This window comes from Treponema sp. OMZ 803, from assembly GCF_024181165.1.
GTDB lineage: Bacteria > Spirochaetota > Spirochaetia > Treponematales > Treponemataceae > Treponema.
In genome coordinates, this window is record NZ_CP051195.1 from 230,686 (window position 1) to 461,371 (window position 230,686).

213 protein-coding genes, 11 tRNA genes, 1 other RNA gene and 5 pseudogenes (1 of these 230 cut by a window edge) are annotated in these 230,686 nt (G+C 43.8%); 121 read left to right on the forward strand and 109 right to left on the reverse strand.

What is annotated here, in order from left to right; translation table 11 throughout:
* From ABH09_RS00960 to ABH09_RS01190, 47 genes and pseudogenes are all read left to right on the forward strand, one after another.
* Positions 1–313: the 3' portion of a hypothetical protein gene (locus ABH09_RS00960; RefSeq protein ID WP_253714857.1), read on the forward strand. Its footprint begins 32 nt before the window's first position; the window shows 313 of its 345 coding nt (coding positions 33–345); its start codon lies beyond the left edge, outside the window; it ends in the stop codon at positions 311–313.
* A 34-nt stretch (positions 314–347) separates the two neighbouring features.
* On the forward strand, positions 348–671 hold the full coding sequence (locus ABH09_RS00965; protein WP_253714858.1) for a hypothetical protein: 324 nt from the start codon (positions 348–350) through the stop codon (positions 669–671).
* Positions 672–822: 151 nt separating this feature from the next.
* Positions 823–1,269, forward strand: a complete 447-nt coding sequence (locus ABH09_RS00970; RefSeq protein ID WP_253714859.1) for a hypothetical protein — start codon at positions 823–825, stop codon at positions 1,267–1,269.
* Between the two features lie 36 nt (positions 1,270–1,305).
* Positions 1,306–3,426 (forward strand): RHS repeat domain-containing protein, encoded by a 2,121-nt coding sequence (locus tag ABH09_RS00975; RefSeq protein ID WP_253714860.1) that lies wholly within the window; start codon positions 1,306–1,308, stop codon positions 3,424–3,426.
* On the forward strand, positions 3,423–4,343 hold the full coding sequence (locus ABH09_RS00980) for a hypothetical protein (RefSeq protein WP_253714861.1): 921 nt from the start codon (positions 3,423–3,425) through the stop codon (positions 4,341–4,343). The genes ABH09_RS00975 and ABH09_RS00980 overlap by 4 nt, the downstream gene beginning before the upstream one ends.
* 329 nt (positions 4,344–4,672) lie before the next feature.
* Positions 4,673–5,335: a hypothetical protein gene (locus ABH09_RS00985; RefSeq protein WP_253714862.1), complete on the forward strand. Its 663-nt coding sequence runs from the start codon at positions 4,673–4,675 to the stop codon at positions 5,333–5,335.
* Between the two features lie 526 nt (positions 5,336–5,861).
* Positions 5,862–6,818 carry an RHS repeat-associated core domain-containing protein gene (locus ABH09_RS00990; RefSeq protein ID WP_253714863.1) on the forward strand — a complete coding sequence of 319 codons (957 nt, stop codon included), beginning with the start codon at positions 5,862–5,864 and terminating at the stop codon, positions 6,816–6,818.
* Positions 6,815–7,339: a hypothetical protein gene (locus tag ABH09_RS00995; RefSeq protein WP_253714864.1), complete on the forward strand. Its 525-nt coding sequence runs from the start codon at positions 6,815–6,817 to the stop codon at positions 7,337–7,339. The genes ABH09_RS00990 and ABH09_RS00995 overlap by 4 nt, the downstream gene beginning before the upstream one ends.
* A gap of 171 nt (positions 7,340–7,510) precedes the next feature.
* On the forward strand, positions 7,511–7,849 hold the full coding sequence (locus tag ABH09_RS01000; RefSeq protein ID WP_253714865.1) for a hypothetical protein: 339 nt from the start codon (positions 7,511–7,513) through the stop codon (positions 7,847–7,849).
* Between the two features lie 377 nt (positions 7,850–8,226).
* Positions 8,227–8,550, forward strand: coding sequence for a hypothetical protein (locus ABH09_RS01005; RefSeq protein ID WP_253714866.1), 324 nt, complete (start codon positions 8,227–8,229; stop codon positions 8,548–8,550).
* 694 nt (positions 8,551–9,244) lie between these two features.
* Positions 9,245–9,631, forward strand: coding sequence for a hypothetical protein (locus tag ABH09_RS01010; protein ID WP_162662088.1), 387 nt, complete (start codon positions 9,245–9,247; stop codon positions 9,629–9,631).
* Between the two features lie 1,001 nt (positions 9,632–10,632).
* Entirely contained in the window at positions 10,633–11,064 is a 432-nt protein-coding gene (locus tag ABH09_RS01015; protein WP_162662089.1) for a hypothetical protein, read from the forward strand.
* A 524-nt stretch (positions 11,065–11,588) separates the two neighbouring features.
* Positions 11,589–12,290, forward strand: coding sequence for a hypothetical protein (locus ABH09_RS01020; RefSeq protein ID WP_253714867.1), 702 nt, complete (start codon positions 11,589–11,591; stop codon positions 12,288–12,290).
* 259 nt (positions 12,291–12,549) lie between these two features.
* Positions 12,550–12,774: pseudogene (locus ABH09_RS12970) on the forward strand (RHS repeat-associated core domain-containing protein); the annotation flags it as partial.
* A 539-nt stretch (positions 12,775–13,313) separates the two neighbouring features.
* Positions 13,314–13,745 carry a hypothetical protein gene (locus ABH09_RS01030; protein WP_253714869.1) on the forward strand — a complete coding sequence of 144 codons (432 nt, stop codon included), beginning with the start codon at positions 13,314–13,316 and terminating at the stop codon, positions 13,743–13,745.
* Between the two features lie 679 nt (positions 13,746–14,424).
* Complete coding sequence (locus tag ABH09_RS01035) at positions 14,425–14,604, forward strand: hypothetical protein (RefSeq protein ID WP_253714870.1); 180 nt, start codon at positions 14,425–14,427, stop codon at positions 14,602–14,604.
* Positions 14,605–14,631: 27 nt separating this feature from the next.
* Positions 14,632–14,961: a hypothetical protein gene (locus tag ABH09_RS01040; protein ID WP_253714871.1), complete on the forward strand. Its 330-nt coding sequence runs from the start codon at positions 14,632–14,634 to the stop codon at positions 14,959–14,961.
* Between the two features lie 62 nt (positions 14,962–15,023).
* A complete protein-coding gene (locus ABH09_RS01045; protein ID WP_253714872.1) occupies positions 15,024–15,815 on the forward strand; it encodes an NADase-type glycan-binding domain-containing protein in 792 nt (263 codons plus the stop codon).
* Positions 15,816–15,893: 78 nt separating this feature from the next.
* Complete coding sequence (locus tag ABH09_RS01050) at positions 15,894–16,472, forward strand: hypothetical protein (RefSeq protein WP_253714873.1); 579 nt, start codon at positions 15,894–15,896, stop codon at positions 16,470–16,472.
* Positions 16,473–16,530: 58 nt separating this feature from the next.
* A complete protein-coding gene (locus tag ABH09_RS01055; protein WP_253714874.1) occupies positions 16,531–16,983 on the forward strand; it encodes a hypothetical protein in 453 nt (150 codons plus the stop codon).
* Positions 16,984–17,235: 252 nt separating this feature from the next.
* Positions 17,236–17,517, forward strand: a pseudogene (locus tag ABH09_RS12975) (hypothetical protein); the annotation flags it as partial.
* Between the two features lie 586 nt (positions 17,518–18,103).
* Positions 18,104–18,592: a hypothetical protein gene (locus ABH09_RS01065; RefSeq protein WP_253714876.1), complete on the forward strand. Its 489-nt coding sequence runs from the start codon at positions 18,104–18,106 to the stop codon at positions 18,590–18,592.
* A 165-nt stretch (positions 18,593–18,757) separates the two neighbouring features.
* Positions 18,758–19,375, forward strand: coding sequence for a hypothetical protein (locus ABH09_RS01070; RefSeq protein WP_253714877.1), 618 nt, complete (start codon positions 18,758–18,760; stop codon positions 19,373–19,375).
* A gap of 1,075 nt (positions 19,376–20,450) precedes the next feature.
* Entirely contained in the window at positions 20,451–21,044 is a 594-nt protein-coding gene (locus tag ABH09_RS01075) for a hypothetical protein (protein WP_253714878.1), read from the forward strand.
* 20 nt (positions 21,045–21,064) lie between these two features.
* Positions 21,065–21,997 (forward strand): hypothetical protein, encoded by a 933-nt coding sequence (locus ABH09_RS01080; protein WP_253714879.1) that lies wholly within the window; start codon positions 21,065–21,067, stop codon positions 21,995–21,997.
* Positions 21,998–22,005: 8 nt separating this feature from the next.
* On the forward strand, positions 22,006–22,506 hold the full coding sequence (locus ABH09_RS01085; RefSeq protein WP_253714880.1) for a hypothetical protein: 501 nt from the start codon (positions 22,006–22,008) through the stop codon (positions 22,504–22,506).
* A gap of 372 nt (positions 22,507–22,878) precedes the next feature.
* Complete coding sequence (locus ABH09_RS01090) at positions 22,879–23,160, forward strand: hypothetical protein (RefSeq protein WP_253714881.1); 282 nt, start codon at positions 22,879–22,881, stop codon at positions 23,158–23,160.
* Positions 23,161–23,315: 155 nt separating this feature from the next.
* Positions 23,316–23,513: a hypothetical protein gene (locus ABH09_RS01095; RefSeq protein WP_253714882.1), complete on the forward strand. Its 198-nt coding sequence runs from the start codon at positions 23,316–23,318 to the stop codon at positions 23,511–23,513.
* Complete coding sequence (locus ABH09_RS01100; RefSeq protein WP_253714883.1) at positions 23,510–24,091, forward strand: hypothetical protein; 582 nt, start codon at positions 23,510–23,512, stop codon at positions 24,089–24,091. Before ABH09_RS01095 ends, ABH09_RS01100 begins: the two co-directional genes overlap by 4 nt.
* A 190-nt stretch (positions 24,092–24,281) precedes the next feature.
* Positions 24,282–24,644 (forward strand): hypothetical protein, encoded by a 363-nt coding sequence (locus tag ABH09_RS01105; RefSeq protein WP_253714884.1) that lies wholly within the window; start codon positions 24,282–24,284, stop codon positions 24,642–24,644.
* Positions 24,645–24,832: 188 nt separating this feature from the next.
* Complete coding sequence (locus ABH09_RS01110) at positions 24,833–25,750, forward strand: hypothetical protein (RefSeq protein WP_253714885.1); 918 nt, start codon at positions 24,833–24,835, stop codon at positions 25,748–25,750.
* A gap of 385 nt (positions 25,751–26,135) precedes the next feature.
* Positions 26,136–26,588 (forward strand): hypothetical protein, encoded by a 453-nt coding sequence (locus ABH09_RS01115; RefSeq protein WP_253714886.1) that lies wholly within the window; start codon positions 26,136–26,138, stop codon positions 26,586–26,588.
* Positions 26,589–26,602: 14 nt separating this feature from the next.
* Positions 26,603–27,139 carry a hypothetical protein gene (locus ABH09_RS01120; RefSeq protein ID WP_253714887.1) on the forward strand — a complete coding sequence of 179 codons (537 nt, stop codon included), beginning with the start codon at positions 26,603–26,605 and terminating at the stop codon, positions 27,137–27,139.
* A gap of 992 nt (positions 27,140–28,131) precedes the next feature.
* Entirely contained in the window at positions 28,132–28,542 is a 411-nt protein-coding gene (locus ABH09_RS01125; RefSeq protein WP_253714888.1) for a hypothetical protein, read from the forward strand.
* A 248-nt stretch (positions 28,543–28,790) separates the two neighbouring features.
* Positions 28,791–29,034, forward strand: a pseudogene (locus tag ABH09_RS12980) (RHS repeat-associated core domain-containing protein); the annotation flags it as partial.
* Positions 29,035–29,435: 401 nt separating this feature from the next.
* Positions 29,436–29,612: a hypothetical protein gene (locus ABH09_RS01135; protein ID WP_253714890.1), complete on the forward strand. Its 177-nt coding sequence runs from the start codon at positions 29,436–29,438 to the stop codon at positions 29,610–29,612.
* A gap of 202 nt (positions 29,613–29,814) precedes the next feature.
* Positions 29,815–30,186: a hypothetical protein gene (locus ABH09_RS01140; protein ID WP_253714891.1), complete on the forward strand. Its 372-nt coding sequence runs from the start codon at positions 29,815–29,817 to the stop codon at positions 30,184–30,186.
* Between the two features lie 148 nt (positions 30,187–30,334).
* Positions 30,335–30,754 carry a hypothetical protein gene (locus ABH09_RS01145; protein WP_253714892.1) on the forward strand — a complete coding sequence of 140 codons (420 nt, stop codon included), beginning with the start codon at positions 30,335–30,337 and terminating at the stop codon, positions 30,752–30,754.
* Between the two features lie 180 nt (positions 30,755–30,934).
* A complete protein-coding gene (locus ABH09_RS01150) occupies positions 30,935–31,195 on the forward strand; it encodes a hypothetical protein (protein ID WP_253714893.1) in 261 nt (86 codons plus the stop codon).
* Positions 31,196–31,523: 328 nt separating this feature from the next.
* A complete protein-coding gene (locus ABH09_RS01155; protein ID WP_253714894.1) occupies positions 31,524–32,282 on the forward strand; it encodes a hypothetical protein in 759 nt (252 codons plus the stop codon).
* Positions 32,283–33,243: 961 nt separating this feature from the next.
* Entirely contained in the window at positions 33,244–33,837 is a 594-nt protein-coding gene (locus ABH09_RS01160; protein WP_253714895.1) for a tetratricopeptide repeat protein, read from the forward strand.
* A 29-nt stretch (positions 33,838–33,866) separates the two neighbouring features.
* Complete coding sequence (locus tag ABH09_RS01165; RefSeq protein ID WP_253714896.1) at positions 33,867–34,640, forward strand: hypothetical protein; 774 nt, start codon at positions 33,867–33,869, stop codon at positions 34,638–34,640.
* 321 nt (positions 34,641–34,961) lie between these two features.
* Positions 34,962–36,449, forward strand: a complete 1,488-nt coding sequence (locus ABH09_RS01170) for an SEL1-like repeat protein (protein WP_253714897.1) — start codon at positions 34,962–34,964, stop codon at positions 36,447–36,449.
* A 136-nt stretch (positions 36,450–36,585) separates the two neighbouring features.
* Positions 36,586–37,167 carry a hypothetical protein gene (locus ABH09_RS01175; protein ID WP_253714898.1) on the forward strand — a complete coding sequence of 194 codons (582 nt, stop codon included), beginning with the start codon at positions 36,586–36,588 and terminating at the stop codon, positions 37,165–37,167.
* Between the two features lie 177 nt (positions 37,168–37,344).
* Positions 37,345–37,827 carry a hypothetical protein gene (locus tag ABH09_RS01180; protein WP_253714899.1) on the forward strand — a complete coding sequence of 161 codons (483 nt, stop codon included), beginning with the start codon at positions 37,345–37,347 and terminating at the stop codon, positions 37,825–37,827.
* Between the two features lie 105 nt (positions 37,828–37,932).
* Positions 37,933–38,412 (forward strand): hypothetical protein, encoded by a 480-nt coding sequence (locus tag ABH09_RS01185; protein WP_253714900.1) that lies wholly within the window; start codon positions 37,933–37,935, stop codon positions 38,410–38,412.
* A 71-nt stretch (positions 38,413–38,483) separates the two neighbouring features.
* Entirely contained in the window at positions 38,484–39,077 is a 594-nt protein-coding gene (locus ABH09_RS01190) for a hypothetical protein (RefSeq protein WP_253714901.1), read from the forward strand.
* A gap of 14 nt (positions 39,078–39,091) precedes the next feature.
* Here the strand turns inward: ABH09_RS01190 and mfd are convergent, their stop codons facing one another.
* Genes mfd through ABH09_RS01205 form a run of 3 tightly spaced genes read right to left on the reverse strand, consistent with a single transcriptional unit; the run spans position 39,092 to position 44,399 of the window.
* Positions 39,092–42,709 carry a transcription-repair coupling factor gene (gene mfd, locus ABH09_RS01195; protein ID WP_253714902.1) on the reverse strand — a complete coding sequence of 1,206 codons (3,618 nt, stop codon included), beginning with the start codon at positions 42,707–42,709 and terminating at the stop codon, positions 39,092–39,094.
* 9 nt (positions 42,710–42,718) lie between these two features.
* On the reverse strand, positions 42,719–43,372 hold the full coding sequence (locus ABH09_RS01200; RefSeq protein WP_162662108.1) for a Crp/Fnr family transcriptional regulator: 654 nt from the start codon (positions 43,370–43,372) through the stop codon (positions 42,719–42,721).
* Positions 43,365–44,399 carry a cyclic nucleotide-binding domain-containing protein gene (locus tag ABH09_RS01205; RefSeq protein ID WP_253714903.1) on the reverse strand — a complete coding sequence of 345 codons (1,035 nt, stop codon included), beginning with the start codon at positions 44,397–44,399 and terminating at the stop codon, positions 43,365–43,367. Before ABH09_RS01205 ends, ABH09_RS01200 begins: the two co-directional genes overlap by 8 nt.
* A 188-nt stretch (positions 44,400–44,587) precedes the next feature.
* Between ABH09_RS01205 and ABH09_RS01210 the strand changes: the two genes are divergently transcribed.
* The gene (locus ABH09_RS01210) at positions 44,588–45,448 is read left to right on the forward strand and encodes a PHP domain-containing protein (RefSeq protein ID WP_253714904.1); all 861 of its coding nucleotides are present in this window, start codon (positions 44,588–44,590) and stop codon (positions 45,446–45,448) included.
* A gap of 108 nt (positions 45,449–45,556) precedes the next feature.
* On the opposite strand, the gene ABH09_RS01215 is transcribed toward ABH09_RS01210, so the two are convergent.
* From ABH09_RS01215 to ABH09_RS01285, 15 genes are all read right to left on the reverse strand, one after another.
* Positions 45,557–46,846: a glycine/betaine/sarcosine/D-proline family reductase selenoprotein B gene (locus ABH09_RS01215; protein ID WP_253714905.1), complete on the reverse strand. Its 1,290-nt coding sequence runs from the start codon at positions 46,844–46,846 to the stop codon at positions 45,557–45,559.
* A gap of 10 nt (positions 46,847–46,856) precedes the next feature.
* A complete protein-coding gene (locus tag ABH09_RS01220; RefSeq protein WP_162662112.1) occupies positions 46,857–48,146 on the reverse strand; it encodes a glycine/sarcosine/betaine reductase component B subunit in 1,290 nt (429 codons plus the stop codon).
* 100 nt (positions 48,147–48,246) lie between these two features.
* A complete protein-coding gene (locus tag ABH09_RS01225) occupies positions 48,247–48,699 on the reverse strand; it encodes a threonine/serine exporter family protein (protein ID WP_162662113.1) in 453 nt (150 codons plus the stop codon).
* Positions 48,699–49,505 carry a threonine/serine exporter family protein gene (locus ABH09_RS01230; RefSeq protein WP_162662114.1) on the reverse strand — a complete coding sequence of 269 codons (807 nt, stop codon included), beginning with the start codon at positions 49,503–49,505 and terminating at the stop codon, positions 48,699–48,701. The genes ABH09_RS01225 and ABH09_RS01230 overlap by 1 nt, the downstream gene beginning before the upstream one ends.
* A 254-nt stretch (positions 49,506–49,759) precedes the next feature.
* Positions 49,760–50,263: a Smr/MutS family protein gene (locus tag ABH09_RS01235; RefSeq protein WP_253714906.1), complete on the reverse strand. Its 504-nt coding sequence runs from the start codon at positions 50,261–50,263 to the stop codon at positions 49,760–49,762.
* Between the two features lie 86 nt (positions 50,264–50,349).
* A complete protein-coding gene (locus tag ABH09_RS01240; protein ID WP_253714907.1) occupies positions 50,350–52,299 on the reverse strand; it encodes a hypothetical protein in 1,950 nt (649 codons plus the stop codon).
* Positions 52,300–52,306: 7 nt separating this feature from the next.
* Entirely contained in the window at positions 52,307–53,473 is a 1,167-nt protein-coding gene (gene metK, locus ABH09_RS01245) for a methionine adenosyltransferase (protein ID WP_253714908.1), read from the reverse strand.
* 177 nt (positions 53,474–53,650) lie between these two features.
* Positions 53,651–53,749: signal recognition particle sRNA small type (ffs, locus tag ABH09_RS01250), an RNA gene on the reverse strand.
* Positions 53,750–53,836, reverse strand: a tRNA-Ser gene (locus ABH09_RS01255).
* Positions 53,837–53,933: 97 nt separating this feature from the next.
* A tRNA-Ser gene (locus ABH09_RS01260) sits at positions 53,934–54,018 on the reverse strand.
* 7 nt (positions 54,019–54,025) lie between these two features.
* A tRNA-Arg gene (locus tag ABH09_RS01265) sits at positions 54,026–54,100 on the reverse strand.
* A gap of 17 nt (positions 54,101–54,117) precedes the next feature.
* Positions 54,118–54,192, reverse strand: a tRNA-Arg gene (locus tag ABH09_RS01270).
* A 17-nt stretch (positions 54,193–54,209) separates the two neighbouring features.
* Positions 54,210–54,284, reverse strand: a tRNA-Arg gene (locus ABH09_RS01275).
* Between the two features lie 74 nt (positions 54,285–54,358).
* Positions 54,359–54,445 (reverse strand) — tRNA-Ser (locus ABH09_RS01280).
* Positions 54,446–54,516: 71 nt separating this feature from the next.
* Positions 54,517–54,601: transfer RNA gene (locus ABH09_RS01285), tRNA-Ser, on the reverse strand.
* 245 nt (positions 54,602–54,846) lie between these two features.
* Between ABH09_RS01285 and ABH09_RS01290 the strand changes: the two genes are divergently transcribed.
* A complete protein-coding gene (locus ABH09_RS01290; protein ID WP_253714909.1) occupies positions 54,847–55,257 on the forward strand; it encodes a single-stranded DNA-binding protein in 411 nt (136 codons plus the stop codon).
* A 317-nt stretch (positions 55,258–55,574) separates the two neighbouring features.
* The gene (locus ABH09_RS01295; protein ID WP_253714910.1) at positions 55,575–56,249 is read left to right on the forward strand and encodes a DUF2715 domain-containing protein; all 675 of its coding nucleotides are present in this window, start codon (positions 55,575–55,577) and stop codon (positions 56,247–56,249) included.
* Between the two features lie 219 nt (positions 56,250–56,468).
* Here the strand turns inward: ABH09_RS01295 and ABH09_RS01300 are convergent, their stop codons facing one another.
* The 7 genes and pseudogenes from ABH09_RS01300 to ABH09_RS01325 form a co-directional block, all read right to left on the reverse strand.
* On the reverse strand, positions 56,469–57,968 hold the full coding sequence (locus tag ABH09_RS01300) for an NAD(P)-dependent malic enzyme (RefSeq protein ID WP_162662120.1): 1,500 nt from the start codon (positions 57,966–57,968) through the stop codon (positions 56,469–56,471).
* A 313-nt stretch (positions 57,969–58,281) separates the two neighbouring features.
* Complete coding sequence (locus ABH09_RS01305; RefSeq protein WP_162662121.1) at positions 58,282–59,229, reverse strand: L-lactate dehydrogenase; 948 nt, start codon at positions 59,227–59,229, stop codon at positions 58,282–58,284.
* A 137-nt stretch (positions 59,230–59,366) separates the two neighbouring features.
* A pseudogene (locus ABH09_RS12985) lies at positions 59,367–59,507 on the reverse strand (BrnT family toxin); the annotation flags it as partial.
* A 110-nt stretch (positions 59,508–59,617) separates the two neighbouring features.
* Positions 59,618–60,061 carry a DUF488 domain-containing protein gene (locus tag ABH09_RS01310; protein WP_253714911.1) on the reverse strand — a complete coding sequence of 148 codons (444 nt, stop codon included), beginning with the start codon at positions 60,059–60,061 and terminating at the stop codon, positions 59,618–59,620.
* Positions 60,051–60,680: a DUF488 domain-containing protein gene (locus ABH09_RS01315; protein ID WP_253715715.1), complete on the reverse strand. Its 630-nt coding sequence runs from the start codon at positions 60,678–60,680 to the stop codon at positions 60,051–60,053. Before ABH09_RS01315 ends, ABH09_RS01310 begins: the two co-directional genes overlap by 11 nt.
* A 470-nt stretch (positions 60,681–61,150) precedes the next feature.
* Positions 61,151–64,009 (reverse strand): hypothetical protein, encoded by a 2,859-nt coding sequence (locus ABH09_RS01320; protein ID WP_253714912.1) that lies wholly within the window; start codon positions 64,007–64,009, stop codon positions 61,151–61,153.
* Between the two features lie 97 nt (positions 64,010–64,106).
* Positions 64,107–64,985 (reverse strand): hypothetical protein, encoded by an 879-nt coding sequence (locus ABH09_RS01325; protein ID WP_253714913.1) that lies wholly within the window; start codon positions 64,983–64,985, stop codon positions 64,107–64,109.
* Positions 64,986–65,194: 209 nt separating this feature from the next.
* On the opposite strand from ABH09_RS01325, the gene ABH09_RS01330 reads away from it, so the two are divergent.
* A complete protein-coding gene (locus ABH09_RS01330; protein ID WP_253714914.1) occupies positions 65,195–66,355 on the forward strand; it encodes a glycosyltransferase in 1,161 nt (386 codons plus the stop codon).
* Between the two features lie 137 nt (positions 66,356–66,492).
* Here ABH09_RS01330 and ABH09_RS01335 read toward each other — a convergent pair whose 3' ends face one another.
* From ABH09_RS01335 to ABH09_RS01345, 3 genes are all read right to left on the reverse strand, one after another.
* Positions 66,493–67,566: a DUF2804 family protein gene (locus ABH09_RS01335; protein ID WP_162662126.1), complete on the reverse strand. Its 1,074-nt coding sequence runs from the start codon at positions 67,564–67,566 to the stop codon at positions 66,493–66,495.
* A gap of 28 nt (positions 67,567–67,594) precedes the next feature.
* Positions 67,595–68,647, reverse strand: coding sequence for a s-methyl-5-thioribose-1-phosphate isomerase (locus ABH09_RS01340; protein ID WP_253714915.1), 1,053 nt, complete (start codon positions 68,645–68,647; stop codon positions 67,595–67,597).
* A 66-nt stretch (positions 68,648–68,713) separates the two neighbouring features.
* A tRNA-Leu gene (locus ABH09_RS01345) sits at positions 68,714–68,797 on the reverse strand.
* A gap of 87 nt (positions 68,798–68,884) precedes the next feature.
* Here ABH09_RS01345 and ABH09_RS01350 point away from each other — a divergent pair.
* On the forward strand, positions 68,885–70,780 hold the full coding sequence (locus ABH09_RS01350) for a DEAD/DEAH box helicase (protein WP_253714916.1): 1,896 nt from the start codon (positions 68,885–68,887) through the stop codon (positions 70,778–70,780).
* A gap of 51 nt (positions 70,781–70,831) precedes the next feature.
* Here ABH09_RS01350 and ABH09_RS01355 read toward each other — a convergent pair whose 3' ends face one another.
* The 8 genes from ABH09_RS01355 to ABH09_RS01390 all read right to left on the reverse strand — a co-directional run bounded on the left by ABH09_RS01355 (position 70,832) and on the right by ABH09_RS01390 (position 77,493).
* A complete protein-coding gene (locus tag ABH09_RS01355; RefSeq protein ID WP_206182465.1) occupies positions 70,832–71,146 on the reverse strand; it encodes a BrnA antitoxin family protein in 315 nt (104 codons plus the stop codon).
* Positions 71,115–71,423: a BrnT family toxin gene (locus ABH09_RS01360; RefSeq protein WP_253714917.1), complete on the reverse strand. Its 309-nt coding sequence runs from the start codon at positions 71,421–71,423 to the stop codon at positions 71,115–71,117. The genes ABH09_RS01355 and ABH09_RS01360 overlap by 32 nt, the downstream gene beginning before the upstream one ends.
* Positions 71,424–71,477: 54 nt before the next feature.
* Complete coding sequence (locus ABH09_RS01365) at positions 71,478–71,861, reverse strand: hypothetical protein (protein WP_253714918.1); 384 nt, start codon at positions 71,859–71,861, stop codon at positions 71,478–71,480.
* Between the two features lie 430 nt (positions 71,862–72,291).
* Positions 72,292–73,140: a carbohydrate ABC transporter permease gene (locus tag ABH09_RS01370; protein ID WP_253714919.1), complete on the reverse strand. Its 849-nt coding sequence runs from the start codon at positions 73,138–73,140 to the stop codon at positions 72,292–72,294.
* Positions 73,141–73,171: 31 nt separating this feature from the next.
* On the reverse strand, positions 73,172–74,107 hold the full coding sequence (locus ABH09_RS01375; protein WP_253714920.1) for a carbohydrate ABC transporter permease: 936 nt from the start codon (positions 74,105–74,107) through the stop codon (positions 73,172–73,174).
* A gap of 193 nt (positions 74,108–74,300) precedes the next feature.
* Positions 74,301–75,605, reverse strand: coding sequence for an ABC transporter substrate-binding protein (locus tag ABH09_RS01380; RefSeq protein ID WP_253715716.1), 1,305 nt, complete (start codon positions 75,603–75,605; stop codon positions 74,301–74,303).
* 227 nt (positions 75,606–75,832) lie between these two features.
* Positions 75,833–76,495: a methionine ABC transporter permease gene (locus ABH09_RS01385; protein WP_253714921.1), complete on the reverse strand. Its 663-nt coding sequence runs from the start codon at positions 76,493–76,495 to the stop codon at positions 75,833–75,835.
* Positions 76,492–77,493 (reverse strand): methionine ABC transporter ATP-binding protein, encoded by a 1,002-nt coding sequence (locus ABH09_RS01390; protein WP_253714922.1) that lies wholly within the window; start codon positions 77,491–77,493, stop codon positions 76,492–76,494. The genes ABH09_RS01385 and ABH09_RS01390 overlap by 4 nt, the downstream gene beginning before the upstream one ends.
* A gap of 153 nt (positions 77,494–77,646) precedes the next feature.
* Between ABH09_RS01390 and ABH09_RS01395 the strand changes: the two genes are divergently transcribed.
* Entirely contained in the window at positions 77,647–79,149 is a 1,503-nt protein-coding gene (locus tag ABH09_RS01395) for a Do family serine endopeptidase (RefSeq protein WP_253714923.1), read from the forward strand.
* A gap of 100 nt (positions 79,150–79,249) precedes the next feature.
* Here the strand turns inward: ABH09_RS01395 and ABH09_RS01400 are convergent, their stop codons facing one another.
* The 4 genes from ABH09_RS01400 to thiD all read right to left on the reverse strand — a co-directional run bounded on the left by ABH09_RS01400 (position 79,250) and on the right by thiD (position 86,438).
* The gene (locus ABH09_RS01400; RefSeq protein ID WP_371922119.1) at positions 79,250–81,586 is read right to left on the reverse strand and encodes an adenylate/guanylate cyclase domain-containing protein; all 2,337 of its coding nucleotides are present in this window, start codon (positions 81,584–81,586) and stop codon (positions 79,250–79,252) included.
* A gap of 541 nt (positions 81,587–82,127) precedes the next feature.
* A complete protein-coding gene (recJ, locus tag ABH09_RS01410; protein ID WP_253714924.1) occupies positions 82,128–84,260 on the reverse strand; it encodes a single-stranded-DNA-specific exonuclease RecJ in 2,133 nt (710 codons plus the stop codon).
* Between the two features lie 21 nt (positions 84,261–84,281).
* Positions 84,282–85,613, reverse strand: coding sequence for a thymidine phosphorylase (locus ABH09_RS01415; protein ID WP_253714925.1), 1,332 nt, complete (start codon positions 85,611–85,613; stop codon positions 84,282–84,284).
* A 15-nt stretch (positions 85,614–85,628) separates the two neighbouring features.
* Complete coding sequence (gene thiD / locus ABH09_RS01420) at positions 85,629–86,438, reverse strand: bifunctional hydroxymethylpyrimidine kinase/phosphomethylpyrimidine kinase (protein WP_162662139.1); 810 nt, start codon at positions 86,436–86,438, stop codon at positions 85,629–85,631.
* Positions 86,439–86,673: 235 nt separating this feature from the next.
* Between thiD and ABH09_RS01425 the strand changes: the two genes are divergently transcribed.
* Together ABH09_RS01425 and ABH09_RS01430 are read left to right on the forward strand one after the other, a co-directional pair.
* Entirely contained in the window at positions 86,674–88,428 is a 1,755-nt protein-coding gene (locus ABH09_RS01425) for a hypothetical protein (RefSeq protein ID WP_253714926.1), read from the forward strand.
* A 71-nt stretch (positions 88,429–88,499) separates the two neighbouring features.
* Positions 88,500–89,024: a DUF1697 domain-containing protein gene (locus ABH09_RS01430; protein ID WP_253714927.1), complete on the forward strand. Its 525-nt coding sequence runs from the start codon at positions 88,500–88,502 to the stop codon at positions 89,022–89,024.
* A 626-nt stretch (positions 89,025–89,650) separates the two neighbouring features.
* On the opposite strand, the gene ABH09_RS01435 is transcribed toward ABH09_RS01430, so the two are convergent.
* From ABH09_RS01435 to ABH09_RS01450, 4 genes are all read right to left on the reverse strand, one after another.
* Complete coding sequence (locus ABH09_RS01435; protein WP_253714928.1) at positions 89,651–90,358, reverse strand: tRNA 2-thiocytidine biosynthesis TtcA family protein; 708 nt, start codon at positions 90,356–90,358, stop codon at positions 89,651–89,653.
* Positions 90,359–90,418: 60 nt separating this feature from the next.
* Positions 90,419–91,066 (reverse strand): helix-turn-helix transcriptional regulator, encoded by a 648-nt coding sequence (locus tag ABH09_RS01440; protein WP_162662143.1) that lies wholly within the window; start codon positions 91,064–91,066, stop codon positions 90,419–90,421.
* A gap of 25 nt (positions 91,067–91,091) precedes the next feature.
* Complete coding sequence (locus ABH09_RS01445) at positions 91,092–92,018, reverse strand: tetratricopeptide repeat protein (RefSeq protein WP_253714929.1); 927 nt, start codon at positions 92,016–92,018, stop codon at positions 91,092–91,094.
* 74 nt (positions 92,019–92,092) lie between these two features.
* Positions 92,093–93,340 carry an OmpA family protein gene (locus ABH09_RS01450; protein ID WP_253714930.1) on the reverse strand — a complete coding sequence of 416 codons (1,248 nt, stop codon included), beginning with the start codon at positions 93,338–93,340 and terminating at the stop codon, positions 92,093–92,095.
* A gap of 370 nt (positions 93,341–93,710) precedes the next feature.
* Here ABH09_RS01450 and ABH09_RS01455 point away from each other — a divergent pair, with 370 nt between their 5' ends.
* The 3 genes from ABH09_RS01455 to ABH09_RS01465 all read left to right on the forward strand — a co-directional run bounded on the left by ABH09_RS01455 (position 93,711) and on the right by ABH09_RS01465 (position 95,964).
* Positions 93,711–94,043: a helix-turn-helix domain-containing protein gene (locus ABH09_RS01455; RefSeq protein ID WP_162662148.1), complete on the forward strand. Its 333-nt coding sequence runs from the start codon at positions 93,711–93,713 to the stop codon at positions 94,041–94,043.
* A 97-nt stretch (positions 94,044–94,140) separates the two neighbouring features.
* Positions 94,141–95,580, forward strand: a complete 1,440-nt coding sequence (locus ABH09_RS01460) for a potassium/proton antiporter (RefSeq protein ID WP_253714931.1) — start codon at positions 94,141–94,143, stop codon at positions 95,578–95,580.
* Positions 95,581–95,706: 126 nt separating this feature from the next.
* On the forward strand, positions 95,707–95,964 hold the full coding sequence (locus ABH09_RS01465; protein ID WP_253714932.1) for an SWEET family sugar transporter: 258 nt from the start codon (positions 95,707–95,709) through the stop codon (positions 95,962–95,964).
* 88 nt (positions 95,965–96,052) lie between these two features.
* On the opposite strand, the gene ABH09_RS01470 is transcribed toward ABH09_RS01465, so the two are convergent.
* Both ABH09_RS01470 and ABH09_RS01475 read right to left on the reverse strand, forming a co-directional pair.
* The gene (locus tag ABH09_RS01470) at positions 96,053–97,963 is read right to left on the reverse strand and encodes a bifunctional metallophosphatase/5'-nucleotidase (protein ID WP_253714933.1); all 1,911 of its coding nucleotides are present in this window, start codon (positions 97,961–97,963) and stop codon (positions 96,053–96,055) included.
* A 94-nt stretch (positions 97,964–98,057) separates the two neighbouring features.
* Positions 98,058–99,194 (reverse strand): YibE/F family protein, encoded by a 1,137-nt coding sequence (locus tag ABH09_RS01475; RefSeq protein ID WP_253714934.1) that lies wholly within the window; start codon positions 99,192–99,194, stop codon positions 98,058–98,060.
* 157 nt (positions 99,195–99,351) lie between these two features.
* Between ABH09_RS01475 and ABH09_RS01480 the strand changes: the two genes are divergently transcribed.
* Together ABH09_RS01480 and ABH09_RS01485 are read left to right on the forward strand one after the other, a co-directional pair.
* Positions 99,352–101,445 carry a methyl-accepting chemotaxis protein gene (locus ABH09_RS01480; protein WP_253714935.1) on the forward strand — a complete coding sequence of 698 codons (2,094 nt, stop codon included), beginning with the start codon at positions 99,352–99,354 and terminating at the stop codon, positions 101,443–101,445.
* Between the two features lie 688 nt (positions 101,446–102,133).
* Positions 102,134–104,227, forward strand: coding sequence for a methyl-accepting chemotaxis protein (locus ABH09_RS01485; protein ID WP_253714936.1), 2,094 nt, complete (start codon positions 102,134–102,136; stop codon positions 104,225–104,227).
* A gap of 87 nt (positions 104,228–104,314) precedes the next feature.
* On the opposite strand, the gene ABH09_RS01490 is transcribed toward ABH09_RS01485, so the two are convergent.
* Together ABH09_RS01490 and ABH09_RS01495 are read right to left on the reverse strand one after the other, a co-directional pair.
* On the reverse strand, positions 104,315–105,793 hold the full coding sequence (locus ABH09_RS01490; RefSeq protein ID WP_253714937.1) for a C69 family dipeptidase: 1,479 nt from the start codon (positions 105,791–105,793) through the stop codon (positions 104,315–104,317).
* A gap of 123 nt (positions 105,794–105,916) precedes the next feature.
* Positions 105,917–108,013: a methyl-accepting chemotaxis protein gene (locus tag ABH09_RS01495; RefSeq protein ID WP_253714938.1), complete on the reverse strand. Its 2,097-nt coding sequence runs from the start codon at positions 108,011–108,013 to the stop codon at positions 105,917–105,919.
* A gap of 305 nt (positions 108,014–108,318) precedes the next feature.
* Between ABH09_RS01495 and ABH09_RS01500 the strand changes: the two genes are divergently transcribed.
* Entirely contained in the window at positions 108,319–109,008 is a 690-nt protein-coding gene (locus ABH09_RS01500) for a hypothetical protein (RefSeq protein WP_253714939.1), read from the forward strand.
* Between the two features lie 69 nt (positions 109,009–109,077).
* On the opposite strand, the gene ABH09_RS01505 is transcribed toward ABH09_RS01500, so the two are convergent.
* The 5 genes from ABH09_RS01505 to fabV are packed head-to-tail and all read right to left on the reverse strand — an operon-like array spanning position 109,078 to position 113,938.
* Complete coding sequence (locus ABH09_RS01505) at positions 109,078–110,010, reverse strand: acetyl-CoA carboxylase carboxyltransferase subunit alpha (RefSeq protein ID WP_253714940.1); 933 nt, start codon at positions 110,008–110,010, stop codon at positions 109,078–109,080.
* Position 110,011: 1 nt separating this feature from the next.
* Positions 110,012–110,794, reverse strand: coding sequence for an acetyl-CoA carboxylase carboxyltransferase subunit beta (locus ABH09_RS01510; RefSeq protein ID WP_253714941.1), 783 nt, complete (start codon positions 110,792–110,794; stop codon positions 110,012–110,014).
* Between the two features lie 11 nt (positions 110,795–110,805).
* On the reverse strand, positions 110,806–112,131 hold the full coding sequence (locus tag ABH09_RS01515) for an acetyl-CoA carboxylase biotin carboxylase subunit (RefSeq protein ID WP_253714942.1): 1,326 nt from the start codon (positions 112,129–112,131) through the stop codon (positions 110,806–110,808).
* 2 nt (positions 112,132–112,133) lie between these two features.
* Entirely contained in the window at positions 112,134–112,712 is a 579-nt protein-coding gene (gene accB / locus ABH09_RS01520; protein ID WP_253714943.1) for an acetyl-CoA carboxylase biotin carboxyl carrier protein, read from the reverse strand.
* 29 nt (positions 112,713–112,741) lie between these two features.
* On the reverse strand, positions 112,742–113,938 hold the full coding sequence (gene fabV / locus ABH09_RS01525) for an enoyl-ACP reductase FabV (protein WP_253714944.1): 1,197 nt from the start codon (positions 113,936–113,938) through the stop codon (positions 112,742–112,744).
* A 105-nt stretch (positions 113,939–114,043) separates the two neighbouring features.
* Between fabV and rsxC the strand changes: the two genes are divergently transcribed.
* From rsxC to era, 7 genes are all read left to right on the forward strand, one after another.
* Positions 114,044–115,420: an electron transport complex subunit RsxC gene (gene rsxC, locus ABH09_RS01530; RefSeq protein ID WP_253714945.1), complete on the forward strand. Its 1,377-nt coding sequence runs from the start codon at positions 114,044–114,046 to the stop codon at positions 115,418–115,420.
* A gap of 3 nt (positions 115,421–115,423) precedes the next feature.
* Positions 115,424–116,446, forward strand: coding sequence for an RnfABCDGE type electron transport complex subunit D (locus ABH09_RS01535; RefSeq protein ID WP_162662175.1), 1,023 nt, complete (start codon positions 115,424–115,426; stop codon positions 116,444–116,446).
* Positions 116,443–117,021, forward strand: coding sequence for an RnfABCDGE type electron transport complex subunit G (locus ABH09_RS01540; RefSeq protein ID WP_253714946.1), 579 nt, complete (start codon positions 116,443–116,445; stop codon positions 117,019–117,021). The genes ABH09_RS01535 and ABH09_RS01540 overlap by 4 nt, the downstream gene beginning before the upstream one ends.
* Before the next feature lie 13 nt (positions 117,022–117,034).
* Complete coding sequence (rsxE, locus tag ABH09_RS01545) at positions 117,035–117,868, forward strand: electron transport complex subunit RsxE (protein ID WP_162662178.1); 834 nt, start codon at positions 117,035–117,037, stop codon at positions 117,866–117,868.
* Complete coding sequence (locus ABH09_RS01550) at positions 117,855–118,427, forward strand: electron transport complex protein RnfA (protein ID WP_162662180.1); 573 nt, start codon at positions 117,855–117,857, stop codon at positions 118,425–118,427. Before rsxE ends, ABH09_RS01550 begins: the two co-directional genes overlap by 14 nt.
* Positions 118,428–118,445: 18 nt before the next feature.
* Complete coding sequence (locus ABH09_RS01555) at positions 118,446–119,288, forward strand: RnfABCDGE type electron transport complex subunit B (RefSeq protein ID WP_162662182.1); 843 nt, start codon at positions 118,446–118,448, stop codon at positions 119,286–119,288.
* Between the two features lie 92 nt (positions 119,289–119,380).
* Positions 119,381–120,268, forward strand: coding sequence for a GTPase Era (era, locus tag ABH09_RS01560; RefSeq protein ID WP_253715718.1), 888 nt, complete (start codon positions 119,381–119,383; stop codon positions 120,266–120,268).
* Positions 120,269–120,624: 356 nt separating this feature from the next.
* On the opposite strand, the gene ABH09_RS01565 is transcribed toward era, so the two are convergent.
* The 10 genes from ABH09_RS01565 to ABH09_RS01610 form a co-directional block, all read right to left on the reverse strand.
* A complete protein-coding gene (locus ABH09_RS01565; RefSeq protein ID WP_253714947.1) occupies positions 120,625–121,422 on the reverse strand; it encodes a metal ABC transporter permease in 798 nt (265 codons plus the stop codon).
* A gap of 152 nt (positions 121,423–121,574) precedes the next feature.
* Positions 121,575–122,774 carry a knotted carbamoyltransferase YgeW gene (gene ygeW / locus ABH09_RS01570; RefSeq protein ID WP_253714948.1) on the reverse strand — a complete coding sequence of 400 codons (1,200 nt, stop codon included), beginning with the start codon at positions 122,772–122,774 and terminating at the stop codon, positions 121,575–121,577.
* A 55-nt stretch (positions 122,775–122,829) separates the two neighbouring features.
* Entirely contained in the window at positions 122,830–124,176 is a 1,347-nt protein-coding gene (locus ABH09_RS01575; protein ID WP_253714949.1) for a YgeY family selenium metabolism-linked hydrolase, read from the reverse strand.
* Positions 124,177–124,571: 395 nt separating this feature from the next.
* Positions 124,572–124,645, reverse strand: a tRNA-Val gene (locus tag ABH09_RS01580).
* Between the two features lie 205 nt (positions 124,646–124,850).
* Positions 124,851–125,609: a TPM domain-containing protein gene (locus ABH09_RS01585; RefSeq protein WP_253714950.1), complete on the reverse strand. Its 759-nt coding sequence runs from the start codon at positions 125,607–125,609 to the stop codon at positions 124,851–124,853.
* Between the two features lie 16 nt (positions 125,610–125,625).
* A complete protein-coding gene (locus ABH09_RS01590; protein WP_253714951.1) occupies positions 125,626–126,288 on the reverse strand; it encodes a regulatory protein RecX in 663 nt (220 codons plus the stop codon).
* Entirely contained in the window at positions 126,242–126,631 is a 390-nt protein-coding gene (gene rpsI / locus ABH09_RS01595; protein WP_044017141.1) for a 30S ribosomal protein S9, read from the reverse strand. The genes ABH09_RS01590 and rpsI overlap by 47 nt, the downstream gene beginning before the upstream one ends.
* Before the next feature lie 17 nt (positions 126,632–126,648).
* The gene (gene rplM / locus ABH09_RS01600) at positions 126,649–127,077 is read right to left on the reverse strand and encodes a 50S ribosomal protein L13 (RefSeq protein WP_253714952.1); all 429 of its coding nucleotides are present in this window, start codon (positions 127,075–127,077) and stop codon (positions 126,649–126,651) included.
* A gap of 88 nt (positions 127,078–127,165) precedes the next feature.
* Complete coding sequence (locus tag ABH09_RS01605) at positions 127,166–127,414, reverse strand: hypothetical protein (RefSeq protein ID WP_162662195.1); 249 nt, start codon at positions 127,412–127,414, stop codon at positions 127,166–127,168.
* A gap of 20 nt (positions 127,415–127,434) precedes the next feature.
* Positions 127,435–127,508, reverse strand: a tRNA-Arg gene (locus ABH09_RS01610).
* Between the two features lie 160 nt (positions 127,509–127,668).
* Here ABH09_RS01610 and secA point away from each other — a divergent pair.
* The 3 genes and pseudogenes from secA to ABH09_RS01620 all read left to right on the forward strand — a co-directional run.
* A pseudogene (secA, locus tag ABH09_RS01615) lies at positions 127,669–130,180 on the forward strand (preprotein translocase subunit SecA); the annotation flags it as partial.
* A 113-nt stretch (positions 130,181–130,293) separates the two neighbouring features.
* Entirely contained in the window at positions 130,294–130,413 is a 120-nt protein-coding gene (locus ABH09_RS12990; RefSeq protein WP_371922135.1) for an SEC-C metal-binding domain-containing protein, read from the forward strand.
* A 24-nt stretch (positions 130,414–130,437) separates the two neighbouring features.
* Positions 130,438–131,601 (forward strand): M20 family metallopeptidase, encoded by a 1,164-nt coding sequence (locus ABH09_RS01620; protein ID WP_253714954.1) that lies wholly within the window; start codon positions 130,438–130,440, stop codon positions 131,599–131,601.
* A 220-nt stretch (positions 131,602–131,821) separates the two neighbouring features.
* Here the strand turns inward: ABH09_RS01620 and ABH09_RS01625 are convergent, their stop codons facing one another.
* On the reverse strand, positions 131,822–132,469 hold the full coding sequence (locus ABH09_RS01625) for a peroxiredoxin (RefSeq protein ID WP_162662197.1): 648 nt from the start codon (positions 132,467–132,469) through the stop codon (positions 131,822–131,824).
* A 283-nt stretch (positions 132,470–132,752) separates the two neighbouring features.
* Here ABH09_RS01625 and infC point away from each other — a divergent pair, with 283 nt between their 5' ends.
* Genes infC through ABH09_RS01655 form a run of 6 tightly spaced genes read left to right on the forward strand, consistent with a single transcriptional unit; the run spans position 132,753 to position 135,150 of the window.
* Positions 132,753–133,274, forward strand: a complete 522-nt coding sequence (gene infC / locus ABH09_RS01630; RefSeq protein ID WP_162662199.1) for a translation initiation factor IF-3 — start codon at positions 132,753–132,755, stop codon at positions 133,272–133,274.
* A gap of 15 nt (positions 133,275–133,289) precedes the next feature.
* Positions 133,290–133,496, forward strand: coding sequence for a 50S ribosomal protein L35 (gene rpmI / locus ABH09_RS01635; protein ID WP_162662200.1), 207 nt, complete (start codon positions 133,290–133,292; stop codon positions 133,494–133,496).
* Positions 133,497–133,520: 24 nt separating this feature from the next.
* Entirely contained in the window at positions 133,521–133,880 is a 360-nt protein-coding gene (gene rplT, locus ABH09_RS01640; protein ID WP_162662202.1) for a 50S ribosomal protein L20, read from the forward strand.
* Between the two features lie 3 nt (positions 133,881–133,883).
* A complete protein-coding gene (locus ABH09_RS01645; RefSeq protein WP_253714955.1) occupies positions 133,884–134,354 on the forward strand; it encodes a cell division protein ZapB in 471 nt (156 codons plus the stop codon).
* Between the two features lie 2 nt (positions 134,355–134,356).
* Positions 134,357–134,695, forward strand: a complete 339-nt coding sequence (locus ABH09_RS01650; RefSeq protein ID WP_253714956.1) for a cell division protein ZapA — start codon at positions 134,357–134,359, stop codon at positions 134,693–134,695.
* The gene (locus ABH09_RS01655) at positions 134,692–135,150 is read left to right on the forward strand and encodes a YaiI/YqxD family protein (RefSeq protein WP_162662208.1); all 459 of its coding nucleotides are present in this window, start codon (positions 134,692–134,694) and stop codon (positions 135,148–135,150) included. The genes ABH09_RS01650 and ABH09_RS01655 overlap by 4 nt, the downstream gene beginning before the upstream one ends.
* Here the strand turns inward: ABH09_RS01655 and ABH09_RS01660 are convergent.
* On the reverse strand, positions 135,089–136,372 hold the full coding sequence (locus tag ABH09_RS01660) for a GAF and HD-GYP domain-containing protein (protein WP_162662210.1): 1,284 nt from the start codon (positions 136,370–136,372) through the stop codon (positions 135,089–135,091). The genes ABH09_RS01655 and ABH09_RS01660 overlap by 62 nt on opposite strands.
* 232 nt (positions 136,373–136,604) lie before the next feature.
* On the opposite strand from ABH09_RS01660, the gene ABH09_RS01665 reads away from it, so the two are divergent.
* The 4 genes from ABH09_RS01665 (at position 136,605) to ABH09_RS01680 (ending at position 143,620) form a co-directional block, all read left to right on the forward strand.
* A complete protein-coding gene (locus tag ABH09_RS01665; RefSeq protein WP_253714957.1) occupies positions 136,605–138,044 on the forward strand; it encodes an aminoacyl-histidine dipeptidase in 1,440 nt (479 codons plus the stop codon).
* 348 nt (positions 138,045–138,392) lie between these two features.
* Positions 138,393–139,814, forward strand: coding sequence for an alanine/glycine:cation symporter family protein (locus tag ABH09_RS01670; protein ID WP_253714958.1), 1,422 nt, complete (start codon positions 138,393–138,395; stop codon positions 139,812–139,814).
* Between the two features lie 539 nt (positions 139,815–140,353).
* A complete protein-coding gene (oadA, locus tag ABH09_RS01675; protein ID WP_253714959.1) occupies positions 140,354–142,183 on the forward strand; it encodes a sodium-extruding oxaloacetate decarboxylase subunit alpha in 1,830 nt (609 codons plus the stop codon).
* 63 nt (positions 142,184–142,246) lie between these two features.
* Positions 142,247–143,620: a glycoside hydrolase family 3 N-terminal domain-containing protein gene (locus ABH09_RS01680; protein ID WP_253714960.1), complete on the forward strand. Its 1,374-nt coding sequence runs from the start codon at positions 142,247–142,249 to the stop codon at positions 143,618–143,620.
* A 46-nt stretch (positions 143,621–143,666) separates the two neighbouring features.
* Here the strand turns inward: ABH09_RS01680 and ABH09_RS01685 are convergent, their stop codons facing one another.
* Positions 143,667–143,966 carry a type II toxin-antitoxin system YafQ family toxin gene (locus tag ABH09_RS01685; protein ID WP_253714961.1) on the reverse strand — a complete coding sequence of 100 codons (300 nt, stop codon included), beginning with the start codon at positions 143,964–143,966 and terminating at the stop codon, positions 143,667–143,669.
* Complete coding sequence (locus ABH09_RS01690) at positions 143,963–144,163, reverse strand: DUF2281 domain-containing protein (protein ID WP_253714962.1); 201 nt, start codon at positions 144,161–144,163, stop codon at positions 143,963–143,965. The genes ABH09_RS01685 and ABH09_RS01690 overlap by 4 nt, the downstream gene beginning before the upstream one ends.
* A 216-nt stretch (positions 144,164–144,379) precedes the next feature.
* Here ABH09_RS01690 and ABH09_RS12890 point away from each other — a divergent pair, with 216 nt between their 5' ends.
* The 3 genes from ABH09_RS12890 (at position 144,380) to ABH09_RS01705 (ending at position 147,053) form a co-directional block, all read left to right on the forward strand.
* Positions 144,380–144,664 carry a CC/Se motif family (seleno)protein gene (locus ABH09_RS12890; protein WP_305880070.1) on the forward strand — a complete coding sequence of 95 codons (285 nt, stop codon included), beginning with the start codon at positions 144,380–144,382 and terminating at the stop codon, positions 144,662–144,664.
* 327 nt (positions 144,665–144,991) lie between these two features.
* A complete protein-coding gene (locus ABH09_RS01700; RefSeq protein WP_253714964.1) occupies positions 144,992–145,924 on the forward strand; it encodes a 2-dehydropantoate 2-reductase in 933 nt (310 codons plus the stop codon).
* Positions 145,925–145,994: 70 nt separating this feature from the next.
* A complete protein-coding gene (locus ABH09_RS01705) occupies positions 145,995–147,053 on the forward strand; it encodes a PTS sugar transporter subunit IIC (RefSeq protein WP_253714965.1) in 1,059 nt (352 codons plus the stop codon).
* A 140-nt stretch (positions 147,054–147,193) separates the two neighbouring features.
* On the opposite strand, the gene ABH09_RS01710 is transcribed toward ABH09_RS01705, so the two are convergent.
* Positions 147,194–147,835 carry a YoaK family protein gene (locus ABH09_RS01710; protein WP_253714966.1) on the reverse strand — a complete coding sequence of 214 codons (642 nt, stop codon included), beginning with the start codon at positions 147,833–147,835 and terminating at the stop codon, positions 147,194–147,196.
* 135 nt (positions 147,836–147,970) lie between these two features.
* Here ABH09_RS01710 and ABH09_RS01715 point away from each other — a divergent pair, with 135 nt between their 5' ends.
* The 4 genes from ABH09_RS01715 to ABH09_RS01730 are packed head-to-tail and all read left to right on the forward strand — an operon-like array spanning position 147,971 to position 151,975.
* Positions 147,971–148,792, forward strand: a complete 822-nt coding sequence (locus ABH09_RS01715) for an ABC transporter ATP-binding protein (protein ID WP_253714967.1) — start codon at positions 147,971–147,973, stop codon at positions 148,790–148,792.
* Positions 148,789–149,523, forward strand: coding sequence for an ABC transporter permease (locus ABH09_RS01720; RefSeq protein WP_016522893.1), 735 nt, complete (start codon positions 148,789–148,791; stop codon positions 149,521–149,523). Before ABH09_RS01715 ends, ABH09_RS01720 begins: the two co-directional genes overlap by 4 nt.
* Positions 149,520–151,088 (forward strand): Gldg family protein, encoded by a 1,569-nt coding sequence (locus tag ABH09_RS01725; RefSeq protein WP_253714968.1) that lies wholly within the window; start codon positions 149,520–149,522, stop codon positions 151,086–151,088. Before ABH09_RS01720 ends, ABH09_RS01725 begins: the two co-directional genes overlap by 4 nt.
* Positions 151,085–151,975, forward strand: a complete 891-nt coding sequence (locus tag ABH09_RS01730; protein WP_253714969.1) for a DUF4340 domain-containing protein — start codon at positions 151,085–151,087, stop codon at positions 151,973–151,975. The genes ABH09_RS01725 and ABH09_RS01730 overlap by 4 nt, the downstream gene beginning before the upstream one ends.
* Positions 151,976–152,026: 51 nt before the next feature.
* Here the strand turns inward: ABH09_RS01730 and ABH09_RS01735 are convergent, their stop codons facing one another.
* The 14 genes from ABH09_RS01735 to rsmI form a co-directional block, all read right to left on the reverse strand.
* Complete coding sequence (locus tag ABH09_RS01735; RefSeq protein ID WP_253714970.1) at positions 152,027–154,261, reverse strand: AAA family ATPase; 2,235 nt, start codon at positions 154,259–154,261, stop codon at positions 152,027–152,029.
* Entirely contained in the window at positions 154,254–155,294 is a 1,041-nt protein-coding gene (locus tag ABH09_RS01740) for a hypothetical protein (protein WP_253714971.1), read from the reverse strand. The genes ABH09_RS01735 and ABH09_RS01740 overlap by 8 nt, the downstream gene beginning before the upstream one ends.
* 14 nt (positions 155,295–155,308) lie before the next feature.
* Complete coding sequence (locus ABH09_RS01745; protein ID WP_253714972.1) at positions 155,309–155,932, reverse strand: TP0733 family outer membrane beta-barrel protein; 624 nt, start codon at positions 155,930–155,932, stop codon at positions 155,309–155,311.
* Positions 155,933–156,069: 137 nt separating this feature from the next.
* A complete protein-coding gene (locus tag ABH09_RS01750) occupies positions 156,070–156,633 on the reverse strand; it encodes a hypothetical protein (RefSeq protein ID WP_253714973.1) in 564 nt (187 codons plus the stop codon).
* 12 nt (positions 156,634–156,645) lie between these two features.
* Entirely contained in the window at positions 156,646–157,242 is a 597-nt protein-coding gene (locus ABH09_RS01755; RefSeq protein ID WP_253714974.1) for a hypothetical protein, read from the reverse strand.
* Positions 157,243–157,244: 2 nt separating this feature from the next.
* The gene (locus ABH09_RS01760) at positions 157,245–157,712 is read right to left on the reverse strand and encodes a hypothetical protein (protein ID WP_162662228.1); all 468 of its coding nucleotides are present in this window, start codon (positions 157,710–157,712) and stop codon (positions 157,245–157,247) included.
* Complete coding sequence (locus ABH09_RS01765; protein ID WP_253714975.1) at positions 157,709–158,731, reverse strand: RnfABCDGE type electron transport complex subunit D; 1,023 nt, start codon at positions 158,729–158,731, stop codon at positions 157,709–157,711. The genes ABH09_RS01760 and ABH09_RS01765 overlap by 4 nt, the downstream gene beginning before the upstream one ends.
* A complete protein-coding gene (locus tag ABH09_RS01770; RefSeq protein WP_253714976.1) occupies positions 158,721–159,998 on the reverse strand; it encodes a 4Fe-4S dicluster domain-containing protein in 1,278 nt (425 codons plus the stop codon). The genes ABH09_RS01765 and ABH09_RS01770 overlap by 11 nt, the downstream gene beginning before the upstream one ends.
* Positions 159,995–161,452: a hypothetical protein gene (locus tag ABH09_RS01775; protein WP_253714977.1), complete on the reverse strand. Its 1,458-nt coding sequence runs from the start codon at positions 161,450–161,452 to the stop codon at positions 159,995–159,997. The genes ABH09_RS01770 and ABH09_RS01775 overlap by 4 nt, the downstream gene beginning before the upstream one ends.
* 3 nt (positions 161,453–161,455) lie before the next feature.
* Positions 161,456–161,941 (reverse strand): divergent PAP2 family protein, encoded by a 486-nt coding sequence (locus tag ABH09_RS01780; protein WP_162662235.1) that lies wholly within the window; start codon positions 161,939–161,941, stop codon positions 161,456–161,458.
* 21 nt (positions 161,942–161,962) lie between these two features.
* On the reverse strand, positions 161,963–162,892 hold the full coding sequence (locus tag ABH09_RS01785) for a TrmH family RNA methyltransferase (RefSeq protein WP_253714978.1): 930 nt from the start codon (positions 162,890–162,892) through the stop codon (positions 161,963–161,965).
* 3 nt (positions 162,893–162,895) lie between these two features.
* Positions 162,896–164,044 carry an iron-containing alcohol dehydrogenase gene (locus ABH09_RS01790; RefSeq protein ID WP_162662239.1) on the reverse strand — a complete coding sequence of 383 codons (1,149 nt, stop codon included), beginning with the start codon at positions 164,042–164,044 and terminating at the stop codon, positions 162,896–162,898.
* Between the two features lie 154 nt (positions 164,045–164,198).
* Positions 164,199–164,483, reverse strand: a complete 285-nt coding sequence (locus ABH09_RS01795; protein WP_162664711.1) for a flagellar biosynthesis anti-sigma factor FlgM — start codon at positions 164,481–164,483, stop codon at positions 164,199–164,201.
* A 47-nt stretch (positions 164,484–164,530) separates the two neighbouring features.
* Positions 164,531–165,190: a 16S rRNA (cytidine(1402)-2'-O)-methyltransferase gene (gene rsmI, locus ABH09_RS01800; protein ID WP_253715719.1), complete on the reverse strand. Its 660-nt coding sequence runs from the start codon at positions 165,188–165,190 to the stop codon at positions 164,531–164,533.
* Positions 165,191–165,664: 474 nt separating this feature from the next.
* Here rsmI and yqeC point away from each other — a divergent pair, with 474 nt between their 5' ends.
* Genes yqeC through ABH09_RS01820 form a run of 4 tightly spaced genes read left to right on the forward strand, consistent with a single transcriptional unit; the run spans position 165,665 to position 168,167 of the window.
* On the forward strand, positions 165,665–166,435 hold the full coding sequence (gene yqeC, locus ABH09_RS01805; protein WP_162662241.1) for a selenium cofactor biosynthesis protein YqeC: 771 nt from the start codon (positions 165,665–165,667) through the stop codon (positions 166,433–166,435).
* 49 nt (positions 166,436–166,484) lie between these two features.
* Positions 166,485–167,258: a selenium-dependent molybdenum cofactor biosynthesis protein YqeB gene (gene yqeB / locus ABH09_RS01810; RefSeq protein WP_253715720.1), complete on the forward strand. Its 774-nt coding sequence runs from the start codon at positions 166,485–166,487 to the stop codon at positions 167,256–167,258.
* A 9-nt stretch (positions 167,259–167,267) separates the two neighbouring features.
* On the forward strand, positions 167,268–167,831 hold the full coding sequence (locus ABH09_RS01815; protein ID WP_253714979.1) for a 4'-phosphopantetheinyl transferase family protein: 564 nt from the start codon (positions 167,268–167,270) through the stop codon (positions 167,829–167,831).
* Between the two features lie 42 nt (positions 167,832–167,873).
* A complete protein-coding gene (locus tag ABH09_RS01820; protein WP_162662247.1) occupies positions 167,874–168,167 on the forward strand; it encodes a hypothetical protein in 294 nt (97 codons plus the stop codon).
* 78 nt (positions 168,168–168,245) lie between these two features.
* Here the strand turns inward: ABH09_RS01820 and ABH09_RS01825 are convergent, their stop codons facing one another.
* The gene (locus ABH09_RS01825; RefSeq protein WP_371922136.1) at positions 168,246–168,929 is read right to left on the reverse strand and encodes a metal ABC transporter ATP-binding protein; all 684 of its coding nucleotides are present in this window, start codon (positions 168,927–168,929) and stop codon (positions 168,246–168,248) included.
* Between the two features lie 75 nt (positions 168,930–169,004).
* Positions 169,005–170,492 carry an HDOD domain-containing protein gene (locus ABH09_RS01830; RefSeq protein ID WP_162662251.1) on the reverse strand — a complete coding sequence of 496 codons (1,488 nt, stop codon included), beginning with the start codon at positions 170,490–170,492 and terminating at the stop codon, positions 169,005–169,007.
* A gap of 142 nt (positions 170,493–170,634) precedes the next feature.
* Here ABH09_RS01830 and ABH09_RS01835 point away from each other — a divergent pair, with 142 nt between their 5' ends.
* The 8 genes from ABH09_RS01835 (at position 170,635) to ABH09_RS01870 (ending at position 180,597) form a co-directional block, all read left to right on the forward strand.
* Positions 170,635–171,480: a sulfide/dihydroorotate dehydrogenase-like FAD/NAD-binding protein gene (locus ABH09_RS01835; RefSeq protein ID WP_253715721.1), complete on the forward strand. Its 846-nt coding sequence runs from the start codon at positions 170,635–170,637 to the stop codon at positions 171,478–171,480.
* Between the two features lie 112 nt (positions 171,481–171,592).
* The gene (gltA, locus tag ABH09_RS01840; protein ID WP_253714981.1) at positions 171,593–173,104 is read left to right on the forward strand and encodes an NADPH-dependent glutamate synthase; all 1,512 of its coding nucleotides are present in this window, start codon (positions 171,593–171,595) and stop codon (positions 173,102–173,104) included.
* 18 nt (positions 173,105–173,122) lie between these two features.
* The gene (locus tag ABH09_RS01845; protein ID WP_253714982.1) at positions 173,123–174,502 is read left to right on the forward strand and encodes a tryptophanase; all 1,380 of its coding nucleotides are present in this window, start codon (positions 173,123–173,125) and stop codon (positions 174,500–174,502) included.
* 65 nt (positions 174,503–174,567) lie between these two features.
* Complete coding sequence (locus ABH09_RS01850; protein WP_253714983.1) at positions 174,568–175,893, forward strand: sodium-dependent transporter; 1,326 nt, start codon at positions 174,568–174,570, stop codon at positions 175,891–175,893.
* Positions 175,894–176,049: 156 nt separating this feature from the next.
* Complete coding sequence (locus ABH09_RS01855) at positions 176,050–177,072, forward strand: BMP family ABC transporter substrate-binding protein (RefSeq protein ID WP_253714984.1); 1,023 nt, start codon at positions 176,050–176,052, stop codon at positions 177,070–177,072.
* 9 nt (positions 177,073–177,081) lie between these two features.
* Positions 177,082–178,704 carry an ATP-binding cassette domain-containing protein gene (locus ABH09_RS01860; RefSeq protein WP_253714985.1) on the forward strand — a complete coding sequence of 541 codons (1,623 nt, stop codon included), beginning with the start codon at positions 177,082–177,084 and terminating at the stop codon, positions 178,702–178,704.
* On the forward strand, positions 178,697–179,746 hold the full coding sequence (locus tag ABH09_RS01865) for an ABC transporter permease (RefSeq protein ID WP_253714986.1): 1,050 nt from the start codon (positions 178,697–178,699) through the stop codon (positions 179,744–179,746). Before ABH09_RS01860 ends, ABH09_RS01865 begins: the two co-directional genes overlap by 8 nt.
* Complete coding sequence (locus ABH09_RS01870; protein ID WP_253714987.1) at positions 179,743–180,597, forward strand: ABC transporter permease subunit; 855 nt, start codon at positions 179,743–179,745, stop codon at positions 180,595–180,597. The genes ABH09_RS01865 and ABH09_RS01870 overlap by 4 nt, the downstream gene beginning before the upstream one ends.
* 108 nt (positions 180,598–180,705) lie before the next feature.
* Here the strand turns inward: ABH09_RS01870 and ABH09_RS01875 are convergent, their stop codons facing one another.
* Positions 180,706–181,746: a Fic family protein gene (locus ABH09_RS01875; protein WP_253714988.1), complete on the reverse strand. Its 1,041-nt coding sequence runs from the start codon at positions 181,744–181,746 to the stop codon at positions 180,706–180,708.
* A gap of 127 nt (positions 181,747–181,873) precedes the next feature.
* Here ABH09_RS01875 and ABH09_RS01880 point away from each other — a divergent pair, with 127 nt between their 5' ends.
* From ABH09_RS01880 to ABH09_RS01885, 3 genes are all read left to right on the forward strand, one after another.
* Complete coding sequence (locus ABH09_RS01880) at positions 181,874–182,047, forward strand: DUF4194 domain-containing protein (RefSeq protein ID WP_253714989.1); 174 nt, start codon at positions 181,874–181,876, stop codon at positions 182,045–182,047.
* A 14-nt stretch (positions 182,048–182,061) separates the two neighbouring features.
* The gene (locus tag ABH09_RS12865) at positions 182,062–182,193 is read left to right on the forward strand and encodes a hypothetical protein (protein WP_256481808.1); all 132 of its coding nucleotides are present in this window, start codon (positions 182,062–182,064) and stop codon (positions 182,191–182,193) included.
* Between the two features lie 112 nt (positions 182,194–182,305).
* Positions 182,306–182,866, forward strand: coding sequence for a glutathione peroxidase (locus tag ABH09_RS01885; protein ID WP_162662266.1), 561 nt, complete (start codon positions 182,306–182,308; stop codon positions 182,864–182,866).
* A 462-nt stretch (positions 182,867–183,328) separates the two neighbouring features.
* On the opposite strand, the gene ABH09_RS01890 is transcribed toward ABH09_RS01885, so the two are convergent.
* The 4 genes from ABH09_RS01890 to ABH09_RS01905 are packed head-to-tail and all read right to left on the reverse strand — an operon-like array spanning position 183,329 to position 187,672.
* Positions 183,329–184,543 (reverse strand): galactokinase, encoded by a 1,215-nt coding sequence (locus ABH09_RS01890; protein WP_253714990.1) that lies wholly within the window; start codon positions 184,541–184,543, stop codon positions 183,329–183,331.
* Positions 184,544–184,582: 39 nt separating this feature from the next.
* Complete coding sequence (locus ABH09_RS01895) at positions 184,583–184,825, reverse strand: hypothetical protein (protein ID WP_162662267.1); 243 nt, start codon at positions 184,823–184,825, stop codon at positions 184,583–184,585.
* A 28-nt stretch (positions 184,826–184,853) separates the two neighbouring features.
* Entirely contained in the window at positions 184,854–186,116 is a 1,263-nt protein-coding gene (locus ABH09_RS01900; RefSeq protein ID WP_253714991.1) for a hemolysin family protein, read from the reverse strand.
* Positions 186,113–187,672 carry a hemolysin family protein gene (locus ABH09_RS01905; protein ID WP_253714992.1) on the reverse strand — a complete coding sequence of 520 codons (1,560 nt, stop codon included), beginning with the start codon at positions 187,670–187,672 and terminating at the stop codon, positions 186,113–186,115. Before ABH09_RS01905 ends, ABH09_RS01900 begins: the two co-directional genes overlap by 4 nt.
* A gap of 129 nt (positions 187,673–187,801) precedes the next feature.
* Between ABH09_RS01905 and ABH09_RS01910 the strand changes: the two genes are divergently transcribed.
* The 3 genes from ABH09_RS01910 (at position 187,802) to clpB (ending at position 192,236) form a co-directional block, all read left to right on the forward strand.
* A complete protein-coding gene (locus ABH09_RS01910) occupies positions 187,802–188,317 on the forward strand; it encodes an HdeD family acid-resistance protein (protein WP_162662270.1) in 516 nt (171 codons plus the stop codon).
* Between the two features lie 216 nt (positions 188,318–188,533).
* A complete protein-coding gene (locus tag ABH09_RS01915) occupies positions 188,534–189,595 on the forward strand; it encodes an extracellular solute-binding protein (protein ID WP_162662271.1) in 1,062 nt (353 codons plus the stop codon).
* A gap of 64 nt (positions 189,596–189,659) precedes the next feature.
* Positions 189,660–192,236, forward strand: coding sequence for an ATP-dependent chaperone ClpB (gene clpB / locus ABH09_RS01920; RefSeq protein WP_253714993.1), 2,577 nt, complete (start codon positions 189,660–189,662; stop codon positions 192,234–192,236).
* 231 nt (positions 192,237–192,467) lie between these two features.
* Here clpB and ABH09_RS01925 read toward each other — a convergent pair whose 3' ends face one another.
* Together ABH09_RS01925 and ABH09_RS01930 are read right to left on the reverse strand one after the other, a co-directional pair.
* A complete protein-coding gene (locus tag ABH09_RS01925; protein WP_253714994.1) occupies positions 192,468–197,144 on the reverse strand; it encodes a hypothetical protein in 4,677 nt (1,558 codons plus the stop codon).
* Between the two features lie 26 nt (positions 197,145–197,170).
* Positions 197,171–198,004 (reverse strand): viperin family antiviral radical SAM protein, encoded by an 834-nt coding sequence (locus ABH09_RS01930; RefSeq protein WP_253714995.1) that lies wholly within the window; start codon positions 198,002–198,004, stop codon positions 197,171–197,173.
* Between the two features lie 147 nt (positions 198,005–198,151).
* Between ABH09_RS01930 and ABH09_RS01935 the strand changes: the two genes are divergently transcribed.
* Complete coding sequence (locus tag ABH09_RS01935) at positions 198,152–199,108, forward strand: TatD family hydrolase (RefSeq protein WP_253714996.1); 957 nt, start codon at positions 198,152–198,154, stop codon at positions 199,106–199,108.
* 19 nt (positions 199,109–199,127) lie between these two features.
* Here the strand turns inward: ABH09_RS01935 and ABH09_RS01940 are convergent.
* Positions 199,128–199,199: transfer RNA gene (locus ABH09_RS01940), tRNA-Cys, on the reverse strand.
* A 155-nt stretch (positions 199,200–199,354) separates the two neighbouring features.
* Here ABH09_RS01940 and ABH09_RS01945 point away from each other — a divergent pair.
* The gene (locus ABH09_RS01945) at positions 199,355–200,971 is read left to right on the forward strand and encodes an ATP-binding protein (RefSeq protein ID WP_253714997.1); all 1,617 of its coding nucleotides are present in this window, start codon (positions 199,355–199,357) and stop codon (positions 200,969–200,971) included.
* Between the two features lie 242 nt (positions 200,972–201,213).
* On the opposite strand, the gene ABH09_RS01950 is transcribed toward ABH09_RS01945, so the two are convergent.
* The 3 genes from ABH09_RS01950 to ABH09_RS01960 form a co-directional block, all read right to left on the reverse strand.
* Positions 201,214–201,954 (reverse strand): RluA family pseudouridine synthase, encoded by a 741-nt coding sequence (locus ABH09_RS01950; protein WP_253714998.1) that lies wholly within the window; start codon positions 201,952–201,954, stop codon positions 201,214–201,216.
* Positions 201,954–202,847: a hypothetical protein gene (locus ABH09_RS01955; protein WP_253714999.1), complete on the reverse strand. Its 894-nt coding sequence runs from the start codon at positions 202,845–202,847 to the stop codon at positions 201,954–201,956. The genes ABH09_RS01950 and ABH09_RS01955 overlap by 1 nt, the downstream gene beginning before the upstream one ends.
* A gap of 240 nt (positions 202,848–203,087) precedes the next feature.
* The gene (locus ABH09_RS01960; protein WP_253715000.1) at positions 203,088–204,215 is read right to left on the reverse strand and encodes a glycosyltransferase family 4 protein; all 1,128 of its coding nucleotides are present in this window, start codon (positions 204,213–204,215) and stop codon (positions 203,088–203,090) included.
* Positions 204,216–204,311: 96 nt separating this feature from the next.
* Here ABH09_RS01960 and ABH09_RS01965 point away from each other — a divergent pair, with 96 nt between their 5' ends.
* The 6 genes from ABH09_RS01965 to fabZ all read left to right on the forward strand — a co-directional run bounded on the left by ABH09_RS01965 (position 204,312) and on the right by fabZ (position 210,556).
* Positions 204,312–205,487, forward strand: a complete 1,176-nt coding sequence (locus ABH09_RS01965; protein WP_253715001.1) for a DEAD/DEAH box helicase — start codon at positions 204,312–204,314, stop codon at positions 205,485–205,487.
* Positions 205,488–205,907: 420 nt separating this feature from the next.
* The gene (locus tag ABH09_RS01970) at positions 205,908–206,861 is read left to right on the forward strand and encodes a beta-ketoacyl-ACP synthase III (protein WP_253715002.1); all 954 of its coding nucleotides are present in this window, start codon (positions 205,908–205,910) and stop codon (positions 206,859–206,861) included.
* Between the two features lie 80 nt (positions 206,862–206,941).
* Positions 206,942–207,910 carry an ACP S-malonyltransferase gene (locus ABH09_RS01975; protein WP_253715003.1) on the forward strand — a complete coding sequence of 323 codons (969 nt, stop codon included), beginning with the start codon at positions 206,942–206,944 and terminating at the stop codon, positions 207,908–207,910.
* 9 nt (positions 207,911–207,919) lie between these two features.
* Entirely contained in the window at positions 207,920–208,666 is a 747-nt protein-coding gene (gene fabG / locus ABH09_RS01980) for a 3-oxoacyl-ACP reductase FabG (RefSeq protein WP_162662298.1), read from the forward strand.
* Positions 208,667–208,681: 15 nt separating this feature from the next.
* Positions 208,682–209,929: a beta-ketoacyl-ACP synthase II gene (gene fabF, locus ABH09_RS01985; protein WP_162662300.1), complete on the forward strand. Its 1,248-nt coding sequence runs from the start codon at positions 208,682–208,684 to the stop codon at positions 209,927–209,929.
* A gap of 204 nt (positions 209,930–210,133) precedes the next feature.
* Positions 210,134–210,556 (forward strand): 3-hydroxyacyl-ACP dehydratase FabZ, encoded by a 423-nt coding sequence (fabZ, locus tag ABH09_RS01990; protein WP_016522437.1) that lies wholly within the window; start codon positions 210,134–210,136, stop codon positions 210,554–210,556.
* Between the two features lie 354 nt (positions 210,557–210,910).
* On the opposite strand, the gene ABH09_RS01995 is transcribed toward fabZ, so the two are convergent.
* The 5 genes from ABH09_RS01995 to ABH09_RS02015 form a co-directional block, all read right to left on the reverse strand.
* A complete protein-coding gene (locus ABH09_RS01995) occupies positions 210,911–211,672 on the reverse strand; it encodes an alpha/beta hydrolase (RefSeq protein WP_253715004.1) in 762 nt (253 codons plus the stop codon).
* 275 nt (positions 211,673–211,947) lie between these two features.
* Complete coding sequence (locus ABH09_RS02000; protein ID WP_162662304.1) at positions 211,948–212,532, reverse strand: GIY-YIG nuclease family protein; 585 nt, start codon at positions 212,530–212,532, stop codon at positions 211,948–211,950.
* Entirely contained in the window at positions 212,501–212,971 is a 471-nt protein-coding gene (locus ABH09_RS02005; RefSeq protein WP_253715005.1) for a DUF6884 domain-containing protein, read from the reverse strand. Before ABH09_RS02005 ends, ABH09_RS02000 begins: the two co-directional genes overlap by 32 nt.
* A gap of 105 nt (positions 212,972–213,076) precedes the next feature.
* Entirely contained in the window at positions 213,077–213,814 is a 738-nt protein-coding gene (locus ABH09_RS02010; protein WP_253715006.1) for a hypothetical protein, read from the reverse strand.
* Between the two features lie 438 nt (positions 213,815–214,252).
* Positions 214,253–214,606: a glycosyltransferase gene (locus ABH09_RS02015; RefSeq protein ID WP_162664712.1), complete on the reverse strand. Its 354-nt coding sequence runs from the start codon at positions 214,604–214,606 to the stop codon at positions 214,253–214,255.
* A 293-nt stretch (positions 214,607–214,899) separates the two neighbouring features.
* On the opposite strand from ABH09_RS02015, the gene ABH09_RS02020 reads away from it, so the two are divergent.
* The 4 genes from ABH09_RS02020 (at position 214,900) to ABH09_RS02035 (ending at position 218,317) form a co-directional block, all read left to right on the forward strand.
* Positions 214,900–215,022, forward strand: a complete 123-nt coding sequence (locus tag ABH09_RS02020) for a type II toxin-antitoxin system RelE/ParE family toxin (protein ID WP_203232436.1) — start codon at positions 214,900–214,902, stop codon at positions 215,020–215,022.
* 11 nt (positions 215,023–215,033) lie between these two features.
* Positions 215,034–215,423 (forward strand): HigA family addiction module antitoxin, encoded by a 390-nt coding sequence (locus ABH09_RS02025; protein WP_253715007.1) that lies wholly within the window; start codon positions 215,034–215,036, stop codon positions 215,421–215,423.
* A gap of 87 nt (positions 215,424–215,510) precedes the next feature.
* A complete protein-coding gene (locus tag ABH09_RS02030; RefSeq protein ID WP_253715008.1) occupies positions 215,511–216,956 on the forward strand; it encodes a TldD/PmbA family protein in 1,446 nt (481 codons plus the stop codon).
* Positions 216,953–218,317, forward strand: a complete 1,365-nt coding sequence (locus ABH09_RS02035) for a TldD/PmbA family protein (RefSeq protein WP_253715009.1) — start codon at positions 216,953–216,955, stop codon at positions 218,315–218,317. Before ABH09_RS02030 ends, ABH09_RS02035 begins: the two co-directional genes overlap by 4 nt.
* On the opposite strand, the gene ABH09_RS02040 is transcribed toward ABH09_RS02035, so the two are convergent.
* The 5 genes from ABH09_RS02040 to ABH09_RS02060 form a co-directional block, all read right to left on the reverse strand.
* A complete protein-coding gene (locus ABH09_RS02040; RefSeq protein WP_230977920.1) occupies positions 218,301–218,486 on the reverse strand; it encodes a hypothetical protein in 186 nt (61 codons plus the stop codon). The genes ABH09_RS02035 and ABH09_RS02040 overlap by 17 nt on opposite strands.
* Positions 218,487–218,496: 10 nt before the next feature.
* On the reverse strand, positions 218,497–218,916 hold the full coding sequence (locus ABH09_RS02045) for an MFS transporter (RefSeq protein ID WP_230974463.1): 420 nt from the start codon (positions 218,914–218,916) through the stop codon (positions 218,497–218,499).
* A 24-nt stretch (positions 218,917–218,940) separates the two neighbouring features.
* Positions 218,941–220,308: an alpha-amylase family glycosyl hydrolase gene (locus tag ABH09_RS02050; protein WP_253715010.1), complete on the reverse strand. Its 1,368-nt coding sequence runs from the start codon at positions 220,306–220,308 to the stop codon at positions 218,941–218,943.
* A 274-nt stretch (positions 220,309–220,582) separates the two neighbouring features.
* Entirely contained in the window at positions 220,583–220,807 is a 225-nt protein-coding gene (locus ABH09_RS02055) for a hypothetical protein (protein WP_253715011.1), read from the reverse strand.
* A gap of 242 nt (positions 220,808–221,049) precedes the next feature.
* Positions 221,050–221,634 (reverse strand): TetR/AcrR family transcriptional regulator, encoded by a 585-nt coding sequence (locus tag ABH09_RS02060; protein WP_253715012.1) that lies wholly within the window; start codon positions 221,632–221,634, stop codon positions 221,050–221,052.
* A 128-nt stretch (positions 221,635–221,762) separates the two neighbouring features.
* Between ABH09_RS02060 and ABH09_RS02065 the strand changes: the two genes are divergently transcribed.
* Together ABH09_RS02065 and ABH09_RS02070 are read left to right on the forward strand one after the other, a co-directional pair.
* Positions 221,763–222,461 carry an HAD family hydrolase gene (locus ABH09_RS02065; RefSeq protein ID WP_253715013.1) on the forward strand — a complete coding sequence of 233 codons (699 nt, stop codon included), beginning with the start codon at positions 221,763–221,765 and terminating at the stop codon, positions 222,459–222,461.
* Between the two features lie 96 nt (positions 222,462–222,557).
* Positions 222,558–225,803 carry a SpiroCoCo family coiled-coil protein gene (locus tag ABH09_RS02070; RefSeq protein ID WP_253715014.1) on the forward strand — a complete coding sequence of 1,082 codons (3,246 nt, stop codon included), beginning with the start codon at positions 222,558–222,560 and terminating at the stop codon, positions 225,801–225,803.
* Positions 225,804–225,909: 106 nt separating this feature from the next.
* On the opposite strand, the gene ispF is transcribed toward ABH09_RS02070, so the two are convergent.
* The 4 genes from ispF to ABH09_RS02090 are packed head-to-tail and all read right to left on the reverse strand — an operon-like array spanning position 225,910 to position 229,741.
* Entirely contained in the window at positions 225,910–226,383 is a 474-nt protein-coding gene (gene ispF / locus ABH09_RS02075; protein WP_212565469.1) for a 2-C-methyl-D-erythritol 2,4-cyclodiphosphate synthase, read from the reverse strand.
* Between the two features lie 10 nt (positions 226,384–226,393).
* Positions 226,394–227,083, reverse strand: coding sequence for an IspD/TarI family cytidylyltransferase (locus tag ABH09_RS02080; protein ID WP_253715015.1), 690 nt, complete (start codon positions 227,081–227,083; stop codon positions 226,394–226,396).
* Entirely contained in the window at positions 227,070–227,666 is a 597-nt protein-coding gene (locus ABH09_RS02085; protein WP_162662327.1) for a CarD family transcriptional regulator, read from the reverse strand. Before ABH09_RS02085 ends, ABH09_RS02080 begins: the two co-directional genes overlap by 14 nt.
* Before the next feature lie 50 nt (positions 227,667–227,716).
* Complete coding sequence (locus ABH09_RS02090; protein ID WP_253715016.1) at positions 227,717–229,741, reverse strand: putative glycoside hydrolase; 2,025 nt, start codon at positions 229,739–229,741, stop codon at positions 227,717–227,719.
* An 81-nt stretch (positions 229,742–229,822) separates the two neighbouring features.
* Between ABH09_RS02090 and ABH09_RS02095 the strand changes: the two genes are divergently transcribed.
* Positions 229,823–230,515, forward strand: coding sequence for a CAP domain-containing protein (locus ABH09_RS02095; protein ID WP_253715017.1), 693 nt, complete (start codon positions 229,823–229,825; stop codon positions 230,513–230,515).
* The last annotated feature ends 171 nt before the right edge of the window (positions 230,516–230,686 follow it).

Here is a 230,686-nt window from a genome sequence, read left to right on the forward strand (position 1 = left end):
ACTAAATTGGCAAGTAGAGCTACAAAAAGATGAATGGTTTTTTGCAAAAGAACGAGATAAAATAGATAATTCATTTACTGCAGAAGAAGCTTTTAATGCTATAATGGAAGTTGTATTTTTTATACAGTCTGAAACAAATACTTATTTATGTACAGAACTTACTAATGTTTTATATTTACTTATACGAAAAAGCGATACCACAGAAATCCCAAAAGGCTTTGTGTCTAGCCTTCAAGTTTTGAAGAAAAAATTCGCAAAAGATATATATTCATTAAATATCTTAAACGAAATCGAATCCTATTATAGAATATGAATCCGAATTGGAAATACTTTCGATAATTTAATATATGAAAATTATAAAAGAATTAAATAATATTTCGATTATTAAATTTATTGAAATGAATTACGATGAAAAATTAGCTTCTACTCTAAATATTATATCATGGCAAGATGGCGATGGTTTTTTAGATACATGCAATGAAGATTTCGGGATAGATAGGAAACAAATGTCTTTATTTAAAGAAAAAAATAAACATAAAAAATTTCAGACAAAAAGTGATTTATTAAAAATGTTGAATGAATATATTCAAATTAAATCTTTTTCTTCAAAAAAAGGAAAGTATAAATTGGGATTTAATATATATATATATGGATCAAAGACTTTTGTTTAGTTTTATCTCCGGAACTAAATTGCGGATATTTAGCAAAATTAAATTTTTTTGACAAATATATTGGTTTTTCCATACTACGTGAACCGTGGGATAATAAGATTTTCAACTATTGGGAAGCCCAAGATACTCAAAAACAAAATATGCACACGTAATGATAAATAATGATGGATATTTTTGGACAACGATTGAAGCAGAGGCGTCTATGTTTTTTATCAAATATGAAACTGAAGAAAATATAAATGGTGAACTGCCACCGATAATATACATAAAAGGAAATCGTAATAAATTCCACAATGCTTTATTGACATTATTGAAAAAATTACGGATGAAGGTATTTACGATTAATATACGTGAATTAGGAATAGACATAGATGAAAGAGTAACCTATGTCGATATTATTCTTAAAATTCAAGATAAAACCGAATTGTTTTATAATACTGAGACACTTATCATTGGAATTGAATATGATAATTTCATTGATATATTATTTGAATTAGAGCAATTAGCATTTACTAATGCTACAGTATTTTTTGAATACGAATGGGTACAAAGTTTATATAATGGAGCAATAATTGTTGAGTCATGTGATAGTTGTTAAATTGCTTGATTACAAATTGTTATGGGGAATAATATAATGAAATTGTACTATCTCCCCCGGACAGCGATTGAAGCAAAAATCCTTTTTGCCGCGCATATAATGCAAGTGCGGTTTTTGGGAGCGGTTATCAAACCTGTACATCCTTGTACAGGTTTGATAGCACGTTTTGCTCAGCAAAACGCGCTTCTGCTTAGAACCACCGACATCCGTGTCGGTACTGAGAAAAAAACACCGCGGGAACAAAGCAATAGCGGCAAAAAGATTGAAGCGGAAAGCGCGGTGCCGATACTTGTGTACTTTTATATTGTAATAATGGTACACAAGTATCGGCAGTCCGCCAAAAGAATAAGAAGTAACAAAAACATCTTATTGGAGGTTTTTCCGCTTACGGCAATCCTTGCCGGAAGCGGAAAAACGGTGCCTTTTGAAAAGAGACATGTCGGATGCGAGGAGCGAGAAAAAATTAACCGCAGGCGTATCTATGATACGTTGAGGATTAATTTTTTTGAAGCGACGAAGCAGACGGCGTGTCTCTTTTCAAAAGGGAATGGGGACATGACGAAAAAGTCCAGTACCACAAACCTTCCCGGCGCCCGCGGTAACGCCTACCCGAAAGCCGAGCTTGACTACGCTCTTGATTACGAATACGACCCCTCTTACGCACACCGGCTTGTGCACGCAGGAAACCGCTACTACCGCTATGACGCAAACGGCAACATAACGGCAGAAAAAGACGGCCCCTTTACCGAAGACGATGAGTTCATCTTTACCTACAGCTATGACCCGGAAACAGACGTCTACGGCACCGACTACGGCTTCGGGCTTGACGCACCGAAAGAGACGGAAGAGAGTCATCCTGAAAACCTATTCGCATACCGGCGTAACTACACGTGGAACGAGAAGAACTTACTCACCAAATCGAGCGACCGAAGCTACACCGTACACTACCGCTACGGTGAGGACGGCCAGAGGGCATTAAAGTACACCGAAGAAGGGAGAAGTGAAACCTTATACTTCAATAACTTCTACACAATACACATCCCCGTGCAGGACAAGAATAACCCGCAAGGCTTGAGAGTACATAAGCACATCTTTGTGGGGAACTCACGCCTTGTTACCGCAATGACGCATACCGACAACAACGGAGACAATGCCGAGCAGCGGGAGAAGCGGTACTACTACCATTCAGACCACTTAGGAAGCGCCCAGTTTGTAACCGACTGGCGAGGCAGACAGTACGAACATATTGAGTACACACCCTACGGAGAACTGTGGATAGAGGAAGTCGCAGCAGGTTTAGACAAGTTACCGTTTAGGTTTACCGGTAAAGAGATGGACGAGGAAACCGGCTTATACTACTACGGAGCGCGTTACCTTGACCCGAAGTACAGTAGATGGCTGAGTGGAGACCCGGCGCTGGGTGAGTATGTCCCAGCTGCAGGCTCTGATCCGTCAGAGCTTGCAGGAATGGGGGGCGTATTTAATGTGGTGAACCTACATCTGTACCACTATGCGGGGAATAATCCGGTGAAGTATATCGATCCTGATGGGAAGGAATCTGGATATATTTTGGATAATGAAGGAGCAGAAGGTTTTGGGCATGCTGGTATGTATGTCCAAACAAAGGATGGAAAATATGCTTTTTTTGAAGTGACTGGTATATCAAAAGAAGCTAATGGTATAGAAAGTAATATATCGCCAGGGAGCACTGTAAAAGATAAATGGGGTCATGATACAACAGTGCTAAGCAATCTGCCTCTAAAGTTTCCTACTCAAGGGAGCGCTCAAGCAATGAAGCAGCCAACCCGAGCTGGCTGTTTATTAAGGACTTTTGATAAGCGTGAAGATATGATTGCCGCTTTACAGAAAATGGATTTTGATGAAATGATAGTTTTTAATACTCAGGGTCGTGAGGATGCAAAAATTTATGATAAAGCATTTGTAGAAGGGCAATCCTTTTCCGGTTATCAAGTTTTTAATGATAGTTGCGGAATTTTTGCAAGAAATGCATTGACAGCAGAAGGTAGTGGTATAAAAGCAATAAATCCTTTTGTAAACATAAACCATATATTTAGTTCGTCAATTCCAAATGAAATCGGTGTAAATCTTTATCTCGCAAATCCAGGAAGTACTATTATAAGATGGAGGCAAAAATGAAAAAAAATAGATATATTTATTTTATATCTTTTTGCTTAGTGGCCTTTTGTTTGTTTGTTTTTGCGTATAGTAAATATACCTCCCGAAAAGAAATTCAATCAAATTTAATTTATGAAGTGGAATCTGATAGAATTGTAAAATGGGGGAGTAGAACGATTAACATTCCGCAAGGCGCTTATTTTGCTTTTGATCAGATTTCACAAACAGGGTGGTTTCATATAGCAAAAAAAAATTATTCTGTGTTTATTTGCATAAATAAAAATGGAGAAGAAGAAAAATCAATTTTGGTAAAGTACAATGAGCCATCCGTATCTATCAGAGAAGTGCTTTTCTTTGTATCTGATTCTGTAGCTTTGATAGAAGGGAAGTATAATAACATGTTTTATCTAATAGATCTAAAAACAAGAAATTATCGGACTGTAAGTTCTGCAGCTTTTCATGGATTGCAAATATGCAGTTTTTATCGTGATATGATATTTTTTTATGACAGTGGAAATAACTCTATAACAAAATTTAATTATAATAAAAATATGGTTGAACGGGTAGAGCCTAATTTAATTGGGTATGGTTATATGCCTTTAAAGGAATCTTTTGTTGGAATAAATGAGAAGGGGAAGATTTCTATTTTGAACTATAATACATTAGAACAAACTGAATTAAATATTCGCGGATTAAAAAATGAGAAAAACGGTTTTGTAAACGATAGATATTATCTGACAGCTGATTATCTCTATTTTTCGAAATTTGATTATGGGTACTATATAAAATATCTGCCGATTTTTATTCTGATGAGCTTTTGTACGATAGCAAGACCTTCCGCTCCACATTCGTGGTATCGCTATTCATTTGAAAGTCATAGGATTGATAAAATTTCATCTGAGGATAAGTTTATTAAAATTTTAGGAACAATTGAATAATACATATAATGGAATCGCTTTGGTTGGTTCACTGATGGAATGTCGCATAACTGAGAAAACTACATTAGAAATTACAATCAATGGTGAAAAACAGGAACCTATAACTGTTTCTGAGAAGCAAATAGATATTAATTATAAAAGGACTTTTAATAAGGAACTAATTATTTCGTTATTTCTCCAACATCGGATTACGATGGAACAATGGGAACTGACTCAGCTAAAAATAATCGAGGCGGATTAGGGTGGCAAAATATACCTGATGTAGGAATCGTTGTGCCTGTCAATAGAGTAACCGATTATATCATTTATACACAACAAGGAGGTATACAATGAAATGTCTAAAAAAAATAGCAATTATTCTATTTATCTCCCTATTTAGTTCTTGTCTTTTACATACTAAAAGCGAAATAAGTAGAATAAAGAATCCGATTTATGAATATGAAAATGAAACTTTGACCATTTCAGACGGTCAAAATAAAATTTTCTTTAATAATGTTAAAAGTTGGAATTTAACTTCTGGGAGGGATCATTTTGATTATTCAGTATCGGAAGATAAGTCTAAATGTGTTATAATTCAAACATTGGGGGAAGTGGTCATTAATAGAGTTCATACACACAATCGGGCAGTATATTTTCTCGATTTTAAAAAGGGACAGATGAATAAGATTGATGAAAATATAATGCAAATAGCGATATCAAATGATCTAACCGAAATTGTTTATGTAAAAAATTATGATTATACAAGAGTGAATGAAATAAGCTTAATTTATTATAATACAAAAACAGGAAAGTCTAAAATGAAAACAATTCATTTTAAGGATTATGGCACTGCGATAGAGGACTTTCCTGTAACAAGAATTTGTTATGAAAACAATGGTTTTATTCTTGAATTTTGGTCGGATGCAGCCAATTACGGAATTATGAGACTTGATATGGTTAATGATATTTATACATTTGAAGAAGCTTTTAAAGAAGCTTTTGTAAGTCAATAAAAAAGAAAGATGTAACAATCAAGGATGAAGTATGTGATGAGTGTTAAAAAAGATCTTTTCAGCTAATAAAAATACTCTCTTCTCACAGAACGAGTTGCGGCCGTATGTGAGGAATAAACAGAAATAGGGAAGGTAGTATCCCCCGGACAGCGATTGAAGCAGAAATCCTTTTTGCGCGCATATAATGCACCTGCGGTTTTTGGGAGCGGTTATCAAACCTGTACATCCTTGTACAGGTTTGATAGCACGTTTTGCTGAGCAAAACGTGCTTCTGCTTAGAACCACCGACGTCCGTGTCGGTACTGAGAAAAAAACACCGCGGGAACAAAACAGCAGCGGCAAAAAAGATTGGAGCGGTATGGTGCAGCGGAGCCGACAGGCGTAGCTTCGAAGCAAGCGCGGTGCTGCATTTTGTTTTCTTTATAGTAATAGTAAACAAAATGCAGCAGTCCGCCAAAGAAAACTGCTTATTAAAAAAAACGCTTTACCGGAGGTTTTTCCGCTTACGATAGGAAGCGGAAAAACGATGCCTTTTGAAAAGAGGCGGAGCAGATACAAGGAGACAGCCGAAAATAAAGCGGAGGCGTATCGGGTATACGTCGAGCATTTATTTTCAGCGTGCGATGCCGTAGATGCCCGCATGTTTTCAAAAGGGGACAGGACGGGCGTTAAATACTACGGCGCGCGTTACCTTGACCCGAAGTATTCGAGGTGGTTGAGCGCGGATTCGGCGCTATCTTACTATGTTGATGGAAAATCAAATGGTTTATCCGGTGGTATTTATAATCCAATAAATTTTAATCTTTATCATTATGGGGATAATAATCCGATTCGATATAATGATCCTACAGGTTTAGATGAAGATGTGTCTGAGGCGGAAAGGCAATTAAAAGAACTGAGACAACTTGGAGAAGAAATGTTTTACAAAGAAACAATTAATGGAGTAAATTTGTATACAGAGAATTATGAAGATGGTTGCTATGCTCGATCAACTGTTATTGCAGGAGAATTGGAAAAATTGGGTTTTGGAGTAACAGATTATTCTTATGTTACATCTCCGGTTATACCGGGAGTTATAAAGGCAGAAAAAGCGGCAAAAAGAGATCCTTCAAAAGTTCCCGATAAAGATTCAGAAGGTAATTCTAATCGCTATAGATTTCATGTAGCAGCTACAGTTATTATTGATGGAAAGAAATATGTAGTAGACCCGTATTATCATAAGTCGTGGTTATCAATATCGGGACAAGAAGATAGGTATTCTTGTCAATATCCAAGGGGAACGTCTACACAACCCGCACATGATAAAAGCGGAAATCTGATTGGACCTCCGGCTATGACTTCGTGGAAAACACGAAGTGGTTATACAGGAACATTATATATAAATGAATATGCTCAGGGATGGTTGAATAATTATGATTCTGTAAAAAGAGATAATAAAAAAAACAAAAAGAACAATGATCCATATATATGGAGTGGCAAATGAAAAGAAAATTTTTAATAATAGGATTATTTATGATTTTTCAGATAAAGGCTCGTTGCTTTTCAGGGATGGTTTTTTGGGAATATGATAAAAAAGATACATATGATATAATAGTTGCAAAAAATTATAATGAATTGATTAAAGAAAAAGCATATTCGTTTTTTGTATCTTTTGATAAATGCTTGAAGTATGATAAAGAAGTATTGGAATTTTATTACTCAGATGAAGAAATAATGAATACGAAAATACAATTAAGAGATTATGATATTGGAAATGCATATTTTTCTGTTGTTGTTAATAATGAAATTGTATTAACGGGATTAAACAGACTTGGGTACTTTGGTGCAAAAATGTTAAAAGAGGATAGTGAGGATGTAATATATATATGTTGGATAGGAGTTAATATAAAGAGATTTAAATTAACAACAGATTATACAGCTGCATTTAACATGTGTTTGGATCAAGAAAAAGATTTAAAAAAAATTTGTACTAAAAAAATAGATGATTACTTTCTTAAAGAATAATAAAAGAGTAAAGATTAAACCTCATAATTTTTGTAAAATTGCTTAAATCACTGCTGTAAGCTCCTAATATCGAAATAGTATTTTACAATTTGCCATTAGTGCATTATAATAAAACAGTTTGAAAGAAATCTCTGCAAGATATTCCCATGAAATATTTTGCAGTTTTGCTCTTTGAAAATTCAGCAGCAGCTCAGAATCATTGTGCCGATAGATGACGAGGCGAAGAAGCATAACGAGAAGCTGCCGGGCATAGGTGGGGTGTTTAATGTGGTGAACTTGCACCCGTACCTCTATGCGGGCATCGGGCCGAGAAGCGATAGCGAACTTCAAGCCAATAATCCGGTGAAGTATGAAGATCCTGATGGGGAGGAAGATGATATTGAAACTATTTATGCAAAATACATGGGTTTGGCTTTATCCAGTCAAAAAGCAGGTTCAATCGTAGTGGTCTCTAATCTACTACATTTTTTAAGTGCGGAAGGAACTCCTGTCAATTTAGACTCTAATTGATTGCGCTCATTTAATGAAGTAAATACAGCTCAAAATACTTGTATTTCATATTACGAAGCAGAATTTGAAAATATAGCGAATAGTATGAAAAATGGAGAAACAAGAACGGTGAACGAAGTTCCTTCTGATATTTTAGCACTGCTTCTGGGACATTTACAGTTACCGCTTTTTGTAATGTAAATATGAAGAAAAATAATGGAAAAACTATGGTAAGCGGCAGTATTTTATTTGGTTTTGGGATTTATATGATTGGCATAATGAGTTTGGAACTGTTATTATTTCTGGCAAAGGAGCTTATTGGAATTCTGAAGCCAATAAATTAGTCGAAAATGGTATGGCAGCACCTTTTGTGATGCGTCCAAACTGGAGTATAAATTATGAAAAAGAATTTTAAAATTATTATCGTAATGATTCAATTTTTAGTGTTTACTATGTTTAAATCTTTTGCTAATGAGTTACACTTATATATTCGTTTTACAAAAGTTGTATATAACGAAAAAGAGCAGGCATTTATTAGGGAGTTTGACTATTCAGATGAATATAAGAAAAATATGATAAATGTTCTTAAATATTTGGGATATGCGTATTTAGAGAAAAATGGAAATTTATATATAACAATTCAATTAGATTCAGATATTCAGTATTTGTGGAATCTATGTAATACGGCAGAAGATCCTTCTTGGGTTGATAGATCTAAATGATAGCGATGTTCCTTTCTTATATTGCTGATCTTATTCAAGATGCATTTAATCCATAAGAGGAAAGGTAGAAAAATTATATGCGATCTAATAATTTAAAAGCAAAACTTTATATTTTGAGTGCATTTATATTATCTTTTATTTATGTAATGCTATTTTTCTTTTTCCCTGATATAAAAATATTCATTACCAATAAAATATTAAAAGCAATGACTTTAATTTATTTAGGGCCATTAGTAGTTGGTATTTTTTATTATGAGCTTAATTTCGAGAATATGGAATCTCAATTAGGCTATTTTTCAAAAGGTGTCCTTTTATGCTTATACGCTATTTTGACAATCTTTACTTATTTGCTTTTTATCTTATTAAAGCCAACATACGCAAATATTCTATATCCAAAGTTTAATTTTATATTTTTTGTTTATCATATATTATTTATGATAGTTGGATTACTATTAATTTGTGTGTTGGGAAGTATATCGAAATTTCATTTTAGTTATGATTACTATATTTTTCAGGTTTTAATAGCAAAATTTGCTTTTACGTTGTCGATATTGCCTTTATTTAAAGATATAAATTCATATCTTCATTTATTATTAATATTTATTAAAGATGCGAAAATTATATGAAAAAAATAATAAGCGCTACAAGATCTCTTGCATCCCTAAAAAAACAAGAAAAATGATAAAGTTATAAAATGAAAGAAAGTTTTGTTAAATTAACTAGTTTAGAGCAAAGTAAAATATTTATCGTCTCCTCTGGACAACGATTGAAGCAAAAACGGCACAGCAATCTTATTGGAAAGATGACTATTCTAATGTATGAGAACAATCAAAGTGTTTCAGGTGTGAGAAACTACAAACTTGGAATTCATAGGATTGGGAATGCTATTACTCATAAAACTGGAAAGGATTTAGTATCAGAACTGGGCAAAGCTATTGTATATTATGTAAAGACAAATGGATTAAAATCTATTAGCAAAGATACAGTGTGGAGTATTTTGAAAGGAACAACACCTTCTGCACTTAACTTAGGCATTGAAATTTATAAAAAAGTAGAGAACATGATGCATGGAGAACAATAAGAATGAATGAACTATTTTTTACCACTCTAGTTTTAGCTTTTGCTAACACTATTATAATACGTCTGTTTTTATTTGCGCTTAGCTCAAATGAATACAGTAAAAAAATTCGGAAACCGATAAAAAGGATGAATTCAAAATGGATACTAATACAAAGAATTACCGGTATTATTTATTGGAAAGATAAGAATATATTATTTAGAATTTCAATAATTGTCCTTATTTTATCTTATATTCTTATTTTATATGCTTTGATTATATTAATTCTTTCAAAGGTCAATAATTTAAGCAATACTAGGCTAATTCCAGTACTTCTAAGAATATTTTGTATAATTGCTTCTATTGATTTTGCGTTATTATGCACAGAATTATATAGTAAATAGATGAATTTTAAACTTAATGCAACAGGTGATTATATTTTAGTGGAAGTAAAAACCGTCTATCAGGTATTAAGTGATAGTTCATGAGATTATAAAGAGCTTGTTATAAGAATTTATTCTTTCTTCCCACAGAACGAGTTACGGCCGTATGTGGGAAGCAAATAGAAATGGGGACGGTTGTACTTCGGACAGTGATAGGAAGCGGAAAAACGAAGCCTTTTGAAAAGAGGCGGAGCAGATACAAGGAGACAGCCGAAAATAAAGCGGAGGCACGGTAAAAATGTACATTCTTGTAGATTTTTATCTACGTGTTTGCAGAGCAAACACGCTACTGACGTGAACCACCGCCGTCCGTGACGGTTCTGATACGGTGAGGATTTTCAGAAGCAACTTTTTGGCAAAGCCAAAACTTGCAAGTTTAAGCGGCAATGCCGCTTAAACATTGGCATGGATGTCGCTGGTTTAAACAGAAGCGATGTTTCGGTTGGATAAAAGCAAAGGTGATTTCTATCGGATTCATAAATTTTATAAATTCTTATCCTTTTTTATAATATATGTTTGTGGTTTATGGGGTGTATTGGTTATAATAATACTTGTTTTAATTTATTGCTGAGGTATACCGACATGATTATGACTCCAATAGGCTGTTTAGAAATTAAAATTGATGATATTCCTTATTTGTATGAATATCTCCCTCTTCCTACTCAGTTTGGTAATTTTTCTGTTTTACAGCGTTATCAAATTATTATTCCCATCCAAAAAAGAAGGAGGGCTTTAGTTATATTACATTATCAATGCGATGATGTATCGGAAGGTATTAATTCAGGAGAAAATTTATATGCAATTAGTTTTACTAAGAATAATTTAGATATTGAAATCGGAATGGAAGGTGATGTAGAAGGAATAAATTACTTAAAAATAAAGAATGGGTGTTGCTTAGTTATTTCTTCTGCATGTCAGCAATCTCATTTAAAGATAAATATTGCATGGAAATATAAGGAAGATGATTTTGATGTATCTGTATGGTTTGCTGTAGATCCGACTATAAATACATAAAATCTACACTTTCTTCCCCACAGAACGAGTTACGGCTGGGTGCGAGGAGCAAAAGGAAATAGGAAAGGGGGTATTCAAGACAGCGATTGAAGCAGTAATAAATAAATAATAAACTTTCAAGTATCTATTACGATGATCCTGATGAAGTTAAGAATGTATATGCATATTTTATTGAATATTATGATGAAAATACTGGAAACAATTATTATATTTTCTCAAAAGATAACAGTGTTGAAAAGCAATCAAAAATTAATTATACAACAAATTATTTAGATGAATTGCAAGAACTGCGAGACAAGGATATTGCATACTATAATGAAGACGTGCAGGTTTTAGCTTATCCTTATGCTGGATATGTAGTTAGAGGCAGAGATGGAACGTTACTGTTATTATCAACATTGTGGGATAATAATTCAATAAATTAGTTATTGATATGATAAAAAATATTCCTTCCAACAGATATGGAAGAACAAGCTTTTGGAAATTGAATTTGTATTATGAAAATGTGACTGGCTCAGAGGTGTTTGAATGATAAAAAAACTTTTTTTACTTTCATATTATTTTATCCGATTTCTGTATATGGTCAGAATTATATGGATTTTTATGATGTACAAGAATGTCCTTATACATTGGTAAGAATTAAGAGAACTGGATGGCTTGAACATAAATACTTGGAAAAAGAAGACTTTACGGAATGTTATATTTCCGAATTTGAAAATTTAGAGGGTATAGAAAGTATAAGGTACTATCCTTGTCAGAATTTTATTGATACTAAAGGGAAAAAACATGGAAAAATTGAGCTTTGTAATCAAGAATTTTATTTTAATGGATGGGATATTTTTCTTGAAAGACAAATTTTTTACTTGATACAGTATAATGAAAAAGCTTATTTGGTATTAGTTGGTGATGTAGCGGCGTATGATGCATATAAGTATTTTATTTTTGACATAACAGATTTAAATAGAATACAGTTTTATGAGTTAGAAAATGAATTTTATAATAAAAAAATTGATTCCACAATATTTGGTATATTTAGAGGCCAATTATGTTTTTTTGCAGCACAACGTGTTTACCAATGGAATGGAGATTATTTTCTGTGTCCTTATATCATTAAAGACGGTGAATTGAGAGAGTTTATTGATAGTGATGGAACAGAATTTCGCGTATATTTCTCATATATTACAAAACCGTATTTTGAATTTAAAATAGTAAGATGTACTTTCTAATTTTTTTATGAAAAATTTACTAGGAAGTATGATGGAAAATATAAATTACTGCTAAAAGGGAGCAGGTATTCATCCACTCTCTTCCCACAGAACGAGTTACGGCCGTATGTGGGAAAACGGTGCCTTTTGAAAAGAAACATGCCGGATGCGAGGGGCGAGAAAAAATTAACCACAGGTGTATCTATGATACGTTGAGGATTAATTTTTTTTGAAGCGACGAAGCAGGCGGCGTGTATATTTCCAAAAGGGGAGATGGATGACAAGCTTATACTATTATGGCGCGCGCTACCTTGACCCGAAGTATAGTAGATGGTTGAGTGGAGACCCTGCACTGGGTGATTACATCCCAAAAGCGCCGGTGGACGACGAGGCAAAGAAACATAACGAGAACTTATCCGGCATGGGTGGGGTATACAACACAGTGCATCTACACCTGTACCACTACGCGGGGAATAATCCGGTGAAGTATGAAGATCCTGATGGAAATTGGTTTGGCCTAGATGATGTATTTACCGGTCCTGTTGATGAATTATTGGTATTAGGAGCTGTTACACTGTCTGGAGCTGTCGCAATATATAACAGCAATACGAATAAGAAGTTTTCAGAAGCTTTAAGTGAAGCTTTTTATGGAAATTTAATTTAAATAAAAACTCAAAGTATTGCATTAACACAAACCAAAAATAATAAAAGTTCTCATGCTATACGAATTCAACTACAAATAGGTTCTGCTACTCCTGCTTCTACGACTAGAGAAAGCAATAATAAATCGGGTGTTGCTAAAAGAGAAGCGTATGAAGCTCTTTCAGAATTATATGCAAAAGCTGTTGTTGTTCAGCTAGGGCTATCTCGATGTAAAGATTTTAGAGCTGCAATAATTAGAATGAGTGAAGCGGTTAAGGATACAAAGGGTACATCATATATCAGGCGGTGGCACAGTTGTGCGTGATGAATTTAAATATTCAGGAAAAAGTTATAGAATTGATTTAGAAAATTTGCGTGGTATAAACCTTGTGGAATAATTTTATGAATGAATTGATAAAGAGATATATTGAATTATTATTTAGTGAAGGCAATAAAAATAAACGGGATATAATAATAAATCTTGGTTTATTAATTGAAAAAAATACTGATAAGGAAAATCCTACAGATTATGTACAACTACTTCCTTCAGATTTATTGGTTGTTAATTTATCCGAAGAAGAAAAAAATTATATATTAGATGAATTAATTTATTTTTTAAGTAAAGGCAGAAATTATTATGATTCTGTCATTTGGGCTATCGGAAAATCTTATGATGAAAAATTTATTGAAAAAGCATTGGAGACTGTAATTCATGAAAAATTATATGTATATAAAGATGTCTTACAGCAAATTAATTTTGTTGTAGATATAATAAAAAGCGAAAAAATAGATGAATTATTATCTACTATTAACCTGATGCTTAAATTTGGTTGAGTGATATTTGCGTTATTATTTGAGGATTGTCGGTTGCAGGTATATCAATTCAAAAGTCGGTATATATGAATGAGTGTAAAAAAATATATTTCTGTATTTTTATGTAATGATGTATAATTTATAATATAAGATTGGATAAATGGATACTGTTTAGAACCACCGCCATCCGTGGTAGTATTGAAAGGAAAAATATTTTTTTAAGGTGAAAACAAAATTTTGTTTTTAGTCACAGCGTAACTATTCTCACCCCCGGACAGCGATTGAAGCGGAAATCCACTTTCAAGCGTTGTACATCCGTGTACAACGCTTGAAGACGAGTTTGACGAAATGTCAAACTCGTTACTGCATAGAACCACGTCCATCTTTAACGATGAAAAGTATGAAGAGGCGATGGGAGAGGAAACAAAGATAACGATTAGTCGGCTGTATGAAGTAGCAGAGGGAGGGAAGCGGATCGGATCGTACTTGGCAGTTTTAAGGGGATACATTGGTGGGCGACCAGCTTTAATCCGAGGGTACAAGGAGTAAAGGCAAGCGACTTAAAAGCCCAGTTTACCGTTAATTTTGGTAACAATAAGCAAATGTATCAAGATTTCAAAGCAGAATGGGAAGAAAATTCCCACTGGAAATTTAATGAGAATCCCAATACAGCGACTTTAAATTTTTAAAAGGAGGAAATATGAGTAAGTCAAAATTCATTGTATTTGTCGTTTTATATATGCTTATTTTTATAAATTGTCAGGGAAAAAAAACTATGCGGTTATTTACAAGCCATGATCAAAAAAAATTAGAAATTGCTGATAAAATAATAACATATTTAGACTTAAAGGATGAAGATGGATTATATTCTTTATTTTAAGAGCAAGTTATAGAAGAAGATGAAGCATTGAAAGATGAAATTTTAGCGTTATTTAGTTCTTATCATGGTTCTGTTGTAAAATATGAGGCGTGGGGCATTGGCGTGAAGAGAAAAATTGAAAAGGGAGATAAGTTATCGCAATACTATTCACGATTCCTAGTATGGATAGGTGAGACTGAATATATGTTACATTATATATATAGTGCCGGCTGTCAAATTTCTCATCTAGCTGATTTCAATGAGGTTACCAGTATATTAAAAGATATTGGTTTTAAGTATGGAGAAGGTAAAGACGCTTGGGTGAAAGGAGACAATATTAAAATAGTAATTAAGGCTCCACCAATAGTTGAGAATTAATCAACACCCCGACAGAGAGCGTCGGGGGATTACTCCCTCTATACAAATAAAAAGGAGACTATATGGAAAAAACAATTCTCAAGATAATTTTTTTGTTATGTATATGTTTTAGGACTTATACATTACCAATGAATGGGGTGAAAATAGCTGAACCGACTTACTATAAGGATATGAATAGTTTTAAAATGATAACTTTTTACGAAAACAATAAAATTAGATTTTCTGATGATGAAAACAACAATTCAGATGATTTTTTATGGAATCATGTATTTGAGTATTCAATCAATACTGATGGTAAATTTTATCAGCTTAAGATAAAAAATGAAAATTATTCAAAATCATTATTGATGTTATTATCTGAAAGGTTCTTAGTTTTGTATGGAGAATCTAATGAACCTCTCTTTTTTGGTGCTTCAAAAATTAATACAGAACTCTTATATTTTCCATCTTATTTTGAAGCTTCTTCGGAACTACATGAAAAAGATATTATATACTCTGGATCAAATTTGAAAACTCTTGATTTAAATAAACCATGGGTTGAAGGTGTGAAAGGATACGGAGAGGGTGAGTCTGTTCGATTTAGCATAAATGCTGAGGAATTAATTATTTTTAATGGATTTGTATCAAAAAACAGATCCTATCTATTTTCTCAGAATAGCAGGCTGAAAACAATAGACTTATATTTTACTTCTTCAGATTTGCATGAACGATATGAATTAAAAGACACACCGAATCCTCAGTCAATAATTTTTGAAAAAATCTTTAATGAAGATATTATATTAACAATTATTGATGTGTATAAGGGTGAAAAATATACCGATACGTGTTTAAATGCAATTATACTAAAATATTAATGTGTACAGTTATGCTAAGTAAATTCTTTCCATCAGGAGCTACACCGGAACAGATGGAAGCGATGCAATGAGCTTCAGATGGAAATTATAATCCCCGTGAACCAGGCGGTGAGTTTAATCAACTTAAAAAAATATGGAGATAGAGGTTTTGAATGTAATACAGAAATTGAATATTGTTTAGTAGAATTTAAGATGTCTAATCAAACATATTATTGTTTATGGTTTTCTGATAACCGTGACGCGTTTTTGATTGATAAAAATGGTAAATTAATTATGTTTTATTGTGAAGCTGAAATGAGAGATTTTTGTAAAATTCATGATTTAGATACTCAAGTAGATGCTGCTATATTGTATGATATTGATACATTTATAGAAAAAATATGTCTGAACGATATAGATTGCAATCTTATTTTACGTTTTTGGAACATTGCATCTGATATGGCATATACATTGAAAGAACCGTTTATAGGTGATGATAATGGTGTGGATTGTATAATCTTAGACGTATATAATAAACTGTTTTACGGAACGAATCCTCCCGCCTTGAAAAAGGACTCTCCTGAGATATATAGTCCTGTATGGGGAGAAAGCGAAATAAATATTATACGGAATATTATGAACGATAGTATTAGAATATTTCGTAAGTTTCTAAAATAAATATGTCATTATTAGGACAATCATCAGGATACAACAAAATGAGAAAAAGAGGGCAAAGATGATCGTAGATACATATACAAAATTTAAAAATGGAGCTAATCATTATGTGTCTATTCCAGAATTTTTATATTTAATGAGTAAATTAAAGTCTAATGGTTTGATACAAAAAAGTATTTCATTTAATCCATTTTATGAACATAAAGATTTTCTGTTGGAGATAGATGAAAGGATGCTTTATATAGAAAGCCGAGATAGTCTGAATGAAATTGATACAAAGGAATTTTATGAGAGTCAAAAGTGTGAAGAAGATTTTTATAATGTTGATATTAAAAAAAGATATTTCCTAATACAAAGAGATGATGTGACAGAATATAAAAAAACTCTTGATAGGATAATTTCATATCTTGATGAGTTAATTCCTTATATACTGCAACGTTTAAAATCTGAATATAATACCAAAGAAGCTGGCTTATTGTTTGGGAATGTATGTTTTGAGATTTATTATGAATAGGAAATAGTCTTCTGGCGATAGAGTTATGTGGATTTTTGATGATTATAAAGGAAGTCACAATCCGCATTTAATACCCTAATAAGAATTTCCATTCTCTTCCCGCAGAACGAGTTACAGCCGTATGTGAGAAAACGGTGCCTTTTGAAAAGAGACATGCCGGATGCGAGAAGCGAGAAAAAATTAACCGCAGGCGTATCTATGATGCGTTGAGGATTAATTTTTTTGAAGCGACGAAGCAGACGGCGTGTATATTTTCAAAAGGAGGAGATGGATGAAGAAACCGTGCTATACTATTACGGCGCGCGCTATTTAGACCCGAAGTATTCGAGGTGGCTGAGTGGAGACCCTGCCTTAAGTGACTACATACCCAAAGCGCCGATAGATGACGAGGCGAAGAAACATAACGAGAACTTATCCGGCATGGGTGGGGTATACAACACAGTGAATCTACACCTGTACCACTACGCGGGCATCGGGCAGCGAAGCGATAGCGAGCTTCAAGCCAATAATCCAGTGAAGTATGAAGATCCTGATAGGAAGGCTTTACATGTGGCAATAGGTGCTTTATTGGGAGCAGCAGTGAGCGTAGCTTCAGTTGCGATTGGAGATTGTTTAACGGGTAATGTAAGTAGTATAGGTACGTATATAGGGGCAGCTGTAGGAGGAGCGATTTCAGGTGCTATTATGGCTGGCACATGCAATGGATATGCCGCAGGTGTAGCAGGTAGTAGTATTGGCGATTTAACTAAACAAATGATAGATAATAAAGGAAATATTACAAAAACAGATGTTAAAGAATTAATTACGGTTACAGTAATTGGGACTGCAACAGGTGTATTAAGTAATAATTCAATACCAGGAATAACTTCAGGAAAAGGATCTATGTTGGCGGTTTCAAAACAAGTTTCTATTAAATTAGCAAATGGCACAATAAAAAATATTAGTATAAAAACATCTGCAAAGATTGCTGTTGCAAGATGTAGCAATTGTGCATTAGTTGAAGGAACAGCTGCGGCAGTACTTTTATCAAAAGGCGTTAATCGAATAAAAGAGTATTTACCAACCGTAGATAAACAGCAAAAGCAATCAAATATGTTATATATAACAAATGGTATAGCAAATGGTGAGTAGAATAAAAAAATTGCTTATTTTATTTAAATCATATTTTTCTGAAAAGGAAGATACCGATTTTTTAAGGATAGACAAAGGAATAGGAGATAAAATTCTATTTTCCCCTGTTTATATTATGTTGATTATTTTACTTTTTTCTAATGCAACATGGTATGAAATGGCATTTTTTTGGATTTTATTTGCAATTATATTGATACCAGAAGTATGCGGTAGATATATACTCGTTTCAGATAAAAAAATAATACAAAGACAAACATATATTCACAGAAAAGAGCTTGCTATATGTGAGATAAAAAAATGCTATGTTCGCTATGGTTTTTATCCAAGGGAAAAAGGTATAGATCGAGGCGGATATGTTGTGTTAAGATTGGAAACCGAAAAAAGTTTTATGAATATAAGTATGTTCTATTACCGCAGGAAAGAATTAATAGCACTTTGTGAGAAAATCGGGTTTCCTAATACGATAAAACGAAAGTGAATATGTTTTTGCCCATCAAAGGAGATCTATTTGCCTACCGCCGTAACTACACGTGGAACGAGAAGAACCTGTTAACAAAATCGAGCGACCGAACCTACACCGTACACTCCGCTACGGCGAGGACGGGCCGCGCGCCTTAAAAGTATACGGAAGAAGGTAACTTAGATGTCAAAAGTAATTAAACGCTCTATATTAGTATTAATTTGTCTTTTTTTAGTTTTTTCTTTATTTGAACAACGCAAATATTATGAGTTTACTTGTAAAAATGATACAAGTATGAAGAATATATTTAATTCAACTCAAATAAATCAGTTATCAAAAAAAGACTCTATTATGAGGGTATCTGTTGGTAATGTAATCTTCTTAAAAACTCAGCATTTGGGTTTTAGGATTTTTGCTAAACAGAATTTTAGGCAAGTACGCATCAATCAACTTGAAATTTTATATGACAATAAACATAGAATTTTAAAAAAGCATAATGTTTATGAACCAGATGATTCTAACAAGAATAGGGTTATTTTCAAAAATTATGAAGTTGATGGCATTAATTATTCAGGAGTTGAAAAATTAATATTCTCTGATTTTAATATAAAAGATTTTTGTTGGGTAAATTTTTATAATATGTTTAAATGGCGACATGGAAAGGTGAATGATAAATTCCCTGTAAAAATTGTCTGCCATTATTCATTAGATGAAGAAAATTACACAGAAGAAATTGACTACATAGTAGAATGCAAAGAAGCATATCCATCTCGGTTATACAAGATTTTTTTAATCATTTAACTCAACAGAGTAAAAATTAAAACTCCGTAGTCTTCAGAAACAACTACGGACTACCTACCGTACAAATTTACCGGCAAGGAGATGAATATGGTTGAGCCTTGGTTTTAGGAACTTGGGATTTGAATGCTCCAAATAGTTTGAGTGATATTGGTGTATGGTGGTCTGCAACAGGGGCATGGAAAATTTATAAGGGGAAAAAATAAAATATGTATTTAGGGTGGATGAAAAAACATTTATTAATAATAACAATATTACAGTTTAGTTTAGTGATATTCGTGTTAGTTTTTAAGCAAGAGTTTCACTATGGAATATATTTAACTTCATTTTTAGGAGGTTTATTTTGGGGCGCATTACAATATATTATTTGCAAGTTAGTTTATAGAAATTCAAAAAGTTTGAAGATAAATTTAATGCTTGTTATGTGGGATATATTTTTCTATTTTTCTGTTGTATTATCACTTCGAAATTCAAATGCGATAATTCAGATTATGGTTATTTTGTTCTTAGTTAGAACAGAATTAACAATCTTTTATAGAAAGTTTAATATAAAAGGGAAATAGGTAGAGGGTAAGGAAAAATAAAAATAACTAAGATTGGGAATTGAGCAATACAAATACGAACTGTGAAATAGAAGTAAATAATTATATGGGTATAAAAGATTACTTTTATCAGTTTAACTATATCCTCATCCCCCGGACAGCGATTGCAGCGGAAATCCACTTTCAAGCGTTGTACGTCCATGTACAACGCTTGAAGACGAGTTTGATAAAATGTCAAACTCGTTACTGCATAGAACCACGTCCATCCGTGGACGATTGTAGAATCGTGCGATTTTGGGGAGCGGCTATCAAATCTGTACATCCTTGTACAGGTTTGATAGTACGTTTTACTGATACCAAAACATGATACTGTTTAGAACCACCGCCATCCATGGCGGTAGTGAAGGGAAAAATATTTTTTAAATTGAAAACAAAATTTTGTTTTTATTTACAGCCTAACTATCCTCACCCCCGGGACAGCGATTGAAGCGGTATGGTGCAGCGGAGCCGACAGGCGTAGCTTCGAAGCAAGCGCGATGCCTTTTGAAAAGAGACATGCCGGATGCGAGGAGCGGGAAACTGATCCGGATGGGAAGGCAGCAACAGAATTTGTTATGGCAGTTATTCAAACGGATCTTTCGATACCTGATCCGTCTGATCTCAATCTGTTGAAATGGGGTGGGTATGTAGCTGCTATTGGATTAACAGCTACTGTTGAGTATTTTACTATAAAAGCTATACAAAGTTCCATATCAAAAGCAAAAGAAGCTAATGGGCAGCGTAATCTTGAGCTTGGATCTATAACAATTCAGATACAACAAGGAACAAGATCGATCCAGGTTGGTTCGACACGGTTTGCTCTTAATGAAAAAGGAGTGACAAAGCGTCAAGCTCAAAAAGCTCTCGATGAACAAGTGAGTATGTTATCAAATAATAGAGAATATGGGCATCTGGTTAAGAGTAAAAAATTTCAAACAGCTGTTAGTGAAATGTCAGAAAACATTAAGACAAAGCATACTGTTGGAGATGGCGATCAAAGATACATGAGAGTCCTATTTGAATATAACGGTAAAACTTATCGAATTGATATTCGTAATAATGGTAATAATCCAAATTTACTACTATATTAACGATATAAAAGGGATTGTTCATGGATAAAAGAATTCATATGTTGTTGGAAGATGCAGAAAATGATTTATCAAAAAAAGAAGTTCTTGGAATTTTAATGCATATTATAGCAGGGACATATCAATTGATGGATCAATCTTTTTATCTGTGTATTCCTGTTGAATATAGAGATATAAGAATTAGACAAGAAGATGAAAAAGAAATTTTGAATAGACTCATAAGCATAATTAATAAAAAAGGAGATAATATGGAATATGCAATGAAATGCATATCGGACATGCAAAATAATAAAGCATATAAATGTGCAGAAGAGTTGTTTTTGCAAGAAGACTGGGGAAAATATCCTGATTTCTTAGGAACGCTTATTTTTTTTCTGGCAATTTCAGATCGAAAATTTAAGAAATATATTCCAAAAATAATCGAATACTATAACACGATTGATAATGTATTTTTTCATGAAACTGTCGGTGCATTATTAGACGCTTTTTGGGCAAGAGGTGCTTATGGGCAAAGAATAAGAGCAAAAATAAAAGGTTTTATGGTAATGCCTATACTAAGATTTATTTCAAAAGTAATAGAGGTTTCTATGTCAAAAGAAGAAGCTTATAAATACCGTAATTGTCAGCTTAACTCTGTAACAATTCAGATACAACAAGGGAGAAAATCAATTCAACTCAGTTCAGTGCGTCTCGCCCTTAATAAAAAAGGAGTTACGAAAGGGCAAGTTCTAGAAGCTTTAACTGAACAAGTTACTATATTATCAATATCCGATGAATATGGAAAAATGGCTACCAGTAAGGAATTCCAAGCAGCTGTTATGGAAATGTCAAAAAATATTCAAACCAAGAATACAATATATGTTGGTGATCAACCTCATATGAATGTATCATTTACGTATAATAAACAGGAGTATAGGATTGTTATATTGAGCATCGGAAAAAACCTAAAAGACTAGGAGAAAGCATGAATAGAAAAATTAAATTGCTTATGAAAAAAGCTAAGAAAGATACCAACGATATTCATTCGTTGGAAATATTGACAGCAATACTTTTCGCGAATTTTGCATTAGTTGATGAATCGTTTCATTATAGTATTCCTGAATATTATAGGAATATCAAAATAAAGAAAGATGATATTGATGATATGCTAACAGAGCTTGTTGTTATCGTTAATCAGAAAGGGGAAAATATGAGACAAGCAATGGAATGTATAACACAAATGAAAGACGATGAAAATAAGGGGTATGCATGTGCAGAAAAATTATTTTTACAAGAGAATTGGAAGCAATACCCTGATTTCTTAGTAACCCTTATTTTTTTTCTTTCAATTTTTGATGAGGAGTTTCAGAAATATATTCTAAGAATAATTGAATACTATAATACGATTGATAATGTATTTTTTCATGAAACAATCGGTTCATTATTAGATTGTAAAGGATACCTACAATCTATAAGTAGAGAATGAAAACTTACAATTATGATGTATACTGTAACAAAAACTTATCTACTCTTCCTCACAGAACGAGTTACAGCCGTATGTGAAAAGCTATATCAAATCTGTACATCCTTGTACAGGTTTGATAACACGTTTTGTTCAGCAAAATGTGCTTCTGCTTAGAACCACCGACGTCCGTGTCGGTACTGAGGGAAAAACACCGCGGGAACAAAGCGGAAGCGGTAAAAAGATTTGAGCAGTATGGTGTAGCGGAGCCGACAGGCGTAGCTTCGAAGCAAGCGCGGTGCCGATACTTGTGTACTTTTACAGAATATTGATGGTACACAAGTATCGGCAGTCCGCCAAAGAAAGATACATATTAAAAGGTTTTTGGGTAAATCCATGAAAGCAGATAACAAATTAAAAGAACAAATTAATGATATACTTTCAGAATGGAATCCTTTAGATGTACCTGCTTTTATAGCTAGTGAGGAATATATGAATTATGTTGACTCAATCATTAATATAGGTCGAAATATAAATGCGTTACGGAGATATTTCATTAGCCTTATTATTGATCGATTGGGGTTAGAATATGACCCATCAAATTTAGAACAAATAAATAGCATAGAGAATGTAATAGAAAAGGTTATGAATACTTTACTGAAAAGCGGTAATGTCTGACGCGATATATCTATCTGTGAAAGATATTGTCCAACGGCTGAATAATAGCGGAGGTAGAATTGAAATATATGTTCAGAAATTGGATGGCTAAAAGAATAAAGTATGTATGTTGGCGTTGGGGTACGTCTACAAGTCACTTGGAAAAAGGAGAAATAATGAGTTCTGAAATAAAACTAAATTTGGTGGCATGTTTATGTATTTTCGTTGCAATTATCTTTGTAATTATGCTTGTTTTATTTGATAAAAAAATTGGAGGAAACGTTTTAAATACAAAAAGTTATAAAACAGAAACTTTTTTTATTGCAGATAAGAATTACGGAAAATGTATTAAGGAGATAATTAGAATATCATGAAAGGCTTAATCATTAAATATATATGTATCATTCTATGGTGTTGGGTTACAGTGTCGATTCCTTGTTTCTCCGAAGAAACTTTTGAAAGGCAGCTGGAAAAAAACATTGAAAGGATAGGTATCGAAAATTATTATCTATTGGAAACTATATATAGAGAACGCCACGGTTCTGTACCCTTCATTGCTGTCTATTGTGATGGTGGATTTTATTCATTGTATGACACAGGATTGGAATGTGAAAAGATAGGAAATAAACGATATTTTTTTGATTATAAGGTTAATGATAGTATCAAGAAACTTTCGACGGAGATAGCTGATAAAAATATGCCTCTCAATGATTTTATCAACACCTATTTAGCGAAAAATGAACATGATGAAAGCTATAGGATATCTGATTTTGGCTATAGTCCATTTTTATCGTCAGAAATGATGGAAGCTATCTTGTTTGCCGCGCAGTATAGTTATGATTTTTTAATTTTAGCTGAGAACGGTTATGAACATGTGATAAAATTATATTTGCCGGATTCGTATGAATATGCTTTAAAATATTATGAGAAGATATACGGATTGAAAAAATAAAAGTAAAAACTTGCAAGTTTAAACGGCAATACCGCTTAACAATTGGCATGGATGGCGTAGTTTTATAGGCAAGCATTGAAAAAGTTAGAAGCGCTGTCAATTATTCATATTTGTGTGTTTTCGCATTGTATTAAGAGTACAAAAAAGTTATAAATATAAGCGGGTTTAATCCGGAACTTTAGAGGTTGGCATGGAAAAATATTTTTTATCTTCAGATGAAAATAAACAATTAGAATATGTAAGAGAATGTGAGTATATACGATATGTAAAATTTTCAACAGGGAAATTAGCAGTGATTGCAAAAATTAGTGAGCCTGTGCAATGGAAAGATAAAAAAGGTTTCCATGGATCTGATTATGTTGTTATTACATCACGACATGAAGGTTATGATATAAAGAACATAACATACTTTCCAACTTTTGTGTATGTAACTGTCTTAAAAAATAAAGATTATGATTTGATTGAGGAAATAGTAGCGGATGATTTAATTACAATTGGAATAGGAGAATTATATGAAACTTATGATAGAGCAAAAAATCATATATTTGATTAATTTTTTTATATACTAATTTAAAAATAGGATCCTGTTGGGAAGATGCAAGAAAAGATGTACTGAAGTAATGAGATTTTTGAGGAAAGTAAAGTTTACGTTATCAGAGGAAAAGTTAAAGGCTTGTGAATTGTCAGCTGGGTCAATACTGCCTGATTCTTATTCTGATGGACATAGAAGAAGATTCGCAAATGAAGAATATAAACCGATTGATTAAGGGAAGTATTTTTTTTCTGCTCTTTTTTACACAAACGCTTTATGCCGACATATCTTTTGATAAAGATAATGCTATGTATTATGAGAGCCTGAAAAACAACTATCGAATAGAGGAGTTATATATACAAAATAATACGTATTATGTGAAAGTTAAAGATAAGTGGTTAGTCTTTTACGAAGGTAGGTTGATAGGTGAATTTAATTATACAAGCCTCGTTGTAACAAAGAACGGTCTATTGGGAAAAAATAATACGTATACATTATTATCGAATGATTTAAAAGTATTACAAGATAATTTACTGTGGGCAAGTATAAACGATAACGGGATTATAATAAAAGAGAAGAATAAAGAGTTGTTGGCGATATCTCCTGATGGTTCAAAAAAGACTTTAAAGGGGTATGATTATGCAGAAATGTGTTCTAATGGGTTCTATATTGCATGGAATGTTACAAGATTAATACCGCGATGGTTTTTATTAAATACTAAAGGTAAAATGATTGCATCAACTGATGAAAACATAATAGAATTTGATGGAAAATTTTTTATTAAGAAGGATAATAAAATTATAGTTATAGAAAACTATAAAAAGAAAGTTCTTGATGAAAAATATAGTGATTTTATGGATGGGAGAGAATATATATTTTTATTTAATAACGGTACAAAAAGATGGGAGGTACATGATAGTAACCTTAATTATGTGCTTGAAATAGATTTACCAAATGTTTCAACTAGTATGGTTTGTCATAATATTTTTTTAATATATGATAGGCAAGCAGAGATATTGATAATGTATAAAATTGATACGCACACATCGATGATAATCGATGACTATCGAATCGGAGAAGACTATTTATTTATAAAATACGAGAATGCTTGGAAGAGAATTTACTAATTCGATAAAATTATGATTTAGAAGATGTTCTTGACTATGAAAACAAAAATTTGCTTTTATTCACAGCTAAATTCTCCTCTTCCTCGGACAGCGATTGAAGCGGATATCCTCTATACAAGCGTTGTACGCCCTGAGTACAACGCTTGAACACAAGTTTGACGAAATGTCAAACTCGTTGCTGCTTAGAACCACCGACGTCCGTGGCGGTTCTGATACGGTGAGGATTTTCAGAAGCAACGTTTTGGCCAAAGCCAAAACTTGCAAGTTTAAGCGGCAATGCCGCTTAAACATTGGCATGGATGCTGCTGGTTTAAACAGAAGCGATGTTTCGGCTTCGACCGAAACTCGTCGTCAAAAGCGTACAAGATGGGAGTGATTATAGTATATGCAGCGATATAATGTAACTATTGAACGAAATAGAACTTTGAACGGTTGTTCTAACAAACTCATAACTATTGCAAGAAAAAATAATGTTAATTTAGATGATTTTTTTCAAAATTATAAAGGAATAGAAGGTTTTACTGCGAGTATGAAAACTATGTATTCTGTATCGCTTTGTATAGATCAAGTGCGTGAAGTATCAATAAATTGCTATGGGTTTGACATAGGTATTTTTGATATAGATTGCTATTCATTTTCTTCAATATACAATGAAATAATTTTTTCATCTCACAATTATTTTTCAGCATATAAAAATCGACTGAATAGTTCTTTCCTTTTTTCAACATATTCTGATGCTTTTGATTTTTTACAGTATCATAAAAAAATAGATGATTGTATGTATGATGTTGAACATACTGAGTTGCTGAGTATTTATAGGGTGCTAAGACCGAATTAGAAAGAATAACTAAGATGAAGAAAAATAGAATTATACTTTATTGTGCTTTACTGATTTTGTTTTTAATTATTTTTACCTCCTTTTTTATCATTCCAATATTCTTTGATTGGTTGACTGATAAAGATACTAGGGAGCTAACCTTTGAAGAAGATGTAAAGGTTTCTAAAGTAATTGAAGATTTTTATTCTGATTGTTTTAAATTAGACTATGCTAAGATTAAGAAATTTTTTTTTAAGGGAAAGGTCAATATAGAAATAATAGATGGATATAATTTATTAACAGATTATGAAGATGATCGTTTTGGAACTATAGAGACTGAAAGTGATTTAAACAGAATTGGAATTGCCTATAATCAGTATGTAGGGGGTTTGATAAAAAAACAGATTGTTTTAAAGGAATTCGTAAAGCAGCCTTATGATTATCCAGTCGGAAATGTTTATTATATAAGTATAGATGTACAATATGAAAATGCAAAAACGCATCAGTATTTCTTTATAATAAATGGACATAAACAGTTTGAAATTTATGAGTATAAAATAGAAATTCTATGAAAATAAGGAAAATCTACACGATTATGACACTAATAGATTGTTTAGAAATTAAATTAGAATGAGTGAAGCGATTAAAGCTACAAGGGGTACATCATACTTGGTTTATTAATTGAAAAAAAATATGGAGTAGGTAATTTAGGCACTGCACTACTATTGACTATTCCAATTTAAATTTTGCTAGGAATAAAAATGGATCTAAACTTTTTATCTATGCTAATGTTTATCTATTTTGTTGTTTCTATAATCATATTCATAACTCCAATACATAGGATGTTGAAACATTCATATTCAGAAATGCTGGAGTATTTATATTCAAAGAATATGATAGAGGAGATAAAAATAATTGAAGATTATATATATGGCATATCAAGTTTTTCTCAACGTAAAGAATTAAGTAATTTTTATGAGAAAATAACACAAGATGAATATTTGAACAACTTAAAACAGAAGTATTTAAATAACCGAAAATTAATTATGAAAAAGTTTATTAAATATATTATATTTGTATTTATGAGTATAATAATGTTTGTTATTATTTTATTTTTACTAGAGTTTATATAAAGCTGTATAGAATTAAGGATTGTTTAGAAGTTCATATAAAGGTTTATGTTTGATATAAAATAATGATTCTATGAATGATGATAAAAAATATTTAAAATATGGTGAATAGATGAATTGAATATGCTTCTAGTGCAAATAGAATAGGGATACTCTCTTCTTCATAGAACGAGTTACGGCCGTATGTGAGGAATAAACAGAAATAGGGAAGGTAGTCCTTCGGACAGCGATTGAAGCGGCATCAGACCGCGAAGCGATAGCGAGCTTCAAGCCAATAATCCGGTGAAGTATACCGACCCGGATGGAAGAAGATTTTTGATGTCCATTGGTGGAGAAGAAACTGGGATAATTTAATAAGTTTAAGTGTTAATGCTGCAGAATTTGTAACAGGTGTCAGAGCTTTTTACGGCGCAGCGATGACTATTCATGGTTGATTGAATATCGCTTTATCTATTTGTAAAATTACTTATACAACAATCATGGCTGATATGTATGGTGATGATTATGCTGATGGGATAGATTCAAGATTGCCAGATACAGCATTAGGTTTTGTTGGATATATGATGGGATCTTTTGCTGATACTATGGTTAGTTATACGGATTCTGCTTTACCGGAAAAAGAGGGGGCTTTATTTGATCTTTTCGACACAGGATGTAGAATAGCTCTATCATTTTGTGCTGGAAAGTTCAATAAAGCTGTCGATTCGTTTGTAAAAGAAGTTGGAAGCATCATTCCTAATGATAAATTAGTACAACTTCAAAAATATTTAGAAAGGGCTGAAAAATTTACTGCTGTAAATTTTATTAAAGGTATTATCGAAAATATAAAACAGATAGGTGAGTAAATATGCTTTTTATTATCAGAAGTTTAATCTATCTTTTTGCATCGGTTATGTGTGTTGTAGGGATATTCTTTACTTATCAAGATGCGGATAATGAATATTTTAAAATTTTTAAGCTTCTTGTGCTTATATTGGCTGTTATAGTATTTATTGTTTTTTCGCTTCAGGATTTCATAGATTTTATAAAGATTGTGAGGAGGAAGTAATTTTTTTTTGAAGCGACGAATCAGACGGCGTGTATATTTTCAAAAGAGGAGGAGACGGGCGTTAAACACTACGGCGCGCGCTACCTTGACCCGAAGTATAGTAGGGGGCTGTCGGGGCGACCCGGCGCTGGGCGATTATATACCGACTAGAGGTGCAGATGCATCAAAGCTTGCAGGACTGGGTGGGGTATATAATACTGTCAATTTACATCTTTATCATTATTCTGGAAATAATCCTGTGAAGTATATAGATCCAGATGGAAAGGTCGTTTTTGTATCTGCCACTATCGTATGGGGAGTCAATACTATATTACTTAGTTACGGAATAGGTGCTTCTCGAAAAGATGAATATGGTTTTGCTTTAAGGCATCCAATAATATCAGCAGATAGATGTAAATGGGTATCAACTTTGAGAAAGATAATGAAAAAGCAGTTTATTCTTTTATTAATTTTAATAGCTCTATTTCTTATCGTTTGTTTTTTGTTTTTTTTACTTGCCTACGACCAGCAAATCAAAAACTACATACCATACGGATCGGGAAAGAAAAAAAACTTACAGATATTTATAGATATAAGTGTTAAAAAATTGTTTTTATTGAAGGTAAAAATAAAAAAGATAAAATTAAGGTGTTTTGTGATTCTGTTGAAATAAAAGAATGGTGCGAAAATCATGATGTTTTAATGCTGTTTATGGATAAAGATAGACATGCGATAGCATATCCACTTTATACTTATTTTGATGATTTGGAGAGAGAACCTTTTTATGATGCTATTTGGTTTGAAGTTCCATTTGAAAAGGAGCTCCCTGAAGATTATGTATTTGTTAAAAGATTAACGAAAAATTCGTTTAGAATTAAAGTGAAATAATATATCGTTGAACCGATTGTCGAATCTGTTCGTAGGAATAGGTCGGTAAGAGGGAACAGAAAAGAGTGTGAGGAATATGTATTAAAGCTTCCGTACTTGTACAATCAAATAATGATATGGTAGCTTAATACATCTAAATAAATACTTTTTGTGTTGAAAAAATATTCTGTGTAGTCATTGATATTAACTAAGGGGGATGAATATGATTATGGTGGTTTTTCCTGTTTGTGCAGTTACATTCTGGTTCTTTGTAAAAGCTTTTAAAAAATTTGATTCCGAATTTGCTAAAGAACGAAAAAAATTTGTCGAATATCTGGATACAATAAATGATATTGAGACTTTAAAACGAATCGGGGAAATAAATATGTTTGGAGTTCGTGAAAAATGGTATCCAAGGTATACGGATCTAATTCCTTATCTTGAATATAAAATTCAACAAACAAACGATGATAATTTTAAAACTTACCTAATTGAATATAAGAAATTTATAAAACATTTTTTGTGTACTATGCCATTTATTGTTCTGTCAGTAATGATTCCTATATTATGTATTATTTCTTTTTTCCGTAATTAAACGTATAAAATCTTTCTGTTTTGAAAGGTGCCAAGTCAGCACCTGTAAAAGGAGTAGCGGAAAATGTCACACGTATAAAAAATAGAAAACATATTGGCATTGATGTTGATAGAAACATTATTTCATTTTGAGCAATGGAGTAGTAAAAATGGCATTAGTTCATAATTTTTTTGTTATTCCGTCTTTACATGATGTTACTAATAAAATTAATAATCAATTGGATTTAAAATGTATGTCAAAACGATATAAGCATATCTCAATTCATGATGATATAATTATTTTTATTTTTAAAACTTTGAAATGGTTTAAATCAGAAAATAACACTAAAACGAAGACAACAAAAGGCCTTTTTTATTATGGCATTAGTTTAATTGAATCTGATAATTTGAATACTTTTCTTCGCATAGTTGTCTTATGGAAAGAATTATTTAAATTAGCCCCTGAGACGGATGTAATACCGGAATCTAGTTATAGTAAAAAAGAAATTATATCACAAATTGATAATTTAATTAGGCTATTAGAATATGCAACTAAAAATAATAAAATTATTTTACATTTGGGAATTTGAAATATTTAGTGTATTAGTTCTGTGCAAAGAAAAACTAAGTTTTTCATGTGTTTAGAGGAAAGATCGTCTATGGACGATAAAAAAATGCTTGGTTTGCTAGTGATGTACAACTAAATTGGCAAGTAGAGCTACAAAAATTGGTAAAGTAGTTGCTGCTATACCGCAGTAAAGGAGTGTTAAATGAATTTTAATTTGGGTGTGTGTAGAATTATTGAACAAATTATTGAATGCAGTATCGGAGATATTGATTTATATAGTTTTTTAGAGAATATATGGGGTATATATATACTTATAAAAGATAAAGGAAATTTAGATTTTCAACATATTTTTCATGAGAGTTGGGGTTATATTGATGAAATTATAGGATTAAATATTGAAGATAAAAATATTTATACAACAATTTTACCAAAGTTTAAACAAAATATGATTAAATTTTTATAATATCGCTATATGCGAATCAGAGAAACGAAGTAAAGGCTACACAAGATGCTTCATTATTGATGGAAATAAATGGTATAACACTTCGCGATGTACCGTTGTATGTAGCTGGATGTCAGCCGTGTGAAGCACGGACTCTCATTTGAGCAGATTCTGCCGGCTTTCGATGCCCCATACTTTCTGGAGAAGAAACTGGGCTGACTAGGCAAAATCGGTTATGCCCAATTTTTTGTTTTAAATGCAGTATTTATAAGGTTTGCAGAAAACATCAGCCCAGGGAGCACGAGCTTCTTGAGATGGTTGATGATTTCTATCTTGAGGAGAAATAAATATGAGAAATATAGCGATGCTTCCTTTTATGCTTGTTTTTCTGATTGTAGGCTGTCATAAGACTTCAACTGCTATTGAAAGGGAACTCTATAAATTGAGTTATGGTCGATATGAGATTGCAGGAGGAGGAATGGTTGATAGATACTATACGGATTATAAAGGCAATACAATAACAATGCCATTGCTTCCCTGTGGATTGTTCTTATATTTTTCTGATAATGAAGAACTACCGATCTTAGACTACCAGAAAAGAATTGAAGATGTGGGCTTTTATCCGATGCATAATGTACAAAAAGTAATGATTTATCAAAAAGGATTGGTTGTTTTAAATGACGCCGATAAAATATATGAAATCAGCTTAATGAATCCTTGGGACTATACCGAAAAGGAGAATATTTCAGATTCAGATAAGGAACATAGTATCAAGGAGTATCACTTTATAAATAACGGAAAAAAATATAAAAATATTTATGCACATACATTTGGCCTACAGGATAATGATAAGAATAAGAAATATAAAGTTTCATACTCTACTCCTATTATTAATGGGATAACAAAAATTGGACTTTGTAGCCATAGATATTTAGTAGGCGAAACGATCTATTCATTTTTTGCCTTTGATATAAAGAATCAAGAAATTACATATTTTTTTGATGAAGAAGAGTATAAGGATTTTTGCTATAAGAATATTTATTCTACCGGTTTTGAAATGCTTATTTCTTTGTATTGTTATAAGAACGGAAAAAGTATAATAAAATGAAAAAGATAGGAATACTTTATGTTATTTTTCTATGTTTTCAATATACGCACAGAGTAAAGATATCAATTTGTTAAAAGATATTTCCAATTCTGTTCCTAAAAATTGCTTTTGAATTGTGTCCTGAAATATTGCGAAGGTGCAAGACTTTAAATATTACTCTTGGAATTGAAATTTATAATGATTTAAAAAGTTGATTCTGATACCATGTTTTGGATGGAAAAATGTGCTTATATTTAGAATCAACAACTACATATCAGTACTAAGAGTGGGGAAAAGGTTGAGCCATAAATGACCAGATATATTAGATGTTTTGATAAATACTCAGACAGCTATATAGAAGAGTATAAGCTTCCTATAAATTTGAACTTGAATGATTTGATAAATCATTTGGGGGGTAGAGCAAGCAATGATCCAATGTTATATTACTGCTATAAGATTTACGAGAATGAAAAGGATTTTTATGAAAAGAATTTTCATATAATTTTGAATTTTGTAAAATATGATTATTTTTTAGAGTGTGATGCCTAGCAGCTATAAAAACTTACTGAAGTAATGGAATTTTCACGAAAAGTAAAGTTTACATTAGATGGGAAAATATATTTTAAAAGAATAAATAATAAAAAGCTTTCTTCTCTTCCCGCAGAACGAGTTACGTCCGTATGTGAGGGATAAACAGAAATAGGGGGTAGGGCACTGACACCCCCCAGACAGCGATTGAAAACGTATGGGATTCATGGTTATCCAGTGTATCCTGAACAATATTTAAAATGATATCCTGAGTAATTTAAAAGTCAAGGAACATAGAGAACAAGAGAGAAATAAATCAAAAGAAGAAAAACATGGGACTTCTGATTGGGAAGACCCTGAATCAGAGGATTATGTAGAGTGGCAAAAAAAACAGGAAGAAGAGGACATGAGGCAAAACCTAAAGGAGCTCCTGATAGGAGAAAAAGAGAAATAGATGAAGACTATGCTCAATAATAAAATACTAGAAGGCTGTAATGAAGAACAAAAAGAATTGATGCGCAAAGTCTGTTTTGAAGATGATCAAAATCATACAGAAGAAACGATTTTCCTTTTAAGGATGATAATTGACATACAGCCAACTGTTCCTTATGCGTTTGCATTACTTGGATCAATATATCTTGATCAAGCTCAATTGCTTGATGCAACATATCATTACGACAAAAGAAGACGAAAATATATCGTTGCACGTCGTAAGCTTTATCGTGATGCTATTGCTCATTTTGAGAAAGCTATTGCATTAAAGCCAGATTCGCCGGGTACTATTTTATTATTAGCACGTGCGTGCGAACAGTGTTCGTTTTTAAAACGGGCGGTGAGATATTATGATTTGTATTTAACGTTTAAGCCTCATAGAGCAGAAATATACTATGCTAAAGGAATGATCTATGAATATCAGCAAGATTATCCAACAGCACTTACGTTGTACGAAAAGGCCTTATCATTCGAACCCGATAATGAAATGTATAAAGACCGTATAATGAAGTTACAAAAAAGAAATAATCATACTACAAAGACATCTAAGAAATGATAAAGATTTCCCGTAATATAGGTGAGGTTATGCTTAAAGTCGATATTGCAATTGTAGTAAGACATCCGATACTGCCTACGCGTGAGATAACGCCTATTTTTGACATTAAAGCAACTGCTGAGCATTCTGCTAATACGCCGCGAATTTCACCCTCCGGTAAAGAATATTGCAATTTCAGAGAATCTTATGTTCGCTATGATGTTGTTCCTGAAATACTAAAGGGGAGTAACCATGATAGTATCATTCATGATTTGAATACCTATTTTAAATCGAAAATAAAAGATAGACAAAAGCTTGAATTATTTTTGCAAAGTGGTGGGAGTGTAACCTATGAAGTTTATCTGAATGAACTACATGATGAAAATATATTTGAATTGTCTCCACGGATTCTAGGTGAATGTGCTGATTTGGGTATACCATTATGTCTGACTATATTGATGGCGAGTGAAAATATAGTCTCTGACAATACAGATTATAAGATTCTAGATTTTGTAACTGTTTCCGTTGAACAGCCAATATCATCCTTTGTGGATAATGCTCATACGCATAACTTTAATAATGGAATAGTTTATTATCCACACAAGATACCTTTAAATGGAGATACTTATTTAGAGAATGAAATTGATAGAGCTATTACTGTTTATAAAAAACAAGCTGTTGATATGTATTTATCGATAAAAGAAAAAGCACGGTGTAAAATAATATTATGTCTAAAAACTTATTATCATTATGCTTTTGAACTTTCTTCCGAAATATGTAAGATGTGTGCTGAGTTGAATATTGGAATTATGGTATATTTTTAATCAACTTATTGAAAAGAGCTTGTTAACCAGTGTACATTCTTGTCCGTTGTGAAACTACAAGGAGACAGGTAAAAAGCACCGCAGGCATATCTTTGATACGTTGAGGATTAATTTTTTTGAAGCGATGAGGCAGACGGGCCTTCAAAGAAGATAAAGCTACCGACCGGAGGAAGCTATAAGCTTGAGCACCGAGGAGAAGGGAACACAAGGGCGTTGCCGTAGAGTAAGTATGTGTTAAGTAGCGTCACAATGAACTTAGGGTTACAGACGAAAGTCGGGGACGGGCAAGGTAATCGAAAGCGAATACTATGAGGTAAAATAGTGAAAAAATATTATCTTATCATATTCTTTTTTGGGGTAAGTATTTTTCTTATTACTGGTCAAGAAATTATAAAACCAGAAGATGCAGAAACAATTGCACGAGCGAAAGATTTTTATCTTAGTGGTAAAGATTTATCTGAATTAACAAAAACAGGATTAGCTGGGGATATATACGATGGAATATGCGTATTTAATTATTATGCATATTCAGCATTTGATATCAATAAAAAAAATGAATGGATTGAGTTTTTAGCGGAAGAAGATTTTGCATTTTTTGAGTGGGAACTTTCACGTAAGCTAATAAATTCTGAAGAAGACAATGATAGTAAAATAAGAGCTTTATATTGGATTTTTTCTGCTGAAAAAGACGGAGAAAATAATGCAAAAATTTTTATTAAAAAAGAAAAGTTAGAAATTGAAAGTCCTTATCCTCAGTTGGGAAAAGATATTTACAAAAAAGAAAATAATAAAGTTCTAGATTATGAAATAGAAGTTTTAACCGATTATGCCTTGCGAGGAGGAAAACAAGAAGCTTATTTTTTGTATGAATATTATAAAAAATATAAGCAAGATGAAGCAAAAGTTATTTATTGGCTTAGAATAGGAGCTCAAAACAATAGTGCAAAGTGTCAGTACGAGTATAGTAAGTATTTGTTATCTCAAGACGATGAATACAATAAAATACGTGGAAGATTTTGGATAAGGAAAGCTGCTAAAAATGGACACGAAGATGCAAAACAATTAGCAAAAGAATTGGGAGAAAGTGAATATTGTATTACTCTCATTTCTCAAGAGAAAACTTTTAATTTATCAGCTGCGGAGTTAAGTGAATTAACAAAAAAAGCTTTAACAGGGGATATTAGTTCGGGGACTCGAATATGGGAGTATTATTCTTTCTCTTTTTTTGATTATGATTTAATTGATAAATGGGAGAGCATTTTAGTTGAAAATAGTAATGATAACGTTTATACATGGAATCTTGCATATACATTGTTATTTTTTTTCAAAACGAAACACGATTTTTTAAAAATCGAGCATAATACTATTAGAGGTGGATATTGGTGTATAATCTCGGCTGAAAATGGTAACAAAAGTGCTGGAGAAGAAGTCAAAGATAGAAATTTATCACCTAAAAGTCCATATCCTCTTTTAGATACAGCTTTTTACAAAGAAGCAAACGATAAGATATCCGATTATGAAATAGAAGTTTTAACCGATTATGCCTTGCGAGGAGGAAAGAAAGAAGCCTATAAACTTTATGAGTATTATTGGGATTATAAACATGACAAGCAAGAGGCAGTTTATTGGTTACGGATAGGGGCACAAAATAAAAATGAACAGTGTCAGTATGAATACGGGAAATATCTCCTTGCCGAAGGTAATGAGAATGACAAGATAAGGGGGCTTTTTTGGATAAAAAAAACGGCTAAAAACGGATACGAAGAAGCAGAAAAAATAGTGGGAAAGTTAAAAGAAAATGAAGAGTAATTGTTTTTATTCGCAGCGTAACTATTCTCTCTCCCGGACAGCGATTGAAGCGGTATGGTGCAGCGGAGTCGACAGGCGTAGATTCGGGCGTAAATAGGCGCTTTGTTCATTATTCCAAGGAAAGGATTAGGGTGCAATGAAAAAGATAAAATATTTATCAATGCTTTGTATGTTTGTAGAATTACTCATTGCATGTTCAAACCAAGGAAAAAGAATAAAAGATTTATGGAAAGTGGAAGATACTGTAAATTACCAAAATTTTACGGATGATGAAAATAAAAAAATAGAAAAACTTCTAAATGCTTTTTCTTTGGAAGAAAAAATAGATAAGTTAAATTGGAATAGTGGATACTCTCAACAATGTTATGTATTAAGAAAACTATATTTTGAAAGAATTATTCCAAGGGAAGTTTTTCTGGATGGCTGTGCTTCTGTATACAAGCGATATGAAGCTAATCAAACTAATATTTCTTTTCATACTCTGGGATATGCAGTTTGTCTTTATTATCTGGGAGAAAGGAAGCAGGCTAATGAATTGTTTATAAAAATTTTAGATAAATCAGCTGAGAAATATTTTGCTCCAAAAAGGGATTACGAAATAATAGTGACTGTATGTAGTAAATTACTTGGATTAGCAAACAGTAATAATTTAAAGACAGATGAATTCCTTTTCAATATGACCGATGATGATATAATTAATATATTTTGCGGAAATTAAAAATAAAATATTTTTATAGAATTGATAATTATTTAATATTGAGTATATAGTTAGTTATGTCTAGCGTTATGGTTTTTCTTGGTGATAATTGAAAGAGAAAAAGAATTATACATCTACAGATCCTTTGAATAATTCGTATAGCGCTTATAAATATGCTAATACTTATGGAGATTAACTATGTCAAGAAAACTGAATATTTTTATACTTTTTTTGATAACAGTTTTGTGTATGTTATTTCCTGAAAATATAAAAAATAATCCAACACTTGTTATAAAACGTGAAGAATGCAATGGTATGATGAATTCTCTCGATTGTGATGTTTTGATAGAAAAGAAGATAGGAGACGAATATATTCTTTATAAAGAATATACGATTTCTAATTTTGAGATATTAGGGGACAGTTTTAATTACACAAGAAAAGACCTATCTCTTGCAGGTGGGGAAAGAATTGTTTTGTCAATGCGACCAATGAAATATCGTATAAAGTGCGTAACTCCATTTGATAAACAACATGAATATTTGAATAAAAAATATGATTGGATTTCTGATTATGTATATGTTGATTTTACGTATGATTCTATCGCAACAATAGTTATAAATCCAAAAATTGATGAATTTGGTTATTCTGGGGGCTGGGAATTAAACATTGTTTATAAGTAAGATGGATATGTTTTTTGGTTTCTATGATATAATGTGCTGGTAAGTATGAGTCTATTATAAATTGTAAAAGATCAGAAGAATCAAATAATAAACGAGGACAAAGATATGAAAAGGAAGCTTTTAATAGGTATGCTCTTAGTGGAGGCTGTTATGCTGTTTTCACAAGAGATACAGTTACAAAGTTATATCGGTAAATGGAAGGTTGACCGTATTTTTACTGTTAATGAAGACTATCACGTTATCGGTGATTTAATAAAGAATGAAGCTTATGCGTACATGGGAGTGATTATTGAATATGATAGGGAAGGTATCGTACTTGACGGTGAAAAATTTATAAATACGAGGGAAATTCAGGAAAACTTTTTTACAGATGAACAGTTAAAGTATTATACGAGAGGTTCTTGGTATCCCGGCTATACTTTTAAGGATTTAGGGATAACCGAAAAAATTATCAAGGAAATTTTTGTGCATGCAAAAAATAATAGGGGGATTTCTATTTTTGGGGCTGTATTTTATCAAATAAATGATAATGAATTAATAATAAAATATCGTGGTTGGTTTTATCATGCGGTACGCATTAGATAATTAAAAAACGGTATTTATCGATATACAGCACTGCCGAGTTTTTATCAAAACCGGAAGGAGAACACAAGGATATGAAGAAGATATTTTTAATCAGCATGATTTTAGTGGAGACGGCTATGCTGTTTTCACAAGAGGTACAATTACAAAGTTATATCAGTAAATGGAAAGTTGACAGGTATTTTACTATTACTGATGATAGTGCTTATATGCATTTTACTGATTTAACGAAGAGAGAGGCGTCTGCATATGATAAAGTAATTGTTGAATATGATAAGGAAGGAGTAGTGCTTGATGGTGAAAGATTTATAAAAGCGGAAAAGGTTGAAGAAATGTTCTTTACAGATGAGCAATTGAAAGCTGCGACGAAAGATGTTGTGTATTCAGGGTATACTTTTAAAGATTTAGGAATAACGAGTAAAATTATCAAAGCGATTTATGTGGAGCATCTTAACGGTAGGGAAGAGCGCCCTCTTTTCGGGGATACCTGTTATCAAATAAATGATAATGAAATAATCATTGCTTATCTCGGTTGGTTTTACCATGCAGTACGCATTAGCCGCGCAGGGAATAATCCGGTAAAGTATACTGACCCGGAAGCCTGTACGTCCTTGTACAGCTTTAGGTACCCTGTCGCGTTACTGACAGGATGTCAGGGGCGTCAATAGGAATACAATATGCGTTAGATAAGCTGATTGAGTTTTTCGCTGATAAATTCGCTCTTTTCTTTTAAGCCGATGGAACCGGTTTCGAGCATGATGACGTTCGGCTGCTTTGCATCGAGTTTAACCCGTCCCGCAGACTCTTTTATCATGCGAAGCAACTTATCGATAGAAATCTTTGAGACCTTCGCAAAGGTGATGCGCACGGTTCCGTTCCGCTCTTTAAGCGAGGCGATTGCAAGTTTTGCACAGATAATTTTAATTTCAGCAAGAGAAAGCAGGCTTTCAGCTTCTTCCGGAACGGGGCCAAACCGGTCGGACAGTTCCGCGTAGAGCCTATCCAGTTCTTCCGCGGTACGGACGGCGGCGATTTTTTTGTATATTTCCATCTTTGTTTCCGGCACGCGGATATAGCTGTCGGGGATAAAGCCCGTGTACTCAAGCTCTATGACCGGTTCCGTTTCAGGCTCGTAACCGGCGTTTTGCAGCCGTTCCACCGCCTCTTCCAAAAGCCGAAGGTAAAGGTCAAAGCCGACGGAATAAATGTCGCCTGATTGCTCTTTTCCCAACAGATTCCCTGCGCCGCGGATTTCCATATCCTTCATCGCAATTTTAAAGCCGGAGCCGAGTTCCGTAAAATCGGAGATAACCTGCAGCCGCTTCATCGCAACCTCCGACAACGCCTTGTTTTCAGGATAGAGAAGGTACGCATAGGCCTTTCTGTCGGAACGCCCGACGCGGCCGCGCAGTTGGTACAGCTGCGAAACGCCGTACATATCGGCGCGGTCGATGATGATGGTGTTCGCATTGGGGATATCGATACCGTTTTCGATAATCGTAGTAGCAATAAGGACATGAAAGCCGCCCATGTTGAAGCGGCGGAAAATATCTTCAAGTTCGGTTGCGCTCATCTGCCCGTGGGCAATATCGATAAGCACTTCGGGGATGAGCTGCTGGATCTTATACCGCGTTTCTTCGAGGCTCTCTACACGGTTATGCAGATAGAACACCTGTCCGCCGCGGTCAACTTCAAAACGGATTGCCTGTGCAATTCTTTCGGGGTCAAACGGAGAAATAACGGTTTCTACCGGACGGCGGTTTTGCGGCGGCGTGGTTAAAAGGCTCATATCGCGGATTTTTAGCAGGCTGATATGCAGGGTACGCGGGATGGGGGTCGCACTCAAAGAGAGGCAGTCGATATTTGTCTTCATCTGCTTGAGCCGTTCCTTGTCTTTAACCCCGAACCGCTGTTCTTCATCGACAATCATCAGTCCCAAATCTTTAAACTGCACATCTTTTTGGATAACGCGGTGTGTGCCGATAACGATATCAAGCTCGCCGTTTTTCAGCTGGGTTAAAACTTTTTTCTGTTCAGCCTTTGAAACAAAGCGGGACAGCCGTGCGAGTTTTACCGGAAATTTTTGAAAGCGTTCCTGAAAGGTATCAAAATGCTGCTCCGCGAGGATGGTGGTCGGCGCTAAAAAGGCTGCCTGCTTTCCGCTCATCACCGCTTTAAATGCCGCCCGCATCGCAATTTCCGTCTTACCATAACCGACGTCGCCGCAGATGAGCCGATCCATCGGTATCGGTTTTTCCATATCGGTCTTTACATCGGCAATACAGGTCAGCTGATCTTCCGTTTCCTCATACGGGAAGGCGGCCTCAAAAGCGGTTTGCCATTCGTTGTCTTTCGCAAAGGCAAAACCGGCGGCGGCTTTGCGGCGGGAATATAGGTCGATGAGCTTATCGGCAATATCTTCAACCGACTTTTTAACCTTGTTTTTCCGGTTTTCCCACGCCTTAGAGCCGATGATATCCAGCCGCGGCGCTTCGCCTTCGTTGCCGATATACCGCTGCACGAGGTTCGCCTGCTCGATCGGGATAAACACCGTTTCGTCCTGCGCGTACAGCAGGTTGATATAGTCGCGCTCATGCCCCAGCGTTTTAACGCGCTCAATCCCCTTGAACTGCCCGATACCGTAGTTGACGTGGACAACATAGTCGCCGGGATTAAGTTCCACAAAGGTATCGATAACCGAGCTTTTAACCTGCTTAATCGATTTCGGGATACGCCGCCGCCTACCGAAAATTTCATTTTCCTGAATAACGAGTATTTTCAGCTCGGGGATGCCGAAGCCGGAAGAAAGTGTGAGCGGCAGCACGGTAGCTTTAATATCCTTGAGCAATTCACCGATACGAAGTGCCTGCGCATCGCTTTCCGCAAACACAAAAATACGCCATCCTTCCTGCTGTAAATGCGTTAATTCTTCTTTTAGATACACGATATTGCCGAAAAAACTGCGCGGCGGGTCGCAGTTAAACACAATCGACGCTCCGGTTTCATCCGATTCTTTCAGCGTTCGGAGGAAAAGGCTCTGCGGATAGCTTTCGATCAGCTCCGTAAAGGGCAGCAAAAGACGCTGCGGCATGGGATATTCGGTAATTAAAAGGTTATGCTTGATGTCGTCGTCAATGGCACGGGTGATTTTGTTATATAAGCCGTGATACTCCCGCTCCAGTGCTTCCACCGCGTTCCGCTGCCGGTCGTAGTCCATGTACAGGAGAACTGCAGGTTTCGCAGCGCCGCCTGTGCCCTGATACCTTGAAGCGCCTACGGAATTTCGCTGTGTTGATGCAGCGCCGTCGTGCAGATACTCAAGATAATCAAGGACGCTTGCAGGTTTTTCAAAACAGAGCGGATAAAAAAGCTCTTCACCGTCAAAGGCTCGCTGTTCTTTTAAGTGCGCAATCAGTTTTTCCGTACCTTCGGCCGTAAATTCGGGCATCTGCGATAAATTCCGTTCGAGCGTGGCGATCCGCTCATCATCCCAGATAACCTCTTTCATCGGATAGAGCGTCAGGCTGTCAAATTCTTCAACTGAGGCCTGCGTGTGCATATCGAAGGATTTTATCTTTTCGATAGTAGTAAAGTCGAATTGGATACGGTAGGCGGTGTGCTGCGACCCTTTGTTAGCGGCGGCGCAGATATCGAGAACCTCGCCGCGAAGCGCGAACTCGCCCCGGACGCTTACCCGCGGCACCCGCGTATAGCCCCACTGTATCAGCATCGAGGCTATTTTTTCCGTATCGATTTCCTTACCTTTATAGAGAGTACAGGTGAGTGTTTTAAGGTATTCAGGCGGCGGAACCGGCGTTAAAAATGCCCGCTGGGTCATAACCGTTACCGTGTTTGCGGTCGAATTTGATATCGCTGAGTTTGGTGCCGCCAATCCGGACACCGCCTTTGACGTCAAGCCGGACGATACCGAACCGGAGACGGCCGAACCGGATACCGGTGCCCCTGCGCAGAGTTCGGCTAAAACTTGAGCCCGCTCCGCAAATACCGGCGCGGAGTTTTGTACCGGCCGATAGGCCATATTGCCCCACCACGGCAAAACCTGAGCTTGCAATCCCGCAACATCAAGATCAGCGCGGAGTTCTTCTATTTCTTTTTCCGTCGGGACAACGATACAGAGATTAGTACCGAAACGGCGGACATATTCGGCTAAGAAAAAAGCGAATATACCGCCTGAAAGGCCGTGTATATGATATGGAAAACGCTCTTCCCTCAAAGAGGAAAAAGTGTCTTGCATGGTTTTCCATGAGCGGATACTGTCTTGTAATGTGTGTTCTTTCATTACCGATGATTAGCCGAAAACGTTGTCTTTTGTACGCCGTGTTGTTACAAAACGGGAGAGGTCAACGATATTTTTTACGATAATACGGTCGCCGTATACCTCTAACCGTCCCTGATCGGCAAATTTTCGCAGCGCATCGCCGGTCGCCTCCGCCGAAAGGCCTGCCCATCGGGCTACTTCTTCAGGTGTGATGATAAAGGTACGCATCTGGGTAGAACGATCAAGATCGGGTTGCGTTTCATCGAGCATTAAGAATACATCGCCGACGCGGGCGATATTGTCTTGTATCGTTAAAATCATGAATCGCCGCTTTTGGACGTAAATACGCTTAACAAAGGTCTTTAACAGGCGCATTGCAATGGCCGGATTACCGGTCAACAGAATTTCAAAGTTTTCTTTATTAAACTCAAGCGCAACAACATCGTCATACGCGATTGCGGAAGCGGAACGGGGAGAGTTATCCAAAACAGCCATCTCGCCGAAGATCTCCCCCTGTTGTAAAATATCAAGGTTTTTTTCCGCTCCGTTGATGATCTTAATCAGCTGAACGCGCCCCGATTGAATTAAATAAAAAGAAGCGCCCGGTTCAAATTCGGAAAAGATAACGGAACCCTTAGGAAACTTTTTTGCAAAACGGGCAAACGAGGCAAATAAATCAGGCATGGATAGCTCCTTCGCATGCAGCCAGTAGTTCTTTAATCTTAGGCACCAGCAACGGACCTGCCATCGTCAATGCTTTATCATAGAACGGTAACGCCTTATCGGGCCGATCCATACCTTGATAGCACATACCGAGGAACATCAAAATTTCTGCAAGTTTTAAAGATTTGGGGAATTGAGTAATAAAGCCCGTACCGAGCTGAATACAGCGAACAAACTCGGACTGCTTGTATAAACAGCGGGCAGCTCCTAAATAAGCTGCTTCCAGCTTTGTGCCCTGCTTCATTTCAATAATAGTATGATATTGCTTGTATGCATCAGCCCACTTCTCTTGTTTTGCAAGATCTTCGGCAAGCTGGAAAGTCAAATCTACAGAGGCATCGTCGGGCTGAGTCTGTTGAACGGGACCGCTTGCCGGAATGGAAGCGGATGCGGTAGACTGACCGGAAGAAGTACCACCCATGCTGCCCGGCTGCCGCGCTTCTCCAAAACTTCGACCTGCCATCTGTGTCGAATTTGCAATAATCGGGCCAATTGCCGCCAAGTGCTTGCCTGCCGGATAGAGTGCCCTGTAGCGCGCAGCTACTTGGGCAGCCGCCTGATAATGCTGTGATTTATAAAAGGCCGATGCAACCGTGAATAAACCGTCTTCGTTATTCGTTTGCTGTTTACTATCCATTAACGATTCAAGCTGCCGGTGGATATTTCGCAGTTGCCGGGAGAAAACTTTCAACATTTGAAGGATAATACGTGTATTTGTCTGAGCAAAACTTTCAAATTCGGCAACAGAGAATGTATACACAAGCGAATCGGTTAAGACCATCGCGCTCTCTTCTCTCGGATAATTCCCAAGTGCGGATTTCACTCCAAAAAACTCACCGGTTTTAATATATTCCGTTACCTGCGCGCCGGTTTCAATATCAAGCGAATTGAGTGCGATATGCCCGCTATGCAGCAAAAATACTCGAGCATCAAAATCGCCTGAAAAATAAATAACAGAATTTGCGCTGTATTGAACAGCCTTTGGCATTTTGTCCTCCGTACCACACGCAGTTCTCAACTGTAATCATACATGGTGCTCCCTAAAAACTTCAGTTTTTAAAGGGTACCGCATATATTTATCCGAACAATTAACGGTAAGAACTATCTGCGATGATTATATCATACCTCGCGGAAAAAACCTAGTGCATTATGAATCTTTTTGCTATAATGATTGCTATGATAGATTTGCATACTCATTCCACAGCCTCCGACGGTACTTTTTCACCGGCGGAACTGGCAGCGGAAGCGCATAAGGCGGGACTTTCGCTGTTTGCCCTTACCGATCACGACACCGTAGCGGGCGTTGCGGAAGCACAACAGGCAGGGGAAGCGCTCGGCATCCGTGTTTTGCCGGGAATAGAAATCAGTGTTGAATGGCAGCCGGGCGAGCTGCATCTACTCGGACTGGGAATCGATATCGAAAATAAAACACTCTGCGGTCTTATGCAGTATGCGCAGGAAAAACGGCTGGAACGGAACCGTAAGATAATAGAAAAATTTAATGAGGCGGGGATCGTCATCGACGAAGAAAAGCTCGCCCAACTCGCCGGCGGAGCGGTAATCGGACGGCCTCATTTTGCAAAGTATCTTGTACAAGAGAAAAAAGCAAAATCCATTCAAGATGCCTTCCTGAAATACCTTGCAAAAGGACGTCTGTTTTATATTGAAAAGGAATGTTTACCGCTTACGGAATCAATTGACGCTATCAAAGACGCACACGGCGTTCCTGTATTGGCTCATCCGATGTCGCTCTATCTTTCGTGGGGAAAACTGCCTGAAACCATCGCCCAATTTAAAAAAGAAGGCTTAGTAGGCCTTGAAGCATGGCATTCGGGGGCGCGGTACGGTGAATGTATCCGGCTACAAGAACTTGCCGAAAGTCTCGGGTTGATTGTTACTGCCGGCAGCGACTTTCACGGAGCAAACCGCAAGGATGTGCATTTAGGCAGAACCGCCGCCAATCTCCCGATTGATGACCGCTTTTTTACCGATAATCTGCTTCCTGCACTTGCCGCGGTCAATACTAAGTATCGATAACGGTATTTTTATAAAAATGCCCTCTAAAACGATGCGTTTTAGAGGGCGTTCACACAAGAACTTCTTGCTTCCAACATCAGCTAACAGCCGAAGCCGTTAGCCGGTCTTTTAGAAAACAGTCTGCTCTGTGATGGGCGTTTGTAAGGCTTTTAAAGCTTTTTCGACAAGCGCACGGCGTAATTCTTTTTCGTCCTTTGCGTTCATTGTCGGGTTTCCGAGCGGGTGAGGAATTGCTACCGCCGGTACAATTCTGTTCGCTCCTACTGTTTTTGAAATCGGAACAACGGTCGCAATATGCACAACCGGTAAAACTTTTTCAATTTCTTTAACCATCGTTGCACCGCAACGAGTACAGGTGCCTCACGTGGAGGTAAGAATAACTGCCTGCACTCCGGCGTTTACAAGCTTTCCGGCAATTTCGGACGCAAATCGCTTTGCATTCGCAACGCTGGTGCCGTTACCGACCGTCGTGTAATACAGCTCATACAACTTTCCTATTTTATGCTCGCGTTCCATATCACGCAGTACATCGACCGGTAAAACACGGTTGGGGTTAGCATTACAATAAGTAGGATCATAACCGCCGTGCGCCGTTTCGCTGTTTTCGGATGTCAGTTCTGTAAGTCCCGCGATGGAGTATTCACCGTAGTGAGAAGCGGAAGACGCTTCAATATGATCGGGGTTCCCTTTCGGAACAACACCGCCTGAAGTAACCAATGCGATAACTGCCTTGGAAATATCGGCGATAGGTGCATGGGGCGGTACACGGTCGAAAACCGGCATCGGATATTCGGTAACGAAAGCTTCACCTTTGAGCTTTTGTACGAGCATATCGACGGCACGTTTTGCTCCGCGCTCTTTTGCAAAGTAGTTTTGGCGGATACCGCGCGGCAATAAGCCATCGGCTGCAAGGTCGATTGCTTCACCGTTTAAAATTTTCTTTGCAACTGCAGCAATAGCCGGTACTGCATGGCGCATATCGGCAGCGGAATTCTTTGTTTTAACGGTGTACATACATGCTTTAAACACATCGTAACCGGGGTTCTCTTCATATAGCCCGGAAACAGCGGGAATGCCAAGCGCAGCCGCCGCTTTTGCAGCACCGCCGCATGCCATACCGTAACGGCCGGCGTTAAAACCGGGGCCGGCAATTAGCAAATCCGCTTTGTTTTCCCTTAAAACATCTTGGATAAATCCCATACACTCATCGGTGTGGTCGTTAAAATAGTTATCACCGCAGATAATCGTCTTAACGATTTTCCCCGCATCGCCGAGCGCTGCTTGAATTCCCATACCGGGTCCGGCATTTCCGTCGATTACTTCAATCTTGTAGTCGGCAACATCTTCCCCGCCCTTTCCGGCAAAGAATTGGTTGATATAGTGTACAATCTTTTTCATTGTTTACCTCTTATAATCCGCATGCGGATAAATTCCAGAAGCCCAGCTCATTCGTTGCGCCGGTAATAACCTGTAATTCCGCTTCAATACTTCCGTCTTTGTGTAAGCTGCCGTCCCATGCACCTGCAATAACGTTTGCTTGTTGGGGATCGCCGATAACCAAATCCATCTTAGGCAGTTTGATAACCTGATTGGCATTTCCGTTCGACACTACGGCATCCGCAGAAGGATGAGCATCCGCAAGCGACTGACTCGCGCCGTCCTGTCCGGCATATTCGTCGGTCAGCAATACTGTTTTAATGCCCTTTGCAGCAATCTTGCGGCAGTTCATCATCAAGTCGGCGTCGGGGTTACCGAAACCTTCCTCGGAGATAATCACTGCATCAAGGCCGAGCTGTTCCGCAAGCCGTGCAGTTAAAGAAGAAGAGCGCTCTTTATCCGCCAGCGTCACGTTCTCGTTGGTTACGATGACGCCGATAAAGTTGTAATCCTTTCCGTGCCGCTTATACAGTTCGTGGATAACGGGGCTGTTCTGGTGCACATACGTCGGGTTTTTGTCGCAGGCGGAAACGCAGTTGCCGCTTACGACTGCGCCGTCCATCGCCTCAGTGGGATACATAATGGTTGGAACAATCTGCTTAACATCGACGCCGTAGTAGTAGGTGTCATGCAGCAATCCCTGACTCTGGAGTGCATAGACATAGCCAACCTTCGGCAGATTGGGATATTGCTTAGCCTGTTCAATCGGGTTCAAGGTTTCGTACACTTCGGTTTCAGCCGGAGCAACGGACTTTGCGGCATTACCCAAATAGCGTGCGGCTTTAAGCCCCATCAAACGAAGTGATTTTTCTTTAACTGCACGAGTGGTGTCGTCTTTCACGGTGCCTTTTACCACAAGGTTAATCGTGCGGGAAAACGGCGTGTATTCGGCACCGGGGCCGCTCATATCGATAATACCTTCTTGGAATCCGACAACGGTACCGGTTGTTACCACCGCTGCACCGCGGAGTACGGCGGTTTTACCCGAGCCGACCGTATCTTCTTCGCCGGTAAAAAATCCGGGAAAACATACGCCGCTGCCTTCAACCTTGCAGCGCGGTTCAATAACGTCTTTAACGGAAATAATCCGGGTCTTGTCGCCCGGTTTGGTAATTGTCAGTGAAACATCAGTGATAAGCGGATCTTCTTTAATCAAAGATATCAGCTCATCCTTGTTTATTTCGAGACAAGTTCCTTTGATGGCAGTTTTATCGGAAAACCGCATCTCATGAATAGGGATAATTCCCAGTTCAAGCTTCATATCGACCTCCTATACTTTTTTGAAAGGGGCAGACTACCCCATAAGTATACAATAATATTTTATTGCAATTACTCTAGGCTGTCAATTTATACGAGCTTTTCTATCGTTTATTCTTTATAAAGTCTTTGATAGGCCGCCGAATCATGCGGACAATGGAGGTAGAGAGGATAATACCGACCGAGATTGCAACTGCCATAAAACATGAATGAACACCTTCAGCAAGCCCCTTATCCAGATCGCCGCGCACAAAGAAAAGCATAGAACGATATACGCGGAAACCCGGGACTAACGGGATAATACCGATAACGATAAAAGAGGTCGCAGGAGTTTTTTGAATAACAGCAAAGAGTTCCGCCAGGAGGCCGACCACAATAGCTGACAGCAGATTTGCAAAGATATAGCTGACTTGTGGAATGTCAAGACTTAACAGGATTGTCCAGCCGATTGCACCGTTAAGGGCCGCGAGCAATAATGTTCGTTTCTGAACATTAAACAGAACGCCAAAACCGAGACAGCTGATAAAGGCAAGCACGGTATGGACATAGATCGGCATTAAAGTCCTCCAAAAATCGAGTAGAGCATTAAAATACTGCCGACTCCGAACGCAATTGCAATGGCGACAAGAATTGCTTCTCCGATACGCGCGATACCGGAGAGCAAATCGCCTGAGATAAAATCTCTGATTCCTGCAGTAAATGCAACCCCTGGAACAAGAGCAAGTGCCGCACCGACGATGATATTGTCGAGGTTGTCAACTAATTTAATTTCAAAAGATATAATGGAAATGACTCCCACAAACATGCTTGCGATAAAATTACCGGTAAAAACAGTACGGGAACGCACCATTATTTTATCGCTGATAAAAACGGCAATATATGAAGCAAAAAACGCTGCGACAAAGTCTCCGAATTTTCCGCCTACTAAAACTGCAAAAATACCGCACCCGATACCGGTAGCAAATAACAGGAATCGATACGGGTATCCTTTATATTCATCTATCTTGCGTAGGCAATCCATTGCATCGGATATATCGATTTTGCCTTCCACAAACTTGCGAGAAAAATCACTGACTAAGGTAATCTTAGCGATATTGTTGCCTCTTTTTTTGATATCCTTTGTATAAAGTACGTTTTCTCTATCGCCTTTTGCGATAAAGAGAATGGTGGGAGTAACAAAAGGGGTAACATCGTACACACCGCCCGCTTCGCTTATCCGCACGATCGTTTCTTCGGCGCGGTACATTTCTGCCCCGTTGCGAACAAGCAGTTCTCCGGCGTAGAGCGCTATCTGCATTACTAAAGCATGCCGAGTGAGGGCATTGTCCTTTTCCCTAGCTACAATATCCGACTGGGTATCCATAATAATTGCTGATTGTAATTCTTTTTCGCTATTATGACAATGGAACTATTTAATATTTTTTGGGGACAGACGGGCAAACGCATCAGGTATTTTTTGATATTCACGCAGAATATTTGCAACTGGTCAAGCAGAGTTTCGCCGCGCTGCGTCTCAAATGCTTGCCCAATCTCAAATATCCTGCGATTTTAATCTACTCTACCTGATGCGTTTACTCTCCGCACAAATAAACTGCGTAAAATTTTGGGCAAAGGTATTTATTTTAATATTACCCATGTCGAACCTGTTCCTCCGTCGCGTCCTTTAGGGTGCCCTGTTTCACCCGCATGGGCATTTGTTTCTAAAAATTTTTGTACAAACCGTGACAGTACCGGGCCGTTTTGGGAATGATTCCCTTTCCCGTGAATGATGAGTATTTTCTGATACTTCCTGCGTAAGGCGTCTTCAAAAAAAGTAACCAGTGCACCATAGGCTTCTTCCAGTGTCATGCCATGCAAATCGATTTCAGCTTGGGGGCGCATTGCCCGTAGCCGCTGTTTATCGGCTAGATTATCAAAAAGGGCTGTATTTTCGGAATTATTCGCATCTTTGTCATAAACGCCGTAACGGCGTAGCCAATAATCCATCGGGTTTAACGTTTGAGTATTTTCGAGGGCATACGCTACGGCTGTCGGATTTTTTAAGTCTTTATGAATCCGCTTCTTTCCATAAGGCTGTTGTGTCTGCGCTTCCCATTGATTTAGAATCTCTTCAAAATTCATAATTTCCCTCGCAGGATTAAAGATAAATGATTAAACCATGAAATACAAAAAACGTTTCAATAATAATATTGAAATTTATCGATTTTTTACAAAGTTTCCATATTTACTAAAGATATTCTTCCCCCCCTTACTCCCCATGTCGTATATAAAAAAGAATCCATTTGCATCGCTGCCTGCATAAAATCTTTCACCTTGGTCTTGCGAATGTATCTGCAAAGAGCCGGTTCAGCTGTATTCATTAACCGGAGCCATGAAAGCTGTACAAAATATTGTTGAAGTAAATCATTGCTTTGTTGGAGAAGATAAGCCATAAACTCGTTTTGCAGCAGGTAATCGTCGTTAGTGTTATACTGCAAGGCCGGATATATTTCAAAATAACGGCGTAAAAATAGCGCGGCGCGTGGGTTCGTCTGCCGAAAGACCTCCGTTACCGTATCACGGAAGTTTTCTTCCGTAAAATAAATACCGTGCAGACATTCGTGGGTAATAAACCGGTAACGGAGATCCCGCTCAGATTGACGGCTTATAGATACGATTGCACCCTCCCCCGCCTCAATACCGGTTTCCGTACGAATAATAATGCCGTTACGGAAAAGAATTTTTCGTAAATGCAATTCCGATTTGTTAAGCAGGAAATGTTCTTCTTCGGCCTTTTGAAAGAATGCTGCAAGCGTTTCTGCTCTGTAGTCGTGGGCATTAAACCCGTGGAGAGAAGTCAGCGCTCCATCTGAAAGAAGCTTTCCCGTAAAGCCTTTTTTTTCCGCAAAGAACGAAAGCCGTTTAAGATAGGCATCCTGTACCGAATAGTCGGCAAAATCAAAGATCAGCACCGAAGGAAATTGTTCCCATGAAAACAGCTCGTAAGAGGGCTGTCGCCATTGTTCTTGCGGCCAATCCGGAATAAGCCCCGGATCGGCAGTAATCGGAGTCATCAGAGAGGGGGTAGAATATTCGATCGTAATACCGCAGACTATGGCTGCCGCATCTGCCTGCTCACCCGTATCAGGAAGCGTATCCGTATTGGATAACCGCTCCGCATCAGGCGGCATATCCGCAGCGGCCGCCTTATCCGCATCAATCTGTTCAAGCGTTAAAAGAGGATCGGAAAAAAGGCAGCTGTCAAGCGTAAGTTGGTATATATCCGGTGCGCGAAATACGGATATACGCTTGTCACCGCATTGAAACGAAAGGCGCGGCTGTTTTTGCCCTGCCGTCAGATTAACCGGTTGGGTTTTGTCAAAATGAATACTGATAGAGTCCCTACCGCCTGTCTCCGTATTTCCCGCACGCATAATCGCCGACGGTTTAGGGAACTCCGTGCGTAGGGGAACTCCCGATTCGGTACATAATTCCGGCGGGATAACATCTCCATCGGCGGTTGTACCATACCAAAGCGCAGCTCCATCTTTTAACCAGCCATACCGAACGGGTACAACAGCTGCACTTTTCAGTCTTAGAGCCGATTGCGCCGAAACCATAAAGCCCCTAATATGAGCTGTCCCTACCGCTATGCCTGCAAAGCCGATGCTGACCGTAAGGGTTCCTCGCGGCAGCAGCTTCGCTGTAACGGGATGCTGCGGGCGGAAGTTTTCTTTTAACTTACCGAAAGCGGAAAAATCGTTTGCATAAAGCAGCCCTACGGCAAATTGGGCAGCATCAGTTTGAATAGCGTTTGGGTTGATAGGTGCTGTGCGGCTCGATTGACCGGTGAACTCTAACGGTTCAAACTCCAGCTCGAGGGCATATAAGCCGGAATCGGTTAAACCGAACATCGTAGGGCTTTTTTCAAAAGCGAAGCACATGACATCGGATTTTTCCGGATCATCTATCGTACCCGTTTGGGCATTTGTATTTAAAGCCTTGAGCGGCACGCACCGGCTCTGCATACCGGAAACGGATGCAGCTAATAGATAAACCGCAGTATCATCGCTGTCTACCGGCAATGCAAGCGATACCGACGACGCGGGATCGGCACAAGAGGTACATAACCAAGAGGTAAAAACTAAAACAAGAACGCCACGCAGCAGGATATGCATGTCGCTACTATTTTATAGCTGCTTTTAGAGCGTCAATCTTATCGGTTTTTTCCCAACTGAATTCGGGGCGGCCAAAGTGCCCGTAGGCAGCGGTCGCTTGATAAATAGGTTTACGTAAATCCAATGTCTTGATAATACCGGCAGGGCTGAGATCGAATACCTGCTGAACGGCTTTTTCGATTGCATCTTCCGGAACCTTTGCAGTACCGAAGGAATCTACCCGAATCGAAACGGGAAACGGTACACCGATAGCGTAGGCAAACTGCAACTCGCACCGTTCGGCTAAACCCGCAGCAACGATATTCTTTGCGACATAGCGCGCCATATATGCAGCTGAACGATCTACCTTGGTCGGATCTTTACCGGAAAAGGCACCGCCGCCGTGCCTCCCCATACCGCCGTAGGTATCCACGATGATCTTCCGCCCCGTTAAACCGGTGTCGCCGAAGGGGCCGCCGATAACAAAGCGGCCGGTCGGGTTAATAAAGAATTTTGTCTTTGAATCCAGTAAACCGGTCGGTTCAAGGACGGGTTTAACAATCTTTTCGATAATCGCTTCTTTTAACGAAGCATAAGAAATTTCGGGGTCATGCTGATGGGAGATAACGACCGTATCGATACGCACGGGTTTATCTCCTTCGTATTCTACCGTTACTTGACTCTTTGCATCGGGGCGCAGCCAATCGATCTCTTTCGACTTACGCAACTGCGATGCCTTCCGCAGCAGCTTATGTGCATACATGATAGGGGCAGGCATCAATTCCGGTGTTTCTTTACACGCATAGCCGAACATCATCCCCTGATCCCCTGCACCCATTTGGTTCTGATACTCGCTGAGGCCGGTACCGTTTACCCCCTGCGCAATATCGGGGGACTGAGCATGAATCATACTTAAAACAGCCATAGAGTTGCAGTCAAGTCCGAATGCGGAATCGGTATAGCCGATGTCCCGCGCAATATTGCGGGCTGTTTGCTGTATATCAACAAAAGTATTGGTGGTAATCTCTCCACCGATAAGGATTAACGCAGTTGAAGCAAAGGTTTCGCACGCAACATGGCTTTCGGGATCATCACGTAAACAAGCGTCCAAAACTGCATCAGAAATTTGATCACAAAGTTTATCGGGATGGCCTTCTCCGACCGATTCCGAGGTAAATAATTTATGTTCGTTCATTATTACTCCTATCATTAAAAGTGTTACGAAGCAGCCGCTATCATACCGCTATCAGTCTAAATGTACAAGTTGCTTGTTAGCCGATGCGATCATCTTTCTAATGAATGCAATGACTATTCTTATAGAATAAATTGGAGGGATACGGTCAACTGAGAAAGAAAACTTACAGAGGATATAAAAAACCGGGAGCACTACGGCACAAGAAGAATTAATCTACCGCTGCTTCCTTCCGGATCTGACGGGGTTCGAAAAACCTTCTTTGCATAGGTCCCGGTACGGAGAGAGAGGGATTCGAACCCTCGGTACCCTTTCGGGCACACACGACTTCCAATCGTGTACCTTCGACCACTCGGACATCTCTCCAAAGTGTTGAAAGCACCTGAAAGTATTGAAATTTTCAAGGTGTTTCGTAAAACGCATAAAGAAAGACAATGCTTGAACGCGCGGCTCCGTTAAAAAACGGAGAGAGGGGGATTCGAACCCCCGGTACCTTGCGGTACAACGGTTTTCGAGACCGCCCGATTCGACCGCTCTCGCATCTCTCCAGTAGCATGAGACTAGGCGGGCTCGAACCGCCGACCTTCAGATCCGCAATCTGACGCTCTAATCCAACTGAGCTATAATCTCAAAAATAAAAAAAACGATGAGACTAGGCGGGCTCGAACCGCCGACCTTCAGATCCGCAATCTGACGCTCTAATCCAACTGAGCTATAATCTCAAACACAAAAAAACCGATGAGACTAGGCGGGCTCGAACCGCCGACCTTCAGATCCGCAATCTGACGCTCTGATCCAACTGAGCTATAATCTCAAATATCCCCGATATGCTTTGTCCATTACTGCATTCTAGCCATTTAATGTACAATAATACCCGGTTTTATCTTACGGAGCAGGGGGGATTCGAACCCCCGGTACCCGGATGGGTACAACTCCTTAGCAGGGAGCCCGATTCGGCCACTCTCGCACCGCTCCAAAGTTATTGCCTATCTAAGTTATCGGTTTTATATATGCACGTATAAAGGAACGTGCCGCCTTTTATTTTACGGAGCAGGGGGGATTCGAACCCCCGGTACCTCGCAGCACAACGGTTTTCAAGACCGCCGCCTTAAACCACTCGGCCACCGCTCCATAAGTGGTTTGTATATTAGCCTAGAATAACGGCGAATGTCAAGACTATCGCTCCAACCGTATCGATTTTTCTCTTAATAGTGCATATAAAAAAAGTTTGTAAATTTTTTTATTTTTTTTTGCAAAAATACCGTAAATTTCCAGCCATTTTTAAATGAATGCTTTATATAACAGGTACTACAAGATCAAAAGAGACCGGCACCGCGGCGAGCGGCAACTCGGTACTCTTATTTTAGGAGGCTATTATGCACAATTTGAATTCGTTGATCATTGAGGGGAATGTGGTTCGCGATCCCGTGGTAAAGGCAACGCCTAAGGGGACACCGCTCTGTATGTTTTCCATTGCTTCGAACCGTTTTTTTAAGCAGGAAGATCAAACAACGCAGGAAACTTCATTCTTTGATGTCGAAACATGGTCACGCTTAGCGGAACTCTGCGGAGAAAATTGCACAAAAGGCCGCGGCGTACGGGTTGTCGGGCGTTTAAAGCAAGACCGCTGGGTAGGTACCGACGGCAAACACTACAGCAAGATTAAAGTGGTAGCCGAACATATCGAGTTTAAGCCCTTGTTCAAAAACGGGAAACAGCCTGCCGATGCGTTAGACGATATGCGTGAGGAGACCGTCCCGGAAAAAGAGGCCGTACCTGCCTTTTAAGAAAAATGCCGGTGGTTCCGAGTATGGAAACACCGGCAGTCAGTACGGGGATGCCCAAAAAGTCGGTTACTTTCGGGGCATCCCGGCGAGTTTAAAATTAACTCTTTATCGTCTTACGATAATTATGCAGGACTCTGCTCGATGTACCTGTTGGATTTCCGCTGTTGCATGAACTACACACTGCACAGAAAAGCGGCTGCTCTACAAAGAGTGCTGATAAATCCAGCCAAATAAACGACTTACAGATGACCGCTTGTTTTTTTTTCGTCAGATGTATACTCTTTTTAAGACGAGACTCGACTATTAGGAGGCATGCAATGAAAAAAATAACAGGACTCTTTTTATGTATTCTAATTGGTGCAGTAAATAGTTTTGCTGCGGAAATTATTTTTTCACCCGGTATCGGATTTTCATCGTATACAGTGCGAAGTTATGAAGTTATAATAAGCGGAGGCACTCTTAATACTTCAGATAAAGCGGCAACATATACTATTTTTGCTCCCGCTGTAGGGCTTGATATGCATTTTACTCATGAAAACAGCGGCTTTACCTTCAGTCTTATTAATAACGCAGCGCTCCCTGTCGGCATATATAAAAGCGGCGGCTTCGGTGCCGAGTCAATGAAAGTCCGCGGTTTTATATGGGACGGCCAAATGCTGTTCGGTTATACGTATGGAATTAAACAGCCTTTCAGTATTCATGCCGGTATTGGCCCCGGTCTTGCGCTGGGAAGATTTTGGACGCGCTTAAATGGGCAAGGTTTGGAAAATTTTTATCATGCGTGGACACCAATAGCATTACATATCGGCTTCCAATATATTTTTACAGAGCACATCGGTATTAATATAGGACTGCATGATATGATAAGTTTTTCAGGACTTTTGCGTAGTATGGAAAAATCAAATATCGCTGACGACAATAATAAAGTCGGATCAACATTCGGCTTCGGTAATGTTTTTACGTTACGGATAGCTGCAGCTTTTAGATTGTAATTTGGCTGTCTGTTATCGCTGTAGTAATCTACAACGGTCTTTATGTCTTATATAACTTTTATACAGACTTTGCCGCTGCTATGCGCAGCGGCAAAGATTATAAATGAAGGTTAAGCGGCTATTGTACCGCTTTGCTTTTTAAATCAACAACCCCGACGCAAGCGTCGGGGTATTAAACCCTCCGCACGAATAAAATTTCCGTATTCAGAAAGCTTGTTTTTATTTGCTACGCTGGTTTTTGATTTGTTCGATCGCGTAATCCATCGCTTGATTAAAGAAGTCTTGCGGCGGTTCTTTGATAAACCCGCTATCCATCAGCTGCTGTGTCAGCGCTCTGCTTTCTGCAATTTCGGCCTTAGCTCGTTTAAATGCTTCATCCCATGTAATAGTGATACGGGCAAGACCTTCTTTTATCGCCTGCATTGCGACATCGGCCGCTTCGACGGCAAAGACATCCTCATCATTCATCTTTACGACGATGTTTTCAGGATCGATGCCTTTTTTCTCCGAATAGTCGGCAATGGAGTGCGCACAGCGGATAGCCATACCGTCGGAAATCTTCCGTGCACGAACCAACAACGCACCTTTCAAGATGCCGGGGAAGCAGACGGAGTTATTGATTTGGTTCGGGAAGTCTCCGCGCCCGGTACCGGTGATAAAGGCGCCGGCAGCTTTGGCATCGTGCGGCCAAATTTCGGGGACAGGATTTGCGCAGGTAAACACGATGGGTTTATCGCCCATAGAGGCAATTTGCTCTTTGGTTACCGTGTTGGGGCCCGGTTTGGATAGGGCGATCAGCACGTCGGCGCCTTTTAGCGCTTCGTTAAAGTCGTTTATCCGCTTGGGGTTTGTCGCTTGGCACAGCTCCCACTTGCGGTAATAGCGTGCATCGGCTTTGATGTCTTCCCTGCCTGCATGGAGCGCACCCTTGGAGTCGCAAATAATCATCTTTGCGGGATCTCCGCCGTCCTGCAGGATGAGGCGTGCAATCGTCGTGTTGGAAGCCCCGGCACCGAGTAACACGATGCGGCAGTCTCCGATTTTTTTACCTGCCAATTTCAGCGCATTGAGCAACCCTGCAAGCGTAATACATGCCGTTCCTTGAGCGTCGTCATGCCAAACAGGAATGTCGCATTCTTCCCGCAGCGTATCCAGAACTTTAAAGCAGTCCGGCTGCTGAATATCTTCCAGATTAACTGCGCCGACGCTCGGTTCCAGCATCTTCACAAAGTCGATAATCTTATCGGGGCAATGTTTACCGGCAGGGAAGTTGTATTTCTTTTCTTCATTCGGCTTGACGTAGGAATCGATACAGATGGGATACGCGTCGACACCGCCTAAGTACTTCATCAGCATACATTTTCCTTCCATAACGCCGAGACCGCCGGAAGGAGAACAATCTCCGTCCCCCAGTACGCGAGTGGAATCGCTGACAACGGCTACGAGGTTTCCCCGATTGGAAAGCATAAAGGAGCTGTCGTGATTATCACGGATTCCGGTAGAAACGGCGGATACGCCCGGCGTATACCAAACGTTAAACCAGTTAAACCCATAGATCCCGCATTTTGGGACGGTTTGCAGTTTTCCGCCATAAAACTCGTGTGTTAACAGCGAAAGCTTTTTTAAAAAAAGCGTTTTCGCCGCCGCTTTTTCATTTTCCGTAAAGTCGGAAGGGAAGTGTTCCGTAATAGATTGTAAATCTTTATTGATAGTTTTCATATGATAAGTGTAGCACGCTTACCCTCTCCCTGCAAGCTATCCTTTTGAAAATATACAGCATATCTACTTCGTTGCTGCGCACAAATTAATCCTCAACGTATCAAAGATACGCCTGCGGTTAATTTGTGCTCGCGCCTCGTATCTATACCGTATATTTTCAAAAGGCTTACGGTAAAAGGCTTTTCAAAGCGGACAGGGATGTCCGTGGTTGTAAGCAGTAGCGAGATTTGTGTTATACACAAATCTCGTCGTTGAACAGCGTACAAGGATGTATGCTGTTCAACGGTCTATTTGCAAAAGGCTTGTATGTTTTTTAGCAAATGGAAAGGTATGCATCGTAAAGTCGGCGGGCGCTTGATTCGAGCGCAGACTGTTCATCCGCGGGTAGTTCGCCTTCGATAATTCTGTCAACACCGTTTCTGCCGACAATACAGGGAACGCTTAAGCAGGCGTCATGCAGACCGAACTCGCCGTTCAAGGCTGTAGAAACGGAAAGAATACTGCGCTCATTTCGCAGAATGGCGCCGGCAATTCTGGTAAGTGCTAGACCGACGGCAAAATAGGTTGAACCTTTGTAGTCGATGATATGATAGGCGGAATGGCGTACTTCGTCTAAGATTTTTTCTTTATCGAAGTGAATACCAGAACTACAAACTCCGTGGCCGCAGTATTCGTCGATGCGCCGTCCGGCTATGGTGGTCATCGACCATGCGGCAAATTCGCTGTCGCCGTGCTCGCCGAGGATGTATCCGTGTATATTACGGGCATCGACGCCGCATTCTTTGCTGAGTACGTAGCGGAAACGAGCGGTATCCAAGACGGTGCCGGAACCGATAACCCTTCCGCGATCCCAACCGCTTGCTTCGAGCGCTACCTTGGTAAGAATATCGACAGGGTTACTGACAAGCAGCATAACACCTTTACAGCCGCTTGCGGCGATTTCTTTGGCAATGGTTTTAATGATGGTGGCATTACGCTTAAGGAGGTCTATTCTCGTTTCTCCCGGCTGCTGTTTTGCTCCGGCGGTTATTACGATGATATCACTGTCGGTGTAATCGTTCTGCCCGCCGGCATGAATATCGACTTGCGGCAAAAACGGTAAGCCGTGGACAAGATCCATTGCCTGTCCTTCCGCAAAGTTTTTATTCATATCGGTTATTGCAATCTCATCGGCAAAACCGCTTTGAGCTAACGCATAGGCAAATGTAGCCCCGACAGAGCCCGCACCGACAATCGTTACTTTTCGTTTCTTTTGATCCATAACGTCTCTCCTTATAAAAAATTAAAGTATTGCTTACTCTTCAAAAAAGTATAAGCGCTTCCATGTACCAATGATTATACACTTTTGGGGGGAGAAATTATAGAGAGCCTGATTGTAATTAGATCCGGTTCGGTCTATTAGTGGAAAATATAATATACCTTCCTCAAGTCTTTGTCTGCTTGCCGCGCAGATATTAGCCGTATTCTGTCTTTCTTTTCAGTAAAAAAGACCAACACTATCAATATTCCGCTCAAATTGCCGATTCCGTAATATCTATCTTATTTGAAATGGCTGTTAGGTTTTATACATTCTTGCACATTAGTAATCATTGACTATTCCAGATAGAAGCCTATGAATGTACTCAGCGCAGTGATTAAGTCTAACAAATTTAAAATAGGTGAATTATTTCAATATTTCCCCAATTTCGTGCTAAATATTCCGCTAATAATCTTCTATGACACTGGTCGGGACGATCTTCACTACAAAGTAATACACCGTTGATGATCTCGTCTTTTTTTATGATATTCAGTATATTCCTTTGTTCAATAATTCTTAAATACTCAACTTCATAATCTGCCCAGGTAATTTCTTTCTTTTGATAATTACGTAACAAGTCTTTTGTAGGAGCTAATAATGGTTTATAAATATATTGCCAATTTAAGAGCTTTTCTAAAAAAAATTCCAGATCATTTGATTTTGTAAATCCTGCCAATTGAGAGGCATTATTAAGTCTGATATCAATAAGTTTATTTGCCGTCGATTGACCTAATAATGAAAAAAATTTTCGTGCACTTTTTTTTGAAAATCCGATCGTATAAATTTTATCTTTCAATCTCTACCTCACTGCTATGTAAACTGTACGCAACTTTATGTTCAAGTGTTTTATATAATTGAACAAGCGGATCATCATTGCCGTCAAATAATTCTGCCTCAATTGAATATTGTTTAAGCAGCTGCTGCTCTATATCTTTAGTCGTCATTAGAGTGCCGTCATATAAAATATGATTTGCATAAACACCGATTCTCTCTGAAATACCTTTGGCAACAAGGCTAAATCTATGGCAGTCGGCAGGTTCTTTTTCCGTGCACATAAGAGCAATACGATATCCTTCTTGTAGTCCTTTTCTAATTCTTTCTACCCCATTAATAAATATGGGAAGCTGCTTTACTTTATCAAAGCTGACAGTATCGTTTGTGTAAACACAGTTTTCTTTACGCCTAGCACCGAATTCCTTACTAAAAGATGAATAATAGATACGATTGTGACTTGTCGCTCTTTGTAAATTCTCTTTATTGAATTGAGCCGTATGCTTGCTATAGGGAGTAGATCGGACGTCAATGACGACATTAACTTCGTGTTTTTTGAGAATATCAATGAAAGATTCGATAGTATGAATCGAACACCCTATTGTATAGAGCTTACCTCCGCTGTTTATTGCACTCATAACCATCAAAAGATTCCTGCTACAATTTTAGAGCATTCTTCTCTCTTCTCATAATATCATAGAACGCTCTACATCTTCAATCTATTCGGATGCGGTACAACCGCCAAACCGGCTCGTCCTACCCCGCTGCCAAAACCTTACTAAAGGAGCAGATCGCACCTAGTCTATAGCGCCTAACAGCATCCGTGCCATAAACACAGAGAGCATCCAAAAACTAACGTTTTTAGATGCTCTCATAAATTTCAGCTATGTAACTATACAGCACTACACCGTATTCTAATCCATCTACACAAGCTTACCACAGTCTGCGGGTTTATGCTCTACTCCCACTTCAAGGTATAGGTTACGCCAACATGTCCTTTCACATATGTCGGTACCTCAAGTTCAATCCAATACCGGATAGTAAAATCCTTTGTTTCACCGCTGTGCCCGCCGAGATTTTATTAACCACAAAGGCCCCAGAGACCTATCTGCATCTACTTCCACCCTATCGTGTAAATAACCTTTATGGTTCCCTTTGAGCGAGTTTCATCATGGTTATCTACCGTATAAGTAATTACAAAGTCTTTTTCTTCGCCGTCGGCAAGGGTAAAGTTTTCGTCGTAGGTAATCGTTACGCCCTTATAGGAAATTTTTCGGTTAGGATTCGGCTTTGTGCCTGCAAATTCGGTCGGCAACGGAATATCGTCTGAGCGTTTTATATTAACATTGGCCTTATCTACCGTCCACATTCCCGTAGTTTCATTGTATACCAAAGGAAAAATACTGTTGTCGTCGATGGCTTGAAGAGGATATACCTTCCCACCTCCCAATGTCGTCCATTCCGCCCACCAATAATCGTGTCGATTTGCTTTAATCAGGTAATTGGAAAGAGATATCTTTAAGTCAGAAAACGAAGAAAATTCGGTTGTCAACCAAGCGGCATCTGCGGATTTTTCGGCTCCTACTTTGATAAAATCTTCCGACTTAACCTTTATCCATTTCCCACTATTGTTTTCAATGGAAAACATGTAACCCCATGATTCTGTAATATTACTTCCACCGGTTACCTGAACCGCATTCTTACGAGAAAGATGAACCCCATCAATATATTTATGCTTGAAGTGATCACCGTCTGCCGTACTCCACGACTGTAAACTTTCATTGTGAATTTTTGGGGTTATTTTAAGGAACATTGTAATAAAAGATACGGAAACATTTAGGTTTGCAGATTCTACAGTCATAACCGCAAATGTTTTATCTTGATCCTTAAATGCATCTTCCGATACACCAAACCATTTTTTAACCTTATACCGAGAATTAGGCTCCGGTGTTGCGATAAATTTGACTTGTTCGCCCTTTTTTATATACGCGCCGGATTTGATGGGTTTACCGTTGTGCAGAGCAGCAAGAGTGCCTCCTTCTTCTCCCAAAACAGAAAATTCAACTTTGTAAGACTCTTCAATCTCGATTGCAGCATAAGCACTTTTTTTGCTTGCAGTCTGTTCTCCGTGTACGGTATTGTTCGTATTCGTAACTAAGCAATAATAGTATGTTATGCCGGCGGCGGAGGCGTCAGGTGTAAAGGTGTACTCGGCTTTATCGGCATCCGTTACGGGCGTTCCTTCTGCCACAGACGAGGCAGCCTTGTACCATTGATATGATAAGGTGCCGCCGTCTTTGGATACGGCTTTTACTCTAATGGTAAGCTGTTCTGCACTGTTAAGGCGAAGGGTTTTGCCTTTAGGCTGTTCCGTTATTTCAGGGTTTAAAGCGTCGGACTGAATTTGCCCGTCAGTTATGTGGCATTTTGCCCGTCCGCTTTCAGTTTGTTCCGATTTATTGTTATCCGCATTCGTGTTTTTGACGATGCAGTAAAAATAGCATTTTGTTTCGGTTGAGGTATCGGTTATTTTGTATGATGCTTCCGTTGCACCCGGAATTTCGGTTCCTGTTTCCGTCTTATTTTCGGCCTTATACCATTGATACGAAAGCGTTTCGCCTTCAGGTACAGGTTCCGTTTTTACCTCAAAAACGAGTTCGGGGCTGTTCAGTTTTGCATAACCGTCTTTGGGCTGTTCCAAAATAACGGGTTTAACTGCCGTGTATTTCGGATTTTTATCCTTGGTTATGGTCTTTTTTGTTATTTTTAATTTTTCCCTATATGGAGAAAAACCCGCTTTGTTGGCCTTTCTTCCGGCAGGCTGTGTATAAGCAGGATTCTGTTTTGGATGGTAGTCGGCATTATTTATGTTATCCTTTATCCATTGATACAGAACAACGGAACCGTCTTCTTTTACAAAGCCTACCGGGTCTGTCATATAAAAGGGTTCGGAAAATTTAGTGTGCTGTCCTTTTGTGGGAGCCGCATAATCAGTCCAATCCTCAGGAACGGCATTCCCGAAAACACTCGTTATTTTAGTCGGTTCGCTGTAATAAAACAAAAATTTGGAATACCGGTCTACACAGAACATGGAACTGCCGTGGCCGCTTTTCCCGCCGACTGAACCTCCGGCAGAACTTGCCGTAAATTTAAAAAAGTAAAAACGCTCGTCTTTCGGGTCGGGAGCCGGCGTATACCCTATTGCGGTCCATCGATCGTTTCTGTTTTTGTAACGGTAAACTTTTACATCCCAAATTCTTTTTATACCCGAACCTATTCCGGACGGAACGTTGTCGACCATTTCAGGACTGCCGCTCCAGCTTCCTTCCCTGAATTTATATGAAGCAATAATACCGTCCATGCTGGGCATATTGAGAATCCATTCATCGAATTTGGCCGAATTAAAATTACCATCATCACTACTATCGGGCTCACCTTCTTTATAATAGTCCCACGGATCGGCTTCAATATGTTCGGTTTTGATTTTTACGATAAATTTACTGTTACCGTGCGGGTCTTTGGGGTTATAATCAGCCCCGCCGCCGCCCATAGAACCGTCCTGCTCTAAAAAAAGGTATTTTTGTATTTCAAGATTTGAACCGTCTATGGTCTTCAACATGATGGGCACGGTAACAGGTTCCCCTTCTTTTAAATTGGCCTGCCCCCCCGATCCTTTTATCGTTACCGAAACTTCAACGGTAGTGCCGGTATTATCCTTTACAGCGGCACTTATATCGTCGGGATAAAGTATTGCATCTTTTGCATTTACTTTTCCAATAAAGTCTTCTCCATTGGCTTCAGGGTACAGCGTTACACCGCATACCGTTATCGATTGTACGGTCAGCATTTTCTTATCTTCGCCGTCTTTAACGGAACGTTTATACCACGAAGCACCTAAAGCAGGTTGGCATGAAAAAAACAGGCAACCGGCAAAAATCGTTAAGCTTAAAATAAGTATCTTTTTAATTTGCATAAAAATTTTCCTTTTAAACACTTTTTATAGGCGGTTTTAAGTACCTAAAAAAGCTTCCACCCCATGCTTTAGCAGTTGAGGCAAAAGCACATTCTTCTTATACCTTAAACAATAGCCCCAAACTTATGCCGAAGTCAAAATTATTCATATAAAAGGACTTTAAGCTATCTCTTTCAAAATTAACACCAACACCTCTTTTGGTGCCGTTTTCGATGGCTGCTTTTGCTATTTTTTTAGGCAAAGAGACATATCCCGGCTTGTAAATGCTATAAGAAGCATAGGCTCCTATCGTAATGTCCATTCTGGAAATTATGGGCTGATTATATTCTATGGAAGTTTTTAGTACAATCCCCAGCGGATTCATTTTTTTCATCATGGATTTGGGGATATAGAGTGTTCCCGTTTCGGGGTAAAAGTCGGGGCCGTTACCGTTGTTATGCAACGTTTTTGTTTCCTCATCGGTCAGATTAGTATACAGTTCATAAGTCGGTTGCGGATCTGCGAGCATTCTTCCTCCGATCCCGAACCCCAAGGCAAGTTTCTTTTGAAGGAACAAAGCTTTAACCGCTGTACCGAATGTTACTATAGGCGTCATATAAACACGGCAATAAACTTCTATATTCTTATTAACAATTCCATTGTACTGTCCAGAAATCTGTCCGGAAAATCCCTGTCCAATACCAAGGTTAAAGGCTAGTCCGAGTCCGCTAAAGACGTCATTTGTTTGACAATTAAAGTAACGCACAGCATCGAAAGCATAAGCTAATTCGGCTTCTCCTGACATAACAAACCCAACCATACCCCGCATAAATTGGGCGCCAAGATACTCCATATCTTTTTTTCCAATATGAGGATCTGTGTACGAACCTGAAAAATTCGCCTTTAGCCCCAGCGTGAAGCCGGAATCGAACGCATATAAATGAATAGCAATGGCGGTCAATAATACCACCGCACCTGCTTTTTTATGTAAATGCATAGGTTTCTCCTCATTTTAGATACCACCGGGCATCACTCCGTGTTATTTAAAAAATACTCATTTTATGCTATCGGCAAAATATATAGTTTGTCAAGACATCAATCCGCTAGCAAATCACCCGATTTATGGCGACGGTAGAAAAACTTGGTTACAGCGTTTCAATCCCATCGTCTTTACGCTTATAACCTCTTTTTGATATAGTGTCTATAATGAGACAACGTATCGGCTTTTTATACCTAAAGACAGGCGGCGGACATATTTCCGGTGCGAACGCCTTAGTAGCGCGCTTAAAGGAAAAATATCCGGATAATGCCGAATATATACCGCAAAACGGCTTTAATAGCACTAATTTGGTTGCACGTATTTTTTTTGAAAAAGGGTATCTTGCAACTTCAAACTACTTTGAACTCGGTTATGTCGCATTCTATCAATTAACGAAGTCGAAAACCGTTTTAACATTTTGTAAATGGCTGTTGCGCCCTTTTCTTGTAAAAAATTTGATAACGTTTCTTAAAACCGAAAAAATTACAAAACTGATTTGCCTGCACGAAATACTTATCCCGCTTGCACGGATTGCCATTAATAGAGTAAACCCTAACATCCCGCTTATTTCCATTGTGATGGATCCGTTCACCGCGCATCCGTTGTGGTTTTATGAAAAAGATACCGAGCTTATCGTCTTTTCACGGAAGTTGCAAAGAGAAGCAATCTCGTACTACGGCTTTAAACCGGAACAAGTACATCAATTTCCTATTATGCTTTCGCGGAATTTTGACCGGCGGTATACGCTCGACGAAAAAATTGCCGCTAAAAAAAAACATGGCATCCCGCTTGATAAAAAAATCGTGATGGTTGTCGGCGGCGGAGAAGGGTTAAAAGCGACGCTTGCTATTGTCAACGCTTTTATCTTTCAACGCTGCCCAGCTCATTTAATTGTTATTTGTGGTAAAAATAAAGTGTTAAAAACGCAGCTGGAAATCCTGCTTAAAACCACGCGCATCGCTAATATTCAGGTGTTCGGGTTTGTCTCCTGTATGCCCGATCTAATCAATGTGTCCGATTGCGTTATCACTAAAGGTGGCCCTGCTACTGTTATGGAAACACTGTCCGCCGGTAAGCCGTTAATCCTTGCAAGTTACGTGCGCGGGCAGGAACTCGGGAATATGCTCTATGTTGTTAATAACAACCTCGGTTGGTATATTCCAAAACCGCGTAAAATAATAAAAAAAGTAAAAGAAATAATAGCCGATGATTCACTACTGGCTTCTATAGAAAAGAAAATCGATATGATGCATATCCAAAACGGTCTGGAACCCATTGCCGATTTTATCTATCAATTTCAAGAGTCACGGAACACGGAAGAGGAATAGTAACTCATAACGCAAATTAAATCTAAGGAAAACCTCTCAAAACTGATTCGCAGTCCGCGTTAGCGGATACGACGATTATTCCTTACAGAACAAGCTGATAGGCTTACAGTTTTTAGAGGTTCCCCATACAGTAAAGCTTACATCCGCATCCGGACTTTTTTTGCAATGCCGGGAAATCCTTTTAGTTTGAGTACAACTCCGTCTTCAATTAAAAAAGAGCCTTCAAAAGTACCGCAGATAGTCTTATAATCCCGCCGCCAGACGAGTATGTTCAAGCTCCGTTGCGAAATTGCACCGGGTGTAAAGGTTAAATCGACCATATTTTCGGTATCTTGGATAATCCAGTTTTTGGAAGATCCGAACGGGTATGTAATACGCACCGGTGGTAACGGGATTCGTTTTCCGCCGTAAAATAAAATATTGTCGTTATAGCTGTAGCTGTCCGGAGCGATGGAATCACTTAAATGAAAAGAAACCTGAGCTCCCTCGATAAATCCCAGTCCGATAACAACGCTTCGCTTTGTATGAGGAGACGTATATGTTTTTCTGAAATCTAAAAAGCCGACTCCGCTTGCCTTACTCAGCTGTATATCTTGGTTATGCCCAAAAGTAACCCATCCGTTTACGGCAAACGAGCGAAAATACACGGCTTGGCACCGACGGCTCACAAAAGCAGGAATAACGGCAGAATAGTCGGTACATTGCGGTGAGCGCGAATCAAAATCGAGCCTGCCCTCGCATGACGGCCGATCGTTGGCAGCAAGAAAATCAAAATCGGCATAGAGCATTCCTTTGGAAAGGCGGGAAAAGATACGCACGTACCGCCGTTTAACGCGGCAGGTTGCAACACTGTACGCAATGTATTTGGGCAGGTGCACAAACCCCAGCGGCAAAAGTTGCCGGTAGGCAAGCAAGCGGTTCGTGCGCCGATTCCACAGCGTTGTCTCCATAAAGGCAAAATATCCGCCGTAAAAAAATTCAATTTCGCCGATAAGGTTATCGTCGCAAAAAAGAAGCCGCAATGTGTCTGTTATGCGAGTGTCAGTAATGAACGACGGGAGCGGCAAATTCCCAAACGGCTTTTTGACGCCCCGTATGTCAAAGGTACGGAACATCCCCGAGTACGACCCAAACAGCGGTACTGCATCTTCGATGGGGCGGCGTGGAGCCGGAGTAATAACGCGGGTATAAGGAACTTTTTGTATATCCATAGTAACAACCTAGCAATCTCGTAATAATCTAATAGAATCGCTCCTGCGGCGTATCGAAATACGCACCGAGTTCTTGGGAACGGTATATCCCCTTATCGGTTACAACCCCACGGATAAGCTGAGGCGGCGTAATGTCGAACGCAGGATAGATTCCTTTTACCGCAGGATGAGTATGCCGCACCCCATGGCACGAAAGCGCTTCCTCAGGATTACGCTGTTCGATGCGGATATCGGCGGCATCATTTTTATCTGCATCCGGTATACCGGTTACATAGTACGGTATCCCGAACCTATCCGCAAGCAGGGCAATTTGAAAAGTACCGATTTTATTTGCGATATGCCCGTCCCGCGTAATGGTATCCGCTGCCGAGGTAAAAAGATCGACGTGCCCCTGCTGCATCATATAGGCAACCATATTATCGGTAATAACGGTGGTGTCAAACCCCATATCGGCGGCGCAGCTTGCGGTTAAGCGAGCGCCTTGCAAGAACGGCCGTGTTTCAGCACAGATTATTCTAACGGGATTATTGCGCGCACGGGCTGCCTTCAGCATCATCCCGACAATCGTTTCCCCAAAGCACTGGGTAAGAACGCCGCCTCCTTGTGGGAAAAGCCCTGCAAGATAGCTTCCAACCTTTTCCATTATACCGTAACGCCGATTCAGCGAATCTATTGCAGTGTTAAAAAGGGCGGTTACTACATCTTGCCCCGCGTTCAAGGCATTTTCAGCCGCAGCAAGACTGCCCGCCGTAATCTGTCCCATTCTGTTTGCCGTCGTCGGCCGGGCATGAGCCAACCCTTGTGCCGCCTCTTCAAGAAAACGCCGCTGCTTCTCCGCCCCTTCATTCCGCACTTGATATGCTGCAAGCGCCATCCCCATAGCGGCAGCCGTGTACGGCCCAGCGCTCTGGGTTACCATATCGGCAATCGCCTGCCGGACTTCCTGCCACGAAGAACATTCGACATACGTTATTTTTTCGGGATAGATGCGCCGGTCAAGGATTCTGACACACCCTTTTTCATACCATGCGACATTTTCATATTGCAATAAAAATGCAAGTTCTGCGTCTTTTCGTTCCATATTTAATTTTTAATAGTTTTGATAGATTGAAGACCGGTGGATTAACAAGTGGTGAATTGAAGAACATGCCGGCGAAGGGACTTGAACCCTTACGGAGTTGCCCCCAATAGATTTTGAGTCTATCGTGTATACCAATTTCACCACGCCGGCTTCCAAGATAAGCACTATAACATATTAGCTTTCCTTTGTAAAGCAGGCTATGAACTTATCTTCGTATCTGATATACTCGCACCGATTATGGATATATCTTTTAGAGATTTGGGACTCGATGAGTCCGTGTTGAATGCGGTAGCGGCAAAAGGATTTGAAGAGCCGACACCCATTCAAGTGTTGGCAATTCCGCGCCTCTTAAACGGCGATGCGAACGTTATTGCAAAGGCGAGAACAGGTACCGGTAAAACCGCCGCCTACGGATTGCCGCTTGTACAGGAATTGAGGGAACCGCGGGAAAAACCGCGTGCGTTGGTATTGGTGCCTACTCGCGAACTTGCGCTGCAAGTCGCTTCGGAAATAGAATCGTTTAAGGAAGGAACCTATCCCCGTATCACGACCGTATACGGTGGCGCGTCGATTGTCGAACAATTACGAAACTTAAAGCGCGGATGCGAAATTGTCGTAGGAACCCCCGGCCGTGTTATCGATCATTTAGAGCGCGGCTCACTGAATTTGGACAGTATCGACTATTTTATTTTAGATGAAGCTGATGAAATGCTGAACATGGGCTTTATCGAAGATATCGAAACGATATTCAAAAAGGCGAATCCCGATTCGCGAGTACTGATGTTTTCGGCGACGATGCCCAAGCAGATTTTGAAAATCGCTACCGACTTTATGGGCGAATATGAAATTGTAGAAGAAGAGGCATCGGAAGAACCGCTGCCGCTTACCGAACAGTTTTTTTGGATGGTGAGGGAAGAAGATAAAAGCGAGGCCTTGGTGCGTCTGATCGACACCGCCGAAAACTTTTACGGGCTGGTCTTTTGCCAAACTAAGGTTGACGCCGATGCGGTTGCGAAAGAGCTTGACGAACGGCATTACGAAGCCGCCGCTTTGCATGGAGACATCCCGCAGGGACAGCGCGAAAAAATCTTGAGCCGTTTTCGGGCGGGGAAAACCCGTATTCTCGTTGCAACCGATGTCGCCGCCCGCGGTATCGATATCGAAGGGATTACGCACGTTGTCAACTATTCTATTCCGTATGACGGTCCCACGTACACGCACCGTATCGGTAGAACCGGACGGGCGGGGGCGAAGGGGACGGCGGTAAGCTTTATCCGCCCGAATGAGCGGCGCAGGATCGACTATTTGCGCCGCCATGCACGTGGCGAGCTGCAGGAAGGAAAAATTCCTTCTATAGAAAAAGTTCTCGCACAAAAACAGGAGCGGCTCTTTTCCGATCTGCGGCGGAAGCTGGATACCGTCCGTGCCGAACATACGGTCAACAAGCCTTTTATCGAACTCGCACAGGAACTCTTAGCCGAAAACAAAGCAAGCTTCGCCACAGCAGAAGAAAACGCCGCCGATGGTACCGATACTGCTGTTGCAAATACTGCAAACATTGATGAAGCCGTTGCTTTCGGCGCTGAGACCGCGGTATCCGGCGTCAAGAATATTAGCAGCGTCGAAGTGCTTGCCGCCGTGCTACAGTTGCATTACGGTTCGGTACTGTCGGCATCCCATTACAGAAATATCAAAGTCCCCCGCACCGAAGACAAGCGCGGAAAATTCTCCGGCGGGAATACCATCCGGCTCTATATCGGCCTTGGTAGAAAGGACGGGACAAGCAAGCGGAGCCTCGCACAGTTTTTCAGTACCTTGCTTTCCATCCCCGAACATGCGGTTGACCGTATCGAATTATTCGACCGTTTTTCGCTCGCAGATTTACCGGCCGATGCCGCTCACGAAGCGCTGAGGCTTTCAAAGAAAAAAACCAACATGCCGCACATCCACATCGACACAAAATCGGATAGCGTAAACGAAAAAAGCCCGCATACAGCCGGCTATACAAAAAAAAGCCCTTCACGAAAACTGCGTGAAGGGAACCGGCGCGAAGCCTTTTTCCGCGACAAAGACACGAGAAAGAAACATCCCGTTAGCGCAGGCTCCGCCGCTGCCTACAAAAAGCGGAAATAGCCTGTTGAACAGTGTACGTCCGTGTACACTGTTCAACGACGAGATTTTGCATTATAGACATTTATGCAAAAGTTCGGGATTACGGAATGCTTCGTCTATAATGCGGCTTAAAACTGAACTATACCCTTTACCAAGCGCTTTGACCTTTTCGGCTGTTTCGGGAGAAAGCCGGATTGCTACGACCTGTTTTTTTCGGAGCTTGCGCTGTTCTTTTGCGATACGTGCAAATTCCTTTAGTTGCTCTTTGGTTAGCGGCGGGCAATCTTCATCGTATACAATAGGCTTTTTTGCGGCTTGTCTAACCTCTTCAATTTGTTCTTTGGTAGGTTTTTCATTACCATACAAAACCGATGTAACTATTGCCATAGAGTCTCCTTTCCGCTTTAGTGGCGGGTCTTGCAGATATAATCCGTGTTTTATCGCCTCGTTCGGTGTAAACAACAAATAGTATTTTATCTACTTTTCCTATTGTGATAAGGCGATCTTCCATACCGCTGTGGTTTACATCAAAAAATTCGAGACGATTGTTATCATTGAAAACGAGTTTTGCCGTCTCAAATGAAATTTTGTGTGTTTTTATATTGCGTTGTTCTTTTTCATAATCCCATTCAAAAAGACGCTGTGCTATTTTATCGTTTCCCATAGTTTACTATACAATATGTAATACTTTTTGTCAAACTTTTCATAAAAAGCCATCTTATAGACTTAGAATTATAAGAGGGCTTTTTATGAAAGAGATACAGTACTTGTGGGTGTTGAGTATCGTTCTTTGGATATACAACACCGCCATAGATGGCGGGGAAGCTAAACAGCAGCGACGGGGCTGTCCCAAAAGTTTTGTTTTATTACCGATTGTATAGCCCTTACTTTCCAGCGCTTTTGAAAATAGCCTGTTGAACAGTGTACGTCCGTGTACGCTGTTCAACGACAAGTTTTTCTCACGAAAAACTTGCTGCTGTGTGGAATCCCCGCCGTCCGTGGCGGTTCTGAAAAGCTTTTGCCGTAAGCCTTTTGAAAATAGCCTGTTGAACAGTGTACGTCCGTGTACACTGTTCAACGACGAGATTTGTGCATAACTCAAATCTCGCTCCTGTTTATTACCACGGACATCCATGTCCGTTCTGAAACTACAAGGAGTTTAGCAAAAGCGAAGCGGAGGCGTACTTACTGTACGTTGAGGATTAATTTGTGCGCTGCAACGAAAAGGGTATCCCCCTGCCAGCGCTTTTGAAAATAGTGGCACAGTAGATGCCCCTTTCCGCAAGCCTTTTGAAATAGACGGTACAGATGTTAGGAGCCTAGCCGAAATAAAGCGGAGGCGTACTTGCTGTACGTTGAGCATTTATTTCGGCGTAGCGACAACGCAGATGTGCCGCCTTTCCAGCGCTTTTGAAAATAGTGGTACCGGATACAAGGCGCAGAGCGAATAACACCCGCAGGCGTGCTTTTTGCACGTCGAGGACTGTTATTCGCTCTGCAACGCCGTAGACGGTATGCATATTTTCAAAAGATCACCCTTTGCGGGATTCGTAAACCACCGACCCTCCAATAAAATATTTGGAAAGCCCGAAGAAAATCAACATCATCGGGATACTGGCAATAACGGCGGCGGCCATCATTGCGCCTTCGTCGGTACTCCGTTCGGCTGTAAATGAGGTGATGTACTGTGGGATAGTTTTCATCGTATCGGACTGAGAAACCAGCAGCGGCCACAGCAGGTTATCCCACTGCGTTCTAAACGAAAGAATAGCGAGCGTCGCGATAACGGGTTTGCAGTTCGGTAATACGATATGCGAATAGATGGAAAATTCATGCATTCCATCCACGCGCGCCGCATCCAAAAACTCATTTGGAAAGGTGATAAGGTATTGGCGCATCATAAAAATACCGAATGCGCTCACCATAAAGGGCAGTATCAAACCCGTGTATGTATTTTGGATATGCAGCTTCGTTGCAATCATGTACAGCGGTATCATAATAGCCTCAAACGGAATCATCATCGTTGCCATAATTAGCATAAAGATGAGGTTCCGTCCGCGGAATTTGAATTTAGCCAGTCCGTAACCGGTGATGGATGCGAGGAGAACTGTAGTAAATGATACGGTAATCGCCACGATAAACGAGTTGATAATATTTCGAACGTAAATGTAATTGCCGTCGTTACCTTTCATTGCCGTTATGAAGTTGACGTACTGCCAGCTTTCGGGAATCCATTTATACGGCATCTGCATAATCTCTTTTCCCGACATAAATGAAGCGGTCAACATAAAAATAAGCGGCATCACGGTAAAAGCTGCAAGCGCCAGCAATAATACTATTTTAATAACCGAAAGCGCTCCCGTCGTCATAGATTGTTTCATATTTAACTCCTATGTGTCTTACGGCGCTCTTTTAATAATCCGTCTCGTCGGGTTTTGACGAGCGGAATTGCAGCCATGTTAAAAGGAGCATCATTAAAAATAATACGATACTCATCGCGCTTGCACGGCCGATCCGCTGCAGCTTAATACCGGTCTGATAGATATTCAACGTGATAACGTTAATCGGCCCGAGCGACGCTCCATTCTGGGTAAAGAGATATTGGGTGCTGAACGTTTTTAAACACTGCAACATCGCCATAATTGAAACCAATACAACCGTCGGTTTAAGGAGCGGCAGCGTAATCGACCAAAAGACTTGGAATCTATTTGCACCGTCGATTAAAGCCGCTTCGTACACCACCGGAGGAATGGTCGAAAGACCGGTAATAAAAAGAATAACAAAGTATCCGATATATTTCCAAAAATATACAATCATTGTAGAGAGTTGAAGCATCGTACTGTTTAGTAACCATTGATGGTCAACGCCGGGTGTGGAAAGGAGTTTATTAATCCAGTAATTTCCCAGTCCGCGAGGATCAAAAATAAGCAGCCAAATCGCCGCAGCAACAACAGACGATAGAATAGCAGGCGTGTAATACGCTATCTGAAAAACTTTTTTTAAACTGTTCCGCTGCAATGAGCTGATAAGCACCGCGAACAAGAGACTTAATATCACAAGCGGTATAAATGTCCCCAGCGTAAACACAACCGTTGCACGCAGCGAATTTAAGAATGACATCGGATTATCGTATCGGGAAGCGTCAAAAATATAGAAATAATTTTGCAGCCCTACAAACTTAGGGGGAATATTGCTGAGTACGCGCTTATCGAAAAAACTTTCGATGAACGCATTTATAATAGGATAAAAACTGAATACGGCAAAAAATAACACTGCGGGAATAACAAAAATAACACCCCACCGTGCGATCTTTTTTTCGATACCGCCGCTTTTTTTTGAGTTAGACATAACCGCTTTTCCTTTTACCGATGAATACTAGACCTGTTCAATAGCTTGGTTGTCGAAACGGAAGTTTCCGAACAGGTTTAATCAACAACTCCGACGCAGAGCGTTGCCGAGGGCGGCGGGTATTAAACCCTCCGCATGAATGAAACAGCCTCTAAAAATACCGTTTTTTAGAGGCTGTTAATGACTGTTCTAACTATTTGTTTTCTTCGTCAAGAATTTCTTGAGCCGTTGCTCGCAAAGACTCAAGTGCTTTTTCAGGAGCTACGCCGGACAGCATAACCGACTCAACTGCTGAGCGGATTGCCGTTTGCAACTCAGCACTGTTCGCTCCGTAGTACACCATGTGTCCTTTGTTCATATCGTTGATAAATACATCGGAATACGGCATATCTTTGAGTGTCTGCGAATCGAGCAGCGCTTTGGTCGGCTGAATAATGTTACCGCCTTCGCGTAGGTAGTCTTCACCGTGCTTGAGTAAAAAGCCGATAAGCTTCCATGCAGCTTCCTGCTTCGCCTTGGAAATATCGTTGTTAACCATTAAGAAATGTCCGTAATAGCAAGCGGGAACTTCTTTAACTGCGTTCTTAAATTGAGGGAACGGAACGACCATCCACTCACCACTATTATAGAAGTCGGGATTATCCTTGCGGATCCGTCCCTGCTGGTATAAACCGGTCGTCGCCATTGCAATATCGTTATTGTCTTTGTTGAACAGGTTACGTGCGCTCTTGTAGGTAGGAGAACCGAGGTTCTTTCCGGAGGGACCCCAATCGCGCATAAAGGTAAGGAATTTGATCCATGCTTCATCACCGACAATCGCTGTTTTTCCATCATCGCTGATCAGCTGACCACCGAGCTGTTCCACCATCGGAACAAAGGCAACAAGGTAATACGGATAGCGGAAATCGAACCCTCTGCGTACCAAGATATCGCCGTCGCGGATAACCAATTTTTCGGAAACGGCAACCATATCCTCCCATGTTTTGGGATAATCTTTTTCGGGATCCAAACCGGCATCGCGGAAAATCTTCTTATTGATATAGATACACCAGTTGGTAATTTCCAACGGCAGACCATATAGTTTTCCGTCTTTTGTTACGGCATTGAGAATTTCCGGCAAATAGCTGTCATAGATTGCTGCCTGATCGGCATAACCGGCGGCCTTGGGATCGACCGGAGCGACTCTGCCATTTGCAACATAAGAATATTCATCTTCGATAGATAAATTGAAAATATCAGGCCCTTGATTAGCTGCAAAAGCGGTCTGTACCAGCTCAATCAGCTTTGCAGCGCCCTGAGTTGTCCGCTCTACTTTGATATTCGGATTTGCTTTTTCAAATTCGGCGATAAGCTTTGTTTCAAGCTCCGTACGGGCGGGATCTTCATGCGTCCAATAATGAAGCGTGATAGGTCCCTCTTCCTTTTTTTCCTGCGCACACGACATAAGAGCCGCAATCATCAGTCCCGCAGACAGAATGCTAACCAATTTTTTTAACATAGGTTTCATACTCCTTCTTGCCCTCATCTGTAGATTTGGTTGATTACGATGGGGAACAACTCTTTATTTTCGCATACTATCGGTGAAAGGTCAATTGGAAAACAAGACATTGAGAAACAAGACATTGGAAAGAAGGCAATATGTCAGAGTTGTATTCCAATATTAGGGATGTATCAAAAGGTAGTTACTTTTTTGGCATCCCCGCAATGTTTTTCTTCTTAATGTTATTACCGCCGTTTTGCAAGTGCCGTACTGATCCTCGTGCCGATAAATTGAATAAGCTCTACCATCACTAAAATGACGATGACCGCCGCCAGCATAATATCGCTGCGGAACCGCTGATAGCCGTACCGGATTGCCAAATCGCCGAGACCGCCGCCGCCGATTGCGCCCGCCATTGCCGAATACCCGATAAGGTTGATAATAGTGAGCGTAATGCCTGCGACGAGGGGCGGCAGCGCTTCCGGTATCATCACTTTAAAGATAATCTCCATCGTAGAAGAGCCCATCGCGAGAGCCGCTTGGATAACACCGCGGTCGATTTCCAGCAAGGCGCTTTCGATAACCCGTGCAACAAAAGGGGCGGCAGCGATGGAAAGCGGTACGACCGTTGCAGCGGTTCCGATGCTGGTACCGATGATGAGCCGTGAAAACGGAAAGAGTAAAATCATCAATATAATAAACGGGAATGAGCGTAACACGTTTACCACCCGGTCGATAAGTTGATGCACCACCGGTCTCGGCATCAGGTTCCCCTCCGCAGTGATGCACAGCAGCACGCCGAGCGGCGCTCCGAGTATAAAAGAAAAGAGCGTAGAAAAGAATACCATTATAAGCGTTTGCCCCGTCGCCGTTCCTACCAGCTGCACTAACGCTGACCATGAACTCATTTATGTGTCTCCTCTACTTTGATACCGTTTTGATTAAGATAAGCAAACGCTTTTTGCATATCTTCGGAGGAACCGTTAATATCGACAAAGAGGGTGCCGACCACCGTTTCCCCGACCTTTTGCATACCGCCTGCGCAGATATTAAACTCAATACCATAATCGCGGGAAATTTTACTCAAGACAGGCTCACTCGTGAGTTCGCCGGAGAACCGGAGCGTATAGGCGCCGCCGCTTTTAGACCATCGGATAAGCTGCGTGTCTTCGGGATTGAGCGGATTGATATGCATTAAGAAGTCTTTGGTTACTTCCGACTTCGGCGCAGAGAAGATTTCACGCACGGAACCCGTTTCGGCCACGGCGCCGTTATCGATAACGGCCACTTGCTGACAGCAATCGCGCACTACTTCCATCTGATGCGTTATCATCACAACGCTTAAATTCATATCCTTTTGCAGCCGCTTGAGCAGCTCCAAAATTGAGCGTGTTGTCTGCGGGTCAAGTGCGCTCGTCGCTTCATCACAAAAGAGGATATCGGGGGAAACAGCCAAGGCACGGGCAATAGCAACCCGCTGTTTTTGCCCGCCGGATAGGGTACTTACCCGCGCATCACCGCGGCCTTCAAGCCCGACAACGTGCAGCATTTCTTCCACCTTTGCTGTGATAGCGCGCTTCGGCATTCCCGCAATTTCAAGCGGATAGGCGATATTGCCCGCAGCCGTGCGCGATGCAAATAAATTGAAATTCTGGAAAATCATCCCGATTTTTTTATGCTGATTTCGTAAGAGCTTACCCGTCAAGGTGTCTACGCGGGAGTCGCCGTAGTAAATCTCTCCCGAGTCCACCGGTTCCAAAAGGCTTATCAGTCGCACGAGCGTCGATTTTCCCGCGCCGCTTTTTCCGATAATACCGAAAATCGTATGGGAAGGAATTTCAAGGCTGATATTATCCACCGCTTGAAGTTCTCCGTACCGTTTGTTTACGTTTACCAACCGTATCATCCGTACATACAAACAAAATATAAAACCTCTGTCAAGTTATTGCCGATGGGTGTATCATAATAGTATGTTATATGTTTAAGGAACAGTTGATACACAAACGAGAGCTTCTAAAACTTACATCTTTTACAAAGTTCTCATATTGGAGGTAAACGTATGTATTTAAGACAAAGATTTCAAACACTACTGTCATTCGCGACAGTATTAAGCATGGTTGTGATGGTCTTTGTATCCTCATGCTCTGCAAGTCCTGCTTCGGCAACAACGGTTTATGCCGATACAAAGCATTCGGATGCAATTACAAAAGAGACGATTACGTTGTTGGAAGGACTGCAAAGCGCAAACCGGCAGGTATCCGCAGCGATTTTACCGTCTGTGGTAACGCTTTCGGTTACCGAAATTAAGAAAGTCAGAAACCCGCTTTCAGGTGACGGTTTCCCGTGGTTCTTCTTCGGAATGCCTAATCAGGAGAACGGCGAAAAATCCGATGGAAAAGATAGCGGCGAACAGGAATATAAATCAGAAGGTATGGGATCGGGCGTTATCGTTCGTAAGAGCGGTAACACCTATTATGTGCTGACTAATCAGCATGTTACCGGTACGGCTGAAAAGATTATCGTCAAGTTGTATAACGGACATACTGCGGAAGGAAAATTGGTCGGTGGTGACCAGCGGCGGGATATCGCATTGGTTTCGTTTGAATCCACCGAAAAAGATATTGCCATTGCCGAATTGGGTAATTCCGACGCAGTAGAAGTCGGCGATATCGTATTTGCTGTCGGTTCTCCGCTCGGGTATGTTTCGACGGTTACCCGCGGTATGGTCAGTGCGGTAGGACGGTCGGGCGGCCCGAATAATAACATCAACGACTTTATCCAAACCGATGCGGCAATCAATCAGGGGAATTCCGGCGGCCCGCTCGTGAATATCTATGGGCAAGTTATCGGCATTAATACTTGGATTGCATCGTCGAGCGGCGGATCCCAAGGGCTTGGCTTTTCCATTCCGATCAACAACGTCAAAGGCGCAATCGACTCGCTCATTTCCGACGGTAAATTGAAATACGGATGGGTCGGTGTCCAACTGACGAGCGCCGACGAAACGGTTATGAAAGCCCTAGGGCTCGGTGAAAAAACCGGAGCATTGGCTATCGATATATTTTTAGGTTCTCCTGCGTTTAAAGGCGGCATCCGTCCGGGAGATTTTGTCGTTAAGCTGAACGGCAAAGAAGTAAAAAGTGTCGATCAACTCGTGCGCGATGTCGGTGATCTCCGAAGCGGGACGACAGCAGAATTTGTCGTTATCCGTGACGGCAAAGAACAAACGCTTTCCGTAAAAATTGAAGATCGAGATCAAAACATCGTTACCGATTCGTCAAAACTCTGGCCGGGATTTATCGGTTACGAGCTCAGTGATGAAATACGTGATAAATTAAAGCTCGATAAAAAGCAAACGGGAGTACTGGTAACCAACATTACCAATAAAACACCCGCCGTTATTATCGGGCTTAAATCCGGCGACGTTATTACTGCGGTAAACGATGTATCGGTAGCGAATATGCGCGAATTCTATCGTGAATTATCAAAGCTCAAAAAAGAAGTATGGTTCGATGTATTACGTGAAGGACAAACACTATCGACCTTACGCTATAAGTTTTGATAGAAGCTAAAAAAGGAAAACGCCGATTAACCCATCAGGATTAATCGGCGTTTTTTATACGTATTGCCTGCCCATGTTTGTAAAGGATGGCTCCAACCGATTATTTCACTCGCATAACGAAAACGCCTTTCCAATCTGCGGGCGGCGGAGAACTCCGATAATGTTCGATTCTTTCTAAGAAAACTTTTGCCGGTTTATCGTTATATTTTTCTACGCATTCCAAAAAATATTTTTCGGCAGTTTTCCATTTCCGCTGCCGATAATAGTCAAGCCCCGTTTCAAAAAGCTTTTTTAAATCATAAATTTTATCGCCGGTACTTTTTTTAGCTTCTTGCAACACTTCAAAAATACGTACAACCTCCGTTTTCCCTTTAACCGTTATATAATCAAGCTCACGGCAAATAAATGCATTTCCCAGATTGTTGTAGACGGCCTCAGAAATAATAGTCTTTGATCCATACTGTTTATTTGCGCCTTCAAGCCGTGCCGCCAAATTAACCGTATCACCGATAGAAGTGAAATCTTTTCTCGTTTCGGAACCGACAGGGCCGAATATAACGTAGCCCGTATTTATACCGATGCCGAGAGAAATTGTTTCTCTCCCTACCTTTAGAGCTGCCAGCTGTTCGCGATAGAGTGCTTCCCGTATTTCCATCGCTGCCTTACAAGCGTTGATCTCTTTTTTAGGACCTGCAAAAAAAGCCATCATTTCGTCTCCGACATACTTATCGACATCGCCGCCGTTATCAAAAATAATTTTAGTTTCGATGTTTAGGTAGCGATTTAACATCAATATGACCTCTCTCGCCGGCAATTTTTCGCAAAGCTTTGTAAAGCCTCTGATATCGGTAAAAAGGAAACAAAGATTTCGCGAGATACTTTTGGAACCGACATCTTTTTCCGCATTTCTAAGAGTATGGAACGAAATATATGGAAGCATACCACGCACAAGCGTAATAATATTTTTTATTTCTTTTGAAAGCGTTTTTATTTCGTCACGCGTTTTAAGATTATCATCAAACACAAGTTTGTGTGCATCGATCTTTGCATTTCCTGAAAATATTTCGTTTAATATATTAGTCGTCTTTCTAATATTTACACAAAGCTGAATAATAGGCTCGGCAATAAAATCGGCAAGAAAAAGTGTAATAATTATCGCCGCATACAAGAAAATAGCTGCAAGTGCAAAGATAAATACTTTTGCTTGGAAGTATGGCCGGTCAAGTATCTCTTTCATATATGTTACGACGGAAAACCCGACGAGTCTTTGGCCGTCTTTGCGTGAAAAGGTTATGGGGTGTACATAAAGGCACATCCGCTTGTCCGCTTTATAAATAGGCTGGCTCCGGGTATTTATATTTTGAAAATGTTTTATGTAAAGAGCAGCTTCTTCCGCAGTAATGCGTTTTTCTTCTGCGGGTATATTGCGCACCGCCCCTTGTTCTGTTGTATAGGAGAATACATTGAAATCGGGAAGCACTGTAGTATTATCAATCTTATCAAGAAATACCGGTTCTTTACTGTCCGTTGTAATAATATCTACGCGTCGGTGCGGAAACGGGGAAGATGCATTCGTTTTTTTTATTCCTTCGAGAAAGGCGCTTATTTTTGCATGAAGCCCGTCAGAAAATCCGTAGATTGCCGCCACTTGTTCGGCTTGGTTCTTACCGGTTGTATTCACATTTTGCGTTAACAGCAATTTATAGTTCTTTAAATCCGTATAAATAAAGACTGAAATAATAATAATAATTGCGATAAGAATTACGCCGGCTATTTTACTCTTTAGATGTGTCTTCTTTTGGGGAGACTTTATACGGCCGATCAACTCTTGAACTTGTCGCTTTATATTGAATTTTTTTTTGTTTTCCGGCTGTTTATCCGACTCCTCCGTTTTTTCACTTTCTAAAATAAGTTGTTTGTATGCGGAATACGTTTCATTTCTCGCTTTTATTAATGCAATGCCATAGCTGATTAAAAAAATATGGAACGTAAGTGCCAAAAAAAAGGCCATATACACCAAAATACTTAGCGACTGGAACCAGCGTATGGTGTTTGCAAATACCGTCATCCCTGAAATGGCAGCCGCAAGATAGCACGTTACAGCAACAAATGCAGAGATAATAACGATATTCTGTGTTATTCTCTTATTAAAGATTGATATAAATATTATGAGGAATGCTACGGGCAGTAAAAAAAATGAAAAACAACTTACATAAAAAAATAGAAAATTTTGTTGCACTAAGCCGGAGAATAAAACTGTAAAAGGGTAGAGAAGCTGCGGCGTTCGCGTATGATTAACAAGATCCATTTTGTCCATACCAAAAGGTAAGAATATCAGCGCAACAAAAATAACAAGAGAGACAATTTGCATCTTGTAGGGGAACTCTACGGTCTGTTTATGTACTGTTTCTAACTTTTCGTCTTCGATTACACGCATCTCAATGTCCTATATTTTTAGAATAGCTTATAACACAAAAGGATATCTTTCAACAGCCTGTCGATATGTTAATTATCGCTTATAGTGTATATTCTCGACATCTTTTGTCAAGGGAACGCCCCGCGTGCCAGGGTAAATACACTAGGCGATTTTTTAACAGCTCCGCAAAATAATTAGGAATCACGGCAGCTGCAGCAAATAATCGGCGTATTCGACGTTTTCCTGATTCGCCGCAACACTTCAAGTCCATTCAACTGAGGGAGCATGAATGCAACGTGGAAGCTCCAGTACACCCGCAATGACGATAATACGCTCACACTGCGCGGCAGCGACTTACCCAAAGAGCTGGCAAACCTTACCTTGTCTCGGCAAGGGCGCTAACACCAACGAAGTGCAGGGCAAGCGCATCAGATGCTTGTTTAATATTCCCGCAGAAAAACTGGAGCTGTTCAACCAGAATTGAACCTCTACGCTTGCCCCGCCGCCGTAAAAAAATTACACAAAATTTTATTCAAAATTTTGTGTATAAGAGAAACGCTGCTTAAATACCCGTGCCCGTCTTCCGCATATCCTGAATAACCATTTGAGGCACCGTATTGCCGTTAAAGGTATTCCGGCTCAACGTGAAGACGGCATCGATACTGTCGCCGATTTTAAATTCGACGTTCAATTTATCCGCTGCCTGCCAATACACCGCTGTCCATTTATATGCTCCGCAGTCGAACGTAAGGCGTAAATGCTGCGGCTGGGTTTTACCCATAATTGAGGCGGCGGTTAGTTTGATTCCTTTAGCGGCAAATTGCAGCGCCGGGAACCCTTCGCCGTAGGGCTCAAAGGTGTCAAGTACGGTTAAAAGATCAGGCGTTAAATAATCATGCGGGAGTTCCGCATCGATGGAAAGCGGAGGGTTTTCGGAATTTTCGTCAAATTCGATAGCAGCGGTGAATTCTTGAACTTTCTTTAAAAACGGCGCAAGTTTTTCTTGCATTAAGCTGAATCCTGCGGCAAATGCATGTCCGCCGTAGTCAAGGAAAAAATCGGGATATGCTTCCGGCAAAGAGAGCACCCGATAGCCGCGGGCGGAACGAAGCGAACCGACTGCGGTTCCGTCTTCCATAAGACAGATAACCATACTCGGCACGTTAAACTTATCTGCAAGCCGGTTTGAAAGGATACCGGTAATGCCGCGATGGATTTTATCGCTTACAACAACGGTGAGCTTTTCGCGGTATTTTGCAAGACTTTCTCGCGCAATCGGTTCGGCAATTGCCCAGCCGGTCTTTCCGAGTTCTTTCCGCTCCTCGTTCATTGCAACAACCGCATCTGCAAGTTCATTGCGTACCGCTGCGTTTTGCTCAAGGAAAAGTCTGATTGCCGTTTCCGGTTTACCCATCCGTCCGGTTGCGTTGATAACAGGCGTAATATTCCACGCAATATCGTTGGTGCCGATGTGCTTACCGATAAGCCCCTGTTTTATCATCAACTCGGAAAGACCGGCACGCGGCGCGGCATTGATGGCTGCTAAGCCTTGCTTTACCAATATCCGGTTTTCTCCGGTCAGCTGCATCAAGTCTGCAAGCAGCGAAAGCGCGACAAGCTGTAATTCACGCTTTTCTTTTTCACCGTACATATTATGCGCTTGTTGAACAAGCGTAATAAAGATATTGAAAAAGCCGTCGAGTTCGGACATCGGCGTGTCGTTGTACTTGCCAATCCGCGATAAATTCTTTAACCGCAAAAGGCTCATCTCGGCAAGCTGAGGCGCAATCTTTGCGCATTCGAGTCTAAAATCACTCACATAAAACTCAACCGCCTTACCGAACACTTTTTCCAGCTGCTTGAGCTGCAACTCTTTATCCCAGACAAAAATCTGCTGCCCCTGCAAAAATCTGCCAAGCCGAGTATCTGAAAACGGAACCATACCGGGGATAATCGTTTCGGTGATTCGAGCCGTTTCAACTAAATTGACCGTATGGATAGCTTCCACTGCAAAGGCATCGTTGACGGGGCGGACATTCAATAGGCAAATCTGCTGTTTATAAATATCGAGAAGTCCGAAGCGCAGGGCGGTAACAACCTTCCACGCCGTAGCGCATCCGGAAAGGTGGCCGTTGGGATACCCTGAGTCCGGCACCTTACAGTTAATGATGACTGCGGCATCGGGAAGCGTATCCTGCGGGGTATGATGATCGATAACGATAACATCAATCCCTTTTTCCGCAGCGTAGGCAACTTCTTGAATATTGGAAATACCGCAGTCTACGGTAATGATGAGGGTACCGCCGTCGGCTTCATGCGCATCAACCGCTTCGCAGGAAAGTCCGTACGGTTCGTCGCCGGTGGGAATACGCCATGTCGTCGGGATACCTAAATCGGTCAGCGCTTCGTAGAGCACGGTAACGGCGGTGATCCCGTCCACATCGCGGTCTCCGAAAATAAGCACCCGCTCTCCTTCTTCCTTCGCATCGAGGATCCGGTCAACGGCATCCTCCATATTTACAAAAAGGAAGGGATTATGCACATAGCGCAGATCGTTTTCAAGGTGAAAAAACGCCTCGCTCCCTTCTGCAATACCGCGCCGCAGCAAAATCGATGCAACAAGCGGAGTGCAGCCGTATTGCTGCGCCATGGAGCGGACAACACTCGGGTCTATATCTTTTTTTTCCCAATTCACTGTATGGTACCGGCTGCGCGGCTACAAGTCGGCCGCAGAAATTTCTTTAAATACCAGCGGACGCATTTGAGGCTTCTCCGCTGCATACCGTATCGCTGTTTTGATCATATCGGAAGCGGCCGGAAGGCACTCCGCATCCTTGCCGTACACGTCCATGATGAGGTCGCCTTTTTTTACGGCATCGCCTGCGTGCTTATGCAGAATCATACCGGCATCAGGACACACCGCATCGGTAGTTTTATTGCGGCCGACCCCAAGATTAACTCCGGCAATACCGATTTTGAACGCATCGATATCCGCGATAAAGCCGTCCTGTTCCGCTTTAATGTGGCAGGTGTGCGGGCTGCGGCGCTTTCCGCATTCGGCCACAAACTGCTCTGCATTGCCGCCTTGCAGCGTAATGTTTTCTAAAAACAGCTCAAGCGCCTTGCCGCTGCGAAGCGCCTCTTGCGCTTTTTGAATTCCTTCTTCTTTTGATGCAGCCTTATGACCAAGCACGAGCATCCAGCCTGCAAGCTGTAATGTTAAGTCGGTTACATCCTGCGGCCCTGTGCCTTTCAGAACATTGTAGGTTTCTTCCATTTCCAAGAAGTTACCGACTGCATTTCCTAAAGGCTCATACATATTGGTTATCATCGCGATAACTTTTTTCCCCATCGCGGTGCCGGTACCGACAAGGCTCTTTGCGAGCGCTTCAGCTTCGGGCAGCGTTTTCATAAAGGCGCCGCTTCCGCATTTGACATCGAATACCAGCGCTTCGGCGCCTTCGGCAACCTTCTTGGAGAGAATACTCGCCGTAATGAGCGGCACCGATTCGACGGTTGCGGTAACATCGCGTAAGGCATAAATCAGCCGGTCGGCAGGGACAATCTCTTTTGTCTGCCCCGTCATTGCAAAACCGGTTTTTTTAATGTAATTCCGGAATTGTTCAACGGAAAGGCCGGTCTTATATCCGGTAATCGATTCAAGTTTATCGAGCGTACCGCCGGTGTGCCCGAGTGCGCGGCCGCTCATCATCGGAACCTTCACCCCGCAGGCAGCTACGATAGGTGCAAGCGGCAGAGAAAGCTTATCTCCGACACCGCCGGTGGAGTGTTTATCGACAAAGGGGCCTTCAATCCCCGACAAGTCCATGACTGCCCCGGAATGCAGCATGACGTCGGTAAGAACGGCGGTTTCATCAAATGTCATACCGTTAAAGTAAACCGCCATCAGCCATGCGGCCATTTGATAGTCGGGAATCTCTCCGGCCACATATCCGTTCACTAAAAAGGCAATTTCTTCCCGAGAGAGCGTTCCTGCGCCGGTTTCTCTAAACCCGCGCTTTTTCATAATGATATCAACTGCACGCATGTTTTTCTTCCTCTTTTAATTGAAGGCCTTGCGCCACGCGGCGGGATTACCCGGGCCAACCCATTTATTGAGGGCAAAACCGTTCCGTAAACTTAACGTGATAAATTTCTTTGCGCGGAGGGCTGCTTCATACGGTTCAAGCCCGAAACCCAAGCCCGCAGTAATTGCAGCGGCAACGGTACAACCGCACCCGTGAGTCCATTCGGTTTTAATCAGCTCAGCTTCGAGATAGCGGAAATCCTTACCATCGTAGAAAACATCGATGGATGTCTCTGCATCTTTCAATTTTGAGCCTCCCTTAATGAATACATGCGGGGCGCCCATATCGTAAATCCGTTTTGCGGCATCTTTAATTTCTTCTAATGTCGAAGGCGTATCGATATGAGCAATCTGACCTGCTTCAAACACATTCGGCGTAATAATCTTTGCAAGCGGCAACAGTTTTTTAATCAACAGCTCATTGATTTCCGGATTAAGCGGCAAATTCCCGCCTTTACAGATCATTACCGGATCAAGAACATAGTTTTCTACCTTATATTTACCGAGATACTCGGCAGCAAGTTCGATTGCGTATGGAGTTGCCAACATTCCCGTTTTTGCCGCATCAACGCCGATACCGTTAAAAATGGTTTCGAGCTGTGACCGCAGTGAATCTTCACCGATCGGGAACACCTCATGGCTCCAATCCTTATGGGGGTTCATGGTAGCAACCAAAGTAATCGCTGCCATACCGTATCCGCCATACTCCTGAAATGTTTTTAAATCCGCTTCAAGCCCTGCTCCTCCGGATGCATCGGAACCGGCAATTGTCGCTAATTTTACCATTTTATACTCCTCAATTATGAAAATATCTACGAGTGAGAACTATATCACATTTGCTCGTTAAGTCAAGATCGGTGCGAGATTGTTGCGGGATAGCCCTCTGGTATCTTTTTAGGCTTTCCGATATAATTACCGATACATTCCATAAGACAAGGTATCTCTAAAAACTCGGTTAGATTTTTAGAGGTTCCCTACTATTTGTTTTCTTACTACGCCTTACCGTTAAGGAGGATCTTGGATGAAAAAATCATTATTATCGTTTATATTATTTTGCTTACTCATAATCGCTGCAGGATGTAAAACAGCTCCGGAAGATAAAACTCCCAAACTTACGCCCGTAGAAACTGCAAAAGCGTCTGCCTCGGATGTACAGGTAGTACAGACTGAAAACAAATCAGAGACAATGCAAAACTCGGCTACTGCGGCCATGCCTTCCGATTCAGAAAAGGTCGAACCTAAAAAAGTCGAGCCTCAAAAAGCTGAAGCAAAAACGTCTACGTCGACGCGAGCACCCGCTCAGAAGGTAACACCTCGAAAAACGACTGCTCAATCGGGAAGCGTTGCTAAAAACATGCCTCAAGCGAAAAACGCTCAGACAAAGCCCGCTAAACAGGGGTCGGCACAGCAGAAAACTGCGAAGTCAAATGCATCCGGCGCATCGGCTAAAAAAACCGACACGCCTAAGCAATCGGCAACGACTACACCCTCAAAAGCGACGACAAAAGAGTCTGTTCAGAAGGAAACGCCTCAAAAAGCAGCGGCTGCAAAAACTGACGCCTCTAAGCAATCGGTAAAGACTGCACCCCAAAAGGCACCGGCGAAAGAATCTACTCAGAAGGAAACACCACAAAAGACTGCTGTTCAATCGGGAAGCGCTTCTAAAAACAAAACCGCTTCTCAAGCAAAAAATGCTCAGACAAAGCCCGCTAAACAAGATCCGAAACAACAAGAAACGGCAAAGTCTAAAGCAACCGCAAAAAATAATAAGCAGTCTGCATCTCCGGAAGCGGTTAAGAAAGAGGCTCCTAAACCGGCATCTACGAAGTCAGTTAAGAAAGATGCTCCTAAAACGATAGCCTCGACCAAGCAAGGGGCTGGTGATAAGGCTGTTTCTACAAAACAGCCTCAAAACAAAAAGGCTGAAGCTAAAACAAAAGAACCGGCTGCTCAAACGGCAGCAGCTCAAATTACCGACATTTCATGGATGATTGAGCAGGCTGATGCGTCCTTTGTTTCAAAACAGCATAAAGGTAAGGGAAAAATCTTTGTTACTATGCTTGCAAAATACAAAGGTGATCTAACAGCTCAAGACTTTAAAGAAGCTTTCTTTGCTTCACCCGCTGATGTGTGGGGGCTTGATGAGCAAAGTGCAAAGGGGCTGATGGAGATTAATAAAAAAGAGAAACTCTTGATGCTGAAACATCTGTCTTCGGGTGAAGGTGAGGGAGCGGCTGCTCTTGGAAAGTGGTTCGCATCGGTTACACTTGAGGGGCAGAAGCCGTTTGAAAAAGAATTGAATGTAACCGGAATCGGCGGCAAAACCGTTATGGAAGATAAGTCTACTAAAGGAGCCGCAAAAGGAAAAGTTCTCTTCCTTATTGTCCCTGCTGCGAAAGCAGAAAACGAACAGCAAGCACTTACAATGCCGGTTATACAATCCGTTTCCCGCGATTCCGATACAATAGAGATTATCTTTTCGGTTAACGATCCGCGGGTTAAAAATGCTTATTTCTATTTTGACGTGCCGGGAGAAGAATACTATCGCGATTCGGGTTCAATGATCGATGCAACGGGAAAGCCGGTAAACGGATGCCGCTCGTTCTCTACCGATGGAAAAAAATGCCAGTATGTACTCCGCAAAGATGCAACCAATAAAGACTGGTTCGGCAAGGCGACTCAATGCTTCCTCGTTGTTTCCGATGTAAACCGCGTTGCCTCCCCCTGGGAAGAACGCCACCGCACTATCAGCGCCGCATCGCGCATCACAAAATAGCGATTATGGCGGGGTAATTAGATATTCTTTTGAATACCCCGCCATCCCATGGCGGAATTGATACGGAATATATGGATTATATAGCATTGCTCAGAGGTATCAATGTTGGAAATTCAGTAAAAATTAACATGAAAGAATTGAGAACATTATTTGAGCAATGTGGTTTTTCAAATGTTTTAACATATATCAATTCCGGAAATGTCATTTTTAAATCAAATGACACGAAAAATAGTATCAGAGAGAATATTGAAAAAGTATTACATATAACGACTAGGAATGAAGTAAAAGTATTAGTAAAGACGAAAAGTGAGATGGTAAAAATAGCAAATAGCATCCCTAGTGAGTGGCAAAATAATGATGCTCAAAAGACCGATGTAGCGTATTTATTTGAATCAATAGATAATGAAAACATAATAAATGAATTACCAATAAAAAAGGAATATATACAATTAATATATGTTAAGGGTGCGTTAATCTGGAATGTTCGGCGAGAAGATTATAATAAAAGCCATTTAAATAAAATAATATCACATAAAGTATATAAAGATATGACCATACGAAATGTTAATACGGCTCGATATCTTGCATCGTACTAATAAAAAAAATTATCTAGTATTTACTTCAACCTAACATTGCTTCACAAGGCAGGCGATACGTTGAATATTTTCAGAAGTGGCATATCGTAAAACCTTTCCGTAAGCCTTTTGAAATAGACTGTTAAGCAGTTGTACATCCGTGTACCTCTCTACCGATGTACGTCCATGTACATCGGTAGAGGACAAGTTTTGTTCCAAAACTTGTTTCTGACTTATTCCCCGCCCATCCTTGGGCGTTCTGACGACGAGATTTGTGCATAACACAAATCTCGCTCCTGTATAAACCCACTGCCATCCTTGGCAGTTCTGAAGATGCTAGGAGCGTACAAAAAACACCCGCAGGCACGCCCAAAAATGAACATCCTTGTTCATTTTTGGGCTACAAGTTTGCAGAAGCAAACTTGCTTCTGCTTGAAACCACTGCCCTCCTTGGCAGTTTTGATACGTTGAGGATTAATTTTTTCGCAGTAACGGCATATCGTAAAACCTTTCCGTAAGCCTTTTGAAATAGACGGTGCAGATGCTAGGAGCGTACAAAAAACACCCGCAGGCGTACTTGTTGTACGTCGAGGACTGTTTTTTGTTAAGCGACAACGCAGATGCGTCGTATATTTCAAAAGGTGTTACTAGGGTAAGTACGCCGTATTGATATTCCGCAACGCATCGAAGAGCTTACGCTTTAACTCATAGTTGCCGTCTGTCAGCTTATCCAAGCGGGAACGAGCGGTTTTTCTGCCTGAATTATCCTGATAGCTGCATGTACAGGTAGAAGAAATATACCCCTGCATTTCTGCATGACGGATAATCATCGGAATGTCGGCAAGGCAGAGCGGGCGGATAAAGGTCAATGGGAATTTATCGAACTTCAGTACCGGAGGCATCGCTGCAAGCTCTCCTTTCGTCAGCGCATTCATCAGCGCCGTTTCGAGGATATCGTCCAAATGGTGGCCGAGCGCAATTTTATTAAAACCGTGCTCCTGCGCGTATTTGCTCAGCTCCAACCGGCGCTGACTGGAACACCACCAGCAGTTCATCTTTTTGCCTGTTTTAAGCCGCTCAAGCACCGAAATGGTTTTAATACTTAACTCAATTCCCCAGCTTTTAAACCGCTCTGCCAATTCAGGCGCGAACGCTGACCCGATATCTGTGGCGATATGGAGCGCAGCGGCTTCAAAAACCGGATGCCGTCGTTGCAGCCGTGCCGCAAAATATTCTGCAAGAGCGGTCGAATCTTTCCCGCCGGAAGCGGCAATCAAAATACGATCGTCTTCTTCTATCATATTATATTCGGAAACGGCTTTATCAATTGTTCTAAATAGTTTAGGGTTTGCCATAGAAAATAGCAGAAAATGCGATAGCCTATTACCGCTGCCGGTACAAAATATGACTTGGCATTATTGATGCCCGCTTGCACCGGCGTCTATATAGCTATAGAGTGTGTATTTGGAAATGCCGAAGTAGGTTGAAATTTTATCGCCGGATTTTGTAATTAAAAAAGCACCGGATCCATTTAAAAACTTAATCGCTGCGATCTTGTCTTCTTTATTCATCAATGCAACCGGTTTACCCACAATACGGACAGACTGTTCGATAAGTTCGTCCAATAGATCGTTGACATTCTGCGGAATATTTTCAGGTTCATTTTTAGCACTGATAGGCGAAATCAGCTGCTGCAACACGTTCTCTGCCATCTGCATCGGTGTAATATCAAGATTAATCGAAAACACTGCCTCGATTGCATTATTTTCGCCTCTGATAAACATACTGCTCGATTTAAGAATGCGCCCATCCTTCGTTTTTGTCAGATAACTGAGCTTATCTTCCAGCGTTTTATGATCACTATGCAACGCCTCAAGCACTACATGAGACGGCCCGTCGCCAATTTTCCGCATCGTAACAGTACCGTTTTCTATAATGACAATTGAACTATTGGTATAGTCGGCGGTGAGATCATGCACAAGTACTTCACAATTATTACCAAAGTGGATAGCGATACCGTGTGCGATTTGCTGCAGCATCGCAAGAGTGTGTTTGGACATCATATCGTGTAATTCCTTTTATCTCTCATTATTTTTTTAACTGAACATCATTTTGCAACTTATGTATTGCCTGATTGAGTCGTTGCACCGCGGCATTTTGAGGGTCTGCTTCGATAGCTTTGTGTAAATACTCGATAGCGGTTTCCGACTCAGTATTTTCCGTCATTAAGTAGGAATAAGCCGCTAAGTACCACGCTAACTGTAATTCGGCAGGTGAAAGGTCGCCGGTTTCTGCGGCGGCTTTATATTCATCGCTCGCTTTAAGGTAATTCCCCTGCTGTGCAAAGCTCTTTGCCCGTATGTCGGCACTCATCAACACGTATTTTCCTTTTAAGCCGGATCGATTATCGGGATCGAGCGCCGGTACTTGCATACGCAGAGAATCATAGCGGTGTGCTTCCGCATTGCCGACCGTGCTTAAAAAGGTGTCAATTGCTCGTGCTTTTTCCTGTCCTTTTGTAGTATTGATATGCTTTCGTGCCTCAATCACCTTCGTCCGCTGCGCAGTCAATGCTTTAATTTTTTCTATTAGCTGAGTTTCGGTTTTTATATCTGCTTCTATAACAGCAGAGGCATACATATCCTGTTCGGCTGTTTGCAGTATGATAAAAGGGATATCAGGTACTGCATATTCCGAAAATAACAGATAGTTCTTTTGAGCTGCTTCCCGCTCATTTTCCGAAGGGTTATGCAGCAAGTCGATAAAGCGGACGGCATAGAGCTGCGCCAATTCCGTTTTGCATGATTCGGTAAGAATGTTTTTTGAAAAATCTTTTGCTTCCTTTGACCAATCGGAACCGGTAAAGATAAGCAGTATATCTCTTTCATCCCTATTAGGGTTTTGGTTATCTCTCGTGGTGTTCTTTCCTGCTGAGGCGGTAGAAATACAGCTACTCACCATAACAACAAGGCAGAAGCCGATACATAGTAATCCATATCGATATAATTTTTGCATAAAACGATTATAGCATTAAATTAACAAATCGCAAAGAGATTTTTTTAGACGGTATCAGAGGTAGAGGCACCGTTTTACTCCATGATAGTGATTTCGACACGCCGGTTTAGTGCGCGTTCCGCTTCGGTTGTATTCGATGAGATCGGCTTTGAGCCACCTGCTCCGCTATAGATGAATACACCGGACGGGATGCCGCGTTTGGTCAGTTCATCAACAACCGTTTTTGCTCGCCGGAGGGACAGCCCGTGTTGGGTGCTTTTGTCGCCGACATCAGCAGTATGACCTTCAACAAAAAGGGTTTTAAAGGTAAGTGTTTTTAGTATGGTGGCTATTTCATCGAGTTTTTTATCCTCTCCATGTAATAACTCCGCCTTATCCGCAACGAAATGTAAATTTTTTAAATTTAATAATATGCCGCGCGGTGTTTCCTGCACATTAAAAATACCGTCTCCCTTATCTTTTATGCGCTCCTTGTTTGAGTTCTCCGGTTTCACCGGATTCTTGGAGTGATCAAGTAATGCCGTTGTCGGTACGGAACCACCGTTGTAAACGGTATGCTGCCCGTAATTGTAAAAGTGCAGTAAAAAGCCGCGCTGCCGAATCGATTCAGCACCCTTATAGAAAAATGTTTCATCGATTTTTTCCCGAATAAAGAGCGGGCGATTCCGATCATCCAGATAAATATCCGCCGTTCTGCTTCCTTCCGAACGAAGCATATCAGCATCTCCTAAATGATCTTCACCGTGGTACCGCAAGGCGAACACAGCCCTTACATAATGAGTATCGGTTCCATTGTACTTCTTTTTGCCGATGTATTGATATTCAGCCAACACCGGTATTCTCGTAGGATTTTTCCCTTGCTGCGGGCATACTACGATAGTGCTTTCAGCTGTCCATTTTTTTCCGCTATCCTGTTGTTCGAGTCGCTGCGTAGGACTTGCCGGGAAATTCCGCAGCAGCGGATAGCCGGTATCTTGTGTAAAGTGAAGGGCTGCTATCTTTGTGCCGTCCGTTCCCCGATGAGCCGACTGCGTAAAAGCAATCGGTCTGATTTCATCAAGTTTTTTTGCCGTGCCGACCATATTCTTGCGGGTTTCTTCCAGCACAAAGGCTTCTCCTTCATACCGATAGGCCGGCTCATCATTATAGACGGTAGCTTTTTCATCAAGGTAGATATAGGCTTCCCGATAGGTAAGCCCTGCATAAGTATCGTTTTTATAAACCGAATAGTCGGCGCGCTCCGAAATGGTAATTCTTCCGTTCTCTGTAAACGCAATGACCGGAATCAATACACAGACAATAGATAGTATCGTTCGTTTCACTCATTTCTCCTCTAAAAAGCGCTAGCAGCACCGGCTTTTATCCGATAAGAACCTCTAAAAACTTCGGTTTTTAGAGATGCCCATGTGTCTTTTATTATCATCGTCAAACACAAAGAAGATAATTACAGCCCCTGCCATGGTTGCAGGTTCCGGGATGTGTTACGGCAACCGTATTCATCAATATTTTCTTCGAGCAATACCGGCCGCTCTTTTTAGAAAACGAAATGAAGCCGTATTTACCTCACGTATAAATTTAACAAAAACCTTGACACCCTATTGGATAGGGGTATATAAAATCTCAGTAAAGAAGAAAGAAATCAGATGAAGCATTTAGTAACTGCTATAAAAAATGCAGAAAAGGAGGTAACCCATGGAAGAAGTTAATGTATTTGAAAGTATTATGAATGGACTTTCAGAAAGTCTTGAGTATGCAAAAGGAAAACCCAATAAGGCGCGGAAAATAACCATAACTATTGCAGACTTACCTTCATATCATTGTAAAGAAATAAAGCAGATTAGAGAGGAGCTAAATCTTACACAGAAAAATTTTGCTTGTGTGCTTGGCGTATCTCCAAAAACTGTAGAGGCTTGGGAAGCAGGTAGAAATGTACCGCAGGGTATGGCTCAAAGATTTTTACAGATGCTTCAATTGGGCGGAAAAAAAATGCTGCAGGATTTTAAGGTTATTGATTTTGCAAGATAGTTTGATTGCTTTAGAAGTAAACGGTATCAGCGATTGCCTCTGTTGATTTTACTGTCAAAATCGGTACAATCGGCATAGCTCCAACTTTGAGGTTTCTATGATTCTGTTTATCTCGTTTCTTATCATTTTGGCAATGCTGTCGACCAAAATCAGCGATAAATTCGGGTTGCCGCTCCTTATCGGTTTTATTCTTATCGGTGTTCTTGTTGGCGGTGATGTCTTAAATTTATTCTATTTTGATAATGCCCTTTTAACAAAAAAAATTGCTGATATCCTGCTGATCTTTATTATTTTTGACGGCGGGTTTTGCATTACAAAGGAGACGTTTCAAAGAGTTGCCGGTCCGTCGATGACGCTTGCAACCCTCGGTGTTGCACTTACTTCCGTGACGCTTGGATTTTTAATTCACTTTATCCTTAAACTAGAGTTAACCTATTCGATGCTGATTTCTTCTATTATTTCTTCTACCGATGCCGCTGGTGTTTTTATGATTACCAAGTCCAATCCGATTAAGGATAAGCTTGCCGCAACGCTCAATGTTGAATCCGCTGCGAACGACCCGATGGCGATTTTGCTTACCCTCACCTTTGTGCATATTGCAACAGGGGCTTTTAAGTCCCCAGCCTTGGCGGTAGCAGAGCTTATTTGGCAATTTGTCGGCGGTATCATTATCGGCTACTTTGCTTTTCAAATTTCGATATGGCTGTTTAACCGGCTGCAGTCGGATAACAGAGGAAACTATAATGTGCTGATACTGGGATGTGTGTTGCTTGGATATGGGGCAGCGGAACTCTGTCAAGCAAACGGGATTATCGCAGTGTTTTTTATGGGGTACTGGATCGGCAATACTGCTTTTCCTGCAAAGCGCAGCGTCGGAAATTTTCTCGAAAGCATTTCTACAATCTTTAATATCACACTTTTTATTATGCTGGGGCTTTTGTCATTTCCACACCATTTTGTTCATATCTGGAAAGAAGCGCTCATTATTGTCGGTATTATGATGTTTGTCGCCCGTCCACTTGCCGTGTTGGTTTCCACGTTTCCGTTTCAATATACACGGAAGGAAAAATTCTTTTTAATGTGGGGAGGGATTAAAGGTGCGGTTCCGATCGTTCTTGCGACCTATCCGCTTGCAAACGGGTTGGATAAGGACGGCTTTATTTTTAACTCTATCTTTTTTGCCGTTTTCCTTTCCTGTATTATTCAGGGAACTACACTTGCTCCGCTTGCTCGGCTCTTGAAATTTACCAACCCTAAAAAACCGGAATCGCTGTATTCGGTCGAGCTGTATTCGCTTAAAGCAAGCGATATTGATATCTTCGATATTTATATTGAAGATCATTCCGGCAGCATCGGTCAAAAGATCAGCGAGCTTCATCTTGATAAGGATACGCTTATCAGTTCAATTGTACGCGATGGAAAAATCATTTTCCCGAAAGGCGATACCGTTATTCAAAAAAACGATATCCTCTATGTACTTGCTCATTCTGCAAAAATAAAGGAAATTACCGACAAGCTCAACGAACCGAGCGAATAAGCTGCGGATAGTCGACAATATGTCCGGTGCGATTATCCGATATGCCCGAATATTGCTCAACACCGATAAAATGGATATAGTAAATTCATCAATTTATACTTGCGACTTACGTAAGGAGGAACCGCCATGAGCGAAAACAAATTAAAGATTATCGGTTGGATAGGAACAGCACTATCGGTTACCATGTATATATCCTATATTCCGCAGATTATGGATAATTTGAGCGGAAATAAAACCGTTTTTCTTCAGCCCTTAGCAGCAGCCGTCAATTGTACAATATGGGTTTTATACGCATTGCTGAAAGATAAACGAGATTATCCGCTTGCAGCGGCAAATGCACCGGGCGTTATTTTCGGTTTAATAGCAGCAATTACTGCACTTTAGGCGCCCACGGTTTTTTAACTAAACCTCTGAAAATTGTATAAGGCATCTCTAAAAATCTTATCAGTTTTTTAGAGATGCCTATTATTTTTTACTTCTTCAATTCGTAAATATTAATGGATTTTATGTTCGGGGTTCTGCCGTCTGCAGATCGAGGAATCATGATAGTACCCGCTCTAATCTCATCAAAAATCTTATCCCGTTCGGCAACATTCGGATTAAAGCCGATAATCTTCCAGTTGTAATTCACCTTAGGAGTAATAACGCCCTTATCGACTTTCTTTACATACGCACCAATCAGATCGCGTATGCGCCCTGCATCCTGCATGACTTCATACGAGTCGTAGTACACATCTTTGGGTGTCGCAAGTTTTAAGCTTTGCAGCGTTCCGAAACGGTAGTTGTTGACGGCAACCTTATACACCTTTTTAGGATCAAGGGTTTGCCCTTTTATCTTGGCGTTTGTGATTCTATTCCCAGCCTCTTTTGAAATATCAATGTCGTAATCGATACCTTCAAACATATCGTAGTTATAACCGCGCACATTGGGATTAAACGAAATCGTTACATCGCCTTTCTTTGCCGTGTTGTAATATGAAGCCGACCACTCCATGTATTTTAACAGATTCTCACCGGTCATATTAACACCCATCAGCGTATTGGAATATTTATAGATAAAGGCAACATCCTTTTTCTTGAAATCCCCTTTCCTTAAATTCATATCCAAGCGGAAAGCGGCAGCGGCAGCAACATCAGCCTTCGTGTAATAAAGCTGCACATCATTGATTAAGTCGATAAGTGCGGTATCTTCAAGCTGAATAGTAGGCATGGTGGTAACTTTATCTTGTCCGGTGATGTAGTCAACACGCGGGATAAAGTCCGCAGTAACTTTTCCGACAATGAGGTTTGCATCTGCAACGGACTTGTCATGCACAAAGCCAAACTCTTTTTCCATCGCTTTATCGGCAGCAATCTTAGCGGTTTCGCGGTTTTCCGCTTTTACGGAAACGACCTTCCATGCGCCGTTATCTTTTTTAACCTGTACTTCGCCTACCGCTAAAGCCCAACCATAGCAGCCCGGTTCAATAATCCATGTTTTATCTCCGTTCTGACCGTCGATAAGGGTTGCATACCGAGCGTGCTCATGTCCGCCGAAAATTAAATCGAATTCGGGGATTTGCTTTGCCATTTCGATAACGCCGCTGTTGGTGCCGTATTCACCATTGCGCCCAAGATGGAACGCACCGATTAAGACATCGTATTGCCCTTTTAAGGAATCGACGGTTTTACGTGCAACCGCTATCGGATCTTCAAATTCCAGCCCTTTAAAGTGAGACGGTGCGGCGGCTTCCCACATCGGGATATGAGGCGGCACCATACCGATAACGGCAACACGGACTCCTTCAATGTCAAACAGCTGATAGGGTAGTACGAAATGGCTGCCGTCCTTTGTGTTTTTGATATTGGCGCTTAATACCGAACCGTTGAAGTGGCGGATATTACGGGCAAGGAATTCTTTTTCAAAGTTGAACTCATGGTTGCCCAAAACCCAAATATCGTAGTTCATGTAGTTGAGCGCTTGAATCATGGGGTGGGTGTCAAGGTCGTTAAACAGATCGGCACTGTTATCCTGCACTGTATCGCCGACGTCGATTAAAACGGTGTTGGGATTTTGTGCGCGCAGCTCTTGCGCCAATACGTATGTTTTTACAAAACCGGCAGCGGGTGTCTCCTCGCATACTGCGTAATCATAGGCATAGAGCCGCCCGTGTACGTCGCCCGTTACACCGAATGTCAAGGTAACGGCATCCGCCCCCGGCTGTCCCTTTTGGATAATCTTGTGGGTAAGTTTTACCTCATCAGATTGCTTTCCGCGTGCCTTTGCGGTACGCGCAGAGTTTTTTTCCGTGCTTCGTGCCGATAAATTTGTCTCCACGCAGGCTGTCAGCGAAAAAACAAAGATCAATGCAGCAACAAAACCTAGCATTCTTTTCTTGATCATGTGCATACTCCTTCACATTTTTTTTGGGTCTCTTTCACCGGCTGTACTGAGCGGTGAGCAATTCCCTCTCTATAATAGTACGGATATTTTCCGTCTATTTTCGCATTTTTTCCGCAGCCGGTATTCTCAGTATAAAAAGAGCTACCAGTGCCGTACACGGAACTGCCGCAATAATGCCGATGCTCCCCGAAATACCGTGCATAATCTCTATGACGATGCGCGGGATATTGATAAACTGCGTAAAGCTCATGCCATAGCCCCAAATCATCATCACGAGCGGCAGGGACGATCCGGCAAAGGCGAGAATGAGCGTGTTACTCATCGTGCCGGTAATATCTTTGCCCACAGTCAAGCCCGACTGAAAGAGTTCTTTTTTGCTGAGGCGCGGATTGGCGGATAAAATTTCCTGCATAGAAGATGCGATGGACATACTGACATCCATCACAGCGCCGAGCGAGGCAATTAAAATTGAGGTGAACAATAGCCCATCCAGTTGGAGGTTATAATCGGGAGCTAAATTAAGCAGCTGCTCGCCGCCTTCCATATTAACACCTGAAAGCTGCGCCGAATAGGACACAATTACCGAAATAATCCCCGCAATGGTAATGCCGGACACGGTGCCTGCGATGGCGGTATATGTTTTGCGCGTAAAGCCGCTGATCAAAATAAAGCTGACGATGGTCATAATGGAAACAAGACCGATAGAAACCGGCACGGGAGGAAAGCCTGCAAACAGGGCGGGAATAAGCACGGTAACAATGAGTACACAGGTGAACACCAGTCCGAGTGCGGATTTTAACCCTTGTCCCCTGCCGAGGAGGATAAGGGCAGCAAAGAACAGCCCCAGCAGCATAAAAACATGGGTGCCGCGCTTGAGGTTATAAAGCCACACGGCTGTTTTCCCTCCGCTGTTCCGCAGTGTGAACACCGCTTTTAAGCCCTTATACGCAAAATTGCTGTGTAGACTGCTGAGCGTATTATACACTTCAAATTCTTTATTTTTATAGTTTCCTTCGAGGATTTTAACGCGAAGCTTTTGCGTACCGCGGAACTTTCCTTGCACAATCGGATCGGGAGAAAGGTCTTCCTCGAGCACCTCCTCCACAATACCCTCAGCAAATTCTTGCGTAAACGGCGATTCAGGTTTGAGTTTATCTGAAATTTTCGGCATACCGATGCAGAGCAGCACCGTAATGATCAGCACTGCCCCTGCGAATATTTTTTCTTGCATACTCTCTTGTAAAAGTATACCGTGAGATTTCCTCACCCGTCAACAATTTTTTTCCTTTACCAAATAAGTTTTTTCCTATTTTCAAAAGGTATGGAATATGGTATATATACCGCTCGACTCAAAATTATTTAAAGTGAGATAAAAATAGGATTGTAATATGGCAAAAAAACGTTTTTCAATTAGCAACAAATTGATTATTATCTTTGGACTTTTAATTGCAGTAGCTTCGTTGACGGAAGGTGCGCTGGCAATCAGCTTTGCACGGAAGGCCGTAATCGAAAAATTGGAAATACAGCTTATTGATAAGGCCTTGGATGAAGCGGAGATCATCGACGCAAAAATAACTGCTTTTTTTCAGTTTTTAGAGGGGCTATCCCATATCCCGATACTGTATGATCCAACCGCTTCATATCAAGAAAAATTGGAACAGCTGCAGAAAAATGCAGTGAGCAACAATACAATACAAGAACTCAATATCAGTGATACCGCAGGCGTTTGCTATGTAGAAAGCGGTACGGTAAATGTAAGCGATAGAGATTGGTTTAAGGCTGCAATAAAAGGAGAGCGTTTCGTTTCAGATTTATTGATTTCGAAAACAACTCAAAAACTGATTAGCACCTTTTCGATTCCGCTTTACGATGAAACCCATCGTATTATAGGTGTTTTATCTGCTGATATTTCCGGCTTGTGGTTCAGAGATAATATCAAAGACATTACCATCGGCAAAAGTGGCAATTGCTACATCATAGGACCTACGGGAGCAACGATTGCCGATCAGGATATCGATGCAGTAACAAGTATGCTCAATCCAAGTCAAGAAGGACAGAGCAATATTGAATTGGATTCTTGCGGAAGATTTGAAAGAAACGCGATAGCTTCTTCACAACCCGGCATCGGTTATTATGAGTACGAGGGTGTTCCCAAAATTGCAGCTTATACAAAATTGAAGTCGGCCGCATGGACTACTATCGTATGTGCGCCCGTACATGAATTTATGGAAACCGTAAACACGCTCCGGCTCAGTCTGATTTTAATCGGATTCGTTATTTTTGCAGGATCCGTTATTATCGTCTATTTAGTATCCAGAGGTATGATAAAACCGGTTAAACGAACAGTTTCGGCTTTAAAAAATATCGCACAGGGCGAAGGTGATTTAACCGTAAGCCTTCCAGTAACCGGAAATGATGAAATTACGGACTTATCGGAATATTTTAACGAGACGATTGCAAAAATAAGAAACGCAATCAAATCGATAGGTGTGAACTGCAATCAAATGGAAGAAATCGGAAATACGTTGTCTACCAATATGACTGAAACGGCAAGCGCGGTGCACCAAATCAGTACAAATATCGATGGTGTAAAACATCAAGCAATGACTCAAGCGGCAAGCGTTACCGAAACAGCGGCAACCGTTGAGGAAATCGTTCGTACCATTAAGCAATTGAATACAGGCATCGAAATGCAGGCAGCAAGTGTTGCACAGTCATCGTCATCTATAGAAGAAATGGTCGCAAATATCGCTTCGATTGGGCAAACGCTCACTAAAACCGATAGCGCTATTAAAGAGCTTACACCTGCTACTGCTAATGGCAAAGCTACGATCGTTACATCGAATACCGTAACGCAGAAAATTGCAGAAGAATCCGGTTCTTTACTGGAAGCGTCAAGCGTCATCCAACACATTGCATCGCAGACAAACTTATTGGCAATGAATGCTGCAATAGAAGCTGCACATGCCGGTGAAGCCGGCAAGGGCTTTGCCGTTGTAGCTGATGAGATAAGAAAGCTTGCCGAAGAATCTTCGGTACAAGGAAAAACGATCACCACAACCTTAAAAATGCTTTCAGCGGAAATAGAAACACTTTCCGTATCATCAAAAACGGTAGAAGGAAATTTCAATAGTATTTTTACTCTTGCAGAACAGGTTAAAAAGATGAGTGCCCATCTAACCGAATCGATGAAAGAACAGGAGCACGGCAGCAAAGAAGTATTGACAGCTATTAAGAACATCAACACGGTAACAATGGAAGTACAAGCCGGTTCCGAGGAAATGCTGAAAGGCGGTGAAGGGGTCGCTCAGGAAATGCGAAAGCTGGATAATCTTACCCGCATCATAACTGACAGTATGAATGAGATGGCGGCAGGTGCGGTGCAGATTAACAATGCCGTGCAGGAAGTAAACGAGATTACACAAAAGAACAAGCAGAGTATCGAGAATCTGGCAATCGAAGTCTCTAAATTCAAAATTTAGACACAAATAGAGCGGTATCTACGGCGTTGCTGCACAAAAATAAATGCTCAACGTACACAAAGTACGTCTCCGCTTTATTTTTGTTCGCGCCTTGTATCTACTCGCTCTATTTGTGTCTAAGATATTTCGCAAAAGCGCTGAAAAAAATAATTTTCCGATAAAAAGAAAAAACTTCACCTACGACCACATCTAATCAGTACCGCCATGGATAGGCAACTACTTAACCGTGCCGCGGATTCAACTACACCTTAGATTAAGTAGTTGCAAAATAATACGGAATGAGTATAATAAAAGCACAGTTATGGGGATAACTTCTCAGGTATAGCTTCTTATCAATATTGTGTAACACTATACCAAGAACAAGACACTTTCAAAACGTTTTATCGTATTTTAAGAAGGAGACTTGACTAAATGAGAAACATATGTATAATACCTGATTTAATTGGTAATCCCTGCAAAATAATCTACTCTTTAGTTTCCACCAATAATCAACGCAAACTTTGTAGTGCATACCTAAATAGATTGGTTATACCTTACTGGAAGCATTTCTCCATTATAAACTATACGCAGCATCATTTCCGAGAAAAAAATTTTATATGCGTTTGTAAAGTTACCGCAACTAATGCCTTGCGGCATCACCTCGAATTATTCATTACAAATTATCTATTATTTTATCAGGAGGTAGTCTATGAAAAAGCGCTTTTCTCTTCGGTATAAGCTGATTTTAATTTTCGGCTTACTTATCTGGGCGGCATCCGCTGTCGAAATTGCGTTAGGTATTTTTATGGCACGCCGTGCTGTAATCGAAAAAATTAAAACACATCTGACCGACAAGGCTATCGATGTCGCAGGATTCATCGATGAACGCATTACGGCACGCTTTTTATTCCTTGAAGGTATTAGTCGTATGCCAATTCTCACAGATCCGACAACCTCATTGTATGAAAAGCACCTCTTCTTAAAAAGAGAGGGTGAGGCAACGACAAGAGTAGACGACATGTATATGATCGATACCGCAGGTAATATGTATCTCGCTGACGGACGAACACTTTCTATGAGCGATCGTGAGTATTTTAGGGCAGCAATGCAAGGCAAACAATTTGTAAGCGATGCTCATGCTTCGCGAGTTGACAACCAAACCGTTTTCGTTTTTGCAATGCCTATCTATGACAGCAAGCACACCATTGCAGGAGTGCTTGCTGCGCGGGTTTCTGTTCAACAGCTTGCTAATCTCATTAAAGATATAGTAATAGGCGAAACAGGCAACTGCTTTATTATGGGACAGACGGGAACTATTATTGCAAATAAGGATTCAAGCCTAACAGCCAAACAACTGAATGTGATAGAACAAGGAAAAAACGATCCCGTGTTTGCTTCTGCCGCAGCATTTTTGCAAAGAGCATTGCAGACGGATAAAAGCGAAGTCGGATACTACACCTATCAGGGCGTTCAGTACATATCCTCCTTTGCTAAAGTTAACGCGACCGGCTGGAATGCCGTTATACGCGCACCGGTAAATGAATTTATGGGAGATGTTAACCTTCTCGGAAAAACAATGGGGCTTATGAGTCTCGGTATATTTGTTGCTGTTTTACTCATTATATATGTTATAGCCACGAAAATAGTAAAGCCGATACAACATGCAGCAAGCGCCTTACAAGATATTGCACAAGGCGAAGGAGATTTAACGGTCCGATTGCCGATACGAGGTAATGATGAAATTACCGATATGTCGGAATACTTTAACCAAACAATTGCAAAGATCGGTACGTCAATACAGGCAGTAGGCGTAAGCTCAAACACAATGGAAGAAATTGGAACCGAATTGGCTTCCAATATGACTGAAACTGCAAGCGCGGTTCATGAAATCAGTGCGAATATCGATGGCGTAAAACAGCAAGCATTAACCCAAGCAGCAAGCGTTACCGAAACCGCCGCAACCGTTGAAGAAATTGTCCGTACCATCAAACAGCTAAATAGCAGCATAGAAATACAAGCAGCCAGTGTTGCACAATCTTCGTCATCTATAGAAGAGATGGTTGCAAATATTGCCTCTATCGGGCAAACGCTTGTTAAAACAGACAGTGCCATTAAAGAGCTGACAACCGCTACAGGAGACGGCAAAGCAACACTCGTAACAACCAATACCGTAACACAGAAAATTGCCGAAGAATCCAGCTCGCTGTTAGAAGCCTCAAGTGTTATTCAGCATATTGCATCGCAGACAAACTTATTGGCAATGAATGCCGCAATCGAGGCTGCTCATGCAGGCGAAGCAGGAAAAGGCTTTGCCGTTGTTGCCGATGAAATCCGCAAATTGGCAGAAGATTCTGCAACGCAAGGAAAAACGATTACCACAACACTCAAAAACTTATCCGGTGAAATTGAAACACTTTCCGCTTCATCGACGACGGTAGAAGAAAAATTCAATAGTATCTTCACCCTTGCCGAACAGGTTAAAGATATGAGCGCCCGCGTGACCGAAGCGATGCGTGAACAGGAAAACGGCAGTAAAGAAGTACTAACAGCTATTAAGAACATCAACATGGTAACCACGGAAGTACAATCCGGTTCTGACGAAATGCTGAAAGGCGGAGAAGGGGTCGCAGAAGAAATGCAGAAACTGGATAATCTTACTCGAATGATAACCGACAGCATGAACGAAATGGCATCGGGTGCAGTCCAGATTAACAATGCCGTGCAGGAAGTGAATGAAATCACCCAGAAGAACAAGCAGAGTATTGAGAAGCTGGCAATTGAGGTTGGAAAATTTAAGGTATAATCCTTCTACAAAGAAGCAAACATCTGTTCCGCTATGTTTGCTTCCAATTTCCGGCAGTTTAGCGGCTAAACTGCCGGAAGACATTATTTATTTTTCTTTTGCTACAGACGGTTCAAAGGCTTTTTTAGGAGTTCTGCCTTCGTTCTGTGCGGCAAAACCTACCAGTTCCGGGTATATTTTCTGTGCTTTTTCAAACACATCGGCGGCTTGGTCGTTTCCTAATTTGGTTGCATATTTTGCTGCGGCGGATTCACCTTTTTTGGTATAGAGCCGTGCAATTTCAGCATCTTTGCCTTTCTGCTCTTTAATCAGCTTTTGCTCATACGCTTTCCAATAGCTGCGGACATTCTTTCCATACATCTCTCTATTTAATGCTGAAAAGACATTGATAGTCCGCATCAGCCAATAAAACGAATCAGGCGTATACATTTTGTTGTCGACTTTATACGCAGCGTAGGTGTCCGTAATGTTGCCATAGAAGGGCAGATACACCGAATGTTCCGCATTTGCCATCGCCATCCACATCACACCGCCGACAGCTTTCGGTAAGGTGTCTTTCATCTGAATGATATGGCACTCCATAGAAGTCGGTGTACCGATTGCGCGAACTCCTGCGTTTTCCGGTAAATTTGCATTTTTATCGGTATCTTCATAGCGGTAGCGCTGCAATTCCATTACATCTTCAAGGGCAATTTTCTTGTCAGCCTTTCTCCACAAAGAGAATAGCTTCGTGTCATACGCAACCTTAGCGGACGGTGAGAGTTTATTTTGTCCTCCCCAAAGCCGTACACGGTTGTAGTCGCTCATTTCTTCTCCATAAGTAAGTCCCGCATGGAATTTACCGTCAACTTCTTTATAAAAGCCTTTCGACTTAGGCAAATTGATTAAATCTTTTGATGCGATAACATCTTTACTTGTCGTATCGACATAACCGAGTAAGAAGCAATTAGGTACTACCGCATACATATCATCCGGAACCTTAACCGCTGCATACTGATGGCCGGTATAAATTTCCATGTACCAGCTTTCTTTATCGTCTGCGATAAAAATGATGTTGCCTTCTGCCGAACCGTAGGTATCTACAATCTTTGCAATCCGTTCAACGCCTTCCCGGGCTGTGGTAATATACGGCAATACAACCGTTGTCATAGATGCTTCCGAAAGTCCGTTTTCAACAAGCGGGTCAGCTGCTTCTGCAGCTTTCCCCGGAGATGCCGAAACGGTTGCGCTCATCGCAACGCCGTACTCGTTAAAACCGACTTCGTCGTAGATGCCTTCGGATTGTTCGGCATCGCAAATAGCGGTATACCGATAGCTCTCTTTCGGCAATTCAATTTTAAAGCCGATTGAGTCGGCAAACTGTACCGGCTTCCTGTTTTTCTGATGCGGATATACCTTAAAGGTTTTGTTATGGGCGCCACTCAAATCTTCCGTACGCGCAATAATGCGAAAGCCGTCGGCTGTTGCATCCTTTCCTGCAACAAACCCCGTACAGCCGAAAGCATTGGACATTCCTGCCCATACGCCGGCCGCGGCAACCAATAAAAACAGACACATTTTTTTCATAATGTACTCCCTGTTAAAAATAATCCGATAAACACTACCGAATATAAATATGAAAAGGATTATATCATGCAGTATGAGACTTGTCAAAAATTATTCTTTTTATCGAAACAAGAAAAGTCTTCCCTAATTGGTTTTAAACTTACTCACCTCCGCCGCCAGATTTTCAATACTCCGCTTATTCTTTTGCGTAATTTCACTTACTTCCTGCACGGCATTGTTAATCTGCACTGCGCCCGCTGCCATTTCGTTCATACTATCGGTAATGATACGGGTGAGGTCATCGAGCTTGCTCATTTCCTCCGCAACACTCTCTCCGCCCTTCAGCATTTCGTCAGACCCTGCCTGTACTTCCGTTGTTACCATATTGATATTCTTAATGGCGATTAGTACTTCTTTGCTACCGTTTTCTTGTTCCCTCATTGATTCGGTTAGACGGGCGCTCATATCCTTAACTTGTTCTGCAAGCATAAAGATTGCGTTGAACTTTTCTTCTACCGTTTTGGAAGAGGCAGAAAGCATTGCGATTTCGCCGGAGAGGGTCTTGAGCGTTGCAGTGATCGTCTTTCCTTGCGTTGCAGAATCTTCGGCGAGCTTACGGATTTCGTCCGCAACGACGGCAAATCCCTTGCCAGCTTCTCCCGCATGAGCAGCCTCAATCGCGGCATTCATCGCCAATAGATTTGTCTGAGATGCAATATGCTGAATGACGCTCGACGCTTCCAGAAGCGAACCGGATTCTTCGGCAATCTTCTGTGTTACAGTATTGGAATTTACGAGTGTTGCTTTGCCGTCGCCGGTTGCCAGGGTAAGACTCTTGATTGCCTCGTCGGTTCTACCGAGCGTTTGCCCGATGGAGGCAATGTTGGCAACCATCTCTTCTACGGATGATGAGGATTGCGCGACACTCGCTGCTTGGGTTTCGATACCGATATTTAACTGCTTAATAGTACGGACAATTTCTTCGACAGTTGCAGCAGTTTCGGTAACGCTTGCCGCCTGAGTCATTGTCTGCTGCTTTACTCCTTCGATATTTGCACTGATTTCATTTACGGCACTCGCCGTTTCGGTCATGTTGGAGGCAAGTTCATTTCCAATTTCTTCCATTGCAGCACTGTTTGCACCGACCGCTTGTATCGAAGCACTGATTTTTGCGATTGTTTCGTTAAAGTATACAGATAAATCCGTTACTTCATCATTACCGATTAACGGCAACCGCACCGTTAGGTCTCCCTCTCCTTGGGCAATATTTTTTAGAGCATTGACAGCGGTCTGTACCGGCTTAACCATTGTGCGGGCGACAAAATAAACAATCGTAAGCGCAACAACTAAAATGATAACGCCAAGCGTATATAATGACCGGCGCAGTGTGCTGACCGTTCCCATAAATTCATTATACGGCGCCGATATAATTACCGTCCATCCGGTTGTCTTTATCTTTGCAAAAGATGCGATTTCCGGTTCGTTCTCCCAATAAAAAAATCCGGTAGAGGGTTCTTTCTCCGTCATGGCTCGCTGTTCGAAAGAGGCGATGGTAGAATATGCAGGATCCGTTTTAGCTCGTTCGATACTGCTGCCTTGGCTTTTTACAATTTCAATATCGGTATCGGCAATAGTAATGCCGGTAAGGCCGATGATGTAGCAACTCCCCGATTCCCCAACAATAATATCACTGATAGTGTCGGAGAGCCATTCGGCCTGCGCCGCCGCCCCAAGCACTCCAACTATCTGATGATTATTATCATAAATAGGAACCGAAAAGGTAATGATCATTTGATCGTTCGTGCGTGAAAAATACGGTTCGGTTATAAAAAATTTTCCCTGCATACCGGCTTGCACCCAATTCCTGTCGCTCGCTGCGATTTTTCGACCGTCGAGGGAATATAAATTTCCATCCATATCGGTAATGGCGGCATCGCGCAGTACATCATTGTAGGCAACTTCTCTTTTTAAAAATGCGGTTTTTTCGCGGTAGGACAACGTTTCATCTCTAAACATCGGCATCCGCGCAATTCCTTCAAGAAATTGAATGAAAGACGTAAGGCGCCCGTCAATAATCTCCGCTACGTCGGTTGCTTTATCGGTAAGATGTGCCTCAATTTTTTCACTTACTGCCGTACGAGCAATTTTAGTTGCTAAAAGGCCTTCAGTAATCCCCGCCGCTGCGATTAATATACCGAAAATCAGAATAAGCTTATAACGAATTGAAAACCGTTTTTTCATCGTATACCTCCCGCCAAATGCGCACTAAATTGTATGGAATACTGTATATCATATTTTATCTCTTTTGTAATAGTATACGAATTCAGTTTTATGCCTCAATTCATCTCTGAAATATTCGGATATCTTTTAGACCCTTACTGGCTTCTTAATACTTAAGAGAAAATTAATTTCCGTGGCATATTATGAATTACTTTACTTTTAGTAGAAAATTCAGTATGCTGTGTTTCGATATTTCAATGTTGTATGCTGCAAACATTTGCAAGGCGTACGGGAATATCCGAAATTTTCTTTTAGGAGGAAGGAATATGAAAAAATTCGCTTTCGTATTATCGGTTCTTTTTTTGACAAGTGCTCTTTCGTTTGCTTCCGGTGCTGCCGATTCCAATGCTGCAGCCGATGTCAAAATCGACTTTAGAATGAACATTGCCAAACAAGATTATGAGTCCAATTATTTTAATTGGACGCTTGGAAAAGAAGCAACTGTGCAGGACAAATTCGATGCTGTTTCTGGTGCAAGTTTGAAAGGTTCCACAAGAGCATTTAATGCCGTCCGCTATGCAGGTAATGCTGCAGATAAAAAAGCGGCGCTTCCGTCAGCACTGCGCAGTCTGTTTTTGTTCCCTCTTGCCGATTGGAAATTCGTCGAGGGATACGGACTTCAAATAACGAATACCGACGGTGCTCTTACGATACGGTTTGCCCGCAAAACGACTGCATATGAATTAACAACCGACAATCAGGGTAATTTTGACCTGCTTACCGGAGCAAAAATTGCAAAAGATATTGCGGAAAAAACCGATACCGGTTTTGCAATTAAGCCCGAATATCTCAAAGAGGGCGGGGATCCCACAAAGATGTCCGATTTGGATTGGAACAAGATACCGCTGAAAAACGACACTTTTGCTCCCGATGCCGCTTATCATTATGAAGGGACGCTCAAATTTGCGTTGAAAGATAACATTTTAACGGTGAACGGTGCATTAAATCGTAAATAAGTGACGGGTGTCTGAATAATCGAAAAAAAGAGCCTCTCTAAGCATTGTGCTTGAGAGGCTCTTTTTTTTTTACTCCGAGTAAAGACCGATGGCATGTATCTTTTTGCGGCGATACCGCACCAAGACTTTGGGATCGCGTTTGCAGAGATCGGCTAAGTCATGCAGAATTTGCGCGCGTATTTTATCCGCTGCTTTTTGCGGATCGGTATGAGCACCGTCTACCGGCTCTTCAATAACCCCGTTAATCAGTTTAAGCCCGAGTACCTCACGGCTGGTAATTTTCAGCATTGCGGCGGCATCCTTCGCCTTGCTTGAGTCTCGCAATAAGATAGATGCACAGCCTTCCGGCGAGATAACCGAGAAAATTGCATTTTCCAGCATGTACACCTTATCACCGACTCCGATACCGAGCGCACCACCTGAACCGCCTTCCCCAATGACAAAGCAGATAACAGGCGTCTTGACGCGACTCAACTCACGTAAGTTTACCGCGATAGCTTCGGCGATACCGCGCTCCTCCGAACCAAGTCCGGGATAGGCGCCTTGTGTGTCGACAAAGGTAATAATCGGGCGGTGGAATTTTTCCGCCTGTTTGATGAGCCTGAGTGCTTTGCGGTAACCTTCGGGATTCGCCATGCCGCCGTTCCGGTCGATGGTTTCCCGCAAGTTCCGCCCTTTCTGGTTGCCAATAACCGTTACCGGTATCCCATTGATAAAGGCGATACCACCTATCAGTGCAGGGTCGTCGCCGAAGCAGCGGTCGCCGTGCAGTTCGATAAAGTTATCAAAGACCATATCGATATAGTCGAGGGCACGCGGTCGATCGTTATTCCGTGCAAGCTCGATCTTCCTCCATACTTGGGAAATCGCAGAGCTTGCTTGCAGCTTTTCATTTATTGTTTTGAGTTCTTTGGTGATGTCGAGCCCGTATTTGTCGGCAATATCACGCAAACTCGACAGGATTTCGCTTTGGTCGGTCAGTTGTTCGTTTCCTTTATCCATATTACTTCCTTCCCTTGCCGAACGGCGGATTCATGTGTGCGTCAATCATCACGGCAAAAAAGTGTTTTTGCTCTATGCGCGGCACAATACAGTCAACAAAACCTTTTTTAAGCTGGAATTCAGCGCGTTGAAATCCCTCCGGCAGCTGCTGGTGGATGGTGCCTTCGATAACGCGCGGCCCGGCAAATCCGATAAGAGCATTGGGTTCCGCCGCGATAACATCGCCTAGCATCGCAAAACTTGCCGTGACACCGCCCGTCGTGGGGTCGCAGAGCATCAGGAAGAGGGGGACGCCCTTGTCATCAAGTTCCGCCGCCGCGCTTGAGGTTTTCGCCATCTGCATCAGCGAGAAAAGCCCTTCCTGCATACGCGCGCCGCCCGATGTTGCGTAGATAATTACCGGTATCCGTTCCGCTGCGCCTTTCAGCATAAGCCGGGAAATTTTCTCCCCGACAACGGATCCCATCGAACCGCCGAGAAAGTCGAACGACATAACACCCAACAGCGCATCTCTACCTTCAATCTTGCATTTACCGGTAACGACAGCCTCATTCATCGAGGTTTTTGCCTCCGCAGCGGAAACTTTTTCTTCATATCCCGCCATCTGAATGGGATTCATTGTCCGTAAGGTAGGATCCAGCTCTTCAAACGTATCTTTATCGGCAATATAGGCAATCCGATCGGGCACATCCATCCGCATGTGGCAACCGCAGTCGGGGCATACCATCAAGTGTTTTAAAAGCGTTTCCCGTTCATATTGTTTTTTACAATGAGGACATTCCATTATCTCTTCCCTTATTTATCTCCAGTAGTGAATAACTGCGCGTACAAACTTGTGCCGAAAGTACCCGATTGGAACTGAGCCGACCGTAAAATAGTTTTTTGCTCTTCAATATTGGTTTGGATACCTTCGATATGCAACTCATCCAGTGCACACAGCAGCTTTTTAATAGTCTGTGCCCGATCCGCCCCATGCACAATCAGCTTGGCAGTCATCGAATCATAGAAAGGCACTACCTTGTACCCTTGATATAAAAATCCATCGAAACGGACACCGTTTCCGCCGGGTATCCGTAGATTTGTAATCAGCCCGGGTGTACGTGCATTGATACGAGCTTCGATTGCCCAACCCTTTATCGGCACTACACCGTCAGGGAGCGTCATCTTGCCGCCCGTACACACAGAAATCTGTTCACGGATAATGTCGGTACCGGTTACCATCTCGGAAACGGGATGCTCAACCTGTACGCGCGCATTAACTTCCATAAAATAAAACTGATCACCGGAGACGAGAAATTCGATGGTACCCGCTCCGCAATACTTGAGCGAAGAAAAAAGCTTTTGCGCACCCGCGCACATTGCATCATACATTGCATCGCTCACCGCCTGCGAAGGGCTTTCTTCTATCAGTTTTTGGTGATTCCGCTGTACCGAGCAGTCCCGCTCACCGAGAATTGCAACACCGCCTGTACCGTCGCCGATAACCTGCAACTCGACATGTCGCGGGTCGCTCAGGTATTTTTCGATATAAACTGTGCCGTCGGCAAAATTCGCTTCTGCTTCTGAAGATGCGATGGAAAGGTTTTCAGCTAAGTCGGCTTCCTTCCAAACGATGCGCATACCCTTCCCGCCGCCGCCTGAGGCTGCTTTGATAATAACCGGATAGCCGCATTCCTTCGCGGTTTCCGCAGCTTGTTCTTTGGTTGTAATCGCACCCTTAGAGCCGGGAGTAATCGGGAGTCCGCTTTTTTGTGCGGTCTCGCGAGCTCTCACCTTATCGCCAAGCATTTCGATGGTGTCGGGCTTGGGGCCAATCCAGAACATACCGGCTTTTTCTACCTCCCGTGCAAAACCTGCGTTTTCGGAGAGAAAGCCGACGCCCGGATGTACGGCATCGCAGCCGGTGCATAGTGCAGCAGTTATGAGCGTATCTTTATTCAAATAGCTTTTAGCCGACGGCGCAGGCCCGATGCACACTGCACGATCCGCTAACTGCACATGCAGGCATTCTTTGTCGGCAGTGGAATAAACAGCGACGGTTTCGATGCCCATTTCCCGACAGGCGCGGATAACGCGAACGGCAATTTCGCCGCGGTTCGCAATCAGCATTTTCCGTATCATACTTAAATCCTGATTGTAAAGAGCGGCTGATCAAACTCAACCAAATCACCATTTGCTGCAAGAATCTCTTCAACAGTACCGTCGTATTCGCACTCAAGGGTGTTCATCATCTTCATCGCTTCGAGGATGCAGAGCGGCTGTCCCTTTGAAACCTTGGATCCCTTGTCTACATACGCGGGAGCATCAGGGGACGGAGAGCGGTAGAATGAGCCGACAATAGGGCTTTTCACCGTAACGAGGTTTGCATCAGCGCCGGGGGTAGCCGCCGCGGCTACAGTCGGTATACCTGCTGTTGTACCCATTGCGTTTGCGTGCCCCTGTGTACCCGCTGCAGAAGCTGTTCCGCCGTTTGCAGGAAGGCTTTGCATACCGGTGCCCATTGCTGCATATCCGTTTGTATCAGTTCCGGCGATCGGCTGCATCGGCGCAGTGTGCAGTGTATACGGCACGGCCGCCTGTGTATTCTGATACGCAGCTTCTTTTTTAAGCGTTAGCTCCGCTTCTCCTTCCTTTATATGGAGCAGTACAGCCGAGCTCTTTTCAAACTTGTCAAAGACATTCAAAATAAATTTTTCGTTCATATTCTTACTCTGTTACTCTGTGTCAGCCTTTATATCCGGTCGAACCGGTCAATCTCGGCATCGTAATCGATACCGGCAATATCAAATCCGTTAATCGCCAAAAAGTCATGCCGATATTCATCGACATCGGTACGCTCGCGGCTGGTCTCGTCGGTAACCGTGGCCATAATCTCTGCAACGGCAGACTGCACTGATTCGTCTAACTCCCAGTCGTCGATACGGATACGGTGTTCGCTGTCAGTCGGGATAACACCGTCTGTCGTGTATAAGCGGCTGTCAAAGAGACGGTTTATCTGCTCGATACAGCCTTCGTGCGTGCCCTTTTCCTTCATCACTTTGAAAAGACTTGCCAAATACAGCGGAATAACCGGAATAACGGCACTCGCTCTGGTTACCAACCCCTTGTTGACCGACACGAATGCCTGACCTTTTAAGGCTGCAAGCTTTGTGTTCAATGCATGGGCGGTGGCTTCCAAGTGTTCCTTAGCCTTGCCGATGGTGCCCTTGCGGTACAGTGCTTGCGTGGCTTCCGGCCCGATATAGGAATACGCAACCGTAATGCACCCTTGCGCCAATAGATTAGCGGCACCGAGCTTTTCTATCCAACGCTGCCAATCCTCACCACCCATAACTTTTACGGTAGCGAAGGCTTCTTCGTCGGTTGCCGGTTCCGCGGTAATTTCCGTCAAAGCACCGGTAAACGGGTCGAGGGTTTTACCGGTAAACGGCTTTCCGAAGGGCTTGAGTGCCGAGCGATAAGTAACACCGGTCTCCGGATCGGTACGCACGGAGCTTGCCACGCTGTAGATGATCAAGTCGAACTTTATACCCAGTTTTTTTGCTTCATCGATAACCTGTGTTTTGATAGCATCGGAAAACGCATCTCCGTCGATGGTAACGGATACCAGCCCTGCTTCTTTTGCCGCGGTATCAACGGCTAAGTTGTTATACCAGCCGGGTGTTCCCCACTTCTTTTCGCTACCGGCTTTTTCATACGATACGCCGATGGTTGTCGCACCGTACCCGAAAGCTGCCGTAATGCGGCTCGCCAATCCGTATCCGCCTGAACAGCCGACTATCAGCACATTTTTCGGTACCGCGGTTCCTGCCGGGTGAGATTTTGCCCGCTTTTTTGTATACGCGATTTGATCTTCAACTGCTTTTTTACATCCTTGAGGATGCGCGTTTAAACAGATATTGCTCCTCAACATTGGTTTCATACTCATTTCTCTTTACTCCTTACTATATTAGTTGTTTATAATGCATGATTACGCCATAATTGGCAATAGCTTTTTCTTGACTGAATATATGATGTTTTATATAATAGAAGAATGAGTACTAAATCATTTAAAGGGGGGTGTCATCCTCCCGAGCGGAAAGCGATTTCCGCAGAATCCGAAGTCTTGGCTGTCATGCCGTCGACAAAGATGGTGTGGATTCCGGTTACCCAAGGCGGTGCTCCGAATACTCCGTTGGTAAAGGTTGGCGATACGGTTGTACGAGGTCAAAAAATAGCGGAAACGGACAAGTTTATGTCTGCGCCTGTGCATGCTTCGATCTCCGGTACCGTAAAAAAAATAGAACCTCATCTCGTTACAGGTAATACGGACGCACTTTGTATCGCAATTCAAGCAAGCGAGGAACCTTCCGAAGCTTTTATGGAACCGCTTGATCCTTTTACCTGCACAAAAGAGGATGCCATTAAGCGTATCCGTGAGGCCGGCATCACCGGTATGGGTGGTGCTTCTTTCCCTGTGCATGTCAAATTGAGTCCTCCTAAAGATGCGAAAATCGATTACATTTTAGGTAATGCGGCGGAATGTGAGCCGTATCTGTGTACCGATGCCGCTACGATGTATCATTCCGCTGAAACGATTATAGACGGAATGGCGATTATCATGCACATCACCGGAGCCGACAAGGGAATTATTGCGCTTGAGGATAACAAAACGCACTTGGTTCCGGTGTTCGAAAAAGCGATTGCGAAGATAAAAGCAAACCCTGTCGGCCCGGGCGCCTACGACATTTCCGTTGAATTATGCAAAACAAAGTATCCGCAGGGCGGAGAAAAAAATCTGACTTCCGCAGTTGTCGGCAGAGAAATTCCTTCCGGCGGGCTTCCGTTCCAGATCGGCTGTATTGTTCAAAACGTCGGCACGATGAAAGCGATTTCCGATGCATTCCGTAAAGGTATCCCGCTTATAGATCGCCCGCTTACACTCTCGGGTGGCGCTTGCGAAAATCCTGTGAACGTAATTGCTCCGATCGGCACCTGTATCGGAGACCTCATTCCCGATGTCATCCGCTTGAAGCCCGGCGTTACAAAGATTATTTCAGGCGGCCCGATGATGGGCTTTGCGATGAAAAACGCGGATTTCCCCGTACAGAAAAATACGTCGGGTGTTCTTTTCTTGACGAGAGAGGAAGTCAACCTTGATGAAGAAAGCCCCTGTATCGGGTGCGGAAAATGCGTAACCCATTGCAGTTGCCAGCTCTCTCCCGTTCTGATGATCCGCGCATTAAAAGCGAATAAGCTGGATGAAGCCGTTCGCTGCGGGTTGATGGACTGCGTTGAGTGCGGCATTTGTTCTTATGTGTGTCCGGCGCGTATAAAGCTCGTCCAACGGTTCAAGGTAGGAAAGCAGCTTTTACGTGAAGCAAAACAAAAAGAGGCCGCAAAAGCAGCCGCTGCGCAAGGAGGAAAATAGACTATGGCTGATACAGATAAGAACGAAATTTATCTTTCCCCCGCGCCTCATATCGCGAGCCCCGTAACCACCAGAAAATTGATGATACACGTACTGATTGCGCTTGCTCCGCTTGCGCTGTACGGTATTTATCTGTATGGAGTTCCGGCGCTCATCCGTATTATTGTTTCCGTAGGCGTTGCAGTCGGTGCCGAAGCCGCATTTCGAAAAGCGATGGGTAAGGACATCCGCATAAAGGATTGTTCTGCTGCCGTAACCGGTTTGCTGTTGGCGCTTGTTTTGCCGCCGCTTATTCCGATCTGGATTGTGGTGGTTTCCGCAATTTTTGCCATCGTCGTAGCAAAAGAATTTTTCGGCGGACTCGGCGCCAATCCCTTTAACCCTGCGCTGGTAGGTCGCGCCTTTGCGTTTGTCAGTTTTTCACGCTTGATGACTTCGTGGGTTGCTCCTCATCACGGCTTTGACGCGGTGAGTACGGCGACGCCGCTCTCGTACCTTAAAATGTCGGAAGGCGGGATTTCCACCGCAGCCGCAATCGCGGAGAAGATGGGCTTATCTTCCTCAAGCGATGTATACCTTAAACTCTTTTTAGGAGATCACGGCGGCTGTATCGGTGAGTCAAGCGCGGTGCTCATCCTCATCGGTTTTGTCTACTTGCTGGTTACCCATGTTATTGAATGGCAGATTCCCGTTTCTATGGTGCTAACAGCTGTAGCGGTAACCGCGCTTGCGGGTATCGATCCGCTGCTCACGCTGCTAAGCGGCGGTTTGCTGTTCGGCGCCGTCTTTATGGCTACCGACTATGCAACCTCTCCCGTAACCTTTAAAGGACAGATCATTTTCGGCGCGGGCTGCGGCTTAATTACCGCTTTGATGCGGCTCTTTGCCGGAATGCCGGAAGGCGTTATGTACAGCATTTTGATTATGAATTCGGTTGTTACGTTCTTAAATAAACTGATTCAAAAGAAATACGGATATGTGAAGCCCGTTAAGGTTGCAAAACCGGCCAAGGAGGGCGCAAAATGAAACAGATGATGAAATTATCCGTTACGTTGGCGCTGTATACCGTTGTAGCATGTCTTGCGCTTGCGGCGGTTAATATGCTGACCTCTCCCCGTATCCTCGCGGCAAAAGAGGCCAAAACAAAGTTGGCGCTTCAAGCAATTTTCCCCGATGCGGATTCATTCCGTCCCGTTACCGAAGGAATGCCGAAATCGGTTGATAAAATCGCGTTCGGCGATACCTACCTTGCCTTCAACGGAGATAAACCTGTCGGAATTATCGTAACGGTCAGCGGTCATACGTATGATCAGGCGACTATCCTTATCGGTATCGATACGGAAAAAAAACTAAGGATGATTCAGTTTTTATCTTTAACCGACTCACCCGGTATCGGAACAAAGGCGAAGGACGAACCGTTCATCGGGCAGTTCCGCAATAAACCGACTACCGATGCCTTTGCGCTGGGAAGTGATGTTCAAGCGATTGCCGGCGCTACGATTACCTCTACGGCTGTTACCCGCATGGTAAAAATTGCCGTCGATGCCGCTTCTTCATATATGAGCAGTCAAGGACTTGGCGGCTCCGGCAGCGGAAACTAAGAGGAGAACGGTTATGAAAGAGTATGTACGTATTTTTACAAACGGGTTGGTGAAAGAAAATCCCCTCATCATGCTGATGATTGGACTTTGTTCCGCGCTCGCCATTACCACTTCCGTTGCAAACGGTATTGGAATGGGGCTTGCAATGACTTTCGTTATTGTGTTGAGCGAGATGATTATCAGTATGTTCCGAAAGTTTATTCCGAATGATATCCGTATTCCTATCTTTATTATTGTTATCGCATCGTTTACCACTATCGTAGACCTTTTGATGCAGGCCTTTTTACCGGAGCTCTCCGAATCGATGGGTATTTTTATTAAGCTCATCGTTGTAAACTGTATCATTATGGGACGTGTCGAATCGTTTGCTTCAAAGGAATCTCCTTTAAAAGCGATGGCGGATGCATTGGGCATGGGGATGGGTTTTACGTGGGTGCTGGTCGTTATGTCTGCCATCCGTGAGCTTTTGGGTACCGGTACCGTGCTCGGTGTGCGCTTGTTGCCGGATGACTACCTTATTAAGTTCTTTGCAAACTCTCCCGGCGGCTTTTTTGTATTCGGTGTGATGATTGCCTTAACGTATTTGGTACAAGATCAGCGGAAGCAGCGGAAAATACGGAAAGCAGCCGCATTAAAAGAAGCGGCGCTGAAAGAGGCTGCCGCATTACGGGAAGCTGAGCTGGCGAAAGAAGCTGCGCTCAAGGCGGAGGCTGCACAAAAAGAAGCCGCGTTAAAGGCTGAAGCGGAAAAACAAGCCGCCGCACCTGCGACCCAATCTGAGGCTGGTGCCGAACCCGCGGCCGTTGCAGCCCCTGCAAAGGAGGGAACTGAAAATGGAACTGTTTAAGATTTTTCTCGCTGCGGTATTCGTTAAGAATATCGTTTTTATCCGCTTCCTTGCACTGTGTTCGTTTATCGGTATGACCTCCGATGTGAAAAAATCCACCGGTATGGGATGGGCGGTTCTCTTTGTTACGGTTATCGCAACGGCTGCAACGTATCCGCTCTATAAATTGGTTCTTGCTCCATATCATCTCGGCTTTTTGCAGACACTGCTCTTTATCTTGGTTATTGCGAGTTTGGTTCAGTTGGTCGAGTTCTACTTAAAGAAGTCGGCGCCTGCTCTGTATTCGGCGATGGGGGTGTACTTACCGCTGATTACCACGAACTGTGCCATTCTTGCGGTTACGCTCGATGTTATCGCTGCCGACTATACCTTTATTCAGTCGATGGTATACTCAATCGGTGTCGCAATCAGCTATATGTTGGCGATGGTTTTGTTTGCCGGTTTGCGCGAGCGTATCGACATTGCCCCGATACCTAAGTACCTCAAAGGTACTCCTATCCTGTTTATCGCTGCCGCCCTGTTATCGTTGGCATTCGGCGGTTTTGCAGGCATGATTTAGAGGAGTGTAAAAAAGAGTATGCAAATAATTATTTTAACGCTTATCGTTTCGCTGATTTTATCGTTAGCGATAGGCTTTTTATTAGGCTTTTTTAAAAAGCTGTTTTATGTAGCACCTGATGAAACGGTTGCGAAAATCCGTGAGGTGCTTCCCGGTGCAAACTGCGGTGCGTGCGGTTTTCCGGGCTGTGACGGTTTTGCGGCTGCGGTTGCAAGCGGCAATGCGCCGGTAAACGGCTGTTCCGTCGGTGCCGGTCCCGTTGCGGCGAAAGTCGGTGCGATTATGGGCGTTTCGGCAAATGCCGATGCAAAAGTCGCAGTTCTGCTTTGCCAAGGTTCGCACGATGTCTGCAAAGAAAAGGCGGATTATGTCGGCGTTAAAACATGTCGCGCCGCAAAGATTTCAGTCAACGGACTGCGGGAATGCGATTGGGGCTGTATCGGCCTCGGCGACTGCGAAATGGCCTGTCCGTTTGATGCCATCCATGTTGAAGCGGACGGTATTCCTCATGTCGATTATGAAAAATGTACCGGCTGCGCAGTATGTGTTGCGGCCTGTCCTCAGCATATTTTGACCACGGTACCTACTTCGCGGAAAGGTTCCATTGCGCTTTGTTCATGCAGAAATCCGAAAAAAGCAGTTATTATGAAAAACTGCAAGCGCGGCTGTATCAAGTGCATGAAGTGCGAAAAGAATTGCCCCACCGGTGCAATAAAAGTTATCAATGGAATCCCCGAAGTTAATTACGAATTGTGCGATTCCTGCGGTATCTGTATAAAGGGCTGCCCGACAAAGGTGCTCGCTTTAGTAGAAGATAAGATTGCAGTGCTGTCGCCCTGCAGCGCGTGCGAAGCGTGTTAATTTGTGCGAAATATTTAAATTACGGCTTACCGGCATGTTTAATGAATGCTCGGTAATATCGAGCAGGATTGGTAAATATGCCGGATAAAAAGATGCGGAGCGGCGTTGTCTGTATTATCGGACGCCCCTCCGCCGGAAAGTCAACATTTCTAAATAGTGTTTGCGGCGAAACGGTATCGATTGTTTCCGCGCTGCCGCAGACCACGCGCAGCTCCGTCCGCGGTATCCTTACGGCGGAGCAAGGGCAAATCATCTTTATCGATACGCCCGGTTACCATATCAGTGAAAAAAAAATAAACCGCCGGATGCAGCTCATTGCGGAAAACCGTCTCCAAGAGGCGGATGCTATCTTGTATCTTATCGATGCAGCGCGTCCGTTCGGCGAAGAAGAGCTGGCTATCTGCGCATTGCTGAAAAATAAACAAGACCGCTTGATTGTCGGTATTAATAAAATCGACAGTCCAGCCGCGTGTCCGGGGCAAACCCGCCTGAGTGTAATGCAGGCTTTACCCGATTTACCGCAAGAGCGGATATTTGAGCTGTCTGCGCAGGAAAAAACGGGACTAGAGCCCGTGCTTGCCGCACTGTTTTCCCTTTTGCCGGAAGGTGAACTTTTGTATCCCGAAGACTTTTATACCGACCAGCCGGTGGATTTCCGTATTGCCGAAATTATCCGCGGACAGGCAATCAGCCGCCTCTACGAAGAAATCCCCCATGCGCTGTATGTTGATATTCAGGATATGGAGATGAAAAAGAACGGAAAGGAGCTTTTTGTCCGTGCCTTTCTGTGCGTAGAACGAGACAGTCAAAAGGCGATGGTTATCGGTAAAGGCGCTGCGATGATTAAAGCAATCAGGGTGGAATCCCAAAAAGAGCTGCGCAAAATTTTCCCATACCGAGTACAGCTTGATTTACAGGTGCGCGTCGATAAAAACTGGCGCCAAAAAGACCGGGTGCTGCAATCCGTATTGCAGGAATAGTACTACTTTTGAAAATATACGACGCATCTGCGTTGTCGCATCATTAAAAGTGTACATCCGTGTACACTTTTAATGGCGAGTTTCGCGGAATCGCGAAACATCGCTGCTGGTTAATACAAGCGGCATCCGTGCCGCTTCTGAAAATCCTCAACGTATCAAAACCGCCACGGATGGCGGTGGTTCTCGTCAGTAACGTGTTTGCAGTGCAAACACGTAGGTACAAAATGTACACGGATGTACATTTTGTACCGTGCCTGCGGGTGTTTTTTGTGCGCTCCTAGCATCTGCATCGTCTATTTTCAAAAGGCTAACGGCGAGGTTACTTAAAAATCATGGCTTCCATTATTCTGCGTTTTTTATCTACTCTGCCTGATACCAGTCTTTTTTATAATCAGCAACAGCATAAAAACCGAAATCAGTGCGGTAAAGCCACCGGGGGCGACGTTTAAATAGTACGAGCAGACAAGTCCGAGCATGATATCCGCGATCCCGAAACAGATTGAAAAAAACACCGTCCGCTTAAAGCCTACGTGCAGCTGGAGCGCGGCCGCAACCGGCAGGGCAATCATCGAACTTAATACGAGAATTCCTACTATCTTGATGGAAACGGCAATTGTTGCCGCTACTAAAATCGAAAAGATATAATTGATTGTCTTTACGCGGATACCGATGACATACGCGATGTCTTCATCAAGCGTTATATACAGCAGCTTATGATACAGCATGGCCAATACGGCAACGGCAAAAAAGCTCAATACGATAACGGTGATAACGTCGGAGGTTGAAACCGTTAAGATGCTTCCGAACAAATAGGCTTCTGCATTGGTGCGTATCAACCCCGAACTCATCAAGGTGATGGCAATACCGACACTGAGCGAAAGGACGATGGAAAGGATGAGATCGCTGTATTCTTTAAAATAGTTGCGCAGCGCTTCGATGAGTGCGCCTGCCGCAGAGGTAAAGGTAAAGGCTCCGATGATGGGATTGACACCGGTAACCAGCCCAAGCGTAATCCCCGTCAGCGATGCGTGTGCAAGGGTGTCTCCGATAAGCGAGTACCGCCGTAAAACAAGGAAAATACCGATTAACGGGCAAAGAATACCGATAAAGAACGACACAATAAAGGCATTCTGCATAAAAGCGTATTTCAACATAGCGGTTATATTATCAAATTTTACGGATAAGGGCTATCGGGGATTAAGGAGCCGGATACACAACCAAAGCTGCGCATCCTCGGCTCCTTAAAGGTTTATTCTTAACTGTTAAAAAACTCTAAAAATCTAACCGAGCTTTTTCAGATGTCCGCTTATCTACCGGTGTGGCGGAGCGTTGCCCGCTTTTCCAGTTCTTCAAGCGTAAGCTGTGGATAGCGTACTTTTGCAAGGAAGATCATTGCGGCGATGATATACGGCTTAAAGCTTGCCTGCTTATAGAGCGGCACGCGGTAGCGGTCGAACACCGAACCGGCAACTTCACCTTCTTTGCAGCTGACACCGGTGATATCCGCCGGTAAGCAGTGCAGATAGAGCGCTTTACCGTCTTTGGTCAGCTTCATCATATCTTCGGTGCATTCCCAATCCTTGTGCTTAGCATTTTGAGCAAGCAGCTCTTTTTCGAGCGCTTTGATACCGTCAAAATCGCCTGCGCCGTAGAGGTTCGTCCGTTTTTCCATTGCGGTAAAGGGCGCCCAGCTCTTAGGATACACAATATCGGCATCTTTAAACGCTTCTTTCATGCTGTTGGTCTTGGTAAAGGAACCGCCCGATGCCTTTGCCTGTTTTCTCGCGACTTCTTCAACCTCAGGCATTACTTCATATCCTTCCGGATGTGCAAGTACAACGTCCATTCCCAAGCGGGAGAACAGACCGATTGCGCCCTGCGGAACGGAAAGCGGTTTGCCGTAAGAGGGTGAATATGCCCATGTCATCGCGATTTTCTTACCCTTGAGGTTTTCCAAACCGCCGAACTCGTGGATGATATGGAGAGTATCCGCCATAATCTGAGTGGGGTGATCGATATCGCACTGCAAGTTGACAAGGGTGGGACGCTGTTCGAGCACGCCGTCCTTATTGCCTTCGGCAACCGCATTCATAAAAGTGTGCATATAGGTATTACCCTTGCCGATGTACATATCGTCGCGGATACCGATAACGTCAGCCATGAACGAAACCATATTAGCGGTTTCACGGACGGTTTCTCCGTGGGCAATTTGAGACTTGCCTTCGTCCAAATCCTGTACTTCCAAACCGAGCAGGTTACACGCAGAGGCAAAGCTGAACCGTGTGCGGGTTGAGTTGTCGCGGAACAGCGAAATGCCGAGACCGCTTTCAAAAATCTTTGTAGAAATGTTTGATTCCCGCAAGGTGCGCAGCGCATCGGCTACCGTCCATGTTGCAAGAATTTCATCGAAGGTCTTTTCCCATGTAAGGAAAAAATCATTGTTGTACATTTTCTTAAAGCTCAAGCTATTGAGCTTTGTAATGTACGGATCCATAATCAAGGCCATAATTACTCCTAATACTATAGAGCATCTCTAAAACTCGAAGTTCCGGAGACTCCTTTTATAACTTTTCAACGTATATGGACGGCAGTGCGGCATATACGGCAGCGCAGGTTACCAAGTCCTGTTTCCACGTAATTTCGTTCGGGGCATGAGCCTGTGCTTCCGCGCCCGGGCCGAAACCGATACAGGGAACTTTATTCCGTCCCATGATGGAAACGCCGTTTGTAGAGAATGTCCACTTGTCAACGAGCGGGCGTGCTTCGCGCATAGCAAGCTGATCTTTCGGGCCGATACGCTTATCGCCGTATAAATTGTTATACGATTCGATCATCGAACGTGCAACAACATGTTCTTTCGGCAATACCCAAGTGGGGAAGAAGCATTCGATCGGGTATTGTTCTCCCGTCCACGACGGCCGGTCGTAGTTGTACATCGAGACCGTTACATCTTTTCCGTATTTTTTGACGGCGGGAAGCTGGCGGATTTCTTCCAAGCATGATTCCCATGTTTCTCCGGCCGTCATACGGCGGTCGAGTGAAACGGAACAGGAGTCCGCAACGGCACAACGGCTCGGGCTAGTATAGAAAATTTCGGAAACGGTAACGGTTCCGCGTCCGAGGAAGTTTGCTTCTTCCCATTCCTTGTTGTATTTTTTATCCAGCATTTTGACGAGGCCTTTAATTTCGGTGCCGTCAGCCGCATCGTTTTCATTCAACTTGCGTACTTCCTGCAAAATGTCGGACATCTTGTAGATTGCGTTATCGCCGCGCTCCGGTGCGGAACCGTGGCAGGAAACACCTTTAACATCGATGCGGATTTCCATGCGTCCGCGGTGTCCGCGATAGATACCGCCGTCAGTCGGTTCGGTGGAAACGACAAAGTCGGGCTTGCAGAGTTTTTCGTAACCGGGAACTTTGACGTCTTTTTTCAGGATGTACTCCCAGCACATACCGTCGCAGTCTTCTTCCTGTACGGAGCCGACTACCATCGCGGTGTATTTATCGTTGAGAAGACCTAAGTCCTTCATCATCTTACAGGCATACATTGCAGAGACAACGCCGCTGGTTTGATCGGAAACCCCGCGTCCGCCGATGAATATGTCATCTTCAAATCCTTCGTAGGGGTCGAACTTCCAGTTGCTGCGGTTACCGATACCGACCGTATCGATATGACCGTCAAAACAGACAATGTGCGGGCCGGTGCCCATCCATCCCATTACGTTGCCGAGCGGATCAATCCATGTTTTGTTAAATCCGAGCTCGTCCATTTTCTTTTGGATGCGCTTTGCTTTTTCCCCTTCATGACTACTTTCGCTGGGAAGGCGGATGATTTCGCGCAGAAAGGCGGTCATATCGGCCTTATATCCTTCTGCCGCAGCTTTAATTTTGTTAAAATCCAGACTCATGCTTCCTCCTCTATCGTTTTTTCAAGCATACTGCTTGATCCGATATTGATATAAACCGGGCTTCCGTAAAAATATATTTAACATATTTATAGAAGGAACCTTAGGTTATTTTAATTATAGAATTGAAAAATCCCTCTGTCAAGCATAATCTTCTAAAAATTTTTTAGTTATGCTAATTCTTTTTTAGCTTTGTAAAGAAGTCAACTGTTAGGTGATTTTGGCAGTCTAGAGGAACAATGAACATTGATGGGGCAAAAGAGAGGAGGGGACAGCAGAATTAAGTGGAGTGCTATCTTTTGTATGAAACGGGCAAACGCATAAAGGAAATCGATGGAACAAAAGTATGAATTTCGGTATTTTTTGGTTAAGTCTATATACAGCAAGGAAGGGAACTATGGGCGCTGACGGGATCGAACCGCCGACATTTTGGGTGTAAACCAAACGCTCGTACCAGCTGAGCTAAGCGCCCTAATAACAGAAAGGACTATATATAAACCGGATAAAAATGTCAAGCAGGGCACAGAGCTTTGTCGGGAATTCTTCATTATAAATATTTCAAGGGTTGAACAGCCCCAATGATCCTACGAGGTTATCAATGTTAGTTAACAGGTACCCCATTCTATCCACGGGGTTGACTTAATCCCCCGGTGCGGTAACGTGCAATAACGGCAATGTTACCACGAGCCGGAAGAACCGCCGCCGCCAAAGCGGCCTCCTCCTCCGCTGAAACCGCTGCCAAAGCCCCCACTACCGAACCCTCCGCCGCGTCCCGAATAACCGCCTCTTCGTCCTGACGAAAGGAACAGCAACGGCCAGAATAAACCGCCGGGCATAAAACGGGAACCGAACAGAAAGATAATAATCAGAAAAATGACGAGTGGCAGCGGAATAGAATCGTCATTCTGCCGGTCGGCTTCTTTTACAGTCTCACTAATGAGGCTTTCGTCTCGAAGTGCAAGTCCAGCGAGGTTTTTAACCCCTAACAAGACGCCTTTTCCGTATTCCTGCTGTTTAAAGTAAGGTGCGATGATCGAACGGATAATCCTGCTGCTTTGTGCATCGGTGATGCGATCTTCGAGGCCGTATCCCACTTCGATACGCAGCTTTCGATCTTGGACTGCAATTATTAAGATAACGCCGCTGTCCTTGCCTTTTTGTCCGATCTGCCATTTTTCCGCGACACGGATGGAGTAATCTTCAAGACTTTCGCCTTCCAACGAAGGAATGGTCAATACCGCTATCTGTAAATCGCTTTGGCGGTCAATACTATATAAATATGCATTTAATTCCTGCGTTTCGCTTGCTGTGAATATATGTGCGTAATCGTTGACCGGACCGTCCAGGGGCGGAACGTCAAGCGCAAACACAAAGACGCTTTGCACACAAAGACAGGCAATAATGATAAACCGAAAAGAATGTTTTGAAAATTTCATAGCGTCCCCTTTAGTTTTATGATGCGGCGGAGGAAAGGCGTGTAAGACATCGTTTGATCATAGAGAATGGGAACCCTTTCCGTTGGAGGGCGCTGTAGAGCTTTTGCTCGGTATAGCCCTTACGGATAAGGCTGCGTGCTGCTCCTTCGCATACTTCTGCTTCGTCAATCTCTGTAAAAAAATCATTGAGCGCTTGCTTTGCCGTGTCTGCAGCGATTCCGCGTTTACGCAGTTCGGAAAAGAGACGCGTACACCCCTCTTTTTTTGAAAGGCTCCTCGTATGTAAATATGCACCGGCAAAGCGGGAGTCGTCAAGCGTACCTTCGTCACGTAAATAATCCAACGCAGGCTGATATTCGTTTTTTATATAGCCTTTTTTTTGCAATTTGACTGTCAGTTGATAAGAGGAATGTTCGGCACGGTTAAGATAGGCGGCAGCTTGTTTTTCAGCTAAGAAACGCCGACCTGCTTGATAGAGATGTTCTGTTTGGGATTCTGTAAGGATGAGCGGGAGATCATCTATCGCAAGCGGTTCATCAAAGTAACAAAACCGGCTTACGATAGAAACATCCCCGGAGAGTACCAGTTTGACGGTATCCGAGGATGTATGCTCCACCGCAATAAGGGTAGGATTAACGCTTGCTGAACTGGAAGCGTCGGCGAGCACCGCGTTGGCCATACTTTTTACGTTCAACCATTCTGGAATCGCGAGTTAATAAGCCATTCGCTTTAAGTGAGCTGTGGTTAGAGGCATCTACCTGTGCAAGCGCACGGGCAATACCGTGTGAACAAGCGCCTGCCTGTCCGTTTAAACCGCCGCCATATACGGTAATGATGATATCATAGCGGGTATCGCTGCCGGTAACAAACAAAGGCCGTTTTGCCATTTGAACCTGCTCGGGAGTGGCAAAGTAGTCGTCCATATTCTTATTGTTGACGGTTACCGAACCTTTTCCTTCGCGGATATAAACCCGTGCTACCGAGGTCTTTCTTCGTCCTGTTCCTATTCCGATATTTTTCACAACCATTTCTCCTAAAATTATAACGCTACCGCAACAGGATTTTGTGCCGCATGCGGATGTTCGCTACCTGCATAAATTTTTACATTTTTAAGCAGTTTACGTCCGAGTGATCCTTTGGGTAACATACCTTTTACCGCGATATACAACGGTTCGGCCGGTTTTTTGCCGATAAGGGTATTGAAATTGACGGACTTGAGTCCTCCGGGAAACCCTGTGTGGTGGTGATACATCTTATCCTTGTCTTTATTCCCCGTAACAGCAACTTTATCGGCATTGATAACGATAATATAATCGCCCGATTCCTGATGAGGTGCGTAGAGAGCCTTGTGTTTCCCTCGAGCCATTGCAGCAACTTTTGCTGCAACCCGTCCGAGTGGCTTTCCTGCAGCGTCGATAACATACCAGCTCCGTGGTATTTCGCGCTCTTTATAAAAAATTGTTTTCATTTTCCGTGTACCTTATATGTTTTTATTGCAGATAATGTGGGTAAAACACTATATCAAAAAAGTAGTTATACAGTCAACCGGTAGAAGTTTATTCGGTTTTATTTTCCCCTGCGTTCATTGCAGCCTCTTCTTTTTTTGCGTCCTGTTTGTCTTTGATATCCGCAATTCCGATGAATACAGCAATTAGTCCGACAAAGGCTGTAAAAATCGGTAGACCGCCGCGCAAAAAGAGTAGAATATCCTTTCCCCAGCCAAGCCCAAAACCGGCTGTCTCCGGCGGAAGCGCTGCAAAGACTGTAAAGAGAATCATGGCTGCCCCGATAATAAGCGCAATCATACCAACCTCCTATTAAAGTATGACCCGTACACGATTCGAACGTGCGACCTGCTGCTTAGGAGGCAACCGCTCTATCCACCTGAGCTAACGGATCAAAAGATTATGCTGCTTAGATCGGCATATCAGCTATGCTTTTAAAACAGCCTGTATCTTAGTGAGTATAAAAAAAAAAACGGCTTTTTACAAGCCCTCGCATTATCTCTTTTTCTCCGAAAATTGACATTTAGCTCAAATCGCAGTACATTGATATAATGATTGCAGATAAAATAATTAAAGCCGTTTTCGGTTCACAGCATGAACGGGATATTAAAGCTCTCCTTCCCGTTCTTCATCAAATAAATGAAAAAGAAGCATGGGCGCTTGCTCTTGCTCCCGAAGATTTTAAGCAAAAGACCGCCGAGTTTAAGGAGCGGTTTGCAAAAGGCGAATCCCTTGATGCCTTTATCCCCGAAGCCTTTGCGCTTGCACGGGAGGCGGCGCGGCGTATTTTACATGAGCGTATGTACGATGTGCAGCTTTTAGGTTCGCTGGTTCTTCATTCGGGACGCATCGTCGAAATGAAGACCGGTGAAGGTAAAACCTTGATGAGCATCGCCGCTTCATACCTCAACAGCCTTTCCGGGAAGGGTGTACACATTGTAACCGTCAACGACTACCTCGCAGAGCGCGATGCCGATTGGATGCGCCCCGTCTACGCATACCTCGGAGTTAGTGTCGGCGCAATCCTCTCAAACATGGACAACGCCGCGCGGAAAGCTGCTTACAATGCGGACATTACCTACGGTACCAATAACGAATTCGGTTTTGACTATCTGCGCGACAATATGCAGCTTACAATAGAAGAAAAAGTGCAGCGCGGCTTTTCCTTCGCGGTTGTGGACGAAATAGACTCCATCCTCATCGACGAGGCGCGTACTCCGCTCATCATCTCCGGCGCTGCCGAGGATGACACCAAGCGATATTTCGATGTCGATAAGTTCGTCGATCAGCTTGAAGAGGTTAAGAAAAATCCCGAAACCGGTGAATATCCCAACGAGCTGGAAGGGGAAGAGATTATCGGCGACTACACGCTTGACGAAAAAAGCCGCCGCGTGTCCTTTACCGACGCCGGTATGCTGCACATTCAGGACATTCTGCAAAAACAGGGCTTGATCAACGGCAGCCTCTTTGAAGAAGAAAACTTTGAATATATTCACTACTTTACGCAGGCAGTACGCGCCCACATCCTCTATCACATCGATGTTGATTATGTTGTAAAAGAAGGGCAGGTGCAGATTGTTGATGAGTTCACCGGGCGTATTCTTGAAGGACGCCGCTATTCGGACGGTTTGCATCAGGCTATTGAAGCGAAAGAGCATATCCGTATTGCCCAGCGCAACCGCACGATGGCAACCATCACCTTTCAGAACTTCTTCCGCATGTACGACAAGCTGTCCGGTATGACCGGTACGGCGGACACCGAAGCGGTCGAATTCAACAAGATTTACTCGCTTGATGTTGTGGTTATCCCGACCAACTTGCCCGTTATCCGCAAGGACGAACACGACGTGGTCTACCTGAACGAAGCGGAAAAATGGGATGCGCTCTGTAACGAAATTGCCGAAGCGCATAAACGCGGACAACCAGTACTGGTCGGTACGGTGTCCATTGAAAAATCGGAAAAGCTTTCGGCGTTGCTCACCCGGAAAGGTGTCCGGCACGAGGTATTGAACGCCAAAAACCACGCACGGGAAGCGCTCATCATCGCGGAAGCGGGCGCAAAAGGTTCGGTTACGATCGCAACCAACATGGCAGGGCGCGGTACCGACATCAAGCTCGGCGGTAGTCCCGAATTTAGGGCACGCAAGCGGGCAGGCACCGAAGCCGAGCCGGAAGTGTATCAAAAAATATACGAAGAAGAATACAAGAAGTGGCAGGAAGACTACAAGGAAGTTAAATCGCTCGGCGGTTTGTATGTTATCGGTACCGAACGGCATGAAAGCCGCCGTATTGACAATCAGCTGCGCGGTCGTTCGGGGCGGCAGGGCGATCCGGGGCGTTCCAAATTCTTCCTCTCCCTCGATGACGATTTGATGCGACTGTTCGGCGGCGAAAGTCTCAAGCGGGTAATGACAAAGGTCGGTATGGAACCTGGTGAGCCGATTGAGCATCCGTGGCTTAACAAGAGTATTGAAAAGGCCCAGACCAAGGTTGAAGAGCGCAACTTCGATATCCGTAAGCACCTCCTTGAATACGATGACGTGCTGAACGAGCAGCGCGGCTTTATCTATGAACAGCGTGATAAGATTTTGCAAGACGAGCACCTCGTTGAGCGTATTTACACCACGATAGAAGAATACCTCGATGACGCCTTTGAGCAGTTCAAGCACGGTTCCCGCAAGGAAAAAGCGGAAGAGCTAAAAGAGCTGCAAGCAAACCTCAAGGCAAAATTCGGCTACATCTTCAGTGATGAGGATACGAAGCTGGCTCAAGCTGGTGATACAAGCGCACTGCAGCAGAAAATCTACGCTGCGCTCAAAGCGAATATCGAAGAAAAGATTGCGCTCGCCGGTAATGAAAACCTCAATATGTTTATCCGCTATCAGTATTTACAGGCAATAGATCGTAAATGGCTCGATCACTTGGAAAATCTGGAAGCCCTGCGCGAAGCCGTCTATCTCCGCTCCTACGGTCAGAAAAACCCGCTCACGGAATACAAGCTTGAAGGTTTCGACATCTTCTACGCAATGCTCGACGAAATCCGCTTTTCCATTGCCTCTTTACTGGTATTGGTACGGATCAGCACCGAAGAACCCTCTTCGCGCACCCCCAACCGCCGCATCCCACAGGGCTCCGCGCACCACAGCTCCATGGGCTCCTTCCATCAGAGCAGCTCCCCGATGGGTTCCAGCAGCAAGCCGGAAAACGTCCAAGTGGTACGCACCGCGCCTAAAGTCGGCAGAAACGATCCGTGCCCCTGCGGCTCCGGCAAAAAATACAAGCACTGCTGCGGCAGGTAATGGGTAGTGGGAAGGATACTACCGATGCAAAACTCTTTTGATTATATCGATGATGATGAACTCCGTGCGTTTTTTGCAGGCGCTGTAAAAATTCCCAGCATCAATCCGCCGGGGAACGAAGCGCCAATGGTGCAATATATAGAAAATTTTTTACAAGCGAATAAGATTGAATATGATCGGATTCCGGTTGAAGGAAACCGCTGTGATATTGTCGCTCGGGTGCGTGGAAAAACCCGTGAAAACAGCATCATCTTTACCGGACACATGGACGTTGTACCGGTTTCTGACGAAGAGCGAAGGCGATGGAACTTTGACCCGTTCGGTGCTGAAATGCGAGATGGTGTTTTGTACGGCCGCGGCAGCAGCGATATGAAAAGCGGACTGACTGCTGCGCTTTATGCAATGGCTGTTTTGCAGCGGCACGGTATTGTCCCCCCTACCGATATTATCTTTGCCGCGACAATCGACGAAGAAAACTACATGAAAGGTTCGAAACGGCTTTTATACTCTCCGTTGTTTGACGGAGCCCGCTCGCTGGTGGTGTGCGAACCGACCGATTTAAAGCTGTGTATAAAAGGAAAGGGTCGTACATGGGCAGATGTTTGTGTGAAGGGTAAAACTGCGCACGGTTCACAAGTCGGCGCTGGAGATAATGCGATTTACACGGCAATCAATTTAATAGAAAAGATTAAGCGTACGGAGTTAACGGGTTATTCTTCCGCGGAGAACGGGGTGTCTTTTTGGCGGACGCTGGCAATACAGGCGGGCGTAGAACCTCAGGTAGTTCCCGACACTTGTGTCTTTACCGTGGATGCTCGGCTCGCCGTCGGGCATCCCATCGATGCAGTATGGGCTCAGTTGGACGAACTGATTGCCACATTGTACCAAGAAGTTCCTACGGCCCAAGTGTCGTATACCGTTATCGATAGGCGCCCCTCGTGGACTACAGCAGAAAGCGATCCGTTGGTGCGGCGATGTAAAACGGCATTGGAAGCCGTCGGTCTTCCGTATATTCCGGATATCTTTGCAGGTTCTACCGACGGCAGCGTATTGGTAAAGCAGGGGCTCATACCCGTGATTATCGGCCCGGGCGACCTTGCCGTTGTCCACCGCGAAAACGAGCATATTAAACTTTCTCAAGTTTATCAGGCGGCACGGTTGTATCTGTCAATGATGCTTACTTTTTGAAAATATACGGCACATCTGTGTTGTCTATTTTCAAAAACGTTGGCTTAAAAATATACGGCACATCTGTGGTTTCGTGCCTGCGGGAATAGGGGCAGTGGTTGAATGGCAATTAAAAGCCCTCTAAAAACTTGAGTTTTTAGAGGGCTCGTTCAATGTCTTTAGCGCTGTACGGTTATCCGTTACGGGCAACTGTGCGTGATTTGTTGCTTTACAGTATCAGTTACTTTAATGCTTTGTGGCAGAACCACCAGTCGAAGCCTTCATATTCTTTGAGCCGCTTTTCGGCAGCTTTTACGTTTGAAGGTGGAGGAACAATTGCATGGTCTTTAATCAGACTGTTTTCAGGCCAGTTAGCAGGCAGCGCGACATCTTCTTTGTCGGAAATCTGCAAAGCCTTTACCGCCCGCAGGATTTCTTTCATGTTCCTACCGATTTCCTGTGGATAATATAGTACTAATCGGAGTTTTCCTTCGGGATCAACGATAAATACTGCACGGACGGTGTTCGTTCCTTTGCCGGGATGCAAAAGTCCGAGTGAATTCGCAATTGCATCATTTGCAGCAATAACAGGGAAGGTAATCTGCACATTGAGCTTGTCTTTCATCCATTCAATCCACTTCATGTGGCTAAATACCTGATCGACGGAAAGGCCGACCAGTTTTACACCAAGTTTTTCAAACTCGGGCATCAATTCCTGAAAACCGACAAACTCAGTTGTGCATACAGGGGTGAAATCTGCGGGATGGCTGAATACGATAAACCATGAACCTTTCAGATCGGCCGGTAATGTCATCGGGCCTTGTGTGGTTTGAACTTGCAAAGTGGGAAATGCATCGCCCAAGAGCGGCATGTTAATTCTTTCGTCCATAAATATCTCCTTAATCTTAATAATGATTCTTAATATATTATACTTCTTAAAAAAAAGCAAGCACTTTAATTTTTTTGCCGTTATTGTGCTTACATTGATTTTGCTATGTGTTATCTTGCATGAAAAAATTACGGTAAAAACAGCTCTTGGTAGCGTGCTTATCACCGCAGGCTCCCTGTTGTTTTTTGCAGGATGCCTTGACATATCTAAAGAAAATTAGATATACTTACGGCCTATAGCTTTATTTTATGTGCATTGAGAAAAGTGTGCTGGAGGAGAATAGTTGGCGGAGAATAAAGGTTTGCGGATTAATGAACAAATCCGTGTCCGCGAGGTTCGTTTAATTGATGATGCAGGGGAGCAGAAGGGTATTGTTTCCACCCTTGAAGCTCTTAGGATGGCTCAAGACGTTAATCTTGATCTCGTTGAAGTGGCTCCGCAAGCGGATCCTCCCGTTTGCAAGATTTTAGATTATGGAAAGTATCGTTTTGAATTGGAAAAAAAGCTCCGTGATTCCAAGAAAAAACAGAAGCTGCAAGTTCTTAAAGAAATTCGTATGCAGCCTAAGATAAATGACCATGATCTATCTTTTAAAGCACGGCATATACAAGATTTTCTTGATGACGGCGATAAAGTAAAAGTAACAATCCGCTTTCGGGGGCGGGAGTTAGCCCATACCGAGCTGGGGCTGGACGTATTAAATAACGTACTGGCAAAACTCGGCGGAGATTTAACGGTAGAAAAACCTCCGGCAATGGAGGGGCGTTCCATGTCGATGACATTGGCGCCCAAATCGAAGAAATAATTTACGAGGTGTATCATGCCTAAGATGAAGAGTAAGAGTGCCGCAGCAAAACGTTTTAAGTTTACCGGCGGCGGTAAAGTAAAGTATAAGCAAATGAATTTGCGCCATATTTTAACAAAAAAATCTCCACAACGCAAACGTGATTTGCGCAAAGGCGGAATTTTAGCCGAAGTCGACAGCAAAAAGGTAAGAAAACAACTGCTTCCTTACGGTACTAATTAAGTTTTGATTATTTAGGAGAATACAATGCCGAGATCGTTATGTTCAAATAAACGCATTCACAGACGCAAGAAGATTTTAAAGTTAGCAAAAGGATTCCGCGGACGCAGAGGTACGAACTATAAAGCGGCAAAAGATGCCGTTGTAAAAGCACTTACCCATAGCTTTGAAGCACGCCGCGACCGCAAAGGTGACATGCGCCGCTTGTGGATCAGCAGAATAAATGCTGCTGTTCGTGCAGAAGGAATGAGCTATTCACGCTTTATCAACGGAATGGCCAAAGCGGGGATTGCTTTGAACCGCAAGGCCTTATCCAATATGGCTATCGAAGATCCGGCCGCTTTTAAAAGCGTTGTCGAACAGTCAAAAAAAGCATTAGGAGTTTAAAGTATGGTAAACCTCGATCAAATTAAACAGCTTGAAGCGAGGGTTTCTAAAGCGATTGAGCTGATGCAGACCCTCAAAGATGAGAACGATTTATTAAAGCTTGAATTGCACGATCGCCAACAGCGAATCGAGGAGCTGGAGAATATAGTTCTTGTTTTTAGAAATGACCAAGCAAAGATCGAGGAAGGTATCATCAATGCACTCAATCACCTGAGTGCATTTGAAGATACTGTATACCAAGCGGCAAATTCGACAGCTGCTTCTGCCGTACATGAAGCAGCTCCGGCCGCGAATGAAGCGCCGGAAATGCAGCCGACAGCATTAAATCCCACTGGAGCCGTTGCATCTGAACAGCCCAACCCCATACACGAAGAAGCTTCGGAAACGCAATCGCCGACTGCTGTTGCCGAGACGGTGCCGCAGCAAGCTCCACAGGAACCTATAAATCATTCCAATCAACTGGATATTTTTTAACGATGGCCGAACGCAAAGGGCGGCTGCAAATCGACCTATTAGGTACGTCGTTTGCGCTTGAGGCTGATCAACCCGCTGAATATTTACAGTCAATCTATAAGCATTATAAAAAAGTCGTCTCGGAGGTTCAACAAACGTCCGGCGTTAATGATTCATTGCGCATTGCGATTATCGCCGGTATCTTGTTGTCGGATGAACTGAGCAAAGAGCGGCTTAATCCGCAGGCGCTGATTCCGCAGCATGAAACAGAGGTCTTAATCGAGCAATCGGCAAAAAAGATGATCGAAGATATCGATTCGATTATTTATTCGCTTACTCCGTCAAATGATGGGCACGTATGACTCTTTTTGTCGATGCGGATTCCTGTCCGGTACGAATCCGCGAGATTATTTGCAGGACGGCGCAGCGATTACACGTTCAAGCGATCTTTGTTGCTAATAGATCAATTCCAATCCCTAGAAATTCTTATTGCACTACTATCGTAACCAAAGCTGAGGATCAAGCTGCAGATATGTATATCATTACTTATGCGGCACAAGGTGACATGGTTATTACCCGTGATATTCCCCTTGCAAAACAGCTTGTCGAAGCCCATATCAAAGTGATTAATGATCGAGGTGTCGTGTATACTGCCGAAAACATTGATGAACGGTTGTCTATCCGGAATTTTATGTATGAATTGTCGATAAACGGTCTTGCTCCCGAGCGGACGAAGGCGTTCGGGAAAAAAGAAGTTATGGAATTCGCTCAAGCGCTAGATCGGGAAACGCAGCGTCTTCTGAAAACCGATCCTTGATTTCTTTAATCCTGGGGGCAACTTCAAAAAATGCATCAGTGACTTCAGGATCGAATTTTATACCGCGTAACCTTCGTATCTCTCCCAAAACTTTATCTTCAGTCCATTTTTCTTTATATACTCGTTTACAGGAAAGTGCATCGTAAACATCTGCGAGCGAGGTAATACGTGCACCAAGGGGAATTTCCTCACCGATAAGCCCTTGCGCTGCGGTATGCATACGGTTGTATTTTTCTATTGCGCCTGTTTCCTCTGAGATATGGCCGGGATACCCGGTTCCATCCCAATTTTCATGGTGCCGTAATGCAATATCCCGCGACATAGTATCCACTGTCGAATTACCCGACAAAAATAGCTTTGAACCGCGCCATGTATGGCTCTGCATAATCCGGTATTCTTCGGGCGTGAGTTTGCCGGGTTTTTTTAGAATTGTGTCGGAAATACCGATTTTTCCGACATCGTGCAGCATTGCAGCAATCTTTAGCGCATCGCGAAATTTTTCGCGTTCATGCCGGTGGATATTATGGTTAAATGCCCAACGATCATAAATTTCTACTGCGTAGTTTGCGACGCGATGCACATGAAGCCCTGTCTCCCGCGGATCGTGCAACTCTGCCATTTGCACCATACGCAGGATCATCTCGCGGGTTAACGAAGCATGCATAAGCGTTGCTGCAGCGTTTGCTGCAAAATGAGAGAGGAACATTTCGTCATCGGAAGTAAATGCACGGACTTTGCCATGTATGTCAAGCGCATTAATCATCTGTAAAACACCCAGTACGTCACCAGAGATGGCAATGAGCGGAATCGTCAGCGTCGATACTGTTTTGTAACCTGTTGCCACATCACTGACAGTACCGAATTTATAATACTTATCAGGAGAAATGGCATAAACATCAGGTTCATTGATCAGCTGTTTAGTCATCGCAGCCGATCCGGCAATAGTCGTAACATCGATCGGGAATGAAAAAATATGGAAAGGAAGTTTTTCTCCGGGATTTAATCGCTTTTGCAGCGTTGCATTTTGCGCATAATGGATAACCAGACGATTCCCTTCGACCAAGTAAATGGAGCCTGCATCGGCATTCAAGGCTTGCCGTGCCTCAGTTAATATCCTTTCCAGTAAAATATCTTTATCCCGAATACTATATAATCGGGAAGTTGTCTGCATGATATCAAACAGAATTTCTTCCCGTGTTCTTACTGTCGGCATCGTACTCATAACATTTCCTCTTTGCCTATAATAACAATATAGAGGCTTTGATAGTATCACCTAATATGCGATATGACAATAAGAAATACCCTAAATTTTTGCCAATGACATTTGAGCATGTTCATAAAAAATATCTTGCACTGCCAAACTTGTAAAAGTGTGATACACTGAAAAGGAGCTCTAAGCGATATTTCGACTATGGTTTAGAGAGAACTACTATTTCTGTTCAGGAGGAACAAGCATGAATATAGAACACATTCAACCCAAAGAAGTATTCCGTTGGTTTGCCGAAATTTCGGCTGTGCCGCGCGGTTCACACAATGAAAAAGCCATCAGCGATTTTTTAGTACGCTTTGCAAAAGAACGTTCACTTGAAGTGTATCAGGATGAGGCGCTCAACGTCATTATCAAAAAGCCCGGGACGGCCGGATACGAAAAATCTTCTACGGTTATATTGCAGGGACACATGGATATGGTCTGCGAAAAAACAGCGGATTCAAATCACAATTTCCTTAAAGACCCGATCAAGCTGATCGTAGAAGGAGACACTCTCCACGCCGACCGAACAACGCTTGGCGGAGATGATGGTATTGCGGTCGCGTATGCACTGGCTATTCTTGATTCCAAGTCGCTTGCCCATCCGCCGCTTGAGGTCTTGATTACTACAACCGAAGAAGTCGGGATGGACGGGGCACGAGCCTTAAAAGCCGATCATTTACAGGGGAGAATCCTTTTCAATGTCGATTCCGAAGAAGAAGGCGTATTTTTGGTTAGCTGCGCGGGCGGCGCCAATACCCATGTCGATTTTAAGATTGAAACGGAACCACTGAAAGGGCAGGCGCTTGCAATTAAAATCGACGGACTACTCGGCGGGCATTCCGGTATGGAGATTATTAAGCAGCGTGCAAACGCCATCAAACTGCTGGGACGGGTCCTGTCGGCAGTAAAAGTGGAGCAGGCTGTGCATATCGTATCGATTTCGGGTGGTTCGAAGCATAATGCCATTGCAAAAGAAGCGCTGGCAATTATCACTGTTGAAGATGCCGCCCGTACACAGGCTGCAATTGGGCAGTTAGCGACAGCGATTAAAGCGGAATACCGTGCCGCCGATAAGGATATCCGCATCGCTGCAGAACCGGCAACAGCACTGCCTAAGATGATGTATAATGGAACAGTTAGCAGCGGCATCATAGATTTTATGACGATAGTGCCGGACGGCGTGCAATGCATGAGTATGGACATCCCCGGATTGGTACAAACCAGCTTGAACAACGGCATTCTCGCTCTGAGCGGAGAAACCCTAACCTTTACGATTTCGGTACGTAGTTCGGTAAAAAGTAAACTGGATGAAATTGTGCAGGTACTGAAGCTATGCGCAGAGCGTACCGGAGGCATATTCAGTAAGGTGTCGGAGTATCCTGCATGGGAGTATTCGCCGCAGTCTCGTGCCCGGGACGTTGCCGTAAAAACATACAAAGAACTCACCGGCAAGGAACCGGTTGTTTCTGCTGTTCACGCAGGCCTTGAATGCGGACTTATCAAAAAGACCATCCCCGATATCGATGCCGTCAGTTTCGGCCCGAATTTGTACGATGTGCATACCCCGAATGAACACCTGAGTATCTCATCAGTCGAACGGATGTGGAAATTTATCGTTAAACTTCTGGAAAATATGCGGTAGATAATATAACCATAACGGGTTTACGCAGGGGAGCGGGGAGAGGCATGGTTGGGTCTCACTCGATGCTCCCCTACGTTTTTTTGTGTACTTCGTGGTTTTATTTTAATTAACCGGTAAATCCGCAGAGAGTGCAAAGGATCCGGTATGGTTATGTTTAGAGAATAAATTATCGCTCCAATCAATTATTCAAGCTCTTCTACTTCTTAATAGATCCTTTTTATTTATTATTTGTTTTCTATCTTTATTAAAAATATTTATAAATAGATAAAAAAATAATTATATACTTGCGAGTGCCGATAATGTATGATACCATATATCAAGATTATTAATTGGAGGTTCTATTTAATTATGGAAGCGTTTTTACAAAATCTTACTAACCTAGTCGCAGGCATAAACAGCTTTGTATGGGGACCGTATTTTCTTATCCCTCTGCTTTGCGGAACAGGTTTATTTTTCACGCTCCGATTAAAGGGTGTGCAATTTTCAAAATTCGGTGCCGGATGGCGCAGACTGTTCAGCAATTTCTCGTTAAAAGGAGAAAAAGCGGGGAAGCACGGTATGAGTTCTTTCCAAGCCGTTGCAACCGCGATTGCAGCGCAGGTAGGAACCGGTAACTTAGTCGGTGCAATGACGGCTTTGATTATGGGCGGCCCGGGCGCAATTTTTTGGATGTGGCTCGCCGCATTAGCGGGTATGGCGACGAACTTTGCCGAAGCCTGTATCGCACAAGTCTACAAAACAAAGGATAATTCGGGACAGACCGTCGGCGGCCCTGCGTATTATATTTCCCGCGGTTTGGGAAATACGGGCTTTTCAAAATTCCTTGCAGCATTCTTTTCCGTTGCGATTATTCTCGCGCTCGGATTTATGGGCAATATGGTTCAAGCAAACTCAATCTCCGATGCGTTTTTAAATGCATTCTCTGTGCCGACATGGATAACAGGGGTTGCCCTTGCCGTTGTTGCCGGCGTTATTTTTATGGGCGGCGTGAAGCGTATTGCATCTGTTACTGAAAAAGTTGTTCCATTGATGGCAATTATCTATATTGCTGTCGGTATCATCGTTATTCTTATGAATGCGCATAACATTCCAGCTATGTTCTCTATGATTTTTAGAGGGGCGTTTAATCCGCGATCCGTTTGGGGAGGTGCTTTAGGCTTCGGTATAGGGCGTGCTGCTCGTTATGGTATTGCTCGCGGTCTTTTTTCCAACGAAGCCGGTATGGGATCCACACCTCATGCCCATGCAGTTGCAACCGTCGATAATCCTGTCGAGCAGGGTGTATTGGGAATTGTTGCCGTATTTATCGATACCTTTGTCGTTTTGAATATTACCGTCTTTACGGTTTTAAGTGCCGATATCATCAGGTTTGAAGGCGGACAGCCGGTGATGAAAGGTATTCAGCTGGTTCAGGAGGCGTTTTCGCAACACCTTTTCGGACACACCTTCGGTTATCTTTTCATTGCAATCTGCTTGTTCTTTTTTGCATTCTCTACGATTATCGGTTGGTATTATTTTGGTGAAACCAATATCCGATACCTGTTCGGTTCAAAGGGCTTAGTACCGTATCAACTGTTGGTTGTAGCATTTATCTTTTTAGGTAGCTTGCTGAAAATCGATTTAGTATGGGAGTTGGTAGACTTCTTTAACGGTATTATGGTTATCCCGAACCTTATCAGCTTATTGCTACTGAGTGGCACGGTTGCGGCAGTCTTGCACGATTATAACGCAGGTAAGCCGTACGATGTTAATAATTATATCAGAAAGTAACTGGGCATCTCTAAAAACTCAGTTAGACTTTTAGAAGATGCCATCTGTTAAAACCAGTCTTTCCGTAAGCCTTTTGAAATAGCCTGTTGAACAGTGTACTTCCGTGTACACTGTTCAACGACGAGTTCGCAGTGCGAACTCGCTTCTGCCTGGAACCACCGCCATCCGTGGCGGTTCTGCAGATGCTAGGAGCGTACAAAAACACCCGCAGGCACGCTAAAGAATGAACGTCCGTGTTCATTCTTTAGCTGCGAGTTCGCAGTGCGAACTCGATTCTGCTTGGAGCCACCGCCATCCTAGCGGTACTGATACGTCGAGTATTTATTTCAGTAGCGGCATGGATGCCGCTGGTTTAAACAGAAGCGATGTTTCAGTGTCAGCTGAAACTCGCCATCAAAAGTGTACACGGATGTACACTTTTGATGATGCGACAACGCAGATACCCGCATATTTACAAAAGGTGTATACCTTGCAAAAAGCAGCAATAAGCAATATCATTGTGCCCTGATGTTCATTGTATGAACCGCATAGGAGAATATATGGCACATAAAGTTCGGATTTCCGATCTGGTATTAAGAGACGCGCATCAGTCTTTACACGCAACGCGCATGACAACCGCAGATATGCTGCCTATTTGCAACAAGCTTGACAGCGTCGGGTATTGGAGCCTGGAAGCATGGGGCGGAGCGACGTTCGATTCATGTATCCGTTTTTTAAATGAAGATCCGTGGGAGCGGCTGCGTTCTTTGCATAAGGCTCTGCCGAATACTCCCATTATGATGCTACTACGCGGACAAAACTTATTGGGTTACCGGCACTATGCCGATGATGTCGTCGATGCGTTTGTGAAAGCTGCTGCCGATAACGGCGTCGGTGTATTCCGCATCTTTGATGCGCTTAATGACCCGCGCAATCTTAAACGTGCGGCGGACGCAGCAAAGAAAACCGGTAAGCATGTTCAGATGGCGATCTCCTTTGCGACAACTCCGTATCATACTATCGAAAACTATGCAGAACTGGCAAAAACGTATACGGAATTCGGTGCCGATTCCATCTGTATTAAAGATATGGCAGGGCTTTTAAAGCCGATGGAAGCTTATGATTTAGTAACGGCGATTAAAAAGAAGACGAGTATCCCGATCAATATTCATACCCATGCAACAACAGGGCTTTCCGTAGCGACACTGCTTAAAGCAGCCGAAGCGGGAGCTGATATTTTGGACACTGCGATTTCATCGATGTCGATGGGAACCTCGCACAGCCCGACAGAAACTATGGTAGAAATTTTCCGCGGCACCGAATGGGATACCGGTTTGGATATCAACCTGCTCCTCGAAATTGCCGCTTACTTCCGTGAAGTGCGCAAGCATTATGCTCAGTTTGAATCGAGCTTCCTCGGTGCAGATACCCGTATCCTCGTGTCGCAGGTGCCGGGCGGTATGCTTTCCAACCTCGAAAATCAGCTGCGCGACCTGAAAGCCTCCGACAAAATGGATGCGGTATTAAAAGAAATCCCGATTGTTCAAAAGGACTGCGGCTATATTCCGCTTGTTACCCCAACGAGCCAGATTGTCGGTACTCAGTCGGTATTCAATGTCTTGTTCGGACGGTATAAAAAACTGACCGCAGAGACCCGTGACCTGCTTATCGGCCGGTATGGTAAAACTCCCGCTCCGTGCAACGAAGAACTGGTAAAAATCGCTTTGGCAGAAGCAAAACTCGATAAGCCCGTTACCGCGCGTCCTGCCGACCTCATTCCTAATGAGCTGGATAAAATAAAAGCCGAAGCAAAAGAAAACGGGGCGGGCAATTCCATCGAAGATGTTTTGACTTACGCGATGTTCCCCAAGGTTGCCCCCAAATTCTTTAAAGAGCGCAGTAAAGGCCCCGTTGTGTTTACGGCGCCGGCGGCGGAGAAAAAAGTAGCAGGCAGTGCAAGCAGCGGCTCGTATACGGTAACGGTAAACGGAACCGATTATGCGGTTTCTTCATCTAACGGAACATTCACCGTAAATGGTACTGCATACGCGGTGAGTGTAAAAGAGAATGCATCCGCCGCATCGGCTCAAAAAGCAGCACCGGCATCAAAACCGGTAACGCCCGCGGCTCCGACTGCTTCTAAACCTGCTGTGGCATCTTCATCAGCAACAAGCGACAGTGGTGCAAAGCTGCTCGCTCCGGTAACCGGTACCCTTCTGCGCTACACCGTTGCGGAAGGTGCACAGGTGAGCGAAGGACAAACGGTTATCATGCTCGAATCGATGAAGATGGAGTTGGAAATTAATGCGCATAAGGCGGGAGTTATTCACTTTGTGGCTGCAGCCGGTGCGCAGGTAGCAGAAGGCGACTCACTCGCAGAAATACGCTAATAGCCGCTCTGCCGGTATCGCGTCTCTATGTTAGTACTAAAAAAAATATGCTGCAGTTGTTGTTTGACGGCTACAGCTGTTTTCTTTTTTATCATCCCCACTTTATTTGCCCAGCCTTTTGCCGCCTTGGTACTGGTACAAGCAGCGCCAACATCAGCGCAGAACGGCAGCTCTCCCGAATATACCGGTAATATTCATGCAAAAATCAACACAGTAGCAGCACAACCGGTCTCCCACACTGCAGTGCAAGCCGTCCGTTCTGTCGTACCTGCGTCTGCATCTCAAAATGAGGAAGCCCTACGTGCCGTTGTTTCGCAGCTTTCGCTTGAAGAAAAAGCGGCGCAAGTACTGATGGTCAATATTGCAGGGAGCAAAACGGCGGATGCAAAAAGCATCGTATCGTTTAAAGGAACCGCTCCGGGTGCCGTGCTTTTGTTCGGATATAATATCGCAGATACGCCCCAAGCGGTTGCAGACTTTTTGGAATCGGCCGTACAAGGCTTTCAGGAAGCGGCGCGCCGTTCAGGTCATACTTTTATCCCGCCGCTTTTCGCGCTCGATAACGAAGGCGGTACCGTGTACCGAACCCGCCGCATCACCGCCCCGCTGCCCGCTGCAGAGGAAATCGGCAAGCGTTTTTCCGTCGAAGAAACGGAGGAGCTCTACCGATTGTTGGCACAGCAGATGCGGGAGCTTGGTCTCCATCTTAATCTGGCACCGGTTGCGGAAGCAGGGACGGAAGATGTTACAGCGGCACTCGGTATGCGGACATTCAGCCCGGATCCCGAACAAGCAGGGCAATACGCTGCGGCGGCAGTGCGCGGTATGCAGGGAGCCGGTATTCTTGCGACGGTCAAGCACTTTCCCGGTAATAGCGCTGCGGATTTACACAAAAGTGCTGCCGAATTAACCGTTGACTATGACACCTTCCTCAGCCGCTATTGCTCAGTATTCCGGCCTTCAATTACAGACGGTGCGGCAGCGGTGCTCATTTCTCATATTACGGTGCCGGCAATTGAAGCAGTGCCGTTCTGTTTTTCCGCAAAGGGAATTGCCCTGCTCCGTAATGAATTGGGATTTTCCGGCCTTATCATCACCGACGACATTGCAATGCAGGCATTAAACCGGAACGGCGCATCGCCTGAAGAAAATGCTGTACGTGCAATCGCTGCCGGCTGTGATATGGTTATGTGTTCGCTGTCGAAAATCTATCCGCTGATTACAGCCATTGCCGAAAAAGCCCGCACCGATACTGCGTTTGCAAAGCGGCTTGACGAAGCAGTGCTGCACGTTTTAACTGCCAAGCAAAAAGTGAAACTCATCGATACAAGCAAGCCTATTGCTACCAATGACTTCTTTATACCGCATACACCGGATTGGGAAAAATTCCGACACGCAAAAGAAGCCGCCGCCGTATACGGAAAAGCAGCTCGTTAAAAACTCAGGGTAAGCAATACTATCGGGGTGAAGCGGATATTAGGCTTTAATTCTTTTTACTTTTACTTATATCAAATATATTTGTGTGGGAGCTAATCCTGTAGACGGTAAGGATTAATAATTCATGATTAACAGATTTTTTATAAACTAAAAGCAAATCAGGATGTATATGACATTCTCTATATCCCTCATAATTTCCATGTAAGCCATGGTCATGATATTTTGACTCAAGAATTTCATTATTCAAAAGTTTCTTTATTACATAGTCCGTATCTTCAATTTCTGATTTTGATAACTTTTTGTAGTCTTTGCGAAAAGATTTTGAAATATGAAGTTCACTTTTCACACCATTGCCGCCTTAAAATCATCAAAGGATTTGAAAATTTCTACTTCACCCTGTTCAACTTCTGAAATTGCTTCATCAAGGCCGTTTTTAGAAGTTTTTTTACTCTTGAACAACAAGAAATCTATAAATTCTGAAACCTCTTGCATATAGTATTCCGGAACAGTCTTTAATTTCTCCGCAACAACTGCATACGACATAAAAAACTCCTTATAAGCTATTTACAACTATAACAAATATATCACATCCAGCTTCTTTTTTCCATCAGGTAAATGATCTTCCCGCTACGCGAAATTTTTTTAATAGATTTGACGAAAAGTAAAATTTTTTTTATATTATTTCCAGAAACTAGGAATAAATCCTATAATTGAAAAATTTCTTTAATGTTTTAATGTATTGAAGAAAAAGGAGGAACTATGACAGTTACTGTTGATGAAAAAGCAAGAGCTTTCCTTGCAAAACACAATGAAACCAGCGTGTATACCTATTTAGGCGGATGCCGTACGTGAGGCGGCGTCGTACCTCAACCGGCCGTGTTTGCCGGTTCGCCTGATTCGTTCGATGACTACGACAGCTTTACTGCTGACGGTATTACCGTCTATGTGCGCAAAGGAACCCAAACCGAAAACGGCTCGCTTACCGTTACAGTGGTTAAGATGCTGTGGATGGATTCTTTAGCAGTAGAAGGGATGGCATATTAGCCGCTGAAATTATCCCCGCAGGATGAACGCCTCCGGCAATCGATTTTCAACCTCTTTTGAAAATCGATTGTTGGGGTTACCGATATGTCTTAAACGGAAGAAAATAAGCTGAAAGCCTGCAATAATTTATAAACATTATCAGGGAGCGCGGTTTTTGCCTAACACTGTGAGTTCCGTGATACCGGCGTCTGATTTATAGACATTGTATATGAAAAGCGATAAAATACCGGCCATTAGGATAGCGGTGGTCTATACGTGGTTTATAATCCTATTTTTATAGATAATATACTATCTATTACACCGGTCTATGCTAATAGAGGAGTTTTTATGAAGGTTGTTATTGCCGGCTCAGGTGCTATGGGCTGCAGTTTCGGTTTTATGCTGCAAAAAAGCGGTAATGATGTAACACTGTTGGACGGTTGGCAGGATAATATCGATGCAATTAGGAAAAACGGTTTGCACTTGCAAGACGGTACTGCGGAACTATCAACAAAGATCGATGTTTATAAGCCGGAAGAGTTTAAGGGCACTGCCGATTTTGTTATCGTGTTTACAAAATCGATGCAGCTGGAAAATATGCTGAGCAGTATTAAACATGTTCTGCGGGATGATACAAAGATCCTCTGTCTTTTGAATGGACTCGGTCATACTGAAACACTGAAAAAGTTTATCGCGCCTAAAAATATTTTTATGGGTGTTACCGTAGTAACTGCCGGTATGAAGGGGCCGGGGAGTGCAGTGTTGTCAAGTCATGGAAAAACAGAAATTCAGAATATTGTACCGGAAGGCAAAGCCGGTGCGGAGGTCATTGTAGAAGCGCTCAATAAAGCAACAATGCCTGCAGTTTATTCCGACAATATTTTATGGTCTATTTGGCGGAAGGCTGCACTCAATGGAGCAATGAACAGTACCTGCACAATTATGGAATGCAATATGCTGGAGCTTGGCGGTATCGTAGGTTGTAAAGATGTGATGCGCTGTATTATCTCCGAATTTGCCGCAATAGCAAAAACACAAGGAGTTACGCTAGATATCGATTCCGTAACTGACTACGTTTACGGATTTACGCAGCCGGACTTTGTCGGGGCAAAGCACTATCCTTCAATGTATCAAGATTTAATTAAAAATCACCGGTTAACCGAAATTGACTTCTTAAATGGTTATATTTCCCGTAAAGGTAAAGAACTGCATATTCCAACCCCCTATTGCGATCTTATTACCACTTTTGTACACGGCAAAGAGAAATTATTCGGATTATAAAAAGGAAATGGGAGTATCATTTGGGGTACTCCCGTATTTGATAGTATAAGGATATAAGATCGAGAACATTATGGCTGAACAAACAAAGAAAATTACGGTTAAATTTTTTATTAATACGCTTTTAAATGGCATGGCTGCAGGAATTGTTGTTGCCCTTATTGCTAACGCTGTTTTAGGACAGATATTTAAGGCGCTGGCGCCATACGGTGCCATATTCGGTATGCTGTACCAGTCTGTTGCGGATGTGCAATATTTGGTATCTGCGGTGATCGGCTTTATTGTCGGTATACAGCTCGGTTTTGTGCCGATTAAGGCTTCTATGATCGGGCTTGCCGGTTTTATCGCGTCTGGAGCAGTACGCCATGTAGACGGTATTGTTAAACTTGTCGGTATCGGCGACTTAATCAATGTGATGATTATTGTTGCGCTGGCAGCTCTTGTTACGCTGTGGTTGGGCAACAAGCTCGGCTCGCTTACGATTATTGTGCAGCCGATTATTGTTGCAGGCGGGCTGGGAGCATTGGGGCTCTTTATCTTGCCGTATGTAGCAGAAGTAAGCGCTGCAATCGGCCGCGGTATTAACTCGTTTACCGTGCTGCAGCCGGTACTGATGTGTATTCTTATTGCCGCATCTTTCTCTATTGTCATTATCTCACCTATTTCGACGGTGGCAATAGGTATTGCGATTGGGCTTGCAGGGTTGGCATCCGGGGCTGCAAACTTGGGTGTTGCTGCTTGTACTGCCGTACTTATTGTAGGATCGTGGCGTGTAAATAAGGCTGGAATTACTGCAGCTATTGCCCTCGGCGGTATGAAGCTGATGATTCCAAACCTTGTACGTTACCCTATTATGGCATTGCCGGTTGTATTAACGGCCGCTGCATCAGGGATTGCAGGGCGTTTCCTAGGTATTATGGGCGATAAGGTGAGTGCCGGTTTTGGTATTGCAGGACTTGTCGGTCCGATTAAGGCATACGAGCTATTAAGCGGATCACCTGCTGTGCGGATTGGTGCATTGCTGATTGCATACTTAGTTGTACCGTTCGGCTGTGCTTTGCTGCTGCATATTTTGTTTACAAAAATAATTAAACTCTATAAGCCGGAAATTTATAAATCCGAAGCGGTGTAGGTATTTAACGTCATGTATGGCAACTGTATCGGATATTGCCGGTGCAGTTGCCGTATTAAGACGGAATATCTTTATGTAAGAATATCATATCATTAGAATCAACAATCCCAACGCAGAGCGTTGCCGAAAAACGACAGGTATTAAACCGCACGAATAAAAGCAAAATAAAATACCGCAGTAAAGAAATAGAAAACTGCAATGATATAAAAAAATGCAATAGAAGGCATAAATGCGGAAGCGGCCGCACCGGCGGCAAAACATACGATACCGGACAGATAATGTACACCGCGCCGCAGTTCTTGCCGTTTTCCACGCATGACCTTTCCCATCGCGAGTCCCGCATCCGTTAAATAGCCGCTAAAATGCGAAGTTCGTATTAAAATTCCGTCATAAGGAATGAACATACCGTTTTGTATACCAAGTATTACGCAAGTTATGATAAGCACGATTTGCAATGGCGGTCTTATAACGGCGATCGCGAAAAACACTGTTGAGAAAACCAATAATAGAATACCGTAGCGTTTTGAGAATGTGCAATCACTTTTATGAAAAAGCATACCGGAGATGCATGCGCCGATATAAAAAGAAAGAATAAGCAATAAAAATGCGGCGGCCTCTGCAACAGCTCCTTGGGAAAGGGTCAGCGCTACACGAGTAATAGTACCCGTGTGATGGCTTACCGCCGTACCGGCTATAATAAAAAATACACCGTTCAGGAACCCTGCGATAAAGGTTAGCAGATGTATTAATATCGTTAGAATAAGTTTATGTCTTTTACTCACTCGAATACTATAATCCGATTTCGATAGAAAAGCTACGTGATTGGTTCATACAAAGGCTTTAATACCTGTCGTTTCCGTTCTACTCCGGGGTTTGTTGATTATTCGAAAAGTGATATAGTACCGGCAGAGGCGATAGTGATTATCCTTGAAGTACAAGACATCTGTAAATATTACGGCACAGGAAAGAAGCGGCAAACCGGTTGCGAACACATCAGTTTTACCGCGGAGGCTGGAGGTATTTACTCCCTGCTCGGATTAAACGGGGCGGGGAAAAGTACGGTATTGAACAGCATCAGCGGGTACCGCTTGCCCTCTTCCGGAGACGTATCGATTTGCGGATACTCCATTTTGAACGAACCGATCGAGGCTAAGCGGAATATCGGGATTTTGTATGAGCAAAACCCGCTCTATGATTCGATGACGGTGCGGGAGTTCTTGCTTTTTACGCTGCAAATGCGCGGTTTCGGTAACGGCGTGCAGCAAGATCTGCTTGACGAGGCGGTTGAGTTTACCGATTTACAAGAGGTATACACCAAACGGATTAAAGAGCTGTCGAAAGGGTATCGGCAGCGGGTAGGGCTTGCGCAAGCGATTATCCATCACCCCCGCCTCGTCCTCTTGGACGAACCCGCGTCCGGCCTTGATCCGTTCCAGCTGAAAGACTTTGAAAAAAAGATACTTGCGCTATCCACGTATGCGGCGGTCATCCTTTGTACCCATCAGCTTGAACTTGCCGGACGGATATGCTCGCAGCATATCCTGCTCCACAAAGGACGGCAGATTGCTGGAGGAACACGGGCGGAACTCGCCGATCGTTTATACGAGGACTTCGGCATTGAAGAAGATGCGTCTTCCGATACGCTTTTATTCAAGACCTTTGAACAATACGCCGGAGTTACTACCCGCGAGTTCCGTGAATCTGCCTTTTCCGAATCCGGTAAGCGGGGGCGGCGATGAATCGATTCCCGGCGTTTAAGGCGCTTTTTAACAAGGAGCTGCATACGCTCATATATAGCCCCGCGCTCTATGCGGCGGCGCTCGTGCTTTACCTCGGAGCGGCGCTCCCGTTCGTGGGTTCAGGCTACTGGTTTTCGGCGGGGCTGTCGGACTTCCGCTCCTTTTTCCTCAATCTGCCGTTCCTGTTCTGTATTGTCATTCCTCTGCTTGCGATGAACAGCTGGGCTGACGAAAAAAAGCACGGTACCGACCGACTCCTTGCCGCCTATCCGGTGGATAAACGCTTGCTTGCCGCGGCAAAATATGCAGCCCTGCTCGTCTGTTTTGCAGGAGCCGCCACGCTTACGATGGTGATTCCGCTTTCGGTTATTCCGCTTGTCTATTTTGATTTCTTTCCGTTTTTTCTTTCGTATTGTGCCGTCCTCTTCTTCGGCGCAGCCTTTACCGCATGGTCGCTTGCACTGTCAAACATCTCTGCGCACACCGCCGTCAGTTTTTTGCTCAGCTTTTTTACCGGTATCTTTTTTACCGCAAGCCACGTGCTTGCTCAAGTTTTGCCGCTCCCGTCAGCCATTGTAAAAATACTGCGCTATTGCTCTTTTACGCTTCATTTTGAATCGGCTGCGCGCGGTATTTTCGACACCCGTGATTTCTTCTTCTATATATTGCTCATCGTTGCGGCGCAGGGGCTTTCGGTTTTTTTACTGTACGTTCAGGAGGAAAGCCGATGAACACAAAATCGATAAGCATAAAGATGCGCAGCGTAAAAGAGTATCGTATTCAAGCCCTGCTGTTGGGCGCCATCGTCGTAACGGCAGCGCTGCTCTCACAGCGGCTCTATGCCCGGCTTGATATGACACAACAGCGCACCTATTCGCTTTCAGCCTATACCCGATCGATACTGAACGGCCTCGAAGGGACGGTAACAATCACGTGGTTCCGCTCGTACAATATTGACGGGTTCCTGCCGTCGCTTCAATATGTTGAAGACATCCTTGCAGAATATCAGCGTACTGCGGACGGACGCTGTCTCGTGCTATACAAGGATACGGAGAAGCTTTCCCCGCAGCAGCTGAATCAGCTCGGCATTGTCGCTCGGCAAATTGAACGGAACAGCAATAATACGCAGGTACTGCAAAACCTCTATTCGGGATTGCTGTGCGAGTACCGCGGGGAAAGCCGCGTTATTCCGTTCCTCTCCGATATCTACACCCTTGAAGCTGATATTGCGCGTTTTATTACCGAGATGAATCAGGATGCGCAGGGGCGAAAACTCGACCGCTCCGTTTATGTTGCGTTTCCCGAAGGCGGTGCAGAAAACGGCGCAACGGGTAATTATAAATATGTGTTGCCGTGGCTTGAGTATGCAGGGTTTGTACCGATTACGTTGACCAAGCCTTATCCGGAGCTGCACCCCGAAATTCCGCTATTGGTAATCGGCTCTTCCTACTTTGATGCCGATATGCTGACGGCTGTTGATACCTTCATTAACAGGTATGGTTCCGCCGTCTTTTTTGTGTCCGCAAACACCATAGATATCGGTGGCAGCTGGGATGCAACACCCAAAAAAGATGACGGACTGCTTGAACTGCTCGCCCGCTCCGGCTTTGCGGTGCAGACTAATCTTGTGATGGATCCCGTGAACTTCCGCATGACATTACCGGCCGCCGACGGCTCTCGGTACGAGCATATCAACTACCCGTTTTGGGTTCAGGTATTCCGGCAGGAGGCGGAAGCGATGCCTCCGCTGCTATCTGCGGCAAAGCCCGTGCAGTTTTTCTGGCCGTCGGAGCTGGTTTGTACCGCCGCGCGGGGAAAGACGCCGCTTCCGCTGCTTGTTTCAAGCACTCGGTCGGCGCTGCAACTGCCGCCGTATAACACCGACCCGCACGGAACTCAGCTTGCCGCAGCCGCGAACGGCGAACACGCGGCCTATCCGCTTGCAGCTTTCAGCGAGCGGGGCGTCAATGCGGTGAGCGGTATCAGCGGTGCAGATAATGCACGGCTCTTGGTGGTTGCGGATGAGTATTGCGTGAGTTCCGCCGTAGAATACACAAATTCCGATGCGAATTTGGACTTTATGGTGAATACCGTGTACTGGATTGCGCGGCAGGATGCGCTTTTGCTGCTGAAAAACAAACAGCCGGCGGTTTTGCCCTTCCGCTATTTTGAAAGTGATGCAGCGTTTAACCGCATTATCGCCGCCGCCCGTATCTTTAACCTTGTGCTGGTACCCATGCTGATTATCGGTGCAGGCACCGCGCTGTACATCCTCCGGCGGAGGAACCGCGCATGAAAAAAGAAACAAAGGTTCTGTTTATCATCCTCTGCGTGCTGCTCTGCTGCTATGCGCTGAGCTTTTTACACCGGCCTTCCCGGGCGGGCGTCTTTTCGAGCAGCTTGATGCATGAACAGGATATCCGCGAGGTTGCGGAAATCCGGTTTTCTATTCCGACAAGGGCTGAACCGGTAGAGATGGGCGAAATGACGCTGATTAAAGACGGCGCCCGCTTTTATCTCCGCACCGGAAACGGCAGCTATCCGGTCAGGCAGGAAATTATCGACCGCTTTTTTTCGCTGCTTGGCGCCGGCCGTTCCTTTCTCCCCATATCGGCACGCCCGCAGGATTATCCCGATTACCAAATCGATGACGGGCACGCTTCGCGTATTGTCTTTGTGCGGAAGGACAAAACCATCCTTTCGGAACTTTTTTTCGGAATGACCGATGCGTCCGGCGCCGGGCGGTATGTACGGACGGGAACAAGCGTCAAGGTGTTTTTAATTGATAATGCGTTTGAACCTTTTTTAACGGTCGCCGCTCCGTTCTGGCTCGACTTACAGATATATGCGGCGCTTTTCCACGGCACGGGCATCCAAGGTTTGGAGTACGGAAATCACAGCGTAATCAGAACGGAAGCGAACGGCGATGCGTTCCGCGCATTGGAAAGCTTTTTAGAAAAATTCTCCTGTATCGATATATACAGCGCGCCGCCATTGCAAAGTCCTCAAACGGCACGAGTGCATTTAGCGCTCGGTAACGGCACGGAGCTGCGTTTTTCGTTTACTCCTCTGCAAAGCGGCGACTATGTGTTTTTCGATAACCGCAACTCAAATGCCTACCTCATCAGCGGGTATACCTGCGAACAGCTGCTCCGGCATATCGAAGCGGTATGTAACTCATAATAGGGATAGAAACTAAGGATTGGATAAAAACGCTGTTATGGTGGAGTTTCTCTAAAGGGAAACACTCATGTATACGACGGTGCGGGTATACACGGCAGGCTTTCGGCACCGCTGTTCCAGCTGCTGGACGATTTTTTCGAGCGTCGCCTTCTCCGAACCAAAAGCCTTGCGGATTGCCGTGCCGTATTCGGATTCTGCCGAGAACCATCGTCCGAGTTCCGCCTGCGTTACCAGCCGCTTCTCCTGATAGTCTACTTTTTTCAGCAGCTGTATGCGGTAGCCTGCTTTTTCGGCGATGTCTGCAACGGTGTTCTCCGTCCATGCGATGTGTTTATTTCGGCTGTCGGAAAAAAATGCTGCTTCGGCAGCCGAAAAACGATTTACGAATTCGTCAGACGGGAGCAGTGCCGACAGCCGGAGTCCCTGTTGCGGAAGTACGAATGCAAAAATGATACGCGCACCGGCGGTATGCTCTTGCGCGATACGGGAAAAGAAAGCGGTAAAACCGTCCGCAGTCGCAGCGGGATTATACGAAAGCACAACATCAAACGCTAGTTCGGGAAAAAGCGTTCTATCCTCTGACGCAGCGGATGGGGTTTCATCGAGCTGAGTAGCGGCAGGTGTTTTCTCACTAGGGTGGGTACAGGCTGGAAGCACGGTCATAATCGGACGGTTTAAAAATTCAAAGGTTTCCGCGTACCGCTGTGCGGATTGCAAGGCTTCTTGGTGTTCAAAGATTCCTGCGGTACATCCGTTAAGGGTGATACGGGTACTCGGCCACAGCAAAAGCCCCCCGTCAGCCCGGTACACCAACACGCGGTCATCGGCGGACAGGTTTGCCAGCCCGATAAGGGTGTCCCGTATCTGCTCCAGTATTTCGGCGCTGCTGCCTTCCGTCCGTGCCTGCCAATCTTCAACCGTAAAGGCATCCTTCTTTCCCTCGGCAGCTTCGTGTATGGCAGCCAGCTGGGTTTCCCGCTTTGCCAGCACCTCATTCCGTATCTTTTCTTCGTAGCCGGTGTATCCGGGTGTGTAAAATACCCTTCCGATCAGTTCGTCGGGCAGATACTGCTGCGCAATCCAGTGATCGCGGTAGGCATGGGGATACAGATACCCTTCCCCGTGACCAAGGGATTCTCCGTCGCGGTTTGCATCTTTCAAGTGATTCGGCACCTCGGTTTGTTCCCTTTCTACCGCCTTGAGAGCGTCAAAGAAACCGAGCGAGCTATTCGATTTGGGGCATGTCGCAAGATACAGCGCCGCGTGGGTGAGATGGTACCTGCCCTCCGGCAAACCGATACGGTCAAAAGCTGCCGCCGCGCTTGTAACAACGGTCAGTGCATGAGGATCGGCAAGGCCGATATCTTCGCAAGCAGAGATGAGCATACGCCGAAAGATAAAGTGAGGGGACTCCCCTGCCCGCACCATTCGGGCAAGCCAGTAAAGAGCAGCGTCGGGATCGCTCCCTCGGATGGATTTTATAAAAGCACTGATGATGTCATAATGGTAATCGCCGTCCTTATCGTAGAGCACCGCTTTTTGCTGGATACTTTCCTCGGCAGCTTGCATATCGATGATGATTTCCGTACCGGCAGGCGGCGGCCAGTGCTCGGTAGAGGTTTCAACGGCTAGCTCAAGAGCGTTTAAGAGACTGCGGGCATCACCTGCGGCGGTTTCGACGAGGTGTTCCAATGCGCCTTCGGTAAAAGAGAGCTTCCATTTTCCGTAGCCCCGCTCCGTATCCTGCAAACACCGTTCCACAGTCCGGTACAGGTCGGCATCGGTGAGCGCCTTGAGCTGAAATACCCGACTGCGACTCACTAAGGCTTTATTCACTTCAAAAAAAGGATTTTCGGTTGTCGCGCCGATAAAGATAACGGTTCCGTTTTCCACCCACGGCAGCAAAGCATCCTGTTGGGCGCGGTTCCATCGGTGTACTTCATCGACAAAAAGAATGGTCGGTTTTCCGTAGAGTTTTTTATATTGCTCCGCCGATGCAATCGCATCGCGTATCTGCTGTACGCCTGCAAGCACGGCATTTAAACTTAAAAAATTACTTTTGGTATGATTGGCAATGACTTGAGCAAGAGTTGTTTTTCCCGTCCCCGGCGGCCCGAAAAAGATAACGGACGAAAGCCTGTCCGCTTGGATGGCTCTTCTTAAAAGCCGCCCTTTTCCGACAATGTGTTCTTGTCCGATATATTCGTCAAGGCTGCGGGGACGCATTCGTGCAGCAAGCGGAAGCCGTTCCATCGTCGCCGCTGCCTCGAATAAATCGTTACTCACGGTTCCATTCTATTTGACCGGGATTGTAGAAGCCCCATAAACCGGTATATCTCGTATTGGGATCGTTTATACCGGCATAGATGACATAACCGGTACTGCTATCAAACGCATAAATAGGATTAATCACATATTTTCCAACGCTGTTGTTATATTGAAGAATATTCCCCGGCGGGACGGAAGAATCTGCGGAACCTGCTTTAATCGGTTGTGCACCCGCAAGAGTAGGCGCATCGCCGGCAAGCTTAATTTCTCCATATCCCTTTATACCGCTGCTGATCAGTACTAAGTGCTTATTTTTCAAATAGGTAATACTTTGAGGGTTGCTTACCCCATGCGCAATACTTGTCCAAGTCGGAGGAGTGCCTTTATAACAGTACAATTTCGTGTTGTCAACAACAAAGACGGAGTCGTCTGTAGGTCCTTCACAAATACCCTTTAGTCCCGAAGAAGGACTACCAGGTATCTTTGTCCTGTCCTTCTTGTAAAGACCATCTTCCAATAAGCAGTATAAACCGGCTGCACCGACCGGCGCCTTGTCGGTAGGCGACGTCCATGGAGCCGATAACATACCATGTTCAATGGTTCTTATCGTATAGGTTGTCGCATTACCGCTCTTTCCCGATTCGATTGCAAAAACAAGTCGCGATCCGAAAACAGCCTGCGCCGTTAGTCCGGACGCCTTAGTCCAAGATTTAGTTCCCGTGTCGTAGTAATGAATTGCAAAGGTATCGCTTTGTTCAAATGCGGCATAGAGGTCGGGGCCATCGACAGCAAGCCCTGTACACAGACCTGAGGGACAATCCTTCATCTCCGACCACTTTCCTGTTTTTCCCTTTTCCTTGTACCATATTTTTCCGTTTGAAGCATATAATGTATCGCCAATCTTAACTATTCCGCGGACGCGACCTTTAACGGTAGCTGGTTTGAGTTTTACTTCCTGCTCTATCGCAGCGAATATCGGCGGGTTTTTACATGCTGATAACACGATTACAAGAGAAACCGCGAGGGTAGCGGCAAATAGTATTTTTTTCATAGTTCTGTTCCTTTTTAGAAGTGATACCGGGCTGCAAAGCCGATATTCAAGAAATTGCCCGTACGATTAAAGCTTGAATCTTTATACCATTGCGGAACTATATCCCATGATAATTCGCCGCCGAACGACCATTCGGGGGAATACTGATAGAAAACGCCGGCTTGCGGTCTAAAGAACAAGCTGAAATACCGCGTACCGTTATAGGATTGAAAATCGCCGCCGATCCCGAACGTGAGCGGAATACGGAATTTTTCGATTGCAAAGGTGTATCCTGAATTGATTGTAAAGGGAATGGCAAAATAGAGATTGCTGCCGCGCGTTAAATGAAAGGTAAAAGCAATATCACCGCCGATGGAAACTCCTTTCGTCAGATAGTGAGTATAACCGAGGAAGATGCTGCCACCCGGATAGATATTGGGTTTAATCGCAAACTTATTCGGCGAGGTATTAAAAAGCGGTATTCCCAGCTGTAAACCCATGCGGATAAACTGATCGCCCTTCCGAATAGGTTCATAAACATAAGCGGCAATAGGGGCTTGCGCAGACGGCGTTTCCGGTTCTTGAGTTTCGGCAGCTTCTTGCGCAAAAGTATTCCATATCAAAACAGAAAAAAAGAAAAATAACCAACAACGTTTCATAAAGGAATTCAACTCCATCTCATTTCATAGGATTGGGCATCTCTAAAAACTCAGGTATAGATTTGTAAAAGACCCCGATAAAACAATATCAAAATTATCTTGTAAAGTATCTCTAAACAATCACCCTGTACCATAAGTTACAGAAGTGCCGGTGTTAGCCATGCAACGTCCCATGCATAGAGCGCTAATGCAATCAACCCCATACTGATGAGTAATAGTGGGGCATTTTTCCATTGCGCGCTGACATTACTCTCCTCAACTCTCCGTCTGACAGCGCAGAGTATAAACGACCAAACAAGCATACTTACTAAGGCGCTCACCAGAATAGCAATCAGTTCGATATAGGTGAAAGCCTGATAGAGGGCAAAGATAACGGTACCGCCCGAAAACAAGCGTTCCCGTATCAGCCGACTTTCAGAATGTTTAAAAAATATTCGGTGTACGGCCAGATCGCACAGATATACGATTATCAATGCGGCAATCGGCGTTATACTTACGATATCGAGCGGTAATAAAATAGAAAATTCAAGCAGCCAGCTGAGTGACGCAGAAATGAGCATTACCGCGCCGTCCCGTAGAATAAACGGAATCACTGCGCAGGTTGAACGCGCATTCATCGAAAGGCGTTCCAAACCGATACCGTGCAAAAAGACTAAGGAAGCAGGAAAAGTATAAAAAAAGATCAAGGATGCAATAAACATACGGAGTCTCTCCTACTGCCGGTTTCGATACGATTCATCGGTTTGGAACGGCAAAAGTTCACCCTTATGAAAACTGCGGAAAAGCCAGAGTGCAACACCGAGCATCATAAGAACGCCGGCGCTGCTCCCCAAAAACTTAAGCGGTAAAGGGAACGGGATAAGCGTAATACTGAATAAGCCGGAGCGAGCAGGTAAAGAAACCGTACCGAACACCACGAGTTCCCGCAATATCGAAATAACCGCTAAGAGAATTGAATAGAGTATCGGCATTTCAAACGGATATTGGCTTGAATCATACATACCGATGCTGATAATCAGTATATACGAAAACCCAACCATATATATGTATCTTTCGAGGCTAATTGCCATCACGGGAAAAATTGCCCCTACGATTTGCGCATATAATGCTGTCGCAAGAATAATATCAAGGAAGAGTATAATCTGAGAAAATTTATCAATTTTAAAATAAGCGATAAGCATCTTACTTACTATTCCGACCGCCAAAAGAAGCCAAAATTCCGCAATAAAGATCAGACCTTCAGCAAAATGAGCTACGAGAGGGATGACCGGACATAAACCTAAAAAAAAGACAACCGATTTATTGACCATAATTATCGCTCCTGCTTCTTCATTAGCGTGCCGATTTTATTCCGATGTATTGCAATAGCTGATTGCGTTATCCCGTAACTCTCCGCCTGCTCCGGAAGAGCATCAACCCCTGCAAGTCCACAGAATACACAGCCGCTCGAGCGTTCATAAAAAAAGACGGCAGGATAAACGCCGTACTTACCCGTTATTGGAAGCATAAATACTAACGCCTCATGTCCGGAGTATGTTGCGGACAATACGGCTCTAAATGGCAAGCCGGATAATCTTGAATTATCCTGTCCTAAGATAATTATTTGCTGCCCTTTAAAGCCGGGATATGCCCGGCAAAGCTTTTCTGCAGCGGCGGTCAAACATAAGGCATCCGCTTTTTTCCGTAGATATGACAGCCCAAAAAATGAGGCTAAGAATACAAGCACAATTCCGGCAAGTGCAGCATATTTTTTTAAAAGGTGTTTTGCAGCATCGGTCATAATGCACCTCGTCTTCTTTTATAAAAATATGCTTCCAGCCACTCGATGAGGGGCGTGAGACAACCAACAAATAAAACGGCAAAAGGGATACCGGCCGGTATCGCACCGGGACCCGCAATACAAAAAGCGAAGATGCCGGTCAATATGCCGGTGATAAATCTCCCTTCCCATGAACGGGGAATGGAGCCGCTGTCGTTCATGACAAAAAAGGCCGAAAAAAGAGCGCCGCTCGTCAGTATCGCAGATAATACATCACCCTGTCCGTATGTACTTGTGTGCCCTGCGGAGGGAAACAAATATACAAGCAGGCCGTAGACGATCAAAAAAGTAAAAGGAAGTGTTTTATGGATCGTTTTTACTGACAACAATACGATTGAAGAGCATAACGTTAAAAGATTATATCGAAAAGCCGGTATGGCGGATGGATAGTGAAGAAAAAGTCCGATATACCCTTCCGGAAGTGTTACGTCAACTTCGTGCAAAAATGTCGAGTTGAACATTGACGTTATATATTGATCGGCCGGTGTCTGCAACAAACCGGAGCCTTTCAGGGCGGAAAAAACACTGCCTTCGGAGATTATCCGATTGATACTGGCCGGTTGTACAAAGCAATCGGGCTTGCACACTGCAGCAATGCAGGCGGCAAGCATGACCGGATTAATCCATGAGAAACCTTTTCCGCCGAAAACACCCCAGCTGAAAAAATAACTCATAAACGCGATCAAAAAGCTAAAAACGAAGCCCCCGTTAACCGGTAGGAAAAAACCGATCAACAATCCGGTTACGAGCGCATGAATATCAAAGGAACTTTTTCCTTGCATATAACCGATAAGAAAAGACGCAAGCGCTGCTGCCGCTCCGGCAGATATGACCAGAAAGATACTTGCAAAATCGTGCATAATGCCCATCGCGATAAGCTGAAGCGATAGGAGGCTCAGCACGAGTATAGCGGTTTGCCGCGCATTCATACCGGTATAGATGTAGGGTGCAGGGGAAATTATCATACGATTATAGGGCATGGCCGGCTCCTTGCTCTGCTGCCGATTTGATAATCGCGCTTAACGGAATACGTACCGGACATACTGCCGAACAACAGGCACAACCACTGCATAATGCAATAGAACGCAGCGTTTCGGCTGTGTACCGATCCCTTTGAATATGGCGCACCGTATTTATGGGGTCGATATATGCAGGGCAGCTCCGCAGGCATTGTCCGCAGTGCCCGCATTCCTCCAGTTGTTGTTGAATATCAATATCTTTCCCGACCGCGTGGATCGATTTAATTCCCTTGCCGGCAGGTAAGTCTAAACTGTCAACCAACGTTCCGCGCAACAAACCGTTAATAATGATATGTGTATTTTTGCTTTTAAAGCCGCCGCATTCTTCTATCAGGTGTCCGATCGGTGTCCCGATGCGTACTTTAATAACCTTGGCGTGTTCCAATGTCTTGCCGGTAAGGAGCAAATACGTTGTCAACATCGGTTGGTTTTGTTGCACCGATTCATAAACCGACAACGCAGTCGAAGCGTCGATCACGACAGCATCTCTTTCTGCCGAGCGTGTATGGGCAGTTCCTGCGGGATAGGTTTGCGAGACAGTAATATGTGCAAGGTCTCGGTCGGGGATAACGGTTCCGATCGTATCAAAGAGGGCACGCTCTTTCTTTTCCGTGCCTGTTTCTACAATGATTTTTGCGGCGCCCATCGCATGAGCGATAATGTTGATTCCTTCTGCGACTTCGCGGATAAACCGGCGGGCTAAAAAAGAATCCAGTAAGCAGGTAGGGTCTTTATCGTAAAGCATAACGGTTAGCGTTTTTATACCTTGCTTTACCGCCGTTCTAATGTCTTCTGCAAGAGAAATCGTTTCTCCGGAGGTATTGACTAAACCGGCAAGATCGAGAAAGTGAATCAGTCCTGTCTGATCGCTTTGCTTCCATAAATACGGAGTGCGTTGCTTACCCAATATTCCAAAGCTGCCCCCTGTTTTGATATGAAGTCCACGGAATGAATGGCCGTTTGGCAGCTGCGTATCGACAATCCCCGAAACAATGCCGGGAACCGAGGCATGAACATGTGCTGATGCGCTATTTCCCGCACGAGCAATCATCTGCCCTTCATTTACAGACTCTCCTATGGAGACGAGCGGAAGGCCACTCGTTTGTGTCCTGAATGCAAGCGGCACCAGTGCATATTGCGGCAGAAAAGCGTTTCCTTCAAATTGGGGCTCTAAGCGGATATATTTCGCTTGCTGTTGTCCCCGTTTAAACCGTATAAATTCTATCATCGTACCTTGCTCATTATAATCAGAACACAGGGAAATAACAACGTACCGAGGATAATAAAAAATGAGGTAAACGGACTCAGTGTAGATACGTGTAAGGGGCAATAGGCAGCAGCTAAAAAACCGGTCTGAGCTATCAGCATTTTCTCTAATGGGAGCAGTACCAGCCGTTCATTCCTTAATGCGCGGAGAATAAACACCGTATCGAAGGAGTATATAACTTTTTCTTCACGATGCAGTCTTCCGTTCGAATTCTCATAAAAGGAATCAAAGTACACCCGCATATTCGAAGTAAGTGGTTGCAGCGATTCATGCACATTTAGGTAGGGCAAAACAGCCGTATACCAATAATCTTCTATATAGTTACTTAAATCGGGAAGATAATCTTGCGGCCGCGATGCCTGCACGGTGAAAAAGCCGGAATCGGTAAACGGAATCGGCTGCCGTGAAACCGGCTGGGGCGCACTCAATTTAGCGGCAGCGGGACTCAAACGGTTCGTTGAGAACACAAGCGGTATAATCGCAGACACCAGCAGCAAACAGCCGGTTAAAACGGTTGCAGTAATTGCATATCGTGTGTTCCAAAACTGTGCCCATGATTGCGGATGCATGGCAAACAGCTTTAACGAAGGATGTTGACGGTACTGCTCCCAATAGGTCTCTTTCAGCTGCAAAAAGCTGTATACGGAAAAGAGTATGCTTGCCGATAACAGCAGCGCCAGCAAGAAAAAGCACAAGGAAACTACTCCACCGATAGCCGCAGTCAACAGCGGGGCAGCAGGGAGAATCAGCATGAATATATTATGCTTTATCCGCTCTTTAAGTTGCTTCCACTGAATAGTCAATTCGTTTTCAAGAGCTTCCAGCCAATATGCGGCAGTCAATATACTTAACAGGGCAGTTGCAGACGATAAACTGTTTTTAATACAAAAAGCATAACAGACAAAGCTGGACGCAGCGGCAAAAAACAGCAATTTTTTACGGGAACCGGCAATGCAGTAGGCAAACAGAATAAGCGCAAGAAGTCCTTGTATCGGACTATATGGAATAGCAGCTTCAAGAAAGAAATGAGCTCGTTTACCGTAGAGCGAAAAATAGAACGAAAGGTATTTAAAAATCGAAGTATATGGAAGGTACAGATATTGATATCCGCCGTCGTCATCGCGGAACCATCGGGTATAACGGCCGATATCGGTAAATGGAAACCGTTCATGCCGGCCGGTTCCTAGTAATGAAAAGCGGTTTGAAACGGAAAACTCCGATGCAACTCCCGATATACCGGCCTCTTCCGCAGCTGAAACATACGGTTCAATATCGTCCGAGCAGGGAACCGCTGCTATCCGGTATCCAGCCCATACAGGAGCATAAAAACGGAGAGGAAAGATGATAAAAAGCAAGAGAATTCCGGTTGCGATGAACGCCGACAAGAAATATAAAAAACCGTTCAGCCGCTTCATGGGTTACACTGTATAATAGAGTGAAAAATAACTTCCGATTACAACACCGAGAATCATACCGGCAAAGACTTCAACAGGGGTATGACCTTGAACTTCTTTCACGGGCTTAAAAGGGATGTCCATTGTTTCGGCCATTTTAGCGCCTACTTCGTTTAACATTTTTGCTTGAAGGCCGCTTGAGCGGCGGACGCCCATTGCATCTCTAATAACAATCATCGCAGAAAAAATAGAAAAAATAAATAAATCCGAAGAAACGCCCTGTTTAAAACCGATTGCAGTCGAGAGAGCTGTCACAAGAGCAGAGTGACTTGAGGGCATACCTCCTGTGCGCCATACCAATAAGTCGAAAAAGACCGGCAGAGAATGTACTGATGAACCGCAAAATCCGATGAATGTTTTGATGAATTGACTCAAAAGCCAGCTTGTAATCGCCGCTAAAAAAATCGGATTTTGGGCTATAATTTTAACTTGTGTAAAAAAAACCTGCATCTTGTGGACAGTTTTGTATAATTAACAGCTTTTGTCAAGCACCGTGTCTTTTAAAGAGGCTATCCAGTATTGCATGAGAATGCCGAATGCCACCGCGACATTGAGCGAGGCTTTGATGCCTTTCATCGGAATGCTGACAATACCGGCGGAAACCTTTTTGAGAGCTTCTGCGCTAAGCCCCAGTTCTTCGGAGCCGAGCAGGACGATGCCATGCTTGGGGAAAGAAAAAGAGGTAATCGGAGTGCCACCGGTTTCAAGCGCAAAGACGGGTAAGTCGGCAGGCAGGGATTCAAGCGAGCAATACTCCCACGGCAGAAAGTGGGTGCAGCCCATTGCCGACCGTTGCGCACGGGGTTGTTCGGGTGAAACGCAGCCCTCCGACAAGAGCAGCTTTTCCGCACCGAAAGCCTCTGCGGTACGGAATATGGAACCGAGGTTAAAAGGTGCGCGGATATCTTCGGCATACACATATACCCCCGGATAAAACGGGCGCGTTATCGGAAGCACTGCCGAAGGCGCAGCGATCTGTGTTTCTGTATCAGACACTGCCGGATTCGGCGCGGTTGTATCGTGCTTCGGTGCATCGGTTCCGTAGCGCAGTCCCGGAGCAATTAAATCCCATTCGGAGGGCTGCACACCGCTCTGGCGGTACAGCGCATGGCGTAGTGCATTAAACAGTATACGGTAATCCCCTGCGGTCAGCATTTCCGCACGTAAGGCGGATATATAGGTTTTGACGGCAGCGGTAATAACGGAATCGGACGGATACATTGACGCAAGGTGCGTGCAAAGCCCTTCGATATAAAAGGAATCGCACGAAAGCGGAGTAGCCGAATACGGCAAATCAGAAGAGCATGCAACGCATTCGGTTTCGAGAGTCTCGATGATTTTGATAATCTTGCGTATTTTTTGAGTATGAGGAAGCCGAACAAGCTTAAAAAGCTCGATCATGTACTAATATGCTTGTTTAAGTAGCTCAAACACATCGTCGCTCCGCATCGGTTTGGGGATATAATTCATAAAACTCAGCGAAACGGCATCTTCAGAAATAGCAACCAGCTGCTCAATGGATAAACCGATATCTTTTAAGCGGGTAGGTAGATTTGCTTGAGCCAAACGACGACGGATTTCTTCGATAGCAGACTTTGCTACATAAAGCGGATCGACACCGCGTGTATCGACATTCAGCATCCGCCCGATTTTTACGAGCCTATCGAGGCTCGATGTTTGTGCATTTGTGAGGACATACGGCAAAAGGATTGTTCCGACTACCGAACTGGAAATATTATAGCGGCTTGCACATGCAAGGGCAATGGCGCTACCTAATCCGGGACTGGAAAAAGAAATGCCTATGGCGGTTAAACAGGCTGCTTCTGCAATAACCGTTTCGCGGGAAGCACCGGTAGCCCGTCCGTACTGCGGATCAAGCGACAATAAGAAGCGGTCAATAGCTTTCCCTAAAATCGTTTCCGACAAAAAGTTTGTTTTTGAGGAAATATATCCTTCAAATGCAATACCGACTCCTTGAAGAATGGTTGCTACGGTTGCATTCGGCGCAAGGTTTGAATAACAGGCGGTATCAAAGACGCAGAGTTTACAAAGGTCATTGCGTACTTTTAGCAAATGAATTTTTCGGGAGCGCACATCGACAATCGGGCTGAACGGCGTAAAAGTGAACGGTTCCCTACAAGTAGCCGGGACTTCGATGAAAGGAAGCGGCTCTGCTGTACAGGGTTTTCCTTCGATAAAGTCATAGATTGAGCCGGACTCATTGTACAGCGAGGCAACAGCACGACCAATAGCAACGGGTCCCATACCGCCGGATGCAATGACGGCATCGATAAAAACTCCGCGTGCAAGGCCTAATGCGTTTTCAATGATATCGGAGTCGGCGGAACGTTTTACACCGTCGAATACAAGAACGGATATACCCCTTTCTTCCAGTGCATCAATAACTTTTTTAGCAATACCGGTTTCGTGCAGCAACGGATCAACAATAAATAAGAATTTTTTTCCGAACTGAACAGCTTCCGCACCTATTTTTGCTATGGAGTAGCTTCCGAGGATAATATTTGATGTAAGCTTAAAGGTAAAATTAGACATACTCGTATTCCGCCCTCATTTCAGGTTTTTCGGGAAAATATATTAGCGGGAACCTCTAAAAACTGAAGTTTTTAGAGGTTTTCCTTGATTTTAATTTGCGATTAAAATTGCGTTAAAACGACACACCACGGCTTCACCGTACTGTCACACACTTTTAGAGACCGTAATCGTCTAATATCTTGTCAGCAACAAGTTCCAAGAGAGCATTATTTATATATGAAGGATCTGCAAACTTTTTCTTTACCTCGGCAACCTTATCCTCACGAATATCCGGCGCATTTCGTACTGCTTCCAATGCAATGTTTGCATCTGATAACACCCGTGCTTCGTTTGAAACGGAAACGGCATCGGCTTTACCGACCACCTCAGCCCTCTGTGTCCGTTGAATAGGTTGTACAGGTTTTACAGGATCAATTCCGTTTAGTCTATCAATCGTCATGTTTTCTCCGCCTTCCATAGCTTTTATCGGCATTTTTATCAAAAAAATTAAGTCTTCCCTGATACAAAAACAGAAAACTCGCCTTTTATCGATTGCCGCTCCTGTAATGTATGTAAAATATCCGAAACCCGTCCGGATAAAATTTCTTCATGCAGCTTGGTCAGCTCGCGGCCGACAACAACCTGTCTGTTGCTATCAATATCGGCAATATCTTGTAGGAGCTTGATAATTCTAAACGGGGATTCGTAGAGTACAAAACCCGTTTGCATATCGAACAACTCCTGAAGCCGTCGCTTCCTCCGCCCCTGTTTAGGGGATAAGAACCCCTCAAAAAGCACCGATGAGTCGCCCATTCCCGCGATGCTGACCATAACCGCAAATGCGGAAGCGCCCGGGATAGGGACAACAGGATACCCTGCCTCACGTACCAGCTTGACGAGAACGGCGCCGGGATCGCTCAAAGCCGGAGTACCAGCATCGCTCGCATAAGCGACATCTTTACCTTCAGCCAATAGGCTGATAATCTTCTGTGCGGCCTCTGCTTCGTTCTGCGACCGGCACGAAATAAGTGGCTTCCGTATCTCAAAATGGGTTAAAAGCCCCAGCGTGTGCCGTGTATCCTCGCAGGCAATATAGTCGGCCGTTTTGAAAATTTCCAATGCCCGCACTGTAATATCGCCCAAGTTTCCAATCGGTGTTCCGACTATATATAACGATGCCACGACAAAAGTATACTGCGTTTTATAGGTTGTCGCAAGTCCATGAATCGTGTATCTTATTTATATGGGTACGTTTCTTTCACCGCTTTCATGGTTTATATTGGTATTTATCGGTATACTATTAATGGGGATCGCTTATTTCTTATTTACTTTTAAAAGTAGAAAAATAGGGGATGCAAAATATTTGCCGAAAGGAAAACCGGGAGCCCCCGGCGTCTGCCCTATTTGCTGTACTGTATTAAAGAAAGGGGAGCAGTTAAAAACAAAGGTTTACCCATCGGAAGGAACCGATAGCTTATGCTCAATCTATGGGTGTCCTCACTGTTATCCGATAATCGAGCCCGATGCAGACCGTTTTTGTCCTGTGTGTAAAGCGCCTATTCCAGCCGATTCATATCTGATTGCCCGGTTATTTGACCGCAGTAAAACAGATAAGCATGTCCATATTCTCGGATGTAGAGCATGCCGGCACGCATAAACCGACAATGTCGTATCCTCAATTTTAATCGCAGAAGTATATGCCCCCTTACGGAAAAACTCCGCCTCCGTCGCGGTGATGTCGTCTCGTTTATCGGGAGCGGCGGCAAAACTACGTCTATGATTACGACGGCGAATGAACTCGCTGCTTTGGGGTTGCGCGTTGCGGTAACTACTACTACAAAGATGGGCGTACGCGAAAAAGAACGGCTTAATGCTGCCGTGTCCTTTTTCGGCACGGAGGCAGGAGGAAAGTTGAGTGCACCGCCGTCAGGGGTAATCGAGAGTCTCTGCGATAACTATGATGTTGTTTTAATTGAAGCGGACGGCAGTAAACGGCGGGCGGTTAAGGGCTGGAACGATACCGAGCCTGTCATTCATCCTCGTACCACAAAGACGGTGGGACTTATTTCCACGCGGACGCTCGGCAAGCCGGTGAATGAAACATGGGTTCATCGGCCGGAACGGTTTTTAAACATTACTACCGCAAAGATGAACAGACCGCTGCGACTTACTCATATTATGCAAGCGGTTTTTCATCCGAACGGACTTTTTTTTAAGGCACGCGGTACCTGTTTTGTACTCTGTATCGCGCCGAGGAGCGAACATGAAGCAATCCTCACCGCTTATTATCGTGCGCGGGGCAGGCGATTTAGCCAGCGGGGTACTCGCAGTAATCCATATCTCAGGTTTTCGTGTCCTTGCACTGGAAACCGCAAACCCATCCGCCATCCGCCGCACCGTTGCGTTCAGTGAGGCTGTTAGGCTTGGGCGTTGTATAATAGAAGGAATCGAAGCGCGCCTTATTGCAAAAGAACAAGCCGCAGCTATTTTGTCTGCAAACGATGGTGAATCCGGTGCCGATACTACGGTCGCTCTGCACGGTTCAGAGGCGATTACAACCGTCTTATCAGGTGCAGAGGTGATTGCAACCGGTATCAATACTCTTGCGACCGAAACCGGCGCCGCGACCGACTCCAAAGCAAATCCTATAAGTTTTATCCCGATTGCGGTTGACCCTACAGGAGAACTGATCGACATTTTGCACCCAGCTGCCGTCGTAGATGCCGTCATCGCAAAGAAAAATTGCGGTACCCGCCTCGATATGGCGCCGCTTGTGATTGCGCTGGGGCCGGGCTTTACCGCCGGAAAAGATGCGCATATTGTTATTGAAACAATGCGCGGGCATAATTTAGCGCGATTGATTTATCGAGGAACGGCGCTTCCCAACACCGGCGTTCCCGGACTGGTCGGCGGAGAAAGCGTCTTGCGGGTTATCCATGCACCGGCGGAAGGTACGCTGCGCGTTATACACGATATCGGTTCTTCCGTTACCCGCGGTGAAGTCATCGCTCGCATCATACAGGCGGACGGTAGCATTATCGATGTTGCCGCTTCGCTTAACGGGATAATCCGCGGTATGCTGCCCGATGGGTTTGTCGTTCGCCGCGGTCTCAAAATGGCGGATATAGACCCGCGCCTTACCGAATTGAACAATTGCTTTACCATTTCCGACAAGGCACGCTCACTCGGCGGGGCGGTATTGACGGCGCTGCTATCCCGCGGTATCGTACCATGAGATAGAACAATGACGGAGCTGTGGATTTGCAGGCATAATGGGTTATCTTCAGAACAAGAGCGCACGCAAGCAAGAAAATTGTTGAAGGCTGCGCTTGTCGAACGGATTCCTCATTGTCCCGATCAGCTCCGGTTTGAATACGGAAAGTATGGAAAGCCGTACCTGAAAAATGCAGCGCTGCAATTCAGTTTATCGTATACGCATAGGGCATATATTATTGCATTATCCGATGATGAGATCGGAGCTGACATTGAACGGCTGCGCGCTGCAAAACCGCATGTTGCAAGCCGCTGCTTTACCGATGCCGAAAACAGCTATCTTTACCAAGACATGACATTGTTTGATAAACGGTTTTACGAGTTGTGGACACAAAAGGAGGCGTATCTCAAATACACGGGGGAGGGGTTTCATTGCTCACCGAAAAGCGTTGATGTTTTAGCCCAACCTATTTACGAATGCCTCTATACGTTGACGGATGATGAGGTAATAATCTCATTATGCGGTCGAAACATACATCCCGTTTCGGTGTATAAGGTTTCCGACAAATGGAAAGAACCGCTAATGACCGATTGAGTTTTTAACGCTTCTATAAATTAGAAAGTAAAGAGGTATTTTATGAATCAAAATACGGCGATACTGTGTGTTATCGGCGCTCTTTTGCTTATCATGTCGATAAGCTGGATTATCAACCTTGTACGGGCAGCTAAAAATAAGCATCCGTTGCGCTGGCTGGGGCGCGTAGTATATATATCAGGCATCATTTGTATCGGTTTGAATGCAATCCGCAGTTGGCGAATCTATGAAGATAGCGCCGGTATCGTTATCGCAGCTCATGTGATCGCTCTATTCAGTATTTTATCGGCATTTATCCGGTCTGAACGGCAGTACGATGAAAAAAACGACTTCTGAATACGATCGGATATCTACAGGTACCCTTTAAATGCGTCGAACAACGGTATTAATCGACGGCTGTGGGCGCTTAGTTTTTTAAAGTTTGGCATCCGCAGTATACGGCGGGCGGCGGAAGTGAAGGAACTCCGCCGCGTATTTTTGCGGATTGCATAAGTGTCCGCATCCGTTTGCAAGATGAAAAATATCGGTTGAGTTGAGTACTGCCGCGTCGAGGTTATGCTCTACGGAGATAACCGTAAGCCCCTGCTCAGTATTTAATTTTTTAATAAAAGCGTAGATTTCCTGCTGGCTCTGTATGTCGATTCCTGTTGACGGTTCGTCGAGGATGAGTAAATCAGGTTTCCCGATAAGCGCGCGCGCTATATACATCTTTTGCAGCTGCCCGCCGGACAACGTTCCTGCCAAAGCATACTTATAATCGAGTAGCCGGACATCCGAAAGATAGCGGTCGATAACGCCTTTGTCGTGCTGCTTGCGCAATATCCGATACGAGTTTAACGTTTCGTAAACAGTAATGGGAAATCCCGTTATCGACGCTTTTTTTTGCGGTACATAGCCGACACTGCGCGCTCCGCACCGGATACTGCCCGTGTTGGGGGTTAAAAGTCCGAGAATCAGCTTTATCAACGTACTTTTCCCCGTACCGTTTTCGCCGACAATTGAGATGTATGCTCCTTTCTTAATCGTAAGGCAGAGATTTTCAAATAATGCTTTTTTACCGGCGCCGTATTTAAAAGATAAGCCTTGAACACAGACCATCCCGCATGCATCTCCGTGCTCGTGTGCGGGAATAGAGGCCGGTTGAAGAGATTCTTGTTCGTTCATACTAATGTGTTATACGGGTTCGTGGAATTTGGCATTGAGCTTCCCGCATAGTTCACGTAACTGTGCCTCATTTTCAATATTATGCTGCTTTAATAAGACCGGTGGAATTTGATAATAACTGATATTACCGTCAAAAAACTGCAACATAAATTCGGCAAAACTGACCGTAGAAACGAGCTCATAATATTTTTTAGGGGCAGCTTCCGGTTCGTATTGGTATTTTATCGTATTGATAATAGCTGCGGGGAGATGCCATTTTTCCGCAACGGCAACACCGATTGCTTGGTGCTCCATGCCCGACATCACGCTCTTTATGACCTGATCGGGGATATTTTTTTCGGCTTGCAAGGTTTTGATTTTTTCCAGTACTTCCGGATAAATGGAACTGAATACAATCTTACCTAAATCATGTAACAAGGCGCAGACATATATTTCTTCGAGAAGATGGGTTTTCCCTTGCATTTTAGCAAGGTTATATGCAAAAAATGCACATCGATATGTGTGGTTCCATAGTCTTTTCTGTTCATTTCCCGTTACTTTTAAAACTTGTAGCGTCCCAACGGAATACAACAGATGTTGAATACCCCGTAAACCGGCCATTTTGACCGCTTCGGTAATGCTCATACATTCCTTTGTAAGGCCGAACGCAACCGAATTGACGAGTTTTAAAAGATCGGTTGTTAACGCAATATCATCGCTGATAAAAGATGCAATTGTCCCCATCGTTGCATTCGGATCGTTGATGAGATGCTGTATTTGCATGATTTTTTCGGGGAATTGTGGGATTTCTTCAATATAATTGACAATCGTTTTAGTCAATTCCACCAAATGCCGGTTTGCTTCAAAATCAATTGGAATGGTAATCCGATTAATTGTTAAATCTTTTTCGGCAATCAATTCAAATGCATCCTCTTGCAAACCGATTTTTTTAAGCATAAGGAGCATAATAATTAAACCAAGTCCCGCCCCTTCCGTATCGTCGATCGCCTGCATAAAGGCTTGATCCATATTTTCATAGTCTCGTGCAACCACCATTCGGTCGAAAATACGCTTAAATTCTGTTGCGACCATTTGGACATTGTTTCGTACTTCGAAAATAATGTGTCCCTGCTTTACCTGCATAATAACTTTAATATAAAGACCCGCTTTTTTTTGTTGCTGCAGATAGTATTCAATGTTATCGAGACTTTCTTGTTTAAAATTAAGCATTCCCTCGTCGTAGGACTTTTGGTCATAGATATCGAAGCCCTTTTCTTTAAAATATACTCGTTTGGTATTTGCCTTCTTCGCGTTTGTGGTCAGTTCATTGAGGCAATAGACAATATAGTCTTGGATTGCGTCCTGATGAATTGCTCCGAGGAAAGCCTTTGCAACATCGACGATATAGGTTTCCGTTTCCTTGGGGAGCGTATAAGTATTAATCGAGATGGGAATATTCATCTGCACCGCTTGTTTAATTTTGTTTTTATCTACCGGTATAGTTGCAACAGTATCCATATATTCAGTATATGAGAGATTGATAATTTTCGCAATGCCCTATATTGATATTCCATACTGTTGCGGGTAAAATGCCTCAATATATGTATGTATCGATTGCAAATCGATGCCATATTTTTCCCTAGATTAAAGAGGTCGAATGATTCACACAATTTTAGAGAAGAAACAATTCTCAAGAGATGTTTTTTATTTACGTGTTGCGGCGCCGGAAATTGCCCGCCAGAGAAAAGCGGGGCAATTTGTCATTATCCAGCTTGATATCGATTACGGCGAACGGATTCCGCTTACCATTGCCGATGCCGATCCCGATGAAGGATGGATAGCTCTTGTCGTTCAAGCAGTCGGAGCAACTACCATCAAGCTCTGTCGAAAGGAAGTAGGCGATTCGATTGCCGCAATCCTTGGGCCGCTTGGCAATCCGACTCATATTGCAAAAGTCGGAAAGGTGGTATGCGTCGGCGGCGGTATCGGTACGGCGCCTTTACACCCGATTGCCCAAGCCTATAAGCATGTCGGTAATGAGGTTATCATTATCATCGGTGGGCGCACAAAAGAACTCGTGATTTTCGAGGAAGAAATGCGCAAGATAGCGGATGAACTTATTATCGTAACCGATGACGGAAGCTATGGCCGAAAAGCGCTCGTTACCGAACCGTTAAAGGAAATCTGTGAAAGCGCTGCGCCGCCACAAGAGGTTATTGCAATCGGCCCGCCGATTATGATGAAGTTCTGCGCAGCAACAACGCGTCCGTTTGGAATCCACACGGTGGTCTCGTTAAATACAATTATGATCGACGGTACCGGAATGTGCGGCGGCTGCCGCGTTACGGTTGACGGAAAGACAAAGTTTGTCTGCGTAGACGGTCCTGAATTTGACGGACATAAAGTCGATTTTGACAACATGATGATGCGGATGAAAGCATTCAAAGAACGGGAAGATCACGATCGCCATGTATGCAGAATCGGACTTTCGAACGGCGCTAGTTAATCCTAAGAAGGATTGCCCGATATTTCTAAGGGAAACCGGTGAGCAAAACTCACCTCTAAAACCTGAAGTTTTTAGAGGCGTCCTATAGGTTATTGAGCATGAGGAGTATGAAATGGAAACCGAAAATATAAATACCGAGCACCACTATGTGCCCCGTGAAGAACTTGCGAAAGAGGCAAAAACATATTGGGGTGAACTGAAAGATAAAGAATTAAAAATGAAAGATCGTGCAGCTATTCCAATACAGGAAATGCCGGTACTTGAACCGCATGCCAGAGCCCGCCTTATGGACGAGGTCGCAACCGGCTACACCGAAGAACAGGCGCGGATAGAGGCAGAACGCTGCTTAAACTGCAAGAACCGCCCCTGCGTACAAGGCTGCCCTGTCGGAATTCCCATCCCCGAATTTATTAGCTGCATTCAAAAGGGAAACTTTAAAGCCTCCGTCGACACGATTAAAACGACGAACTTGCTCCCTGCTATCTGCGGCCGCGTATGCCCGCAGGAAAAACAATGTCAGCTGGTTTGTACGGTCGGAAAGATGCATAAATCGGTAGATAAGGCGGTCGCAATCGGTAGATTGGAACGCTTTGTTGCGGATTGGGAACGAAACAATAATAAGACAACGATTCCACCGGTTGCTCCCGATACCGGAAAGAAAGTCGCAATTATCGGATCGGGACCTGCGGGACTTGCCGCCGCTGCCGATATCCGCCGTGCCGGTCATGCGGTAACCGTATTCGAAGCATTCCATAAAACGGGCGGCGTTATGGTATACGGAATCCCCGAATTCCGGCTCCCCAAAGACATTGTCGCTAAAGAAGTGGAAAATCTTAAAAAGATGGGCGTCAAATTTGAAACCAACTTTTTAGTCGGACGGACGGCAACGCTGGAACAGCTGCTTCAAGAAGACGGATTCGACGCCGCCTTTATCGGTACCGGCGCGGGGCTTCCTAAGTTTATGAACGTCGAAGGCGAAAACCTCATCGGCGTATTCAGTGCAAACGAATACCTAACCCGTGCCAATTTGATGAAAGCCTATCAAGAAGATAAGGCGGACACGCCGCTGTATCCTGCAAAGGTTGTTGCGGTTATCGGCGGCGGGAACGTCGCGATGGATGCCGCCCGTATGGGATACCGGCTCGGCGCCGACAAAGTGTACTGTATTTACCGCCGCACCCGTGCCGAAATGCCCGCCCGTGCCGAAGAAATCGCCCATGCGGAAGAAGAAGGCGTTGAGTTCTGCTTTTTGCAAAATCCGACACGCTTTATCGGCGACAAAGACGGCAAGGTGTGCGCAGTCGAAGTACTAAACTACGAACTCGGCGAACCCGACGCTTCCGGACGCCGCAGCCCCGTCGCCATTCCGGGCACCGAACACCAAATCCCGGTGGATACGGTTATCGTTGCGCTCGGCAATAGCTCTAACCCGCTGATGGCAAAGACGACGGAAGGATTGCAGGTAACCAAGACCGGCAACATCATCGTCGATGAAAACCAGAAAACCAGTATCCCGAAAGTGTGGTCGGGCGGAGACATCGTACTTGGCGCTGCCACCGTCATCCTCGCGATGGGCGAAGGACGCAAAGCGGCGGCGAGTATTAACGAATATTTAGCACAGTAACACAAAAGGAGAAGCCGTATGAAAAAGTATGTACCGGAACCGTTTAGAATCAAAATGGTAGAGCCCATCAAGATGACAACCCGCGAAGAGCGTATCAAAAAGCTTGAAGCGGCAAAGTACAATATGTTCAACCTGCGCGGGGAAGATGTGTACATCGACTTATTAACCGACAGCGGAACAAACGCAATGAGCGATAGACAGTGGGCGGGTGTGATGGTCGGTGATGAGGCGTATGCCGGCGGCAAAAGCTATTTTAAATTGCTGGAAGCGGGACAGGATATTTTCGGATACGAATTTATCCAGCCGGTACATCAAGGTCGTGCAGCGGAAAAAGTGATGTTCCCCTTATTGCTTAAAAAAGGGCAGTTCGCTATTTCCAATATGTTCTTTGATACGACAAGAGCTCACGTAACATTATCCGGCGGAAAACCGGTAGACTGCGTGTGTGCGGAAGCAAAAAAACCGTCCGTCTATGCTCCGTTTAAGGGCAATATGGACGTTGAAAAACTTGAAAAGTATATCAACGAATACGGCAAAGAAAATGTCGGCATGATTGTTATGACTATTACCAATAATTCAGCCGGCGGTCAGCCCGTGTCGATGCAAAACATCCGTGAGGTTTCTGCGGTCGCAAAAAAATACGGCATCTTGTTTAATATCGATGCCGCTCGTTTTGCGGAAAACGCCTATTTTATCAAAGAACGCGAAGCGGGATATGACAATAAATCCATTAAAGATATTGTACGCGAAATGTTCAGCTATGCCGACACCTTTACGATGAGCGCAAAAAAGGATGCAATCGTCAACATGGGCGGTCTTATCGGTATTAAAAACAACAAAGATATTTACCAGCTGATTAAAGGCAACTGTATTTCGTTTGAAGGTTTTATTACCTACGGTGGTCTTTCCGGCCGCGATTTGGAAGCCTTGGCTATCGGTCTCTACGAAGGTATCGATGAAGAATATCTGAAATACCGCAATGCTTCTATGGAATATTTGGCATCTCAGCTGCTTGATGCCGGTGTTGCCATTCAGAATCCTGCAGGCGGGCATGGTGTCTATGTCGATGCAAACGCAATGTTCCCGCACATTCCCTACTATGAATTTCCCGGCCACACGCTCTGCGTAGAGCTGTATAAAGAAGCAGGTATCCGTACCTGCGATATCGGTTCATTCATGCTCGGCAATGATCCTGAAACGGGCAAGCAGATTAAGTCCGAGTTTGAGTTTGCGCGGCTTGCGATCCCGCGGCGTGTGTATACGCAGGCTCATTTGGATGTTATTGCCGAAGCGTTAATCACCATAAAGGATAGGGCTTCGCAGGTGAAAGGGTACCGTATTATTTGGGAACCGCCGATTTTGCGCCACTTCCAAGCTCATTTGGAACCTATTAAATAGCCAAGCGGGTATTCGGAGCGCAAAACGTACTAATCCACTAATCCACCTATTAAAAGGAAACGGCTATGATACATAAAGAAACACGACGCGATCAATTCGGATCACAGGTTGGGTTTATTCTTGCCTGTATCGGTTCCGCCGTTGGAATGGGAAATATCTGGCTGTTTCCGTTCCGTGTTGGACAGTTTGGAGGAGCGGCGTTTTTAATTCCTTATATTATTTTTGTTATTGTTATCGGCTACACCGGCATTGTAGAAGAAATGTGCTTAGGGCGGGCGATGAGAACAGGCCCGTACGGCGCGTTTCTGAAAGCGACTCAAATGCACGGCAGTAATTCCGGCGCCGCTATCGGCTGGATTCCCGTTATCGGGTCGCTCGGTATTGCAATCGGATACACGGTTGTTGTCGGGTGGATTATCCGCTTTACGGTGGGGGCTTTTTCGGGTTCCATGCTTGCAGCAGAGAACAGCGGCGCATATTTCGGTGCCATTGCCGGACGGCTTTCAAGTATACCGTGGCACAGTATCGCAATTATCGGTTGCTTTATAATTATGACAGCAGGTATTTCATCAGGTATCGAAAAAGTCAACAAGGTGATGATGCCTGCATTTTTCGGCTTGTTTATTATTCTTGCCATTCGTGTTGCGACATTACCGAAAGCAGCTGACGGATATACCTTTTTATTTAAAGCAGACTGGAGTAAATTAGCTGATGTAAAAACATGGGTTTATGCACTTGGTCAAGCATTCTTTTCGTTATCCCTCGCCGGAAGCGGTACTGTAGTATACGGCAGCTATTTGAAGGATAATGAAGATGCTCCAACCAGTGCAAAATTCACGGCGATATTCGATACGCTTGCAGCGCTGCTTGCGGCATTGGTTATTATCCCCGCAGTCTTTGTGTATAACCTTAAACCGACAGCAGGACCGCCGCTGATGTTTATCACTATGCCGATGATCTTTAAAGAGATGCCGGCCGGTACGCTCTTTTCAATCATCTTCTTTGTCGCGGTATTGTTCGCCGGCATTACTTCTTTAATCAACCTATATGAGACACCGGTAGAAATGCTACAGCAAAAGTTTAAGCTCAGCCGGAAGTCTGCTCTTGCAATTGTGCTCGGTCTCGGATTTGCCGTAGGGCTGATTGTAGAAGACGGAAACATACTCGGAACATGGATGGATGTTATCAGTATCTACATTATCCCGCTTGGCGCCTTACTTGCCGGTGTTATGTTCTTCTGGGTATGCGGTAAAGATTTTGTGGTAAATGAAGTTTCAAAAGGGCGTTTAAAGCCGGTCGGCAGCGTCTATGCCGCACAGGGAAAGTATCTGTATTGCGGCGTTACCGTCATTATATATATCCTTGGTATTTTTTACGGCGGTATCGGCTAACGCGATCGAAGCTGTTGCCAAGCATCAGCAGATCGACATATCAAAAATCCTAGACAAGAAGCGATAAATATTATACGGTATGTACCTGCCGATTAACAATTTTACCATTTTATTAATCGCTTTATTTATAATTAATATAGTAAAGAGGAGTGTAATATGACATTAAAACAAAAAATCATCATACTCGGTTGTAGTATCGCCTTAATCGCAGGCGTACCTCTTTTTGCAAAACCTAAAACAGTTTCCGTTGCGGTCTTTGTGCCCGGAATTGTCAAAGGGAATCCGACGTATGAATTACTCGTAGAGGGTGTACAGGATGCGAAGGCGCAGCTGGACAAAAAGGGGAAACCGGTTACCGTCAAGGTTGTAGAAGGCGGTGTGAATCAGGGTGAATGGCAGAACGGACTGACAGCGCTCGCCCTGAGCAAAAAGTATGATCTCATTATCAGTTCCAATCCTTCGTTGCCGGCCATTGCAGAAAAGGTGCTGCAATCCGCGCCCAAACAAAAATTCTTACTGCTGGATGGCTATCTTTCCGGAAACGCTCAAATAAAAACCGTTGGATTTAATCAGTACGAACAGGGTTACCTCAACGGTTACTACGCCGCGCTCATCAGCAGCAGTTCGATGAAGAATGCAAACGCTGCGTATAAGATCGGTCTTCTCGCCGGGCAGGAGTTTCCGGTTATGAATGACAAAATACGGAAAGGCTACTTGGACGGAGCCAAAGCCGTCAATAAAAACTTTGAGCTCGATTTCCGTGTCCTCGGTAATTGGTATGACGCAGCAAAAGCCTCCGAGCTTGCCGCTTCGATGATTAAAAACAATGTAGATGTGATCTTAACAATTTGCGGCGGCGGAAATGCAGGCGTTGTTGCCGCTGCCCGGGAACACGGCGCGTATGTGATGTGGTTTGACCGGCCGGGCTATTCCTACGGGAAGGACATTGTCGTCGGTTCAACGGAGGTCAGCCAAAAGACAGCCTGTACCGATTCCGTGATTGCTTTTGTGGAAGGACGCTTGGAGTTCGGCACATCAGCAGAACTCGGCATAAAAGACGGCGCGGTAAACTTTGCTTTTGAAGGAGTACCTTCCGCCGTGCCGGCAGACATTACTCAAAAAGTAAAACAACTGATAGACGGCGTTAAAACCGGAGCATTGACCTTATCCGCTCACTAGGATGCCTTTGTGTTTTCGACGGAAAACTTACGCTTTACGTTTCCGGAAAACGGTATTACGGCTGTAGACGGGGTAAGCATTGAGTTTGAGGCAGGTAAGATACATGCGCTGTTAGGCGAAAACGGCGCCGGAAAGTCAACGCTTGCCCGCCTCTGTACCGGTCATTTACAGCCGGACGGCGGCCGCATCCTTTACAACGGAGAAGCGCTGAACTTACGTTCCGCTGCGGACGGTATTGCACAGGGGCTCGTGTTGACGCCGCAGCATCCGCAGCTTTCGGCGGATCTTACGGTATGGGAAAATCTTGCAATCGGATTACACACCGAAAAAAAGATTGCCGCCACCGTTCTTTCGCCCCAAAAAACTCAAAACGCAATTGCGGAGGCGCTCGCCTGCTACGATATCGTACTGCCGCTCACCCAAAAAGCGGAGACGCTCGATACGGCGCAGCTGCACTGGGCAGCAATCGGGGAAGCGCTGCTTAAAAATCCTTCCGTATTCTTTTTAGACGAACCGTCCGCCTCCTTTAGTCCGCAGGAAATTACCCAACTGTACGGCATACTCCGCAGCTGCGCGGACAGGGGCGCATGTATTATCGTAGTAACGCACCGCATTCAAGAAGTGTTGAGCTTTATGGACACGGTGCATATTCTGCGGAACGGCAAGACGGTCTGGAACGGTTCGATCGATTCTACCGTAAGCGCAAACCTCCTGCTGCAAGAAATTTTCGGTTCCGAACAGGCGGAATGGACTGCCGCAGAAGTACAATCGAATACTCCGCCGATTCAAGTCGACTCCGGTACAGCCACCGGGTCATCAAACAGTAATACTCCATCGTATACAAATACACCGCAATCCGACATGGTATCTCCGGCATCGCAGTTTCAGGCTTCTTCGGCAAAACCGGCGGCGGGACTGACTGTTTCGCATGTTGCTGCCGTCAGCAGCAGAGGCGTCCGCTTTTCGGATTTTTCAATCGATGCTCCGCACGGAAAGATAACCGGCGTCGTCGGCATAAAAAAACAGGGGCTGGAGCTTTTGGAATATCTATTGGTCAACACGCTCAAGCCGGACAGCGGTACTATCCGGTTTGACGGGCAGCCCCTGAGCCGCATACCGCGCGAAACCTACGCCTACATCCCCAGCAAGCGGATGCGGAACGGCATTGCCGGCAGGCACAGCATTGCGGAAAACCTCTATGTCCGCGCACGCGCCTCGCTGTACCGCTTCGGTATTTATTCCCCCGCGGCGGTTGAAGCATGGAAGCGCAGTTGTTCATTCGATATTCCCCGCTCGTGGAAAGATTCGGTATTGAGCTTATCGGGCGGTATGATCCAAAAACTGATTTTCAGCCGCGAACTCGACAATCCGCCACCGCAGTTGGTTATCTGTGCCGAACCCTATTGGGGGCTGGACAGGAAGGTACAGCTTGCGCTGCTGCAGCGGCTCCGCAATCTCGCTGAAAAGGGGGCGGCGGTTATCGTGCTCACCTCGGACGTAGACGCTGCGCTTGAAACCTGCGACCGTATTCATGTATTATACCGCGGCGTCCTGACCCGCTTCATGGAACGTTCCGCATATAACCGCGCGGAAATCATTGCGGCTATGATGCAGGCGAGTAAAGATGAATAAAGATACGCAAAAACACCGTCTCAAAAAAGCAGCCCCGCTTTTAAACAGTATTATTTCGGTAACCGCAAGCGCAGCCGCAGCGGCAATCTGTTTGGCGGTGCAGAGCGAAGAACCGCTCGAAACACTCATCGCGTTTTTTATTTCCCCTTTTACCAACACGTTTTATTTCGGCAATATGCTCGACCAAGCCTCCCTCATTTTGCTCTGTGCGATGGGCTTTATCCTTCCGGCAAAGGCAGGCTTTTTCAACCTTGGAGGAGAAGGGCAAGCGTATCTCGCTTCGTTTATCGCGGTGGAATTCGCATTGTTGATACCAGAGTTCTCGCAGCCCTTCGGCCTTATCGCCGGATGTATACTCGCGGCTCTTTGCTCCGGCCTTTTAGGTTTTATTTCCGCTTTTTTGAAGCAATTTCTCGGTATTACCGAACTGATCAGCACCTATTTATTATCATGCGCACTGCTCCCGCTCATCGACTACGGCGTGAATGACATATTCAGGGATTCCTCAAGCAATCTGATGGCAACCCCATATACAACCGAAGCGTGGTTCTTCACCTCTTTTTGGAATCCTTCGACATTGAATAGCAGCATCTTTTTTACGGTGATAATAACGGCGCTGCTTTTCTGGATGTTCAAGCGAACCCGCTACGGCTACGAACTCGGATTAACCGGCAATAACCGCGCCTTCGCACAATCCCAAGGAATTAAGGTCGGCTTGATTTCAGTCTTGGCGCTGACATTCGGCGCAGCATGCCACGGACTTGCGGGCGCATTCAGCGTATACGGCTCGCGGCACTATGTTTATGCAGGCATTACGTCGGGACTGGGCTGGAGCGGCATCTCCGCCGCTCTTATCGGGCGCAATCATCCGTTGGGTGCGGTATTCGGAGCGCTGTTTTTTGCGTGGATGGAAGCAGGCGGCAAGGCTGCGATGCTCCAGACAAGCACCTCCTTTGACCTTTCGTCAATTGTACAGGGGATTGCGTTTATATTGATAACGGTTGATTTTTTCCGGCAAAAACGAGGGAGAAAACCTTTATGATAACCGCGATTACTTTGATTGCACAAGCCGCGCCGCTGTTGATTGCCGCCTGTGCTGCTCTCGTTTCGGAATATGCAGGGCTGTTGAATGTCGGGATAGAAGGACTGATGCTTTTAAGCGCCTTTACGGGAATCGGCGGAATTCTATTAACTGAAAGCCTCGGCGGTCTTATTCCGGGGCTTGCCCTCTCGCTTACGTTGGGTGCAGGGTTAAGTATGTTTATTACCTATCTTGCTATCTATCGTAAGGCAAATATCTACATACTCGGACTTGCGGTAAACTTAACCGCTGCGGGCTTTGTTTCCATACTGAGCACACGGTTTTTCGGTAACCGGAGTATCGTTGCGCTGTCGCCGGAGCTGCTGCTTCAGCCGCAGCTCGTCAAAATGGTGAGCGCTGCGCTCGCCGTTTTGACCGGCCTCGGACTTGCGCTCTTTTGCCGCTACACCAAAACAGGCTTACGGATAAAGATACTCGGAAAAGATTCTGCATTTTTGGATTCGATTGGGGTGCATACCGCACGGTTAAAGATAGCGGCAATGGGTATGTCCGGGGCGGCGGCGGCGTTGGCAGGCTGCCTGTTATCCCTCCAGCTGGGAGCCTTTGTTCCAAACCAAAGCGCCGGCAAGGGGTGGATTGCACTCGTACTTGCGTATGCAGGCGGACGCTCCGTTATCGGAACAATCTGTGCCGCGCTGCTGTTCGTCTATCTTGAAAATACCATCGCGGCGGCGCAAATCGGTATGGAACATCCGGCGCTTTTGATCGGACTGCCTTTCGTGCTCGGCCTCTTCCTGATTATCGCCGAAAAGCTGATTATCCGAATATGGAAGCGGTATAGGGGGAAATGATTGATCTCGTCTTTACCGGCAGCAAGAGGCTTCTCCGGCCAAACGAATCAGATGTTCTGATAATATCCCCACAGAATAATGAGGTTGTCCAACCAAAGTTTCGCCGCTTTACGACTCAAATGGTCGTCCTACTTCATTATTCTGCGCAGTTGATATATCCGTCTGATGCGCTTTGCTCTGATTTTCATCCTCAACACGCCAGTAGCCGTTTTTATCGGCGCCGACACGGGTGATACGGCCTGCTTTTTTTAACTCTGCAAGTTTGCGGCTTATCGTTATCCGCGATTTGCCTGTTTTTTTTGCAAGTTCTTTGTAGGAAATGGCAGGATTTTCTTTAATACAGGGTAAAATCATATTTACAGTATCATTTACAGTATCATTTACAGTATCATCCTGTTTATTTTCTTGTATCGTTTGCATAATGATTTCAAGCATAAAGTCTATAAAAATCCCGGAGTCGTTTGCGGCCGTACTGTGTTCCAATGCTCTGTAATAGGCCGCCTGATTTTTTAAAATCATATTTTCTATTGGCAGATGTATAAACAATGGATTCCATTCTGCAAGAATACGTGAATGCCAGAGCCGCCCTATTCTGCCGTTACCGTCTTCAAAGGGATGAATAAATTCAAACTCGTAATGAAATACACTGCTTTTAATAAGCGGATGAGCGTCCGTATCTTTGAGCCATTGAAATAAATCATCCATCAAAAAGGGTACCCGATCGGCAGGAGGAGCAATATGACTGATGCCGTCTTTTCCCGCAATACAGACACCGCCGTACCTAAAATGTCCCGGATGATCCACAAGACCAAACGTCATCAGTTTATGTGCTGCAAGCAAATCCTCTTTTTTATAGGGATTAAAGGACAGGCACTGCTCATACGCTTGAATTGCATTTTTAACCTCTTGCACCTCTTTTACCGGTGCGATGATATGTTTTCCTTCAATGAGAGCCGTAACCTGTTCTTCCGTTAGTGTGTTCCCTTCGATCGCAAGCGAACCTTGTATCGTTTTCATCCTATTGATTTTCCGCAAGCGTACGCTATCGGACTGTTCAAATCTGATCTTCAACCGCTCCATTGCGGCAGCTATCTGAGAAATAAGATTGATCGCTTTTGAGGTAATCTTAAACGGTGGTTCGTATGGCATTTGTATGTATTATACCGGATTTTTGACAATTTCTCTACCTTGTTTTTAGCGATGCCCAATCGCAACTCTTTCAAAAAAAGGATATACTGACTGTTGAAAAAGGAGCACAGTCATAGGAGGCTGAATAATGACGGCACAGTGGGCGGCAGTCTGTATAAAATTGTTACAAGGGGCTATTTACGAAAATGAGGAACCTGAGGCATGGAAGCTCTTGCAGCAATACCGGCGTGAAATTGCCGCATATTTTGACCAAATCGGTATCAGCCTCTTTATTGAGCCGGCCGACGGCTGCGCATTTTAGGCTTTCTTAAAAACTTGAGCGAAAAAGACCTCAGCAAAACAGGTGATGCAGATATTGACCCTGCGTATGAAGTCTGCAGAATAATACGGGCAAAAGTCAGTGTCGATTTCTTAGCGGAATTCAAAGAGCGGCTGCAAAAGCTTTAGAAACCGGCTAAACCAATATTTCCCGGCAGCCGGGCGAATTCTAAGAAAGATTGGCTATTTCAAATGTTCGGGCAATAATTCTAAAATTGATATAATTTTATGGAGGTAAACAATGATGATTTATGATTATTCGGTGCAGGATGCACAAGGAAACGATGTTTCACTCAGCAAATATAAGGGCAAAGTTCTGCTGATTGTAAATACGGCAACAGCCTGCGGATTTACGCCGCAGTACAAAGAGCTGGAAGAAATCTACGAAAAATACCACGATAGCGGTTTTGAGATAATCGATGTGCCGTGCAATCAATTCGGTGAGCAGGCTCCCGGCACGGATGCGGAAATTCACACATTTTGTACACTGCATTACAACACGAAGTTTCCACAAATGAAAAAATCGGATGTAAACGGAGAACACGCGCTGCCGCTTTTTACCTATTTAAAATCACAAAAAAAATTTGAGGGGTTCGGCGCAGGAAAAATGGCGGAGACGTTGAGAGATTTTATTCAAAAGATCGACAGCGATTATAAAAATACCCCCGACATCAAATGGAATTTTACTAAATTCGTTATTGCCCGGGACGGCACTGTCGTTGCCCGCTTTGAACCGCCCGCCCCTATGTCCGATGTTGCAGCATGTGTTGCGGGGTGTGTGGAGAATTTAGAGGGGAAGTAGGGAAATTCAAAAAAAGGAGTGACTGGCATCTACCTCGATTTCGATACGCCGGACAGAAAGCGCAATATTAAAATGGAAAAAAATAACCGTTGTGCCCGTTTGTATAAATCTGTGAAGCAGCGGTGTAGGTGCGTCGGTTCCTCACTATACCGTAACGATATAATAATTGCCGTGAATGTCAATAGCTTGCTATTAAAGTTCTTCATAGTAATTTCGCCATAGATAAGCTGAGCTTTTTAAATTGTTGCAGAACTATACGGATATATTTATGATTTTACCAGTTTGTACAAACGTTTGGTAACGGCAATTAAATTGATGGATATACGTTGATGCCCCCTGAATTCCCGATTATACGACTTTTTGGAGGTATCATCGATAATCCGCTAGAAGGTGCGATGCAGCCGCTCTCTTTTATACGGTAACTATCGGTGAGGGGAAGATAACCTACCTCATGCTGTCCCGTTATACCCTGTGCGCACCATCTCCTGCCTCGCAGGCAAAAAAGGAAGCTGTCAGTCCTGTTTTTTCGGTGTAGGCATTGCCGACGCGGGCGGTAAATTCCGCAATGGCATCTTTTTGCACTAAGGCAATGGCACAACCGCCGAATCCCGCACCGGTCATCCGCGCGCCTAAACAGCACGGTTCGGCATTAGCGGCATCGGCAAGCGTATCAAGTTCAAGACCGGTGACTTCATAGTCGCGCCGCAGCGAGTCGTGGGACGCCTTGAGCAGCGCCCCGAGTTTCTGCAAGTTACCGGCTTTTAGCGCCGCGACCGCTGCAAGAACCCGCTCATTTTCTGTAATGCAATGCCGCACCCGTTTAAAGATACGCTCATCGGCTATCGCTTCGGCAACCATACCCAAATCGGCGGAAGTCAAATCGCAGAGATTATAAATAGGCTTAATCTTCTGTAAAAGAGCAAGTCCTTCCATACATTCGGCGCAGCGTTCATTGTACTTTGAGTCTACTAGCGCACGCTGCTTATTGGTATTCATTACGACAATGCGGTAATCACCGAGTACGAGTGGTACATATTCATACTCAAGCGTCGCCGTGTCGAGCAGCATCGCGCACTCTTTTTTACCCATTGCAATACTGAACTGATCCATAATTCCGCACTGCATATTCATAAAGACATGCTCGGACTCCTGCCCCATCTTGGCAAGTTCTACCGGATCAACCTTAAAGCCGAACAATTCGTCGACCGCTCGTCCGAAGCCTACTTCCAGCGCAGCCGATGAAGAAATACCGCCGCCTGCCGGCAGTTTACTGAAAAACAGTACCTCAAAACCGCTTGTCAGTTTGTATCCGCCTTTTTGCAGCATCGCGAGCATACCGTTCAAATAGTTCGCATACTGATTTTCTCTCCGGTAGCAAAAAGTTTCCGTAGAGGAAAATTCAAGTGCGCCCGGAAACCGGATATCATCATAGATAATCTTGGTGTCAGACCGCTTGCGCAAAAGCACATAGAGATACCGGTTAATCGCCGCAGGGAACACCTTCCCGCCATTATAGTCGATATGCTCCCCGATAATATTGATACGGGCAGGGGAGGCAATCATCATGATTTCTTCCGTACCTGCTCCATACCGCTCGATAAAGGCCTTGGTCAATTCTGCCTTCATCTTATCTTCCGGCAAATCGGTTAAAAACTGTATAAATTCATGCTGTGTCATAGTGCCCCTCCCTTTAGGATTATCACAGCAGACTATTTTTTAACAACCCCGCAGAATAATGAGGTTGCTTAACCAGAATTGAACCTGCGGTTCAAATGGTTGCTCAACCTCATTATTCTGCGATTCTGATTTATCTGTCTGCTGTGATAATCCTTCTGCTAAATAAAATAAACTGTGTGAAATTTTTGACAAAATTTCACACAAAAGGTAAGCAACCGTTTGAAATATTTTTGGTACGGTTGCCTTATTCTGTTGTCCAACGGTTACTCTTATTTTCGGCATTAGTGGGCTGGTGTTTTATAACCAGTACTTACAGTACCGATGAAAGATCGGCGACGACGGTGTCGATCCGTCTGTTGCTGATATGGGTGACAGTAAAGGTTATCCGGTTGCAAGTGAGCCTCTCATTAGTATGCGGCAGATAGCCCCATTTTTCAAGTAGGAAACCGCCGAGTGTGTCATAATAATCGGAGTGAAAATCGGTGTGCAGCAATTCGTTGCAATCTTCCAGTCGCAGAGCGCCGGGAAGGATAAGCTGCGACGTATTGATAAAGCGGACCGAACGCATCGGGTCGTTCCGCGCCTTGCCATACTCATCCTGCACCGTACTGAACACTGCGGCAATGATATCATCCATCGTAATGAGTCCCGCCACACCGCCGTGTTCATCGATGACGATTGCAATATTTTGCATATTGGTATTCATCGCTCTGATAATCGAAAGGATGGAAGCGCTTTCGGGTACAAAAATTGCAGGGCGCTGCAAAGCCGCAATTCCGGGCTTCCTCCGCTCCTGCACGGCAAACAGCAGTGTCTTATAATGGATAATACCGGTAACGGTCTTTGTTTTGGAATCGTAGACAGGCAGGCGAGAAAAACGGCTGCGACGGAACTGTTCGATAATCTGCGAGAAAGTCGCGGCGGAATTAACGTAAGTAATCGCCGTACGCGGCGTCATAATATTGCGGAGTTTTACGTCCTGCAGCAAAACGGCTTTGCGCAGCAATGCTTCTTCTCCGGCAGCAAGGGCGCCGTCTTCTTGCCCGATATGCACGAGCAGTTGGAGATCTTTTTCTTTAAGCGTATCCGGCGTTGTTTTTGAGCGGGCATTACACAGCCTGAGTACCACTTTTGTCAGCAGCGAGAATACCGCCACAATGGGACGGAGTACGGTGTAGCAGACATACAACGGCAGCGAGGCTTTTTTACCGATTGATTCCGCCCGTTCGGCTGCCAGCGCTTTAGGGAAAATTTCGGCAAGGATGATGATCAGCACGGTAATAACCGCAGTTGCTGCAGGGACGGCCTGCGCACCGAACACATTGAGGGTAAAAGCAGTGATGAGTCCCGAATTGAGCGTATTGACAAAATTGGTACCGATAAGCGCGGTTGTAACAATTTTGTCCTTCATCTCCACCAGCCGAGCCAACCGTTGAGCATTCCTGCGGGAACTTTTTTTAAGACTGCGATATTCCGGCCGCGTAATAGCCGTTACCGCGGTTTCGGTACCGGAAAAAAAGGCTGCACAGGCGAGTAGGATAATTATTTCAACACTGATAATAATAAGATTCATTCTTCCGCCTGCATCCGCACTTCAACTTGCTCAATGCGGTTTGCTTCAACCTTTGTTACGGTAAAAAGATACGGTTCAATACTGATCGAATAACCGGCTGCCGGAATTTCTCCTGCTTTTTCCATAATGTAGCCGCCGATGGTATCGCTATACTGCGATTCAAGGTTGAGGTTCAGCTTTTCGTTTAAGTCGGCAAGCCGGGTAATGCCTGCGATGGTGAAGGCTTCCTGTTCTTCAGCTCCATTACGAGCGGTTCCTGTATTATCGCTGCCTATACCATCAGCTCCTGTCCGTACCGGTGCGCTTGGTGATGCACTTGTCGGCATGGAGTTTGATGCGATCTCCGCAGGTGTTATACCGAATTCATTTGCTGCCGATGTTGCGTCGGCTTCGGTTGCTGCTATAGCCGCTGCCTGCCCTGATTTACTTACCGTCGATAGAGCTGGTGATGTGTTATCGGGTATAGCCTGTGTCGTTTCTGCCGTATCAACGTGTATGCTTGCATCCGCCATAGCGGTGTGAGTGTCCACGTCTGCCTGTACATCATACTCATCAAAAATATTGCCGAATATTTCTTCGCTGACATCCTCAACGGTTATCAGCCCTGCAGTGCCGCCGTACTCGTCAAGTACAATCGCCATTGTCTGCTGCTCGGTATGGAATTTTTTTTCCACTTGAGCGAGCTTCGTTGTTTCAAACACAAAGAGCGGTTTACGCAGATAGGTGCTTACCTGAAAGGTGTCGCTTTCGTCCAAGTATTCGGGAGAAAAAAGGAAGTCTTTAATATAGAAGAAACCTTGTATATCATCGATATTCGTGCTGTATACAGGGAAGCGTGAAAATCGAGATTTTTTTGATAGCTCAATGATTTCTGCTGCGGCTGCTCCAATATGAATTGCTGCAATGTCACGCCGCGGCGTCATTACGCTGCGGACGGAAAAATCGCCGTAGCGGAGAATATTCGTCAGCACGGTGCGTTCATCGCTGCCGATAAAGCCGCCCTCCTCCCGTGCCTGAAAAAACTCGCGTAAATCTGCCTCGGTAACGGCTGCTGTGTTTTGTGCTTCACGGATACCGCAAAGCCGCAGCAGAACACCGGTAACTGCGGAAAAAAGCGTAACAATCGGCGAAAGAATTGCCATCAATAATAGGATGAAGTGGGCAAAGGCAAGACTCAAAGCATCGGGGTACACCAACGCAATTGACTTAGGTAAAATTTCGCCGAAGATCAATAGCAGTACCGTACCGGCAGCGACCGCAATACCCAGTCCGGAATCTCCGAATATCCGCAGCGCAGCAGCAGTCAGCACTACGGAAATAGCGATGTTGACAATACTGTTTCCTATTAAAATCGTCGATAAAAATTTTTGTTTGTTTTGCAGAATTTTTTCCGCCCGTGCCGCTGCACGGTTATTCCGTTCGCGCAAAAAACGCAGCTTGAGCTTATTCAAAGACAAGAACGCCGTCTCCGCCGATGAAAAAAACATCGACAGCAAAAACAGCGCCAATAAACTGACGAGAAGTAATAGCGTATGCGGGGGTTCTCCAGTATCCATATTCGATAGACTATATTAGAAGGAATTTTTAAAAATGTCAATTTTCTTATTAAGAGTGCTTCCTGCTTGACAAAATATGATACGGCATATACCTTTTTATTAGGAATATCATTCTTAAAGGAGGAAGATATGAGAAAAGAATTCCGCATTACGGCGTTGATAGTAGGTATCCTTTCTATTATTGCGGGTATCTATATGTTCGTCAGCCCGATTACCAGCTTGGCGTCGCTTTCATTTTTTTTAGCAGTGGTCATGTTTATAAACGGTGTGTATGAAATTATCCATTATTTTGCAGACAGAGAAGATCATATCTTGATTGTTTTGCTGAACGGTATCCTCACCATTCTGCTTTCAATTCTCGTATTCTCCAGTCCTTTGTTCACAGCTGCAACCTTTATTCCGTATCTATTTGCTTTTTGGATATTGTTCAGCGGCATTACGCGGCTTGCCACCAGTTTTAAAATTCGCTACATAACCAGAAGAGGCGGCTTTTACTTACTGTTAGTCGGCATATTGGGCATTATCTGTGGCATCGTCATGCTAATGCATCCACTCTTTACCAGCCTGTTCGTCGCGTACATGATCGGCTTCGACTTTATTTATCACGGTATTATCAGTATCGTTTTATTCTTTAGAGGACGGTAAACGATTAGAAGATACTCATCAACTGATGCATGATACTGTGCATTAGTTGATGATAAGTTTTTTTATCATGCGATAGCCCGATTCTGTGGAGATTTTCAAAAAAAGCCTAATACCTTTGCCATCACCTGTTTGCGAGCTTGTCATTTATTGGGTATTTCTTGTATATTCCGTATATATTTCATATATGGTATAATTCCACCGCGAGTGAGGTAAACTATGAGTCGTCATTTAAAAAGAACAGTCTCCATTTTTTTCTGCATCGTAGTAATACTCCCTTATCTCATCATTTTTACCGCTTGCCGCGATACACGGGAAGCAATCCTTTACCTCTATAATTGGACATACTACACCCCCGATTCCGTTATCCAAGCTTTTGAAAAAAAATACAATGTCAAAGTTGTCTACGATGATTTCGCTTCAAACGAAGATATGTTTGCCAAACTCATGGCCGGTTCAAAAGGTTACGATCTGGTAGTTCCATCGGCAGACTATGTTTCAATCATGATCAAACTTAACATGCTTGAACCTATCGATGTATCAAAAATCCCGAATATTCGCTATCTGCGTCCGGAGATCCTCACTCGAATCGACTACGATCCAAAAATGGAATTTTCAGTGCCGTATTATATGGGAGCCGCTGGTATTGCAGTAAACACCAAAGAAGTGCCCGATTATGAGCGCAGCTGGAATATCTTTGAGCGGAGTGATTTAAAAAACAGAATGACAATGATGGATGATATGCGGGAAGTGCTCGGTGCTGCACTAGGTTTTTTAGGTTACCAGCCGAACAGTACGGATCCCAGTGAACTGGAGCAGGCATATCGGTTGATCCAAAATGATTGGAAACCGAATCTCGTAAAGTTTGATGCGGACGGTTTTGCAAAGTCTTTCGCATCGGGAGACTTTTTGGCAGTGCAAGGATACGCGGAATCGATTTTTGCGGAGTTGCAAGAAGATCAAACACAGGATGTCGATTTTTTTATTCCGCAAGGCGTTCATTCAGCCCTGTATATCGACAGCTTCTGTATTCCCGAAGGGGCTCCTCATCCGGAACTTGCACATGCCTTTATCAACTTTGTGCTTGAACCTACCGTTTATGCCGAGTTCTTAGATACATTCGGCTTTCCAGCTTCTATCCATACGGAGGCAGGGTACTACCAAAAGAAACGACCTCACTACGCACTCGACGATCTTAAAGATTGCATTCTCAAACAAGACCTCGGTGCAAACTTAGAACTGTATAACAGCTTTTGGCAGCGGATCCGTTTTACGCCATAGGATAAGCCGCCGTTCTCCAAAAAATTTTATTGCCGTTTTTCCATTTTGTGCGTAGATTTATTGTATGAACATAGACAAATACACAGTGAAAGCACGTGAGGCGTTGCAGGATGCAGCCTCACTTGCCGAACAGGACAATCACAGTCAGATTGAGCCGGTTCACCTCTTATACAAACTCTTGGATCAAGAGGAGGGGATTGTACCGCCGCTCATTGAGAAGATCGGTGCATCAACGGATCAAATCCTCGATGCGCTCGATTCTATTTTGGATAAAAAACCGCGGGTAACCGGAGACTCTGCGCAGGTATATATGTCGCCGGTTTTAACAAAGCTCTGCGCTCAGGCGGAAAAGATCGCCGCTTCGCTCAAGGACGAGTATGTTTCCACGGAGCATCTTCTCCTTGCGCTTACTAAAAGCGATGACGAGGTAGGTGAACTGCTCCGCTCGCATGGCATTACCTACGATGCGGCGTTGAGAGCCTTAAAGGATGTGCGGGGAAATCAGCGGGTTACGAGCGAAGATCCCGAAGCGACGTTCAACAGCCTCGAAAAATACTGCCGCGATTTAACGGAACTTGCACGGGAAGAAAAAATCGATCCCGTTATCGGACGCGATGAAGAAATCCGGCGGGTGATGCAGGTACTTTCGCGCCGCACTAAAAACAACCCCGTATTGATCGGTGAGCCGGGGGTCGGTAAAACCGCTATTGTCGAAGGGCTTGCCCGCCGGATTGTGTCTGGAGACGTGCCGGACAGCCTGCGCGGGAAAAAGCTCTTGTCGCTTGACCTCGGTGCCTTGGTTGCCGGAGCGAAGTTCCGCGGCGAATTTGAGGAGCGCCTCAAAGCGGTTATCTCCGAGGTGCAAAAAGCCGAGGGCAGCATCATCCTCTTTATTGATGAGCTGCATACCCTTGTCGGTGCCGGTGCGAGCGAAGGGGCGATGGATGCTTCCAACCTCTTAAAGCCTGCATTGGCGCGCGGTGAGCTGCGGGCGATCGGCGCTACTACCTTGGATGAGTACCGCAAGTATATTGAAAAGGACAGCGCCCTTGAGCGCCGCTTCCAGCAAGTATACTGCCCCGAACCGAATGTAGAGGACACCATTGCCATTCTGCGCGGCTTGCAGGAAAAGTACGAAATACACCACGGTGTGCGCATTAAGGATGAGGCACTGATTGCAGCAGCGGTGCTTTCCAACCGCTATATCACCAACCGCTTTTTGCCGGATAAGGCAATCGACTTAGTGGACGAGGCCGCCAGTAGGCTCAAAATGGAAATTGAAAGCCAGCCGGTTGAGCTTGATCAGGTGGAACGCAAAATCCTCCAGATGAACATCGAGAAGGTGTCGCTTTCAAAAGAAACGGACGCTGCTTCAAAAGAGCGGTTGGAAAAGCTGGAGCAGGAGCTGTCCGACTTAACCGAAAAACGGAATGTGATGCAGGCGCAGTGGCAAAACGAAAAGACCCGCATCAACGAGTCGCGGAAATATAAGGAAGAGCTTGAGCAGCTGCGCCGCGAAGAGACGCAGTTTACGCGCGACGGCAATTTGAATAAGGCTGCCGAGCTGAAATACGGACGCATACCGGAGCTGGAAAAAAAGATCGCCGCCGTTACTGCGGAGCTTGCAAAAAAAGCGGGCAGCAGTGGACAGCTTCTCCGCGAAGAGGTGTCCGAAGAGGATATCGCGAAGATTGTTTCGATGTGGACGGGAATTCCCGTTGCAAAGATGCTGGCGAGCGAACAGCAAAAGTACCTCGATCTGGAAGCAGTATTGCAGAAGCGGGTTGTCGGACAAGATCAGGCAGTACAGGCGGTTGCCGATGCCATTAGACGGAACCGGGCAGGACTTTCCGACCCCAACCGACCGCTCGGTAGCTTCCTCTGTATCGGGCCTACCGGTGTGGGTAAAACCGAACTGGCGCGCACCCTTGCGGACTTCCTCTTTAACGATGACAGGGCGCTTACCCGTATCGACATGAGCGAATACATGGAAAAACATTCGGTGAGCCGCTTAATCGGAGCGCCGCCCGGCTACGTGGGCTATGACGAAGGCGGACAGCTGACTGAAGCAGTCCGCCGCCGTCCGTACAGCGTGGTGCTCTTTGATGAAATCGAAAAAGCGCATCCCGATGTGTTCAACGTTTTCTTGCAGATACTGGATGACGGGCGGCTGACGGATGGACAAGGCAGGGTAATCGACTTCCGCAACACGATTATCATCATGACGAGCAACCTCGGTTCGGAGCTAATTCTGTCGGCGGACACTCCAGAAGAAATGACTGCGCAGATTAAAGACCTGCTCAAACAGCATTTCCGCCCTGAGTTTTTAAACCGTATCGATGAGCTTTTAACCTTTAGACGGCTCGGCAAGGAGCAAATCCGCAAGATCGTCGACATCCAGCTGCAGGCTGTTTCCGCACGGCTTGAAGCACGCCGCCTGCATTTGACTGTAACGGATGCTGCAAAGGACTTCCTCGCCGATATCGGCTACGATCCCTTGTACGGTGCGCGTCCTTTAAAGCGGGCTATCCAAACCGAACTTGAAAACAAGCTGGCAAAAGAGTTGCTTTCAGGTGCTTTCGTCGGCAAGACCGACATTACGGTGGATGCCGGAAAGGGCGGCTTGACGTTCAAGGTGTAAAATCGTTAATAGGTAAAACCTAACAGCTCCCTTAGATTTAGATACGATGTTTAAAATTAAGCCATTATTGTAAAGACTTAATTTTAAACTCGCGGGGATGTCCCGAAAGTAACCGATTTTCGAGACATCCCCATTGCCCTGTCTTTTCTTCTCCACATATTGCCTTTTTCCGATAGAGATTTAGAAAGGTTCTCTCCGCTTACTTCAACTTCCCTTACCGATTCACTCATTCTACTTTCTGCATATCACTTTAATGTTGCACGGTGTTTCATCAAGCATCCGTTTGCATTCAAACATATCTTCAACCTGATGCGCTTTCAGTTCGGCAAAGAATGATGCCAATAGCTCGTAATCGGTGCTGTTGAGCACAAAAAGAGGTTTTTCGTCGGGATCGGTCTTTTTATCAAGGTATACTTCCAACTCCGTTAATGAAGCGTTGAGCGTAATAGCAAGCTGAATATGCACGGCATCTATACCGGTAGACAGTACCAGTTGCGGAATATCGTTTACCCTGATTATTTCGCTATAGCTTGATCCGATCTGCCATTCAGGATCTTCAAGCGCTTCCATTCGCTCTTTAAATGCTTGAGGCGGCAGTGTGAGTGATTCCGTTTTTGCATCTTTACCGAAAATCTTCTGCGCCGTTTCGGTAAAGATTTTTGCAATTTCTTTTATACGCGGTCTTCTCTCTTTCCATGTATGCGGATAGCCGTTTTCTTCACTCTTCTTTTCTATAATCTCGTAATAGGTATTGCTATTAAAAGTCCAGTATTCATAAAGTGCATACAGAAATTTCGGCAATAAGGTATACTGTGCAAGCGGTATGGTAAAAGATCTATCATATATTTTATTGTTCTCCTCATCCCATTCATCAAAAAACAAACAGAGTTCCAATTCCGTATTATTATCTTTAAGCAATACATCGGTGTAGATATGAAAGGCTCTCCAACCATCTATTGTTTTCTCATCTTTATTTTCAATTATAAATGAATATGAAACGCATCGAGGTTTTTCCGGTACTGTAATTTCCTTCGTTTTCCCCGTTGTTGAGATCCCCTGATAAGAGCCTTTCATATTTAAACTAAAAGAATAAAATTTATCTTTCGAAGCATTCGGGTCCAATAAATTATACAGTTTGTCAAGCGGTGTATTATTCTCTGATGGTTTACCTATGATTGGACATATTCTCCGAATACCACCGGACTTATGTGGAATCAATTCAAAATCTTCTTTTCGTTGTTCGGTAATTTTATCGATACAATACTTAAAGACTTCCGTATGAAAAGCCTTGAGCTCTGCAACTTCTTGTTCCGTCGATTGATAGGTAAGCGTTTTCTCTCTCACATAATTATGGGCTGCATAGGCAAAACCGCAAAACTGTTTATATTCACTCACCGGCAGGGTAAAGAGTGCCTTCTCTCCCGTACGATAAAGTTCGAAATATACTTCCATCCGAGTTCCGTCATCTGAAAGTACGATGCCGAATTGTATCTCAGGGTAATCTATAGTCGAACCGGACGAAACTAAAATTTGATCTTTCGGATAGTTTTCAAGATCATCCGGTTTCTTAGAATACCAATTTGGTTTTTCCCAATTCTCTTCCTTTTGACGTAACAGAGAAAAACAGTCATTTAGTTCTTTGCAGAGATCGTCTATTGTTTTACTTTTAACTGCTGTGCTAAAGGATACATCATTTTTAAAAAAATCCGTGCTGCATTCTTGTACGATATTTCTGCATAAGATTTTCAGCATAGCATCTGTTTTACTTTTCCGTTCACGTAATTTTTCAATGCAGTCATATTCTTCACTATTCCTATAACTATAGGAATGCACTCTAAAGGGATATCGTTCAGGGTTCAGATAGTCCTGCATTTTTTCGAAAATAATCTTCAAAGGTTCTTTTGACCCAAAAAAGCTTCGCTCCAAAGAATCACAGTCTGCAGTAACCGAATATATCGGTGTGAGATTGTTCTTCGACTTTACACCGAGAAATAGTTCTATCCGTAAGCCGTCATCGCTGAGGGCAAACGCCATTTGGCATTTAACGTGATAGCACCACACGTAAAACACTTTCTGCTTAAATTCAATATGCTTTTGATAACTTTCATCGCAGAGCCAATGGTTATGAAAAGAGCACTCATAAGAATAATCATTCGAACCTAACAAGCGTAAGTCCTGCCATGTTTTGCGGAATTTTTTACGGGCAAAAGTATTCCATCGTTCCGTTATTATTCTTTTATAGTTTTCACGGATTATACTTTCGTTTGTTTCTATCGATTTGAGTTCCAATAATTGCCGAGCATCATCAATAATGCCGTGCATATTCCGTACATATTGAGGAAGTTTTTCAAAATTACCGTTATGCAAATGAATAATTGTACTTTGCGGCAGCGCTTGCCATTGCTTTATATTTTTTGACTGTATGTTGTCGGATAACTGATAATGAAGCACGCTGTAAGGATGAGGTAGTAAGCTTCTTAATTGGGAAGAGTGTCTATTTTTTTGACATGCTTTGACAAAATCAACCGTTTTTTGCCAGCGTTTTTGCTCATCTTCCGTACAATTAAAAATAAGCGGCGTATCATCGGTTCGGTCGGCATCGAGTTTTGCAAAGTGCAGCGTAATGTATATCAAATATATCAGTAATTCAAAATCAAGTTTTTCCATCCAGTCTGACTGTCCGGTAAACATGATTTCAAGGAATTCTTTTACCTCCGTATAAAATTCCTTACCGAAATCTTCAAAAAGGTTAAATTGAATAACATCATCATCCATCGAAATATTTCCCTTGGAATCAAATACGGCATCCCAGCTTTTATTGGAGCTGTCAGGAAAGAGAATAAGGCAAATGGCTGAAAAAATATGTTCAAGCTTCTGCTGCAAGAACGGAACTGCAATACTATCCGACAGCTGTTGTTCTTTAATACGTTCAAGGTACTGTTTTATATCATAGAGCGCATACAAAAGGCGCTTGGGTTTTTCAAGTACTGCGCCTACTGCATGATGAAGGGAAAAATGAGTTTCCATATTTCTATCTGCAGAATAGAAAAAATGATTTTCGATGCAGCTCTTATTTAAATTTCGATATTTTTGTTCGTCTGTGTATTTCTGCTTTGTAGAAGGATTATAACTTTCAGATAAGGAATCAAACCAGAGTCTAAACGTAAAATCAGGACGCACAAGAGAAAATTCGTTACTCCATGTTTGTCCAAAAGATACTACCGGTTGCCATAAAAACGGAAACGAAAAACCGCAGTCCAATCGTTTAAGAAAATCGAGATTATCAGCGAGCCTTTTTTCTTTTTTTATTTCTTCCGAATCGCTTTTTCTTCTCTTATCTCTCTTTTCTTTTTTTTCATCTTTTGGAAAAAGGGGCAAAATACGGTGCTGCATTTCGGCTGTAAAATCAAGCTGTTCAAGCAGGCTATATTTCTTATTCGTTAAAAAATGCGTAACGGTATAATAGAGATGCAGTAAGGCTTCGTTACTCGTAAAATAGCTGCTTTTGTTCAAGGCGGTAAAATCAACAGTATCAAAAAGCATTTCCGTCTTTATACAACAAAGCGCTATCAGCCGATTCAATACTCCTGCTGCGTATTCAGCTGCACTGTTATTCGGTGAGAAAGACCGAAATAGGATGTCGAGCAGCTTTTTACATTCTTGTTGTTCGGAATTTTTGCCGCTTCTTATATATGATTGCGTACACAAAAGTTCCCACAGCGCACCTAAGAACATTGTTTGCAGCAACTTCATCCGTGTATTACTGAACGGTCTACTATCCTCTACATCATACTTAAAACAGCGCTCAGGAAGATCATTCAAATACTGTGCCTCAAACATGGAATATTTAGCCCCATTTTCTATTCTGTTATATTTCAATGAACGATAGATATCTGCATTATGTGAAATTTCACTTTCATGAATGCACGGGAAATATTGTTGTAACTCAGTGAATGTTAGATGTCTACTTGCCCGTTCAAGTAAAAGCGTCAATGCAGGAAATTCGGTAATTTTATCTTCTAATGATTCGAATGCATCTTTAAAGTATTGTTTATATGTATCAGCCTTAGAACGAGTATCAAGCGTCTTGAAGATATCGGTATGCTTGTGTTGATCAAAACCGAAATAGTCATTGAAGAGCCATATAACAGCCTCAAGATTGTATATGTAATATCTGCTTGGGTCATTATATGCTTTATGATCTGACAGACTCGTAGGACGATTGTTGCGATGAGCAAAGAGCTTCAGCATATCCCGCGCTTCTTCAGCATTAAGCTCGGTAGGTAATAATTTTGTAGGATCGATATTTTCTTTAGTATCAACATTGCGGACAAAAGAATCCCTGTATGCTCTATTGACGATAAGATTATTGAGTAAGGTGAAAAAACGGTTTATATCGTCTCGATAAAACTGAAAGAAACACAGTAGGCGTGTATGCTCGCGATAAAATGCAGAGGCATCTCCTTTGAGCGTTTCGAGCACGTCAAAAACAAGCTGCACGGTACGTTCTTCATACGGCACATTTCTATTCAGATGACGTTCAAGAAGTTTACATAGAATATCATCAATACAAAAAGAAATATCGACAATATAATCATTACTATAGCCTCCAAGCGTTTTTGCGATAATCCATAATTGAGCAATTTCCGCAAAAAAAGCGCTGTCGTCCAACGGTACTTTTTTCGGTTTTACATCGGCGGCTTTTTTCCGTTTTTCTTCCGTATCAATACAAAAATGATTGTTTGTAAGACTGCTTTCACCATAAAGTTCTTTACAGTAACCCCAGAGTTCCGGTTCCAGCGGCGCTATAATTGTGTCCACAGTATAGCGAATACCGTTTTTTATCAGTTCACCTTCTTTTATATAGGTGTATAAATCGCAGATAATTTCTTTTAATAAATCATTCATTTTACTTCTCCTCATATTTCATATTTTTACGCAATATATCGTGCTTGATATTTTGCAGTATCTACTTCAATGTATGACAAAGCTTGTTCCACCGTCATACCCTCATCCGCAAGCGAAGGGCTCTTTTTACCGGTTTTGTTGTCGATAAACCGGCACTCGCTGTCCAGAATGTAGTAGGCATTCGTCATTGCTTCATTATCCTCTGCAACGATATTCTCACCGAAAGAGCCGGCGGTTTTGTGCCGCAGTACAAAGGAATTAAAATCGGCTTTAGTAATCAGCAGATCTTCATAATCATTTTTAAGCTGTGTATTCGGCTTCAACACTTGGAAGAGCTTTATTCTGTCAGGCTGTACGGCTTCGTAAAAGTGGGTAAAATCCTCATGCACATTCAACTTACTGACCACCGTATTTATTTTTAACCGAATACCGTGTGATTTGATTGCAGCGCACAGCTGTTCATATTCGCTTCTTGTAATAACATGCCCCTTACAGCATCTGCCGATTGCAGCATTCGTTTCTTTGTTTAAAGAATCGACACTGATACCGATGCACGATAATAGCGGATAGATAGCTTCAAATTGCTGCGCATTATGGATGAGATTAAAACCGTTTGTTACGATTGAGCAGTCGAACCCTGCGTAATAAGCATCACGGACAAGCGGGATGAGTAATGGAGATACGGTCGGCTCTCCGCCGACAAAGTTAATCCTTTGAAAGGAGCCTGTAAGCTTTTTAAGCACAACCATATAATCTTTCCGCGTTAACGAAAGACTATTGTGCATAAAACAATACCGGCACTTAAAATTGCACGCTGCAGTAAAGTGCCAATTAACAGTGAGACAATGAGTCGTTTGCATCTTTGACCTCCAAAAACATTGCATAACACTACTAACATTGTCTTTGAAATCAAAAATGTATTTTTACTATAGTGATACCGGATGTTTTTGTCAAGAATACAATTTTAAGGCTTACATTTCTTTATGATATAGTTTAAAAATGTATGTATGTACATTGATGCCCATCTCCATCCCGCAGATTATTTTGATACGTGCGCCTCTGTAAGCGGTGCCGGAAATGTAGACGAACCGTTTGCATATCCGGTATCGCTTTGTTGTTCGGCGCATGAGCATACCGAATATGAACGGCACCGCCGCCTCTTTGAACGCAATGTATGCGGCGATGCCAATTCTCCTACTACGGGAACAGTCCTACATCAAAGCAAATCTCATTTACCGCTATCTGAGAAACAGCACGTACTCTTCTCCTTCGGCATCCATCCGCAAAATCCCGTAACCGATGAAGCGGAGTTTTTATACCGCCTTTTGGAAACACGGCAAATTCAAGCGATTGGAGAATGCGGATTCGATCTTTTTAATGATGAGTATAAACAACTCTTGCCGATGCAGCAAGCAGTATGGGATATGCAATTACAATGGGCGCAGGAGTTTCAGCTGCCGGTGGTGATTCATTGCCGGAAAGCGCTTCCGCTCATATTTGATTCGGTACCTTGGTTAAAAAAACTGCCGGCGGTTATCTTTCACGGCTGGGGAGGCAGTCCGCAAGAGGCGTCGGCATTTCTTAAAAAAGGCGTCAACGCCTATTTTTCGATCGGTAAGGCAGTGCTCCGCGGGCAGAAATCCGTGTGCGCAATGGCTGCCTCGTTCGATAGTACCCGCCTCTTAACGGAAACCGATGCTCCATATATGAGGCTCAAGGCGGAACCCTACTCCCATCCCCGCGATATTATCGCAGTTACGGCGCAATGTGCAAGCCTGCGCTACACAGGCGCCGTTCCGGTACAGCAAACCGGTTCCGATGCGGTAAAACGGACAGGCGTTATCAAACAGTATGAATCGTGCGCGACGGCGCTCGAAGAACTCAGTATAGATGAAGCTGCTGTAAAAGAGTTCAGCGATATGATTGTACGGAATTTTAATTGTGCATTTGGATTATCGGATTGAACGAATAGAGGGGAATAAAAGGCGCCGATCAGAATCGAACTGATGAATGAAGGTTTTGCAGACCTCTCCCTTACCACTTGGGCACGGCGCCGATAATGGTGCTACTATATCAGAAACCGATATCTTATGCAAGAGGTTCGTCAGGGCAAATGCATCAGTCAGTGTTTAAATAACCCCGCAGAATCTGCTATTCCACCAAAGTTTTGCTGCATTGACAGAATACACCGCATATTTTACATTTACTCTATGACAAGCATTCCACGAAAACTGCCGATCGGCATACAGAGCTTTGAAAAACTTCGCAGAGACGGATTCCTCTATATTGATAAAACCGCATTTATTTGGCGGCTCATTCAGTCATCTAATCCGTATTTCCTCAGCCGACCGCGGAGATTTGGGAAGAGCTTGTTTCTTTCAACCTTAGCGGCATATTTTTTAGGGCAAAAAGAGCTTTTCAAGGGTCTATATCTCGAAGAGATGGAGAAAGAGCTGGCTGCGCAAGAGAATAGAGCCGTATGGCAGAAATATCCGGTGCTGTATTTTGACTTTAATACAGGGCAATATGATACAATTGAAAGTTTAATCAGCCGTATTGAGCTTTTTTTATCCTCGCTTGAAAAAAAATATGCAATACTTTCTGTTCAAGGCGATTTAGCACAACGGCTTGAAGAAATCATCAAACAGATATACGAGGCGACGCATAAACAGGTGGTTATTCTCGTAGATGAGTACGATAAGCCCTTACTGCAAACGATGGGTGTCAACGAAGAACTCAATGAAAAGTACCGAACTATCTTAAAAGCCTTCTATTCGGTGATAAAAACCTGCGATCAATACATTCGCTTTGCATTTTTAACCGGTGTTACCAAGTTCAGCAAAATCAGCATTTTCAGCGATTTGAATAACCTCCGCGATATATCGATGGAAAAACAATATGCCGGTCTCTGCGGTATCACACAAACAGAACTTGAAACGAACTTCCAGCCGGACATACAGGTACTTGCCGAAGAGCAAGACCTCACGTATCAAGAAGCATTGGCAGCCTTAAAGCAGTGGTACGACGGCTACTTGTTCCATCCTGCCGGAGAAGGAATGTACAATCCCTTTAGTCTTTTGAGTGCCTTTGTCAAAAAAGAAATTAAAAGCTACTGGTTCAGCACGGGAACTCCGACATTTTTAGTTAATTACCTCAAAGAAGCACACTATTATATTCCCGACTTGGATGGAAATGTTGAGTTAGATGAAGAAGGCTTACAAACGTATCGGGCAGTAGCACAGGATACCTTACCGATTCTATTTCAGGCGGGGTATTTGACGATTAAAGAATATATAAGCGATTTAAGGCTGTATCGGCTGGGTTTTCCGAATGATGAAGTACGGTACGGTTTTTTACACAATCTTTTACCTGCATACTCTGATGTACCGTTCGGGCAAACAGGGGTATGGATAGGACGGTTTGTACAAGACATCCGCAGGGGCAATGTGGATGAGTTTATGGAGCGGATGCAAGCGATTATCGCAAGTATTCCGTATGACAACTTCACCGAGAAGAACCTAAAACTGCGAGAACAGAACTATCAAACAGCGGTATATCTCGTCTTTGCACTGATGGGGCAGTTTGTACAGACGGAAGTACACTGCGCTAAGGGAAGAGCAGACTGTGTAGTTACTACTACTGATTCTGTGTATATCTTCGAGTTTAAGCTCACCGGTAACGGCAGTGCGGAAGATGCACTCAATCAGATAAAAGAGAAAGAATATGCAGCAAAATATCAGGTGGACGGAAAAAAAGTTGTGCTGATAGGTGCGGGATTTGATGAAGAGAAGCGTACAATCAAAGACTGGCAGATAGCTAATGGGTAATGAGCGGCAGTAGGTTACAAATGAGTGATCGAATTAAAAATAATGATGAATTGATTTGTAATATTCTGCATAGAGAACCTTGCACTCCGCTTAAAATTAGAGTTGATTTCGGCAATTGTTGATAAGTACTTACAGTACAAAGGATCTGAGAGTATATGTTAGCGCATCCTGTTTTGCCGAATCACGAAATAATCCATAGTAAAAAATTCATACAATCATTGTATGATAAAAGCTGCACTCTCCTACAGCTTTTGAAGCTGATGCACCGTACTCTTAAAATCCTTCGCGTATTCAGCAGTAAAGGAGAAAGGCTCGCTCGTCCGCGGATGCCTTCCTTCAAGCTGATAGGCATGAAGCGCAAGCCGCCGGATAAGCGGTTGTTCCGTATACACATCACCGCGCCATCGCTGTTTGAGTTCGGAAAGGAGTACCGGCTTACCGCTGCCGTATAGCGAATCGCAGACAATCGGGTAACCGGCGGCTGCAAGGTGCGCCCTAATCTGATGAGTTCTGCCGGTAACGGGACGCGCCTCAAGTAGGGAGAATTGACGGAAGGTTTCCAGCACCGTAAAATGCGTTACCGCCTCCTTGCCCCGCCGCTTATCGACAACGGTACGGTGTAACGCATCTCCGTCGGCACGCAGCGGCAGATCGACGGTGAACTGTTCTTCCGGTACCCGCCCGTGAATCAGCAGCCGGTACGTTTTTTTTATCTCCCTCTCTTGAAATGCGGTATTCAAGGTACGGTGCGCCTCCGCATTGAGGGCATAGAGCAAAATACCGGAGGTGTCTTTATCAATCCGGTGTACCGCATAGAGTTTTTGACACAACGGCGCAATCTGCGGCAGCTCTTTTTGAATGAGCAGGTCGAGCCGCGGAGCTTCAATATCCCAACGGTCGGCAGCAACTAAAAGACCGGCGGCTTTATTCACCGCAATCATATCCTCATCGGCATAAATCAGCGTAAAGGGAGTTTTTTTCATCAAGCATTCCTCAATTTTAAAAATCGGATTAATTCCGCGTAGCTTTCGCAATCGGGTAAAATGGAAGGCGTGCCGTATTCGGGAGAGATTAATACGTGGGCATCAAGCGCCTGCAAAAAAAACGCAGGGTATTCGGCTTCGGGGATATGAGGGAAGAGGTACCAACCTTTTTGTGTCCACACGCTGGGAATGAGGCGTTCCGCTTCGGCTTTCCGGTTGAGCGCCGCCTGACGTTTCTTTACTATTGTATGGCTTACCCTTGCGCAGCGTCCTGCTGCCTCAGAATGATGTCCGTCTTCGATTTTAATTTCTTTGAGTTGAAGTTCTTCCATCTTATGTTTCAAATCGAAAAATGCCCGCGCAAGGCTGTACGCAAGCGGCGGGAACAGCACATCGGAAGGCGGCAAGCGTTCTTCAAACCGGCTGCCGGCAGCGATAATGCCGCACGGTACCGGATAGGCGGGCGTTACCAACATGATACTATCGGCTATCGGCTCTTGAGAAGCGGAAGCGGGATCGATATCTAAAAACGGCCGCCATACCGGCAGCGGCTGTCTCGTACCGTTTTGACCGGCCGGCATCGCAGAAGCGGCTATCCGTTCCGCCTTACCCTGCGTTTCATACCAGCGGATAACGGGATAATCCGGCAGCAGGGCTTCCAACGCACGCCGTAGTTGAACATCGGCCTTGGTCGGCAAAAAGCCGGTGAGTCCCTTATCCAAAAATTGCTTACAAACCAGATTTGCCTGTCCCGTTCTTCTGCCTAAAATTGCTTTTCCGCCGTCAAGCCACAGGTCAAGCAGCCGGACATTCTTTTCCGTGTATAAATAGTAACCGCGGGCGCGCCGGATATTTCCGTACCGCTTGCGGATTTCAGTATAGATATCGATCATTGGAAAGCTATCATCGCATAACGGCAAAAAAACTACAAGGTATATGCCTACAAAATAGGGATATGTCAGGGGTACCATTCATTATCTCAGGATAAACGCATTAGGCCGCTTTTTTTAATACTCCCGCGGAAAAATTGAAACCATTCGACCAGAGTTGAACCTCTTCGCGGTTCAAATGGTCTCACAGTCTCAATTTTTCCGCGGTTTTTATCTACTCTACCTGATGCGTTTACCCTGTCATTATCTAATCGTTTCCAAATAAGCAAGCGTTTCTTCGGCTGTTTTTTTCCAACTGTATTGCTCTACCCATTTTATTCCGGCATCGATTAATTTCTGACGCCGTTCTTTATTTGCGCCGGTAGTATCGTTGATAAGATCGCCGATGAGTGTAGCTATCTCTTCCGGTTTATCGGGTTCAAAATAGCACGTACAGTCGCCTGCGATTTCGGGCAATGCGCCTGCACGGACACAGGCTGTCGGAATACCGCAAGCCATTGCTTCAATTACCGGCAAACCAACCCCTTCGACGGGAGAAGGGAATACACATAGGTCGGCAGCAGAATAAAGCAGCGGGAGATTTTCATGTGGGAAATATCCGGTGAGCAGAATATCCGATGCAAAGGGTGACCGAAGGACAGCCTGATGCACCTGTTCTGCCTGTTCGCCATCCGCACCGGCAATTACCAGCCGATGTGGAGCCTTCGTTTTTTGCTTAAAGATAGAAAAAGCATTAATCAGCTCAATATGTCGTTTTTCCGGATGAATAATCCGCGATGCGTAAATGATATACGGGCGCCGAATCGCAAAGGGCTTAATCATCAGTGCCTCTTGTGCCTGCAGGTTATGCGGATGAAACAGATCGGTATCAATTCCATTGTGAATAACCTGTATTTTATCTTCTGAAACACCGTTTTTAAGCAGATTATTCTTGATATAGTTACTCGGGCTGATGATTCCTTTGGCAGACTTAAGCGTTAATTTGGAAACAAATGACGATATGTTTTTTAAGTATCCTTGAGCATTATCCGTAAGGATATTTTGCATAACGAGAACTGCGGGAACTTCAAAACGCATGGGCAATAGTTTTGTTCCCGATGGAAATAAAACAATGTCATATTGCTGCCTACGGGCAAAGGTATTAAAAGAAAGGCGATGCCATGTTTGTTCCGCGAAGGCGGAATCCCCTACGGAAACACAGGTGTACCTGACACCTTCAACGCCCGATGTATAGGTATATTTATCCAACTCGTGTCCGAAAAGCTGAATGCTGTGTTCGGTTTTTGGCAAGTTATGTACTAATGAAAGAATGTAAGCTCCGATTCCCGACCTGCCGTGATCGCATCCGAACGTATCAATCCCTATTTTCAAAATAAGCCTCTTTGCTTGTACGATTTAAGTATTTTGATGATTGTAGCATTTACCGTAACAATATGCTATCCTTGCAACATGACTGAGTTTTCAGATTTGCCATTGTACCAACCTTTTGTTAAAACGCTTGTTGCCGGTGGGATTACAGGACCAACCCCTGTTCAAGAAAAAGTGATGCCGCTTGCCTTAGAAGGAAAAAGTGTTTTTTTTGAATCCGAAACCGGTACGGGTAAAACCTTTGCTTTTTTATTACCGCTCTTAACAAGACTGATGCAGGATGAGCAAAAGTCAACTGCTCCGCGTATTCTTATTTTAAGCCCTACGGTAGAGCTTGCCTCTCAAATTAAAGAAGCGGCGGCTCAACTGCAAGGAACTGATACGAAATGTTTTAAGACACTGCTCTGTGTCGGCGGCAGTTCGTTAAAACGGCAAATAGACGGCTTAAAAGAAAAGCCTGCCGTAATTATCGGAACACCGGCGCGCATTTCCGATTTAATCGGGCTAAAGAAACTCAAGCTGCAAGAAATAAAGGCTGTAGTAATTGATGAAGCCGATCGCCAGCTTGCACGGGAAAGTAGAGACGCGCTGCAAGCCGTCCTCGTGGCACTCCCGCAGGATGTGCAGGTACTTGCTTGTTCGGCAACATTCAATGGAAGAAATATTGAGCTGCTTAACAGCTTTTTGCGGCATTCTGCAACTGCCGCAGCGCCGGAATATGTTTCGATTGCTCATACGGGAGTGCTTCAAAAGTCCATCGAACATTGGGCGCTTTTTAGCGATCGCCGGAGCAAAGCCGATACCTTGCGTGCACTGATCCATGCCTTGGGCAGTACAACATTGGACGACAGAAAAAAAATCCTTATTTTTACTGCGCCTGCACAGGAAGTTGAAACCCTCGCGCAAAAGCTGCAATATAAAAAGATCGCTGCCGTGCCGTTATATGGTAAACTCGAAGGTTCCGAACGAAAACAAATTATCGCACGGTTTAGGTCGGGTAAAACGCGGATATTGATTACCAGCGATCTGTCTGCCCGCGGACTCGATATTGCCGATATTGACTACATCGTGCAGATGCAGCTTTCCAAAGATACCGATGTTTTTGTGCACCGTGCGGGGCGTACTGGAAGGGCAGGGAAGAAAGGCATCAATATCGTTATTGGGGATGAATACGAACTGCGCATTTTGCGAGGTATCGAAAAAAAGTTAGGCATAACGGTATATCCCAAAATCCTCACTAACGGAAAAATCGAGTCTGCTGCAGAAAATGCATAGATATGGAATTGGCTATTCCAGTATATTGCCTTCCGTAAGCCTTTTGAAAATAGCCTGTTGCACAGTTGTACGTCCGTGCACAACTGTACAACGACGAGATTTGTGCATAGCCAAAATCTCGCTACTGGTTATCACACCGGACATCCATGGACGTATTGATACGTTGAGGATTTTCAGTAGCGGCACGGATGCCGCTCGTATTAACCAGCAGCGATGTTTCGCTTGTGCGAAACTCGCCATTAAAAGTGTACACGGATGTACACTTTTAATGATAGATGTGCCGTTTATTTGTAAAAGGAAGGTTGACAGCGCGGAATTAACAAATATACTAAACTATTATAAACTGCATGGGAATATCTAATGCAACCGGCGTTAGAGACATTTGCAAGTTTTTTCTTTATTTATTATTGGAGAGCAATTATGGCTATTGTTATTCGAGGATTGGGTAAAGCCCTCCCCTTAAAAGAGATGAAAAATACGGATTTTCCACCGGAGCTCGGCACATCGGATGAATGGATCCGAAGCCACACCGGTATCGGTTCACGCCGGATCGCAGGCTCGGAGGACACAAGTGCATCGCTGGCGTACCAGGCTTGCCGGGATGCGCTTAAAAACAGTAAGACTTCCGAGCCTGTAACGGCGGACAAAATCGACCTTATTATTTGCGGTACTGCAACACCCGATTTCCCGGGTTCCCCGTCAAATGCCTGCCTTATTCAAAATAAATTGCAAGCAGTGCATTCGGTTTGCTTTGACCTAACGGCGGGGTGTTCCGGCTTTATCTACGCGCTGGACACGGCAGCAAGTATGATGGAAAGGCACCATTGGCGGTTTGCACTTGTGTGCGGGGCGGAGGTTCTCAGCCGGATTATGGACTGGACTGATCGTTCTACGTGCGTCTTATTCGGTGATGGAGCTGGCGCGGCGCTGCTCGAAAATACGTTTGAACCGTCAGGGCTTGGGCTTGGAGCTACCATACTCGGTGCCGACGGTACCGGAGCTGATAAGCTCTATATTGCACCCGACCGCCGCGTGCATATGAATGGACGAGCGGTATACGAGTTTGCAGTCAGTCATATCACTGAAACGGTAAAAACGCTCCTTGCAAAGGAGCACTTGAAAGCTGACGACCTTGATTTAATCGTATGCCATCAAGCAAACGAGCGGATATTGGAGGCTGCTGCAAAGCGGCTTAAAATCGACTTTGGAAAATTCGTCTGCAATCTTGAAAATTACGGGAACACTTCGGCAGCTTCCATCCCTATCACCCTTAACGAGCTTACGGAACAGGGAAAATTGCATGAAGGTATGACCATACTGATTACCGGCTTCGGCGCAGGCTTGACATGGGGCGGTGCCATCATCCGATTCTAATGTAAGAGTATCTCTAAAAAACTGAGGTTTTTAGAAGATATCCCCTTATAGATCTAATATTTATTTATGGAAGAAAAGTAATGAAGTACGTTTTTTTGTTTTCGGGACAAGGTTCCCAATTCAAGGGCATGGCAGAAGATATCTGTAAGAAATACCCGTCAGCCCGCACCGTCATCGATGAGATGAGCAAGGCTTCGGGAGAAGATATCGCTGCTTTCTTATGGAATATGGAACCGGTGGAACTTGCACGGAGTGACCGAAGTCAACTTGCCATCACTGCAATGCAGGTCGCAATTACCGCAGTTTTACGTGAACACGGTATTACGCCGGTTGCCGCCGCAGGGTTCAGCCTAGGTGAATTTTCAGCGTTGTATGCTGCAAATGTCTTAGACCTTGTAACGATGACAAAACTGGTAACTTTGCGCGGAAAAATCATGCAGAAATACTGTGAAAAACTCGATGAGCAGAGTAAAGCGTCCGGCAGCGGATGCGGTATGGCGGCGGTACTCAAACTTGATCCTGAGCGGATTGTCGAAGTTTTGAAACCGTATTCCGATCCTGCGACGGGGATTGTTTTTGCAGCAAATTTGAATAGTCCGATGCAAACCGTTGTATCGGGAACAGCCGAAGGGCTTGATGCCGCGGAAAAACTCTGCAAGGAAGCGGGAGCAAAACGCTTTATCCGGCTTGCGGTTGCAGGGCCGTTCCATTCGCCGCTGATGCGCGGTGCTGCCGAAGAATTTTCCGCAGTGCTGCAGGATGTTCCGTTCAATGATCCCGTTATTCCGATTTTTTCAAATGTTACCGGAAAACGGCTTTTAACCGGCGAAGAAGCGAAAAAAAACGCCGTACTGCACCTAACGCATCCTGTGCGCTGGCTTGAGGAAGAGCGGGAACTCGCTGCGCTGGCAAATGCGGCTACACTGTTGGAAATAGGGCCGGGCATGACGCTCTGCAATCTGTGGCGGGACAGCGGCTGCGCAGGAAACTGCCACCCCACCGGTACCGCTGAACAATTATCGGCTGTGATAGACGGCAGCCGTTCATAAGAGGTTTATATGTTATTACAAGGGAAAAAAGCATTAGTAACCGGTTCTTCACGCGGAATCGGAAAAGAGATAGTCCGCAGGTTTCTGGAAGAAGGTGCTGAGGTATGGGGGCTCTGTACAAAGCCCTCACAAGGAAAGGCGGAAATGGAAGCCTTCGCCGCACAGCACAATAGCGTATTCCACGAGATATACGCCGACTGCGGAAATGCCGAAGAACTGACCGCTACGGTAAAAGAGGCACTCAAGCAATCCGGTGGATTTCAGATTTTAGTCAACAACGCGGGAATTACTCGGGACGGGCTGTCGTTCCGTATGCCGCAGGATGATTGGGACGCTGTACTGCGCGTCAATTTGACCGGCGCTTTTTTAACATCGCAAATTGTCTCTTCCGATATGTTGCGGAAGCGGGAAGGCTCCATTATCAATATGGCCAGTATCGTCGGTCTACACGGACAAGGCGGGCAGGTTAACTATGCGGCAAGTAAAGCGGGCTTAATCGGTATGACCAAAAGCCTTGCAAAAGAGATCGGCAGCAGAGGGGTACGGGTCAATGCGATTGCACCCGGCTATATCGAAACGGATATGACCTCGTCATTACCGGAAGATATGCGGAAAAATTGGATAGAAACAGCTATTCCTCTAAAACGCGGAGGAACGCCGCTTGATGTTGCAAATGCGGCTGTCTTTTTAGCATCCGATTTATCCGTGTATATTACCGCACAGGTACTCGGCGTAGACGGCGGTATGGGCGCCTAATTGAAGGAGAAAAAAATGAGAAGAGTTGTAATTACCGGTCTTGGTGCCGTTTCCGCTTTGGGAAATACGGTTGCGGAAACATGGGAAGGAATAAAAGCAGGTCGCTGCGGAATCGAGAAGATTACCGTCAACTATGACCCCGGAGATGATAGGGTAAGAATTGCGGCTGAATGTAAAGAGTTTGATCCTACCGCATTTATGGATAAAAAGGATGCCCGTAAAATGGCGCGCTTTTCGCAGTTTGCAGTGGCGGCAGCGGTACAGGCAGTAGCGGATGCAGGACTCTCAAACGAAACGATAGAGGGCGACCGTACCGGCGTGATGATTGGAAACGGCATCGGCGGTTTTGAAATCCATGAAAGCTCGTTCAAAAAATACTTTGAAGCGGGGCACTCGCGGATACCGCCTCTCGCTATTCCGCTGCTCATTCCGAACGAGGCAGCAGGCAACGTCAGTATGCATTTCGGACTGCACGGCGTTTCGTGGACAATTACGACCGCCTGCGCTTCCAGTACCGACGCTTTGGGCAATGCGCTCGATTTAATCCGCTCGGGTAGAATGGATATGTGTCTTGCAGGAGGAACTGAGGCCGCAATTACAGGGTTCGGTATCAATGCATTCAGCGTACTGCAAACGCTCGCGTCGGACTATAACGATGAACCGCACAAAGCCTGCTGCCCCTTTGATAAAAAGCGCTCGGGTTTTGTGATGGGGGAAGGCGCAGGAATCCTCATTCTTGAAGAATACGAACATGCAAAAAAGCGTGGGGCAAAGATATATGCGGAGCTTGCAGGCTACGGCGGCTCCTCCGATGCATATCACCTGACCAGCCCCGACCCTTCCGGTATCAGTGGTGCTTTGGCGATGACGAAGGCCTTGGAAGACGCGGGGGTAAAACCGGAAGATGTGCAGTACTACAATGCGCACGGAACATCAACCCCGATTAATGACCCCTCCGAAACCGCGATGATTAAAAAAGCGTTCGGGCAACATGCATATAACCTGAAAATCTCTTCAACAAAGTCGATGATTGGTCACTGTTTAGGAGCTGCCGGCGCGTTGGAAGCAATTATCTGCGTAAAAGCAATTGAAGAAGGTTTTTGTCCACCCACCGTGAACTTAACGGAACCTGATTTAGAGGCAGGATGCGATCTGAATTACCTGCCGCAAAAAGGCATCTCCTGCACGGTCGATTGCGCCGCATCCGGTTCGCTCGGTTTCGGCGGCCACAACGGCGTGTTAGTGTTCAAAAAAGTAAAGTAGGAAAAATTGGGCAACCGCATTAGGAATATTTCAAGCGGGTGCTTTCCTTTTGAGATGCGCGAAATTTTAGATAAAATTTCGCGCTATTTATTTAGAAGAAGGGTAAACGCATCAGACAAATGGGTAAGAATCGCAGAATAATGGAGATTGTTCTGCGGGATATCCATAAGAATGTCTGATGCGTTTACCCTAAAGGAGAAAACGATGACAAAAGATATTGAAGCCTTGCTTCCGCACCGGAAGCCGTTTTTGTTTGTCGATGAAATTATCCGTGCCGATGATGAAGGCAGCGAAAGCCGGTATACCTTTAAGCCGGAAGAGTTCTTTTTTAAAGGACATTTTCCCGAATATCCGGTAGTGCCCGGTGTCGTATTGGTTGAAACAATGGCTCAAGCGGGCGGCGCAGCACTGAGTTCTATGGGCAAGTTTGAAACAGGTGCGCTGTTCTTTTTGGCGACTATCGACAAGGTAAAGCTCCGTGCACAGGTACGCCCGGGAGATACGGTACGCATCGAAGTAAAAAACCTGCGTGTTTCATCCCAAATGATTAAACAATCCGGTAAAATCTATAACGGTGATGCTGTCGCTGCGGAAGCGGAGTGGATGTGTCTGGTGGGAAAGGCCTAGTTACCTTTTGAAAATATACGGCACACCTACTCTGACAGGATGTCCGCGGGTATAAGCAGTAGCAGGGACTGTCCAAAAGCTGAAAGGCTATCGATTTTTTCTGTAAAGAAATGATTGCGAACCTCTAAAAACTGCAAGCCTATCGGCTTGTTCTGTAAGGAATAATCATCGTATCCGCTAACGCGGACTGCGAATCAGTTTTGAGAGGTTTTCCTTAGATTCATTATATTCGCTAAAGCGGATTGCGAAACAGTTTTTAGAGGTTCCCTCGTTGCTGAACAGCGTATATTCTTATATGCTGTTCAGCAAGCTGTTTTCAAAAGGCTCAGGGAAATGAGCAAAATACGTTATCAGTTATCTATTCAAAAAGTCGATAATACGCTGCGCTACCAGTTCACGCTCGACATCGTCGGTAACAATATGACTGCTTTCTTCCAAGATGACATACTCATTCGGCGCCTTGAGCAGCCGGTCGATAAGTTCTTTTTCCTTAAACGGTACCGACTGATCCGATTTTGATAAAACCGTTATGACCTTTGACCGGATATTCGGAAGTTGCTGAATAGCCATCTTCTGCAGTTTGTACAAGTCCGCGGCCTTTCCGACGTAATCATAGTTGCAATAGTCTTTGACGCAATCATAATATTCGGGTTCTTTATAAAATGTTTTCCCTTCCGTCGGAATGGTCTGTATAAAATATTTTAAGTACGGTGTCAGTTTGATCCGTGAATCGGCGGCCATAAATGCGGGCGCACAAAGGAAGATTTTTTCAGGCTGAAATTTTGCCGCAAGGAGCGCAGTCAGCACGCCTCCCATCGAAAGACCGCCGACATATACCGTCTGATATGCTTCGGATAAATCGAGGTATTCATCATACACGCGCCGCAGCCAATCCTTCCACGAAGTTGCGATAAAGTCCTCTTTGTTTGTCCCATGCCCCGGCAGGCGCGGGATCGATACGGTGTATCCCGCCTTATGCAGCTGCGTGCCGAGCCACAGCATTTCCCGCGGAGAACCCGTATACCCGTGTATCAACAAAATGGCTTTATCTCCACCCTGAAAAAAATGAGGTTTGGTGAACCGATTTATTTTTGCCGGATTATTATCATAAAACATCTGAAGCTCCTATCATTTTGCATATAAACAATACCCCCTTATCTGCCTTTTGTAAATATACAGTACATCCTTGGAAATAGGAGATGCCGAGTGAAATTCGTATTTTTATACCCACTCTTAAAATCTTGAAGAAACGCACAAATACTGCTGAATCAATCTTGAAGAAACGCGTCATCCGCCATCGGTAAAAGAAATAATACAAAATCAAAAGAGCTGCTCTATGAGCTCCTTCCTGGTTTCAATAAATGGAAAAAACTCGAGTATAGCATTTTTATTCAAACTTTACCGGCAGAAAAATTTGCTTGATCTCTTATCGTATTCTTACTTATCTTTCTCAGCCGTTTTAACTCTTTTTTTATTTCTTTCGCATAAGGATGGTTGTTGTCTCTAATATTTAAAATTCTCAAATATTCTTGTAATAACGTCTTTTCAATACCGGTCAATTCATTTTTTGCATTAGCAGATTTTATCGGCTGCTCATTAAAAAAATATTCGACTTCCAATTTATCAATAAAATCATCTGTCGTTTTCTTGTCATACTGATTATGTGCAACTATACTGGCTATGCTTTGTCTAAGGGTAGATAATGTTCCATATTTTACGCGGGTCTCCGTATGTGTATCGTTAATATGCCAATTCAATCGGTCTCTAATAGATTCTTTTACGGCAATACCGATATAGATACAAAACTTATCCGACTGCGTTTCAATTGAGGATTTTATATCGTCAAACTTAACGTTCAATTCATTTAAAATCACATCTAACTCAGCTCGATTTGCCCACCATTTATAATATCCCGGTGCTTTTTTTATCTTTTGTAAATTTTCTTTATCTCTTAATTCTATCGCTTTTACTATCATAGACCTCCCCGTTTCGATATTCGGTCGGTTTATTTAAGTCAATACAATTACTGTTTTTATAGGCAAAAACGATGCAATGTAAATGAGGTATTAAATGCTCATAGTATGATTTGCCGCCAAAAATATAAAATATATCATTTTTTAAATCATACTTTGACTTTAATGTATTCAATACATTTTCCGCCCATTTCTTTTTATATTCTACCGATTGTTTTCCTAAATACAAATTATAATATGAAATACGTTCGTCTTTATCTAATAATCCGTATTTCCCTGATAGGATATACCATTCTTCGCAGTTATATTTTTTTAATCCTTCTTCTTTTGATTTTATAAAAGTATTACCTTTGTATATATCTTTAGCCCAATATTTCTCAGCAGGATTATTTTGTCCTAGTTTACGGCTGCTGCAAGCGATTAAACCTATTATTTTACTCATAATTTAATTTCCTCCTGATATCAAAAATCGTCTCTAAATAGTATTCCGTATACTTTTTGAGATTTCTATCTTTGTTATAGTCATACTATGTATGATACTATTTACTCATTGTATCCACTCCAATGGAACAATTTTATTATACTCTTTTACTGTGGGGTATATATCTTTATACCACGCATTACGTGCATAATAATTATTTGTATTTTGAGGTTCTATATATAACCACCCGTCATCGGTATGAACTCTAATAAACACGTGTCCGCTATCCCCTATATACTGGTTATAAACAATTTGAGCAGTTGAATAATAATCACAAAATAACAAGCAATAATCTTGACAGTTTATCTCACCATCTCTATTAACATCTCGTATATTATCACGAACCTTATAAAGCACACGTTGCACCTCACGTTCCACATTCTTTAACGACGTATTTGATTTACCTTTTTTAACAGGTTGAGCCTGCTTATTATAGGTACTCGCCGGTGCACTATAAGGATATCGAGTAGTATCAATGTTGTTCTTAACTGCTAAAATAATGATAAGTAAACCGGCACACAGTGCAAGAAATTTTAAAAAAGCTTCACCTCTAGAAGGTTCACTATGTCCCCCAGCAGAGGGCTTACTATGGTATCCAATACGCTCTTGATTTTTAATATAAAAGGCTGTGCGGAGCATCTTTGCTCTATTAAATTCAACAAATTGAGCTGGATTGAATTGACAGTTTGTACAATAAGAACACCCAAAATCTCTTGCACAGCTTGCACATCGTCTAGCAATTGTTTTGATGTATTCGTCATCGATATGGTCTTCGCCTTCATAAAAATACGCTTGTCGGATCATACTTCACTCTCCAATAAATGAGCTTTCCGAATAATATTCGATCATCATAAATTGTAAATATCTTGTATTACGGCTTTCGCACATTTGCATCCGTTTTTAAAGCCGAAAAGCTTAAATGTTTTCCACACAAATATTGCACCGTAGTATATGAGTTTAAGACGGTTCCACACTCTTCTGCAAATGTATGATAATGCGAATATTGCAGTATGGTATATACGTCTAAGGCGTTTCCGCACTCTTCGACAAACGTATGATAGTCTCGGGGCGACAAACGGATAGAAAAGGGCGAGGCATAGTATGAACCCTAGTTTTTTCATCAAATACTCCTGTATGTATTCATAGCATTTTTTGCTCTTTATACTCTTCCTGTTTTTAGGCCGGTCAGTCTACCCCGTTTGAAATGTACAATAAAATTATCAAACAGATTCATTGATTTCTTTATCGCTTCTTGTATACTTCCCATATATAAGAATTGCCATTTGTTTTTTTATATGCGTAATATTCTTCTTTCTCTTTTTCAGGCGCCGTAAATTTATACCATTTATTACCTTCCGCATGTGCTCTATCTGCATATCTGTATATTGCAGAGGCTTCTTTAGAAAGGTTGCTTAATTTTTCCAGTTGATTTAATGAAGGGACTTTATCTACTGCCGTCATCTCCCAATTTACCGACGTGTCTTCTTTGCCAAAAAAGAGACCGTTAAAATCTGTTACACACCCCGAAAATAAAAATACTGTTCCTATAGAAACCAGTATTACACCAATCATTGAAAATAATTCCTTCCGTTTCATTACGATACCCGTCCTTTTGCAATGCTTTTTCACTGCCATTTATAGTTTTTGCGGACTGAAAAGTTATACGGAGCAATATCATAATTATCTATTTTGATAACGAGGCGCTCCGGCATTTTTCCCATCCACACCTAAAGCCGTCTCCCTTAAAATTTGAAGAGAGTTTATTACACTGGCTTTCTTCCATAATACCCTCAAAAGTCAAGAGCGTTTTGTCAAAGGTCCAACTTGACAGATACTAACCACCAATGATAGCATTTCCCTATGATAGTTGATTGGCTGGATAAAATAGTTTGGAAGCTTTAAAACATGACAGAAAAGGTCAGTACAGTATTAGAATAAACAGTCAGTGGCGTATTTGCTTTGAATGGAACAATGGACGAGTTGTTATCGTAGATATCGTTGATTATCATTAGGAGGCATATTGATGGATGTTATACTAAAACCGGTACATGTAGGCGATATACTGTATGACGAGTTTATGCAGCCGTATCATATAACAGCATATAGACTTGCGCAAATGACAGGGCTTTCGCAAACACAAATAGGACGGATCATAAAAGGAAAAAGAGGTATTACAGTCGATACCGCATTGCGCTTCGCGCAGGTTTTTAGCACAAGTCCTGAATTTTGGCTGAATATTCAAAATAGGTATGAAATTGATAGCATGAAAGCAGAAACAAAAGAAACTATTAAACAAATACAACCGATTAAGGACATTCCTTTAAATGCAGCAACTGAACAAAGTATAAACTTTGGAAGGTGCTGCATTGGTGCGCGGAACGCGCATACGTTAATGGGCGATGTTTGCCGATAGGCAAACTCGCAGTGTTTTTCAGCCACGCTATCTTAGTGGCTGAAAATAAACTACGTGTTTGCTTAACAAATATCGAAGGAGTTTTTTATGAAAGTGAATATACACCGGCTTTTGAAGGAAGCGAAGGACGCTGTTCCGCAGGCCGAGTGGATCGGGTTACGGCGGGTTACCAACTATCTGACTGGGTTTTCCGCTATCGACGGTAAATTTGACGAGGCGGCCGGCGGCTCCGACGAGGGAGTTATGCTGGAGGTGCTGTACAAGGGAACGTTTAGCTATGCGGCGACAGCCGATTTGAGCAGCGGCGGTATCAAGCGTGCTGCGGAGCGGACTTTTGCGGCGGCACTGGCAGCGCAGCCTTACGGCATCCACCGTTTTGACCAAACGATGCGCCCCGCCGCGCAGGTACGCTATGCCACAAAGCGTGAAAAATTAAGCGGGATTCCCGCTGCCGAAACAGTGGAGCTTTTGTGCAGTATCTGCGATGCCGCAAAGGTTTCTTCAAAGATTATTCAGACCGCCGCTTCCTGCGAAATGGGCATCTGCGAAACCGAAATGGTTTCTACCAACGGAGCCGACATCCGGCAAACCGTTCGGTTCGGCGGCATCACTATGAATGCCGTTGCACGGGAAGGAGATATTATCCAGCAGCGGAGTGCGCATGGACGTTCTGCGCTCACTTATCAGGGCGGACGGGAACTGTTTAACCCTGCGGCGCTGCTTGAAAAGGCTCGTAAGGCGGGTGCGGAAGCGGTCGAATTGCTCACCGCCGAGCCGTGCCCCAACGGTAAGCGGACACTTGTGCTGATGCCCGACCAGATGATGCTGCAAATCCATGAAAGCGTCGGGCACGCGCTGGAAATAGACCGCATCCTCGGCGACGAGCGCAACTATGCGGGCGGCAGTTTTATCACGCCGGAAGATATCGGCAGCTTTCGCTACGGTTCCCCGTTGATGAACGTCGCCTTCGACCCGACCATCGCGCAGGAGCTGGCAAGCTACGGGGCGGACGATATCGGCAACGCTGCGGTAAAAGAATACCTCATTAAAGACGGCATCTTGATACGGGCGCTCGGCAGCTTGGAAAGTCAAAAGCGGTCGGGACTCCGGGGCGTTGCGAACCAGCGCGCCTGTTCGTGGAACCGTCCGCCCATCGACCGGATGGCAAACCTCAACCTCGAAGCGGGAACGAGCAGCTTCGATTCCATCATCTCCTCAATCGAAAACGGCATTCTGATGTTCTCCAACCGTTCATGGTCGATCGACGACTATCGCAATAAATTCCAATTCGGCTGCGAATACGGCAAGCTGATCGAAAACGGCAAACTGACAAAAACCGTCCGCGACCCGAACTACCGCGGTATTTCACGGTACTTTTGGAACAGCCTCTGCGCAGTCGGCGATGAAAGCACCTTCGAGGTGTTCGGCACCCCGAATTGCGGCAAGGGCGAACCGAATCAGGTGATACGGGTAGGACACGCAAGTCCCGTATGCGCATTCAGCGATGTTGAAGTATTTGGAGGCGGAAAATGAGTTGTGATCAAGAAATGATGTGTGAAATGGATTCCGATTTTAAATGGCATTTTGAGTCTCTTGCAGACTTTTTCTTCGATGAGCTGTTACCCACGGAACAAGCGTCTTTAAGCTACGACGCGGAGGACACTTACTTCCTGCGGATGAATCACGCCAAGGTGCGGCAAAACGGTTTTGTGAAACAGGCGGCAATTTCGATTACCCTCTATAAAAACAAGAAAACCTATCGCTTTGCGCAAGGGTTGAGCGGTCAGCTTGAGCAGGATAAGGAAACACTTGCCGCAGCGTTGGAGAATGCACGCAGTATTATCGCGCAGCTTCCCGAAGATCCCTATCAGTCTATTCCTACTGCAAGTGACGATTCCGAAACAATCTATGACGGCGCGCTGCTTCCACAAGAGATGATAGAAAAGACGCTGCTTGAGCCTGTGTCGGATTTGGATTTTGCCGGGCTTTTTTCGCAGGGGATGATATGCCGCGGAGCTGCCAATACGGCTGGCGCACGGCACTGGTTCCAAACAAAGACCTTTACGCTCGACTATTCGATTTGGCTGAAAAACGGACGCGCGGTAAAAGGCTTGTACGCAGGGCGCGACTGGCAGCAGGCTGAATACGAAAAACGCATCGCCGATGCGCGGCAGAGTTTGCAGGTACTTGCACTTGAACCGAAAAAAATCGAGCCGGGCAAATATCGCGTTTTTATCGCTGCGGATGCCTTGGTGGATGTTGTAGAGTTTTTCTCGTGGAACGGCTTTGGAGAGCGGGGGATGCAGCAGGGCGAAAGCGCCTATCTTGCATTAAAAGAAGGGCGGGAGCATTTTGCCGATTCCTTTAATTTGACGCAAGATTTTTCCATCGGTGTAGAACCGTCGTTTAATAGCGAAGGAGAATCCGCTCCCGAAAAACTAACCGTTATCGAAAAAGGCAAGCTCATTCATACCATCGTGAGTTCCCGCTCGGAAAAACAGTACGGTACAAAGGCAAACGGCGCCGATTCAAGTGAAGGATTCCGTTCCGCAGCTATCGGGGCGGGGTCGCTCGCCGAAGCGGATGCGCTCAAAGAACTGGGAACCGGCATCTACATTTCGAACTTCCACTACCTTAACTGGAGCGATCCGGCAACCGCCCGCGTAACCGGCATGACCCGCTTTGCCTGTCTCTGGGTGGAAAACGGAAAAGTTACAGCTCCCATTGCGGATATGCGCTGGGATGAATCGCTGTACAATATGTTCGGCGCGAATCTCCTTGCGCTCACCAAAGAACGGAAGCTCTTTGTAGAAACAAGTACCTACGAAGAGCGAGCAGTAGGCGGCTGCCTCTTGCCCGGTATCTTGGTCAAGGATTTTAACTGCACGCTGTAGAAGTTGCCGTTTTGGTGAGCATTTTTTCGTGCATAAAGATCATCACAATTAAAATCACCGCCAAATAGAGCGGCATCAATGCGACACCGATATGATTTGCAACCAACCCGAAGATCGGCGGCATCAGACAGGTTCCGGCATACGCGGACGCCATCTGTACCCCGATCATCGCTTGAGACTTATCTTTTCCGAATTGTGCAGGTGTCGCATGGATAACAGCTCATGTGCCTGCTGGCATAATGCACTGCTACATAATTGTTGAGGGATGCATCAACACTTCCGGCACCGAGTCCGTATGGTATCGCCCACAGGCACAGTGCACTATAGGAATGGCTGACCGAAAAACCGAAGAGTGCCGCTGCTGTTATCAAAACACTGAATGCCGTTACTTTTCCGGCACCGAAAATCTTTGTCAACCGGTCGCTTTGGAGGCTGGAAACAATAGTCCCGCCTGCAATAATCATAAAAATAGCACCGGAATAGGACACGGGGACAGAAAGCTCCCGATACATCGCCGGCCATGCGGAACCTAACAGAGCATCCGGCAGTCCAAGACTGATAAACGCTGCGTAAATAATTGCGAGCAATATATGTATCATAATTTTTTCAGTATACTTCCTTGATCACTTCTTCCGCAATATCAGTATCGAACACGGAGGCATTTGCAGCCCTTTTAACGCATCGGAATGATAGACGCGCCCATCCGTCAAGCTCTCATATTCACCCGCCGGGATGGTATGGACCGAAACAAAGCCCTGAGCAAAATCGGAATTTACGATAATCAATATTTTTTCTTCATTATATTCGCGCCAAAAGCCGAATTGCCGGTTTGCAACAAACTCCTGCCGGTACGAACCGCGCTGTAAGGCGGGATGCTGTCCGCGTATCTTTGCAAATGTTGTAATCGAGGTGCGGATAAACCCTGCATCAAAACCGGGAGCGGTAAAATCCGGAAGTGCACCGAACGGCGGGAGCGGCGGACGCAGTTCATAATCGCAATTATGGCTCCGCACCCCTCTGATGCCGTACTCACTGCCGTAGTAAATGGACGGAATACCGGGAATGGTAAAAAGCAGTCCGTACAAAAGATGAATATGCTGCTCCGGCTTGTTGAGCGCACTGACCGCGCGGTTTACATCGTGGTTGTCCACAAAATTATACAAAGCACTGTCCCTATACATCCCTCTTTCGCTATTGTATTCCCTGTCCAAATTATACGAAAGCTCATACATATTCTGATCATTCAAACACGACCAGAGCGCTTTATACATTTGATAATTTGTTACCGAATCAAGCCTGCCATTCCGCGTCCATTCGGCATAGTCGCCATGCACCACCTCACCCATCAGCCAAAAATCCGGCTTAATACTTCGGCAAAAAGCCCCCAACGCATCAAGGAAGTTTTTGCTTAACACATCTGCCGCGTCAAGCCTGAGTCCGTCTATCCCAAACTCTTCAATCCACATTTTTACCGCACCAAAAAGATGCTCCCGCACTGCGCCGCTATCGCCATTCAGCTTGACCAAATCCTTACAGCCGGCCCAGCCTTCATACTCAAAGCAATCCCCCTGCGCACTCCGCCGAGAAAAATCAAGATTGACATACCAATCCTTATAGGCGCTGCCGTATCCATGCCGCTGAATATCCTTAAACGCAAAAAAATCCCGCCCCGTATGATTAAACACCGCATCCAGCACCACCGCAAAGCCCTTTTCGTGGCACCGGCGGCAAAACTCCTTAAACCGCTCATTATTCCCCAGCCGGCGCTCCACATGATAATAATCCACCGTATCATACCCATGCGCCGTTGACTCAAACACCGGCCCAATCAGCAGCGCATTACACCCCAGCGCCCGAATCCCATCCAACCGCCCCGCCAGTTTCTCAAAAAAATCCCCCGCCGGACACGCAAAGTCATTCCTCTTAGCGCAATTCCCCATCCCCAGCGCATAAATATGATAAAAAACCTTATCTGAAAAAACTTGAGACATAGACACCTCCGTCATTTGTTTTATTTTTTTTAGTTTTGGGCGGCTTTTTGCGATACAATCGCAAAAACCAAGGTTTAACTGCGGCTGCTGAAATGGCGCAGCCTTGTTAAACGCCGAGTTTCGGCACCGCCGAAACATCGCCTATTTACGTGTACGCTATCGCGTACCAATTCAGTAGTCTCCAAAATGAATATTTTGTTCGACTGCTGAATTTATAAGAAGCTTTCGGGGTTCCGCCTCTCGGCTCCATTCCTCCGGAACGGCTTCGCCGCCCCTACAATCCTTTCCGCTGTTGAACAGTGTACATCCTTGTACACTGTTCAACGACAAGTTTTTCTCGCGAAAAACTTGCTGCTGCATGGAACCACGGACATCCCTGTCCGTCCTGAACTCCTTGCCGTAAGCCTTTTGAAAAGAGACGATGTAGATACCCTTGCCAGCGCTTTTGGAAATAGACGATGTAGATACAAGGAGCTAGCTGAAAATAAAGCGCAGGCACGGTAAAAAATATACATCCTTGTATATTTTTTACCTGCGAGTTTAGCCTTACGTCTAAACTCGTTGCTGATTCATACCACGGACATCCCTGTACGTTCTGAAATACTTTTCCGTAAGCCTTTTGCAAAGAGACGGTGTAGCTACAAGGAGATAGCTGAAAATAAAGCGGAGGCGTATCTATGATACGTTGAGCATTTATTTTCAGCGTACGACGCAGTAGATGCGCCGTATATTTGCAAAAGGTTAAGCGACGCCATAGACAAAGCTATGTATAACGCGATAAATCGTTTGATCATCTCTAGGCAGTTTGTGCTGCACACACAGCAGAGCTACCGAAATGACATTATTGTGGAACAAGATTGAGTACAGCTCCTCTTTCCCGCGCATATTGCCGAACTCGTTTGCGGATTTTATAAAAAATGCTGCAAATACCGAATAAAAACGCTGTTTTAACGGCGTGTAGACAGCCTCGGTTTCCGCATTGCCGGGTGCATTTAAGAGTACGCTGTGCAGATTAAAAAAGGCGGGATGCGCAAGTGCAAAATCGATTGCTGCAGTCAAAATGCGTGTTAGACTTTTAAGAAAATCGTGCTCGTACACTGCAGCATCACTCAAACGTTGCAGCAGCTCTGCGCCCTTGGAATCCGCTATTGCCTGCAAGAGTCCCTGCTTGCTTTTGAAAAAGTAGTACAACGTCGGTTTTGTAATACCGGCGTTATCGCAAATCTCCTGTACCCCAACTCCCTCATATCCCTTTTGAGAAAAAAGGCGTATTGCCGTGTTGAGAATTTCGTTTTTGCTGTTATCGTTTGTTGTTGTATCATTCATAACGTATACCAATCGGTATATAATATACCGATTGGTATACTATGTGTCAAGTGTTTTATGTTACTGAGGCTCACATACGTTCTTTTTTATGAATGGACAGGGGGTAATCGGTACGCTATAATAAAAAAATGATTGTAAGCAAAATCCCCGGCATTGAAGCTATTGCATTCGATATAGACGGCACGCTCTATCCTGCATGGAAGCTGACGCTGCGTGCTATTCCGTTTTTTATCCGCCATATCCGTTTTATGAAAGCCTTTGGAAAAGTTCGTCATATTTTACACGGATACAGTTCATCTGATCCGGATAAAGTGCTGCCGGATTTTTTTAATGTGCAAAACGAATTGTTGGCAACTCATCTTAATATCTCCCCGCAAGAAGTAAGCGATTTTTTAGACAGAGAAATATATAGGGGATGGAAAAAGAAATTTGTGCGTATTCGTCCGTATCCTTTTGTAAAAGAAGCGATCATACGATTAAAAGAGGCGGGGTTTAAAATCGGTATTCTATCGGATTTTCCGCCCGAACAGAAAGGTTCCGTATGGGACATTCTTCCGCTCTGTGATGTTGCACTGGATTCCGAAGCGCTCGGCGCTCTTAAACCTTCCCGTATCCCTTTTCTTAAACTTGCCGAAGCCTTGAACACGCCGTGCGAACGAATACTGTATGTCGGGAACAGTAAAGCGTATGATGTCGCAGGCGCTTCTTCAGTCGGTATGAAGACCGCTTATATCCAAAATCCGCTTGTTTCATTTTTGAGAAAAAAACCGCCGTATGCGGATATTTCCTTTTCAAACTATCGTCAATTCTTAAACTATGTGTTATAATATAATAGGTAGGATAATTTTGAAAACCGCTGTTTTTAGATGTGTCCGATCTATTCATTAAAACAGAATTTATTTTAAGTAAGGGTGGAACTTAGAATGTCAATGCAACTTTTGGCCTCCGCGATAACGCTTATGCTTTCTCTGATGCTGATTCTTTTTTTTCGGCAAATGGATAAAAACAGCCGTTCGATAGAAAAAGCAAAAAAATACGGCGACCGTGTTAAAGATGAAATAGAAGGGTTTGTTAAGGAACGGACGCAGAATTTGCGTGATGCGGCGATCGAGCTTGACGCAAAACTTTCGCAAGCCATTGCGGCTGTTAACCGGCTCGATTCCATATACAACGATTTTATGAAAAAATCCGATGTGTTGACTGCCCGTTCATCATCCATCGATGCAATAGAAAAAAATGTTGCGGGGGCGGAGGAGACTATTAAGACCGTTATGGATATGGCTGCTCTTGCGGAAAAAAATCTTGCGCGGGTCAGTCAGGAATCCGACTTTGTCGATTCGCTTGCAAAAAAAATTACGGATGCACGGAGCGAATTGAATCATATTTCAAAACTGATGCCCGAAATGCAGGACAGCTTCTATAAGCAGAATCGTGAACATCTCCAGATGCTTGAAGAACAGCTTACTGCGGGTTTCAATAATACCATTAGCGCTTTTGAAAACAGGGTTACCGGCGCAGAGAAAAAAAGTGCGGAATTGCTCGAGGTAACCTCAATCCAATTGAACGACCTTTATAAAAAGGCGTTTACGGAGGCGAGCAAAAAAGCGCAAAACCTTGGCGATGAATCTTTTGCTAAATTGCAGAACCAAATGGAAATGCAGATGCAGCATTATAAGTCGGTGCTTGATGACCGTTCCGCAGCGCTTGAGGCGGAGATTACCGCCGGTATGACCGAAAATAAAGCGCTTGCCCAAAAGTTTAAACAGGATTGGCAAGAGGAAGCGGATAAGTTGGAAAGTTCACTGCATTCAAAATTCAGCGCTGCGGAGATTGCCTTTACACAGCGCATCACCAACCTTGAAAAAGGCTTGGAGAAAACCGAGGCGGATATGCAGAATACGAACCGGCAGCTTGATTCGCGGCTTACGGAATTTGAAACGGGATTAAATACCCGCCTCGAAAAAACGGCGGCAAAGGCAGCGCAAAGCCTGACCGCGCTGTCCCAATCGGCAGATACAAAGTTTGCTGAATATAAAAAGCAAGCGACCTACTATTACGAAAAATTTGATAAGTCCATTGCCGGTATCGATAAGCTTTCTGCCGAGATGGAAAAAGCGCAAGAATCGGTAAAAGATCGGCTTTTGCAAGACTTTGGAAAACATACCTATACCATGCAGGAAAAATACAACGGATTCGAAAAACATTTTTCCGAACGGGCGAATGCGCTTGCCGGTCGCTTGCAGGAGATAACCGAACAGCTGAACGTTCTGCGTGAAGAATCTCAAGCCGCGCTCTCCGAAAAGCTGCATACTTTTGAAACCGATTTTTCAAGCGAGTTGACCCGCCGCAGCGATGCGCTCAGCGGAGACATCCAAAAGCTGCGGAACGATGTTACCGAACGGCTTGCGCTGATGGGGTCGGAAAGCGAGTCTGCTCGTAAGGATTTGGAAGATGCGTATAAACAGGATTTAAAAGCACGGCTTGCGCAAACGGCGGAGGAGTACAAGGGGCACTTTGCAAAATTCAAAGAAGATATTGCTGCAATCGAAGAGGGGATTGCCAAACGTATTACGGCAAGCGACGAAGCGCTGCTCGCCTATAACACTCAGTTTAAAAATATGATGGATCAGACAAAGGAAAAAGCTCAAACATATATGCGCAATGAGCTTTCCGGTCTCAAGCTTGAACTGCAGGAATCGATGCGGCAGCAGAGTGTTGAAGTTGAAAATGTTACAAAAGAGGTGAAAAACTGGCTTGATACGGTTAAACAAGAATCAGGCGGGCAGCTCGATGCAGCTAAAGCCGATTTTGAAACATGGAAGGCGCGTATCGATCAACAACTGGCAGAGATGCGGACTACGGTAGACGAAAAGGTTGCTAATTTTACTGCATCGACGGAACGAGCTATCGAAGGCATCGGTTCAAAATACACCTCGTACTATAAAGATTTCAGCGTGAAAAGCGACGAGGCGCTTAAACTGATGCAGCAGAGAATCAATGATCTGAATGCAAAGGTGCAGAGTGCCGAAGAAGAATTTTCTGCACAGGTGCGCAGCGTTACCGAAACCTTTACGCGCGATGCGGAACAGGCTACCAACGAGCTGGATAAACGGATTAACAACGCGACGGGGGAAGCAAATCATTCGCTTGACAACATCAGGGAGCTGGTACACGGCCTGCGCAGTGAAGTGGAAGAAACGCAGCATGATTTATTCGAAAAGATACGACGCGATTCCGAGCAGCTGACCGAAACCGTAGAAGAAATCGATAAGCGGCAAAACGCCTTTATTACGCAGACGCGCGTATTTGACCGTGCAGACGAATTGAAGGCTGATTTGGAACAAAACATCGAAAAGTTGAAGGCGGAGGTTACCCGCTTTGAAATCTACCGCAATACAATGGATGATCTGAATCTGAAATACGAAAAGGTAACTCATCTTGAAGAGGAAGCAACACAGAAAATCGCGCGATTTATGGGTGAGCGTAAAAATATTGAAATTTTGGAAAACGATTTTGCAAAACTGAGTGTGCTGTCTGAGTCGATGGATAAAAAGCTTGTTGAGCTTGCTTCGGCTGATGATGAATTACAGCGCTATCAGGTACAGATTCGGCGTATTGAAGAAAGCATTGCCGATGTAAATACCCGCTATGACCGCTTGGAGAAAAAAGGTACCGTGCTCGACCAAACGGTACAGAGCATCGATGCCGCCTTTGAAGATTTAAAGACGGTTGAAAAAGATATTAAGTCGGTACAGAGTAAGCTCTACACCATTCCGCCCGAACTGCAGGATATTCAAGAAAAGATGGAGTATCTTATTTCCAATCAGGAAAAAGCGGAGAAGGCGCGGGAGCAGCTTGATACCATCGATGAATTGCTTGGAGAGCTTGAGGGGCGCATTGAAAAACTGCACAATGCCCGTGAATGGCTTGCCGGTACTGAAACGCGCTTACAAGATATATCGAAGAATTCCGAAAATCAGTTGAAACTGTTGGCGGATTTGGTTAAGACCGAAAAACCGGTCAACAAAACGGAGGGAGCAACGACAGTCGGTACCCGTGAGAATGTGTTAAAGCTCTTTAGAAGCGGATGGACGCAGGACGCTATTGCCAATGCCCTCAATCTATCGCAAGGAGAAGTGCAGCTCATCCTAGAGCTTGCCGAAAAATAAGCTGACGCCGCGCCGCTTAAATACTGCATTTGTTTTCTCCCTCATTCTACCGGTGAGCAGCTTTAAAAATACCGTTAGCTTTTAGAGCTGGTATGGGAGTAGAGAGCTAGCGAGAGAGAAGACAGGTGCACCACACGGCGGCGGCCGTACCGCTGCCGATAATGCCGACCCCTTCGCCGGTTTTTGCTTTGACAAAAATTTGATCGATTTCTACCGATAGAATTTCCGCAATAGACCGGCGGATTGCCTCGCGGTACGGCAGAATTTTCGGCTTTTGGATCGCAATAACGCAATCGGCGTTTTCAAGCTGCCAGCCTGCTGTCAGGATCCGTTCCCACACCGTTTTTAGGAGCATCCGGGAGTCGGCATTCTTCCACTGCGGATCATTCGGCGGGAAAAGCTCGCCGATGTCGCCAAGACAAGCAGCTCCAAGCAAGGAATCCGCAAGCGCATGGAGTAGTACATCCCCGTCCGAATGCCCCGCTTCCCCTTTTTCAAAAGGAATATGAACCCCGCCTAAGATTAACGGTCTGCCTTCAACAAGGGTGTGGAGGTCATAACCTAAGCCAATTCGTATCATAGTGTTTTCCTTAAAGGTCTTCGCGATAAGTGATTTTCTTGTTTTCCCGTGATCCGGGGCAGATGTAAACAGTTCCGCAGTATCGTGCGTAGATCTCGCTGTCGTCGGTGTAGGTTTTGCCGTCATTGCAGGCTTGGCGGTGGGCGTAGAGCAACGATTCAAAGCGGAACCCTTGCGGTGTTTGTACAGCGGCGAGCCGGTCTCTTCTAAGATGCCGGATAATCTTTCCCGTTTCGTCCACTTCTTTTTGTGTATCCGTTACGGGTATGGCAGGGACTGCCGCTCCGTATTGTTCGGTTGCCATCAATACTGAAGTAATCACTTCGCCGGAAACCCATGGCCGCGCTCCGTCGTGTACCAGTATACAGGTTATGTTTTTATCCGCAAGCGTTAACAGCCCCCTGTACACCGACTCCTGCCGGCTTGCTCCCCCTTCAACGATATGGAGATTACCTTGATGTGTATCGAAAAAGGAGGAGAGCCGTATATCTGTAGCAAGCAGTGAATAGGCAGTTTCAACTTTACCCTGCGGCACAGTTATGACATAACGGCTAAAAAATCCTGCCGATGTAAAAGCATAGAGACAGGCAGACAGTACCGATGTATGCGTATCGGAATGTAAGGAAAGAAATTCTTTTTTTTCTCCGAACCGTTGGGAACTTCCGGCAGCTGTAATCAGAACGGCATTATTCGTCGTCATCGAAGTCGTCTTCGTCGTTCATATCGTTCATACCGTCGTCAAATATATCTTCATCGATTGAGTCTTGTTTCCCGGCAGGAGCGTTTTTACTTAAAACCTCCAGATATGAATGGATCATCGCTTCGATTTCCTGTTTCGGTTTTTGTAGTGCATAAGAAAGCTCGTCGTAAAAGATGCGATATGCAGAATCGTATAATTTACGTTCTTGAATAGGAAGTTCTTTGATTTTACTGCGATGGTAGAGCGAGCGGACGATGGAGGCATTGTCTAAAATGCTCCCCGTTTTGAATAAATCGAGGTTCATTTGGTACCGCATCTTCCAATCGCTTGGGATGGGATCAAACTTTTCGGATAAAAAGGCGAGCGCAGCCTGCGCTTCATCGGCGGAAACGATTGTTCTAATACCTAGTTCAGCCGCCTTAAGAGCAGGTACAAGAACCGTCATGTCGGATTCATCAAAGTAAATGACGTAATACGTCAGCATTTCGTCTTTGAATTTTCTTTCACTTATTTCGACGATTTCTCCGACACCTTGACCGGGATAGACAACCCGTTCTTTCACTGTAAATGAACATTCAGTCATATGTTGGTGTTATAGCATAAAGAGTGGCTTTGGTCAAAGGATGCCGGTCGCTATTTCTGTGGCAGCGGGAGGCCGTCTGGACGGATGTCGGCGTAACGGCCGGAATTATTCCAGTAGGCATAGCCTTCATCAATGGAATCCTTAATGCCGATAACCTGTCGCTGCACATAATCTTCATTATAATACTTTCTGTCGTACGATACGGGAATGTAAAATGCTTGCGTCCACGGCCGGATAACTACCTTATTGTGTGCAATAATTTTATTCCGGTAGGAGCCTTGCTGATAAATGCGGTACGGGCGTTCCTCTGGCGGCTTTTGCGCCAGAAAACTTTGCCGGAAATGGCTGGGATAAAACATTGGGCATATCACATCCACATAGTCGGCAAGCACTTCAACTTCTTGCCCCGTGCGCGCTCCGGTACGGTACCATCCGTTCGCCCCGTAAATATCGATTGAAATCGGTGCGTGGATTTTTTCCCGAGCATAGGCGAGAAAAGACATGATGGCGCTTTCCTTATCCATGCCCTGCTCTTGTGCAGGGTACCGTGCCGCATAGAGATTTTCCCCATCGGTGGGGAAACGGATATAGTCGAACTGAACTTCATCAAAACCTCTCCGAATCAGTTCTTGAGCAATTGCCGTATTGTACTTCCATACATTTTCGTTGTAGGGGTCTACCCAATATTCTTCAATCGGCTCTAGAATTCCGTCAACGGTTTTATAGCCCTGCCACGGATTGCCGCTTTTATCTTTTATCGCATATAAATTTTTTCGGTATCGATACAGCTGCTTATCTTTGAAGACAACAATGCGGGCAACGAGGTACACCTTACATTCTTTCGCTTTTGCGGTAAAGTCTTCAAGCTGGATAAAGGGACGCACCGCCCCCACCGCCTGTATTTCTTCATCCTGTGAGTCGTAGCGGACGAAGCCGAAATCATCTTTCATATCGATAACGAGTGTATCGAGTTTATTTTGTTCAAGCAGATCGAAATAGCGCTGCAAACCGGTGGCTGTCCGTGCCTGATGCGCCGGTAGATAGACTCCTTTCCGTCCCGCAGCGCGGCGGAGATAGTCCGTTTTCCGTGTCTTTTCTCCCTCATCGAACAGCCACAATTCCGAAAGGCTCACCGCTTTACCGAGTCGCGTCATCCGCTGCGGTATCCACGCCGAGAGCGGCTTTGAGGCAATACGTTTAAGTGTAAGTTCTATTCCCTTCAGCCGGTTGGGAGCGGGCGCCGGCAGTACGAGCGGTATTTCAAACAAACCGCCGTTTTTCGTGCCAACGATGGACATTGCAGCGGGGCTCAGCCCGTCGATACAGCGCGCATCGGCGATGCTGTCCGTCCAGTCAGAAACGGCATTAAAGCGCTTTGCCGACCAATCGAGTTGGTACAGTTTACCGGTAAATGTTTGCGTAGCATACACTTCCTGTTTTTGCTGATGGGTATATACGACAATATCGGAAATTTCTTCATCGCTTTCCGGCCCGGGTACAAGCCCCTCACTTAAAGGCTGCCATTTGTCGGAGACGGACGGTTGCTTCCATGCCGCTCCGTAGATAGAGTGCGATGCAAGAACGGTAAGCTGCGGATTTCCCTGCGCATCCGGCAGGTCAAGCACGCATACGGCCTTTAATCCGTTGACCGGAGTATGGCAGCCGAGGTTGCGCCAATGCCTGCCACCATCTTCGCTTAAAAACACGGCGCTGTTTGTTGCGGTAATAAGAGTGCCGGGACGGGACGGATGGGTTTCCAAATCTTTCAGCATCTGAGGTTTTTTTATGAAGGATTTTTCGCCGTCGGTTATCTTTTTTATCACCTTTATCGGAAGGCCGTCGTTGATATAATCAAATTTCGTTAAATTATCTGACCGCGTAATGCCGCTATCGGTGAGGAAAAACCATGTATTCCCACTTCTGATAATTTTCCGTACGGCCATCGTATCCCAAATTTTTTGGGTGGACACGGCGGTAAGTTTATATAATCCGTCTCGCGTACCCGCCAGAAGAAAATCCTGCGCATGAACCGACATCGCAGTAATAAATGCCAAAACAATCAACAGCCGTTTCATAAAGAGTAATTATAACCGATATAACAGCGGGGGTCTATGGAAACCTTGCCTATTTTACCTAAATTGACTACAGTGTTGCTTATGGGAAAGAAACTATATACATTAGCAATTTTACTGATGGCACTTGCAGTGTCATTGTTTTCATGTGCGACCGGCAATAATATTGCAGTGCCGGATACGTCGTTGAGCGATACAAGAGAGCTTGCGGAACAAATCGTCAGGGAGTTAAATTACGTAAGAACAAACCCTCGGCGGTATGCAACGGAGGTATTGGAGCCGCGCCTTAAATACTTTGATGGCAATATGTATGACGAGCCGGGAAAAGTCCGGCTATTGACCCAAGAAGGCATTACGCCGTTACAGGAATGTATACGCGTATTAAAAGACACTGCTGTCGCGGAACCGTTAACCTTGGAAACAGGATTATGCCGTTCGGCGCAATGGCTTGCGAATGATCAGGCATGCACCGGAGGGATGGGGCATACAGGGAGTGACGGTTCCGATCTTGTTACCCGAATCAATCGATATGGAACATGGGGAATTCTCTGCGGTGAAAACTGTGCGTATGGTAGTATTACGGCGCGGGACATTGTCGTACAGCTTTTGATCGACGATGGAGTACCGAGTAGGGGACACAGGATTAATATCCTAAAACAGGAGTTTAAGAAGGTCGGTATTGGTTTTAACAAGACCGGAAATGCACCTTACGGTGCCGTTACTGTAATGGATTTTGCGGGCAGTTATACGGGGATCTCTAAAAACTCCAGTTTTTAGGGATTCTTAAAAGCTCGTTTTGTTACAATTCTGCTTCTTTTTTTATCGATACCTCTTTTATTTGTGACGTATTTACTGTATAATACTCTTTATTCGTGCGGTTTAATACCTTCCGTTCATCGGCAATGCTCTGCGTTATAACAAGCGGTATTAAAGCCGACTGCAACCACC

Excerpts from the sequence above, each read along its gene's own strand:
- ABH09_RS00965 (WP_253714858.1), top strand. The coding sequence starts at position 348 with ATGAAAATTATAAAAGAATTAAATAATATTTCGATTATTAAATTTATT.
- ABH09_RS00970 (WP_253714859.1), top strand. The coding sequence starts at position 823 with ATGATAAATAATGATGGATATTTTTGGACAACGATTGAAGCAGAGGCG.
- ABH09_RS00975 (WP_253714860.1), top strand. The coding sequence starts at position 1,306 with ATGAAATTGTACTATCTCCCCCGGACAGCGATTGAAGCAAAAATCCTT.
- ABH09_RS00980 (WP_253714861.1), top strand. The coding sequence starts at position 3,423 with ATGAAAAAAAATAGATATATTTATTTTATATCTTTTTGCTTAGTGGCC.
- ABH09_RS00985 (WP_253714862.1), top strand. The coding sequence starts at position 4,673 with ATGAAATGTCTAAAAAAAATAGCAATTATTCTATTTATCTCCCTATTT.
- ABH09_RS00990 (WP_253714863.1), top strand. The coding sequence starts at position 5,862 with ATGCCTTTTGAAAAGAGGCGGAGCAGATACAAGGAGACAGCCGAAAAT.
- ABH09_RS00995 (WP_253714864.1), top strand. The coding sequence starts at position 6,815 with ATGAAAAGAAAATTTTTAATAATAGGATTATTTATGATTTTTCAGATA.
- ABH09_RS01005 (WP_253714866.1), top strand. The coding sequence starts at position 8,227 with ATGAAAAAGAATTTTAAAATTATTATCGTAATGATTCAATTTTTAGTG.
- ABH09_RS01010 (WP_162662088.1), top strand. The coding sequence starts at position 9,245 with ATGAAAGAAAGTTTTGTTAAATTAACTAGTTTAGAGCAAAGTAAAATA.
- ABH09_RS01015 (WP_162662089.1), top strand. The coding sequence starts at position 10,633 with ATGATTATGACTCCAATAGGCTGTTTAGAAATTAAAATTGATGATATT.
- ABH09_RS01030 (WP_253714869.1), top strand. The coding sequence starts at position 13,314 with ATGAATGAATTGATAAAGAGATATATTGAATTATTATTTAGTGAAGGC.
- ABH09_RS01035 (WP_253714870.1), top strand. The coding sequence starts at position 14,425 with ATGAGTAAGTCAAAATTCATTGTATTTGTCGTTTTATATATGCTTATT.
- ABH09_RS01045 (WP_253714872.1), top strand. The coding sequence starts at position 15,024 with ATGGAAAAAACAATTCTCAAGATAATTTTTTTGTTATGTATATGTTTT.
- ABH09_RS01050 (WP_253714873.1), top strand. The coding sequence starts at position 15,894 with ATGGAAATTATAATCCCCGTGAACCAGGCGGTGAGTTTAATCAACTTA.
- ABH09_RS01055 (WP_253714874.1), top strand. The coding sequence starts at position 16,531 with ATGATCGTAGATACATATACAAAATTTAAAAATGGAGCTAATCATTAT.
- ABH09_RS01065 (WP_253714876.1), top strand. The coding sequence starts at position 18,104 with ATGGTGAGTAGAATAAAAAAATTGCTTATTTTATTTAAATCATATTTT.
- ABH09_RS01070 (WP_253714877.1), top strand. The coding sequence starts at position 18,758 with ATGTCAAAAGTAATTAAACGCTCTATATTAGTATTAATTTGTCTTTTT.
- ABH09_RS01075 (WP_253714878.1), top strand. The coding sequence starts at position 20,451 with ATGCCTTTTGAAAAGAGACATGCCGGATGCGAGGAGCGGGAAACTGAT.
- ABH09_RS01080 (WP_253714879.1), top strand. The coding sequence starts at position 21,065 with ATGGATAAAAGAATTCATATGTTGTTGGAAGATGCAGAAAATGATTTA.
- ABH09_RS01085 (WP_253714880.1), top strand. The coding sequence starts at position 22,006 with ATGAATAGAAAAATTAAATTGCTTATGAAAAAAGCTAAGAAAGATACC.
- ABH09_RS01090 (WP_253714881.1), top strand. The coding sequence starts at position 22,879 with ATGAAAGCAGATAACAAATTAAAAGAACAAATTAATGATATACTTTCA.
- ABH09_RS01095 (WP_253714882.1), top strand. The coding sequence starts at position 23,316 with ATGAGTTCTGAAATAAAACTAAATTTGGTGGCATGTTTATGTATTTTC.
- ABH09_RS01100 (WP_253714883.1), top strand. The coding sequence starts at position 23,510 with ATGAAAGGCTTAATCATTAAATATATATGTATCATTCTATGGTGTTGG.
- ABH09_RS01105 (WP_253714884.1), top strand. The coding sequence starts at position 24,282 with ATGGAAAAATATTTTTTATCTTCAGATGAAAATAAACAATTAGAATAT.
- ABH09_RS01110 (WP_253714885.1), top strand. The coding sequence starts at position 24,833 with ATGAAGAATATAAACCGATTGATTAAGGGAAGTATTTTTTTTCTGCTC.
- ABH09_RS01115 (WP_253714886.1), top strand. The coding sequence starts at position 26,136 with ATGCAGCGATATAATGTAACTATTGAACGAAATAGAACTTTGAACGGT.
- ABH09_RS01120 (WP_253714887.1), top strand. The coding sequence starts at position 26,603 with ATGAAGAAAAATAGAATTATACTTTATTGTGCTTTACTGATTTTGTTT.
- ABH09_RS01135 (WP_253714890.1), top strand. The coding sequence starts at position 29,436 with ATGGATAAAGATAGACATGCGATAGCATATCCACTTTATACTTATTTT.
- ABH09_RS01140 (WP_253714891.1), top strand. The coding sequence starts at position 29,815 with ATGATTATGGTGGTTTTTCCTGTTTGTGCAGTTACATTCTGGTTCTTT.
- ABH09_RS01145 (WP_253714892.1), top strand. The coding sequence starts at position 30,335 with ATGGCATTAGTTCATAATTTTTTTGTTATTCCGTCTTTACATGATGTT.
- ABH09_RS01150 (WP_253714893.1), top strand. The coding sequence starts at position 30,935 with ATGAATTTTAATTTGGGTGTGTGTAGAATTATTGAACAAATTATTGAA.
- ABH09_RS01155 (WP_253714894.1), top strand. The coding sequence starts at position 31,524 with ATGAGAAATATAGCGATGCTTCCTTTTATGCTTGTTTTTCTGATTGTA.
- ABH09_RS01160 (WP_253714895.1), top strand. The coding sequence starts at position 33,244 with ATGAAGACTATGCTCAATAATAAAATACTAGAAGGCTGTAATGAAGAA.
- ABH09_RS01165 (WP_253714896.1), top strand. The coding sequence starts at position 33,867 with ATGCTTAAAGTCGATATTGCAATTGTAGTAAGACATCCGATACTGCCT.
- ABH09_RS01175 (WP_253714898.1), top strand. The coding sequence starts at position 36,586 with ATGAAAAAGATAAAATATTTATCAATGCTTTGTATGTTTGTAGAATTA.
- ABH09_RS01180 (WP_253714899.1), top strand. The coding sequence starts at position 37,345 with ATGTCAAGAAAACTGAATATTTTTATACTTTTTTTGATAACAGTTTTG.
- ABH09_RS01185 (WP_253714900.1), top strand. The coding sequence starts at position 37,933 with ATGAAAAGGAAGCTTTTAATAGGTATGCTCTTAGTGGAGGCTGTTATG.
- ABH09_RS01190 (WP_253714901.1), top strand. The coding sequence starts at position 38,484 with ATGAAGAAGATATTTTTAATCAGCATGATTTTAGTGGAGACGGCTATG.
- mfd (WP_253714902.1), bottom strand. The coding sequence starts at position 42,709 with ATGAAAGAACACACATTACAAGACAGTATCCGCTCATGGAAAACCATG.
- ABH09_RS01200 (WP_162662108.1), bottom strand. The coding sequence starts at position 43,372 with ATGCCTGATTTATTTGCCTCGTTTGCCCGTTTTGCAAAAAAGTTTCCT.
- ABH09_RS01205 (WP_253714903.1), bottom strand. The coding sequence starts at position 44,399 with ATGCCAAAGGCTGTTCAATACAGCGCAAATTCTGTTATTTATTTTTCA.
- ABH09_RS01210 (WP_253714904.1), top strand. The coding sequence starts at position 44,588 with ATGATAGATTTGCATACTCATTCCACAGCCTCCGACGGTACTTTTTCA.
- ABH09_RS01220 (WP_162662112.1), bottom strand. The coding sequence starts at position 48,146 with ATGAAGCTTGAACTGGGAATTATCCCTATTCATGAGATGCGGTTTTCC.
- ABH09_RS01225 (WP_162662113.1), bottom strand. The coding sequence starts at position 48,699 with ATGCCGATCTATGTCCATACCGTGCTTGCCTTTATCAGCTGTCTCGGT.
- ABH09_RS01230 (WP_162662114.1), bottom strand. The coding sequence starts at position 49,505 with ATGGATACCCAGTCGGATATTGTAGCTAGGGAAAAGGACAATGCCCTC.
- ABH09_RS01235 (WP_253714906.1), bottom strand. The coding sequence starts at position 50,263 with ATGAATTTTGAAGAGATTCTAAATCAATGGGAAGCGCAGACACAACAG.
- ABH09_RS01240 (WP_253714907.1), bottom strand. The coding sequence starts at position 52,299 with ATGCATATCCTGCTGCGTGGCGTTCTTGTTTTAGTTTTTACCTCTTGG.
- metK (WP_253714908.1), bottom strand. The coding sequence starts at position 53,473 with ATGAACGAACATAAATTATTTACCTCGGAATCGGTCGGAGAAGGCCAT.
- ABH09_RS01290 (WP_253714909.1), top strand. The coding sequence starts at position 54,847 with ATGCACAATTTGAATTCGTTGATCATTGAGGGGAATGTGGTTCGCGAT.
- ABH09_RS01295 (WP_253714910.1), top strand. The coding sequence starts at position 55,575 with ATGAAAAAAATAACAGGACTCTTTTTATGTATTCTAATTGGTGCAGTA.
- ABH09_RS01300 (WP_162662120.1), bottom strand. The coding sequence starts at position 57,968 with ATGAAAACTATCAATAAAGATTTACAATCTATTACGGAACACTTCCCT.
- ABH09_RS01305 (WP_162662121.1), bottom strand. The coding sequence starts at position 59,229 with ATGGATCAAAAGAAACGAAAAGTAACGATTGTCGGTGCGGGCTCTGTC.
- ABH09_RS01315 (WP_253715715.1), bottom strand. The coding sequence starts at position 60,680 with ATGGTTATGAGTGCAATAAACAGCGGAGGTAAGCTCTATACAATAGGG.
- ABH09_RS01320 (WP_253714912.1), bottom strand. The coding sequence starts at position 64,009 with ATGCAAATTAAAAAGATACTTATTTTAAGCTTAACGATTTTTGCCGGT.
- ABH09_RS01325 (WP_253714913.1), bottom strand. The coding sequence starts at position 64,985 with ATGCATTTACATAAAAAAGCAGGTGCGGTGGTATTATTGACCGCCATT.
- ABH09_RS01330 (WP_253714914.1), top strand. The coding sequence starts at position 65,195 with ATGAGACAACGTATCGGCTTTTTATACCTAAAGACAGGCGGCGGACAT.
- ABH09_RS01335 (WP_162662126.1), bottom strand. The coding sequence starts at position 67,566 with ATGGATATACAAAAAGTTCCTTATACCCGCGTTATTACTCCGGCTCCA.
- ABH09_RS01340 (WP_253714915.1), bottom strand. The coding sequence starts at position 68,647 with ATGGAACGAAAAGACGCAGAACTTGCATTTTTATTGCAATATGAAAAT.
- ABH09_RS01350 (WP_253714916.1), top strand. The coding sequence starts at position 68,885 with ATGGATATATCTTTTAGAGATTTGGGACTCGATGAGTCCGTGTTGAAT.
- ABH09_RS01355 (WP_206182465.1), bottom strand. The coding sequence starts at position 71,146 with ATGGCAATAGTTACATCGGTTTTGTATGGTAATGAAAAACCTACCAAA.
- ABH09_RS01360 (WP_253714917.1), bottom strand. The coding sequence starts at position 71,423 with ATGGGAAACGATAAAATAGCACAGCGTCTTTTTGAATGGGATTATGAA.
- ABH09_RS01370 (WP_253714919.1), bottom strand. The coding sequence starts at position 73,140 with ATGAAACAATCTATGACGACGGGAGCGCTTTCGGTTATTAAAATAGTA.
- ABH09_RS01375 (WP_253714920.1), bottom strand. The coding sequence starts at position 74,107 with ATGTCTAACTCAAAAAAAAGCGGCGGTATCGAAAAAAAGATCGCACGG.
- ABH09_RS01380 (WP_253715716.1), bottom strand. The coding sequence starts at position 75,605 with ATGTTAAAAAAATTGGTTAGCATTCTGTCTGCGGGACTGATGATTGCG.
- ABH09_RS01385 (WP_253714921.1), bottom strand. The coding sequence starts at position 76,495 with ATGAGTTCATGGTCAGCGTTAGTGCAGCTGGTAGGAACGGCGACGGGG.
- ABH09_RS01390 (WP_253714922.1), bottom strand. The coding sequence starts at position 77,493 with ATGATACGGTTGGTAAACGTAAACAAACGGTACGGAGAACTTCAAGCG.
- ABH09_RS01395 (WP_253714923.1), top strand. The coding sequence starts at position 77,647 with ATGTATTTAAGACAAAGATTTCAAACACTACTGTCATTCGCGACAGTA.
- ABH09_RS01400 (WP_371922119.1), bottom strand. The coding sequence starts at position 81,586 with ATGCGTGTAATCGAAGACGAAAAGTTAGAAACAGTACATAAACAGACC.
- ABH09_RS01415 (WP_253714925.1), bottom strand. The coding sequence starts at position 85,613 with ATGCGTGCAGTTGATATCATTATGAAAAAGCGCGGGTTTAGAGAAACC.
- thiD (WP_162662139.1), bottom strand. The coding sequence starts at position 86,438 with ATGGTAAAATTAGCGACAATTGCCGGTTCCGATGCATCCGGAGGAGCA.
- ABH09_RS01425 (WP_253714926.1), top strand. The coding sequence starts at position 86,674 with ATGAAAAAATCATTATTATCGTTTATATTATTTTGCTTACTCATAATC.
- ABH09_RS01430 (WP_253714927.1), top strand. The coding sequence starts at position 88,500 with ATGGATTATATAGCATTGCTCAGAGGTATCAATGTTGGAAATTCAGTA.
- ABH09_RS01435 (WP_253714928.1), bottom strand. The coding sequence starts at position 90,358 with ATGGCAAACCCTAAACTATTTAGAACAATTGATAAAGCCGTTTCCGAA.
- ABH09_RS01440 (WP_162662143.1), bottom strand. The coding sequence starts at position 91,066 with ATGATGTCCAAACACACTCTTGCGATGCTGCAGCAAATCGCACACGGT.
- ABH09_RS01445 (WP_253714929.1), bottom strand. The coding sequence starts at position 92,018 with ATGCAAAAATTATATCGATATGGATTACTATGTATCGGCTTCTGCCTT.
- ABH09_RS01455 (WP_162662148.1), top strand. The coding sequence starts at position 93,711 with ATGGAAGAAGTTAATGTATTTGAAAGTATTATGAATGGACTTTCAGAA.
- ABH09_RS01460 (WP_253714931.1), top strand. The coding sequence starts at position 94,141 with ATGATTCTGTTTATCTCGTTTCTTATCATTTTGGCAATGCTGTCGACC.
- ABH09_RS01465 (WP_253714932.1), top strand. The coding sequence starts at position 95,707 with ATGAGCGAAAACAAATTAAAGATTATCGGTTGGATAGGAACAGCACTA.
- ABH09_RS01470 (WP_253714933.1), bottom strand. The coding sequence starts at position 97,963 with ATGATCAAGAAAAGAATGCTAGGTTTTGTTGCTGCATTGATCTTTGTT.
- ABH09_RS01475 (WP_253714934.1), bottom strand. The coding sequence starts at position 99,194 with ATGCAAGAAAAAATATTCGCAGGGGCAGTGCTGATCATTACGGTGCTG.
- ABH09_RS01480 (WP_253714935.1), top strand. The coding sequence starts at position 99,352 with ATGGCAAAAAAACGTTTTTCAATTAGCAACAAATTGATTATTATCTTT.
- ABH09_RS01485 (WP_253714936.1), top strand. The coding sequence starts at position 102,134 with ATGAAAAAGCGCTTTTCTCTTCGGTATAAGCTGATTTTAATTTTCGGC.
- ABH09_RS01490 (WP_253714937.1), bottom strand. The coding sequence starts at position 105,793 with ATGAAAAAAATGTGTCTGTTTTTATTGGTTGCCGCGGCCGGCGTATGG.
- ABH09_RS01495 (WP_253714938.1), bottom strand. The coding sequence starts at position 108,013 with ATGAAAAAACGGTTTTCAATTCGTTATAAGCTTATTCTGATTTTCGGT.
- ABH09_RS01500 (WP_253714939.1), top strand. The coding sequence starts at position 108,319 with ATGAAAAAATTCGCTTTCGTATTATCGGTTCTTTTTTTGACAAGTGCT.
- ABH09_RS01505 (WP_253714940.1), bottom strand. The coding sequence starts at position 110,010 with ATGGATAAAGGAAACGAACAACTGACCGACCAAAGCGAAATCCTGTCG.
- ABH09_RS01510 (WP_253714941.1), bottom strand. The coding sequence starts at position 110,794 with ATGGAATGTCCTCATTGTAAAAAACAATATGAACGGGAAACGCTTTTA.
- ABH09_RS01515 (WP_253714942.1), bottom strand. The coding sequence starts at position 112,131 with ATGATACGGAAAATGCTGATTGCGAACCGCGGCGAAATTGCCGTTCGC.
- accB (WP_253714943.1), bottom strand. The coding sequence starts at position 112,712 with ATGAACGAAAAATTTATTTTGAATGTCTTTGACAAGTTTGAAAAGAGC.
- fabV (WP_253714944.1), bottom strand. The coding sequence starts at position 113,938 with ATGAGTATGAAACCAATGTTGAGGAGCAATATCTGTTTAAACGCGCAT.
- rsxC (WP_253714945.1), top strand. The coding sequence starts at position 114,044 with ATGAGTACTAAATCATTTAAAGGGGGGTGTCATCCTCCCGAGCGGAAA.
- ABH09_RS01535 (WP_162662175.1), top strand. The coding sequence starts at position 115,424 with ATGGCTGATACAGATAAGAACGAAATTTATCTTTCCCCCGCGCCTCAT.
- ABH09_RS01540 (WP_253714946.1), top strand. The coding sequence starts at position 116,443 with ATGAAACAGATGATGAAATTATCCGTTACGTTGGCGCTGTATACCGTT.
- rsxE (WP_162662178.1), top strand. The coding sequence starts at position 117,035 with ATGAAAGAGTATGTACGTATTTTTACAAACGGGTTGGTGAAAGAAAAT.
- ABH09_RS01550 (WP_162662180.1), top strand. The coding sequence starts at position 117,855 with ATGGAACTGTTTAAGATTTTTCTCGCTGCGGTATTCGTTAAGAATATC.
- ABH09_RS01555 (WP_162662182.1), top strand. The coding sequence starts at position 118,446 with ATGCAAATAATTATTTTAACGCTTATCGTTTCGCTGATTTTATCGTTA.
- era (WP_253715718.1), top strand. The coding sequence starts at position 119,381 with ATGCGGAGCGGCGTTGTCTGTATTATCGGACGCCCCTCCGCCGGAAAG.
- ABH09_RS01565 (WP_253714947.1), bottom strand. The coding sequence starts at position 121,422 with ATGTTGAAATACGCTTTTATGCAGAATGCCTTTATTGTGTCGTTCTTT.
- ygeW (WP_253714948.1), bottom strand. The coding sequence starts at position 122,774 with ATGGCCTTGATTATGGATCCGTACATTACAAAGCTCAATAGCTTGAGC.
- ABH09_RS01575 (WP_253714949.1), bottom strand. The coding sequence starts at position 124,176 with ATGAGTCTGGATTTTAACAAAATTAAAGCTGCGGCAGAAGGATATAAG.
- ABH09_RS01585 (WP_253714950.1), bottom strand. The coding sequence starts at position 125,609 with ATGAAATTTTCAAAACATTCTTTTCGGTTTATCATTATTGCCTGTCTT.
- ABH09_RS01590 (WP_253714951.1), bottom strand. The coding sequence starts at position 126,288 with ATGGCCAACGCGGTGCTCGCCGACGCTTCCAGTTCAGCAAGCGTTAAT.
- rplM (WP_253714952.1), bottom strand. The coding sequence starts at position 127,077 with ATGAAAACAATTTTTTATAAAGAGCGCGAAATACCACGGAGCTGGTAT.
- ABH09_RS01605 (WP_162662195.1), bottom strand. The coding sequence starts at position 127,414 with ATGATTGCGCTTATTATCGGGGCAGCCATGATTCTCTTTACAGTCTTT.
- ABH09_RS12990 (WP_371922135.1), top strand. The coding sequence starts at position 130,294 with ATGGGTTCCAGCAGCAAGCCGGAAAACGTCCAAGTGGTACGCACCGCG.
- ABH09_RS01620 (WP_253714954.1), top strand. The coding sequence starts at position 130,438 with ATGCAAAACTCTTTTGATTATATCGATGATGATGAACTCCGTGCGTTT.
- ABH09_RS01625 (WP_162662197.1), bottom strand. The coding sequence starts at position 132,469 with ATGGACGAAAGAATTAACATGCCGCTCTTGGGCGATGCATTTCCCACT.
- rpmI (WP_162662200.1), top strand. The coding sequence starts at position 133,290 with ATGCCTAAGATGAAGAGTAAGAGTGCCGCAGCAAAACGTTTTAAGTTT.
- rplT (WP_162662202.1), top strand. The coding sequence starts at position 133,521 with ATGCCGAGATCGTTATGTTCAAATAAACGCATTCACAGACGCAAGAAG.
- ABH09_RS01645 (WP_253714955.1), top strand. The coding sequence starts at position 133,884 with ATGGTAAACCTCGATCAAATTAAACAGCTTGAAGCGAGGGTTTCTAAA.
- ABH09_RS01650 (WP_253714956.1), top strand. The coding sequence starts at position 134,357 with ATGGCCGAACGCAAAGGGCGGCTGCAAATCGACCTATTAGGTACGTCG.
- ABH09_RS01655 (WP_162662208.1), top strand. The coding sequence starts at position 134,692 with ATGACTCTTTTTGTCGATGCGGATTCCTGTCCGGTACGAATCCGCGAG.
- ABH09_RS01660 (WP_162662210.1), bottom strand. The coding sequence starts at position 136,372 with ATGAGTACGATGCCGACAGTAAGAACACGGGAAGAAATTCTGTTTGAT.
- ABH09_RS01665 (WP_253714957.1), top strand. The coding sequence starts at position 136,605 with ATGAATATAGAACACATTCAACCCAAAGAAGTATTCCGTTGGTTTGCC.
- ABH09_RS01670 (WP_253714958.1), top strand. The coding sequence starts at position 138,393 with ATGGAAGCGTTTTTACAAAATCTTACTAACCTAGTCGCAGGCATAAAC.
- oadA (WP_253714959.1), top strand. The coding sequence starts at position 140,354 with ATGGCACATAAAGTTCGGATTTCCGATCTGGTATTAAGAGACGCGCAT.
- ABH09_RS01690 (WP_253714962.1), bottom strand. The coding sequence starts at position 144,163 with ATGTCGTATGCAGTTGTTGCGGAGAAATTAAAGACTGTTCCGGAATAC.
- ABH09_RS01700 (WP_253714964.1), top strand. The coding sequence starts at position 144,992 with ATGAAGGTTGTTATTGCCGGCTCAGGTGCTATGGGCTGCAGTTTCGGT.
- ABH09_RS01705 (WP_253714965.1), top strand. The coding sequence starts at position 145,995 with ATGGCTGAACAAACAAAGAAAATTACGGTTAAATTTTTTATTAATACG.
- ABH09_RS01720 (WP_016522893.1), top strand. The coding sequence starts at position 148,789 with ATGAATCGATTCCCGGCGTTTAAGGCGCTTTTTAACAAGGAGCTGCAT.
- ABH09_RS01725 (WP_253714968.1), top strand. The coding sequence starts at position 149,520 with ATGAACACAAAATCGATAAGCATAAAGATGCGCAGCGTAAAAGAGTAT.
- ABH09_RS01730 (WP_253714969.1), top strand. The coding sequence starts at position 151,085 with ATGAAAAAAGAAACAAAGGTTCTGTTTATCATCCTCTGCGTGCTGCTC.
- ABH09_RS01740 (WP_253714971.1), bottom strand. The coding sequence starts at position 155,294 with ATGAAAAAAATACTATTTGCCGCTACCCTCGCGGTTTCTCTTGTAATC.
- ABH09_RS01745 (WP_253714972.1), bottom strand. The coding sequence starts at position 155,932 with ATGAAACGTTGTTGGTTATTTTTCTTTTTTTCTGTTTTGATATGGAAT.
- ABH09_RS01750 (WP_253714973.1), bottom strand. The coding sequence starts at position 156,633 with ATGTTTATTGCATCCTTGATCTTTTTTTATACTTTTCCTGCTTCCTTA.
- ABH09_RS01755 (WP_253714974.1), bottom strand. The coding sequence starts at position 157,242 with ATGGTCAATAAATCGGTTGTCTTTTTTTTAGGTTTATGTCCGGTCATC.
- ABH09_RS01760 (WP_162662228.1), bottom strand. The coding sequence starts at position 157,712 with ATGACCGATGCTGCAAAACACCTTTTAAAAAAATATGCTGCACTTGCC.
- ABH09_RS01765 (WP_253714975.1), bottom strand. The coding sequence starts at position 158,731 with ATGCCCTATAATCGTATGATAATTTCCCCTGCACCCTACATCTATACC.
- ABH09_RS01770 (WP_253714976.1), bottom strand. The coding sequence starts at position 159,998 with ATGATAGAATTTATACGGTTTAAACGGGGACAACAGCAAGCGAAATAT.
- ABH09_RS01775 (WP_253714977.1), bottom strand. The coding sequence starts at position 161,452 with ATGAAGCGGCTGAACGGTTTTTTATATTTCTTGTCGGCGTTCATCGCA.
- ABH09_RS01780 (WP_162662235.1), bottom strand. The coding sequence starts at position 161,941 with ATGCAGGTTTTTTTTACACAAGTTAAAATTATAGCCCAAAATCCGATT.
- ABH09_RS01785 (WP_253714978.1), bottom strand. The coding sequence starts at position 162,892 with ATGATCGAGCTTTTTAAGCTTGTTCGGCTTCCTCATACTCAAAAAATA.
- ABH09_RS01790 (WP_162662239.1), bottom strand. The coding sequence starts at position 164,044 with ATGTCTAATTTTACCTTTAAGCTTACATCAAATATTATCCTCGGAAGC.
- ABH09_RS01795 (WP_162664711.1), bottom strand. The coding sequence starts at position 164,483 with ATGACGATTGATAGACTAAACGGAATTGATCCTGTAAAACCTGTACAA.
- yqeC (WP_162662241.1), top strand. The coding sequence starts at position 165,665 with ATGCCGGCACGCATAAACCGACAATGTCGTATCCTCAATTTTAATCGC.
- ABH09_RS01815 (WP_253714979.1), top strand. The coding sequence starts at position 167,268 with ATGACGGAGCTGTGGATTTGCAGGCATAATGGGTTATCTTCAGAACAA.
- ABH09_RS01820 (WP_162662247.1), top strand. The coding sequence starts at position 167,874 with ATGAATCAAAATACGGCGATACTGTGTGTTATCGGCGCTCTTTTGCTT.
- ABH09_RS01825 (WP_371922136.1), bottom strand. The coding sequence starts at position 168,929 with ATGGTCTGTGTTCAAGGCTTATCTTTTAAATACGGCGCCGGTAAAAAA.
- ABH09_RS01830 (WP_162662251.1), bottom strand. The coding sequence starts at position 170,492 with ATGGATACTGTTGCAACTATACCGGTAGATAAAAACAAAATTAAACAA.
- gltA (WP_253714981.1), top strand. The coding sequence starts at position 171,593 with ATGGAAACCGAAAATATAAATACCGAGCACCACTATGTGCCCCGTGAA.
- ABH09_RS01845 (WP_253714982.1), top strand. The coding sequence starts at position 173,123 with ATGAAAAAGTATGTACCGGAACCGTTTAGAATCAAAATGGTAGAGCCC.
- ABH09_RS01850 (WP_253714983.1), top strand. The coding sequence starts at position 174,568 with ATGATACATAAAGAAACACGACGCGATCAATTCGGATCACAGGTTGGG.
- ABH09_RS01855 (WP_253714984.1), top strand. The coding sequence starts at position 176,050 with ATGACATTAAAACAAAAAATCATCATACTCGGTTGTAGTATCGCCTTA.
- ABH09_RS01865 (WP_253714986.1), top strand. The coding sequence starts at position 178,697 with ATGAATAAAGATACGCAAAAACACCGTCTCAAAAAAGCAGCCCCGCTT.
- ABH09_RS01870 (WP_253714987.1), top strand. The coding sequence starts at position 179,743 with ATGATAACCGCGATTACTTTGATTGCACAAGCCGCGCCGCTGTTGATT.
- ABH09_RS01875 (WP_253714988.1), bottom strand. The coding sequence starts at position 181,746 with ATGCCATACGAACCACCGTTTAAGATTACCTCAAAAGCGATCAATCTT.
- ABH09_RS01880 (WP_253714989.1), top strand. The coding sequence starts at position 181,874 with ATGACGGCACAGTGGGCGGCAGTCTGTATAAAATTGTTACAAGGGGCT.
- ABH09_RS01885 (WP_162662266.1), top strand. The coding sequence starts at position 182,306 with ATGATGATTTATGATTATTCGGTGCAGGATGCACAAGGAAACGATGTT.
- ABH09_RS01890 (WP_253714990.1), bottom strand. The coding sequence starts at position 184,543 with ATGACACAGCATGAATTTATACAGTTTTTAACCGATTTGCCGGAAGAT.
- ABH09_RS01895 (WP_162662267.1), bottom strand. The coding sequence starts at position 184,825 with ATGCCGAAAATAAGAGTAACCGTTGGACAACAGAATAAGGCAACCGTA.
- ABH09_RS01900 (WP_253714991.1), bottom strand. The coding sequence starts at position 186,116 with ATGAATCTTATTATTATCAGTGTTGAAATAATTATCCTACTCGCCTGT.
- ABH09_RS01905 (WP_253714992.1), bottom strand. The coding sequence starts at position 187,672 with ATGGATACTGGAGAACCCCCGCATACGCTATTACTTCTCGTCAGTTTA.
- ABH09_RS01910 (WP_162662270.1), top strand. The coding sequence starts at position 187,802 with ATGAGAAAAGAATTCCGCATTACGGCGTTGATAGTAGGTATCCTTTCT.
- ABH09_RS01915 (WP_162662271.1), top strand. The coding sequence starts at position 188,534 with ATGAGTCGTCATTTAAAAAGAACAGTCTCCATTTTTTTCTGCATCGTA.
- clpB (WP_253714993.1), top strand. The coding sequence starts at position 189,660 with ATGAACATAGACAAATACACAGTGAAAGCACGTGAGGCGTTGCAGGAT.
- ABH09_RS01925 (WP_253714994.1), bottom strand. The coding sequence starts at position 197,144 with ATGAATGATTTATTAAAAGAAATTATCTGCGATTTATACACCTATATA.
- ABH09_RS01930 (WP_253714995.1), bottom strand. The coding sequence starts at position 198,004 with ATGCAAACGACTCATTGTCTCACTGTTAATTGGCACTTTACTGCAGCG.
- ABH09_RS01935 (WP_253714996.1), top strand. The coding sequence starts at position 198,152 with ATGTACATTGATGCCCATCTCCATCCCGCAGATTATTTTGATACGTGC.
- ABH09_RS01945 (WP_253714997.1), top strand. The coding sequence starts at position 199,355 with ATGACAAGCATTCCACGAAAACTGCCGATCGGCATACAGAGCTTTGAA.
- ABH09_RS01950 (WP_253714998.1), bottom strand. The coding sequence starts at position 201,954 with ATGAAAAAAACTCCCTTTACGCTGATTTATGCCGATGAGGATATGATT.
- ABH09_RS01955 (WP_253714999.1), bottom strand. The coding sequence starts at position 202,847 with ATGATCGATATCTATACTGAAATCCGCAAGCGGTACGGAAATATCCGG.
- ABH09_RS01970 (WP_253715002.1), top strand. The coding sequence starts at position 205,908 with ATGGCTATTGTTATTCGAGGATTGGGTAAAGCCCTCCCCTTAAAAGAG.
- ABH09_RS01975 (WP_253715003.1), top strand. The coding sequence starts at position 206,942 with ATGAAGTACGTTTTTTTGTTTTCGGGACAAGGTTCCCAATTCAAGGGC.
- fabG (WP_162662298.1), top strand. The coding sequence starts at position 207,920 with ATGTTATTACAAGGGAAAAAAGCATTAGTAACCGGTTCTTCACGCGGA.
- fabF (WP_162662300.1), top strand. The coding sequence starts at position 208,682 with ATGAGAAGAGTTGTAATTACCGGTCTTGGTGCCGTTTCCGCTTTGGGA.
- fabZ (WP_016522437.1), top strand. The coding sequence starts at position 210,134 with ATGACAAAAGATATTGAAGCCTTGCTTCCGCACCGGAAGCCGTTTTTG.
- ABH09_RS01995 (WP_253715004.1), bottom strand. The coding sequence starts at position 211,672 with ATGTTTTATGATAATAATCCGGCAAAAATAAATCGGTTCACCAAACCT.
- ABH09_RS02000 (WP_162662304.1), bottom strand. The coding sequence starts at position 212,532 with ATGATAGTAAAAGCGATAGAATTAAGAGATAAAGAAAATTTACAAAAG.
- ABH09_RS02005 (WP_253715005.1), bottom strand. The coding sequence starts at position 212,971 with ATGAGTAAAATAATAGGTTTAATCGCTTGCAGCAGCCGTAAACTAGGA.
- ABH09_RS02010 (WP_253715006.1), bottom strand. The coding sequence starts at position 213,814 with ATGATCCGACAAGCGTATTTTTATGAAGGCGAAGACCATATCGATGAC.
- ABH09_RS02015 (WP_162664712.1), bottom strand. The coding sequence starts at position 214,606 with ATGAAACGGAAGGAATTATTTTCAATGATTGGTGTAATACTGGTTTCT.
- ABH09_RS02025 (WP_253715007.1), top strand. The coding sequence starts at position 215,034 with ATGGATGTTATACTAAAACCGGTACATGTAGGCGATATACTGTATGAC.
- ABH09_RS02030 (WP_253715008.1), top strand. The coding sequence starts at position 215,511 with ATGAAAGTGAATATACACCGGCTTTTGAAGGAAGCGAAGGACGCTGTT.
- ABH09_RS02035 (WP_253715009.1), top strand. The coding sequence starts at position 216,953 with ATGAGTTGTGATCAAGAAATGATGTGTGAAATGGATTCCGATTTTAAA.
- ABH09_RS02040 (WP_230977920.1), bottom strand. The coding sequence starts at position 218,486 with ATGATCGGGGTACAGATGGCGTCCGCGTATGCCGGAACCTGTCTGATG.
- ABH09_RS02045 (WP_230974463.1), bottom strand. The coding sequence starts at position 218,916 with ATGATACATATATTGCTCGCAATTATTTACGCAGCGTTTATCAGTCTT.
- ABH09_RS02050 (WP_253715010.1), bottom strand. The coding sequence starts at position 220,308 with ATGTCTCAAGTTTTTTCAGATAAGGTTTTTTATCATATTTATGCGCTG.
- ABH09_RS02060 (WP_253715012.1), bottom strand. The coding sequence starts at position 221,634 with ATGAATGATACAACAACAAACGATAACAGCAAAAACGAAATTCTCAAC.
- ABH09_RS02065 (WP_253715013.1), top strand. The coding sequence starts at position 221,763 with ATGATTGTAAGCAAAATCCCCGGCATTGAAGCTATTGCATTCGATATA.
- ABH09_RS02070 (WP_253715014.1), top strand. The coding sequence starts at position 222,558 with ATGTCAATGCAACTTTTGGCCTCCGCGATAACGCTTATGCTTTCTCTG.
- ispF (WP_212565469.1), bottom strand. The coding sequence starts at position 226,383 with ATGATACGAATTGGCTTAGGTTATGACCTCCACACCCTTGTTGAAGGC.
- ABH09_RS02080 (WP_253715015.1), bottom strand. The coding sequence starts at position 227,083 with ATGACGACGAATAATGCCGTTCTGATTACAGCTGCCGGAAGTTCCCAA.
- ABH09_RS02085 (WP_162662327.1), bottom strand. The coding sequence starts at position 227,666 with ATGACTGAATGTTCATTTACAGTGAAAGAACGGGTTGTCTATCCCGGT.
- ABH09_RS02090 (WP_253715016.1), bottom strand. The coding sequence starts at position 229,741 with ATGAAACGGCTGTTGATTGTTTTGGCATTTATTACTGCGATGTCGGTT.
- ABH09_RS02095 (WP_253715017.1), top strand. The coding sequence starts at position 229,823 with ATGGGAAAGAAACTATATACATTAGCAATTTTACTGATGGCACTTGCA.